Source organism: Dyadobacter koreensis, from assembly GCF_900108855.1.
GTDB classification, from domain to species: Bacteria; Bacteroidota; Bacteroidia; order Cytophagales; family Spirosomataceae; genus Dyadobacter; species Dyadobacter koreensis.
In genome coordinates this window covers 634,387-865,072 of record NZ_FNXY01000001.1, presented here as the reverse complement: position 1 = coordinate 865,072, position 230,686 = coordinate 634,387, and the positions used below count along the sequence as shown (strand labels likewise).

General features: G+C 42.1%; 190 protein-coding genes, 1 tRNA gene and 1 riboswitch (2 of these 192 running past the window's edge). Of the genes, 103 read left to right on the top strand and 88 right to left on the bottom strand.

Translation table 11 applies throughout. The features are described from left to right. The 12 genes from BMY70_RS03540 to BMY70_RS03485 form a co-directional block, all read left to right on the top strand. On the top strand, positions 1–25 hold the end of the coding sequence (locus tag BMY70_RS03540) for a hypothetical protein (protein ID WP_090331976.1). Its footprint begins 677 nt before the window's first position; 25 of the gene's 702 nt are visible here — the last part of the coding sequence; its start codon lies beyond the left edge, outside the window; the stop codon is at positions 23–25. Between the two features lie 80 nt (positions 26–105). Further along, positions 106–1,509 (top strand): enolase C-terminal domain-like protein, encoded by a 1,404-nt coding sequence (locus tag BMY70_RS03535; protein ID WP_090331974.1) that lies wholly within the window; start codon positions 106–108, stop codon positions 1,507–1,509. 108 nt (positions 1,510–1,617) lie between these two features. Next, entirely contained in the window at positions 1,618–2,058 is a 441-nt protein-coding gene (locus BMY70_RS03530) for a hypothetical protein (RefSeq protein ID WP_090331972.1), read from the top strand. 129 nt (positions 2,059–2,187) lie between these two features. Beyond that, the gene (locus BMY70_RS03525; protein WP_143072044.1) at positions 2,188–3,012 is read left to right on the top strand and encodes an ankyrin repeat domain-containing protein; all 825 of its coding nucleotides are present in this window, start codon (positions 2,188–2,190) and stop codon (positions 3,010–3,012) included. Between the two features lie 95 nt (positions 3,013–3,107). Further along, complete coding sequence (locus tag BMY70_RS03520; RefSeq protein ID WP_090332664.1) at positions 3,108–3,968, top strand: alpha/beta hydrolase; 861 nt, start codon at positions 3,108–3,110, stop codon at positions 3,966–3,968. 27 nt (positions 3,969–3,995) lie between these two features. Further along, positions 3,996–4,781, top strand: coding sequence for an SDR family NAD(P)-dependent oxidoreductase (locus BMY70_RS03515; RefSeq protein ID WP_090331967.1), 786 nt, complete (start codon positions 3,996–3,998; stop codon positions 4,779–4,781). A 354-nt stretch (positions 4,782–5,135) separates the two neighbouring features. After that, positions 5,136–5,873: a carboxy-S-adenosyl-L-methionine synthase CmoA gene (gene cmoA, locus BMY70_RS03510; protein WP_090331963.1), complete on the top strand. Its 738-nt coding sequence runs from the start codon at positions 5,136–5,138 to the stop codon at positions 5,871–5,873. After that, entirely contained in the window at positions 5,870–6,598 is a 729-nt protein-coding gene (locus BMY70_RS03505) for a methyltransferase family protein (RefSeq protein WP_090331961.1), read from the top strand. Before cmoA ends, BMY70_RS03505 begins: the two co-directional genes overlap by 4 nt. 154 nt (positions 6,599–6,752) lie before the next feature. Continuing rightward, positions 6,753–7,451, top strand: a complete 699-nt coding sequence (locus BMY70_RS03500) for a response regulator transcription factor (RefSeq protein ID WP_090331960.1) — start codon at positions 6,753–6,755, stop codon at positions 7,449–7,451. Then, entirely contained in the window at positions 7,435–8,799 is a 1,365-nt protein-coding gene (locus BMY70_RS03495; RefSeq protein WP_090331959.1) for a sensor histidine kinase, read from the top strand. The genes BMY70_RS03500 and BMY70_RS03495 overlap by 17 nt, the downstream gene beginning before the upstream one ends. A gap of 155 nt (positions 8,800–8,954) precedes the next feature. Then, positions 8,955–9,428: a hypothetical protein gene (locus tag BMY70_RS03490; protein WP_090331958.1), complete on the top strand. Its 474-nt coding sequence runs from the start codon at positions 8,955–8,957 to the stop codon at positions 9,426–9,428. 33 nt (positions 9,429–9,461) lie between these two features. Continuing rightward, entirely contained in the window at positions 9,462–10,391 is a 930-nt protein-coding gene (locus BMY70_RS03485) for a bestrophin family protein (RefSeq protein WP_090331955.1), read from the top strand. Between the two features lie 74 nt (positions 10,392–10,465). Here BMY70_RS03485 and BMY70_RS03480 read toward each other — a convergent pair whose 3' ends face one another. Both BMY70_RS03480 and BMY70_RS03475 read right to left on the bottom strand, forming a co-directional pair. Then, a complete protein-coding gene (locus BMY70_RS03480) occupies positions 10,466–12,877 on the bottom strand; it encodes a metallophosphoesterase (protein WP_090331954.1) in 2,412 nt (803 codons plus the stop codon). Between the two features lie 39 nt (positions 12,878–12,916). Then, on the bottom strand, positions 12,917–14,734 hold the full coding sequence (locus tag BMY70_RS03475; RefSeq protein ID WP_229209461.1) for a cytochrome-c peroxidase: 1,818 nt from the start codon (positions 14,732–14,734) through the stop codon (positions 12,917–12,919). A gap of 255 nt (positions 14,735–14,989) precedes the next feature. Between BMY70_RS03475 and BMY70_RS03470 the strand changes: the two genes are divergently transcribed. From BMY70_RS03470 to BMY70_RS03450, 5 genes are all read left to right on the top strand, one after another. Further along, positions 14,990–16,255 (top strand): hypothetical protein, encoded by a 1,266-nt coding sequence (locus tag BMY70_RS03470; protein WP_090331952.1) that lies wholly within the window; start codon positions 14,990–14,992, stop codon positions 16,253–16,255. A gap of 151 nt (positions 16,256–16,406) precedes the next feature. After that, a complete protein-coding gene (locus BMY70_RS03465) occupies positions 16,407–17,180 on the top strand; it encodes an SDR family NAD(P)-dependent oxidoreductase (RefSeq protein WP_090331950.1) in 774 nt (257 codons plus the stop codon). Positions 17,181–17,205: 25 nt separating this feature from the next. Then, positions 17,206–18,528 (top strand): MFS transporter, encoded by a 1,323-nt coding sequence (locus BMY70_RS03460; RefSeq protein ID WP_090331948.1) that lies wholly within the window; start codon positions 17,206–17,208, stop codon positions 18,526–18,528. A gap of 81 nt (positions 18,529–18,609) precedes the next feature. Continuing rightward, on the top strand, positions 18,610–18,993 hold the full coding sequence (locus tag BMY70_RS03455; protein WP_090331947.1) for a VOC family protein: 384 nt from the start codon (positions 18,610–18,612) through the stop codon (positions 18,991–18,993). A gap of 60 nt (positions 18,994–19,053) precedes the next feature. Beyond that, positions 19,054–19,548: a hypothetical protein gene (locus BMY70_RS03450; RefSeq protein ID WP_090331943.1), complete on the top strand. Its 495-nt coding sequence runs from the start codon at positions 19,054–19,056 to the stop codon at positions 19,546–19,548. A 105-nt stretch (positions 19,549–19,653) separates the two neighbouring features. On the opposite strand, the gene BMY70_RS03445 is transcribed toward BMY70_RS03450, so the two are convergent. Both BMY70_RS03445 and BMY70_RS31190 read right to left on the bottom strand, forming a co-directional pair. Then, the gene (locus BMY70_RS03445) at positions 19,654–19,818 is read right to left on the bottom strand and encodes a type II toxin-antitoxin system ParD family antitoxin (RefSeq protein ID WP_229209484.1); all 165 of its coding nucleotides are present in this window, start codon (positions 19,816–19,818) and stop codon (positions 19,654–19,656) included. Further along, the gene (locus tag BMY70_RS31190) at positions 19,737–19,949 is read right to left on the bottom strand and encodes a hypothetical protein (protein WP_229209460.1); all 213 of its coding nucleotides are present in this window, start codon (positions 19,947–19,949) and stop codon (positions 19,737–19,739) included. The genes BMY70_RS03445 and BMY70_RS31190 overlap by 82 nt, the downstream gene beginning before the upstream one ends. 89 nt (positions 19,950–20,038) lie before the next feature. On the opposite strand from BMY70_RS31190, the gene BMY70_RS03440 reads away from it, so the two are divergent. Continuing rightward, positions 20,039–20,911 (top strand): CE1 family esterase, encoded by an 873-nt coding sequence (locus tag BMY70_RS03440; RefSeq protein WP_090331939.1) that lies wholly within the window; start codon positions 20,039–20,041, stop codon positions 20,909–20,911. Positions 20,912–21,014: 103 nt separating this feature from the next. Here BMY70_RS03440 and BMY70_RS03435 read toward each other — a convergent pair whose 3' ends face one another. The 3 genes from BMY70_RS03435 to BMY70_RS03425 all read right to left on the bottom strand — a co-directional run bounded on the left by BMY70_RS03435 (position 21,015) and on the right by BMY70_RS03425 (position 26,533). Then, positions 21,015–22,985 carry a sialate O-acetylesterase gene (locus BMY70_RS03435; RefSeq protein WP_090331937.1) on the bottom strand — a complete coding sequence of 657 codons (1,971 nt, stop codon included), beginning with the start codon at positions 22,983–22,985 and terminating at the stop codon, positions 21,015–21,017. A 213-nt stretch (positions 22,986–23,198) separates the two neighbouring features. Next, positions 23,199–23,480, bottom strand: a complete 282-nt coding sequence (locus BMY70_RS03430) for a 2TM domain-containing protein (protein ID WP_090331935.1) — start codon at positions 23,478–23,480, stop codon at positions 23,199–23,201. 230 nt (positions 23,481–23,710) lie between these two features. Then, positions 23,711–26,533 (bottom strand): PAS domain-containing sensor histidine kinase, encoded by a 2,823-nt coding sequence (locus BMY70_RS03425; protein ID WP_090331933.1) that lies wholly within the window; start codon positions 26,531–26,533, stop codon positions 23,711–23,713. A 518-nt stretch (positions 26,534–27,051) separates the two neighbouring features. Between BMY70_RS03425 and BMY70_RS03420 the strand changes: the two genes are divergently transcribed. Continuing rightward, positions 27,052–28,791, top strand: a complete 1,740-nt coding sequence (locus tag BMY70_RS03420) for a thiamine pyrophosphate-dependent enzyme (RefSeq protein WP_090331931.1) — start codon at positions 27,052–27,054, stop codon at positions 28,789–28,791. Positions 28,792–28,859: 68 nt separating this feature from the next. Here the strand turns inward: BMY70_RS03420 and BMY70_RS03415 are convergent, their stop codons facing one another. Next, complete coding sequence (locus BMY70_RS03415) at positions 28,860–29,498, bottom strand: DUF3575 domain-containing protein (RefSeq protein ID WP_090331930.1); 639 nt, start codon at positions 29,496–29,498, stop codon at positions 28,860–28,862. Between the two features lie 166 nt (positions 29,499–29,664). Here BMY70_RS03415 and BMY70_RS03410 point away from each other — a divergent pair, with 166 nt between their 5' ends. Beyond that, positions 29,665–30,096, top strand: coding sequence for a hypothetical protein (locus BMY70_RS03410; protein ID WP_090331928.1), 432 nt, complete (start codon positions 29,665–29,667; stop codon positions 30,094–30,096). Positions 30,097–30,126: 30 nt separating this feature from the next. Here BMY70_RS03410 and BMY70_RS03405 read toward each other — a convergent pair whose 3' ends face one another. Next, positions 30,127–30,564: a GNAT family N-acetyltransferase gene (locus BMY70_RS03405; protein WP_090331926.1), complete on the bottom strand. Its 438-nt coding sequence runs from the start codon at positions 30,562–30,564 to the stop codon at positions 30,127–30,129. A 147-nt stretch (positions 30,565–30,711) separates the two neighbouring features. On the opposite strand from BMY70_RS03405, the gene BMY70_RS03400 reads away from it, so the two are divergent. Next, a complete protein-coding gene (locus BMY70_RS03400) occupies positions 30,712–31,497 on the top strand; it encodes a mechanosensitive ion channel family protein (RefSeq protein ID WP_090331924.1) in 786 nt (261 codons plus the stop codon). A gap of 127 nt (positions 31,498–31,624) precedes the next feature. Here the strand turns inward: BMY70_RS03400 and BMY70_RS03395 are convergent, their stop codons facing one another. Further along, a complete protein-coding gene (locus BMY70_RS03395) occupies positions 31,625–32,197 on the bottom strand; it encodes a dihydrofolate reductase family protein (protein WP_090331922.1) in 573 nt (190 codons plus the stop codon). Positions 32,198–32,389: 192 nt separating this feature from the next. Between BMY70_RS03395 and BMY70_RS03390 the strand changes: the two genes are divergently transcribed. The 3 genes from BMY70_RS03390 (at position 32,390) to BMY70_RS03380 (ending at position 36,727) form a co-directional block, all read left to right on the top strand. Beyond that, positions 32,390–33,370: a GlxA family transcriptional regulator gene (locus BMY70_RS03390; protein WP_090332659.1), complete on the top strand. Its 981-nt coding sequence runs from the start codon at positions 32,390–32,392 to the stop codon at positions 33,368–33,370. A gap of 404 nt (positions 33,371–33,774) precedes the next feature. Further along, positions 33,775–34,146 carry a DUF8478 family putative metalloprotein gene (locus tag BMY70_RS03385; protein WP_143072043.1) on the top strand — a complete coding sequence of 124 codons (372 nt, stop codon included), beginning with the start codon at positions 33,775–33,777 and terminating at the stop codon, positions 34,144–34,146. Between the two features lie 112 nt (positions 34,147–34,258). Continuing rightward, positions 34,259–36,727 carry a TonB-dependent receptor gene (locus BMY70_RS03380; RefSeq protein WP_090331918.1) on the top strand — a complete coding sequence of 823 codons (2,469 nt, stop codon included), beginning with the start codon at positions 34,259–34,261 and terminating at the stop codon, positions 36,725–36,727. Between the two features lie 214 nt (positions 36,728–36,941). Here the strand turns inward: BMY70_RS03380 and BMY70_RS03375 are convergent, their stop codons facing one another. After that, complete coding sequence (locus tag BMY70_RS03375; protein ID WP_090331916.1) at positions 36,942–37,181, bottom strand: hypothetical protein; 240 nt, start codon at positions 37,179–37,181, stop codon at positions 36,942–36,944. A gap of 277 nt (positions 37,182–37,458) precedes the next feature. On the opposite strand from BMY70_RS03375, the gene BMY70_RS03370 reads away from it, so the two are divergent. Beyond that, the gene (locus BMY70_RS03370; protein WP_090331914.1) at positions 37,459–38,301 is read left to right on the top strand and encodes a sulfurtransferase; all 843 of its coding nucleotides are present in this window, start codon (positions 37,459–37,461) and stop codon (positions 38,299–38,301) included. A 154-nt stretch (positions 38,302–38,455) separates the two neighbouring features. After that, complete coding sequence (locus BMY70_RS03365; protein ID WP_090331912.1) at positions 38,456–39,349, top strand: NmrA family NAD(P)-binding protein; 894 nt, start codon at positions 38,456–38,458, stop codon at positions 39,347–39,349. Positions 39,350–39,405: 56 nt separating this feature from the next. On the opposite strand, the gene BMY70_RS03360 is transcribed toward BMY70_RS03365, so the two are convergent. Next, a complete protein-coding gene (locus tag BMY70_RS03360) occupies positions 39,406–39,897 on the bottom strand; it encodes a group II truncated hemoglobin (RefSeq protein WP_090331910.1) in 492 nt (163 codons plus the stop codon). Between the two features lie 224 nt (positions 39,898–40,121). On the opposite strand from BMY70_RS03360, the gene BMY70_RS03355 reads away from it, so the two are divergent. The 13 genes from BMY70_RS03355 to BMY70_RS03300 all read left to right on the top strand — a co-directional run bounded on the left by BMY70_RS03355 (position 40,122) and on the right by BMY70_RS03300 (position 59,771). Beyond that, on the top strand, positions 40,122–40,715 hold the full coding sequence (locus BMY70_RS03355; RefSeq protein ID WP_090331907.1) for an RNA polymerase sigma factor: 594 nt from the start codon (positions 40,122–40,124) through the stop codon (positions 40,713–40,715). Positions 40,716–40,867: 152 nt separating this feature from the next. Then, entirely contained in the window at positions 40,868–41,857 is a 990-nt protein-coding gene (locus tag BMY70_RS03350; RefSeq protein WP_090331905.1) for a FecR family protein, read from the top strand. Between the two features lie 154 nt (positions 41,858–42,011). After that, positions 42,012–45,542, top strand: coding sequence for a SusC/RagA family TonB-linked outer membrane protein (locus BMY70_RS03345; RefSeq protein ID WP_090331903.1), 3,531 nt, complete (start codon positions 42,012–42,014; stop codon positions 45,540–45,542). A 24-nt stretch (positions 45,543–45,566) separates the two neighbouring features. Continuing rightward, positions 45,567–47,033: a RagB/SusD family nutrient uptake outer membrane protein gene (locus tag BMY70_RS03340; protein WP_229209459.1), complete on the top strand. Its 1,467-nt coding sequence runs from the start codon at positions 45,567–45,569 to the stop codon at positions 47,031–47,033. 285 nt (positions 47,034–47,318) lie between these two features. After that, complete coding sequence (locus tag BMY70_RS03335; RefSeq protein WP_090332653.1) at positions 47,319–48,875, top strand: amidohydrolase; 1,557 nt, start codon at positions 47,319–47,321, stop codon at positions 48,873–48,875. Positions 48,876–49,113: 238 nt separating this feature from the next. Then, a complete protein-coding gene (locus tag BMY70_RS03330) occupies positions 49,114–50,712 on the top strand; it encodes an amidohydrolase (RefSeq protein WP_090332650.1) in 1,599 nt (532 codons plus the stop codon). A gap of 82 nt (positions 50,713–50,794) precedes the next feature. Further along, positions 50,795–51,418, top strand: a complete 624-nt coding sequence (locus BMY70_RS03325; RefSeq protein WP_090331901.1) for an ABC transporter ATP-binding protein — start codon at positions 50,795–50,797, stop codon at positions 51,416–51,418. A 7-nt stretch (positions 51,419–51,425) separates the two neighbouring features. After that, complete coding sequence (locus tag BMY70_RS03320; protein WP_090331899.1) at positions 51,426–52,616, top strand: ABC transporter permease; 1,191 nt, start codon at positions 51,426–51,428, stop codon at positions 52,614–52,616. A gap of 3 nt (positions 52,617–52,619) precedes the next feature. Further along, positions 52,620–53,066 (top strand): hypothetical protein, encoded by a 447-nt coding sequence (locus BMY70_RS03315; protein ID WP_090331898.1) that lies wholly within the window; start codon positions 52,620–52,622, stop codon positions 53,064–53,066. 33 nt (positions 53,067–53,099) lie between these two features. Beyond that, the gene (locus BMY70_RS03310; protein ID WP_090331897.1) at positions 53,100–55,646 is read left to right on the top strand and encodes a zinc-dependent metalloprotease; all 2,547 of its coding nucleotides are present in this window, start codon (positions 53,100–53,102) and stop codon (positions 55,644–55,646) included. Between the two features lie 122 nt (positions 55,647–55,768). Next, on the top strand, positions 55,769–58,249 hold the full coding sequence (locus BMY70_RS03305; protein WP_229209458.1) for a zinc-dependent metalloprotease: 2,481 nt from the start codon (positions 55,769–55,771) through the stop codon (positions 58,247–58,249). A 158-nt stretch (positions 58,250–58,407) separates the two neighbouring features. Further along, positions 58,408–58,530, top strand: a complete 123-nt coding sequence (locus BMY70_RS31445; protein WP_262485734.1) for a hypothetical protein — start codon at positions 58,408–58,410, stop codon at positions 58,528–58,530. Between the two features lie 44 nt (positions 58,531–58,574). Further along, positions 58,575–59,771: a hypothetical protein gene (locus BMY70_RS03300; RefSeq protein WP_143072042.1), complete on the top strand. Its 1,197-nt coding sequence runs from the start codon at positions 58,575–58,577 to the stop codon at positions 59,769–59,771. A gap of 103 nt (positions 59,772–59,874) precedes the next feature. On the opposite strand, the gene BMY70_RS03295 is transcribed toward BMY70_RS03300, so the two are convergent. From BMY70_RS03295 to BMY70_RS03280, 4 genes are all read right to left on the bottom strand, one after another. Next, the gene (locus tag BMY70_RS03295) at positions 59,875–60,054 is read right to left on the bottom strand and encodes a hypothetical protein (protein WP_090331894.1); all 180 of its coding nucleotides are present in this window, start codon (positions 60,052–60,054) and stop codon (positions 59,875–59,877) included. A 171-nt stretch (positions 60,055–60,225) separates the two neighbouring features. Next, the gene (locus BMY70_RS31625; protein ID WP_374754689.1) at positions 60,226–60,642 is read right to left on the bottom strand and encodes an Rpn family recombination-promoting nuclease/putative transposase; all 417 of its coding nucleotides are present in this window, start codon (positions 60,640–60,642) and stop codon (positions 60,226–60,228) included. A 212-nt stretch (positions 60,643–60,854) separates the two neighbouring features. Next, entirely contained in the window at positions 60,855–63,302 is a 2,448-nt protein-coding gene (locus tag BMY70_RS03285) for a TonB-dependent receptor (protein WP_090331890.1), read from the bottom strand. Between the two features lie 266 nt (positions 63,303–63,568). Continuing rightward, positions 63,569–63,910, bottom strand: a complete 342-nt coding sequence (locus BMY70_RS03280; protein WP_090331889.1) for a DUF6249 domain-containing protein — start codon at positions 63,908–63,910, stop codon at positions 63,569–63,571. Positions 63,911–64,077: 167 nt separating this feature from the next. Between BMY70_RS03280 and BMY70_RS03275 the strand changes: the two genes are divergently transcribed. Next, positions 64,078–64,629 (top strand): RNA polymerase sigma factor, encoded by a 552-nt coding sequence (locus BMY70_RS03275; protein ID WP_090331887.1) that lies wholly within the window; start codon positions 64,078–64,080, stop codon positions 64,627–64,629. A 13-nt stretch (positions 64,630–64,642) separates the two neighbouring features. Next, the gene (locus tag BMY70_RS03270) at positions 64,643–65,134 is read left to right on the top strand and encodes a hypothetical protein (protein ID WP_090331885.1); all 492 of its coding nucleotides are present in this window, start codon (positions 64,643–64,645) and stop codon (positions 65,132–65,134) included. Positions 65,135–65,173: 39 nt separating this feature from the next. Here the strand turns inward: BMY70_RS03270 and BMY70_RS03265 are convergent, their stop codons facing one another. The 6 genes from BMY70_RS03265 to BMY70_RS03240 all read right to left on the bottom strand — a co-directional run bounded on the left by BMY70_RS03265 (position 65,174) and on the right by BMY70_RS03240 (position 81,655). Beyond that, positions 65,174–67,588, bottom strand: coding sequence for an ABC transporter permease (locus tag BMY70_RS03265; protein WP_090331883.1), 2,415 nt, complete (start codon positions 67,586–67,588; stop codon positions 65,174–65,176). A 174-nt stretch (positions 67,589–67,762) separates the two neighbouring features. Next, entirely contained in the window at positions 67,763–68,125 is a 363-nt protein-coding gene (locus tag BMY70_RS03260) for a hypothetical protein (RefSeq protein WP_090331881.1), read from the bottom strand. 224 nt (positions 68,126–68,349) lie between these two features. After that, the gene (locus BMY70_RS03255) at positions 68,350–70,731 is read right to left on the bottom strand and encodes an ABC transporter permease (protein WP_090331879.1); all 2,382 of its coding nucleotides are present in this window, start codon (positions 70,729–70,731) and stop codon (positions 68,350–68,352) included. 208 nt (positions 70,732–70,939) lie between these two features. After that, the gene (locus BMY70_RS03250) at positions 70,940–77,452 is read right to left on the bottom strand and encodes a N,N-dimethylformamidase beta subunit family domain-containing protein (protein WP_143072041.1); all 6,513 of its coding nucleotides are present in this window, start codon (positions 77,450–77,452) and stop codon (positions 70,940–70,942) included. Positions 77,453–78,225: 773 nt separating this feature from the next. Further along, a complete protein-coding gene (locus BMY70_RS03245) occupies positions 78,226–80,631 on the bottom strand; it encodes an ABC transporter permease (RefSeq protein ID WP_090331875.1) in 2,406 nt (801 codons plus the stop codon). A gap of 151 nt (positions 80,632–80,782) precedes the next feature. Next, entirely contained in the window at positions 80,783–81,655 is an 873-nt protein-coding gene (locus tag BMY70_RS03240) for an AraC family transcriptional regulator (protein WP_177196946.1), read from the bottom strand. Positions 81,656–81,823: 168 nt separating this feature from the next. Here BMY70_RS03240 and BMY70_RS03235 point away from each other — a divergent pair, with 168 nt between their 5' ends. Genes BMY70_RS03235 through BMY70_RS03225 form a run of 3 tightly spaced genes read left to right on the top strand, consistent with a single transcriptional unit; the run spans position 81,824 to position 88,854 of the window. After that, positions 81,824–85,015 (top strand): DUF1553 domain-containing protein, encoded by a 3,192-nt coding sequence (locus BMY70_RS03235; RefSeq protein WP_229209457.1) that lies wholly within the window; start codon positions 81,824–81,826, stop codon positions 85,013–85,015. Between the two features lie 3 nt (positions 85,016–85,018). Next, the gene (locus tag BMY70_RS03230) at positions 85,019–86,533 is read left to right on the top strand and encodes a DUF1501 domain-containing protein (RefSeq protein ID WP_090331870.1); all 1,515 of its coding nucleotides are present in this window, start codon (positions 85,019–85,021) and stop codon (positions 86,531–86,533) included. A gap of 38 nt (positions 86,534–86,571) precedes the next feature. Further along, on the top strand, positions 86,572–88,854 hold the full coding sequence (locus tag BMY70_RS03225; protein ID WP_090331868.1) for a DUF5703 domain-containing protein: 2,283 nt from the start codon (positions 86,572–86,574) through the stop codon (positions 88,852–88,854). A gap of 56 nt (positions 88,855–88,910) precedes the next feature. Here the strand turns inward: BMY70_RS03225 and BMY70_RS30795 are convergent, their stop codons facing one another. From BMY70_RS30795 to BMY70_RS03215, 3 genes are all read right to left on the bottom strand, one after another. Then, positions 88,911–89,087, bottom strand: coding sequence for a DUF6496 domain-containing protein (locus BMY70_RS30795; protein ID WP_177196945.1), 177 nt, complete (start codon positions 89,085–89,087; stop codon positions 88,911–88,913). A gap of 96 nt (positions 89,088–89,183) precedes the next feature. Then, positions 89,184–89,951: an SDR family NAD(P)-dependent oxidoreductase gene (locus BMY70_RS03220; RefSeq protein ID WP_090331866.1), complete on the bottom strand. Its 768-nt coding sequence runs from the start codon at positions 89,949–89,951 to the stop codon at positions 89,184–89,186. Positions 89,952–90,058: 107 nt separating this feature from the next. Next, positions 90,059–90,964 (bottom strand): alpha/beta fold hydrolase, encoded by a 906-nt coding sequence (locus BMY70_RS03215; protein WP_090331864.1) that lies wholly within the window; start codon positions 90,962–90,964, stop codon positions 90,059–90,061. 390 nt (positions 90,965–91,354) lie between these two features. Here BMY70_RS03215 and BMY70_RS03210 point away from each other — a divergent pair, with 390 nt between their 5' ends. Further along, positions 91,355–91,921, top strand: coding sequence for a Crp/Fnr family transcriptional regulator (locus BMY70_RS03210; RefSeq protein WP_090331862.1), 567 nt, complete (start codon positions 91,355–91,357; stop codon positions 91,919–91,921). A gap of 33 nt (positions 91,922–91,954) precedes the next feature. Here BMY70_RS03210 and BMY70_RS03205 read toward each other — a convergent pair whose 3' ends face one another. Both BMY70_RS03205 and BMY70_RS03200 read right to left on the bottom strand, forming a co-directional pair. Continuing rightward, positions 91,955–94,522, bottom strand: coding sequence for an ABC transporter permease (locus BMY70_RS03205; protein ID WP_229209456.1), 2,568 nt, complete (start codon positions 94,520–94,522; stop codon positions 91,955–91,957). Continuing rightward, a complete protein-coding gene (locus BMY70_RS03200; protein ID WP_090331860.1) occupies positions 94,519–95,202 on the bottom strand; it encodes an ABC transporter ATP-binding protein in 684 nt (227 codons plus the stop codon). Before BMY70_RS03200 ends, BMY70_RS03205 begins: the two co-directional genes overlap by 4 nt. 205 nt (positions 95,203–95,407) lie before the next feature. Between BMY70_RS03200 and BMY70_RS03195 the strand changes: the two genes are divergently transcribed. Then, a complete protein-coding gene (locus BMY70_RS03195; protein ID WP_090332641.1) occupies positions 95,408–96,091 on the top strand; it encodes an arylesterase in 684 nt (227 codons plus the stop codon). Between the two features lie 15 nt (positions 96,092–96,106). On the opposite strand, the gene BMY70_RS03190 is transcribed toward BMY70_RS03195, so the two are convergent. From BMY70_RS03190 to BMY70_RS30620, 4 genes are all read right to left on the bottom strand, one after another. After that, positions 96,107–96,391, bottom strand: a complete 285-nt coding sequence (locus BMY70_RS03190) for a hypothetical protein (RefSeq protein ID WP_090331858.1) — start codon at positions 96,389–96,391, stop codon at positions 96,107–96,109. Positions 96,392–96,409: 18 nt separating this feature from the next. After that, the gene (locus BMY70_RS03185; RefSeq protein ID WP_090331856.1) at positions 96,410–96,709 is read right to left on the bottom strand and encodes a hypothetical protein; all 300 of its coding nucleotides are present in this window, start codon (positions 96,707–96,709) and stop codon (positions 96,410–96,412) included. Between the two features lie 111 nt (positions 96,710–96,820). After that, positions 96,821–97,357, bottom strand: a complete 537-nt coding sequence (locus BMY70_RS03180; protein ID WP_090331855.1) for a hypothetical protein — start codon at positions 97,355–97,357, stop codon at positions 96,821–96,823. A gap of 154 nt (positions 97,358–97,511) precedes the next feature. Next, on the bottom strand, positions 97,512–97,676 hold the full coding sequence (locus BMY70_RS30620; RefSeq protein WP_137339943.1) for a lmo0937 family membrane protein: 165 nt from the start codon (positions 97,674–97,676) through the stop codon (positions 97,512–97,514). Between the two features lie 336 nt (positions 97,677–98,012). Between BMY70_RS30620 and BMY70_RS03175 the strand changes: the two genes are divergently transcribed. Then, positions 98,013–98,303, top strand: coding sequence for a GNAT family N-acetyltransferase (locus tag BMY70_RS03175; protein WP_090331853.1), 291 nt, complete (start codon positions 98,013–98,015; stop codon positions 98,301–98,303). Here BMY70_RS03175 and BMY70_RS03170 read toward each other — a convergent pair. Together BMY70_RS03170 and BMY70_RS03165 are read right to left on the bottom strand one after the other, a co-directional pair. Next, the gene (locus BMY70_RS03170; protein WP_090331851.1) at positions 98,300–99,607 is read right to left on the bottom strand and encodes a voltage-gated chloride channel family protein; all 1,308 of its coding nucleotides are present in this window, start codon (positions 99,605–99,607) and stop codon (positions 98,300–98,302) included. The two genes, BMY70_RS03175 and BMY70_RS03170, sit on opposite strands and share 4 nt — an antisense overlap. Positions 99,608–99,638: 31 nt before the next feature. Further along, a riboswitch (Fluoride riboswitch) is annotated at positions 99,639–99,704 on the bottom strand. 98 nt (positions 99,705–99,802) lie between these two features. Then, on the bottom strand, positions 99,803–101,833 hold the full coding sequence (locus BMY70_RS03165) for a T9SS type A sorting domain-containing protein (protein WP_090331849.1): 2,031 nt from the start codon (positions 101,831–101,833) through the stop codon (positions 99,803–99,805). 104 nt (positions 101,834–101,937) lie between these two features. Here BMY70_RS03165 and BMY70_RS03160 point away from each other — a divergent pair, with 104 nt between their 5' ends. Continuing rightward, positions 101,938–102,507 carry a DUF1543 domain-containing protein gene (locus BMY70_RS03160; RefSeq protein ID WP_229209454.1) on the top strand — a complete coding sequence of 190 codons (570 nt, stop codon included), beginning with the start codon at positions 101,938–101,940 and terminating at the stop codon, positions 102,505–102,507. Between the two features lie 73 nt (positions 102,508–102,580). Here the strand turns inward: BMY70_RS03160 and BMY70_RS03155 are convergent, their stop codons facing one another. From BMY70_RS03155 to BMY70_RS03125, 7 genes are all read right to left on the bottom strand, one after another. After that, a complete protein-coding gene (locus BMY70_RS03155; RefSeq protein WP_090331845.1) occupies positions 102,581–103,708 on the bottom strand; it encodes an efflux RND transporter periplasmic adaptor subunit in 1,128 nt (375 codons plus the stop codon). A 15-nt stretch (positions 103,709–103,723) separates the two neighbouring features. Beyond that, positions 103,724–106,963: an efflux RND transporter permease subunit gene (locus BMY70_RS03150; RefSeq protein WP_090331843.1), complete on the bottom strand. Its 3,240-nt coding sequence runs from the start codon at positions 106,961–106,963 to the stop codon at positions 103,724–103,726. A gap of 67 nt (positions 106,964–107,030) precedes the next feature. Continuing rightward, complete coding sequence (locus BMY70_RS03145; protein ID WP_229209453.1) at positions 107,031–108,395, bottom strand: TolC family protein; 1,365 nt, start codon at positions 108,393–108,395, stop codon at positions 107,031–107,033. A 203-nt stretch (positions 108,396–108,598) separates the two neighbouring features. Further along, positions 108,599–109,504 (bottom strand): helix-turn-helix domain-containing protein, encoded by a 906-nt coding sequence (locus BMY70_RS03140; RefSeq protein ID WP_090331841.1) that lies wholly within the window; start codon positions 109,502–109,504, stop codon positions 108,599–108,601. A 629-nt stretch (positions 109,505–110,133) separates the two neighbouring features. After that, complete coding sequence (locus tag BMY70_RS30615) at positions 110,134–110,361, bottom strand: hypothetical protein (RefSeq protein ID WP_143072040.1); 228 nt, start codon at positions 110,359–110,361, stop codon at positions 110,134–110,136. Between the two features lie 124 nt (positions 110,362–110,485). After that, complete coding sequence (locus BMY70_RS03130) at positions 110,486–111,637, bottom strand: glycosyltransferase (protein WP_090331838.1); 1,152 nt, start codon at positions 111,635–111,637, stop codon at positions 110,486–110,488. Between the two features lie 10 nt (positions 111,638–111,647). Next, the gene (locus BMY70_RS03125) at positions 111,648–112,649 is read right to left on the bottom strand and encodes a lysylphosphatidylglycerol synthase transmembrane domain-containing protein (protein WP_090331835.1); all 1,002 of its coding nucleotides are present in this window, start codon (positions 112,647–112,649) and stop codon (positions 111,648–111,650) included. 7 nt (positions 112,650–112,656) lie between these two features. On the opposite strand from BMY70_RS03125, the gene ruvC reads away from it, so the two are divergent. From ruvC to BMY70_RS03095, 6 genes are all read left to right on the top strand, one after another. Then, positions 112,657–113,241: a crossover junction endodeoxyribonuclease RuvC gene (ruvC, locus tag BMY70_RS03120; RefSeq protein WP_090332635.1), complete on the top strand. Its 585-nt coding sequence runs from the start codon at positions 112,657–112,659 to the stop codon at positions 113,239–113,241. Between the two features lie 367 nt (positions 113,242–113,608). Continuing rightward, positions 113,609–114,262: a TetR/AcrR family transcriptional regulator gene (locus tag BMY70_RS03115; RefSeq protein WP_229209452.1), complete on the top strand. Its 654-nt coding sequence runs from the start codon at positions 113,609–113,611 to the stop codon at positions 114,260–114,262. Next, positions 114,246–115,580, top strand: a complete 1,335-nt coding sequence (locus tag BMY70_RS03110) for a TolC family protein (RefSeq protein ID WP_090331833.1) — start codon at positions 114,246–114,248, stop codon at positions 115,578–115,580. The genes BMY70_RS03115 and BMY70_RS03110 overlap by 17 nt, the downstream gene beginning before the upstream one ends. A gap of 71 nt (positions 115,581–115,651) precedes the next feature. Next, positions 115,652–116,761, top strand: coding sequence for an HlyD family secretion protein (locus BMY70_RS03105; protein WP_090331831.1), 1,110 nt, complete (start codon positions 115,652–115,654; stop codon positions 116,759–116,761). A gap of 73 nt (positions 116,762–116,834) precedes the next feature. Further along, positions 116,835–118,409, top strand: a complete 1,575-nt coding sequence (locus BMY70_RS03100; RefSeq protein WP_090331829.1) for a DHA2 family efflux MFS transporter permease subunit — start codon at positions 116,835–116,837, stop codon at positions 118,407–118,409. A 182-nt stretch (positions 118,410–118,591) separates the two neighbouring features. Continuing rightward, complete coding sequence (locus BMY70_RS03095) at positions 118,592–119,539, top strand: hypothetical protein (RefSeq protein WP_090331827.1); 948 nt, start codon at positions 118,592–118,594, stop codon at positions 119,537–119,539. Between the two features lie 3 nt (positions 119,540–119,542). On the opposite strand, the gene BMY70_RS03090 is transcribed toward BMY70_RS03095, so the two are convergent. Beyond that, positions 119,543–120,238 carry an aspartyl/asparaginyl beta-hydroxylase domain-containing protein gene (locus BMY70_RS03090; protein ID WP_090331825.1) on the bottom strand — a complete coding sequence of 232 codons (696 nt, stop codon included), beginning with the start codon at positions 120,236–120,238 and terminating at the stop codon, positions 119,543–119,545. Between the two features lie 61 nt (positions 120,239–120,299). After that, positions 120,300–122,912 (bottom strand): ATP-binding protein, encoded by a 2,613-nt coding sequence (locus BMY70_RS03085; RefSeq protein ID WP_090331823.1) that lies wholly within the window; start codon positions 122,910–122,912, stop codon positions 120,300–120,302. Here BMY70_RS03085 and BMY70_RS03080 point away from each other — a divergent pair. After that, entirely contained in the window at positions 122,911–123,090 is a 180-nt protein-coding gene (locus BMY70_RS03080; RefSeq protein ID WP_090331821.1) for a hypothetical protein, read from the top strand. The two genes, BMY70_RS03085 and BMY70_RS03080, sit on opposite strands and share 2 nt — an antisense overlap. A 76-nt stretch (positions 123,091–123,166) precedes the next feature. Here BMY70_RS03080 and BMY70_RS03075 read toward each other — a convergent pair whose 3' ends face one another. The 3 genes from BMY70_RS03075 to BMY70_RS03065 form a co-directional block, all read right to left on the bottom strand. Beyond that, the gene (locus tag BMY70_RS03075) at positions 123,167–123,469 is read right to left on the bottom strand and encodes a Rha family transcriptional regulator (RefSeq protein ID WP_090331819.1); all 303 of its coding nucleotides are present in this window, start codon (positions 123,467–123,469) and stop codon (positions 123,167–123,169) included. 80 nt (positions 123,470–123,549) lie between these two features. After that, a complete protein-coding gene (locus BMY70_RS03070) occupies positions 123,550–124,242 on the bottom strand; it encodes a molybdopterin-dependent oxidoreductase (RefSeq protein ID WP_090331817.1) in 693 nt (230 codons plus the stop codon). Between the two features lie 23 nt (positions 124,243–124,265). After that, complete coding sequence (locus BMY70_RS03065) at positions 124,266–124,763, bottom strand: VOC family protein (RefSeq protein WP_090331815.1); 498 nt, start codon at positions 124,761–124,763, stop codon at positions 124,266–124,268. Positions 124,764–124,899: 136 nt separating this feature from the next. Here BMY70_RS03065 and BMY70_RS03060 point away from each other — a divergent pair, with 136 nt between their 5' ends. Continuing rightward, positions 124,900–125,811 carry a sugar phosphate isomerase/epimerase family protein gene (locus BMY70_RS03060; RefSeq protein WP_090331813.1) on the top strand — a complete coding sequence of 304 codons (912 nt, stop codon included), beginning with the start codon at positions 124,900–124,902 and terminating at the stop codon, positions 125,809–125,811. Positions 125,812–125,852: 41 nt separating this feature from the next. On the opposite strand, the gene map is transcribed toward BMY70_RS03060, so the two are convergent. Beyond that, complete coding sequence (gene map / locus BMY70_RS03055) at positions 125,853–126,614, bottom strand: type I methionyl aminopeptidase (protein WP_090331811.1); 762 nt, start codon at positions 126,612–126,614, stop codon at positions 125,853–125,855. Between the two features lie 310 nt (positions 126,615–126,924). Between map and BMY70_RS03050 the strand changes: the two genes are divergently transcribed. Together BMY70_RS03050 and BMY70_RS03045 are read left to right on the top strand one after the other, a co-directional pair. Then, entirely contained in the window at positions 126,925–127,416 is a 492-nt protein-coding gene (locus BMY70_RS03050; RefSeq protein ID WP_090331808.1) for a (2Fe-2S)-binding protein, read from the top strand. A 26-nt stretch (positions 127,417–127,442) separates the two neighbouring features. Beyond that, positions 127,443–129,605 (top strand): xanthine dehydrogenase family protein molybdopterin-binding subunit, encoded by a 2,163-nt coding sequence (locus BMY70_RS03045; RefSeq protein ID WP_229209451.1) that lies wholly within the window; start codon positions 127,443–127,445, stop codon positions 129,603–129,605. Positions 129,606–129,684: 79 nt separating this feature from the next. Here BMY70_RS03045 and BMY70_RS03040 read toward each other — a convergent pair whose 3' ends face one another. The 4 genes from BMY70_RS03040 to BMY70_RS03025 all read right to left on the bottom strand — a co-directional run bounded on the left by BMY70_RS03040 (position 129,685) and on the right by BMY70_RS03025 (position 133,668). Further along, positions 129,685–130,326, bottom strand: coding sequence for a hypothetical protein (locus tag BMY70_RS03040; protein ID WP_090331804.1), 642 nt, complete (start codon positions 130,324–130,326; stop codon positions 129,685–129,687). 143 nt (positions 130,327–130,469) lie between these two features. Continuing rightward, positions 130,470–132,038, bottom strand: coding sequence for a vanadium-dependent haloperoxidase (locus BMY70_RS03035; RefSeq protein WP_090331802.1), 1,569 nt, complete (start codon positions 132,036–132,038; stop codon positions 130,470–130,472). Between the two features lie 22 nt (positions 132,039–132,060). Further along, positions 132,061–132,960 (bottom strand): hypothetical protein, encoded by a 900-nt coding sequence (locus BMY70_RS03030; RefSeq protein WP_229209483.1) that lies wholly within the window; start codon positions 132,958–132,960, stop codon positions 132,061–132,063. 147 nt (positions 132,961–133,107) lie between these two features. Next, positions 133,108–133,668 carry a hypothetical protein gene (locus BMY70_RS03025; protein ID WP_143072039.1) on the bottom strand — a complete coding sequence of 187 codons (561 nt, stop codon included), beginning with the start codon at positions 133,666–133,668 and terminating at the stop codon, positions 133,108–133,110. 93 nt (positions 133,669–133,761) lie between these two features. On the opposite strand from BMY70_RS03025, the gene BMY70_RS03020 reads away from it, so the two are divergent. Both BMY70_RS03020 and BMY70_RS03015 read left to right on the top strand, forming a co-directional pair. Next, positions 133,762–134,286 carry a DUF6265 family protein gene (locus tag BMY70_RS03020; RefSeq protein WP_090331796.1) on the top strand — a complete coding sequence of 175 codons (525 nt, stop codon included), beginning with the start codon at positions 133,762–133,764 and terminating at the stop codon, positions 134,284–134,286. A gap of 57 nt (positions 134,287–134,343) precedes the next feature. Continuing rightward, positions 134,344–134,865 (top strand): DinB family protein, encoded by a 522-nt coding sequence (locus tag BMY70_RS03015; protein ID WP_090331793.1) that lies wholly within the window; start codon positions 134,344–134,346, stop codon positions 134,863–134,865. 56 nt (positions 134,866–134,921) lie between these two features. Here the strand turns inward: BMY70_RS03015 and BMY70_RS03010 are convergent, their stop codons facing one another. Both BMY70_RS03010 and BMY70_RS03005 read right to left on the bottom strand, forming a co-directional pair. Then, a complete protein-coding gene (locus BMY70_RS03010; protein WP_090331791.1) occupies positions 134,922–136,931 on the bottom strand; it encodes a thioredoxin domain-containing protein in 2,010 nt (669 codons plus the stop codon). Next, entirely contained in the window at positions 136,931–138,589 is a 1,659-nt protein-coding gene (locus BMY70_RS03005) for a T9SS type A sorting domain-containing protein (protein WP_090331789.1), read from the bottom strand. Before BMY70_RS03005 ends, BMY70_RS03010 begins: the two co-directional genes overlap by 1 nt. 141 nt (positions 138,590–138,730) lie before the next feature. On the opposite strand from BMY70_RS03005, the gene BMY70_RS03000 reads away from it, so the two are divergent. From BMY70_RS03000 to BMY70_RS02990, 3 genes are all read left to right on the top strand, one after another. Further along, positions 138,731–139,186, top strand: coding sequence for a hypothetical protein (locus BMY70_RS03000; protein ID WP_090331787.1), 456 nt, complete (start codon positions 138,731–138,733; stop codon positions 139,184–139,186). Positions 139,187–139,264: 78 nt separating this feature from the next. After that, a complete protein-coding gene (locus BMY70_RS02995) occupies positions 139,265–140,581 on the top strand; it encodes an MFS transporter (RefSeq protein WP_090331785.1) in 1,317 nt (438 codons plus the stop codon). Between the two features lie 21 nt (positions 140,582–140,602). Further along, a tRNA-Val gene (locus BMY70_RS02990) sits at positions 140,603–140,677 on the top strand. Between the two features lie 94 nt (positions 140,678–140,771). Here BMY70_RS02990 and BMY70_RS02985 read toward each other — a convergent pair. The 9 genes from BMY70_RS02985 to BMY70_RS31065 form a co-directional block, all read right to left on the bottom strand. Further along, positions 140,772–141,152 (bottom strand): hypothetical protein, encoded by a 381-nt coding sequence (locus tag BMY70_RS02985; protein WP_090331783.1) that lies wholly within the window; start codon positions 141,150–141,152, stop codon positions 140,772–140,774. 378 nt (positions 141,153–141,530) lie between these two features. Next, positions 141,531–142,133, bottom strand: coding sequence for a hypothetical protein (locus BMY70_RS02980; protein ID WP_090331781.1), 603 nt, complete (start codon positions 142,131–142,133; stop codon positions 141,531–141,533). 5 nt (positions 142,134–142,138) lie between these two features. Further along, positions 142,139–142,870: an Ig-like domain-containing protein gene (locus BMY70_RS02975; RefSeq protein WP_177196944.1), complete on the bottom strand. Its 732-nt coding sequence runs from the start codon at positions 142,868–142,870 to the stop codon at positions 142,139–142,141. An 85-nt stretch (positions 142,871–142,955) separates the two neighbouring features. Further along, a complete protein-coding gene (locus tag BMY70_RS02970; RefSeq protein ID WP_090331778.1) occupies positions 142,956–143,678 on the bottom strand; it encodes a hypothetical protein in 723 nt (240 codons plus the stop codon). Between the two features lie 8 nt (positions 143,679–143,686). Beyond that, positions 143,687–144,283, bottom strand: coding sequence for a S24 family peptidase (locus tag BMY70_RS02965; RefSeq protein WP_090331776.1), 597 nt, complete (start codon positions 144,281–144,283; stop codon positions 143,687–143,689). A gap of 4 nt (positions 144,284–144,287) precedes the next feature. Next, on the bottom strand, positions 144,288–144,506 hold the full coding sequence (locus tag BMY70_RS02960; protein WP_090331774.1) for a hypothetical protein: 219 nt from the start codon (positions 144,504–144,506) through the stop codon (positions 144,288–144,290). 278 nt (positions 144,507–144,784) lie between these two features. Further along, positions 144,785–145,486, bottom strand: a complete 702-nt coding sequence (gene istB, locus BMY70_RS02955; protein WP_218148560.1) for an IS21-like element helper ATPase IstB — start codon at positions 145,484–145,486, stop codon at positions 144,785–144,787. An 85-nt stretch (positions 145,487–145,571) separates the two neighbouring features. Beyond that, a complete protein-coding gene (locus BMY70_RS02950) occupies positions 145,572–146,714 on the bottom strand; it encodes a Mu transposase domain-containing protein (protein ID WP_229209482.1) in 1,143 nt (380 codons plus the stop codon). Between the two features lie 19 nt (positions 146,715–146,733). After that, positions 146,734–147,210, bottom strand: a complete 477-nt coding sequence (locus BMY70_RS31065; RefSeq protein WP_218148558.1) for a helix-turn-helix domain-containing protein — start codon at positions 147,208–147,210, stop codon at positions 146,734–146,736. A 4-nt stretch (positions 147,211–147,214) separates the two neighbouring features. On the opposite strand from BMY70_RS31065, the gene BMY70_RS31440 reads away from it, so the two are divergent. Then, positions 147,215–147,343, top strand: a complete 129-nt coding sequence (locus tag BMY70_RS31440; protein WP_262485733.1) for a hypothetical protein — start codon at positions 147,215–147,217, stop codon at positions 147,341–147,343. An 11-nt stretch (positions 147,344–147,354) separates the two neighbouring features. Here BMY70_RS31440 and BMY70_RS02945 read toward each other — a convergent pair whose 3' ends face one another. Continuing rightward, a complete protein-coding gene (locus BMY70_RS02945) occupies positions 147,355–147,780 on the bottom strand; it encodes a tyrosine-type recombinase/integrase (protein ID WP_090331772.1) in 426 nt (141 codons plus the stop codon). Then, complete coding sequence (locus tag BMY70_RS02940) at positions 147,740–148,495, bottom strand: tyrosine-type recombinase/integrase (protein WP_090331770.1); 756 nt, start codon at positions 148,493–148,495, stop codon at positions 147,740–147,742. The genes BMY70_RS02945 and BMY70_RS02940 overlap by 41 nt, the downstream gene beginning before the upstream one ends. Positions 148,496–148,838: 343 nt before the next feature. Between BMY70_RS02940 and BMY70_RS02935 the strand changes: the two genes are divergently transcribed. The 3 genes from BMY70_RS02935 (at position 148,839) to BMY70_RS02925 (ending at position 150,484) form a co-directional block, all read left to right on the top strand. Beyond that, the gene (locus BMY70_RS02935; protein WP_090331768.1) at positions 148,839–149,255 is read left to right on the top strand and encodes a hypothetical protein; all 417 of its coding nucleotides are present in this window, start codon (positions 148,839–148,841) and stop codon (positions 149,253–149,255) included. Positions 149,256–149,279: 24 nt separating this feature from the next. After that, the gene (locus BMY70_RS02930; protein ID WP_090331767.1) at positions 149,280–149,654 is read left to right on the top strand and encodes a hypothetical protein; all 375 of its coding nucleotides are present in this window, start codon (positions 149,280–149,282) and stop codon (positions 149,652–149,654) included. Positions 149,655–150,085: 431 nt separating this feature from the next. Then, positions 150,086–150,484: a response regulator gene (locus tag BMY70_RS02925; RefSeq protein WP_090331765.1), complete on the top strand. Its 399-nt coding sequence runs from the start codon at positions 150,086–150,088 to the stop codon at positions 150,482–150,484. Between the two features lie 15 nt (positions 150,485–150,499). Here BMY70_RS02925 and BMY70_RS02920 read toward each other — a convergent pair whose 3' ends face one another. Continuing rightward, positions 150,500–151,135 (bottom strand): NUDIX hydrolase, encoded by a 636-nt coding sequence (locus BMY70_RS02920; protein WP_090331763.1) that lies wholly within the window; start codon positions 151,133–151,135, stop codon positions 150,500–150,502. A gap of 310 nt (positions 151,136–151,445) precedes the next feature. Between BMY70_RS02920 and BMY70_RS02915 the strand changes: the two genes are divergently transcribed. Then, positions 151,446–152,348, top strand: coding sequence for a bestrophin family protein (locus tag BMY70_RS02915; RefSeq protein ID WP_090331761.1), 903 nt, complete (start codon positions 151,446–151,448; stop codon positions 152,346–152,348). Between the two features lie 103 nt (positions 152,349–152,451). On the opposite strand, the gene BMY70_RS02910 is transcribed toward BMY70_RS02915, so the two are convergent. Continuing rightward, entirely contained in the window at positions 152,452–153,849 is a 1,398-nt protein-coding gene (locus BMY70_RS02910) for a DUF4270 family protein (protein WP_090331759.1), read from the bottom strand. Positions 153,850–154,011: 162 nt separating this feature from the next. Here BMY70_RS02910 and BMY70_RS02905 point away from each other — a divergent pair, with 162 nt between their 5' ends. The 3 genes from BMY70_RS02905 (at position 154,012) to BMY70_RS02895 (ending at position 156,294) form a co-directional block, all read left to right on the top strand. Then, positions 154,012–154,737, top strand: coding sequence for a LytR/AlgR family response regulator transcription factor (locus BMY70_RS02905; RefSeq protein WP_090331757.1), 726 nt, complete (start codon positions 154,012–154,014; stop codon positions 154,735–154,737). Between the two features lie 160 nt (positions 154,738–154,897). Continuing rightward, positions 154,898–155,932 (top strand): Kelch repeat-containing protein, encoded by a 1,035-nt coding sequence (locus tag BMY70_RS02900; RefSeq protein ID WP_090331755.1) that lies wholly within the window; start codon positions 154,898–154,900, stop codon positions 155,930–155,932. Positions 155,933–155,934: 2 nt separating this feature from the next. Then, on the top strand, positions 155,935–156,294 hold the full coding sequence (locus BMY70_RS02895; protein ID WP_229209450.1) for a DUF4907 domain-containing protein: 360 nt from the start codon (positions 155,935–155,937) through the stop codon (positions 156,292–156,294). Positions 156,295–156,380: 86 nt separating this feature from the next. Here BMY70_RS02895 and BMY70_RS02890 read toward each other — a convergent pair whose 3' ends face one another. Then, positions 156,381–157,478, bottom strand: coding sequence for an endonuclease/exonuclease/phosphatase family protein (locus BMY70_RS02890; RefSeq protein ID WP_090331753.1), 1,098 nt, complete (start codon positions 157,476–157,478; stop codon positions 156,381–156,383). Positions 157,479–157,653: 175 nt separating this feature from the next. On the opposite strand from BMY70_RS02890, the gene rimP reads away from it, so the two are divergent. From rimP to BMY70_RS02870, 4 genes are all read left to right on the top strand, one after another. Then, the gene (gene rimP, locus BMY70_RS02885; RefSeq protein WP_090331751.1) at positions 157,654–158,142 is read left to right on the top strand and encodes a ribosome maturation factor RimP; all 489 of its coding nucleotides are present in this window, start codon (positions 157,654–157,656) and stop codon (positions 158,140–158,142) included. Positions 158,143–158,225: 83 nt separating this feature from the next. Further along, complete coding sequence (gene nusA, locus BMY70_RS02880) at positions 158,226–159,467, top strand: transcription termination factor NusA (protein ID WP_090331749.1); 1,242 nt, start codon at positions 158,226–158,228, stop codon at positions 159,465–159,467. 78 nt (positions 159,468–159,545) lie between these two features. After that, entirely contained in the window at positions 159,546–162,755 is a 3,210-nt protein-coding gene (gene infB, locus BMY70_RS02875; RefSeq protein ID WP_090331747.1) for a translation initiation factor IF-2, read from the top strand. A gap of 231 nt (positions 162,756–162,986) precedes the next feature. Further along, positions 162,987–163,940 carry a phytanoyl-CoA dioxygenase family protein gene (locus tag BMY70_RS02870; RefSeq protein ID WP_090331745.1) on the top strand — a complete coding sequence of 318 codons (954 nt, stop codon included), beginning with the start codon at positions 162,987–162,989 and terminating at the stop codon, positions 163,938–163,940. A gap of 142 nt (positions 163,941–164,082) precedes the next feature. Here the strand turns inward: BMY70_RS02870 and BMY70_RS02865 are convergent, their stop codons facing one another. Beyond that, positions 164,083–165,000 (bottom strand): NAD(P)-dependent oxidoreductase, encoded by a 918-nt coding sequence (locus BMY70_RS02865; RefSeq protein ID WP_090331743.1) that lies wholly within the window; start codon positions 164,998–165,000, stop codon positions 164,083–164,085. Between the two features lie 191 nt (positions 165,001–165,191). On the opposite strand from BMY70_RS02865, the gene BMY70_RS02860 reads away from it, so the two are divergent. Then, positions 165,192–167,555 (top strand): glycoside hydrolase family 127 protein, encoded by a 2,364-nt coding sequence (locus tag BMY70_RS02860; RefSeq protein ID WP_090331741.1) that lies wholly within the window; start codon positions 165,192–165,194, stop codon positions 167,553–167,555. A 69-nt stretch (positions 167,556–167,624) separates the two neighbouring features. Here the strand turns inward: BMY70_RS02860 and BMY70_RS02855 are convergent, their stop codons facing one another. The 14 genes from BMY70_RS02855 to BMY70_RS02790 form a co-directional block, all read right to left on the bottom strand. Then, positions 167,625–169,484, bottom strand: a complete 1,860-nt coding sequence (locus BMY70_RS02855) for a tetratricopeptide repeat-containing sensor histidine kinase (RefSeq protein ID WP_090331739.1) — start codon at positions 169,482–169,484, stop codon at positions 167,625–167,627. Between the two features lie 227 nt (positions 169,485–169,711). After that, positions 169,712–172,867: an efflux RND transporter permease subunit gene (locus BMY70_RS02850; protein ID WP_090331737.1), complete on the bottom strand. Its 3,156-nt coding sequence runs from the start codon at positions 172,865–172,867 to the stop codon at positions 169,712–169,714. Positions 172,868–172,939: 72 nt separating this feature from the next. Then, on the bottom strand, positions 172,940–174,082 hold the full coding sequence (locus tag BMY70_RS02845; protein ID WP_090331735.1) for an efflux RND transporter periplasmic adaptor subunit: 1,143 nt from the start codon (positions 174,080–174,082) through the stop codon (positions 172,940–172,942). Between the two features lie 21 nt (positions 174,083–174,103). Beyond that, positions 174,104–175,471, bottom strand: a complete 1,368-nt coding sequence (locus BMY70_RS02840) for a TolC family protein (RefSeq protein ID WP_090331733.1) — start codon at positions 175,469–175,471, stop codon at positions 174,104–174,106. 74 nt (positions 175,472–175,545) lie between these two features. Beyond that, positions 175,546–176,196 carry a TetR/AcrR family transcriptional regulator gene (locus tag BMY70_RS02835; protein ID WP_090331731.1) on the bottom strand — a complete coding sequence of 217 codons (651 nt, stop codon included), beginning with the start codon at positions 176,194–176,196 and terminating at the stop codon, positions 175,546–175,548. A gap of 168 nt (positions 176,197–176,364) precedes the next feature. Further along, complete coding sequence (locus tag BMY70_RS02830; RefSeq protein WP_090331729.1) at positions 176,365–178,074, bottom strand: sodium:solute symporter family protein; 1,710 nt, start codon at positions 178,072–178,074, stop codon at positions 176,365–176,367. After that, positions 178,071–178,217: a hypothetical protein gene (locus tag BMY70_RS30790; protein WP_177196943.1), complete on the bottom strand. Its 147-nt coding sequence runs from the start codon at positions 178,215–178,217 to the stop codon at positions 178,071–178,073. The genes BMY70_RS02830 and BMY70_RS30790 overlap by 4 nt, the downstream gene beginning before the upstream one ends. A gap of 201 nt (positions 178,218–178,418) precedes the next feature. Beyond that, positions 178,419–179,042, bottom strand: a complete 624-nt coding sequence (locus BMY70_RS02825; protein WP_143072038.1) for a hypothetical protein — start codon at positions 179,040–179,042, stop codon at positions 178,419–178,421. Between the two features lie 374 nt (positions 179,043–179,416). After that, positions 179,417–180,040 (bottom strand): response regulator, encoded by a 624-nt coding sequence (locus BMY70_RS02820; protein ID WP_090331723.1) that lies wholly within the window; start codon positions 180,038–180,040, stop codon positions 179,417–179,419. Positions 180,041–180,043: 3 nt separating this feature from the next. Next, positions 180,044–182,038: an ATP-binding protein gene (locus tag BMY70_RS02815; protein WP_229209449.1), complete on the bottom strand. Its 1,995-nt coding sequence runs from the start codon at positions 182,036–182,038 to the stop codon at positions 180,044–180,046. 37 nt (positions 182,039–182,075) lie between these two features. Then, positions 182,076–183,515 carry a S41 family peptidase gene (locus BMY70_RS02810; protein ID WP_229209448.1) on the bottom strand — a complete coding sequence of 480 codons (1,440 nt, stop codon included), beginning with the start codon at positions 183,513–183,515 and terminating at the stop codon, positions 182,076–182,078. Positions 183,516–183,550: 35 nt separating this feature from the next. Beyond that, positions 183,551–184,309, bottom strand: a complete 759-nt coding sequence (locus BMY70_RS02805; RefSeq protein WP_090331721.1) for a MotA/TolQ/ExbB proton channel family protein — start codon at positions 184,307–184,309, stop codon at positions 183,551–183,553. A gap of 31 nt (positions 184,310–184,340) precedes the next feature. Then, positions 184,341–185,198 (bottom strand): hypothetical protein, encoded by an 858-nt coding sequence (locus BMY70_RS02800; RefSeq protein WP_090331719.1) that lies wholly within the window; start codon positions 185,196–185,198, stop codon positions 184,341–184,343. A gap of 302 nt (positions 185,199–185,500) precedes the next feature. Beyond that, positions 185,501–186,229: a porin family protein gene (locus BMY70_RS02790; protein ID WP_090332620.1), complete on the bottom strand. Its 729-nt coding sequence runs from the start codon at positions 186,227–186,229 to the stop codon at positions 185,501–185,503. A 184-nt stretch (positions 186,230–186,413) separates the two neighbouring features. Here BMY70_RS02790 and BMY70_RS02785 point away from each other — a divergent pair, with 184 nt between their 5' ends. After that, the gene (locus tag BMY70_RS02785; RefSeq protein ID WP_090331715.1) at positions 186,414–186,830 is read left to right on the top strand and encodes a hypothetical protein; all 417 of its coding nucleotides are present in this window, start codon (positions 186,414–186,416) and stop codon (positions 186,828–186,830) included. Between the two features lie 20 nt (positions 186,831–186,850). Here the strand turns inward: BMY70_RS02785 and BMY70_RS02780 are convergent, their stop codons facing one another. Further along, positions 186,851–187,657, bottom strand: a complete 807-nt coding sequence (locus BMY70_RS02780) for an MOSC domain-containing protein (RefSeq protein ID WP_090331713.1) — start codon at positions 187,655–187,657, stop codon at positions 186,851–186,853. 158 nt (positions 187,658–187,815) lie between these two features. On the opposite strand from BMY70_RS02780, the gene BMY70_RS02775 reads away from it, so the two are divergent. The 3 genes from BMY70_RS02775 to BMY70_RS02760 all read left to right on the top strand — a co-directional run bounded on the left by BMY70_RS02775 (position 187,816) and on the right by BMY70_RS02760 (position 192,532). Further along, a complete protein-coding gene (locus BMY70_RS02775) occupies positions 187,816–189,528 on the top strand; it encodes an FAD/NAD(P)-binding protein (protein WP_218148556.1) in 1,713 nt (570 codons plus the stop codon). A gap of 831 nt (positions 189,529–190,359) precedes the next feature. Continuing rightward, on the top strand, positions 190,360–191,811 hold the full coding sequence (locus tag BMY70_RS02765) for a T9SS type A sorting domain-containing protein (RefSeq protein WP_090331708.1): 1,452 nt from the start codon (positions 190,360–190,362) through the stop codon (positions 191,809–191,811). Positions 191,812–191,902: 91 nt separating this feature from the next. Further along, entirely contained in the window at positions 191,903–192,532 is a 630-nt protein-coding gene (locus tag BMY70_RS02760; RefSeq protein ID WP_090331706.1) for a response regulator transcription factor, read from the top strand. Positions 192,533–192,579: 47 nt separating this feature from the next. Here the strand turns inward: BMY70_RS02760 and BMY70_RS02755 are convergent, their stop codons facing one another. Continuing rightward, the gene (locus BMY70_RS02755; protein WP_229209447.1) at positions 192,580–192,999 is read right to left on the bottom strand and encodes a hypothetical protein; all 420 of its coding nucleotides are present in this window, start codon (positions 192,997–192,999) and stop codon (positions 192,580–192,582) included. A 589-nt stretch (positions 193,000–193,588) separates the two neighbouring features. Between BMY70_RS02755 and BMY70_RS02750 the strand changes: the two genes are divergently transcribed. The 5 genes from BMY70_RS02750 (at position 193,589) to BMY70_RS02730 (ending at position 197,672) form a co-directional block, all read left to right on the top strand. Beyond that, positions 193,589–194,272, top strand: a complete 684-nt coding sequence (locus tag BMY70_RS02750) for a lipid-binding SYLF domain-containing protein (RefSeq protein ID WP_090331704.1) — start codon at positions 193,589–193,591, stop codon at positions 194,270–194,272. Between the two features lie 196 nt (positions 194,273–194,468). After that, entirely contained in the window at positions 194,469–195,104 is a 636-nt protein-coding gene (locus BMY70_RS02745; RefSeq protein WP_090331702.1) for an MgtC/SapB family protein, read from the top strand. Between the two features lie 68 nt (positions 195,105–195,172). Further along, positions 195,173–196,276: a sensor histidine kinase gene (locus tag BMY70_RS02740; protein WP_090331700.1), complete on the top strand. Its 1,104-nt coding sequence runs from the start codon at positions 195,173–195,175 to the stop codon at positions 196,274–196,276. Next, complete coding sequence (locus BMY70_RS02735; RefSeq protein ID WP_090331698.1) at positions 196,273–197,028, top strand: LytR/AlgR family response regulator transcription factor; 756 nt, start codon at positions 196,273–196,275, stop codon at positions 197,026–197,028. Before BMY70_RS02740 ends, BMY70_RS02735 begins: the two co-directional genes overlap by 4 nt. Before the next feature lie 125 nt (positions 197,029–197,153). Next, positions 197,154–197,672 (top strand): restriction endonuclease subunit S domain-containing protein, encoded by a 519-nt coding sequence (locus BMY70_RS02730; protein ID WP_090331696.1) that lies wholly within the window; start codon positions 197,154–197,156, stop codon positions 197,670–197,672. A 126-nt stretch (positions 197,673–197,798) separates the two neighbouring features. Here the strand turns inward: BMY70_RS02730 and BMY70_RS02725 are convergent, their stop codons facing one another. From BMY70_RS02725 to BMY70_RS02710, 4 genes are all read right to left on the bottom strand, one after another. After that, positions 197,799–199,994 (bottom strand): PepSY domain-containing protein, encoded by a 2,196-nt coding sequence (locus BMY70_RS02725; RefSeq protein ID WP_090331694.1) that lies wholly within the window; start codon positions 199,992–199,994, stop codon positions 197,799–197,801. A gap of 11 nt (positions 199,995–200,005) precedes the next feature. After that, the gene (locus BMY70_RS02720) at positions 200,006–200,500 is read right to left on the bottom strand and encodes a DUF2271 domain-containing protein (RefSeq protein WP_090331692.1); all 495 of its coding nucleotides are present in this window, start codon (positions 200,498–200,500) and stop codon (positions 200,006–200,008) included. Between the two features lie 5 nt (positions 200,501–200,505). Beyond that, on the bottom strand, positions 200,506–201,981 hold the full coding sequence (locus BMY70_RS02715; protein ID WP_090331690.1) for an ankyrin repeat domain-containing protein: 1,476 nt from the start codon (positions 201,979–201,981) through the stop codon (positions 200,506–200,508). A 548-nt stretch (positions 201,982–202,529) separates the two neighbouring features. Next, the gene (locus BMY70_RS02710; RefSeq protein ID WP_090331688.1) at positions 202,530–202,910 is read right to left on the bottom strand and encodes a response regulator; all 381 of its coding nucleotides are present in this window, start codon (positions 202,908–202,910) and stop codon (positions 202,530–202,532) included. A gap of 953 nt (positions 202,911–203,863) precedes the next feature. Here BMY70_RS02710 and BMY70_RS02700 point away from each other — a divergent pair. From BMY70_RS02700 to BMY70_RS02685, 4 genes are all read left to right on the top strand, one after another. Beyond that, the gene (locus tag BMY70_RS02700; RefSeq protein ID WP_090331684.1) at positions 203,864–204,262 is read left to right on the top strand and encodes a DoxX family protein; all 399 of its coding nucleotides are present in this window, start codon (positions 203,864–203,866) and stop codon (positions 204,260–204,262) included. Positions 204,263–204,480: 218 nt separating this feature from the next. Continuing rightward, a complete protein-coding gene (locus BMY70_RS02695) occupies positions 204,481–205,584 on the top strand; it encodes a glycosyltransferase (RefSeq protein ID WP_090331682.1) in 1,104 nt (367 codons plus the stop codon). A 441-nt stretch (positions 205,585–206,025) separates the two neighbouring features. Further along, entirely contained in the window at positions 206,026–206,544 is a 519-nt protein-coding gene (locus BMY70_RS02690; RefSeq protein WP_090331680.1) for a peptide-methionine (S)-S-oxide reductase, read from the top strand. Between the two features lie 141 nt (positions 206,545–206,685). Continuing rightward, positions 206,686–207,210, top strand: a complete 525-nt coding sequence (locus tag BMY70_RS02685; RefSeq protein ID WP_090331678.1) for a putative antibiotic biosynthesis monooxygenase — start codon at positions 206,686–206,688, stop codon at positions 207,208–207,210. Positions 207,211–207,449: 239 nt separating this feature from the next. Here BMY70_RS02685 and BMY70_RS02680 read toward each other — a convergent pair whose 3' ends face one another. Next, on the bottom strand, positions 207,450–208,349 hold the full coding sequence (locus BMY70_RS02680; RefSeq protein ID WP_090331676.1) for a histone deacetylase family protein: 900 nt from the start codon (positions 208,347–208,349) through the stop codon (positions 207,450–207,452). Between the two features lie 506 nt (positions 208,350–208,855). Here BMY70_RS02680 and BMY70_RS02675 point away from each other — a divergent pair. The 14 genes from BMY70_RS02675 to BMY70_RS02610 form a co-directional block, all read left to right on the top strand. After that, positions 208,856–209,455, top strand: a complete 600-nt coding sequence (locus tag BMY70_RS02675) for an RNA polymerase sigma factor (RefSeq protein ID WP_090332611.1) — start codon at positions 208,856–208,858, stop codon at positions 209,453–209,455. 171 nt (positions 209,456–209,626) lie between these two features. Next, positions 209,627–210,568 (top strand): FecR family protein, encoded by a 942-nt coding sequence (locus tag BMY70_RS02670; RefSeq protein WP_090331674.1) that lies wholly within the window; start codon positions 209,627–209,629, stop codon positions 210,566–210,568. Positions 210,569–210,601: 33 nt separating this feature from the next. After that, on the top strand, positions 210,602–214,129 hold the full coding sequence (locus BMY70_RS02665) for a SusC/RagA family TonB-linked outer membrane protein (protein WP_229209446.1): 3,528 nt from the start codon (positions 210,602–210,604) through the stop codon (positions 214,127–214,129). Between the two features lie 19 nt (positions 214,130–214,148). Then, positions 214,149–215,744 carry a SusD/RagB family nutrient-binding outer membrane lipoprotein gene (locus tag BMY70_RS02660; protein ID WP_090331672.1) on the top strand — a complete coding sequence of 532 codons (1,596 nt, stop codon included), beginning with the start codon at positions 214,149–214,151 and terminating at the stop codon, positions 215,742–215,744. A gap of 44 nt (positions 215,745–215,788) precedes the next feature. Then, positions 215,789–216,412 carry a hypothetical protein gene (locus BMY70_RS02655; RefSeq protein ID WP_090331669.1) on the top strand — a complete coding sequence of 208 codons (624 nt, stop codon included), beginning with the start codon at positions 215,789–215,791 and terminating at the stop codon, positions 216,410–216,412. A 134-nt stretch (positions 216,413–216,546) separates the two neighbouring features. Then, entirely contained in the window at positions 216,547–219,309 is a 2,763-nt protein-coding gene (locus BMY70_RS02650) for a M14 family metallopeptidase (protein WP_090331667.1), read from the top strand. After that, positions 219,306–222,056, top strand: coding sequence for a M14 family metallopeptidase (locus tag BMY70_RS02645; protein ID WP_090331666.1), 2,751 nt, complete (start codon positions 219,306–219,308; stop codon positions 222,054–222,056). Before BMY70_RS02650 ends, BMY70_RS02645 begins: the two co-directional genes overlap by 4 nt. Positions 222,057–222,814: 758 nt before the next feature. Further along, positions 222,815–224,383 carry a carbon-nitrogen hydrolase family protein gene (locus BMY70_RS02640; RefSeq protein WP_090331664.1) on the top strand — a complete coding sequence of 523 codons (1,569 nt, stop codon included), beginning with the start codon at positions 222,815–222,817 and terminating at the stop codon, positions 224,381–224,383. A 575-nt stretch (positions 224,384–224,958) separates the two neighbouring features. Further along, positions 224,959–225,837, top strand: a complete 879-nt coding sequence (locus BMY70_RS02635; RefSeq protein WP_090331662.1) for a helix-turn-helix domain-containing protein — start codon at positions 224,959–224,961, stop codon at positions 225,835–225,837. Positions 225,838–226,021: 184 nt separating this feature from the next. After that, on the top strand, positions 226,022–226,417 hold the full coding sequence (locus BMY70_RS02630; protein WP_090331660.1) for a (R)-mandelonitrile lyase: 396 nt from the start codon (positions 226,022–226,024) through the stop codon (positions 226,415–226,417). A gap of 301 nt (positions 226,418–226,718) precedes the next feature. Next, the gene (locus tag BMY70_RS02625; RefSeq protein WP_229209445.1) at positions 226,719–227,351 is read left to right on the top strand and encodes a (2Fe-2S)-binding protein; all 633 of its coding nucleotides are present in this window, start codon (positions 226,719–226,721) and stop codon (positions 227,349–227,351) included. Further along, positions 227,348–228,367 carry an FAD binding domain-containing protein gene (locus tag BMY70_RS02620; RefSeq protein WP_090331656.1) on the top strand — a complete coding sequence of 340 codons (1,020 nt, stop codon included), beginning with the start codon at positions 227,348–227,350 and terminating at the stop codon, positions 228,365–228,367. Before BMY70_RS02625 ends, BMY70_RS02620 begins: the two co-directional genes overlap by 4 nt. A gap of 3 nt (positions 228,368–228,370) precedes the next feature. Continuing rightward, complete coding sequence (locus BMY70_RS02615; RefSeq protein WP_090331654.1) at positions 228,371–230,602, top strand: xanthine dehydrogenase family protein molybdopterin-binding subunit; 2,232 nt, start codon at positions 228,371–228,373, stop codon at positions 230,600–230,602. A gap of 30 nt (positions 230,603–230,632) precedes the next feature. Next, positions 230,633–230,686, top strand: the beginning of a protein-coding gene (locus BMY70_RS02610; RefSeq protein ID WP_090332605.1) for a cupin domain-containing protein. Its footprint extends 444 nt past the window's final position; only the first 54 of its 498 coding nucleotides appear in the window; the start codon lies at positions 230,633–230,635; its stop codon lies beyond the right edge, outside the window.

Here is a 230,686-nt window from a genome sequence, read left to right as displayed (position 1 = left end):
GGGGATGGTTTTTATGGGCTGGTAATATTGATAACATTATATCAGCGCAGTTCAATGCTTTGTTTTGCAAGAGTCAACTTTTCGCCACTGTAAATTCAAAGTCTAATGAATGACTTTTCTGTAAACCGTCGTGATTTTCTGAAATATTCTGGTGTCGGTGCCATATTAGGCTCGACTGATTTAACCAGGCATATGGATAATTCTGCTATTGCGTCGAAATTAAAATCCTCGATAATAATAAAAAATGTCAGCGCCAATTTTGAACGGGAAGCTTTGAATCCATACCGTTTTAAAGGAAGCCAGATCACTGAAAGTTGGCAAACCGCTGCCTATCTGGAATCGGAATCAGGATTTAGTAAAGTTGGACTGGCGACCCAGGGGGTATTATGGTCAGATTCAAAGGTGGCAGCAGCTCATTCAGAAAGCGCCGGAAATGCCTTGATGTTCGCCATGACAGAACATGCTTTGCAGCTTATGAAAGGAATTTCATTTTCCAGCCCTGTCGAGTTGCTTGATAAGCTTTTGCCGGAAGTGCTGAACTACGGAAAAAAGATTACCGGAAATGTGGACCTTCGAAAAACATTTGCTTTGAATGCACTTGTAAGCGTTGATAACGCTGCTTGGCTGCTATATGCGGCGGAAAATAAAATGACTTCTTTCGATGAAATGATCCCGGCTGCTTATAAGCCAAGTCTTTCTTACCGGCATGAAAAAGTTGCGAGTATACCTTCATTCGCCGTTGGTAGTGATCCTGAAAAAATCAAGGCGGCAGCGGATGAAGGTTATTTTATAATGAAACTCAAAACCGGATCAGCAGGGACTCAGGCTGATATGCTGAAAAATGATATGGCTTTCTTGTCGGCTGTTCATAAGGCGATCGGCCATTACGAAACCCCCTATACACGAAATGGGAAAATTCCATATTATATTGATCCCAACGGTCGGTATGAAAAGAAAGAAACACTTTTGCGGTTTATTGATCATATAAAAAAGATCGGTGCTCTGGATCAGATTGCTGTGATTGAAGAGCCTCTTGGAGAAGATAATAATGATTTTGTGGGAGATGTCGGTGTAAGGATAGGAGCGGATGAAAGTGCGCATACCGTGGAGGATGCTGCAAAAAGAATTGAGCAGGGGTATTCTGTGATGATCGTAAAGGCTATCGCAAAAACGTTGAGCATGACCATGAAAATTACTCAGCTTGCTTACGAGAAAAATATTCCATGTTTTTGCGCAGATCTGACTGTCAATCCGATTCTGGTAGACTGGAATAAATCGGTCGCGGCCAGACTAAATCCATTCCCTGATATTTCCATCGGTTTACAAGAAACAAACGGGCATCAGTACTATAAAAACTGGGATAAACTCATGAGTTACCATCCAATGGCCGAAGCGGCATGGACACGTACAAAAAAAGGCGTTTATGTAACGGATAGGCGGTTTTTTGAGGAAAGTGGCGGCATCATGAATTCTTCAAAACATTATGCTGATTTCTTTGCAAGCAGATGAATGCTTATGCCAACCGCAGCTATTAAATGATAAATTGTACTATGTATCTGATTTGGCACGGTTTTTGCGGTAACCGGTTTTAGTGATTTACAATTAATTATCAAGATTATGAAAATGCAATGGATCGTCAACACACTGGGAATAATGCTTATATCCCTCTCGTTATCAGCTCAGGTGGTGTCAAAGGATTCTTTAAATATGTTGAAACAACAAAAAGAATCGCTTGAAGTAAGCAAGAGATTAAATGAACGCAAACTTGAACTGGCAAAACTGGAAAATCAGGTTGCAGAAAAAACGGCGGAGGTTGCCAAAACAGCCGAACAGGCACAGAAATCAGCTGACGAAAACGGAAAAGCTGCTGCAAAACTTAGTAATGACGCTCAGGACAGAAAGCAGGCAAAAAGAGCGCGCAAAAGCGCTAATGCTGCCGAACGTGATGCGAAAAAGGCGAGGAGAGCAGAAGATAATTTAGCCAGTCTGAAAAAAGATATAGAGTCATTGCGCAGTAAGATCGCAGACGATGAAGGTAAGCTGTCTTCAATGAATTAAATTCGGGGAAAGAATATTCCGGTGAATGCACCGCGGCAAAGTTCAGAGCAATCTGAACTTTTTTTGTGCCTAAATTTCTATTTTTCAGTTGTCTGCAATCTTTTTATCTTTGGTAAGATCGAAGAGAAAATGGAAGATAAACCTGGTTATGAAAGAATAAAGGATGAAAATTTTCGTATTGCTGTTTCGCTGATTGATGCCGGAGATACGAGTGGATTAGAGAATCATCTTCGAAGGAATCCAAGATTGGTAAGTCAGCATATCAAATTTGACGAAAACGGATATTTTAGTAATCCTTGCCTTCTGAATTTTGTTGCTGAAAACCCTGTTCGTCAAGGTTTTTTGCCTGAAAATATTGTTAAAATAACCCATATAATCCTTGAAGCAGGAGCAAAACAAAATCTGGAGCAGACCAACTATACGCTCGGGCTGGTATGTTCTGGCAGCGTGGCCAGGGAATGTAAGTTCCAGATACCGTTGATCAATTTGTTTCTCAGCTATGGAGCAGACGCTAATAGCGCTATTCCCCCGGCTATCGCCCATGGCGAATTTGAAGCGGTAGAATTTCTGATTGAGAAAGGTGCAAAAATAGATTTGGTTACAGCTGCGGGAACTGGTCGTACCTTTCAGTTTCAGACTTTGTTTTCTGATTCAACTGAAAAAGAAAGGCATTTGGCATTTGCTTTTGCCGCACAACACGGACACACCGAAATTTTAAAAATTCTACTGAAAAGCGGCGCGGATCCTGACCGCTATAATCCCGAGGGAGCGCATATGTTCTCAACTCCTTTGCATCAAGCCATCATTTTCGGGCATGAAGAAATTGTAAGACTGCTTGTTGATGGCGGCGCCAGATTAGATTTGAAAGATACGATCTATCAGGGAACTCCGCTCGACTGGGCTCGCTATGCGAAAAATAATACGATTGAAAATTATCTTCTTTCGAAGTTGTAACAAGTAGTTTGAATTGGATTTAAACTTACATCATAGGAAACTGAATGCTTCTGACTTCCTCAAAATTTGTTAAACCCAAATACCTGTTGCACAGTATGAAAATCGTAAATTTTACAATTTTGTTCGCCTTTCTGGCGACGCTAAGTTTTGCTCAGACGGGAAAGGTACTTGATAATTTATCGGTGCCGAGTAAATTATTGAAGTCAGAAAGGAAATTTGCGATTTATCTTCCTCCCGATTATGCTACCTCAGAGAGAAGCTATCCGGTTCTATATCTTTTACATGGCGCCGGAGATAATCACACCGGCTGGGTACAATTTGGTGAAATTCTGCATATTGCCGACAAAGCAATAATGGACGGCCTGTCAACCCCGATGATCATCGTGATGCCTGACGCGGATACTGGACGCAGAGGGTATTTTAATGATGTAAAAGGTGACTGGCCATACGAAGACTTCTTCTTTCAGGAGTTGATGCCATTTGTTGAAAAAAAATTCAGGATAAAGTCTGAGAAGCGTTTCCGTGCGGTAGCCGGATTATCGATGGGCGGCGGGGGAAGTTTTATGTATGCCTTACACCATCCTGAACTTTTCTCTTCTGCTTGTCCGCTTTCAGCTTACATTGGGCCACTTTCGCTTGATGATGCTAAGAAAAATATGGTAAAAAACAATCCAAATATTGCTGACTCTACCGTGAGTAATTATTTTAACCGCCACAGTGTTTTGCCGCTTGTTGACAATATGACGGATACCCAGAAAAAAGCTGTCCGCTGGTATATCGACTGCGGAGACGATGACTTTTTATATGAAGGAAACAGTCTGGCGCATATTGCGATGAAAAAGAAAGAAATACCACATGAGTTCCGAATTCGCGAGGGGGGGCATACCTGGACTTATTGGCGTTCTGCGCTTCCAACGGTTTTAGAGTTTGTTTCGCAAGGCTTTCATCAATATTAGAGATTTTGATTTTGTAAATTTTGTTTTATGAGTCATAAAATTCTCCCGGGGATTAAACTTTTCGATCTCACCGGGAAAAGTGCTGTAATCACTGGTGGGTCCCGCGGACTTGGCTATGCCATGGCCGCCGGACTTGCGTCGGCGGGCTGTAATGTTATGCTTGTCAACAGAAATGGGGAGGACGGAAAGATGGCAGCGGAGCAGTTAAGTAAAGATTTCGGAACTCATAGTTATTCATTCATTGCTGACATCACCAACCAGAGGGAAACCGAATCAATGGCGAAATCAGCTGTTGATATTTTTGGCAAAATCGATATACTGATCAACAGCGCGGGGATCAATATCCGCGGTCCGATTGATGAATTGTCTCATGAAGATTTTAGTAAAGTGATGAACGTAAACGTGCACGGTACGTGGCTGAGTTCGCGGGCTGTTGTGCCTTTTATAAAAGAAAATAAAAGTGGCAGGATCATAAATCTTGCCAGTACGCTTGGTTTGGTCGGCCTCGCAAACCGGACACCCTATACCGCCAGCAAAGGGGCTGTCGTTCAAATGACTCGGGCTTTGGCAATAGAACTTGCTCCTTTTAATATTATGGTAAATGCGATCTGTCCTGGTCCATTTCTTACAGATATGAATATCCCGATCGCTGAAAGCGAGGAAGCTAAAAACATTGTTTTGGGATCAACTGCGCTTGGCCGCTGGGCACAGCTGGAAGAAATACAGGGAGCAGCTATTTTTCTTGCCAGCGACGCAGCCAGCTATATGGTCGGCTCTATCCTCACCGTAGATGGCGGATGGACAGCTAAATAATTATATACTCACCTCACCCGAATTTCAATTTAACTTGCCACGAAAACGCAAATCTTGCGTATTAATATCAATACAACATTCAGATTTTCAATGCCCGGGCTAGCCGGAAGAACAAAGACAATAGGCGTATTTTTTAGAAAAGGGTCCGTACAGATACTTTTTAGAAAGCAGGTCCGTTTTTATACCTGTAATAATTTGGTATTTTACTAAGTAAACCAAATATTCTAAGTTTTTTCTAATGTATATTGCGATGCCTGGAGAAGCCGAAGATTAATCTAAAATACGACAGATTCAATTTTCGCTGATTATGAAAGAATGAATTAACCTGACTAATATTCCTATTAAATTAATCTTATGGAAAACATCGAGAAAGACAATGTGTTCAAAGAATCTATTTCCGAGGCGTCCGACTTTAAGTTTGGTACCAAGGTTGTAAAAGTTTTTGATGACATGGTCAACCGCTCAGTTCCTCATTATGGTGAGATCCAGCGCATGGTAGCTGAATTGGCAGCGGATCATGCTCAGGAAGGAACACTTGTGTATGACCTGGGGTGCTCTACCGGAACGACCATGATCGGCCTGGATGCCCTGGTTTCAGAAGATATTTCTTTTGTCGGTATCGATGAATCAGATGAAATGCTTGTGAAATGTGATGCAAAACTGAAAGATGCCGGGCTCAAAAGGCCGTATGAACTTCGCTCTGCTGACCTGCACGGGGATTTGGCAATTGACAACTCCTCTGTGGTAATTCTGTGTCTGACGCTTCAATTTGTTCGTCCGATTCATAGAAAAAAATTAATAAGGAATATTTATAAAGGTCTCAATCCGGGCGGGACATTGATTCTTGTTGAGAAAATTCTTGCGGAAGACAGTATGTTCAATCGTGATTTTATCAAATATTACTACGATTACAAACGTCGTAATCATTATAGTGATCTAGAGATTTCGCAAAAAAGAGAAGCGTTGGAAAATGTACTGGTCCCTTACAAGCTTTCCGAGAATTTTCTGATGCTTGAACAGGTGGGTTTCAGCCACTGCGAAACGTTTTTTAAATGGTACAACTTTGCCGGAATTATAGCCCACAAAAAATGATAACGATAGGAAATTTCTTTTTCAGGTTCAGAAACGTTTTATTTATTTTTCTTTACCTGCTGCTTTTTTTGCCATCTCCGGATATTTTTACAGAAGATCGTTTCGGAGCCAATTACTACTTAATACCGATTGTTTTGGGTCTTTTGATCACCGTTTTGGGGGAAGCAATTCGTGGGGCAACTATTGGTCTTGCCTACATTATCCGTGGAGGTCGTGATAAAAAAGTGCATGCTGAAAATCTTGTAACCGAAGGTATTTTCAAACATTGCCGAAACCCGCTTTACGTAGGGAATATTCTGATGCTTCTTGGAGTTGGAATTCTTTCTAATTCGTGGATTTATTTGGGTGTCGTTTTCCCGTTATTTCTCTTTATTTATCAGTCGATTGTCATGGCCGAAGAGAATTTTCTTTCAAATAAGTTCGGTTTTGATTTCACAAATTATTGTCAACGCGTCAATCGTTGGGTAATTAATCCAAAGGGGATTGAAAATACTTTTTCGGAGATGAAATTCAATTATAAACGCTGGCTTTTGAAAGAATACAATACCTTGTTTATCTGGCTTGTCGGTATCGCAGCAATCATTTTATTTGAGTACGAACACCTAATCCCTGATCCGGATATCCGGACAGCAACCTTCTTATCGATTTTTATCGCCTTGGGAGTAGTTTATCTGTTTGTGAGATACCTGAAAAAATCAGGGAAAATGACTGATCAAATGGCGTGAAATATTAAAGAGTGGTAAAATCCGAATGTAAAAATATATAAATTTCAGATTCATTCATTAGTTTTAAAGGCAGGTATTGACTAGTTTCAATACCTGTTTTTTTTATTCCTGATCTATCAGTCTGACAACCAATACTCTTACAAATTTAATACGAATGAAGCTTTTGCTTATCGAGGACGAACCCAGTGTAATATCACTTATTCAACGAAGTCTTTCGGCGTCTGGTCATGAAATTACTGTCGCTATGGACGGACAGTCCGGTTTGCATATGGCCTTGCAGCATGACTTTGACCTGATCCTTCTTGATTTGATGATACCTGTTATGAACGGAATGGAGGTTTGTCGTAAAATAAGAAGTACAAAGTCTTCCGTTCCGATTTTGATGCTTACAGCGCTGGGAACAACAGAAAATATAGTTTCCGGGCTGGACGCCGGCGCAGACGATTACATGACCAAACCCTTCAAACTCGCCGAACTTGAAGCAAGAATCCGGACTTTAACTCGACGTGGAAAAGATCAGGAAAAGGAAAAAAGTTCAGATGTATTGAGAATTGGGAACCTGATTTTGGATAAAATTACAAAAACAGTTACCCGGGACTCTGTTCCTATTGACATGACTGCCACTGAATTTCGTTTACTGGAATTCTTGCTAACAAATCAAAACAGAGTGTTGAACAGGATGGAGATTTTGGAAAACGTGTGGGACATTAATTTTAATCTGGGCACAAACGTCGTGGATGTTTATATTAATTATCTGCGTAAAAAAATCGATAAAAATCAGCCTGTAAAACTTATTCATACGGTTTTCGGAATGGGTTATGTGATGCGCCTGACTTATGAAGATCCAAAATAGAATTGCGTTGATTTTTACATTCTTAACAGCAGGAATAATTCTGTCGTTAAGTGTTTTTTTATACATTTTCGCATCTGAAAGTATTTCGAACAGCTTCTTTCACAGGCTGGAAGTACGCTCAGATATTGTAGGTCATGCCGCACTACATAAAAATAAGTCTCAAACCTCAATCTATTACGACATAAAAGAAAAACATCTGGGCGATCTGCCGGATGAACAGCATCGGATTATCTTTCATAATGATTTTAAAAAGGCAGATAGTTTAAAGAAAAAACTGCCGCTTCCGCAAACCTTTTATGATGCCATTGTAAGAAAACAACCCGCTCGTTTTTTTCATAACGATACTTCCTATGTTGGGCTCAATATCATTCAACCCGGTGAAAATATTATAGTAATTTCTTCTGCCGTAGATCTTTACGGGCTTGCGGAAATGGAAAATCTTAAAAATCTACTCATCGTTGGGTTTTGTATTTCCCTTGTTTTTGTCTTTACTTTTGGTAAGTTTTTTTCGATCCAGATTTTTCAGCCTATACGAAGAATAATCAGGAATGTAAAAGGAATAAGTGCCCACAATCTGAACCAGCGGCTCATGGTAGATTCCAGCAAAGATGAGATTGCTGATCTTTCCAAGACCTTTAATGATATGCTCGACAGGCTGGAAATTACGTTTGAAATCCAGAATAACTTTGTAAGTAATGCCTCTCACGAATTCAAAACACCATTGACTATCATTAGCGGTGAGGCTCAGCTTGGGCTTTCGGTTCCCGGGATTCCGGATAATGTGAGAGATTCATTTCGAACCATCTTTCGCGAATCTGAGAAAATGGAACATCTGACAAACAGTATGCTTAGTCTTGCTCAAACTGGGTTTGACGGAAAAAAGGAACAATGGGAGGAAATAAGAATTGACGAATTAATTTTGTCTGTTAAAGGAACCGCCGATCAGATTATTCCCGCAAACAAAGTTGAAATTAATTTTGATCAACTTCCCGAAGATGAACGAAAGCTTGTGATTATTGGAAATGAGACGTTGCTTAAGGCGGCGTTTTCCAATATTGTATTAAATAGTTGCAAATATTCTGATAATGCACCTGTTCATATCGTAATCAGATCGGAGGATAATTATGTACTCGTAGAAATAACAGATGAAGGAATTGGCATTCCTGACCGTGAAATTGCACAGATTTTTGTTCCTTTTTTTAGAGCATCCAACACGGAAAAGTACAAGGGTTATGGAATTGGGCTTCCTTTGACCAATAATATTATCAAGCTTCATCAGGGTTCCATCGTAGTCAAAAGTGAAGTTGAAATAGGAACACGCTTCACCGTTTTCCTTCCGTTTATATAGCCAGGCTTTCTAATTCCTCTCTAATTTTTTTATTTCATTCTAATATTATACTTACTGGATTATAATCTTTTTTTTAGCTGGTCTTAATCTGACCGCTGTAACATTGCAATATCAAAAAATTGACAAAAAGCATTGTTAACCAAAACGATAAGATTATGAAAACGGTGATAATCCCCAGCGATTTCAGTGCAGAATCTGTACAGGTTGCTGAGGCAATTGTGCGAAATGCGAGCGAAGAGGTCAATATTCTGTTTATACACCTTTTCCATGTGGCCGATGATATTCAGGATCTGCTTTTTTCTAATTACCGTAAAAAGGAATATGAATTTGTTTCAGAAGAGTTTCGTCATGAATGCGAAATTCTGAAAGAGGTGTATCCATCGACTTTGAAAAGTATAAAAATTGAATTTTTCTACGGAAGCAAACTGGCCGTTTTCAAAAATTTTCTGGACTATAACAATGCTGACTACATCGGATATTCGAAGTGTTATGGTATGCCTAAACTAAGCAAAAGCAGCATCGACGCGCTGCCGGTCATTATGAAATGCGGATTGCCCCTTATCGACGCCGACAAGATTAACGAATCTGTATCGTCAAATATGGAAAATGCCCGCGAAGTATCTCTCTGACACCTATCACTTCCATCAACAAATCACTGAATTATGCTGTTAAAAAAGAATATTCCTATAAAATACGTTTTTGGGAAAATCAAATACGAAGTTCTGCTCGTGACCTTATACGGCTTAATTATTGAGATTGTATACAAGAACTTTGAAATCACGAATATCTCGATCAATATGACTGTGCCCACAGTGCTAGGCACGATTATCTCCCTGCTGCTGGCGTTTCGTTCGAACCAGGCATATGACAGATGGTGGGAAGCAAGAATTATTTGGGGTTCGATCGTGAACGATTCGCGAACGCTGGCTCGTCAGGTGTTGAATCTGATGGACGATCCATATCAGCCGGAAAATATCAAGGAGTTTAAAAACCGTATAATCAGACGCCAGATAGCCTGGTGTTATGCACTTGGGAACGGATTGCGTAAAAATGATCCAATGCCGACAATCGAAAAGTTTCTTCCTCGGGAAGAATATGACTACATCAAGAAGTATGACAACAAACATTTGGGTTTGACGCAATTGCATGCGCGCGACCTGAATAATGCTTTGAAACAAGGGTGGGTAAATCCATACCAACAGGTCGAAATTGATAGCACGATCACTCGTCTGACGGATGCGATGGGAAAATGTGAAAGGATAAAAAATACCGTTTTTCCGGCAACGTATAGCCTCTATATTCATCTTGCCCTGCACTTTTTTATTGTGTTATTGCCCTTCGGAATGGTGGACCTTTTTGGATTCTTGATGGTTCCTGTTTTGGTAGTGATTACTGCCTGCTTTTTCCTTATAGAAAAAATGGCGATTCACTTACAAGATCCATTCGAAAATAAACCAACAGATACTCCCGTACTTTCAATATCAAGGAACATCGAGCGCGACTTGAAACAAATGATGAACGATGATGAGCAAATCGTACATGATGAACAAGTTCCCAAAGCTTTCGAACCCGAAGCATTTTACATTTTGTAAGTAAGTAGTAAGAGTGTAGTAGAAAAGTGGGCCGGTATCCGGCTCACTTTTCTGGTATAAGAGAAATCATCTTATTACAAGATCACAAATTTTTTCGTGATTGTCTTCTTCTCAATTACGACTTTAAGAAAGTAAGTTCCCTTAGGAAGTTCTTTTGGCAGAAATGGCGTTAAATCTTTCGTTAAGGTCATCAGTTTGGACAGCACCGTTTTTCCGGCAATATCAATGATTGTAAGTTGAGTTGCCGCCCGATCCGTTCCCACTAATTTCACCTGAACATCGTCATGTGTTGAAGGGTTCGGGACTATGGCAATATCAAGAGAAATGGATGGATCTGTCCCGAGCACTATCTCGTTCAGCTTCACTTTGATTATTTTCGAAAATTCAGAGCTTCCGGTTTGGTTCACCATTTTTAAACGGTAAGAAATGGTATCGGGTGAAGTAATTGTTCCGCCGGTCTGATCGAAAAATTCGTAAGATTTTTTCTCCTTTGAGTTTTGACCTCCATTTACCCGGCCCAGGTCGGTAAAATCCTTGCCGTTGGAAGAACGCTCAACTTGAAAATGAGAAAATTTGGTTTCAAATTCTGTGGTCCAGTTTAATTTAACAATATTCCGTGCATCCGCTACGCCTTCAAGCGAGAGCAGTTTTACAGGAATAATCTGATTGAGCTTTATAGTAATAATCCTGGAATACTCTGTCTTGCCCGCCAGATCAATCATTTTCAGGCGGTAAGAAATAATGTCAGGCGAAAGAATGTTTTTCCCGGTTTGATCAGAGAATTCATAAAATTTTTTCTCCTTCGAATTTTGACTGCTGTTAACACGCCCTAAATCTGTGAAATCTGTTCCATTTATCGATCTTTCAATCTGAAAATGAGAGAAATTATTCTCGTACTCGGTTGTCCAGCTGAGCTTCACAATATTGTCTGCATCTGAGGATCCATCAAATGAAAACAATTTCACAGGAAGCGGAATTGCCACTTTTACGCGAAAAATATCATTAAGACAGTTTTGGGCATCCTTTACAGAATAATCTGTATCAGCATTTGGGGTTACTGAGATGTTTTTGGAATTGGCCCCCGTGCTCCAAATATATTGCCCGTTGAATGACGCTTCAAGATTTACACTTTTGCCCAGCTCAACTTCGACGGTTCTGTCTTGATTGACATCCTTAACAATAGTAAATTTGTCCCGGATCTGACCGTCAATTCCGATCCATTTTGCATCAAGCCGGTTCCCTTCCACTTCAAGCATCATCGAGCCTCCGTGTTCTGCATTGGAATAATACATAGCCTTATGCGGATAGCCCGGACTTGGAGAGCCTAGTTGCCCACCCGAACCAGCCACAACATATACGGTTCCTTTGTTTAGATTCGAGCTTTTGATATAGGTACATGAGTTGTCGGAGCCGTCATATTTCCCCGAGGACTGACTGACATTGTGCACTGCATTGTTGAAAGAACCGGAATAATTATAAAATCCCTGAATTAATCTTGTCCTTTCGTAGACGTGACTATGCCCGCAAAGAATCAGATCTACACCATTTCGCTCCAAAATCCGGATGAAATTTTCACGGATCTTAATCATATCGTTCTCCGTCTCCCCATTTCGGGAACCCAGTGAGAAGGGTGGGTGATGCCAGTATGCAACAACCCACCCTTTATTTTTATTTGCTGCAAGATCGGCTTTTATCCACTGTACTTGTTTTCCGAGTGTGTCATACAATCGGGTAGACCTATCTTCTTTTCCATACGAATCCAGCGAGAGAAAATGCACATTTCCATAATCGTAAGAATAGTACGCTTCATTTTCTGAAGCAACGCCTCCGGATTCTCCATTAATGGGCATAGTGAAAATTTCATAGTACGGAATTTTATGATCGATCTGACGATTTGGATCATCGTTGGCATAATCATGGTTTCCCGGCGTCGGGAAAACAGGATATTTTTTGAGAAAATTGTCTTTGTAGTGATTGAAAAAATTCGACTGATATTCTGGATCTTTTCCTTGCGAATAAGCATTGTCACCTAAAAGAAGCAATGCATTCATGTAGTTGTTCCCCAAATAATTAGTAAGCTGGTCGCGCACATTTCCTTGAAAAGCGGAGTTTGTGCCGCAATCGCCCAGAACGCCGAAGCGATATTTCCCGATCGTCCCGGCCGTAGGTGTCGTTTCAAAATAATTATTTGCGTCACCCTGGTAAACGGTCGATAAGGAGCCGATCGAATAGAAATATTTCGTCTTTGGTGCCAGGCCGGTAAGCTTTATTTCGTGTTCTGTAACGAGCGCATTATCATCAATTTTTTGGTTCAAATCGTTCGGCGAACTACCGAATTGAACACGGGAAGTTGTAGCTGCGTCGGTTCGCCAGCGGATAACCATGCTGTTCGCTGTTGCGGCTTGCAAGTATGGCCCACGAATAAGCTGTCCATACCCGGGGATAACAAAAAACAACAAGAAAAGCAGTAGTAGATTTTTTTTCATATCATTATTAAGTGTCAGGGGTATCAAATCTGGTGTTATTTAAAGTATTTTCAGATCATCGGTCAGAGAATCCAAGAACTTGATGATCTGCATTTTTTCGGTATCTGTTAAATTCAGCTTCCCCGTTGAAAGAGTCTGGGTTGGGAAATCTAATCCTAATCCGGCACCTCCGCCCTGATTATAAAATTCCATTAAACTTTCCAATGAATTGAAAGCACCATTGTGCATATAAGGACCTGTATTTGCTGAGTTTCTAACGGTTGGCGTTTTAAAAGCACCTTTGTAAAATTTGATAGGTCGAAAGACAAACCTGCCCTCATCGGTATCATATTCCGGATTGACCAGGTCCTCAGTTTTGGTAGTTCCTAGTACTTCAAATTCAGTAAGTGAATAAAAAGGCGGGATAAGACCATTGAAAAGAGGTGCAAAATGACACGTACCGCACTGGGCTTTGCCCATAAATAGATTAAATCCGGCCTTTTGATTATCTGTCAAAGCTGTTTTATTTCCGCCCAGGTACTTATCAAATGCAGAACTATACGGATTCAATGTCCTGATATAGGACGCGATCGCCCGATACACTTCTTGCTCTGAAACGGGCTCACTACGTTTTTTGGAAAACGCGGTCCGAAATGCTTTTCTGTACATTTTGTCACCGTTTATTTTAGCAAGCGATACAGACATATTTCCGTGCATTTCACGCGGATCTTTGATCACGGCCTCAATCTGTTCTTCCAGACTTTTTACACGGCCATCCCAGAATTGGCTATGCTGCAAACCGGAGTAAAGCAAGGTCGGAGCATTTCGTTTTACCGAAGTTATCCGATCAAAACTTTTACTTTTTGACAGTCCATCGGAGAAATAATTGCCTGGATTATGACAAGAAACGCAGCTTTTGGTTCCATTACCCGACAAGGTATTCTCGGAAAAAAGTTTTTCTCCCAGCAAGATCTCCTTGGCCGATGCGTCACGATTACTTCCCGGAAAGGAGGTCTTTTGGAAGGCATTTGGGCTGAACATATGGTCGGCACCGTAATGCAAAATTCCATATTTGTTCACTTCAAGTCCATTCGCCCGAATCATCTTACCCAAGTATTTTTGCAGCGGAAGAGCGCAATTGGTTAGAAATTCCAGCCGATTGAAAGAGTCGAAATCTGGATTTGCCTGCAGATATGCGGAGGTTTTTTGAAGGTACAAATCAACACTGTCAGCAGCGAATTTGCTCTTTGTAAGATAGGGTTTCAGCGTTTTATGCATGGATTGCACAGCGATTGCCGATTCTGGAATGCCGGATTTTAAGGAAGGTGCGTCAAAGCCTGCAATGCCAAGTGTTATGACACGAATCAGTTCAATTCTGACACTTTCAAGAATCTGTTCATCCGTGCCCTGAAAATCGTACAAGAGTGAGTTCAGATCGGCTGATGCAGTGCGTAGTAATTTTGTCTGCTCTTTAAAAATGGGTTTATGTCGTTCAGGTAAACTATCGAACAACAGTGTTTCAAGATATTGTAATCCAGCCAATTCCTGATATTCCAGAAATGGTTCTTCGATCTCATTTTTCGGGGCTTTGTTATACACGCGGGAAGAAGTGTAAAAAAAGTATTCGAGCAGATATTCAATTTTTTTGTAAGCCATGCGACTTGAAATTAGCTTTTCTTTTGCTCGTTTTATCGTTTCCGGTCGGTACGAATCCAGGTTTTGCAAAGCATTTTCCAGGTTCAGGATGCTGGATGCGAAAACTTTGGAGTCCATGCGGAATTGAGATATGCTTTCTTCAACACCAATAGTTTTTTTTTCATGGAAAGTCGCTGCCATGACCATACTAAACAAAGCGCCGATTAGTAGAATTAATTTCAACTGGCCAGGGATAAATTCGTGTTTTCTTCTCTGAAATTTAGTGTCGAATATGCAAAGGTAATCTGTTAAAAATCAAAAATGACTTTAATTTATCGATTGGTAATTAAATCGTTATGCTCATGAGCTGAATTTTTTCAGAGACGCCTTTGGCAGTTTAGAAGATAGAATTAAGTAACTTAATAGATACAAATGTCTTAAATGATTAAATTACAACGGGAATCTTCTCTTTCATTGTAAACTCTAAATTCGATCTTGATGAAGTACAATTACTTATTTTTGAAAATCATTATCCTCTCACTAATTACTTGTCCGCTTTTTGCACAAAAAAATTACGAACCGGGCTACATTGTTACAACAAAACATGATACAATAAACGGGTTTATCAGATACCTGAACTGGTCAAAAAATCCAAAGACCGTTGACTTTAAAGAACGGCAGGACGGGGTGGAAAAAAATTATGGATTGAATGACTTATCTGGCTTCAGCGTACATGGTGAAAGTTACCTCAGGGCGGAGATTTCGGTAAATGAAAACGGTGACGGAGCAAACGAAATCACAAGCAGCGCTACTATGCGCATGCGCCCGGATACCGTATTTTTATTGGAGTTGTCGAAGGCTCCTAAGGGACTATACTATTTGAATGAAGCGAACGACAGATCTCATTTTTTTATCAGAACAGGAGAGAGGTTTGACTGGCTGGTCTATTACCGTTATCGGATAGAACGCAATAATCAAGCAGGAATCGTGACGGTCGATGGCTTTAAAAAACAATTGGAAGATTATTTTCAAGATTGCCCTGGGGTTTCAGTCAATGTTAATCAAGTAACATATTCGCAACGGTCGATCAGTAAACTGTTCGAACAATATTACAAAGCTTGCAATTCTTCTGGTAACACTGTGATTTTCAATACAGAAAAAGTTGTGACAAAGTTTGGAGTGCTGTTAGGAGCTTCCGTTACAAAAGTACGTTTTAAAGGAGATGTGGGAAGTCAATATTTGCTGGAACCTTTACCCTCGTCGAAACAAATTGCTGGCGGTGTTTCTCTGGATCTGATTCTACCACGTACTAGGCAAAAATTTTCGATTTACAACGAGCTGTTTTTTACTTCTTTTAAAACATCAAATCATCTTGAACAGTACACAAGTGATCAGGATTTTAGCTTTATGGACTACACACTTGGATTTGGTTACGTAAAATTGAATAATTTTCTACGTTACAGGATACCTGCGAGAAAATTCAGTTTGTATATTAATCTTGGAGTTTCAAATGGATTGATAGTATCCGAATCGAATACAGCACGGGTAGAAACCACGTTCTTTTCAGATAAAGGACGGGTAACTACGGGTCAGGCGCTGGGAAGTGTCAGGAAATATGAACAGGGACTTTTGGGGGGAGTTGGCGCCGCCATGAGAAAATACTCATTGGAAGTACGTTATGAGAGAGGAAATGGAATGTCTGCATACCAGGGACTGAATTCGCTTGCTCAGCGATTTTATATACTTCTCGCTTATCAGTTTTAAAATTTGGCTGATCGACAAAACTTGTCGGAAAAATGTTCTGTTGTTTTTTCGAGATTTATTGTCGCAATCACCCCCTCATTCTGTCTTATAAGGCCACTTTCAGAATTGGTTAAAAACGATACTTTTGAATTGTCATTTTTAACCAATTCTTATGTTGCTTGAAAATAAAAATGCGCTCATTTACGGAGCTGGCGGCTCTCTTGGCGCCGCAGTTGCGAAGGCTTTTGCGAAGGAAGGCGCAACTGTCTTTCTAAGCGGACATCATCTTGCGTCCGTGCTTAAAATTAGGGATGAGATTATCAGTGAAGGTGGCAGAGCAGAGGCCGAAGAAGTCGATGCTCTGGACGAAAGTGCTGTTAACGGTTACGTAGAATCAGTATTTCAGAGCGCCGGAAGTATAGACATTTCCTTTAATCTGATTGGATTACAAGATTCACAAGATGTTCCTATTGTGGAAATGAAACTTGATGATTTTGTAAGACCGATCATCATAGCCATGAAAACGCATTTTATTACCAGTGCTTCTGCCGGCCGTTTTATGGTTCGGCAGAAAAGCGGCGTTATCCTTTTTTTAACTGCGACCCCGGCGGGTATGTCTTATGCAAACGTTGGAGGTTTTGGTCCCGCTTGCAGCGCGATGGAAGGTTTTTCCAGAAATCTGGCTGCGGAGCTTGGACCAGCGGGCGTTCGTGTGGTTTGTATCCGTTCGGCCGGCTCACCTGACTCGGCCGTTTTTGCAAATGCAATTGCCAAGGGTGGAATAGAAATTGAATCGGCGATGAAAAGGCTACTGAATGATACGATGTTAAACCGTTTGCCTAAAGTTTCCGAGATCGCTGAAACTGCTGTTTTTCTCGCTTCCGATCGGGCAACAGCCATCACGGGGACAGCTTTAAACGTGACGTGCGGCACGACCATGGACTAGTTTTCGCAACTTTTAAAACTATGTTATGAAAACGTTTTACTCCGTACTGGCTAATTCTCTGGCAGCGTCGCTAACCAATACATTTGTTTGGTTTGCTGTCACTTTCTGGGTTTATCTGGAAACAAAATCAGTCATGGCGACATCCATAATGGCTGGTGTTTATCTGGGCACCGTCGCGATTTCAGGCTTTTTTCTGGGTTCTGTGGTAGATCGATATAAGAAAAAGACTTCGATGTTGATTTCCGGCGTGATCACGCTAATCCTGTATACAGGCGCGCTGATCATTTATATGCTAACCCCACCAAATGTTTTTTCCAATCCGTCAAGTATAAGTCTCTGGATATTTATTATTCTGTCACTTTTAGGTGCTATCACTGGAAACATCAGATCGATTGCACTGTCGACCGTTATTACGATATTGATTCCGGAAGAGGGTAGAGACAAGGCAAATGGTCTTGTCGGAACAGCTAACGGGGTCTCGTTTTTAGTTGCGTCAATATTCAGTGGACTGATAATCGGTTTTATGGGCATGATGTGGATGCTCGTTCTGGCTGTGGGACTAACATTACTTGTTTTAATTCATCTGACTTGGATTGAAATAGAAGAAAAGGGTATCGTGCATGTCGAATCACATTTTGATAGTATTGACATCAGGGGTACAATCGCTGCTGTGAATCTGGTGCCGGGGTTATTCGGATTAATATTTTTCAATACGTTCAACAATTTTCTCGGCGGTGTCTTCATGTCGCTTATGGACGCCTATGGGTTGTCGCTCGTTTCGGTTCAGGTTTGGGGGGCTTTATGGGGATTTTTAAGTTTAGGTTTTATTATAGGCGGGTTGGTTGTCGCTAAAAAAGGTTTAGGAAAACAACCTCTAAAAACACTTTTTTTAGCCAACATCGTCATGTGGACAATTTGTATTTTCTTTACTATTCAAGCTTCGATCATTCTGCTCGCGGTCGGATTGTTTGTTTATCTCTGCCTGATCCCGGTTGTGGAAGCGACCGAACAGACCATTATGCAGAAAGTAATCCCTCCTGAAAGACAGGGTAGGGTCTTTGGCTTCGCGCAGAGCGTGGAGCAGGCGGCTTCACCGTTAACTGCCTTTATGATCGGTCCGATCGCGAAATTTATTTTTATCCCCTTTATGACAACGGGTACCGGCGTGAAACTGATTGGAAGCTGGTTTGGAACAGGCAGTGACCGCGGACTTGCGTTACTGTTTTCTGTGACAGGTGTAATCGGATTGATCATCACCTTGATTGCGATGCAAACCAGTGCGTATAAAAAGCTGTCCCGGATCTATAAAAAAGAAGGTTCGCATTTGAGCCGGGCAGAATCTGCTTAGCTTCCTACTGGTATGAAATTGGAAGGGGATAAGGTTTTCTAGATTAACTATTTTATTATCAACATCTAAAATGGGTAGATTATGTTTAAAGACACAAAAGCTTTCAGTGGATTTTCAGTAGATAACCTTGAAAAGGCCAGGCAGTTTTATGGAGATACACTTCAACTGGCAGTAACTCAAGACGAAGAAATGCAGATTTTACAGCTGCATATAAATGGTGGAAATGATATCATGGTGTACGAAAAACCGAATCACACTCCTGCCACATTTACAATTCTGAATTTTCCGGTACCGAATGTGGAGCAGGCGGTCGAAAAACTTAAAGCGGCGGGTGTGCCATTCGAAAGTTATGATATGCCGGATATGAAAACAGACGATGATAATATTTTTCGCGGCGGCGGACCGCTGATTGCATGGTTCACAGACCCGGCAGGAAATATTCTATCCGTTTTGGAAACAAAATAAAAAAAGCCTTCCTCTATCAATCCCAATGACTTTACCTAAAATCATTAAATCTTAATTTTTATGGAACATGTAAGCAACCGTCGGTTGAATGGGCTAATGGATTTGTATGATATGCAAACCCAGTTTTTTAAAAATTCGATCGAGGGAATTTCTGATGCGGATACTCATAACAGGTTAAATACAAAAGCAAATCATATAGCCTGGCTGGCGGGAAGTATCGTCAGGGAACGATATGAACTGGCAAATCAGCTTGGAATCGATGAGCAGGATACGGCTTTCGAGTTGTTTCGGGATAATAAAGGAATTCAGGATAACGCAATTTATCCGGCACTGGAAGTGTATAAAAAAGACTGGGAACACATCTCTCCGATTCTTAAAAATAGTTTGCTCGAAGCGGATGATGAGCAGCTCGATAAAAGAATTGATATGATGCCGGGAGAAACAATTTCGTTTTATGAATTTTTCAGTTTTAGCATATATCGTGAGGCAAATATCATAGGACAGATCGCTCTGTGGAGAAGGTTACTTGATTATCCTGGGATGAAATATATGTAATTTTGGGAATTGTAGAAATTAATCCAAAATGTTTCTCGATGTCCATACTTACATGAGGAACACGGATAAGTTCGACTTCGTACTCATTACGTAAAGTATTACTCTTTAATGTAGCTTTAAATTCGGTCGAGTTGAAGTTTCAACCCAATCACTTTCCTCGCCATCAACAAGGCCGTTTCGCAATATTTTTAGTCGTTGCTCGTCTTCTTGCAATAAGCGGAGCCCTTCTCGCACAACTTCGATGGCTGAGGTATACCTGCCATTGTCAATCTGATTTTGAATAAATGCGTCGAAATGCTGGCTGTTTGATATGGATGTATTTTTTCCAATGCAATAATTTTTTGACCCAGTAAATCAAAGTTACCTAATTTTGGTAACCAAAGCGAGATCACAAATTTCATAGATATCATTATTTTTATCCTGGTACAATCAGTATATTAAACAGTTTCCCACGCTTCTCAATAAACTATATCAAATTAATACTGATAAAATGCTGAAAAAACTGTTTCTGACAATTTTGTTATCTCCATGTATTTTTGCCAATGCGCAGATGATCAAAGATTCCTTGCGGATTGATAATCATTACCGGGTTTTCTTTTTCAATAAACCTGCTTCAACTTCCAGGGGAGCGAGTCTGATTTTTGCTATGCACGGCTCAGGCGGGGATCCCCAGAGTCTTTTTGATAAAATGACGAAGATGGAATCTTTGGCACAAAAAGAAAACTTTATTATTGCATATCCTGCGGGTTATAAGCGTTACTGGAATGAATGCAGAAAAGCTTCAACGGCTGTGACTAATGTTGAGAATTTAAATGAAGAGGCTTTCTTTTCAGAAATGATCTCCTATTTTAAAACTAAATACACAATAAACGAAAAGCAGGTTTTTGCGACCGGTTTTTCCGGTGGCGGGCATATGACCTATAAATTGGGGCTGACGTTACCTGACAAATTTAGAGCGTTATCTGCAATCGTGGCAAATTTGCCAACGGCTGATAACATGGATTGTGGTGAAGCAAGAAAGCCGATTGCAATCCAGATAATTAATGGAACCGCTGATTCAACCAATCCATATAACGGAGGTGAGGTGAAAACACCAGGCGTAACGCTGGGCATGGTAAGATCAACCGATGAATCTTTCAAATATTGGGCCGCTCTTGATGGATATGATGGAGAACCTGTAAAGTCGATCGTGCCGGATGCAGATACGAAAAATGACATAACGGTTGAAAAATATACTTACAAGAAGAAAAATAAACCGGAAGTTACACTGCTGAAAGTTGTTAATGGTAAACATCAATTTCTAACCGATATCGATGTTTTTGAAGAATCCTGGAAGTTTTTTAAAAGACAAATCACAGAGTAAGCATTTGTTTTTTCATTCAGTAAAGAAGAAGAAAAAGGGCAGAGAACGCGTAGGAATTATTTCGCGTCCTTTGCCCTGATTTTTTGGCTTCGCATGATTAGGGTTACTCGAATTTTTTTCCGATAGTTATTCCAGGCCAGTTATCCGTGCGGAAAGGACTGGCAGGGAAGTCTTCTGAATTATATAGATTTGCTTCCACGGGAGCATCTGACCACGCGTATCGTACGGAGGTAGGTTTCACGCCTTTTGGGTGATAAACAATAACCGTGTTTCCAAGAATTTCGGCTTTGGCATAATAAAAAATTCTATCTTCACCGGCGATTTCAAATCCTTTCAAATAACCATATTTATCTTTGACGACAAGCCCGCTTCCGGCGAATTTAAAGCTAATGGTAGCTTTTCCTTCACTAAACGTGACGGTGTCGTAAAGCGGGGAGCTGTATTCAATATTTTGTCCGTAATCAAGCTTTAATGCGTTTGTGGCTAATCTGTGCGCTACATCCTGTTTGTTTGTCGGATGGATATCTTTTGCATTTCCAACGTCTGTTGTGACCGCCATCCCTGTTTTTGGTAATTCCAATGTCATAGTTTGCGCCTCTCGAAGTTCTGCCCAGCTACTGCCTTTATTACTATCCTGGTCCGGTCCGTAACTCGATAGCTGAACAAAATAAAATGATTCGTCGCCTGGTTTGCCGTTTACAGCCCACTTATTACGCCAGTCATGAATCATCAACGGAAAACTCTGGCGATATTGGAAGGCTCTGCCAGTATTGGCTTCGCCCTGATACCACAAATTTCCACGGATTGCAAAAGGCACAAGTGGTGCAATCATCGCATTGTATATAGTAGTGCCTACATTATTGCTGGAATGAACGTAGCTGTGATTGTCTGCAAAAGAAGGCATTAAAAACCAATCCTTCGCGATACTGATTTTTTGTTTGTCAGTTCCCACATACAGATCATCTGACGATCCTCTCAGTCCTAATCCATACCATGGGGTATCGATCATATTTCCGAATTTAATAACAAGGCTGTTGTCTCCTGCCCGCCAGATATTTTCAGGAATTTCGATCTTTCTTACGCCTTTTAAAATTCCTTCCTTAATTAGTTTTCCATTGATAAAAATGGCATTATGGCTGTCATTTTCGGCAAGTCCCAAAACGGTTTTCCGGGCTACCAGATCAGCCGGTACGAAAATCGTTCTGGCCATATAGCCATTTCCTCTAAATGCCCAGATACCTTTCCAGTCCCACTGACCGATCGGATTGTCAGTCTTCGTCCATTTTGAAAAATCATAACCGGGTTCCTGATACTTTGCTTCGTCTTCAGCGGAAGGATTTATTTGCGAATCTTTAAAAAGCTGCTTCCTTAGTTTTCTATCCAGTTGTGAATCAGCTTCTTTCCACGATTTGGGTAGATTATTAGCATAGTTTTTCAACTCCTCGCTGCTCAACATTCCCTCTTTACTGATCCACCCTTCGATCTGCGATCCACCCCAGGAGCTATGAAGTATACCTATTGGAACATTCAATTTTTGAAATAATTCGCGTGCAAAAAAGAAACCTATTGCCGTAAAATTTCCAACAGTTTCGGGTGATGCGATTTGCCAGGAACCGTTTTTAAGATCTTTCTGAACGTCCATTGTCACTTCATGATCTACATTGAAATGACGAATTTTCGGAAAATCTGCGTTCTTTTTTTCTTCTGAAAAGTTGTCTGCCTGCTGAACTTTAAATTCCATATTCGACTGACCGGAACATAACCAGACTTCCCCGATAAGAATATCTTCGACGCTAACTTTTCCAGAAGATCCAGAAACGTTCATTTGGTATGGTCCTCCTGCTTCAAGTGGAGAAAAGCGAACTAACCATTTACCCGAAGCGTCGGCTTTTGCTTTCAGGGTTTGTCCGGCCAGGGTGACAGTCACCGTTTCTTTCGGCTTTGCCCAACCCCAGACAGGAATTTGCTTTTGTCTTTGAAGTACAACGTGGTCTGAAAAAAGACGCGCTAATTTTAATTGTGCAAAACTGCTGGTTCCTGAAATCAGGAGCAGAAACAGGAAAATTTTTTTCATTTTTTATTTAAACTATTGTCCAGATTGAAAGTAGACCGAGGGCTTAAATTACTGAAAAATTAGTTGCATTTTCTTTTAGACGAAGCTTTAAAGTGTTTTCTTGGGGAGAAAGCAGGTGCAAAAGTTTTCTGTTTCGAAACCTGTTTTGCTAAATCTTAAACGAAGAAAAGCCTGACTGAAATTGCCAGGCCAGTATATATTTTAGTGAAAAAATTATCGCTGTTCGCGTAAAAGTTTTTCGTATTCGATTTCGACAGATTTTTTTTCGTCATAGTGTCCATAAGCTGCCAGGTAATGAGATAACAGGCCAATTCCCCAGCCAAGCGTCGGCCAGATCGGCCATGGATGGATGTGGTGTCCCCAATACTGTTGAGTCGTCAGGCCATAAATGATCCATAGCCCGCCGATAACCACCACGTAGGAGCGAAGATGAGCTTTAAATGCTGCGCGTTTTTTTGCCTTTTTCCAGAGTAATTCGTTTCGTGAAGTTTCCATTATTTATATCATCAGTTTGATTAATGTGTTGGTCAATCCGTTTTGATTTGAACTATGATATGAATTTAGTATGGAATGATTTAACCGTAGCGCTGTTTCGGACGAAGTTCAGAAAATTAATGACAGAAGACAGAAATTCTCGGATGGGGTCAATTAATATGCAGGTAAACGGACTTATTATTTAGTTTAACATAAGAAGATTTCAAAAGAATGGCGGCATCTCAGTCCGGTTAAACCGGGAAAAATACGCTGAAGACAGAACCTACACCTACCTGACTTGACGCCGTGATGGCACCGCCATGATTGCTGGCGACTTTTTCACAGATCGCCAGGCCAATGCCCGTTCCGGCATACTCGTTTTTTCCATGGAGCCGTTGGAAAATCTGAAAAATGCGGTCAGTATACTTGGTGTCAAAGCCAATCCCGTTATCAATAACGTTAATTCTATGATAGACAGGCGCCATTTTTGAAGGCCTAAATGTTAAAGGCCAGTCTTGGGCGTAGACAATTTCTGAATTTATTTCCACTACCGGTGCAATACCCGGTTTATGAAACTTGATCGCATTGCTGATGAGGTTCTGACATAGCTGTCCCAGCTGCGATTCGTCGCCCTGTATCACCGGCAATTCTCCTACCTTTATCTTTGCGCCTGTCTCTTGAATCACAAGTTCCAGATCATTTAGTACGGCTTTTATCGTTTTGTCCAGAGATATCGCACTCGTGGTGTCTTTTTTAGTCGATACGCGGGAAAAAGTCAGGAGGTCTTCAATCAGCGACGACATTCTTTTTGCAGCAGATTGCATTCTATCCAGATACTCGGACCCTGAACCAAGCTCGTTTGTATAACGTTTTTTCAAAAGGTCTCCAAAGGATTGAATTTTTCTGAGAGGTTCTTGCAAATCATGAGATGCAATGTAGGCAAACTGTTGTAAATTCTCGTTTGAACGAATCAGCAGATCATTGGATTTTGCAAGTTCTTCATTGATCGTGATGTATTCCTCGTTAATTGCCCCCAGATCCTCGTTCGATATTTCCAGCTCTGCTGTTCGCTCCTTGACTAGTTCTTCCAACGAAAGCTGAATTTGGCGCTGTTCGGTCACATCTTGGACAGAGCCATTTATTTTAACAGGTTCTGCTTTCTCGTTGAAATAGGTTTTTCCTTGCGCATGTAATATACGTTGGCGCCCCGCCTTGGAAGCTTCCACTACATATTCAATATCATAAATACCATCAGAATCCGGAGAGATCGCCTTATTAATAGCAGCCTTTATCCGTGGACGGTCTGATTCCCTGATTGGCTCGTAACCTCTTTCAATTGTAATTATTTCGTGCTCTTCAATCCCAAACCATTCACGAAGTCTCGGAGAATAATCTAATATCCCGGTTGCGAGATCGATCTGCCAGGTGCCAAGGTTTGCCAGCTCCACTGCGCCTCTGAGGCTTATCTCAGCTTCCTGAATTTTTTGCCGCGCTAATACCTGCTCTGTCATATCCGTAACAACGACCAGGGTGCCAGAAACTGAACTGTCGATTTCGCGTTTCGGCTGATACATAAAGTCAATGTATATCTTTTCCGCAACACCGTTTCGAATAATATCAACAGGAACTTCTTTAAGTTTCACAGGCGTTCCGGTGGCAACGACTTCCCTGAGCAAAGTATCAAAACCCTGGCCTTTAAGTTCAGGAATGGCTTCCAGCAACGATTTTCCGATTATCTCTTGGGGATGCCTCCCAACCAGTTCCCCGTAAAAGGAATTTGCCATTGTAAAAACAAGGTCATTTTTTTCAATAATAGCGATACCTACCGGAGACTTTTCGAAAAGGTCCAGTAATTGCTGTTGACTTTGTTCAATTTGTCTTTCCGCTTGTATCTGTTCAGTCACATCGATCGCGATATCAAGAATGGCGTATACTTCATCGTCGGCATTTCGCAGCGGTGTATAGGTGATGTTATAAAAGTTATTAGACATTACACCATGCTTAATTATATCCACCTGTGTACCAAAGCTTTGATACATTTTTCCAGATGTAAACACGTCATCGAGAATTTGGAGATAAGGTTGATTTTCCAATTCTGGCATAACTTCACGGAGCGTTTTTCCACTAATATCGGGGCCTTTGCCGACGATATCGATGAAGGTCTGATTGGGCATTTCAATCATTAGCTCGCGTCCAACGAAAAGTCCTATCGCAGCCGGGGCTGTGGCAATTACAGATTTTAATTTTGCCTCACTGGCTTCCAGTGCTTTGAGAGCCAGTACTTTCTCGGTAACGTCGATCGCGGTATCCATGATCGCATAGATTTCGCCTTTTTTGTTACGAAGTGGTTTGTAGGTAAAATCAAAATAATATTCCGAAAGCACTCCATTTACTTCGAGTACGGCAGGCATATTAGTCGCAGTAAATGTTTGTCCGTTTTCGTAGATATCACTAAGAATTTTGCTAAATACCTGTCCTTTCAATTCAGGTACCGCTTCAAAAAATGGTTTACCGATCACAGATTTATCCTTTCCCCAATACCCGATCATGATATCGTTAGCAATTTCAATACTCAGTTCTGGACCGACAAACAGGCAACTGGCGATGGAAGCTTCCTCAATCAGATTTCTGAAACGTTCTTCATTTAATGCCAGATTTTGTTTAGAAAGAGCATTTACTGTGACATTGAGCGCAATACCAATGATCAGAGATGTCTGGTTCTTCTCATTCTTTTGTACCTGGCCTTTAAAGTTTATCCATCTGATTTCGTCCTTGCTGTCTATGACACGAAATTCGACATCAAATTGCTCTTTGGGATTATTTTCCAAAGAATCTTCCACTCTCTGCCTTACATGATCACGATCATCGGTATGAATACGGTCCAAAACAATATCAATTTCAACAGCATTGTCAAATGAATAGTCAAATATTGATTTGAAACGCTCGCACAAACGGAAGATTTTTGTATTTGGATCATAATCCCACGTCCCTACGCAGGCAGCTTCCAAAGCCATTTCCAGGCGCTTTACTTCGGTAGTACTATCTGGATTAAATGGTTTGGAAAATTCATTCATAGAGGCGAAAGAGGCTGTATCGTTAAAATCAAAATGTTAATCTGAATGAAATTCGATGCTTAATAACACCCATTTCTGATCAAGAACATTGTGTATAAAAATTGTACCTGCATGAATAAACGTTTCACTGTTCGAGGTGTTTTACAGTAGTAAGAATTACGTTTACCGTAAGGATGAAGGAATTTAGACAAACTTAACGTATTGATCTGTACAACTCTATTTGGAGATTAGGCCCTGCTTCCATCGGTATCAAAATTCACAGAAAATTTCAGAAAGAATTTTCCACTGCTGATTCAATTACTGAATAACAGTAAATAATACATCATTTTAAGTTGTCAGGGCATTGTAGAATGCGAGCTGAATCAAGAATTTTACAATTATTCTCAGCGACTTAAACATTGGACTATTAACAGGTTTTAGCTCATTGAGAATAAAAATTCAGACTTGACGAACATTTGGAGGCACGTTTTTATTCAAAAAAATAATCTCAATCTTTACAAGACTTAACATAAGATAATATGTCAAAAAAAGTAGCAGAACAGCTGGCAAATATGCTTGTGCAGGCTGGAATTAAGCGGATATATGCGGTTACAGGTGACAGTCTTAACGAATTAAATGATGCTGTCCGACGGAACCCCGGACTCAAATGGATTCATGTAAGGCATGAAGAGGCGGGAGCTTACGCGGCGGCGGCGGAGGCGGAACTTACCGGTCTGGCTTGTTGTGCAGGAAGCAGTGGACCGGGGCACATTCATTTGATCAACGGACTTTATGATGCGCATCGAGCCGGTGCGCCTGTCCTTGCTATCGCATCCACCTGTGCGACGGTGGAGTTTGGAAGCGGCTACTTTCAGGAGACAAATATTATCAAACTCTTCGATGATTGCAGTTATTACAACCAGATTGCCACGACACCTGCCCAGCTTCCAAGAATGACGCAGGCAGCTTTGCAGCACGCAATCCAAATGAAAGGTGTTGCGGTTTTGGGTTTGCCGGGAGATGTCAGTGCTTTGGAAGCAGTGGAAAATATTTCTGCAGATAAGAATTATTTTTCAAAAGCCCTCATCCGTCCGCAGGACCAAGAGCTGGCTTTGCTTGCAAATTTGATCAATAAAAATAAAAAGATCACGATATTTTGCGGAATTGGAGCAGCGGAAGCACATGATGAAGTTGTCGCCCTGGCGGCTCTGCTGAAAGCGCCGGTTGGTTATTCGTTTCGTGGGAAAATGGGTATACAATACGATAATCCTTACGAAGTAGGCATGACGGGCCTGCTTGGACTACCTTCTGCATATCACAGCATGCATGAAAGTGATATGGTTATTTTGCTTGGAACCGATTTTCCATATGTCCCTTTCATTCCGCAGGACAAGGTTTTGGTCCAGATTGATACCAAACCGGAAAGGCTGGGACGAAGGGCGAAACTGGATATGGGATTGCACGGCGATGTCAGATCGACACTCAGAGCTCTGGCTCCGCTTTTGAAAAATAAAGAAGATGACAGTTTTTTAAAAGCGCAGCTGCATGTGTACGAAAAAGTGAAGGATAATCTGAACACTTATGTGGAAGATAAGGGAAGTAAGGATGCCATTCATCCAGAAGCCGTCGCGGCCGAAATTGATAAACTGGCAACGCATAATGCTATTTTTACAGTCGATACAGGTATGTGCTGTGTCTGGGCTGCGCGTTATCTGAGGGCGACCGGAGAGCGGAGTATGGTCGGTTCGTTTACGCATGGTTCCATGGCGAACGCCATGCCTCACGCTATCGGTGCGGCACTTGCTTGTCCTGACCGTCAGGTTATTGCGATGTGCGGCGACGGCGGGATTTCTATGATGCTCGGCGATATGGCAACGATCAGGCAATATGATCTTCCTATCAAGATCATTGTTTTTAACAATCGATCTTTGGGAATGGTGAAACTTGAAATGGAGGTAGCTGGTTTGCCGGATTCCGAAACAGATATGGTTAATCCGGATTTCGCGCTCGTTGCGCAAGCCATGGGTATCCGATCTTTAACAATAAATAATCCGGAAAATCTTGAATCTGCTATGCAGGAAGCATTTTTATACAACGGGCCAATTCTTGTCAATGTTATGACAGATCCGAATGCACTCGCCATGCCGCCTAAAATAGAATTTAAAATGATGAAAGGAATGGCGCTTTCAATGACCAAACTTATGCTCGGAGGGAAATTCGACGAAGTGCTGGATACGGTTAAATCTAATTATAAACACCTGGAAGAATTGTTGGATTAAAAATTAATTCTTCCGACTTTATTGAGAATACTAAAATAGACAACCCTTTCTGTTTTAGTATTCTTTTGTTATTTCAACTTATACTTCAAGGTTAAAATTCCCTGCAGATAACCTATAATAATGGACTGACCACTTCCTGCTCCGGGCTGATAATTTCGTTCTTTTCTTCCGATCAGGTCACTGTCACGATTTACGAATGCTTTTTGTAATCCCCAATCCAAGGAAAAGTTTTCACTGAGACGGCTGCTAAATCCCATCGAGATGGCTGGGCAGAGAGTGACGCCATTAGAGTTTACATCCACGTAATTGTCAGTATTCTCGAAATTAGGGCCCGTTAATCTTCGTAAAGCTGTCTGCTTATATTGTGAAACAATCAATGCGGCTCCTAAAAAAAAGTTCGTCTTTCGTTGCCTACCGGTTAAACTTCTTAGATAGAGTCTTCCCCCGGCTTTTAAAAATGCACCGGAAGTTTTTCGCTCACTGATATAGTCGTAAACTTTATAGTCTGGTATGCCGACAAATCCTGTTTTAAAGGTGTAACCTGCATTAAAATTCAGCGAATAACCAGGATGAGTGCTGAATTCAGAACTGACTTCCAATGTCTTGGATATCACTGGAATTACATTAACGCCAAGCTGAGCACTCCACTGCGCGAAAGAGCTTAACGGCAGGATGCAGATAAGTAGAAATAGTACACATTTTTTCATAACGGTTGAGTTTTTATCAGAAGACTTACTTTGCACTTATTTCGTTGTAATACAGTTTGCAATTTTCTATTTTTTTTATTTAAAATAAAATAATTACCTGAATGTAATTCCAACTAACAGTTCGTTTTTTGTGTCTTTCACGAAAAATGCTTTAAAATGCTGAATTATGAAATCTGTATTTGCCATATTCATCCTGGGACTGTTGCTTTTAAATTGTAAGGACAAAGAATCCGAACCACTCCCGGCTATTAAAGATATTTACGGAACATGGCGACTGGAAGCATATGAGCGGACGGCTAATGGTGAGAAAACATGGGAGTTGGTCCCGGTATCGGAACAGCCCTATGAGATCACATTCCGCTTTGACGGTGTCATTTTGAATGATAAGGGCTTACCAGCGTGTTGTACGCCCGATTCTTATAAATTAAACGGAGTCCTTTTTAAAATAGAACCAAAGGAAAAACTTGAACAAAATCCTCAATGTAATCTGGTTGATTGTATTTCCAGCAAATGGGAGATTGAACAAAATGACGATGAACTGATTATTTCTCTGATCGATACATCGCCTGTGAGAAGATCCAGATATGTCCGTCAATAGACTTAGATCATGACGATAATCCCATATTATTTATTTGATATTCCTGCCAAACGAAAGTGAAAAATAGGCTCCGTCTGGCGAGAGCCCCGTTTCCTCTACGACCCAGCCTTGCTTCTGATAAAATTTTAAAGCAGCTTCATTTGCTTTCAGGCATTTCAGTGTTAAGGGGCGCGAGGTCTGTTTCAGGCATGCTTCGAGTAGTGATTTACCAATTCCCTGCCCGATAAAATTTGGATCGATGAAAAGTGAATGTATGAAACTTGCCGGCGGCCACCAAGCTATAAATCCAACAGGAACCCCCTTTTTCAAAGCTACAAGTACTTTTTCTTCCTTTATAACCTCATCAAAATCTTTCAATTTAAATTTCTCAGAATCCATCCAGGGGAACGCAAGCTTACGTGATTCCAGAAAAACCTCCCGGAGTCTTGCCGAATAAGCAAGCTTGTATGGTGAAATTTCGAAAGACATAAGTTAATAAGTTTTCAGTCAGATTGTCGCGATCCCATGGACAGGAATCTGGTATCCGGAGCTCTGTAAATCATCCTGATCTTGAATTTTTCTGGTATAGAAATTTAAATGCAGAGCCAATGATGGATAAACTTAAAGAAAAAACAGATGAATCTAGATCAATTTTATAATAAAGCTTACCTGTGGATTTTAGATCACGGGCCTTCATTTTTACTTGGAATTGTAGTTTTGCTAGCGGGGTTATGGCTTATAAATGTGCTGTCACGATGGATGTCCACGCACATGCACAGAAAGGAAATTGACCCTTCTCTTACTCCCTTTTTACTAAGTTTAACAATTACTGTTCTCCGGGTTTTACTGATTATCGCAGCCATGCAAATCATTGGAATCCAGATGACTGTGTTCGCTGCACTTATCGGCGCGATCGGAGTAGCAGCGGGTCTTGCTCTTTCCGGGACACTTCAGAATTTTGCCAGCGGAGTTTTGATCTTGCTTCTGAAGCCCTTTAAAGTGGGGGACAATATTATCGCTCAAAATCAGGAAGGTACAGTGGCGGCAATAAAAATATTTTATACAGTCGTAAAGACATTTGACAATCGCACCGTTGTTATTCCGAACAGCAAACTCTCCAACGAGGTCATTATTAACATCAGCTCTTCCGGTAAAAGACGGCTGGATATCGAAATGAAATTCAGCAACGCCATCGACTTTATGAGCGTCAAAGATCTTATCAATAAGGTTCTCGAAGGTTCACAAAATATACTTGCAACGCCTGAAAGGAGAATTGGAATTTCCTCTATTGAAAGCGATGGTTATAAAGTTATGTTAAATGTCTGGATCAACGCCCACGGCTTTATCGATACAAAAATGGCCATTCAGGAAAAACTGCTGGAAAATATGAAAACATCCGGATTGAAATTGCCAGGCCTTTAAAATGCTCGAAGTAGAAGCCTGACGACTATTTTTCTCCTAATGATGAAAAAATCATCGAGCGACCTTAAATACATAGCACAAAAGCAGGGAAATCCTGAAGTTAATACCAGGATTTTACTGCTTTGGTTTAGCGCGGAATGTAAAAATATATAGTCACACCTGAGGTAAATTCCTTCTTCTGGATCAGTTTTAGTCTGTTTTTTACACCGGAATCTTTAAAAAGCGGCTTTCCTGCTGCAAGTCTCAACGGATGAACCCAAAGCTGGTATTCGTCGATCAAATTCAATCGAACAAGTAAGGAAACCACACTGCCGCTTCCGAGTACAATGATGTCTTTTCCAGCTTCCTGTTTGAGCTGGGTAATCTCATTTTGAACACTGCCTTTAATAAGCCGGGAATTATTCCAGTATGCTTTTTTTAAAGTTTTAGAAAAAACGATTTTTCTGTAATTATTCATCATGTCAGCAAAAGCGAGGTCCTGTCTGGCAAAATGTGGATTGAGTGGTTGCAAAGGCCAATATTGTGCCATGGCTGCATAGGTAATCCGCCCAAGCAAAATGGTGTCGGCTTTGTTCAGCTGTTCGGCGGCTTCCTTGGCCATCTCATCGTTCCAATAGTTGAAATGCCAGTCTAGCTCATTATTAGGTCCGGCCATAAAGCCGTCGAGCGTCACATTCATGGAAACAATTACTTTTCGCATATTGGCACTGCGTAAGATCTGGAGACAGCTTATTTTTATTTTTCCATTACAAAATTATTGTAAAATGGGTCAGCAAGGGATGTGTGAAAGAGACTTCCTGAAGGGTAAATTGCGACATAGAATGTGGATATATTGTTTTATTTAATACATTTATTTACAGAAACCAGAAATCTTTTAGAAGCCTTGATCCAGATGAAAAACGTAGCGATTTTGATCCCTAATGAAGCCGTTTTATGTAGTATCGTGGACGCGCGGACCATGTTCACCGGAGCCAATGATTTCCTGGAAGCAATGGGCAGAAAACCTTTATTTGATGTAAAAATGGTAGGTTTATCAAAGGATGTGAAATTCCATAATGGTACGTTTTCGGTACATCCTGACGAGCTCCTGGCTAATTCCGGAAAAATGGATCTGATTATAATTCCAGCTATTGGAGGCGATCTGGCGGCAACCGTTTCCGCCAATAAAGCTTTCATTCCCTGGATTGAGGAACAATATGCGAATGGGGCGGAGGTAGCCAGTTTGTGCGTTGGTGCGTTTTTGCTAGCTTCCACAGGGCTACTCAACGGTAAGGAATGTTCGAGTCATTGGAAAACTGCTCCGGAATTCAGGGAAATGTTTCCGGAAGTTACACTGGTCGACGGGAGAATTGTTACGGAACAACAGGGACTTTATAGTAGCGGCGGTGCCACTTCCTATTGGAGCCTGCTGTTGCATCTCGTTGAAAAACATGCCGGCAGAGATGTAGCGATTATGGCTTCAAAAATTTATGCACTGGAAATTGACCGTAAGAGCCAGTCACCTTTCGTGATGTTTAACGGGCAGAAAAAGCATGAAGATAATCCAATTAAAAAAGCACAGGAATACATCGAAAATAACGTTACAGAGAAAATTTCAGTTGAAGAGTTGTCGTCAATGTATGCCATAGGACGGCGACATTTCGAGCGGAGATTTAAAAAAGCAACAAATAACACACCTGTAGAATATATCCAGCGGGTCAAGATCGAGGCGGCGAAAAAGCATTTTGAAACCACTGGGAAAAATGTGAATGAAGTGATGTATGACGTAGGATATTCGGATGCGAAAGCATTTCGATCGGTCTTCAAAAAGATTACAGGATTATCTCCGATCGATTATCGGACCCGATATAATAAGGAAGCTGCGGTGGTGTAAAATATCAGTTTAACTTCAATTTTTGTTTTCAATTCAATAAGAACGTGTCTCAACTCCGGATTTGAGACACGTTCTTATTTTTGTTACATAGGTACAATTTTAGCTGATTGTCAGTTTTTTAGAGGCGTTGTTAGTTGTATTTAATAAAAATAATTAAATAGATTAAAATATTTTATCAGCTAATTCTAATCTTAAAATTTTACTTACTAAATTTTATTTTTAGATTTGCCTAAATTTAAGAATAGGCAAAGCTTAAAGTCGAATCGGAAAACAAATCTATCTCTGCCGCAGTTTTTGAAAATATATCTGTAACAATTTGATTATTCCATAAATAAATTGGGACATACTAAGAATAAGAGAGGGATTACTATTAATTTGCAACATTGTTGCATAAATTGAATTGCATGAATGATAATGTTCTGAAACGAAGACGAATAGCTGGCTTTTTGCTGGTTTTGTGGTGGCTAATTTGCCTCAGCAACGTCGTGTTTCGCCATGCTCATCGTATGCCGGACGGTAGAATTGTAAGTCATGTTCATCCATATGCCGAATTTGGATCGAAATGTAATTTTCCCAATCACCATCATACTCAATCAGAGCTGAATTGGCTGGATTGCGTCAGTAATATTCCATTTGATTCTTTTGTTCCCGAGCTCTCTTTTTCGGTCCCGGCACTTTGGTTGGAATTGCAGCTTACATATCCTTATAACGAACAGAAATCAGAGGCTAACCGCTTGACTTTATTTCTCCGCGGTCCACCCTTTTTTGTAGTTTGAAAAGTTTATATACCCCTAACATTATAATATAATCAATGAACAGACTTACATGCAAAGACAAGGCATTGCGTTCTGAAATTGATCTTTTTTGCTACTAAATAGAATTTAATCTATGAAAAAATATATCCTTTTAACAGCGGTTTTTCTAGCACTTATTTCCAAGGTATTTGCACAAAATAATCAAATTTCGGGAGTTATTACCTCCGAAGGAAAGCCTGTTTCTTATGCAACTGCGGTTCTTATAAAAACAACGTTCGGTGCTCAGGCAGATAGTGCTGGTGCCTTCAAGATAAACAACGTTCCTGCTGGGCGTTATGAATTACAGGTTTCAGCAATTGGTTTTCAGCGTTACTTAAAAAAGCTGGATGTTGCTGCTGATCAGACAGTTTCTGTAAACGTCGAACTTTATGCCTCGAATAATAATTTGAAGGAAGTTGTTGTTACCGGTGTTTCAAGAGCAACTGAGCTACGGAAAAGTCCGGTCGCGATCGCTGTCATGAGCAAAAAGGAAATGGACATGAATGTCAACAACAACATCGTTGATGCAGTTTTAAAAGGTGTTCCGGGGCTTAGTGCTGTGACAACGGGGCCTAATGTTTCTAAACCTTTCATCCGCGGACTGGGCTATAACCGGGTTTTAACACTTTACAATGGAATTCGGCAGGAAGGACAGCAGTGGGGAGACGAACACGGGATCGAGATTGATCAGTATGGAATTGAGCGTGCCGAAGTCGTGAAAGGTCCGGCAAGTTTAATTTACGGTTCCGATGCTGTGGCCGGAGTGATCAATTTTATACCTTATGTTCCGAAAGGGCCGGAGGGAAAAATCAAAGGCGATATTACGACAGAATATCATACCAACAATGGAATGATCGGCGCGTCCGGTGGTTTGGCTTATAACAAAAATGGCTGGAAAAGTGCTTTTCGCGTCTCAGGAAAAAGTGCTATGGCTTATAAAAATCAGGTGGATGGCAGAGTATATGGAACTGCCTATAATGAATTGAATTTGTCGGCAATGACCGGATTTGAGAAGCGCTGGGGATCATCCTATGTCTATGCGACGCTCTATAATAATTTGCAGGAAATTCCTGACGGAAGCCGCGATTCCCTGACTCGCCGTTTTACCAGACAAATATTTGAAAGTGGGAAAGATGACATCAAGGATCGTCCGCTTGTTTCCGGGAAAGACTTGAAAACATATACCATAAATCCACTACACCAGCGTATTCAGCATTACAGATTATTTACTAGAAACCATTTTTTGTTGGGAAAAGGGGACCTGACCGCGTTATTGGGGTTTCAGCAAAGTGTACGTCGGGAATACAACCACCCTACAACTCCCAATCAACCGGGACTTTATGTCCAGCTTAACACTTATAACTATGACGTAAAATATAACTTTCCTGAATGGCAAGGGCTGGAATCGACAATTGGGGTGAACGGTATGTACCAAATGAACAGGAATCTGGATGGTACAGATTTTCCGATTCCCGATTATAATTTGCTGGATATAGGTGGATTTTTGTTCTTAAAAAAATCGCTTGGTAAAGTCGACATAAGTGGAGGGGTTCGTTATGATACCCGGTCATGGAACTGGGATGACCAATATGTTCAGCAAAATCCCGAGACTGGTTATGACAAGTTGTTAAAAGTACCCGAAAATTCCAATGCCGTTCTTCAATTTCCATCCTACGATCGAAATTTTAATGGGATTTCAGGAAGCTTGGGCGCTACTTACAATATTTCGGAGCGATTACTTTTGAAAGCTAATGTATCCCGAGGTTACCGCGCTCCGAATATTACCGAAATAGGCTCAAATGGACTTGATCCCGGCGCACATATTGTTTATTTAGGCAACCGCGAATTCGAGCCTGAATTTAGTCTTCAAACCGATATGGGTTTTATCGGATACTTGAAAGATCTGGATATCAGTCTGGAACTGTTTAACAATACCATTGATAATTACATTTACCAAGCCCGTTTGTATGATGATTCTGGTAATCCTGTTGTGATCGTGCCCGGGAATTTTACTTATAAATATCAGCAGTCAAAGGCGCAGTTATTCGGAGCCGAAGCCAGTTTAAATTTGCATCCCAGCGGAGTGAAATGGCTGGCCTTTAATAATAGTCTGGCGTTTATTCGCGGATTAAATAAAAACAAAGCATTGATTGCGATCGAAGGAAACGCAGCAAAATATCTCCCATTTATTCCCCCGGTTCATGGACGGTCAGAACTCAGATTTTCAATTGCGAAGGAGCTTGGATTGTTATCTGCAACATATTTCCGGGCGGAAGTGGACTATTATGGAGCCCAAAATAAATTTTACGGTGTAGATGATACCGAAACTGCAACAGCAGGTTATGCGCTCTTTAATCTCGGATGCGGGACGACAGTGAATAATCGAAATAAGAAACCAATGTTTCAGGTATTCTTGCAAGTTGACAACCTGTTTGATACGTCCTATCAGTCAAATCTTAACCGGTTAAAATATTTTGAATATTACGCAGCCTCTCCAAACGGACGCTCCGGAATTTACAATATGGGGCGAAATGGCAGCGTGAAGGTTATTGTTCCGTTCTGATGTTGGTTTCAGACGTACACGGGTTGTTGAATTGATTATGCGACCCGTTATTATTTTAAAAGATAGTAAATGACTCGGATTGCTATCTTTTTACCGATAATTACTGGGAAAGCCATCCAACGGTAAATCGTTTTTACAAAACTTCCGATTTTTCTTTGAATTCCCTTCTAAATTCAGGTAAATGCTGTGTGCAAGTCACCACGGAAGACCGCAATTATTTGGATTGTGGAACCTTCATGAAATTCAGACGAAGTTCAATACTATCATTGGTATCAGTTTCTGGGAGTGTAACTGGAATTAAGTTTTGGTCATTATTTAATGTGACCTCCTGCGCACCAGCTACGGTCACGTCTTTTATGTATTTTTCTGACACAGATATAAAATTGTAGTCTTTCGTGCATGTGCACAGGATAAGTACAAGAATGCTTAATAAGAATTTGAAAATTAATTTCATGAGAAGTTTTTTTACGTTGAGCAATTCGGTAGCAATACAATCGTAATGAGGAAAATATAGAAATAATAGGATATGTATGGCGATAAAAATCTGGCAATAACTTTAAGTCAGATCAAAACGTATCCGGTAGGTTTATCGTCAGTGTTTTCATTTGCTTACCGTGAGTGCGCGTTCTTGCAGATTTGTACGGATTGGATAATTACATATTTCCGGTTTTATCACGATTTGAACAAGAATTTATAAATTGAGCCATTAATCAACATTAGAATCTACGATCATGAATATTATAAAAGCAAGTGAAATAGAAGAAATTTCCTCAACGGGAGATACCGTTATTATCGATGCGCGAGGCGGGGCAGATGCCGAAGATCGTTTTGATACGGGTCATCTGGATGGTGCGATGTTTGTAAATCTGGAAACAGATCTTTCAAAAAAAGTGGAAAACCCGGCAGACGGTGGAAGACATCCTTTGCCGGACGCTGAAAAAATCGGTCAATTGCTGGGGCAGCTCGGCATTACGCCTAAGACAAAGGTGATCGTTTATGACGATAAAAGGGGAGCGATGGCGGCTGCACGTTTCTGGTGGATGCTTAAAGCAGCCGGACACGAGGAAGTATATGTTGTGAGCGGAGGGTTGGAAGCAATCATAAAAGAAGGTCTTACGATTTCTCAGGACGCGCTCACCTTATTAACGGAATATCCCGATTATCCTTTTGAAGAATGGTTGTTGCCGACCGTTAGTTTGAAAGAAGTAGAACAAGCAGTATCCAATCCGGATTATGTCGTGATTGATGTCCGTGAAAACTATCGTTACAAAGGTGAAAGTGAGCCGATAGATCTGGTTGCAGGCCACATTCCGGGAGCTATCAATATTCCCTATGTAGAGAATATGGGTGAGGATGGGAATTTTCTTTCGTCCGAATATTTAAAACAAAAATATACCGCGGCACTGGCCGGCAAAGATCCTGAAAAAATAATTGTGCATTGCGGCTCGGGCGTTACCGCTTGTCATACGCTTCTGGCGCTCGAAGATGCAGGAATTGCGGGCGCAAATTTATATGTAGGTTCGTGGAGTGAATGGTCAAGAAATGATAAACCTATCGCGACAGGGGAGATTTAATCACCAAATTCTTTCTTAAAGAGATTCCTTCAAAAGAGGAATCTTTTTTATTGGCAGCCAGATTGTATCCACATCATTTTGCGTGTCAATTTACTGGCATCCTTATTGAGTAGCTATGTTCAGAAATCCATTGATCAATTATTAAAACAGTCGTATGAAAGTTAAAATTCTGGTAGCCGGCGGAACGGGCAATCTCGGCGGACGTATCATCAAGGAATTAATAGAAAAAGGAGCTGAGGTTCGCGCCATTGTCAGGTCAGACAGCGCAGCTGATAAGATACAAAATCTTGAAAAAGCTGGTGTGCAAGTGGTTCAGGTTGATATGAATAATGTTGCACAGCTTACCAAAGCTTGTGAAGGAGTTTCGTGTGTGGTTTCGGCGCTTGCTGGTTTGCGGGATGTCATCATAGATGCGCAATTGGTTTTATTGGATGCGGCTGTTGCGGCCGGAGTTTCAAGATTTATTCCATCTGATTTTTGTTCAGATTTTACCCAACTTACGGAGGGTAACAACCGCAATTTTGATCTTCGCCGTGAGTTTCATAAATATCTGGAAGATGCTTCAATACGAGCAACATCCATTTTTAACGGCGCTTTTGCAGAACTTCTGACTTACAATATTCCTTTTCTGGATATGAAAAAGAAAATGGTCGGATATGTCGAAAACCCTGATTGGAAAGTTGATTTTACAACCATGGACGATACTGCGGCTTTCACAGCGGAAGCCGCAATGGACTCCGAAACTCCAAGATTTTTGAGAATTGCCAGTTTTCAGATAAGCGCTAATGAGCTTGCGCCATTAGCCAGCGAGGTTTTTGGTGAGCATTTCGAAATGTATCGAATGATGGGTCGGGACGAGCTTGCGGAAAAAAATAAAAAAGACCGGGCAGACGATCCAAAGGGTGAAGATGAGCTTTACTCGAAATGGCAGCAGGCACAGTATATGCATAGTATGTTCACCTCACAAATGCAAACGCTGGATAATGATCGATATCCCGATTTAAACTGGACTGGAGCGAAGGATATATTAACGAACATCAAGAAATAATAGATCATGTATTATTCCAAAAGGCTTATCAAAAGAATTTCATATGATAAGCCTTTTTAACTATCCTGATTGGAAATATACGGCCCACCCGGAATACCCCAGCCCCACGCTGGCATCGGTTCTGTTTCATTCAATGGATTGTTGGTTTTACCGGAATTGATCACGGCAATTCTGCTTCCCCATTCCAGATAGGCCACGAGCGCTGACCTGAATTCCGGATCATCAGGCATGTTTATTTCATCGCAGCTTTCCAGAAGCAGTTTAATCCAGCGTTGTCTTTTGGATTCATCAAGCATTTTTCCAAGATGATGGGAAATCATTTTATAATGACTTCCCTCATCACCTTCGCTGTAAAGTTTTGGGCCACCAAATACTTCGGCAATAAAATGGGCGACATGGATGGTGTGATCTACAGACATATTCTTGAAGACCGGATATAACAGGTCATCCATCAAAACTTTTTTGTAAAATAGCTCGGTTAGTTTTTCCAGAATTTCCTTTCCGCCCGCCCAGTCATACAAGGTTGGAACCGTGTTTTTTTCTATCATTTAATTCATGATTTCGTTATTGACAGAATAGCTTTTACGTATACCAATTTACTGTATTCAGAATATTATTTGACATAAATTATAAAAATCATAACTATACTAATGCAATACTCTAAAAGTCAAAATTTATTGAAATGAATTTTCCGAATATTGAAATTTTTATAATTATGTCATTAACTTAGGACAAGGATAAGAAAGTCTGAAATATAATTACCTGATCGAAGATGGCCGCAATCGATGAAACTATTTTACTGAATGGTATTTCTCTAGGCGACAGAAGAGCTTTTGATGAGATTTATAACCAGTACCATTCTGACATTTACAAGTACGTCTTCAAGTTTGTAAAATCGTCAGATTGTGCTGAGGATTTGTGTCAGGAAATCTTTTTAAAGGTTTGGGAAAAAAGAGAGAGTCTTGCAGATGTTCGTTCATTTAGGGCCTATCTTTTTACGGTCTCAAAAAACCATATTTTCGACTTTTTACGCCACGCGTCAGTTGAGCAATCCGCCAGAGAAGAAATTCTTTATGCATCCCGTGAGCTGAAAAATCAGGTGGAAGATTCTATCCAGTCGGAAGAATATTATCAGCACCTTCAGAAAGTTCTCGATCAGATGTCTCCACGAAATCGAGAGGTTTTTAAATTATGCCGGGAAATGGACCAAACTTACGATGAAGCTGCGGAAGTGTTGGGTATTTCGCGCAATGCAATAAAAAAGCACATGGTGAAAACGATGAAACTTCTAAAATGTTCTGCTCAAAAAAGCTTTGGACTTTCCTTTAATTCACTTCTTTCTGCATATATCCTGTTCGGGATTTAATTCTCTATTTTGCTTAATTACTATTTTATTTGCATGTCAAACTGATGATTGTCAGTAGGAAAAATTGCGTTTCAAAAAAATAATAAAATATTTTTTTGTAGGGAGGTACCCTCTTCTCAATGTTTTGCGTCTTAATTATAAATCCCTGAAAAATGGAAGAAAAGCAATTTTTGGAAATTCTCGTTAAAAGATACGTTGCGAATGAATTGAGTGAAAAAGAACTCGAAGCATTTTTCCATCTATTGGCACAGGGAAAACTGGATAGTTTATTGAACAGATATCTGGATAAGGAAAGCGAAATGATTTTAAAAGATAATCAGATTGAATTCCCTGCATCCCATTTGCTTTCAAAGTCATCCAGAGGATTGAGCATTGCGGCTTCCGTTATTTTGATTCTCGGAATGGTGTTTTTTCTGGCAAAACCCGGAATTGTTAATTTCCTGAAAAAAGGAGTTGTGTCGGTCAAAACAAGTAAAGGAGAAAAGAAAGAGATAAAATTGCCGGATGGGTCGACCGTTTGGCTGAACGAATCGAGCAGGATCGAATATCCTGTGAAGTTCGCCGAAGATATCAGAAAAGTGGTTTTAGTTGATGGTGAAGCTTATTTTGATATCAAACGGGATACGACCAAACCTTTTAATGTTGAAGCATCCGGAACAAATACGAAAGTTTTAGGAACAGCATTTAATATCAGGTCCTATCATTTTCTGGAAAGTGTCCAGGTAACAGTTACACGCGGAAAAGTGCAAGTAGAGGAGGCTGCAAATTGGAGCCGTAAACCGCAGCGAAAAATACTATTGCCAAACGAGCAGGTTAATTTCGATACAAAAACAAAAAGTATAAAAAAGATGGCAGTCAACAGTGCAAATGCAGTGGCCTGGAAAGAAGGAAAATTGCTTTTCGATAATGAGAGCTTTGCAAATGTGACGGCTATTTTGGAAAATAAATTCGGTGTTAAAATTGCCTTCGCTGACGAATCCATGAAAAGTTATCATATGTCGGCCGAATTCATCGCAACAGACTCCCTCGCTCATATTCTCAATTTACTAAGTCTTGCCAATAATCTGGATTATCATCTTGAAAATAAACAAATTACCTTACTGAAAAAGAAAAAGAATATTGCTAACCCGATGCCTATGTAAAAGTATTGCACGCTTTTTAATAAAAAAATCCGGCAAGCCGAAGCCGCCGGAATGTATGATAGAGAAATCAGGACGTAACGCCAATCACCCACTGATTCTGCTATCTGATGTTGGAATTAATGTTTATCGCTTAACCCCAAACTAATCCAAAGGTATGAAAAATTGTACCAGAAGTTTACAGTCCATTACTAAATGGACGACTAAAAGTGTATGCCTTTTTCTTTTCGTCCTGATTACGGGAATTCAGCCTTCGATGGCGGTTGCCCATCTGCCCGGACAGAGTCTGCAAGAGGTTACCATTGATCTGACACTTAAGGACAAAAGTCTGAAAGAAGCGCTGACGCTGATTAACAAAAAGACGGGTTTTCGTTTTATTTACAATGAAGAACTGATAGCGCCTTACAAGGTCAACATTACAGTAAGTAAAAAACCAGTGAATGAGGTGCTGCACGAGCTTTTGGCTTCTACCAAACTGGATTATCGTGAGCAAAAACGTACCGTAGTAATCGTTGAGAAAGAGCTAAAAACAACAGGTGAAGTTAGAAGAACTGACGTTTCTCTCCCATCTTTGGTTAGTCAGATCGAAAGAGAAGTGCGCGGTGTTGTGACAGACGGCGAAAATGGTGACGCACTTCCGGGTGTTGCGGTTCTCATTAAAGGAACGTCTATCGGAACCATAACTGATATGAACGGAAAATATTCTATCAAAGTGGCAGACGGCGGGTCGCCGGTTCTGGTATTTTCTTACGTAGGATATGTCGGCCAGGAAATTGCTGTGACAAACCAATCTGCTGTAAATGTGAAACTCGCAAGCAGTACAAAGCAACTTAGCGAATTAATGGTAGTTGGTTATGGCACGCAGTCAAAGGAAGAATTTACCGGTTCTGCGGCGCGTGTTTCGGGTGACAAACTGAAAGATATGCCTGTTCAGAGTTTTGATCAGGGGATGGCTGGCCGCGCAACCGGCGTGAGTATCGGACAACCAAATGGTGTTTTAAACAACCCGCCCGTAATCCGTATCCGTGGTGTAAATTCGATTTCGCTGAGTTCATTTCCTTTGATTGTTGTGGACGGTATTCCCATCAATACAGGAGATATTTCAGGTAATTCAACCGTTGCCAATAACCCGCTCGGAGATATTAATCCATCTGATATTGAGTCGATTGACGTGTTAAAAGATGCGGCTTCTACGTCCATTTACGGTTCAAGGGCGGCAGCAGGTGTTTTGCTGATCACAACCAAAAGCGGTAAAGTGGGTAAGCCAAAAGTGAACTACGAAGGCTGGACTGGTATGACCAAGGCGACCCGGCTGCCAACGATGCTTGATGCCCAGCAATTTATGGATATTAAAAACGAAGCCGTTCTGAACGCGAAAGTCCTGGGTGGCAATGGAAGTAATGACGCCGTAGCTTCTCAGCTGTTTTTTCCTACACTTAACCCGGACGGTTCGATGGTAAATACAAACTGGTACGACCAGGTTTATCAAACAGGCGTTTCACAAAATCACAGTTTGAGCATTTCAGGTGGTTCGGAATCAACAAAATATTACTTTTCGACCAATTACAGTAATCAGAAAGGAATTTTGAAAACCAATGAATTTACACGTAAAGCAGCCCGCTTCAACGTGGACCACAAGTTCAATAACTGGCTTTCTTTTTCCAGTAATATCAATTACAATAACAGCTTAAACTCCTCGCCAAACACCGGCTCGCTGAGTGGAAATGCTTTCGGCCTGGTTGGTTCTGCGCGATTGGCCTGGTTGTCGGCTCCTAACGTTTCTCCGTATAATGCAGACGGTAGCTATAATTTGAGTACTTCCAATACGCTGGGAATGGGTGCAAATAAGGTTGTAAGTAACTTTTATAATCCGGTTCCCCTGCTGGATTTGAACAAATATACTTCTGAAAACGACCGTATTATCGCGAATTTCGGCGGTACGGTGAAGCTGATGAAAGGTTTAACTTATAAAATGAACTATGCGATGGACCGTTTGAAAGTTGAAAACGTAACCTTCGAAAGTCCTGTTCATGGTCCCGGTTTTTCTACAAATGGCAGTGCGCAGAATATGAGCCGCACGATCAGTAACTGGAACTGGACAAATACGCTAAGCTACAATACATCAATCGCTACGAAGCATAATATTTCTTTGCTTGCGGGTTATGATGTTCAGAAATTCAATACTTCAAGCTGGGGAGCGCGTCGTACCCAATTGTCTGATCCATTTTTTGACGAGTTTCAGGGAAGTTACGGACAGATTGTTCCAATCACTAATGTATTGACTGAGAGTGCTCTGGTTTCGGTTTTCTCTCGTTTTACTTATGATTACGACAAACGTTATTTCTTTACGTTAAACTATCGTCGCGATGGTAACTCTGCTTTGGGAGCAGGTAAAAAATATGGAAATTTTGGCGGTGTATCAGGAGGTTGGACAGTTTCTGAAGAAGAGTTTTACAAGAATTCAAAGCTGGCTGATATTATGAGCAGTGTGAAGTTGAGAGCAAGCTGGGGACGTGTTGGGAATTCCGGTGTCAGCCAGTATGGTTCACTTGCGCTTTATGAATCGTCACTTTATGGAACGGCACCAACCTGGAATTTTAGTCAGGGCGGAAACCCGGATCTTGGCTGGGAGACCAGCAACCAGACAAACGTAGGCGCGGATATCAGTTTTCTTAACGACCGGATTCAGCTGGAAGCAACCTATTATGCCAACAGCGTAAACGGTCTGATATTGAACGTGCCGCAATCGCCTTCAAAAGGTATTCCGGGAAACGCGATTTTTATGAACATTGGTAGCATGTACAACCACGGACTTGAACTTGGCATTAACGCCAGCGTTATCAGAAAAGGTAAATTCAGCTGGAATACAAGCATCAATTTTACTAAAAACAAAAACAAAGTTACCGAGTTATACGGACAGGGCACAGAACTTGTTGGAACCACTTCCACAGCCGCGGAAGCAACTAATATCACTCGGATCGGTTATTCTGTGGGTAGTTTGTATGGGGCTAAAACAGATGGTGTAAATCCTGAAAACGGACAGCGTGTATTTATCAATAAAGCGGGTGAAAAAGTGCAGTACAGCCACGTGGTACCTTCGGGCGGAAGCCGCTGGACGTATCTGGATGGCACTCCGGCCGCCGCAATCGGTGTCAATGACTATCAGCTTTTAGGAAATGCTTTGCCGACTTACTACGGTGGTTTTATCAATACGATCAAGTATGGTCAGTTTGATCTGGGGGTGAACTTCACTTATTCTGGTGGAAATCTTGTGATGAACGGAACGAAAGCTACCTGGCGTGACCAGCGTTTCTGGAACAACTCTACCGATGTACTTTCAAGATGGACTACACCAGGTCAGGTAACGGATGTTCCGAAAGTGGTTTACGGGGATTTACTTTCCAACGGATCGTCATGGCCTATTTCAGAAAATGCTGAGAAAGGAGACTTCCTGAGATTGCAGTCTGCTTCTCTGGGATACCGCATTCCGGCTGGTGGTTTGGCGAAATTGGGTCTTGCATCCGTTCGTTTGTATGCTCAGGTATTTAACGCTTTCATCCTGACAAAATACACAGGTACCGATCCAGAAATTTCGGTTAATGGTAACTCGAATACTACGCCTGGTGTTGAGAAAAACTCGATTCCACAAGGCCGTACTTTCACATTTGGTGTAAACCTTGGATTCTAAGATCATTTTTAAATTAAGTAAAAGATGAAAGAAATCAATATAAAATCAGCAAAACACTGGATGCGCAGAGCGATATATCTGGCTTTGCCCTTTGGCCTGGCACTTAGTTCTTGTGACGAAAATAAATTGCTTAATCCGATACCGAACATTCAGCTGCAAGATGCTTTCCTGTTTGATACGCCAGAGCGTGTTTTAGGGCAGGTAAACGGAATTTATACTTCCATGAAAGATGGTAGTTTATATGGTGGCAGGTATCTTATGCTGGCCGATATCCGGGGTGAGGATTTCATAAACCGTACCCAGAATGTTTTTACAGGCTATGACGCATGGAGCCATACCGTAACCTCGGGATCTAATGATGCATCTTCAGGCTGGGGCTCGTCTTACACGGCAATCAATGCAGCAAACCTGATCATAGACGGACTGGCTGCATATCCGACTGCTGTAAGTGAAACACTTGCTGCACAATATCTTGCGGAAGCCAAATTCGTCAGGGCGTTCTGTTATTTCGGATTAGTTACGCGGTATGGACAGCCTTATACCAAAGACAAAGGGGCATCTGCGGGAGTTCCTTTAAGATTAAAAGGTGAAACAACCCCGGCTAACAATGATATGGCGCGAAGTACGGTTGCCGAGGTTTACGCACAGATTCTGAAAGATCTGGACGAAGCGGAAGCGGGTTTGCCTCTAACGTATACCACTGCACTTTTGAATACGACACGCGCCCATAAAAACACAGCCATCGCATTTAAAACCCGTGTTTACCTGACGATGGGCGATTATGCAAAAGTGGTAACGGAGGCGAAGAAAATTGTTTCAGAAGCCGCTCCTTTTTCTGCACCAACGGGCGTGAAGAATCAATTGCAGGCAAATGTGGCAACACCATTTATGACGGATTATACAACGACTGAATCTATTTTCTCGATGCCAATGACGGTCCTGAACATTGTTGCAGGACAGAATTCTCTGGCATATACATATAATCTGAACCTGGAATATAATTTGAATGCTTCAGGGATTTTGGGAGATCCAACCTGGCCGGCAACGGATGCGAGAAAAACAAACTTTACCCGTGTGGCTGGTGGTGTGACATATCTGAAAAAATATAACCAGACCAACCCTGCGCTGGATTATGTACCGTTGTTACGTTACGCTGAAGTTTTGTTAAACTATTCCGAAGCAGCTGCGAAAACAGGAGATCTGGCAAAATCGGTTGCTTTGCTGAAAGCCGTTCGTAACCGCTCGGATGCGGCCTATGTTTTCCCGGATGCCAGCATTTCAACGGCGGATGCTTTGGTGAAAACGATTTGGATAGAGAGAAGAATTGAGCTTTTAGGGGAAGGATTGAGATCCAACGATTTGCTACGGAATTTATTGACAATTCCTGCAAAAGGCAGCGGAGGTTTATCAGCACCAGCAGTCGCGCCAACGCAGCCGGAATATATTTTCCCGATCCCAAATGCTGAGCTTTCCACGAATAAGCTCATTTGAACAGTAATGAGATTGTAACCGTAAAATGGTTTACGTATATACTTCATAGTTTGTCATTTATAAATATTGATAAGTGGCAAACTATGAATCTAATCTCAAAATATTTTGGAGTGGTTTGATGGATGTTATGAAGTTTTAGGAAGACAGTTAAAAATAATCTTAATCTGTTATAAAATGAAAAAAGATGTAAACAGATTTTTTCGATACAAAAACTTGTTGGCAAAAGGGATTTGTCTTGCGAGTATTTTTGCGATAAGTTCGCAGATCGTCATAGCACAGACAAAAATGACGCCCGCAAAAATCGATGCATTGAAAACCGAACTTGCCAAAGAAATCGACGGGCAGAAAAAGTTTTCCCAGGAAATGGTCGATATGATTTTCAGCTTTGGAGAGCTTGGTTTTCAAGAGGTTGAAACTTCGCGTTATCTGATCGATATTTTAAAGAAAAACGGATTTACGATCAAGGAGGGTATTTCCGGAATTCCAACTGCCTGGACGGCAACCTGGGGTTCCGGAAAACCGGTTATTGCAGTTGGAAGCGATATCGATTGTATTCCCAAAGCTTCACAAAAACCCGGCGTTTCTTACCACGATCCAATCGTTGAAGGAGCTCCCGGACACGGCGAGGGGCATAACTCTGGTCAGCCGTTAAATGTTACGGCCGTTCTTGCCTTGAAAAAAATTATGGAAAGAGAGAAGATTCCGGGTACGATCATGTTGTGGCCCGGCGTTGCAGAAGAGCAATTGGCAACGAAAGCTTACTTCGTCCGCGACGGTTTTTTCAAAGATGTTGATGCTTGTATTTTCACTCACGTTAGCAATAATTTAGGTACGTCATATGGCGACGGTGGAATGACGGGTATGATCTCGGTTCAATTCAAATTTGAAGGTCAGGCTTCTCACGCGGGCGGCGCGCCTTGGAGGGGGAAAAGTGCGCTTGATGCTGTGGAACTGATGAATATTGGCTGGAATTATCATCGGGAGCATATGGAAACCACACAGCGTTCACATTATGTGGTCACGGATGGCGGCGATCAGCCCAACGTGGTTCCGTCCAAAGCTTCTGTTTGGTATTATTTCCGCGAAAGATCCTATCCGAAGATTATGCAGATGTACAAGGATGGAGTTAAAATTGCGGATGCAGCTGCAAAAATGACAGATACTAAAATGACCTACGAAGTTTTAGGGAGTGCATGGCCTGGGCATTTCAATCAGCCGATTGCCGAGGCAATGTATGAAAATATTAAAATGGTTGGCTTGCCAAAATGGAGCGATGAGGATCAGACACTTGCCAAAGCGGCGCAAAAAGAAATGCAAAGTCCGGCGGATGAGGGAAAACCGACCGAAGGTTTGGCAACAACGTTAGGTGTTTTAAGAAAACCCGCATTGACACCGTCCGCCGGTGGAGGAGGTTCTGATGATATCGCTGACATTTCCTGGAATCTGCCGACAATTGTTTTGGGGTATCCGTCCAACATTCCAGGTTTGCCAGGCCACCATTGGGCTAATGCTATTTCCATGGCCACGCCAATTGCGCACAAAGGTGTGACAGCCGGAGCGAAAGCCGAGGCGATGACGTTACTGGATCTCTTTGTAAAACCGGAAATATTAAAAAATGCCTGGACTTATTTCAATGAAGTGCAAACCAAGGATACGAAATATACGCCGCTGATATCAAAAACGGATAAACCTGCGATTCAGCTCAACAAGAAAATCATGGAGGAGTTCAGGCCTGAGATGAAGAAGTATTATTATGATCCGTCAAAATACGCGACTTATCTCGAACAGCTTGGTATCAAATATCCGACAACAACGCGTGAAGGAAGTTCTACGGGGAAATGACTTCGGCCTTCGGCTGTCAGCAATCGGCTTTCGTTGGCCTGATATGACAACCTGAGCTGAAAATAATTTTTATTATAATCATCAAAACATCAGGCTGATAGAAAAAATGAACATAAAAACGACCATGAGATTTCCAACCAAGAATATTTTATCAGCGATTGGTTTCCGGTCCTCAGTACTGACAGCCGACAGCCGAAAGCCGATCGCCGCGTTAGCATTTAGCTGCTTGTTCAGTACAATGCTGGTCATGCCTTCGCAGGTTTCGGCGCAAACAAAAATGACTCCGGCGAAAATTGACGCGCTGAAAACAGAGCTTACCAAAGAAATTGACAAGCAGCAGAAATTTACGCAGGAAATGGTTGATATGGTTTTCAGCTTCGGAGAACTTGGTTTTCAGGAGGTGGAAACATCAAAATACCTGACCGACATTTTGCAAAAGAATGGCTTTGTAATTGAGCAGGGAATTTCCGGCGTGCCCACAGCCTGGACGGCAAAGTGGGGTTCAGGCAAACCGATCATTGCCGTTGGTAGCGATATTGACTGTATTCCCAAAGCATCGCAAAAGCCAGGAGTTTCTTACCATGATCCGATTATTGAAGGTGCTCCCGGTCATGGAGAAGGGCATAATTCCGGTCAACCGTTGAATATTACGGCTGTTCTGGCTTTAAAAAAAATTATGGAGCGCGAAAAAATTCCCGGTACAATCATGTTATGGCCCGGCGTTGCGGAAGAGCAGCTTGGAACAAAGGCTTACTATGTTCGTGATGGTTATTTTAAGGACGTAGATGCCTGTATTTTTACACACGTTGCTAATAATATGTCGGTTTCATATGGCGATGCCGGAAATAATGGGATGGTATCAGCTTTATTCAGTTTTGAAGGTCAGGCCTCACACGCAGGCGCGGCGCCGTGGCGTGGAAAAAGTGCTTTAGATGCCGTCGAACTGACTAATATTGCCTGGAATTATCACCGCGAGCATATGGAAACTACCCAGCGTTCGCATTATGTGATCAAAGATGGAGGCGATCAGCCAAACGTAGTGCCTTCGAAAGCCTCGGTCTGGTATTATTTCCGGGAAAGGACTTATCCAAAAATTATGCAGATGTATAAGGATGGAATCAAAATTGCCGAAGGTGCTGCGCAAATGACAGATACCAAAATGACCTATGAGGTTTTGGGAAGTGCATGGCCGGGGCATTTTAATCAGCCAATGGCTGAGGCGATGTATGAAAATATTAAGGCAGTTGGCTTGCCCAAATGGACAGAAGCAGATCAGACGCTGGCCAAAGCGGCTCAGAAAGAAATGGGTAACCCGGAAGGAGCAACAGTGGAAAGCAATGGTCTTGCAACTACATTAAGCCCACTGGCCAAACCTACTGCAACATCAAGTTCAGGAGGCGGTGGTTCGGACGATATCGCTGACATTTCATGGAATTTGCCGACGATTGTTTTGAGATATCCTGCCAACATTCCCGGTCTTCCCGGCCATCACTGGGCGAATGCGATCGCGATGGCAACTCCGATTGCGCATAAGGGTGTAACGGCCGGTGCGAAAGTGGAGGCGATGACTTTACTGGATCTCTTCGTAAAACCGGAGGTGATAAAAAACGCAAAAACATATTTCACCGATGTGCAGACAAAGGATGTGAAATACACGCCGATAATCTCCAAAACGGATAAGCCAGCCATTCACCTGAATGAAAAAATCATGCAGGAATTCCGCCCGGAAATGAAAAAATACTATTACGACCCGGCTAAATATCCTACTTATCTGGAACAGCTGGGCATTAAATATCCGACACTTCGGGATACAAAAACCGAAGGAACAGGAAAGTAACTTCGGCAATCAGCTATCGGCAACGGGTTTTGATCAGAAGAAGCCGAAGGCTGTTAGCCGACCGCCGGCGGACAAACAATTTATGCTCACGACGAAATCGCTTTCTCATCATTACGGCAATGAAAAGCTCTCCTTCCCGGATTTAAATATTCGGAAAGGAGAGCAATGGCTGCTTTTAGGAGAGTCCGGGAGTGGGAAAACAACGTTGCTGCATATCTTGACGGGTATCAAAAAGCCATTTTCTGGTGAGGTTTTTATTCAGGAAACGGAACTTTATAAACTTTCCGGACAGGAGTTGGACCAGTTTAGAGGACAAAATATCGGTGTGGTTTTTCAACAGGCGCACTTGATTAAAAGTCTGACGGTTAAAGAAAATTTATTTCTCGCCCAGACTTTCGCCGGTTTCAAGAATAATGAAGACAGAATCATCGAAGTTTTGACAGAACTTGATATTATTCAGAAGATAAATAGTTATCCGGCATCATTAAGTCAGGGACAATTACAGCGTGCATCAATCGCCCGGGCAGTTTTGAATAAGCCTTTTCTACTTTTTGCAGATGAACCAACATCAAGCCTGGATAATAAAAATGCAAAAACGGTCGTCGATCTCCTGTTAAAACTTTCCGAATCGAGTGGTGGGACGCTGGTTGTTTCAACGCATGACGATAGGGTGAAAGAGGCTTTTTCAAAAGAATATATTTTATAACCGGCGAATGAATCTGATCACCATAAGTTGGAAAAGTTTACAGTTCAACAGGCTAACATTTTTTTTAAATGTGCTGCTTATTGCATTTGGAACAGGGATTCTGACTTTACTTCTATTAGGTTCAACGCAGGCTGGCGAAAAACTTAAGGGAAATGCCAATGGAATAGATCTTGTTGTAGGAGCAAAGGGTAGCCCCCTTCAATTGATTTTGAGCAGCATTTATTTTATTGATTTTCCAACAGGCAATATTTCTCTGGATGACGCTCAGGACCTGGCCAGAAATCCTATGGTGAAAAGGGCAGTCCCGCTTGCTTTGGGCGACAATTATGCCGGGTTCAGAATTGTTGGAACAGATACAAGTTATATTAATTTATATAATCTGAAACTCAAACAGGGTAGGTTTTGGAGAAAGGATTTTGATGTTGTTATCGGGTCGGAAGTGGCTAAAATAAAGAAGTTGAAAGTAGGAGATAAGTTCAATGGATCGCATGGGTTGAGTTCAGACGAAGATGTTCACGAAGGAAATCAAAACACAATAACCGGAATTCTGGAATCTTCCGGAAATTCAACCGATAATCTGGTACTGACCAGTATCGAAAGTATCTGGAATATGCACGGAATTGAAAAAGATCATAAACAATCGGGACATCAAAGCAAAAAGGAAATCACGTCACTTTTGATTCAATATCGTTCGCGTATGTCAATCGTACTTTTTCCGATGATGGTAAATAAATCAACCTCCATGCAGGCCGCATCGCCGGCAAAGGAGAGTGCGCGGTTGTTTTCCCTGATCGGTGTAGGCGTGCAAACCGCAAAGTGGTTCGCCTTGTTCGTTATGTTGATTTCGGCAATCAGCATCTTTGTTACTTTGTACAATTCGTTAAAGGACAGAATGTACGATCTCGCTCTTATGCGTGTCATGGGTGCTTCACAGCTGAAAATTTTTATGATCATCATGCTGGAAGGCATCATTCTGACGGGGATAGGATCTGTAATCGGTGTTTTTTTAGGACATGTTTTTCTGCATATTATTGGCTATTTTCAGGATTCCCCACAAGCCAGATTAAGTGGATTTTATTTTATGCCGGAGGAATTACATCTCGTTGCTGGTGGCTTTTTCATTGGAATCATGGCGGCCATTTTACCGGCAATCCAAGCTTACCGGGCGGACATTTCTAAAACTATTTCAATAGGGTAAGCTATGCTATTAAAAAAAACAGTTTTCCTTTTATTCACTTTTACAGCCGTTTTGTCTGCAAAAGCGCAGCCGCCAACACATATTCCGTTGATGAACAATACCTGGAAATTGATTGCTGAAAGGACCTATAAAAAAAATAAAGATTTCAAAATGGTACCGGCGTTTCCTGCAAAGCTGGAAGCGCTGCAAAATAAAGTGGTGGAGCTGCCCGGGTACATTATTCCAATAAATGCCGATCTTAACCATTCCGAATTCATGTTGGCGGTTGTTCCCATGGATCAATGTCCTTATTGCGGGCAGGGTGATATTCCTTCAATGGTTGAAGTGAAAATGGGTAAAGAGTTGATTTACACAGATAAACCAGTCAAGCTGCGAGGCAAATTGATACTGAACAAAACAGGTGATCTTCGGTCGGAAATCTTTCTTTTGAATGCTGAATTAATAAAATAACGTTTAAAATTTTGATTTAATAACTCCTATACTATGAAATTAAGCTTTAATACATTGGCCGCTTTACTGGCTGCAGGGTCATTTTCTTATGCTCAAAGTCCTGCTGCGGGCGGCGGTGCGCCAGCCAGACAAGCAGCGACGCCGGCGACAAGTATCGCTTCCGTCACGCAGGGATTAAAAAAGTATGATGGTTTTTTTAATTTTTATTACGACGAAAAATCAGGGAAAGTCTATCTGGAAGTGGATAAACTTGATAAAGAATTTCTATACTTTTCTTCCCTGACTGACGGTGTCGGAAGCGGCGGACCTGAACGCGGACAGGCTTCTTCGGCGATTGCAAAATTCGTAAAAGTCGGTTCGAAGGTATTATTGGTTGAACCTGTCTATAGTTACCGGGCAATCACAGAGAATGTGGATGAGAAAAAAGCAGTCGAAAATGCTTTTGCGAAATCGGTAATCTGGGGATTTGTTCCAACTGCGGTTGAAGGCGACAAAATGCTGATTGATCTTACTCCGTTTATCATTCGCGACAGTCAGAATATCGCTTCGCGTTTAGGCGTGCGCCGGGCCGCCGGGCCTGTCTCCGTTCCGCAGCCTGCAGGTGGCGGTGGCGCTTACAGGATGGATGAAAGCCGTTCTGTTTTGTATCTTGAAAACACAAAAAATTTCCCAAAAAATACAGAATTTGAAGCTTTGATAACGTTTACTGGCGGAAACCCAAACACCGGATTTTTCGGTGGCGGACCTGGCCTTGCTCCTGACCCGAGCGCTGTCAGTGTGAAAATGCACCAGTCATTTGTTGAGCTACCGGATGATAAATACAAAACCCGAAGATTTGATGCGAGGTCAGCTTTTGGGATGTTCAGCTATATGGATTTCTCGGCGCCAATGACGGAACCGATCGTAAAAAGATTTATCAGAAGACATAGACTTGAAAAGAAAAATCCTGGTTCTGCGCCAAGTGAGGCAGTCAAACCGATTGTCTATTACATCGATCGCGGTGCTCCCGGACCTGTTAAACAGGCATTAATTGAAGGCGGCGCGTTCTGGAATGAAGCTTTTGAAGCAGCAGGTTATAAAAATGCCTTTCAGGTGAAAGAACTTCCCGAAGGAGCAGACCCGATGGATATCCGGTATAACGTAGTGAACTGGGTAAACAGAAATGGTAGTCCGCGCGGCTTCTCTTATGGTTCATCCTATGTTGATCCACGCACAGGTGAAATTATCAAAGGAGTAGTAACACTCGGCTCTGACCGCCACCGTCAGGACTATCTGATTGCGGAAGGATTATTGCAGCCCTATGAAGATGGAAAACCAATTCCGAAGGCCATGCAGGAGCTGGCGTTGGCGCGAATAAGACAATTGTCTGCGCACGAGATTGGACATACACTGGGTTTTAACCACAACTTTGCGGCAAGTCCGAAAGACAGAGCTTCGGTGATGGATTATCCTTTTCCTAAGTTTTCTTTGAAAGCGGATGGTAACGTTGATATTTCAGATTCGTATGCCAAAGGAATCGGAAGCTGGGATAAGCGGGCTGTGATGTGGGGTTATACCGAATTCCCGGCAGGGAAAGAAGAGGAAGGATTAGAAAAAATTATGCAGGAAACGCTTAAACAAGGATTTATTTACATCCCGGATATCGGAGGAAACGCTCATCCGACTTCCCACCAATGGGACGATGGCTCCAATCCGATCGATCAGATGACCAATATCATGACGGTCAGAAGAAAAGTTCTGGATAATTTTTCTGAAAAAGCGATTAGGAAAGGCGAGCCAATGGCTACGATCGAAGAGGTTTTAGTACCTGTTTATTTGTTACATCGTTATCAGGTTGAGGCTGTCGCAAAATCTGTTGGTGGATTGTATTTTACTCATGCCGTTAAAAACGATGGACAGGTCGTGACCCGTATGGTTGAGCCGAAAGAGCAATGGAGAGCTTTGGAATCTTTGTTGAGTACAATCACACCCGAAGCGCTTGCCTTGCCGGAAGCACTGATCAAAAAAATTCCACCACGTCCTTCGGGATATCCTGCAAGTCTGGAAACATTCTCGGGGCATACCGGTCCAACTTTTGATCCAATCGCTGCGGCTGAAACAGCCGCTGGAACAACATTGTCATACCTGCTTAATGCAGAACGGGCTGCACGTCTGGTAGAATATAATGCAAGAGATGAGAAACAGCCTGGACTTATGCCGGTGATCGATAAATTATTCGAAAGTACTTGGAAAGCTCCTGCGGTTCCGGGGTATAAAGGCGAGCTGCAGACATTGGTAAACAACCTTTCTTTGAAGTATCTGTTAAATCTGGCAGCTAATTCAAAAGCGCCGGAAAGCGTTCGCGGCGAAGCGCTGTTAAAAGTAAGTGAGCTTGGCGACTGGATGAAGGGTAAACTGGCTGGTGCGGCTCCAAAACAAAAGGCAAACATGCTTTTTGGGCTTTCTCAGATCGAAGAATTCAACAAAAATCCTAATAAATTTGAGCCTGCGTCTGTTCTTGATATGCCTCCCGGAGCTCCAATTATGGGACTAATGGATTTCATGGGATGCTCGCAAACACATTTTCAAGGGGAGCAATAATCTGATTTACTACCCAAACTAAGTTGAGCGGGTCAGGGAAAAGTCGTGGAATTGATTACAAATTTCAAGATCATTTCTGATCCGCTTTCTTCTTTTTTTGACAAAATTTTAATTTTCCCGAGATGAAAAAAAATCTTCTTGTGGCGGCTGCGATGCTGTCCATAACGGGCTACTCTTTTGCCCAAAATTCTGCAACGCCACCAAACCAGCCTGCTCAAACCAAGTCTTTACAAACACTTTCCATTGCAGGCAAAACAGCTGGAATGAAAAAGAATGAAGGATACTTCAATTTTTATTATGATGAAAAGGATGGCAAGGTTTTTCTTGAAATCCCGGAAACCATGTTTGAAAAAGAATTTTTATATGTCAACGCTATGCCGAGCGGAGGCGGCGGAGCAGGGGATAGAGGAACGGTTGGTGGATATCGTATCGTGAAATTTATAACGGTCGGGCCGAAAATTTTTCTGACACTCCCCAACTATGATTACCGGGCAGATACAGACAATCTGGAAGAAAAAAAATCGGTAGCTGAGTCTTTTCCTCAATCGATCATTTGGGCGTTTAAGCCAGAAGTTAAAGAAAACGGGAAGGTGCTCGTAGATCTTACAAGTTTTCTATTACGGGACAGCCAAAAATCAGGGGAACGATTGGGTGCCGTGGGTTTTCGTCCTGCCGCTCCCGGAGCTGTTTATCGCGTGGATGAAACTAGATCAGCTATATCGATTGAAAATACTAAGAGTTTTCCGAAAAATACTGAATTTGAAGCGCTGTTGACCTTTTCTGGTCCAGGAGGAAACGAAAGAAGTTATTTTAGCGGCGGTCCGGGAACGGCTCCAAAGGCTCCAGATCCGAATTCTGTTACCCTTAGAAATCATCATTCTTTCATCGAACTGCCGGATGATAAATATCAAAAGAGAGAATTTGATCCGCGTTCCGGATATAACTCCATGGAGTATTTCGATTTTGCAGCTTCCATAGAACAGCCAATTATCAAAAAATATATCCGCAGATGGAGATTAGAAAAGAAAAATCCGAATGCCGAGAAAAGTGAAGCTGTAAAACCAATTATTTATTATGTTGACAGGGGAGCACCTGCGGAAATAAAGAAAGCATTGATCGAAGGCGCATCGTGGTGGAATCAGGCCTTTGAAACGGCAGGTTATATCAATGCTTTTCAGGTCAGGGAATTGCCGGAAGGTGCAGATCCTATGGATATCCGATATAGCATTATCAACTGGGTGCATCGGCCGACACGTGGTTATTCGAACGGAATTGGCATATTTGACCCAAGAACGGGCGAAATCATTAAAGGACAGGTAACTCTCGGATCCATGCGTGAAAGACAGGATTTCCTGATCCTGCAAGGTTTGACGCAACCCTATGGCGATGATAAAACGGCACCTCAAAGGGCCGTTGATCAGGCAATGGCGCGTATTCGCCAGCTTGCGGCGCATGAAGTCGGGCACACGCTTGGTCTATATCATAACCATATGTCCAGCAGCAACGACAGATCTTCGGTAACGGATTACCCATTCCCGAAGATAACTTTGAAAAAAGATGGTTCGATTGATATTTCAGAAGCCTACACGAAGGGAATCGGAAGCTACGACAAACGCTCCATTTTGTGGGGCTACGCGGAATTTAAAAAAGGCGAAGATGAAAAGGCTGGTCTTGAAAAAATTATGCAGGAGTCCATCAAACAGGGACAGCTTTTTATGTTTGATTTGGGTGTTCATCCGAAATCTGCACACTGGGATAATTCCACGAATGCAAGTGGGGAATTGCTGCGATTGATGGAGATCCGCAGGCAGGTTTTAGCAAGATTTTCTGAAAAAGCAATTCCGGCAGGAACTCCGATGGCAACGCTTGAAGAAGTGCTCGTTCCGCTTTATCTGCTGCATCGTTACCAAATTCTGGCAACTTCTTATCTGCTCGGAGGAATGAATTACCGCTATGCGCTGCGCGGAGACGGCCAGCCAGTGACTGAAATGCTGGATCCGAAAGAACAGCAAAAAGCATTGGACGCGATTTTAATGGCGATATCTCCCGCTGAATTGGCAATTCCCGAAAAATTAATAAAGTCATTACCACCGTATCCGATTGGATATTCAAAAACACAGGAAAATTTCAAAGGGTATACCGGGTTGACATTTGATCCTGTTGGCGCGGCGGAATCTTTGACAGGCGATTGTATAACGCTTCTTTTGGATCCGGAAAGATCGGCCAGGCTTCTGGAATTCAATGGACGAGATGCAACGCAGCCCGGCTTGATATCGGTTATCAATAAGATGAATGACCAGATTTGGAAATCTGTACCACTGCCTGGTTATCAGGGTGATTTGCAGAGCATGGTTCGCAAAGTTTATCTTAAATCATTGCTCGGACTGGCTGCCAGTACTAATGCATCCGATAACGTCCGGTCGACTGTAATTGGTGAAATCGATAACCTGAAAAACTGGATGATTTCCCAAAAAAATACAACGGATGCTAAACTAAAAGGCGATGTATTGTTCAGTATTTTGCAGATCAGTCAGTTTGAGGCAGACCCTGACAAATTTAAACCTGCACCGCCTCTAACAATGCCTGCAGGTTCTCCTATTTAATATTTTTGTTGGATAGTATAGGCGTGTACCATCTTTCGCAGATTGTTACACGCTTATTCTTTTTAGTCATAAAATATAATCATTTATTCATGCTATTTCGGTTACATATTTAAATTTTACAGATTACATTTGGCAATCTATTAGTAGCCAAAATCTTTATGAAACTGATATTTGTCATTATACTCTCCTTATGTTACGCTCCGGTTTTTTCCCAGATTTTTTTCGAGAAAGACCTTACCTGGGAGCAGCTTTCGAAAAAAGCGAAAGACGAAAAAAATTAATATTTCTACATCTCGAAGATGACAATTGCCAACAATGCAATGACGTGGCTTCTCAGGGATTTAGCGCAACTATCCTGAAAGAGAAGTATGAACAGAATTTTGTTTCGATGCGGGCAAATGTGAAAACGGAGAATGGTAAAAAACTGGCAAAAAAGTTTGAGATAAAAGGAGCACTTATTTCGCTATATATCGATGCCGACGGTAATATTCTGAATCGGCATGATGGGTCGACGAGTGCAGGATTTGTATATGCGGAACAGGCAGATATTGCACTTGGCAGGAAAGATGAGAAGAAGCTTAGCGATTTTGAAAAAGAATATAAGGCCGGGCAGCGTTCCCCACAGTTTCTAAGAGATTACATTAGCAAACGAAAGGAAATATCGCTTCCTGTCAATGAATTGCTTGAACAATATGTTGGCCAGCTCAGGGTGGATTCCCTGACTAATTTTGGGATTATCCGTTTTATTTATGCCAATGGTCCGACGCTGGAAAGCCGGGCCTACAAAGTGATTCAGTATGGCGCGCCTGCCGGGTTGATCGACAGCTTGTATAAATCAATACCTGTTGAGGAAGCCGTGGCAATGAACAATGCAATCATCAGCAACACGTTCCGAGTCGCAGTGGAGAAAAAAGACAAAAATCTTGCTTATCAACTTTCCAGTTTTATTCATCGGACGTATAATAAAGAGTTTCAGAAAGGATTTCTTGCATCTCGTCGAAATATGTTACGATTTTTATATGCTATAAAAGATACTGCTCAATATAAAAGTGAAGCTATGGCGTTGTTAAATTTCACACATATGTCGTTAACAGTGGATTCTTTGAAAAAAATAGATGCGCAGGAGATGAGAAATCAGCCACAAATTCCACCCGCTCCATGGAGAAAAGAGCCTGTCCGAATTGTGCGCAATGCACCTTCTTCACAATTTTATCATATGGAATTGAATGAACACGCCTGGCATTTTTACGAAATATCGAATAAAGCATCTGACCTGGAAACGGCTTTGAAATGGTCAAACCAATCAATAGAGCTCTCTAACGGTTTGTATCGTCAACATCAGCAGTCTCAGTATCTGGGAAATGCTGCTTACATGGATACCTATGCACATATTCTGTATAAACTAGGTAGAAGACAGGAGGCAGTTGAATGGCAAACGAAAGCAGTTGAGGCGCAAAAAGTGATTGGTGCCGCAGGTTCCTTTGAAACAACTTTGGTTAAAATGAAGGAAGGGAAATTGTAATTATTAAACTGGAACGTTTAGCCTGTTTTCGTTCCAGTTCTTGATATTTTTCGCTTTTCAATAAGGAAACTTGCTACAGTATTGTTCAAATTCGGTTAGGTTACTAGTGACCGTTAATCTGATTAAGAATTCTGTTTACCATTGACTCAGAAACCCCAGTTAATTCAGCAATTTTCAACGTTGAAAAATCGGTATTGCGGAGCAGATTTTCGACAACGTCCAGTTTTCCGATTTCAATTCCAATTTTTTTACCCTTCTCGATGAAAATATCTAGCGTATTCATGTTCGTTTCTTTTAACATGGTTGGCAGGGAATCTAATACTTCTTCAATGGCTTGCCCTTCTAACCGCTATTACTGAATAGGTAAATCACAAAACTTTTTTGTAATTTTTCAGATTCTTCTATCATCAACAGCACTCGTTGCGCATTGAGCTTTAACCATTCCTTTTCAAAGCTATGTTTTAAATGCTAATATGGACGCTAAAAGAAATTTATTATTCAGAGTTTCAACTTGCTCATCTGAGATATCGCCAAGGTTATTATAAACATACTCGAAATCAGGGAGGTATTGTTTCCAATCAGGTTCCGGATTTTTGAACAAAGAGCTCACCGTTAGGCACCTCCATTTGCCTTTTCCATGATACAGCAACACAGGAATGGTGATCGAAAGTTCTTCTTTATTTTCGATCTGTTTTTGTAGGCCGGAAAAAATATAGCTGCCGATCTGAAACGGCGTATACTTATCGGGATAGCTTTTGTGTTCTACTAACAGGCAAATTTTAATGTGGCCGGAAGTGTCATTTTTCTCACAAGAAAATACAATGTCAGAAATTGATTTACGAAGCTGCTCCGAAAGATACGAGTCAGGTATCTGGGTAGTGTGGAAAAATCCAGTTTGGACGATATATGTTCAGGTAAATAATTCCTGAAATACGCTGTTGCAATTGCTTTATTGGCCAGTATTGCCCTAATAAAGTTTTCATGTATAGAAGTGTGTGTATTACTCATATCACAAACATAATTTGTTTCCGGAAAAACGGTAGATTTCGTTCTTCCGGAAACAAATACATAATTCAGGCTCGGCTAATTTCCACTCTGCACATCGTCGTTCCGTATACCTCTCTTGTTCTTTTTAATTGCATCTTTCAATTTTCCAAACTTATAATTTACACTAAAATTAAAGGAGCGGAAGTAGTCTCGGCGGTTATTGACCTGAGCAAAATCAGGACCGTTTGACTCATTTCTGTTATATCTGTATTTAGTAAATGGATTATTTACAGCAGCTGAAAGCGACAATTTATCTTTGATAATATCTTTATTTACACTGAAAGATGTACTGACCATTGCATTGGATGTTCCTTGCAGGCTGACGCTCGGACCATTGGCGTTCAGGTTTGCATTGACACGCCAATCCTTGTCAAAACGATAACCCGTAGAAGTGGAAATCTGATACATAAGGCCTTCATTTTTGATCAGAACGTCGTTTACGATACCTTTCACCATACCGTAAGCGACCCGGGCATTAAGGCTGAAATTCCATTTTTTAGTGATTGGGTAATTAATGTTCAAATTAGATTGAGGCAGTTTTGCCGTCCCGGTGTTTCCATAAGAGGTGCGTGTAATATTTGTAACCGAATCGTAAACAGAGACGGGGAAGATCAGGTCTTTAAAGAAACTATAACCCACTCCAAAATTAATCGACATTTTCTTCGACCAGTTATATGCGAGTTGAATATCGTTGACATTCGAGGGCTTTAAATTTGGATTTCCGGTACGCTCGAAATTCGGGTTCGATCTGTCTACAAAAGGATTCAATTGATAAATTCCGGGCCGCTGAATTCTTTGCGTAAACCCAAGGTTCAAAGCGCTGTTTCCTTTCAGCTTCCGGTTGACAGAAACCGACGGAATTACATTGAAATAGTTTTGATTTACACTGGATTCTGACGAAATAAAGTCTGCATTAATTACAGTTTGTTCGATTCTTGCCCCACCCTTAAAAGTCCACTTTTTAGTAGAAAACTGATATGTATTGTAAGCTCCGAATACATTTTGTTCATTTCTGTATTTGTTCCCTAATCCTGGCTGAATCTCAAATTGATCGTTTTCATTATTCAGTGACCAGTTTTGAAAATCACTTTTATTATCGCGAAAAATCGCTTTAATACCCGCTTCAATATTGAGTTTTTTGCCAGGGTATACGTAATCAATCTGAAAGGTTTGTTCGGAGAAACGCTGGTCGTTTAGCTGACGGTAATCCGGCATATTATAGTCAAGACGCTCACTGAAAGCGATATTGTTCCTCTGTTTATTTCCATAAGAAAAAATGCGGTAAGAAAAAGTCAGCAGCCTGTTCTTATCTGCCCGAAATCCTTTTTGATAATTGACTGCCGCGTCCATGCCCGATCCATTTCCATTGTTGAGATTGCGAAGCATATAATTTTGCAGGATATCCTGTGTATTTTGCAGGGAACTGTTTTGCGTCATCACACCGTTTGACTTGCTGCCATTGATATTGAGTTGCGCAGAAAGCAGATTCAGCGTATCAATTTCATACGTAATCTCATATCCCAGATAAGCATTTTTGCTGTCGGATTGATTGGTACCATTTTGCAGAAGTGTGGTGGGCTCTATTCCAAATGTATTTCGCAACGCCGAGTTTGTGGTTAAGGGAGCATTAAACGAACTCGCACCGCCAAAAGCGGACATGCCTAATTTTCCAAATCTTGCTGAAAAAGATCCTCCCAATCCTGGTCCGCCGTTTGGAAATTTCTCACTCAGATTCAGTGATCCATTATAGCCATTATCAATTTTTCTATTTGTAATAATATTGATGATGCCGGCCAGCCCTTCTGCGTCATATTTGGCTGGAGGCGTTGTGATTACCTCGATTCGCTCAATCGAAGAAGCAGGCATGCTGCGCAAAACGTCCTTATAACTTCTTTCCATCATACTGGATGGTTTTCCATTGATCAGAATTTTGAAATCACTATTTCCTTTTAAATAGACCGTATTGTCTGCATCAACAGAAAGAAGCGGAACTTTTCGCATCATATCAAGAACACTGTTTACTTTGCTCTCGGGATCGGCCTGTAAATCGTAGGAAAGTCGGTCAACTTCCTGCGTTACAAGTGGTTTTGCTGCCGTGATTTTAACTTCCTTCAAACCCAAAGCAGCCTGACTGAGCGTTATCGTTTCCAGATTTAAGACCAGCCTGGTCGAATCGGACAGGTCTGCATTGATCATTTTGTTTTTATACCCGACTCCCACAACGATTACCTGATATCTGACCGGCTTTAAACCTGAAAAGGTAAACGACCCATCTTCTTTTGTATAGTCAACTTTAACAACCGTGTTCTTATCCGTCATCAGGTTAACCGTTATGAAATCCAGCTTTTTTTGTGACGCTGAGTCTGAAATGAAGCCCATAATTTTCCGGTCGGCCAAATTTTTCTGCGCATAAAGTTTCTTTGTTGTCAGTAGAATGAGGCTGACTATAAGCGTCATGCAGGTTAAGGTAGATTTGAGATTCATGATTATTTTATTTTTGATGGCTAATAAAAAGGCAAAGGGGTACTATCGGGAAAAATGTTGTTTTCCCGGTGATTGTGTCTTGAAATAATTCAGAAATGGGTCGGCAATACTCAAGGAACGTCTTCCCTAAAAGTCTTGACTTAACAAAGGTATATCAAGGTACTATGTTTTGCAAGGTACTTGGTGAAAGATTGCCCACTTCTACATAAGTGGCTATAAATCTTTATGAATGGTAGAAAGAAAATGGCGCATGCAACAAACCAACATTACTTGTCACTGAGTTTCCGTTCAATAAGAAAGTTGATAATGAGGCTGAGTCCGCCGAAAAGGAAAACCATCGACAGAAATGAAGTTCCTTTGCTGAAACCATAGTGATCGTGCATGATATCTCCTATGATAATGCCCAGCGCAATACCTACAAAAAGCATCCCAAATTTTAATGTCGGCGAAATCGACTTGTTGTTAGTAATAAAGATCGATGCATCTACACCTCTTTCGATCATTGCTATACGTTCCTTATATCTTGTCATCAGAAAAACATATACGATACCAAAAATCCCTGCGAATGCACCCAGCGCGATAATGACGCTCATTGACGTTCCACTCATCTTGTAAATTGTTTGAATAACAGATTATTTACTCCATAAGACACGGGCGATTTGTGCCAGGTTACAGATTCTGTTGAATTTATTTATAAAAAAAGTTTTAATATAATTTGTAACCAGAACTAAGAAAGTTAGGTCTAACCCGCAACAGGCAGCCATGTAAACAACGAATGAGACATCCGGAAGATCAGGTTTATATTGATAAAATAAATGAGGGAGATTCTTCTGCTTACAGATATCTTGTGAACCGTTACAAGGATATGGCTTTTACAATTGCCCTGAGGATTATGCGGAATACAGAAGATGCGGAGGAGGTAGCTCAGGATGGCTTTGTGAAAGCATATCAGCAGATTCACCGCTTTGAGGGAAAGTCTAAGTTTTCGACCTGGCTGTATACGATTATTTACAGAACCGCAATCACAAAATTGAATAGAAGAGGGGTTTTGTTGTTTTCAGTAGACGAAAATTTAACCGATCATTTCACGTATGACGAAACCGCCCCTCAAATAGAAGCGATGCATGCGCAGGAGCAAACCAAGCTTATAAAAAATGCAATTATCAGACTTCCCGAAATAGACGGGCTATTGATCACACTTTTTTATTTGAATGAAAACACCGTTAAAGAAATTGAAGAGATCACGGGTTTGACAGCTTCGAATATTAAAGTGAAGTTGTTCAGAGCGAGAAAAATACTTGAAGCAGAACTGCGTTTTTTATTGTGAAACCAGAATCAGTATGGAAAACGAGCAAGAAGAAATTTTCAGAAAACTTATTCAAAAAGCCGGATTGGAGAAAACACACGCTGATTTTACCAGCGAGGTGATGAAAAATATTCAGATTGAAACGGAACTTGAATTTGCAAGAGAAGCTAGGTTAAAAATGATTATTTCTGATATCGAACAGGATAGTGCGCCTCCGTTATTTCAAAAAAACGTTATGGCGCAGATAACGTTGACGAAAAAATTAGAAGTAGAGCCAATAATCAGCCGCAAAGTTTGGTATTTAGTTGGAGCAGCGGCCGTTTTGATATTTATTTTTTGTTTTGTGTCGCCGTCTGGCGGGACGCCTGAAAATATTCCTTATTTTTCTACCAGTCTAAAAGTTGTTGTTTCAGATTTCTCCGGAAAAATCGGTGTTTTACCGATTATCTATCCGGCTGTTATTTTTGCATTGGCTTTGCTTATAATGGGGGACTATTTATTTCGTTCTAAAATGGCTGGAAGCTGACAGTATGGAAGTCTCCTACTGTCAACTTCGTTAACCAATTTACTCACTCCGCAACGCCTTCACCGGATTCATCAATGCTGCTTTAGCACTCTGAAAACTAATGGTAATCAATGCAATAACGACAGCCATGACGCCTGCAAGCGCAAAAATCCACCAGCTGATTTGGATCCGGTATGTGTAATCTTTCAGCCAGTCGTTCATGGTATACCACGCGATTGGTGAGGCCAGGAGAAGTGCGATAATAACCAGTTTTATAAAATCTCCTGAGAATAAGCCGAATATATTTAGAGCTGAGGCACCAATCGCCTTCCGTATTCCCATTTCTTTCGTTCTTGATTCTGCCATAAAAGCGACCACTCCGTAAAGTCCAAGGCATCCGATAAATATGGCGATGCCTGTCAGGATTCTGAAAAGTGAAAAAAGCTGCTGTTCTTTTTCATAAAAACTGTTTAGTGTCTGATCGAAATAGGTATACTTGAACATAAAATCCGGAAAAGTTTCTGTCCATGCTTTTTCGATCTGGGCGAGTTTTTGCGGCGTGGCGTTAGCAGCCATTTTTATGCCGAGCGTTCCGTAATTTTTTCTGAAAGTCGTCAAAACGCATGGAATAATTTCACGGTGCAGACTGTAAGTATTGAAATTTTTCACAACACCGACAATCGGTAATTTTACATCACTTCCTCCAATGGTCAGTCTTTTACCAATCGCATCTTGTGGATTTTTAAAACCAAGTTTTTTAACGAAAGCCTCATTAACTACATATTCACGCATGGTATCAGCTGGCAGGTAATTTCTTCCTGCGAGCAGCGTGAGTCCATACGTATTGATATAGGAAGTATCTGCCGGGCGCATGACAATTTCGAAGTCCAGCATTTCTTTATTGTTTTCATAAGTAAAACCTGTTTGCCAATTACTTCGGGACATCGGTGTAAAGGCGCTGAAACTGATTGATTTAACGCCGGATATTTCCTGTAATTTTGTTTTCAGATTTTCCAGTTTCCCATCTTTTTGCTCAGGAACCTGCATATTAACAATTTCGTCGCGCATGAAACCGAGATCGATGGTTCGGAAATATTTCATCTGGCTGTATGCGATAATTGTGCCGATAAGAATGACCTGCGATATCGTAAACTGTAGCACGATCAAACCTCGTCGCAAATTGGACTGCTGATTTCCAGCTTTCCCGACTTTTCCTTTGAGTGCCAGAATTGGTTGATAGCCGGAAACGATCAGTGCCGGGTAGAATCCGGATAAGATGGTTGTCAAAACACTGAGCATCAGTAGAAAACCCATGATAATCGGGTCCGTGATAAATATAACGCCCTGTGACTTTACGTTTAAAATTTGTGACACATAAGGCAGTGCAATCTGAGCAATGATCAAAGCAAGTATTACTGACAATAATGTAATAATCCCTGTTTCCGAAAAGTATTGGCGTAGAAGTTGGCCACGGGTACTCCCGAGCACTTTTCGTACGCCAACTTCACGTGCGCGGCGAAGTGCCTGTGCAGTTGCCAGATTTACAAAATTGACGCAGGCAGTAATCAGAATAAAGCTTCCCACAAGAATCATCGACCAGATCATGCCCTTGCTAATGGTCCTTCCTGCATAATTTTGCGTGTAAGGAGAAAAATGAATGTCGTCCAAAGGCTGCAGGATCCAATCATTTTCGGCAACTGCTTTTGCATCGCGGTATTTTTTAGCAAAATTTGACAGCTGATTTTCCATTTGTTTCTGGGTGATGGACTCTGGCAGTTTCATATAAACCTGGCCGCCGCCGTAAGTAGATTGCCAATCATCCCAATTCGTGTTTGCGCCATATTCTTTCAGAGAAGAAAAGGAAAGCATCACTGTAAACGGAAAACTTGTTGTTGCTGGCGGATTATCGATAATTCCGGTAACTACGAAATCCATTTTATTACTTACCCGTATCATTTTCCCGATCGGATCTTCATCTCCAAAATATTTTTTCGCTTGGTTAATGCTTAGAACGACCGAGCCGGGATTTGCCAGGCTGGTTGTCGGGCTTCCTTTCAACCATTTGTAAGTGAATATGTTAAAATATTCCGGATCGATGAAGGAAACGGAATTCATAGGGTCGATGAATTTTTTTCTCTTTTCACCAATACCTGTCGTCACCAGAGCTTCCTTTGAGGAATATGTACAGGTCACGTTATTTTTAATTTCCGGAAAATCATTCCGGAGCGCTGCTAGAACAGGGAGCGGGGCACCTACATTATATCCTTTTTCGCCCTGTTGCTTATTCCGGTTTAGAAACCTGTATATTCTTTCTCCGTCGCTATGGTGTTTGTCGAAATTCAGTTCAAAACGGACAGTAAAAAAAATCAGAAGACAACAGGACAGGCCAAGGGTTAGACCGGTAATGTTGATCACGGTAAAATTCCAGTTTCGCCGCAGGTTACGCAACGAAGTAATCAGATAGTTTTTTATCATGGCTATGTTTTGTAAGGAAGACATACGTTCGTTTTACAAATTTATGCCACACGTTTAATGATTTTTTAGGTACTTGATTATGAGTTCATTATGTGTTTTTTAGAAAATAAAAATGTTCGCTTTCGGACATTTATTTGTCTGAAAGCGAACATTTTAAGACTTTATCATTCGGTTTTATCCACGACCATTATAACGGCCATATCCAGGATTATTTTGGTAAGCTATCCAGCGCTGGCGTTGAGCCGGGGTTAAAACGGCCATGATCTCTTTTTGTTTTTCCCATTGAAACTGTTTGTAATTTTTAGCCCGGCTGTTCGCCATCAGACGATCATAACGGTTTTCTATTTTCTTAATCTTGTTTTCCTGTTTGCGGGTCAGCTTGACGATGTTATCAAGTTTGTTAATTTGAAACTCTTCTCGAGCGTTATCCCGTGGTGAGTTTTGAACGGCTCTTCCGCTGATCACTGCACGCTGTGCGAAAGATTCTCCAACAGAAAGTGTTGCTAAAACGGCGATTGCTAAGATGTACTTTTTCATGGTTTCTATTGTTTAAATTTGTTTGTTATGTCTTTTAGAGCATATCCAAATCAAATAGTTTAACCACTACATTAGTGCAATCTGCCAGTTGCCCCTTTTACTAGATGAAACCCATAGTCACACCGACTAAATCAGTTTTTTCTATCAGTAACTATCCGTCAGCATCGTGTTAAGTATACTTTGTTTGCTGATCAGCCGATAATAAATGTCGCTGTCAACATTGCTTATTCGCTGCGCAGTGACTTGACCGGATTCATCAGTGCCGCTTTGATACTTTGAAAACTTACTGTAAGGAAAGCTATTACGACCGACAAAACTGCGGCTGTAACGAATATCCACCACTTGATATCAGTTTTGTAAGCAAAATTTTCCAGCCATTTAAACATACCGTAATAGGCCAGGGGAGAAGCGATCACGAAAGCGATGATTACCAGCTTCAAAAAGTCTTTGGACAATAATCCGACTATACTGCCGACTGAAGCGCCCATCACCTTTCGGACGCCAATTTCCTTTGTCCGCTGCATAGTACTGTAGGATGCCAGCCCCAGCAAGCCGAGACAAGAAATAAAAATTGCCAGGATGGCGAAGTTGAAGAATAGTTTTTCAAACCTTACTTCACCGCGATACTGTCTGTCAAAAAACTCATCCATGAAATAATAACTGAACGGGCGGTTTGGCATCGTAGTTTTCCACTTTTCCTCGATCGCCGCAACCGTTTCCTTGATATTTCCACCATCAATTTTGACCGAAACGAGTTCACTTCCTCCGGGTTCGATGCGCATGGTCAATGGTTTTATAGTTTCCTGTAAAGCCCGGAAATGGAAATCTTTGACAACACCCACAATTTTTCCTTCACGCCCCCATTGTTTAAATCTTCTGCCTATTGCTTCCTGAGGGGTTTTATATCCAAACAGTTTTACAGCTGCCTCGTTCATGACCATGGCCTGGGTGGTATCCGTTCCAAATTCCCTCGAAAATGGCCTTCCAGCAACTATTTTCAGCTGAAACTGTGGTATATAATCAAAATCAACAAAGTAAAGATCCAGATTGGCAATTTGCAGATCGCCACTTTTGTTTTCAATCTCTGAATATGCGCCGGGATTGCCGCTGCCCGGAACACTGGATGATGCGGCAGTGGATTTTACTCCTGCAATATCCGCCAGTGACTGTTTGAAAGCCTCTCTTTTCGGATCACCTTCCGAATTAACAATTAGCATCTGATCCTTGCTAAAACCAAGATCGCGGTTACGCATAAAATTCATTTGAGTATATACAACAAGCGTGGCAATGATCAATGCGATGGAAATTGCAAACTGAATGGTCACCAACCCTTTGCGTAATAAAATTCCTTTTACGCTTGTAGTGAATCTTCCTTTTAAAACAACAACCGGTTCAAAAGAAGACAGAACCAAAGCCGGATACAAGCCTGCAACGAAACCAATCAGGATTGCAGCTAGGAACATACCACCTAAAAACGGAAGATTACTAAATATTCCTGTACTGATTATTTTCCCTGAAAGCGTATTAAACAAAGGGATCAGCGCAGCTGAAAGCATTACGGAAAGTATGAATGCGATCAGGCAGATCAATATGGATTCGCTGATAAACTGGCGGGCCAGTAGCATTCGCGGTGCACCAACCACCTTGCGAATTCCTACTTCTTTGGCTCGCTCAACGGAACGGGCCGTTGTCAGGTTCACAAAATTGATGCAGGCTATGAGCAAAATAAAGATCGCAACGGCGGAAAAGACATAGACATTATTGGCACTTCCGGTTTCTTGTCCGCCTCTGGTCGAGTGCAGATACACATCCCGCAATGGTTCCAGAAAAAGCGTATAATGCATCTTCATTTCCTTCATCATTTTCCCTGCACGGTTTTCCAAAAATGCTGGGAATTTTTTGACAAGAGCAGCACTTGTTGTCTGTGGTTTGAGAAGCAGATAGCTAGAGGCTCCAAAGTTTCCCCATTGCTCATCCAGGCCTTTGTTAAATCGTTGGGTCATTGTCGCCATCGACACGATCATATCAGCCTTAATCTGCGAATTTTCAGGAATATTTTTGATCACTCCCGTAACTGTTGCCGGCAGCCCCTCTCCTGATAAGAGCAGGGTTTGCCCCAACGGATCAGCATCACCGAAATATTTTTTTGCTGCCTTTTCAGTGAAAACGATACTTAGCTGTTCTTTCAGTGCTGTCTTCGGATTTCCCTTTATTAACTCAAAATCGAAAACCTTAAAAAAGGTTGAATCGGCAAAAATTGTTTTTTCTTCCTGAAATTTTATATCACCTTTCCTTACCAGAAAGCTTCCGCCACTAACACGTGTAAAAGCTTCTACTTCCGGAAAATCATTTTTGATATTGGGTGCAAAAGCCCAGCTTGTAACACCGGTGTTGATTGTTTCTGACGGTGTTTTAATGTCTGTAACCAATCTGTAAATCCTGTCAGCTTTTGTATGAAAAGCATCATAACTTACCTCAAAATGAACGTAGAGGAATATCAGAAAACAGGCAGACATTCCGACCGTTAATCCCAAAACATTGATAAAAGAGAACACTTTGTGTTTCCAGAGATTGCGAAGAGCAATTTTGAGATAATTTTTTAACATAGGTTGGGTGGGGTAATACTGGCTAATGATTTAATTGTAATCATTAAATCTATGCCTTAATTATAACTGTACTGACTGTCAAATATTTATGCCTTTATTGTTTGCTGAAATTGTTCACTTTCGAACAGTAATGTTCGGCTTTGAACGAAATAATATAAGATGCGTCAGCGCAAATTTACGCTGACACATCTTGATATAATTAACACAGCTATCGGAAAATGACCACCTTTGATGTCATTACCTGTCCGTCTTTATGGGTGACAACCAGAATGTAAGTCCCGGTGCTAAGTGCTTTAACGTCGATTGATTTGCTGACATTATTTCCATAAGCGCTGTAAACTGTATTCCCTTTTTGGTTGTGGATTCTGACGCTTTTTATTTTAGTAAGATCCTTCACATTAACAGTCAAGGCGTCGGTAGCAGGATTGGGAAATACCAAAAGTTTGTCCGGTAAATTGTCAAATATAACGCTCTGAATTTTACTGAATGTGTAGGTCCCGTCTTTATCAAACATTTTCAGACGGTAGAAATTTTCACCGTTTGCTGCATTTTTGTCTGTGAAACTGTATTTTCTCAAAACCGAACTTTCACCTGTTGAAACGACCGTCCCGATTTTGTTCCAGTTTTTAGCATTTAGACTATGCTCAATACTGAAACTTTCACTGTTGGTTTCCTGCGAAGTTGACCAATTTAACAGAGCTGATTTTTCATCTTTGATTACAGTGAAACTGAGCAGCGTCACGGGTAGCGGGTTGGGAGCTATTGTTATTGTATAAGATGCACTTTTGATACAGCTTCCCTGCGTGGCGGTAACGGTCACAGAAAAGGATCCAATTTCAGTTGGTTTTCCGGTTATCTCACCCGAAGAGGCGTTTATCGACAATCCATTTGGCAAGCCTGATGTACTGAAAGTAAAACCTGATGAAGAGGTTGTTACCGTATGTGAATAAGATGTGCCTGCTATTCCACTTGCCAAAGCAGACTCCGTCACTGGTGTAAAAATAATATCCGGACAGTTTGGTTTTGCACAATTAACGGATACAGTTTTCAGTATTGGCGTGAAACTGTTGGAAGTCGTTAAATCTGCGCGGTATTGAATATACCTCGAAACGCCACCAACGATAACCCCACTGGACGCAATAACAGTGAAGTTGGTCCAGGAATTGTCTGTGGGGTCAATTGAATTGCCCTGGCGCTGGAACAGTTGCAGTGACGTCCCTGCCGGAAGTTCGGCCGTCCAATTGGCCTGCTGCCATTCTTTTGCTGTGCCTGCATCAAACACACGAGAAATAAAACTTCCGGAAGCGGGATATGTGGAAGGTGTAATCCTGATCCAATCCATAGCCAGCACCGGACCACCCACGTTAAAGTCGCTCAGGCCTACACGCATAGGCGTTGACAAAACGGTATTAACAACCCGAACTGAAACGCCATCGATAAAAAATTCAATCGTGTTAACGTTCCAGTCAATCCGGTAGGTATGAGGTGAACCGAGCGCCGCATTAGGAATTGTGAAATTATCAAATCCGGAATTTGCGACCCGGGCCTGCAGCTCCGTGCTTGTGTTATTGGTACTGAACATCGCCCAAATGGCTGTATTATTATACATATCAATGTTATTCCCCGCACCAAAGCCAATATGCTGAAACTGTGTTGCTCCAAACGTTGCCGTAAACTCTATGGAAGTTCCCGGGCCAAATGTTGCAGTTTCTGGTTCTGTGTTGAATCTCGCTCCGTCGACCACAACCTGACCATTCACAATGTTACTCGAACCTCCGTTATTCCAGGGAAAACTCTGCCATTCAGTAGCGGGTGGCAATGTCGTAAATTCCTCTTGTTCAGGTTTTAAAGTTACACCACCGGCGGTTACCACCGTATTAGTTCCTGGTGTTCCGGCATTAAAGTTGCTGGCTGTCAGATCCTCAAAACACGCGGCGACCGGGGTTTCAAAACTGAGCGGTCCGCTCATGGCAGGCTCGGTGGTACTGTTCGCTTGAGCATCTGCTGATATAACTTTGTAGTAATACGTTGTTGCCGGCAAAAGTCCGGTAATTGTAATACTATGGCTATTGACCAGATTTGAAGAAGCTGCATGCTGGTTCAGTTCATTTACGGAAGTGCCATAAATAACTTTCGAATCAGCGGGCTCGTTTGTCGTCCAGGTTATGAGGGCCGTTCCAGGATCTGATTGTGTTGCTACAATATTTAAAATCTGTGGCGGGATATCATCGGTGCTGTACGTCGCGATATAATTCCCCCCGGCAGCTGGAAAAAATGCATAAAGAATTCCTTTGATCGTTTCATTAGAGAAACTTACCGGGCTGCCATTTAGCGTAATGCTACTCAACTCTCCGTCTGCTGCGTAAACAGGAAGCATTGCAAACATATTATTTGAGCCCAAAGCTGTTGCAATACTGAAATTGAGAATATTATCAGCCCATGTCATATTCCCAAAAGAAGAATTGTTTCGTCCATCCAGCCATGTAAGCATTTGTCTGGCAGAAATAACTGGAATATTTCGCGATTGTGTCGAAGCAACAATCGCGTTAGATCCTTCAGTACTATTACCGCCGTTCGCATCCGTGTGCATATTTGCTGGGAAAACACCGTAAAATCCTTTCGGACCGGTTGCGTTGTCAAGCAGCGTATTGATATGAGCCGCGTAAGTAATTCCGGATTCGTCCGTCAGCTGGGTTGTTGCCTGGTAAACATCTATTATTGAGCCATCCAGGTCCGCAAAACGCATCGGAATTCCAGATCCTGTGAACATTCCGGGGCGATCCTGAACCCATGCTCCCGGCCAATAATAATAATTTGCGTCGAGCCGTATTCCGTTTTGCAGTTCGGCTTTTGGCTGGTTTGCCCAGTCGCTCCAGGCGATGCAGTGAGTCCTGTTGGTTGTTGGGTCTAAGACACTGGGAAACTGAGTCGCGAAATCATTCAACTGCGTGGCAAGCAAATTTGAAATACTGGCTTGGGTATAATTTTCACAATTCGTATTTAAATGAAGTGCAATTTCAAATCCTTTCGCTTGAAAATTTGCCACTTGCTCATTGGTAATTGGCGTGTTTGGATAAATGTAGGAGGTGCCGCGAATGGCAGTCCAGTTATCCACCGCAGCCTGATCGTTTGAGGTGCTTTTGGTCAGATAATCGTCAAACCGCCCCACAGTTCCGCCCGAGGCATGATCATCTCCGGTCATTATAACTGCGGCTTTCAGTTTACGGGGCAAATACCAGAAACGCGGCAAAGGTTTTTTATGCAGATTACCGTGTAAAATGATGTTTGCAAGAAGCCGTTGCTGTTCGTCGGCTTGTGGAATACTGACTTTTTCAAAATCTATCCAATCCGGAAAAAACAGATCATCGGAGCGGATCGGGCCGCTTTGTCCATCTCTTTTCTGTCCTGCCCACTCAGGATTTCCCTGGCGGGTATAAACTATGGATTTTGCAAGATCATAAGCGAAGGCAACCGCGATTCCGCCATTCGCCCCAACCGATCTGGACGTAACGGCAGGATTCTCTGTTGCCAAACCTGAACCGGAATACAGGGTGGCGATACTTGTTGCTCCGGTGAGGGTATAAAGATTTGCCTGACCGTGAAATTGAATTGTTTCGGTAACGATACCTGTACCAGGCAAACCGGACGTATTTACTTTTAAATATTTATCGCTTAGGGAACCCGATACTGCGGTCAGACCTAATAACGGATTAAGCTGCGCATCTGGCTTGAATGCTATCAGGGTTCCACCTGCATCTACCCAGGAAGTCAGCGTAGTTACCATTTCACCTGAAAGAATAAATTCTCCCAGTAAAATCACGTCGTAGTCATTTAATATACCAGGATTTGACGCGATTTCTGAAATATCTTTTGCTGCAAATTCATTTAAGCCTTCTGCTCTCAATATTTCTACAGGATACCGGCTAAAAGGATTAGCGGAGGAACTGATAACCAGGATCGGCCCGCCGGGACCTTCGTTAGGAGAGGGTAGGGAAACTGGTGCCGCTCTGGTTGTAAATGTTGCAGTGAAAACGGAGGCAAGTGAATTTCCACTTATATCCTTGATTCGCGGGTCTGTACTTCCTCCAAGAATCTCTATGGTGTAAACAGTCGAATAATTCAAAGCTACCGTAGGAATAATTGTAGCGGAAAGCGTGCTGACATCATACGTTACCGATGCCGGAATTGCCGTGACGCCACGTAGCAGTCGTATCGTGGTTGTTGAAACAGTACCAGCGTCCAGCGCTTCGTCGAATGTTATTTTTATCTCGGGCAGGATATTAACGTTGGCAGCACCACTGACGGGTAAAGTCGCCACAATGGAAGGTGGCGTAACATCTGCCTGAGTCCCCAGTTCGAAAACTACATCGACATAATAATTGCTTGACTGGAAATTCTCGTTCGGAAAAGTTGGTGTTGAGGAGTACTTATAGATACCATTTGGAACCGCGTCTGTATCTGCCAATCCTTTCAGATGACCATTTACCCTCTCAATGTTGAAATACGGATTCACCGAAGAATAATTTCCGGTGGAACTGTGATAGGAAATAATGTAGGTCGTGTTTGCCGAAATTGGTACCGGAGATGAAAAGCTCGCCTGCTGCCAACCCTCGGCCGTCTCATTAGAAAAAACGATTTGGGCTAACAGTCCGCCGTTTGAATTATACAACTGGCCCGTGTGTGTGCCGGTATTTTGAATATGTTTGTAAAACCGTACTCCTGTAACCAGGCCACTGACATCCGAGCTGAATTTCATACCCAGCTGTATGCTCTGATTATCATTGTAAACCTGAGATCCGGGAACATCCGTTGGTAAGAAAACAGTGCAGGGACAAGCTTGTGCAACGGCCGCCCCAATTGTAACAGCTAAACTCGTAACCGGGCTTATGTTACCAGAATCATCAACCACCCTTGCCAGAATCGTTGCGGGTCCGGACGTTGCGGGAGTCCATGCATATGTCCAGTTCAGGGTTCCGGCTGCGAGTCGCCAGCTTTCTCCACCATCTGTTGATATTTCGATTCCTGAAACTGTTGCGTTGTCTGAGGCAGTACCAGTAATGGTGTAAACAGCATTTGCAGGAAAACTTTCCCCGCTTCCCGGCGAAGTAATTACCAGCGCTGGCGCTTCCGTATCCGTTGATTTTGTGGCCGCAACTAGATTGCCCTGCAAAGTCTGGGGTTGAACGTTCATGTCAGCAAAAAGATTGACGGTAGCTTGCTGCATGGCCGGACTTACCGGCTCGCTGCCCCGATCATGAACATCATCCAATCCCCATGACCACTGCACGGTTCCAGCTCCAAAAACAAGTGCCCCGCCGCCGGATTTGTAAAGGCTGAGATGATGCGTTTTTCCGTTGACGATTGTTTTTGAGAGTATGACTCTACCCGCCGGATAAGTTGAGCGGTAACTTTCCTGCTCCGGATTCCACTCATAGCCCAATGTATTTTGTGTGAGTGTAGCCGTCTGACCATTTGTCAAAGACGAAACATTTGTATTCCGCCAGAAGCGAAGATTTTTGTAATCGCTCGGAACTTCTATCGTACCTGTAAACCCATCCCAGCTTAACTGACCGCTTAACGTATTCTCGGGCTTACAGCCATCGCTGTCGGGAAATTCGCAGCCGCTTCGCCATAATCCTGTCCATTCAGTCGTCGTTTCGTCACATTTTCCATTACACTGATTTTCACCCTGTGATCCTTCTTTATAGCAAACCAGGGTCCGGAACGATGTATTATCCGTACTAATACTATTTTCATAACGTGTTTTCCAATAAATTTCGTTACCGCTGAAAAAGGCAAGATGAGTACCCGCTTCTCTGGCTGCCGTAACATTATTTCGCATTCCTTTTGACCAATATTCATCATGCCCGACGGACATGAAAACTCTGTGATTTGCGATCAGGTTCCCGCGGCGGTCCGAGTCTATATCTGTGGTATAGGTCACATCGTAACCGTTTTTTTCTAAAAAGCGAAGCATTGGATATTCTGAATTAAAAAGCCAGTCTTCCATCGCTCCGCCTCCTCCGTTTCCTGCACGTGTATAAAAAGGACGATTGTAACTGACTTTCGAAGCTTTCGTCCCTGTCACGCCGCGGTATAAACTTTTGCCATTGCTTTCAGTATCGCCATAAATATTGTAAGCCTGCCAGGTGGCGTCAGAAGTTTGGAAGAGCAGATCTGAATGACTTGCATCGTCTCTGACTATAAAAGCAATGTGACTGGATGCGGTTAAGTCATCATTTCGTGTCAACTTGGCAATATAGATTCCCGACACTACTTCGACAGGAATTTGCCAATGCGCTGATTCCGTCCAATTTCCGCAGTCTAGCAAACCTGTTCCCGGATTTGCGGCGTTAACAAAATCAGTCATACAGGGAGGTTGGGATTGGGGTAAAGTAGCAGTAATAATGCCATTTCCCTGGAAGCGCGCACCCAGCCCGCCGTAATAGCCAAGCCGATAAATTTGGACAGTATAGCCCGATGCTGTGGTTTTTATTTTAAATCGGGCAGTCTCACCTTTGTTGTAGCTGATATCTGTAGCAAACCCTTGAATACTCAGCGATCCTGAACCGGAAATATCCCAGACGGATGCAGGAGTTCCGGGCCGTGCGTTTTCAGTAACGATTGCATTTGACTGCGCAAAAACCTGCCCGAATCCCAGAACGAAACAGCATGCGACCGTTAATAATAACTGAATGGCGGAGTTTAAAAACTTTAACATATCCGTTATATTGAAAGTGAGTAGAATATTAATTGGTTTTGAGATGTGCGCTTTTTGCAGGGCACAAGAAATCCTGTGCTGAATAAGATGCAGCATCAGACGTGAACAGGTTAAAAAAGCTTTAAAGCCAGTGTTTATGGGTAGTGGTTATTGGTCTTTCTCGTGAAAAAATCCGGGAAGGAGAAGATGAATTGAAAATCTGCGAAGATGACCCATCGCCCGTAGGAATGTAAAGTTCGTGTCATATTCTTTATTGATTAGGTTAAATAATGAGGATGTAAAGGTGTATACCTCTAAATAAATTCTGACGCTGCCTGTTGGTGGCAAACGTGCTGGACTTAATTGCTACATGAGTCACAATGCAAGACAAGATATAGAAATATTTAAAAATAATATAAAAATTATCAAATATTTTATTATCTGGTAAAGTGCTGATTATTAAGTATATGAAGTATAAAATTACTTCGAATATAGTTTTTAACTAAGTAGACTTTATTTTCAAACTATAGGTAGTATACGTACTATATGACAGACGAATTTATATAAAGATTCTCTCGAATTAGGTGTCAGAAGCCAGCTGTTTTTCATAAATAAAGAACGCTGAAACGAAGGATGAATTCATCCGGGGTTCCAGCGTTCTTTATTTGTGATCGTGTAAATCCTTGTCTTTAAAAAGGATCTATTTTCAAAATGTTTTGAAAAGCAATTTGACTGACATTCGAATATAACAAATGCATGAAATCAGGATGCATATGTCCGAACGCGTTGATTAGCTATTCACTCTTTAAGGCGTTAATCGGGTTACGGAGCGCAGCTTTTATACTTTGAAAACTAATTGTTAATAGTGCGATTCCAGCGGAAAGGATTCCTGCTCCAATAAATATCCAGATGGAAATGCTTGTGTGATAGGCAAAGTTTTCAAGCCAGTTATGCATGCCATACCATGCGACCGGCGAAGCAATAACAATTGCGATGAAAACGAGTTTTAAGAAATCGTTTGATAACAGCATTACCAAACTTGGGATCGACGCACCTAGTACTTTGCGAACGCCAATTTCTTTTACACGAAGTTCTGCCATAAACATGGATAATCCCAGAAGTCCAAGGCAGGAAATGAAGATCGCGATTCCTGCAAAAATTCCGAATAACAATTGCTGAGTCTGTTCCCTTGCATATAGTCTTCCAAAACGTTCGTCCAGAAATTCATAGGCAAACGGTTTGTCGGGAAACCGGCTCTCCCACACTTTTTTTACATGATCAATAGAATTTTTGAAATCACCGCCTGCGATTTGTACGGAAAGCCATCTTCTGTTGTTGCCAGTTTGCATAAACATCACAATGGGTGCGACTTTTTGATGAAGTGACTCAAAATGATAATCTTTAGTCACACCGATAATCTGGCCGCGCACTTGTCCATAACCGAAACGGTTTCCAATCGCATCTTTCGCATTTTTCCAGCCAAGCAGCCGAGCCGCTGTCTCATTTAGTATAAATCCTTCGGTTTTATCAGTTCCGAATTGTTTGGAAAAATTCCGCCCTGCAGCCATCTGGATTTTATAGGTCGGGATGAAATCTTCATCAACCGAAAGCGATTTAATACCGATATCCGACGGAGCCATCGAATCTCCCTTCATCACATACGCTTCCCAGGAGTCAAGAAGTCGACCTGATGGGATTCGTGAAGAACGCCCAACTTCGGTGATGTTGCTGTTCTGTTTTAATTCCTGACCTATGGCTTCAAAATTTGTAGTGGAATCCGAAGGCGGTGAGAGTAAAATCACCTGGTCCTTGGAATACCCCAGTTTATAATTTTGGATATACTTCATTTGGCTGTAAACCACGGCGGTACTGATAATCAGTACAACTGCAATTGCAAATTGAGCAACAACCAGGGTTTGACGCAATCTGCCGTTTTTCAACGCGGATGCAATTTTCCCTTTTAATACGCTCGTCGGTTGGAAAGAAGTCAGGAAAAATGCGGGATAACTTCCTGCAACAAGACCAGTGAAAAGCGTGATTGAGATGACTATAGCAATAAAGGATGGAGTTAAAAGAGAATTGGTTGTCAGCTGTTTTTGAGTAAAATCATTTAGAAAGGGCAGACAAATCGCCACGATAACAAAGGCAAGAACTAACGAAATGCAAACCAGTAAAATCGATTCGCTCAAAAATTGATTAATAAGCTGGCTGCGAATGGCTCCGACCACTTTTCTCATGCCTACTTCTTTCGCTCTCTTGGCTGATCGCGCGGTTGCCAGATTCATGTAATTGATACAGGCGATAAGCAGAATAAAAATGGCAATCGCTGAAAATAAATAGACATACTGAATATCTCCATTAGCTTCCATTTCAGAATCCATGTGGGAATGAAGATGTATATCGGTCAGTTTCATCAGGTTGAGTACCGACCATGTAGAAGCCTTTGGATCAATGTGTTTGTTCTGAAAAGCCGGAAATGCCTTTACGAGTTTTTCAGGATCATAGTTTTTCGGAAGTAGCAAAAAAGTAGAAAATGAATTATTCCCCCAATTTGAACGCAGGTTTTCAGCTCCATAAACACGGTCATCCGTAAGCGTTGAAAATGAGATCAAAAAGTTTGGGTGAAAACTGGCCTGTGACGGAAATGGTTCGAAAACGCCGGTGATGGTATAATCGAATTGATTATCGACCCTGATGGTCTTGCCAAGCGGATTTTCTTTACCAAAATATTTCTCAGCCATTGGCCTGGAAAACATGATCGAAAAAGGATTTGAGAGGGAGTTTGCCGGGTTTCCCTGCAAAACATTGAAAGAAAATACTTTGAAGATATTTTCTTCCGCTGCATAGATATTATCCTCATTGAAGACATGCTCACCATAACGAATCATTCCATCGGTTTCCAGTAAACGGACAACTTGTTCTATTTCCGGAAAATCCTGGTGAATTAGCGGGCCAAAAGGTGGCGCAGCATGACCGAGACGAAGCGATTCTGTTCCATCTTTCGAAAGAAATGTCCGGGATAGCCGGTAAATTCTATCGGCATTTGCGTTGTGCCGGTCGTAGCTTAATTCGTCTTTGACATATAGCGTCAAAAGTAAAAAACAGGCAAGGCCTATTGCCACTCCAGTAATATTGATAAAACTGAATGACTTGTGTTTTACAAGATTCCTGAACGCGATTTTAAAATAGTTTCTTATCATGGCTAATAGATCTGCGAGTTGCACTTGGGATATTTATAATAATTTTGTGCCATATTGATAATCAAAGAGTTAATTTATTTTTTGTAGTTCAAAATGTTCGGAACCGGACAATTCTGTTCGTAAGCGGACAAGGTACCTGTTACAATATTTTTCAGATTGTATGATTGTTTCTTCCAAAGACTCCGGGAGTTTGTCCGATGATATTTTTAAAAACCCTTGAAAAATAAGACAGACTTTCAAAACCTGCCTGAGCCGCAATTTCACCAAGCGAAAGCTCTGTTGTAAGCATAAGAAACTGAGCTCTTTCAATTCTCTTTTGCTGGATAAAAGCTAATGGCCGCGCTCCTGTATGTTCCTGAAAGAGCCTGGAAAAATAATCAGGATTCTGACATACTCGTTCGGCGAGTTCTGTAACAATCAGCCTTTCGCTCAGATGGTCCTGAATGAAATATATGGTATCCAAAATTTTATTCGGAATCGTACTGGTGCTATTATAATTTTCAGGAGTCAAAAATTTAGCAAGGAGTTGAAGCAGAATTCCTTTTGTTTCGAGATAGACAGCGATTGGCAGATCGTTATTTTGCAGCTGAGCACTTTGAATGATTAATTGCTTTTGGTAGTCTTTCGGGTTGTAGGATCTTATCAGATTCCTTCCCGGGTTGAGAAATAATATTCTTTTGAATAACGCGTGGTCGGATGGTTTGGCCTCTATTTTAAGAATAGACTGTTGTCCGGAAAATAGGGATCTCCCATCTGGTGATTCCTCCAGAAAATGAATGTAATACTGGCTTAAAAATTCCGGACAGTGGTAATTACACAAGGTAAAGCTTGGGATCAGATAAAGATGATCTTTTTCTAAAATAACAGTTTTATCCGCCTGATGCAATTTGCCCAAGCCATCATCGATCAGATATAATCGATAAAATGGACTGACAATATTCCGGTAATTCCAGCTTTTGTTCAATTTTACATAATCGGTATTTAGCAGTGAAAATACTGATTTGGAGACGGATTGATTTATCATTGGCATCTTTCCCGTTGAAGATATTTTTAAAGTAAAGTTAAAATGTCGGATTTGTGAAAAACTGCGTCAATTTTGTATAATTTTTACAATTTATTAAATTATACATTTGTTGCAATGAAATTTTGATCCTGACATATCATGCGGTATATCCAATTTTTCTTCGCGATAATGTCTCTTACGAGCTTATTCTCCTGCGGACCAAAAATGCCGGAGGACGTACAGATCGCTTATGAAGAGCTCCCTGAGAAGCTTGACTATAACCAGCACGTCAAACCCGTATTGTCAGATAAATGTTTTGCTTGTCACGGTCCGGACAGAGCGAAGCAAAAAGCAGGTCTGCGTCTTGATTTAAAGGAAGCTGCCTACGGGAAACTGCCTGAAAATCCAGATAAAGTGGCAATCGATCCGGGCAATTTGACCGGAAGTGAATTCTATCACCGAATCATGTCGGCAGATCCTGAATACGTCATGCCGACAAAAGATTCGCACCTGAGTCTGACGGCAAAGGAAAAAGCGATTTTGATCAAGTGGATCCAGGACGGCGCTGAATATAAGCCGCACTGGGCATTTGTGAAACCTGAAAAACCGGACTTGCCAGATATACAGAATAAGAGCTGGGTTAAAAATCCGATCGACAATTTTATACTTTCAAAACTCGAAGGGGAAAAATTGCAGCCGTCCCGTCAGGCAGATAAAGAATTGCTGCTCCGCCGAGTTTCGCTGGATTTGACAGGCCTGCCTCCAACCCTGGAAGAAATCGACATATTTTTAAAAGATAAATCTGAAAATGCCTATGAAAAGCAAGTTGACCGGCTGCTGCAATCACCGCATTATGGTGAGAAAATGGCGGTTGACTGGCTGGACCTGGCTCGTTTTGCAGATTCACATGGTTATACCGTCGATCGTCTTCGGGATATGTCGCCGTATCGTGACTGGGTGATCAATGCATTTAATCAGAACATGCATTATGACAAATTTGTGCAGTGGCAGCTAGCCGGCGACCTTATGCCGAAGCCGACAAAAGACATGATAATCGCGACAGCGTTTAACCGCAATCATCAGCAGAATATGGAAGGCGGAATTGTCGAAGAAGAATTTCAAACCGAGTATGTTATCGACCGAACAAATACGTTTGGGGATGCAATGCTTGGAATCTCGATAGGCTGCGCCAAATGTCATGATCATAAGTATGACCCTATCTCACAAAAAAATTATTATCAGCTTTTCAGTTTTTTTAATAATATAAAGGAGGCAGGACAAATTTCCTGGGATGACGCTTTGCCTACGCCCACATTGATGTTGCCGACTGCCAAAGAGGAAAAAATGCTTCATTTTATTAATACGCAAATTGCTTCGCAGGAAAAGGAAATTGAAATGGCAAGAATCAGTTCTGAAGCGGAATTCCAAAAATGGGTTTATGATCAGCGGTATCGTGAGTTAAGCAAGGAAATTTCACCTAAAACAAACCTACAGGCGCTGTTTTCTTTTGATAACAATTCTTTGAAAAACACTGTTAATGCGAAAGAAACGGGCATAATGAAACGCGAGTCCGGACAAACTGGCGACAGGCCGGTGTTTGTAACGCATAACAACGGTCAGGCGATGGTTATGAATGGAGATGTGTTTCTCGACCTTGATCAGGCTGGTGTTTTTCGCCGATCTCAACCTTTCAGTATAGGTATTTGGATAAATATTCCAAAGGAACTGAAGGAAGGTGTTATATTGCATAAGTCTCAGGCTGAACGACTTTACAATTTCAGAGGATATCATTTATATCTGAAAGATGACAGACTGGAACTAAATATGGCGCATACGGCGCCTTCCAATGCAATCACCAAACAATCCCAAAAAGGAATTCCCCGAGAGCAGTGGATTCAGCTTACCATAACCTATGACGGTTCATCGAAAGCAAAAGGACTGAATCTTTTTCTGGATGGAAAACTGTGCATGATGGAAACTACGATGGATCAATTAACCAAAGATATTTTATTTAAAGGAGAAAAACAGCCAGGTTTGCAAATAGGCGGGTGGTGGAGAGGGCTTGGTTTTAAAGGCGGGAAAATAGATGATATAGTAGTCTACGACAGGGTATTGACCAATTTCGAAATAGGTGTCCTGGCTCGCAAAAATTCCTGGGCAAAGGTTGCTGGTAACTCTAGGAACCAATTGGCTCCAATAGATTTGGCTATCTTAAAGGATTATTATATGTCGGCTGTTTCCCTTAAGGTAAGAGCTGCGTCAAATTTGTTAACCAGAACCAGAACTTCTCAGGCCGACTCAACAGATAAAATCCGGGAGTTAATGGTCATGCAGGAAATGCCGAAACCTAAAAAAGCACATATTCTTTTAAGGGGTAATTACGATGCTTTCGGTGAAGAAGTTTCGCCGGAAACACCAGAATCAATACTGAAATTTCCGAAAAATCTTCCTAAAAACAGATACGGCTTGTCGCTTTGGCTAACCGATAAAAAGAATCCTCTAACTGCACGGGTTGCAGTGAACCGGTTCTGGCAAAATTTCTTTGGTACCGGAATCGTGAAAACTACCGAAGATTTTGGTAACCAGGGAGAACTTCCCAGTCATCTCGAGTTACTTGACTGGCTTGCTATCTATTTTCAGGAATCAGTCTGGGACATCAAAAAGTTAAACAAGCTGATCGTTATGTCCGGGACTTATCGGCAGGATTCAAAGACTTCGGACGAAAAGCGAGAAAAGGATCCTGAGAACCGATTATTGGCGCGTGGCCCTTCGAATCGGATGACAGCAGAAATGATACGGGATAATGCATTGATGGCAAGTGGTTTGATCAACAACAAAGTTGGTGGCGAAAGTGTAAAACCCTATCAGCCAGAAGGTCTTTGGGAAATAAACAACACGACTTACAAACCGGATTCAGGTCAGGGTGTATATCGCAGGAGCTTATATGTGATCGTAAAAAGGTCAGTCCCCAACCCGACGCTTTCTACATTTGATGCAACTTCCCGAAGTTATTGTGTGGTAAGAAGGCAAAAAACGAATACGCCGTTGCAGGCTTTGGTAACGCTGAATGATCCAACTTTCGTTGAGGCGATGAAAGTTTTGGGCGAAAAAATGAGCCGTATTTCTGATACCAGACAGGCAATCGCTATGGCTTACAGAAAACTTACCGGGCGATTGCCATCTTCCATGGAAACGGATTTGCTAATAAGCATGCAGAAAAATGAATATCAGAAATTCAAAAGATCACCGCAAAAAGTAACTGGCTTGCTTGGCGCCGGTCAGACAAGAATTGATCAAAAAGCAGATGCCGCTTTGATTGCAGCAAATGCATTAGTAGCAAGTACCATTTTGAATTCGGATGCAACTTTGACCAAACGATAACGCATGCCACACCATCACGATGAAGAATTCAGGCTGAATAGTCCTGAATTTAAACAGCTGAATATAAAGCTTGACAGGCGACGTTTTCTAACCAAAACATCGCTTGGGCTGGGTGCTCTTGCCATGGGTTCTCTGTTCGGTGCGGAGAAGATTTTCAGTTCTTCGCCGAAAGCTGTGCCGGAAAGCGCAGCAGATTTTGAACAGGAAATTCTCAAAGCATTACCTCATATTGCTCCAAAAGCAAAAAAGGTAATTTACCTTTTTATGAGCGGTGGTCCGTCTCAATTCGAAACTTTTGATTACAAACCCAAACTGGTAGATCTTGCAGGGCAGAACCTTCCGGATTCAGTCAGGAAAGGGCAGCGACTGACAGGGATGAGTGCTAATCAAAGCGCGCTCCCAATGGTCCCTTCGATTTATAAATTTAATCAGTTTGGAAAAAGCGGAACCTGGGTCAGCGAGCTGATGCCTCATACAGCCAAAGTTGTTGACGAACTATGTATAATTAAATCCATTCATTCAGAAGCGATCAATCATGATCCTGCGATCACCTTTTTCCAAACTGGGAATCAGCTTCCCGGAAGACCGTCGATTGGGTCTTGGGTAAGTTACGGTCTGGGCTCTGATAATCAAAATCTTCCGACTTTCATTGTTTTGGTTTCAAAAAACGGAGCAAAGGATCAGCCGTTGTATGCACGTTTGTGGGGAAATGGTTTTCTGCCGTCCAAGCATCAGGGAGTACAATTTCGTGCGGGTAAAGACCCTGTTTTATTTCTGAATAATCCGGAAGGGTATGACGGATCTGACCGGAAGGAAATGCTGGATTATTTATCCAAACTGAATAAATTACAAAATGAAGCTTACGGAGATCCCGAAGTTGATGCCCGGATTGCGCAGTATGAAATGGCCTACCGGATGCAAACATCGGTACCGGAAGTGATGGATACGAAGGACGAACCGGATGAAGTATTTCAACTCTACGGACCGGATAGCCGTGACTCTGGGACGTATGCGGCGAATTGTATTTTAGCCCGAAAACTCGTCGAAAAGGATGTGAAATTTGTACAGTTATATCATCAGGGCTGGGATAATCACGGTGGACTGCCCAAAGGAATTGCGCACCAATGCAAAAATACAGATCAGCCCACGGCGGCTTTGATTATGGATTTAAAAAGAAGAGGACTTCTGGATGATACGCTGGTGATCTGGGGTGGTGAATTCGGGCGGACAGTATATTCTCAGGGAAAACTCACGGCAGACGATTATGGGCGCGATCACCATCCGAGGTGTTTTACGATCTGGATGGCGGGAGCAGGCGTGAAACCGGGGATCAGCTTCGGAGAAACAGATGATTTTAGTTACAATATCGTAAAAAATCCAGTTCATGTGCATGATTTTCAAGCTACTTTAATGCATCTGATGGGCGTTGACCATGAGCGGTTAACATATAAGTTTCAGGGGCGAAGATTCAGGCTCACGGATGTACACGGATCGATCGTAAAAGATATTTTATCATAACAATGGGGCATGTTGCGTCGTGTTTAAATTCATGCTTGATGACCAAAAATTTTCTTGTCTGTCTTTTTGTAATTTTCTCAAATTATCTGTCTGCCCAGCCCAAGGAGCTTGCTACCTATAATGTTGTATGGACTTCAGGAAGTAAAAACTCCTCTGAGTCAATGCCTTGCGGCGGCGGAGATATTGGCCTGAATGTATGGGTAGAAAATGGCGACGTGCTTTTTTATTTGTCCCGAAGTGGCACATTTGATGAAAATAATCAGATGTTAAAGCTGGGAAGAATGCGGTTGAAACTTTCATCCAACCCATTTAAAGGGCAAGATTTTCGTCAGGAACTTCGGCTTTCAGAGGGCGGTGTCAGAATTACAGGTGGTGATGCAGAGCTGAACCTGTGGGTAGATGTTTTCAATCCGGTCGTCCATGTCGATATAAAAAGTAGGCTTGCAACAAAGTTAACGGCAGCTTATGAGTCTTGGCGTCTCGAAGATCATCTGATAACAGGAACCGAATTTCGGGCAAATTCTTACCGGCATAAACAACCTTTTGATATCTTAACATTAAAAGACGATGTGAGTTTTCAAGACAATCAGATTATTTTTTATCACCGTAATAATCCGGGCAAGGAGAATATTTTCGACTACACGGTAAAAATGGAGGGGATGGAAACGGTAAAAAATGAAATGTTTGATCCGGTAAAAAATAATACATTTGGTGGGTTAGTGCGGGGGAAAAATATGAAGCCCTCGGGAAATGACCAAGGATATTATGCGAGTACCAATTTTAAATCCTGGAAGTTGGAAAGTATCAAAGAATCCAGGATTTTTCAATTAGAAATCGGGCTTCATGTGGCACAATCACCGTCGCTCGAAGACTGGAAAAATGACCTGCAAAATGTCATGAGAAAATCAGTTTCCGAACAGAAAACTGCCTTGGTCAAAACCCGAAATTGGTGGAAAGATTTCTGGAACAGAAGTTATATATTCATTGACGGAAGCGATAGTACGATTTCGAGGAATTACCAGTTGTTCCGTTATCAGCTTGGCTGCAATGCATACGGCAAATGGCCGACAAAGTTTAACGGAGGGTTATTTACTTTCGATCCGGAATATGTAGACAAAAATTACAGTTACTCACCCGATTTCAGATTATGGGGTGGCGGAGCGATGACCGCGCAAAACCAGCGTCTGGTATATTTTCCTATGCTGAAAAGCGGAGATTTTGATATGCTAAAATCTCAATTTGATTTTTATCTGAATGCACTGCACAATGCCGAATTAAGAAGCAAAATTTATTGGAATCATAACGGCGCATCCTTTACTGAGCAGATCGAAAATTTCGGGCTTCCTAACATTTCGGAGTACATCATAAAAAGACCACCTGGATATGATGCGGGCATGGAATATAACCCATGGCTGGAATATTTATGGGAAACCGTGTTTGAGTTCTGTTTGATGATGTTGGAAACTGAGCGTTACGAGGGGCGGGACATCCGGCTTTATATTCCTTTTATCGAGAGTTGTTTAACTTTTTACGATGAACATTATCAACAGCTTGCATTGAAATTTGGGACCAAAGCATTTGATGAAAACGGTCACTATATTCTGTATCCAAGTACGGCTGCGGAAACTTTTAAGATGACCTACAATTCTACCACCGTTATTTCCGCTTTGAAGATTACATTGGAAAGATTGCTCGCACTTCCGGATGGATACCTTGACCAGAAACAAAAGGAGCGCTGGGCAGCGATGCTGAGCCGAATTCCACCGATGCCGTTTCAACAATTTGGTGGGCATAAAACATTGGCTCCCGCCGTTGTATGGAGCAGAGTTCAAAACTCAGAAACGCCGCAGCTGTATCCTGTTTTTCCATGGGGGATTTATGGTGTCGGCAAGCCGGATCTTGACGTAGCCATCAATACCTATAAGTTCGATCCTCACGCTGTAAAATTTCGAAGTCATATTGGTTGGCGGCAGTACAGCATTTTCGCTGCCCGACTTGGGCTGACGGATGAAGCTGTGGATTTAACGAGAGAAAAATTCAAGGATTCCAAACATCGTTTTCCGACTTTCTGGGGCCCGGGCTTCGATTGGACTCCCGATCATAACTGGGGTGGTTCTGCCATGATTGGTTTACAGGAAATGATTATGCAGGTGGATGATAAAAAAATATATTTGCTACCGGCATGGCCAAAGCACTGGAATGGGAAATTTAAACTTCATGCACCTTATCAGACGACGATACAAGCGGAAATAAAGGACGGAGAGATCAGTAAACTTATTGTGTTTCCCGAAAACAGACGTGCAGACGTTGTGATAAAATAGTGGTGAGCACGCGTTTTTTCCTGGTTACTCTCCACTGTTTAAATAATTTTCAAATACTAGTCCTTTTTCTGAGGTACTTTTGCTCCTTCTTTTCTGGCTTCTGAGAGCCCGATGGCTATAGCCTGTTTCCTGGATGTAACCTTTTTTCCTGTACCAGTTCGAAGTTTTCCTTCTTTCTCTGTATGGATTGCTTGTTCTACCTTTTTACTGGCTTTCTCTGAATATTTTGCCATTTTAGTAATTTGTTAAATGAAGTAATCAATCCCATCCGGATTTGTCATAACCAGGCCAGAACTCCGGATAAAAATAGTGCTGAAAGAATTTTTATATTAAAGGCTCATTCCTCCGTCTACGAATATATTTTGGCCGGTTATAAATTTTCCCGCCTCAGAACATAGAAAAAGAGCCATTCCTGCGCAGTCTTCGGGCTCCCCAATTTTACCGGACGGCGTATGCATACGTTGTAGAATTCTTTCATCAGCCTCAGGGACTTCCTCCTCAATTCGCGGAGTGTTGATAACCCCTGGAGCCAGGTTGTTTACTGTTACTCCCTTGTCTGCCAGCTGCATGGCAATGTTTTGTACAAGATTTAGAACAGCAGATTTTGTAGCAGCGTAAGCAATCATGGCAGGATGCGGTTTAATTTGCTGTACACTTCCGATCGTTACAATGCGTCCCCAATGTCGTTCGACCATCGCAGGCGCGAAGCGTTGCATGAGAAAAAATGTTGATTTGAAGTTTGCCTGTATATGTTCATCGAAATCAGACGGTGTAAAATCGTTCCAGTCCTTCGCCATTTGAACGGAGGCGTTAATGACGAGTATATCAATTTGCCCTACTTTATTCAGGACGCTTTCGTAGAATTTATCTACACCATCTTCTTCGGTAAAATCTGCCTGAATCAAATGCGCGTCAACCTTATATTGCTCTTTTATCTCGGAACGTACCTTTTCTGCCCCTTCTTTTCCCCCGAGATAGTGCAATACTATATTTGCGCCGAATTCTGCGAAGGTATGTGCAATGCCTTCACCAATTCCCTGGCTTGAACCCGTAATCAGGGCTGTCTTTCCGGTTAGATTAAGTTTTTCTGAAAACATATTTTTCTGTTTTAATAAGCACTGAATTTTGCGGCGCATTGATAAAAAAACTCCCCGGATCAGACTTGCCTGATAACAGGGAGCAGTTTAGCCTTATGGCAGTATCGTTATATTGTCCCTACATTTGGCGAATACGGCTCACCGGATCCTTCCGGAAGGTCAGAATCTTCATGAACAATTCCTCCTATAAATCTAATCAGATCATTATTTAATCGCTCCTTTTCTGTAACGAACAGTCCATGAGGGGCGCCCTCGTAAATGATATATTCAGCAGATGGCAAAAGCTCGGATGTTTTCTGTCCACTTACTTCAATGGGAACTGTCTTGTCTGCATCCCCGTGAATGATCAGAACCGGAACCTTTACTTTAACAAGATCTGATCTGAAATCTGTTTCACTGAACGAACGGATGCAACGACTTGTCGCCCTTCCCGACGCCTGCAATGCCAGGGCATTGTGCCATATGAGAATTTCATCGCTCACATTAGAATTCAAAAAAGAATTACCATAGAAGGATTTAGCGAATTCTGCCAGAAATTTCGGTCTGTCCTCTTCAGTATTTGCTACAAATTCGTCAAACATTTCCTTTGGTAGTCCGTCTGGATTATTGTCAGTTTGCAGCATAAACGGTACGACAGAACTGATCAATGCCACCCTTGCAATTCTTTTGTCTCCATATTTTGCCAGATAACGAACCACTTCGCCGCCGCCCATTGAAAAACCGACAAGTGTTACTTCATAAAGGTCAAGCTCTTCAAGCACTGCATTTAAGTCGGAAGCCAGCGTATCATAATCATAACCGTCCCATGGTTTATCGGATTTTCCAAAACCGCGGCGGTCATAGCCGATACATCGGATGAAATGTTTTGGTAGCACGTTGAACTGATACTCCCACATCTCGCTGCTTAGCGGCCATCCGGAAATAAATACTACTGGTTTTCCTTGCCCCACGTCCTGAACAAAAAGTTTTACCGGCTTTTCACCCGTATTTGATAGTGATTCTATGAAAGTCATGACAGTTAATTTTAAAGATTTGTTTGATGAAATGTTTCTGCTCGAACATTGTTAGAGTCAGATTCGGCTCGGTTTAAAATAATCATTCCAAATCCAATTATACATCATGGACATCCCCGATCTGAGGCTACAAACTGCAATATCCGACCGTTACTGGCAAACTTTTTGTCACTTCTATTTTGTAATTCGGCAGAGATATGTCTGGTATTTTATAAAAATAATTCTGCTTCCGATAAGTTGTTTGACAATATTTTGAATAAAGGATAAAACTTAATAAATTCTATAAATAATTGGAGTTTTGGATCATTGTGTGTGCGGCCACACTTTTTTTAGCCTAGTAAATGTGTTTTATAAAAATATAAGTTAGATTTTTACTTAAATCCTCGAAACTTGGAAAATCTTTACGCTTATATCAGGTTGCACCACCCGGAGATCTCTGATAAAAATTGGGAATCGTTGAAAAAGGTTCTGACTGTCCGAAGGTATCAGAAAGGGGAGTCCCTTTTGAAAACAGGTGAACTTTGCCAATCTATTTTTTTTATTGAAAGTGGATATTGCAGAGCTGTTTATCATCATGAAGGGCAGGAGCTTAATACCAATTTTTATTTTGAAAATGAACTGGCAACCAATATTCGAAGTTTGAAACAGGGAAAAGGATCAGAATATGCAATTCTGGCCGAAGAGGATCTGGAAGCTATTATTTTTGATAAAGACCGGCTATATGAACTTTTCAGCCGGTCCTCTGAAATTGATGCCATGGGCCGAAAACTTATGGAAGGTGTCTTAGCAAGACAAGAGGAACAGGCGAAACTATTCCAGTTTGACACAGCGCAGAAGCGCTATGACTACATGATTAAAATTCAGCCCCAAGTTATTGAGAGGGTTCCTTTGGAGCATATTGCTTCTTATTTAGGCATTAGCCTGGACACACTGTTGCGTATCCACCAAGGAAATTAAGATCGCTTGTTAATCGATTTTTTTTGATAAGACTCAGGCTTCCTGCCGTAAAACTTCTAGTGGCGATTTAGATAATATTCCCCGGCTATTGATTAATCCTATAAAAACCGTCAATCCGGAAACAATAAAAAATAATATCAGAACCGGCAGTGCTTCTGGTTTGAATTCGGTCTCAAATGTAAACTTGGCCAGCGCAAAACTACTAATCAAAGCGAGAATTATTCCGGTAGCGGCTGCCATCGCTCCCAGAAAAAAATACTCCAGCGCGGTGATGGCAAAAATCTGTTTTCTGCTCGCTCCGAGCGTTCTTAACAAAACACTTTCCTGCAGCCGTTGATACTTACTTATCAATACGGACGATATTAAAACAACAAGTCCCGTAAGAATACTGAATCCGGCCATAAACCGGATGACAAATCCTATCTTATTAAATAACTCATCGATTACTTTGAGCACCAAGGCCAGATCGATAATAGAGACATTAGGAAACTTCTGAACCAAAGCGGTTTGGAATCTTGCAGACATTTCCGGAGATGAAACATGGGTCAGTACAACATGGAATTGAGGCGCCTCTTCCAACACACCCTTAGGGAAAACAACAAGAAAGTTTGTTTGAACTTCGGCCCAATTTACTTCCCGCATACTTCCGATAACAGTTTCCATCATCGCACCTTGCACATTGAAAAGAAGTGTATCGCCTAATTTCATATGATTTCTTATGGCAAAACCTTCCTCAACTGAAACAGGAATAAGTCTGGACGGATCGGTATGAGAACCTGTCCATTTACCTTGTACCAGTTTTTCCGAAGCTGTTAAGGAATCGCGGAATGTCACACGGTATTCACGTCCAAAAATGCGCCGGGACTGTTCTTTGGAGGTATCGCTTTTAGCCGTGGCTCCGTTCTTGCCATTGACCGATTCCAGTCGCATATTCACGATCGGAACCGTTTCATTAACTGGTAATCCCTGCTGTTTCGCCAGGGAAACAACAGCATCTTTTTGGTGAGACTGAATATCAAAAAGAACTATATTGGGTTTGTTTCCGCTTGAAGAGAGTTTAACGCGGTTTAAGAGAATCGTTTGCGTAAAAAATAAGGTGCAGATAAACAAAGTTCCAAGACCAATCGAGACAATCAGGATCACGGTCTGATTATTAGGCCGGAATAAATTTGCCAGCCCCTGTCTCCATAAGTAACTCCACGACGATGGGAAAAATCTGCGAACAAGCCACATCAGGCTCGTTGCCATGGCTGTCAGGACAATAAAAGAGCCCATGATCCCGCCTGTAAAAGATAAAGCCTGAATCCAGTTTCGGGTTTGGAGATACGAAAAACTAAAGATGAAAAGGACTATAAGAACATAGACGATCCATGTTACAGGATCTTTTTCCATCGGGCCCGACTCACTTGTATTTCGAAGAACATTCAAAGGCGAAATTTTGCGGATACCGACCAACGGCGGCATTGCAAATAGAATTGAAATGATAAGTCCAATGCCAATTCCCTGTCCAATAGCGGACCAGGAAATTCCAGTTGTAAGTTCAAATGGTAGAAAATCTTTTATCACAATGGGCAGAAACTGCTGAATAATACTTCCAAGAGCCGCTCCAAGAATTGATCCGAAAAGTCCGATTCCTGCGATTTGAATCAGATAAATTAGAAATGCCTGATAGCCTTTTACACCCAGACAGCGAAGAATCGCAATAGAATTAAGTTTTTCACGGATATAGATATGTACAGCGCTGGCCACACCGATGCAGCCTAATAGAAGTGCTATAAAACCAACCAGGGCAAGAAACTGGGTCAAATCCTTAAAAGATCTGCCGGTATCTTCTTTTTGGCTTTGCACCGTTTTGTGATCCAGATCAGCAGCTTCCAGTCTGGGCTCTATATTTTTTATAAGTTTTTCAACATCCGTACCCGATTTGAATTTGATATAATGTCTGTATGCCACACGGCTCCCTTTTTGCATCAAACCGGTTTGGTCAAGATACTTCATCGGAATATATACAGATGGTGCGACTGAACTTGTAAGTCCCGTCTGGCCAGGAGCTTTCATCAAAATGCCGGCAACGCTAAAAGTTTCTTCACCAACTTTTATTGAATCACCTACTTTAGCATTGTATTGCAGCATCAAAGTCTGATCGACAATTGCCTGTTTGCCGAGCCTGAAAGTTTTTCCCGCATCTGCTGGCATTGTTTCCAGTTCTCCGTAAAAGGGAAAATTTCCTTCCAACGCTTTGACTTGTGCAAGACGGTTACCGTTGCTTTTAGGAAATAAAATCATCGACGCAAAACTGCGCTCTTCGGAACGCTCTGTTCCCAGAGAGTCAATCATTTTTTTTACATTCCCGGTCACCGGGCGGTTTGCTGAAACCTGGAGATCGGCGCCAAGAAGTTCAGCTGCCTGGTTATCAATATTTTGTCTGAGATTGTCACCTAAGGAATAAATAGCTACGAGAGCGGCAATTCCAAGGACAATGGAAGACACAAAAAGAAGAAGTCTTGAACGGTTTTTTCGGCTGTCTCGCCAGGCCATTTGCAAAAGCCAGGGTAAATTCAGGCCGTTTCGTTTATCAAAAGTATTGTCGGAAGAAATCATTGTGTCTGGGTGTCGGAGATAATTTTTCCTCCTTTAATTTTGATAATCCGTTGCGTTTTTGCTGCAAGATCCAAATCGTGGGTAACGACAACCAAAGTTGTTCCTGCTTCGCGATTTAAATCGAATAGCAATTTGACTACTTTTTCGCTGGTTTCAGCATCCAGATTACCGGTTGGCTCGTCGGCAAAAAGTATTTGGGGCCTATTTGAAAATGCCCGTGCCAGTGAAACACGCTGCTGCTCGCCGCCGCTCAGTTGGGTAGGATAGTGGTGGCTGCGTTCAGCGAGACCAACTTTATCCAACAGATCCAAAGCCCGCGGACGAATGTTTTTTTCTCCGCGTAGTTCCAGCGGTACCATTACGTTTTCAAGAGCAGTCAATGTAGGAAGAAGCTGAAAATTCTGGAAAATAAATCCGACATATTGATTTCGCACTGCAGCAAGCTGATCTTCACTCAGACCGTCCAGACGGGTTTCATGCAATTCAACTTTTCCTGAAGTAGACCGATCAAGCCCGGCACATAAACCCAAAAGTGTTGTTTTGCCGCTTCCCGATGGCCCGACAATGGACATTGTCGAGCCAGCTTCAATGGAAAAACTTATTTTGTCCAGAACCGTCAGGGAACGATCACCGCTTTTATATATTTTACTTACTTCTTCAAGATTAAGTATCGTATTCATTAATTATTTTCGTTCTAGCGTTACTGGTTTTCTTCTGGCAGAAAGGAGATGATTGATCCAATTGATCACAAGAAAATACTTAACAGGAAATATAAATCATTAATATTATATTTTTACATGTTGATGGTGTTCAATTTGAAAAATGAAGGCATCAAAATTGTATTTATTACAAATCATCAGCGAAGCATTTAATCAAAAATATTTCATGAGCTCACTTTTTTCAATTGCGCGATTATTCGTTTTAGTAACTTTGATAGCCGCGTGCAACAATAATAAAAAAACTGAACCAAATCAGAATGACTCAACCGCAATTGAAAAAGGGGTTGATAAAAAGCAAACAAAAACCATTCTTTTTTTCGGCAATAGTCTGACTGCTGCCTATGGACTGGACGATCCAACACAAGGATTTGCCGGCTTAACACAAAAAAGAATTGATTCACTTGGTCTTGATTATAAGGTTGTTAATGCAGGAGTAAGTGGTGAAACCTCAGCAGGTGGAAACAGCAGGATTGACTGGATTTTGAAACAGCCTGTGGATATTTTTATTTTAGAGCTCGGTGGAAATGATGGTTTGCGCGGCATTCCGGTTAGCGAAACGAAGAAGAATTTACAGTCCATCCTGGATAAGGTAAAGGCGAAATATCCCGATGCGAAACTGGTACTAGCTGGTATGCAGATGCCTCCTAGCATGGGTAAAACCTACATCACCGATTTTAAGAATGTCTACCCTGATCTGGCAGCCAAAAATAAACTGACCTTAATTCCATTTCTTTTAGAAAATGTTGGCGGAGAAGCCAAATTGAATCTTCCTGACGGTATACATCCTACGGCTGAAGGCCATAAAATAGTAGCTGAAACGGTTTGGAAAACGCTTGAAAATATTTTGTAAAACTTTGGGAAATCATCAAACAGGTTTGATGATTTCCCAAAGTTCAAGTTTCGCCTGAAGTATTTCTTTTTTTGTGACATAATTATCAAAGGTATCATGCTTGAGACCATTGATAAATTGCGGTTTCATGACGCGGGTAATGTATTCGTTGTCGCTAAATGGATCGATCCACTTATCTGCATCCTTTTCTTTCAGAAAAATAGAATACCCCCAGTTCGATTTATTAAGATGAACATATAACCAGACCGATACTTTAACCAGGCTCCCATCCTTTCGTTTAAATACCTTTTCGTGTGTCATTTTAATAAATTGTTTACGCTAATCCATGTTATTCAAAACAAGATCCTGAATGCTATATTCAAGAGCTTCTTTTATTTTGTTCATTTTATTCAATACCGGATCTGTATGCGCTTCATTTAGAATAAGTTTAACATAATTTTCTCTGATTCTTCCTGTCACCTGAAAGAGATGATCGCCGGATGTTTTGTAAATAATTGCTTCCAGATCCTGTTTTACGAATTCATCCAGTATATCGGCGGCCACATCTTCCGGATATTTTTCAATGGTATCAAACACGAAAAAACCGTTATCATGTTTACATTTTATGTAATCTGCCATGTTTCAAAGTAATCTTGCGATCATTTAGTGATCATAATTATTATACCAATTTAAATCCGATGAAGATTGGTGAGTCACACCGGCTTTCAAATTAGTGAAGATTGCCGAAAGTTAATCTTCATGGATTTGTCGTCCCCCATATTTATTCCACGAGGTAATAATGTCAATGCGGTCTGAGACTGTTTTTGGTTTGAAGCCAATAATAATCCCGCCTTCCTGTAAACTTTTATCAAAATGTTCCGCATGGTGCTTTGGGACCCCTGATCCTACGAGCGCGCCAATAATCCCTCCTGTTAGTCCACCAGCGCCAGCGCCCGTCAGAGATGCCAGGATTGGGCCGGCCACTGCAATTCCCAAACCTGGAATAACGACAGCCGTACCAATTGCTGCGATGGCTCCGGTTACCGCGCCGACGGTTCCGCCAATTGCAGAACCTAAGCCGGCATTTTCCAAAGTTTTGGTAGTCAGATCAGAATTGCTGCCGTCACGAAAATGTTTGTCCCTGGTTTCATTCGAAATCAAAACGGTTATTTCGTCGGGTTTATAACCACGGTATATCAATTCGTCATAAGCTCTTTCTGAACTGTCTCGGCTCATGAAAACCGCTGTAACACTTTCCGGGATAATTATTTCATCTGGATTTTCCATTATTCTTTATCGTTTAAATTCTATGATTTCTGGATAACCCTTGATTTTTAGTAAGAATTATGCCAGGTAAAAACAGGCTGTCCGACGAGTCGCGCATAAAAAAACTCAGAACTTTTTACAGTCCTGAGCTAATATTTATTGATGAAGTATTTTTTTAGACGACTCTGTCCCCACGGATCACTCTAAGTATCACAGCAACGATAGCGATTACCAGAAGGATGTGAATAATGTTTCCCATTCCAAAGCTAGCAAAGCCGAAATAACCGATCAGCCACAAAATGACTAAAATAACGGCTATTGTATAAAGAAGATTTCCCATGGTGGTAGTAAGTTAGTTTGTTGATAAAATGTTTATTTAAGATTATTAAAATTGAGTGCCAGAAGCATTTTCGCCCTTTATATCTTGTTAATTCCCCGTATTTGCCGGGAATCGGCACATTTAAGATGTTTTATGCCTTATAGTTGTAGAAAAAAGCCCTCAATAAGTTACTCGTGCATTGTAAGTAGTTGTATACCAGAATAATATGGTGGGATTTTTGATAAAGCTTGCTTGTATGGTACACAAAAATTTTACTGTGTTAAAAATGTGATCAGGAATTGATTGGTTTTAGGATAGGTAAATTATAAATTGGCAAAAAACAAAAATTACTGAAACGTGAAATACGAAGATATTCCCCTTGTTGATAATAAAGAGCAGCACAATTTCGAATTTGTTGTAGACGGTCACAGATCCTTTATTGACTATGTGATCAAATATGACCTGGTTTACTTGATTCACACAGAAGTTGCCCCCGAGCTGGAAGGAAGGGGCGTGGCATCTGCAATGGTAACAAAAACTTTGGAGCTGTTAGAATCGCAAAACAAACAGATTGTTCCGCGATGTTCTTATGTGCTCACTTTTTTAGAGAAAAATCCTGAATGGAAAAAGCTGGTTGCGCACAGTTAAAGTTCACTTAGCTTTTTGCCGGATTGATCCTTGAAAATGTCATTTTTAGGTTCGCCTATTATTTGGGTAGTGTAAATACTGTTATGGCCTGAAAAAAGATAAGAAACCACGCAGGCTATTGCAACATAAATTCCGCACTCACTTCCAAATAATTCAATCGCCATCAATGTGCAGGCAAGCGGCGTATTTGTCGCTCCTGCAAAAACGGCGACAAAACCCATCCCTGCGAGTAAGCCTGTAGGAAGAGGTATTACATAGGAAATTGCATTGCCTAATGTTGCGCCGATAAAAAAGAGGGGAGTGACCTCTCCACCTTTAAATCCTGCGCTTAATGTGATAACTGTAAAAATTATTTTGAGAAGAAAGTCATAAGGCGGGAGGTTCTCTTCAAACGAAAGCAGAATAGTAGGGATGCCGAGCCCTAAATATTTTGTAGTACCAAGCAGCCAGACTCCCGCAGCTACAATAATTCCGCCTAAAACCGGCCTTAACGGTGGAAAAGTTATTCTTGACTTAAAAATCTTTGAGCATTGATGGATTGCTTTACTGAAAAAAGCTGCTGTTATTCCAAATAATACTGCCGCAAGTATACTGTAAAGCATCGTCTGAACAGATATTTTCGGGATGTTCGGAATGTGGTAGTGTGTATGGGAAACCTGCCATGAGTCGGTTACCAGGCTTGCAAGAATTGCGGAGAGAAATGCAGGAAATATCGCGTCATATCGCAACCTTCCTATCAACAGAACTTCGAGACCGAAAACCGCTCCGGCGAGCGGAGTTCCAAAAACAGATCCAAAACCGGCACTGATAGCGGCGATCAGCAAAATTCTGCGATCAACCGAATTAAGTTTGAATATTCTGGAAAACTGGTCCCCAATAGCCCCGGCCATTTGCAATGCGGTTCCTTCCCGGCCAGCTGAACCGCCAAAAACGTGTGTCGTGATTGTTCCGATCAGAACGAACGGAGCCATCTTGAACTGGATATAATTCTTAGGGTTATGAATGGTATCAATCAGAAGGTTATTCCCTGCTTCAACATTTTTTCCAAAATAATAATATAGCAAACCAATCAGAAAACCAGCTAATGGCAGCAATGCGATTAACCAGATGTTTGTTTCCCTGATTTCAGTCGCCCACTGTAAGGATACCAGAAAAAATGCAGACGCTGATCCTACACAAACTGCAAGTATCGAGCTAAAAAGTATCCATTTTAAGATGTATCTGGTTGATGGAAACTTTTGGTTGAAAAGTGTAACGTAATTTTTACTCGTAGTAGACAGCATTTTGTAAGTTGATTCAGACATAAGATTCCTGGTTAATAATGTTGTACATTAAAATTGACCAGGCGCCATCAGCTTGTTAGAGCGGTTCGGATAGGAAGACACCATTTCCTTGATGCTGCAAATATATTCAGAATTGCGATCTGCCGGGATTCTTTTTTGGTTTAAAAATATTTAAACAGCTGATTCCGGGTTATTTCTTTCGGCATTTTCCTGATTCTACCGAACAACAGAAAGTTTTTTCGTCAGTGATTTGTTTTCTGTTTGTAATTGAATAAAGTAAGTTCCTGCAGGTAAATCCGCAATAATAAAGCCGGCCTCTGTCTGATGAGTTATCTCTTTCCTTTGCAGAGTTTGACCTAGGGAATTGATCAGAAGGATCGAACCTTTTACCAGATTTTGAGGGCGAACCGTAATGCGCTGATGGGTAGCTGCTGGATTAGGATATACTGTAATTAATTCATTTACAGGTTCTTGTAAGCCTAAAACAACCGGGATTTCCACTTCCGCATAGGCATATGAAGATGATTCTGCGACGTTATTTCCAGCTTTCAGACGGTATGAGATCTTTCCCGGGAAACTGTTTGTTTTGTCTTCAAAGCTTCTGGAAGCCGCCGAAAATTTACCGATAATCTTGTAATCATTCTCTCCGGAGATTTTCCGTTCGAGCGTATAACTTGTCGCTCCGTTAATCTCATTCCAGCTTAAAACTGCGTTTGCAAATGGATTAACCGAGGATATTAAACTTGGAGAGTTCAGGCCATCTACAATAGAAAAATTATTAACTGTGAACGCACGCATTCCTAGTTTATTGGTCAGATAAGGACCATTAAACGGATAGAAATAATTCGTCTCCAACGTGTAAGGCGGAAGATAGTCTAATCTTGAAGCATTCTGCGAATTAGCAAAGTCCAGGACAATTCTGTTTCCATCTGCCCGAGCCGTGCTCACTGCCGCGGGGAAACCATTCAGATAAATAAAGTCTTTCATATGCAATGTAACCTGATCGCTCACTTTATAAGGTTCAGGATAGATAAGCTGTTGTCCTTCGTCAAAAACAAGAATCAACTGTTTTTTCTCCTGAGATGTATAAAATACCTTTTTTAATGAGGGAGAATTAATATTAAGCGTATCTCCCAACTGGTAAAAATCCTTGGCGATTAGTCTGGAAACTTCTAATCCGTTTTGCCTGTAACCTTCCGGACCATAATGTAACCCATCGAATTGTTTCGTTCCAACTGTCGCCAGCGATTGAACATCAGGATATCGTTCAGGCAATCTTCTCTGATACTCTCTAAGCTCGGCACCAGTTGTTGAAGGAAAATAGATAATATCGATCTGGAAAACATAGATCTGTTCGAGTTTTGGAAAATCCAATTTTAGGTTATTTCGTATTTTTTCGAAATTTCCGGGCCAGTCAGAACCTTCGTGGTAAGCTTCCGATTCTCCCTGTCTGTAAATAAATGACTTAACTGCATTCTGTAAACCAGCTTTTTGAATTCTATACAACAGCCGTCCATAACCCGTGTTCAGATCGGCAGGGTTATTTTCCGTGCGCTGCGCATGATTCACAGAGGAAGACCAGTGAAATCCGCCATTTATCAAACAGTTCGGAATGCCATATCTTTGAGAAAGCTGTTTTTGTATTTCAAAACCCATGGTTCCGACGCCAGTCAGATATTTTTGCTGATTAGAAAGTGCCCATAGAGTATCCGCCGGATTATAGGGTGCGGTATTGAGCACATCAGTAATTTTTCCAAAGGTCCGGCAGTACGGATCAGTGGACGACTCATCAAAAAAACCAGTCGAGTTTGACTGTCCGTCAACGATAAAAACATCGCCGCTGACAACATTTTTCCTGGTTACGATCAGTGTTGAATCTGTTGTTTTACATGCAAAGACCTTAAAGCTGTACTGAGCCAATTCTGCCTTTATGCTGGTTTCTGCCGCAAAAGATCCTGTACCCTTGCTGTCATATTTAAGGCTGGCTTTCAGGTATTTGAAAAACGTATCGTTGCGAAAAACCTGTATCGAGACGTAACTGTAACCAGTCACTTCGACGATGCCTGAAATGGGAATAATCCCATCGCTATGTGCATTTCTTGGATACAGCTGGTAATCTTGCGGAAGATTGCTGAAAACAACAGAATTGAAACGCTGCGCAAATAATTGACTGCTTACAGATAGAATAATCGAGGTGAAAACCAGAAATCTTACTACGCGTTTGTTGGGGGAAAGTTTTATTTTCACAGAACGGCTTTCTTAATTTTAAAAGTAAATTTATCCTAATTTTATTTTTTTGTCACTACCGGATAATATTTCCATTTTTATTTCACTTTTAAAATAGGCTATCTGTGCGTTCGAAAAAGTTATATATGGTGTTACTGGGTTGCAGGCCTCTGGGAAGGTTGACCGAACAACACGACATTTTTTTTGGAATTGGAAGTTCAATGAAGGATCTGGTGCCGGAAATAATTTCGAGCTGGCCGGAAGCAGAAGGAAAAATGCACGTTGACGCATTTCGAGAGGTGACTTCTGTTGACGGCAATGTCATTGAAATTATTGATAGGGGTGAAAAACCTGAACCTGGCGAGTATAAATTATTTTTTATCAATCTTGGCGGATATAAGGCAGGAGAGTTTGACGAATTTCATTACAAAATGCTTTCCGTTGCAAAAACGCAAGGCGACGCCATACGTATTTCAAAACAGACTGCCTTTTTCAAACACACCGGTTTCAAAGGGGCGCCTTCCCACATTGACGACAAATATGGCATTGATATAGATGATATTTTTTCGGTTAAGGAAATTCTACCAGCCATATACCGCGAAAAGTATGCCATAAGAATTATTAAAAAACAGTCAAAGGAAGATGACCTGATGCTCGGCTATTTTCCGTTGAAGCAAATACTGGCCGAGTTTTAAAGAACAAAAATCCCCGGACATATCGGTCTTGCCGAAGGCTCAGGGATTTTTACAGGCGGTAACAATTTATATTTTAGATCTTTGTATTTAAAGCGGATCCGTTTCTAACTTCTTCGCTGGCTGCTTTGACCAGCTGGTCTTCCACTTTCAGGCTGTCGCTGAAAATTTCAACATTTTCATCCGACTCTCTGCCTTTTTGCACATCAACCCAAACGGCTTTGTTGTCGACAACTTTCACAACAAAAACTCTTTCCATGGACGTCACCAGGGCAGTTTTAGGAACGACAAAAGATGAGGCTTTCGAGGCTAACGGGATGGAAACCTCGGCGATCATACCAGGAAGCAATTTTTTGTCATTATTTATTACATCCATTTCAATGCGCTCTGAACGAAGTCTGGTATCGAGGGCACCAGCCAAACGTTTCACTTTTGCTGTGAATTCTTCGTTTGGATACGCTTTTACTGAAAACTTAATTTCCGTTTTGTTGTTTACATAGCCCACGTAAGCTTCTGGTATTGAAACCACCAAACGCATTTTATTCTGGTCCTGCAATGTAAACAACGGAAACTCAGAACCTTTTCCGGACGGGCCGACATAGGCGCCCAGGTTTACATTTCTGGCCGTAATAATTCCCGAAAAAGGAGCCCTTACTTCAAGATAATTTTTCGAAGCACCTACTTCTTTCTGGCTTGCCTTTGCTGATTGAAGCTGTGCATAATCTGCGTCCATTCTTGCCAAAGCCTGGTCGAGATCATTCGGCGAAATGGTCCCCGGCGTTTTACTGGTTTCCAGAAGACGGTTATAATTTGCTTTACTTGCAATGTAGGCTGCCTCCTGGGCTTTTACCCTGGATTCAGCACCTGCAAGACGGGAATTCAGTTCAGGTGCTTCCATGGAAATAAGCAGCTGGCCCGCTTTCACTTCGGTGCCCACATCCGCATAGAGTTTTTTTACAAAACTGGTTTCCCGGGCATATAAGTCAACTTGTTGGTAAGAGATAAGCTCGCCGGGCGTATGAAATGCAGTAGCAAGGTCTTCTCTTTTAAGTGGGAATGTCTCGGTAACAGCTGTAGTTTTTTCAACAGGAGCATCTGTCTTATGTTCTTTTTCTTCCGCATTTGACTTGCATCCGATCGCTGTGCCAATAAGGGCTGCAAGAATCAGACTGTTCAATGTCGAATATTGAGTAATAGGTCGCATCGTTAATATTTTTAATTAGTGAGCCGGTATGTAATGTTTGCTTTCCTTATCTTCAGGATCCAAAGAAACCGAAGCAGTCGAAGTTTTTTCCTGCACCCAAGCAAAAACCAATGGAAGAATGATCAAGGCTGAAAAAGTTGAGGCGATCAATCCACCAATCACGGCACGGGCAAGTGGAGAAGCCTGATCACCTCCTTCGCCAAAACCGGCAGCCATCGGGATCATTCCTACAACCATCGCAACGCTCGTCATCAAAATCGGTCTGAGACGTAGCGATGTAGCTTCTTTTGCCGACATCAATGCGTTCCCATTATGCTTTCGGAGCTCTTCGGCATTGGTGACCAGAAGTACGGCGTTAGCAATAGACACACCGACCGACATGATAATTCCCATATACGACTGCAAATTTAATGTAGATCCGGTGATAGTCAACATCGCAAGGGCACCTAACAACACTGCCGGTACAGTTGTCAAGACGACTAGCGATACCTTAAACGATTGAAAGTTAGCTGCAAGCATTAAAAATATTACCACGATCGCAACACCAAGTCCTGATTGAAGGCTGTCGAGTGTCTCAATTAGTACTGTGCTCAATCCAATCGGCTCAATCGTTAACCCCCGAGGCAACTCGCCCAACGAGGCGATTGCGGCCTGCACTTCTTTGGTTGCAGTACCTAAGTCAGTTTTGTGCAAATTGGCAGTAACGGAAATAATAGGCATAGCGCCCAGATTATCGTTTTCTCCATAAGTAGTGTCCATTTTTATGGTCGCAACATCACTCAAAACAGGTCTTGAAGAATTTTTAAGTATCGGGATCTCGCCGATACTATGGATACTGTTCATTTTATTTTCAGGAACCTGAACCTGGACCGCGTAACTAAGCCCGATTTTTTCATCAAGCCATACATTTTTTTCGGTGTAACGGGAAGACGAGGTAGAGGCAGTCAGGGACCTGGAAACATCCGACATATCGACGCCAAGCTGTGCGGCGCGGGTTCTGTCAATGTCGATATTTACCGAAGGATAATGAAGCGGCTGAGCGATTTGAATGTCACGAAGGAAACTTATCTGATCTAATTTGGCCGCCAGTTTGTTGGCATACTCTTCGTTCTGTTTTTTATTTTTACTCATAATCCTGACTTCCACAGGAGTGGGGGAACCCTGGCTCAGGATTTTGTCAGTCAGTTCAATCGGTTCAAAGGAAACTTTTACATCCGGTAAACTTTGCTTCATCTGCTTACGCAAATCTTCTTTTAAATCGTCCAGATTTACGTGGTAATCGTGCCCCAAACTCACCTGGAGGATCGCGTCATGCGGTCCGCTTGTAAACAAATAAATCGGGTTTACAGAAAACTGTGCAGGATGCATCCCGACAAAGGCCGAGGTGATTGAAATATTTTCCTTACCAACCAGTTTTTCAAGAACACCAATGGTTTGAATCAGTTTTTCTTCGGTGCGCTCAATACGCGTTCCATCTGCCACGCGGATGTGAAGCTGAAATTGTTTTCCGTTTACTTTTGGAAGGACGTCGCGCCCGATATTGATCAGTAAAAATCCTGCACAGGCTGAAATAATCACCACGTAAGCAATTACAACCGGTTTTCGATTGGGTAAAAGTTTATCCAGCATCCGCATAAATCCTAATCTGAATCTTTCAAACCCGGTTACTTTTCCGTCGTGGTTGCTGTCTGGCTCTTCAACCAATTCTTTTTTGTCTTCCCAATTATCACTTTCAGTCGCGGCAATTGAGGAATCTGCGGACTTTTTATGTTTTGGCTTATGTTCTTTCATCAGCCAGTTGGCCATAATCGGCACGAATGTCTGCGATAATAAATAAGACACAAGCATCGAAAAACCGATGGCCAAAGCCAGTGGCAGGAAAAGCGCTCCCGGAATACCGGTCATGGTAAATGCCGGTGCAAATACTGCAAGGATACAAAGCAGGATCAATAACTTCGGGAAAGCAATTTCCTTACATGCATCCCATATCGCAAGCGCCTTGGGTTTTCCCAGATCGAGATGCTGGTGAATATTTTCAATCGTTACCGTCGATTCATCAACAAGGATACCGATAGCCAGGGAAAGCCCGCTCAGTGTCATGATATTGATGGTTTGTCCAAATAACTTAAGGAACAAAACCCCGGAAATAATCGAAGTGGGTATGGTAAGAATTACAATCAAAGCGCCTCTTGGATCACCCAAAAAGATAAGTACCATAATCCCGGTCAGCACGGCGCCAATCGCACCCTCCGTAATCAAACTTTCTACCGCATTTATTACGTAGGCAGACTGGTCAAATTCGTATGAGATCTTTACATCTTCCGGAAGTAAGCTCTGAAATCTTGGCAATGCCTTTTTCAAACTTTGGACAACTTCCCAGGTCGATGCGTCCGCTGATTTTGTGATCGGCAGATATACTGATCTTTTTCCGTTGACAAGGGCATAGCCTGCGGTAAGGTCAGCGCCGTCTTCAATCGTGGCCACATCCCGAAGGTACAAGTTTTGAACGCTCCCTTTGAACAAAGGAATTCCTCCAAAATCCTGTACATTTTTGATTGAGGTATTTGCTGGTGTAAGATAATTTTTATCACCGATACGGACATTACCCGCGGGAGTCGCCTGGTTATTCAACCGGATGGCTTCAACCAATTGGTCAGGTGTCAGGTTATGGGAACGCAGTAATTCAGGATCTGCCTTGATCAAAATGGTCCGAAGGTTTCCTCCAAAAGGTGGGGGAGAAACCAGTCCGGGAATCGAAGTAAACGAAGAGCGGACATATACGTGCGCAAGGTCAAGAAGCTCGTTATTAGACCGCGTCGGACTGCTGAAAACGAGCTGGCCAACGGGAAGTGTAGAGGCGTCGAAACGAATAATAAACGGCGGTTGCGAACCGGGCGGGAATGATGACTGCATCCTGTTACAGAAAGAACTGAGCTCGGCAGCAGCCTGCGCCATATTTGTTCCTTCATAAAAACTGAGCTTCATCAACGTTAAGCTCTGAATATTTTTCGTTTCAACGCTTTTTAAGCCGTTCACGAAAAGAAAAATATTGACATAGGGCTTTCCAAAATAAGCCTCCATCTGGTTAGGTGTAAATCCACCGAAAGGGTGAGATATATAAATAACCGGCAGATCCATTTTTGGGAAAATGTCAACTTTTATAGTCCGCACCGCATTGATACCAAAGAAAAAAAGCCCGGCAACAAGCACTAAAATTGAAATGGGTTTGCGAAGTGCACTTCTTATTAATTCCATATAATTGGGGAAGGTTCAGGAAAAGATTTTAAAGCAAAAGGCCAAAATTTCCAATTCGTGAAATATTCTAAAAACTGCTGGTGAATAAATTAAAGTCTCCGGTTGCGGCCGCTTTAAGCAAAAGCCCCTGCCAGACATTGCTATATGCTATATCCCGGTCAGTTTCTGCACGATTTAAGATATACAAAGCTTGGGTAAGGTCAACGATATTGCTTAATCCGTTTTTATAAAGTGTGCTTTTCTGTATGTACGCGTCCGTTGCCGATTTTATTTGTATGGGAGCTTCCTGATAGTTTGCTAATGCATTTTGTATCTTGTTATTTGATAAAATAAGCTGGTTTTTGATCTGCTGATCTACCAAGTCATATTCATTTTGTAGCGCGTTTGAAACAAATTTTTGCGACAATACCTGATGCCTGATACGAAGGACATTGGTCATATTCCAAACCACGCCCACACCTAAAAGGTAGTTGGAGCGAACAGGTTTGATACCGTCAGTAAAACTGCCAGTGTAGGCACGTTGGTCTTGTGCGTAATTTGAGCTGAATCCTGAACCTCTGGTTTGGAAAACGCCGAATGCGGTGAAAACAGGCATACTTAGCGTATGATAATATTTTGCCTGCTGGTTGCTCAGGGCAATCCGGTTGGAATAATATGTTAAAAGCGGATGGTTTTCGGCAGGCATATGGATAGAATCAGCGAAGGAAATAGGAATTTTTGCGATGAAAACCGTATCGAGTATGAAAGACTGCTGCTCAACACCCATAAGAACAGCTAAACGGTTTGCTTGTTCCTGTTCAAAATCTTTGGCTCTCGTGATTGCAATTTTTGCGTTAGAAACTTCCGCATTGGCAAGGGAGGAATCCACGCCTGCGATCAGTCCATTCTTTGCTCTTGTAACAACCACTTGTTTGATGGCCGTCGCACGGATAAGGTTATTTTGCCATGAACGGGTCAGCCGCTGCGCTGCCAGCAAATTAAGGTATGCGCCTGCGACGCGAATTTCATGCTGGAAAAATTCCTGACTCAAATCGCTTTCATCCCGTATTACAGTCGATTTGGCAACATTAATCTTTTCTCGGGCGCGGCCAAATGCAAAAAAGTCCCAGTTTACGTTTGTCAGATATAAAGCGCCAAATGCAGCGTTCCAGTTTTGGTTTCCAAGAGGAAGACCAGAAGATGCAACGCCTAAACCACCCAGACCATACAACGGACCGTTCTGCCCATTGACAGTTCCGTAATCCTGTTGAAGCGAAAGGTTTAAGTTTGGCAGATAATCCTTCACACTTTGCTGGACAGTCGCCTTAGAAGCGTTAACGTAGTTGGCTTTTGCTTTAAGCGTTCCATAATTGATTTTAGCTGTTTCGATGGCATCTGTGATCGTTAAGACCTGAGCTTTGGTTTTAGCGGATACAAAAAAGGAACCGGCCAATAGCAAGTACAGTATTTTGTTTTTTAATAAATATGGTAAATACCTGAATTGTCGAAAGATTAGTGAGGTCTTAGGAGGATCTGCTGCGAAAATAAATTTCATTTTGATCATTTTCTAAACTGTATTCTTGGGTTACAAAAGTAATAAGCGAGCTGGTAGTTATTCTTATGTATTTCAAATAATAACTTATAAAATTCAAACATTCATTTTCTAAAGGAATTTGGTGTTATTCCTGTTTGCTTTTTAAAAAGGTTGTTGAAATATTCCGGGTATTCAAATCCCAGGCAGTAGGCAATTTCCGCAATGCTCCAATTGGAGTTTTTTAATAAAATCTTTGACTGTTGAATTAGTCTCTCCGTTATGTGTTCCGTTGTTGTCTTTCCGGTTACTTCTTTAAGTGCGCGGTTCAGATGGTTGATGTGAATGGACAATCTTTGTGCGTAATCTTTGGCCGTGCGGAGCTGTAATTTATGTTCGGGGGAATCGATTGGGAACTGCCTTTCCATGAGCTCAAAGAAGCATGTGGTGATCCGGTTTGAACCGTTGACATGACTATTGGAAGCTTTAGATGACTGCATTTTTACAGCCTCATGTATGATCAGATTAACATGGTTTTTGATCAATTCATATTTATAAACGTAGCTTGACTCCATCTCAGACGCCATTTTCTGATATATTTCCAGAAGATATTTTTCCTGCTGTTCATTAATGAAATAAACGGGGATGGTATCACTCTTCGAAATGGGCGAATCCATGAAACTTTTCGTGCGGTTCATGCCGTTGAGAAAGTCGTCGTTGAACAGGCAGAAATATCCTGACTGCTGCTCGGAAGAAGTTTCCCAGGAATAAGGTACGTTTCGGTTAAAGAAGACGAGCGCATTTTGATTTATCTCAATTTTAGTGTCGCCGTAAAGCAATTTTCCCTTTCCGATAATCAACGATATCTTATAATAATCTCTTCGGCTGTATGCGTTATACCGATTACAAAATTTCCGGGAAAAAACATTAAAATGTCCTTGCTGCAAAGTGCCGGAAAGAGTATCACCGGAAGCCAGTTTCGCAGCGGGATGCGTTTTGTAAAAATCCTCGATTGATTCGCTCACTATCATGCCTTAAAGCTATGAAATTCAAATAACAGCAGCAACCTTTCAGGCATGATCGGCTCGGATTTTAATTTGATATTAATTTTTTGATATAAAAAAGCGGGTTATGTGTCAATATCCCCTGAAAGAGATACTAATGCATAACCCGTTAAGCCGGTTTGACCTACAATGTATTCAGTTCAATAAAATGATCACGAAATCTTCTGAAAAGGACTCAGGACTCTATTACTTCAAAATGTCTTAAACAATCCGAATCGATTAATGAAAGATCATGACAAATCGGATGTGTAACAAAGGTGATGCACCGCGCAAGCTCGCTGATACGGATGTCGTTCTTTGGTTTCCAGACATACGTCTTGCCGTTCTTAACGGCTAAATTAGGATTTTGGCCAGTAAGATCTGATTGTGGAATTAGTGGGTTCTCGCTCATAACATGCAGACGTTAAGGTTGAGTTATTTAGATAACTAAACTTACAGATTCGTCTAATGAATGTCAAGGTTATTCCGATAAAGTTCTACCAATTTTGTAGAAATTAACGATTTGGAAATACAGAAAGCTTATTTTGTAGTATTAACCAGGTGTGGTGCCAGGATTGAATTGCTGGCTACTTTTATGAAAAGTTGGATTTAAATAATTACCGATCCGCGAAAACAGAGTTATTATCCAGCGTGACTACCACAGCTTTCGTCTCTATTTTGGCTTTTTGCGGCTTGTCGGCCAGGTTCGCTGGTTCATCCTTTGTTAAGGGCATTGTCCAGCATAGGTAAAATCCTAACATCAAAACTAAAACGACTGAAGACAAACCTAGAGACCAGAGCAGCGCGTTCAGACAGCGTAATGAGATAGATAAAAGACTCTTCATGATTACTTCAATATGGTTAATTAAGCAGCAACCGGGTGTTACCATTCCCTTACGTTCCTGCACACCTGCATATCTACGAAAACCATGCCAAATTCGATTAAGCGATGGCATTTCTGTACCTATTTCAGACCAGTTTACGGCCTTTCCATTCATATTCTGGTTTTTGTGCAACTAAACCAAAAAAACATACATAGAATGGATAGAAAATTTGCGTTAGTGGAATGAAGAATATTGAAACAGTTTTTCTGAGAAAGTGTAGAATTGTACCAAGAAATAACCATTCGGGGGCACATTTCAAAAGAAGAAGTACTAGAAAAGCACTATCCGTCAGGTATCCATATAGCCATAAAATACTCATAAGGATAACTGAAAGGTTGCAGGCGAATATATATAATGCTAAAACCAGCGGCGTTTTGCTCTGATAGTGTTTCCATTTACTTGCCCAGCGTTTTCTCTGTTTGAAAAATAGCGACCAATCCTTATGTGGCTCTGTTGAAATAACCGCTTTGGGATTCTTTAAAAAGCTAATGCTGCCAGGGAATTTTGCGGAAATTTTATGCATTAAAAATTCATCATCGCCGGAAGCAATGTGTCTTACACCATCATAACCGTCTACCGCAAAAAACGCGGATTTTTCATAGGCAAGATTTGCTCCATTGCACAGAGAGGGAAAACCGGCGGCGATCGCACTCGCACCGCTGCCGATCAGACTGGAAAATTCTACGGTTTGCAGATAATCAGTAACCGAAGTTTCGTGGTTAAAAGTGACAGGGCCACTGATTAGCTTGGCACCGGTAGCAGCATAACAACTGGCAACGGCTTCGAGCCAGCCTGGTTTAGCACGGCAATCACCATCGGTGGTAACGATCAAATTTCCCTTTGCCAATGCCATAGCCGTTTCTATGGCCCGTTTTTTAGGGGAACTTGTAGGGGTATCCGGCAAGGTAATGAGATGGATGGAACAAACAGTTTTCTCATTAAATTTTTTTACAATTTTTACGGTATCATCTGTGGACCCATCGTTCATGACGAACACTTCAAATCTGGAAAAAGGAAAGGTCTGAGCACTTAGATCCTGCAATAAATTCAGAATATTACTCGCCTCATTTCGCACAGGAATTATAACAGAAATGAAATCTGATTCGGAGCTGCCGCGTTGATGACTGGAAGGAATACGTTTCCATAGTACATATAAAATGAATGTGAACACCGAATAACTTATGATCAGAATCCATAAAAGAGGTATAAGCCAGAAAGTGACGTATTGTTGTATCATAGTTTAACAATTATTTTAGGCCTTTCCATTTGTATTTCCATATCAAAAAAATTCCGATCAGGATAGGTCCCAGCACGTTAATGATCCAGACCAGAAATGTAGCAGCAATGACTTGTTCGGCTGGAAGATTATATTGTTTAAAAACGAAAAGCGCAGTAAATTCCCTCAATCCCAGATCACCCAAAACGTTGATAGCCGGAATCAATGTTTTGGCAAGAAAGATTAGCGCCACACAGGCTGCCAGGTCCAGCGCAGGTATAGCGAAATTGAATAGGGATAAAGCAAGAAGAAATTGTGTCAGAAAAACAAGATAACGTAATGTCCCAAAAGTAGTTGCTACCAGTAAATCAATGCCTGTGTAGGAGCCGATGATGCTGAAATAGGAAAGTGTCTTGAAGAGAACAGGCTTTTGAGGTTTCCAGTTTGTAAGACGCTTTCGGAATTGCACAACTAGAAAACCCAGGATTAAAAGAAAAACAAGCAGCGCATATAATCCTGTTCTACCGGAGGAAGCAAGTCCTAATTTGTTGCCGATCCAGGCAAGTCCCCAACCGCCGAAAATCAGTGAGACATAAAATTGAATTCCATTAGAAACGACCGCGGCACCTATGGCTTTCAAACGATCGTCTGATTTTAAGGCAGCCACTCTTCCGACCGTATCTCCGAGTTGCGCCGGCGCCGCTACGCCAATAGCGAGGCCAGTCAAAGTTCCTCTGAAAGCCTCCCGGAAAGTGATGGAAACAGCTTTGCTAGCAAGTCGCTGCCACTTGCAACTTTCCAGCGCCCAATTGGCGGGAACAAGCAACAGCATTATTAATAAAGTAATAGAGTGATTTTCATGGAGAATTCTGTTATAAACCGAACCTATATCTCCAATACCTTTCTGTTCGTTTTGAAATGTTTTATATATGTAGCTTAAAATCAAAAGGGTGACAATAAGTTTAGCCACCCAGAAAAGCTTTCGCCAGGCTCTTTTTTCTTTTGAAGCTTGCAGTTGACTATCTTGCACCATGATAAAAATGCAGCAAGCTGAAGCTACCGAAAAAGTGATTATAGGAGTTGACCCCGGCACACAGGTGATGGGTTATGGTGTGATATCGGTCAAAGGACAGCACATTACTTTGATTCAGTATGGTGTAATTCATCTCAGCAAATATACTACCCATGAGTTGAAGTTGAAGAAAATCTTTGAGCGAATCTCGCAGCTGATCGACGATTACCTGCCCGACGAGATGGCAATTGAAGATCCTTTTTATGGGAAGAATCCGCAATCCATGCTTAAACTCGGTCGGGCGCAGGGTGTTGCGATGGCAGCAGCGCTTGCGCGGGATATTCCGATTGTTGAGTATTCTCCTAAAAAAGTAAAACAGTCGGTAACCGGAAGCGGGGCGGCCTCAAAAGAGCAGGTAGCATTTATGCTTGAAAAAATACTTAAAATGGAGCTCAGTAAAGAATTCATGGACGCCACCGATGGAATCGCCATCGCGATCTGTCATCACTATCATGCAAATTCTCCGGCAGCAATTGCATCAACCGGTGCTAAGAAATCTAAAAAGGGCGGCTGGGGTGCGTTTGTGACAGAAAACCCGAATCGTGTAAAATAATGCAATCTTCTGCGATTGCTCGGACGTATGCTGTCAAAAGATTTTAAAGTAAACTTTAAGGTTTTAGGTTATTGCGGGCGGTTTCCATTTCCCAAAGTCAAGCCGCGAAAGAAAAATCCTAAGGCTCGATTACTATCACCAGCGCTTACGCTGCATGAAATGGGAACCCATTTAAAATTGAATTACTAGTCAGATTTTAATCTTGATGCGACATTAAAATAATTTTAATGGTACTATTCTTATGGTGTCTTGAATAAATCAAACGTTTGTTTAGAAAAATCAAACAAACGTTTGATTTAGTATTTTTCATCTATTACATTTGTAGCATCAATCGGCACAGAACTGAATTAAACTCACCAATATGCTGATGGTCAATAAAATGGAATACAACGCAAAACAATTACAGATCATACAGGTGGCGGAAAGGCTTTTTGCTGGTAAAGGCTTTTCGGGAACATCCATACGCGATATTGCTCATGAAGCAGATATAAATGTCTCGATGATTTCATACTATTTCGGATCGAAGGAAAAGTTGATCGAAGCGCTTTTTGAAGTAAGAAGCGTGGAGTCGGTGACGCGGCTGGAAACCATTATAGCAAATGCTGATTTAACACCTTTACAGAAAATTTTTATCCTTATCGATGGAGCGATCGACCGGTTAATGGGCAACCAGTGCTTTCACAATATAATGTTACGTGAGCAGCTTTCCGGAGAAGACAGAACCCAGGTAATTTCTGATCTGATTTTTGAATTGAAATTTAAAAATTGGGAAGGTCTGGAAACGATTATAAAGGAGGGGCAGAAAAAAGGAGATTTTCGTGAAGATGTAAATGTCTCTCTGCTATCTGCTACGCTTTATGGGACTGTTAATCAAATTATCACCACGCAATCTTTTTTTAAAAAAATAAATAATCTCGAACACCTTACTCAGGAAGAATTTGAAAAGGACCTGAAACTTAAATTGAGCAAACACTTAAAGAGTATCTTCAAAGCAACAGTAGCATATGAAACCATCGAGTAGTAAAAGAATGGCCTTTGCAGCAATCGCAATTTTAGTGATGGCCGCAACTTCTCATTCATTCGCACAGACACCACGCCAGATTACGCTGGAAGAAGCCGTTGAGCTTAGTCTGAAAAATAGTAAACAATTGAAATTGAGCCAGTCCAACGTTGATATGGCGGGACTTAATATCCGCCAGATTAAAGATAATCAGTTACCAAGCTTTGGGGTTTCGGCGTCATATCTGAGATTGAACACACCGAATATTAACTTGAAATCGGGAGGTGAGAGTTCAGGCGATTCTTCCGGCATGAGTTCACTTCACGTTAACCAGGTAATGTATGGGATGGCAAGTGCGTCTGTTCCTTTGTTTTCTGGTTTTCGTTATAAATACAGTTTAGAATCCGCTAGATTTTTACAGGAAGCTTCAAGACTTGATGCAGAAGGCGATCGTCAAGCGATTATTCAGAATGCGATTATGGCCTACGGTAACTTATATAAGGCAAAACGATCGGTTGATCTGGTTGCTGAAAACCTGGTCCGCGAGCATGAGCGAGTTACGGAATTCACAAACCGCGAGAAAAATGGAATTATCGCACGTAACGATTTGCTTAAGGCAACTTTGCAAGAGTCAAACGTTCAGCTTGCTTTGATGGAAGCAGAAAATGACTTGAAAATCACGACGATTAATATGAACCTGCTATTAGGATTGCCGGAAGGAACTGCGATCATGGCGGATTCGAGCAGCTTTGAAGTTACAAAGGAGGCAGGAAATGCAATGGACTGGGAACAGACTGCCTTGACCCACCGTAAAGATATGGCTGCGATTGCGATTCGCCAGAAAGCAGCAGGATCTAATATCCGGGTTGCAAAGGCTGACTTTTATCCAAACGTTTCTTTAAGCGGCGGGTATGTTGCTTTAAGTATTCCGGGTTTTGTTACGGTCCCAAATGCTTTTAACGCAGGTATTGGAGTAAGTTATAATCTTGCTTCTTTATGGAAAACCGGTGCCAAAATTGAAGAGGCAAAAACAAGGCTTTATCAGATGAAAACGAATGAAGAAATTTTGCTTGACCGTATTCATCTGGAAATCAATACTGCTTACTACAACTATGTATTAAGTAAAAAGAAGATCGAGGTGTATGAAAAAGCAGTTGAGCAGGCGAGTGAAAATTACAGAATCACAAAAAATAAATATGATAATAGCCTGGTGACTACCACTGAACTTTTGGATGCAGACGTTGCGCAGGTTCAGTCTAAAATAAACTATGCTGCTGCCAAGGCGGATGCGATCGTTGCTTACAAAAAGCTTGAACAAACTGCCGGCGTAATTAACTAACCAAATTTTCAAAACAGCGGCTGGAAATAATCGCTTGCCCGCACATTTTAACATTTTTTATTCCAAAGACTATGGAAACCACTCAAAACACCGGCGCTGCAACTGAGGCACCTAAAAAGAAAAGTTACACATTCGTTATCATCCTGGCCGTTCTTGTGATCGTTGGAGGAACCTGGGGATATACAAAATATAACCACGGATTGCACCATGAAGAAACGGATGATGCTCAGATCGATGCAAACATCAGCCCTGTGATTCCGCGTATCTCGGGTTACATCACAGAAATTAAAGTAAAAGATAATCAGCTGGTTCATAAAGGCGACACACTTATTGTTCTTGATAACCGCGATCAGATTATCAAATTGGAACAGGCAGAAGCTAATTTGTATGCTTCTCAGGGAAATCTGGTTGTTGCCAATGCTACAACAACCGCTTCGGTTGCAACGGGAAGTACGTATGTGGCTAACGTAGAAGTTGCTGAAGCACAAATAGAACAAGCAAAAGTGAGTGTATGGAGAGCAAATCAGGATTTTGCCAGATATGAAAATCTGATCAAAGATCACTCCATTACGCAACAGGAATACGAACAGGCATTAGCTACCAAACAAACTGCTGAACGCCAGTTGCAGGTACTAATTTCTCAAAAAAATGCAGCTCAGCGTCAGGCAAAAGCGGCAACTTCTCAGACAGCAGCTACCTCACGTCAGACAGGCGTAGTAAATGCTACAATTAAGGCTCGTCAGGCCGATATTGATAATGCGAAATTGAATCTATCATATACAATTATCACCGCACCAACGGATGGTCACGTATCCAAAGTGAACGCGCAATTAGGCCAGTATCTGCAGGCAGGTCAGTCTCTGTTCAGCATTATTGCAAACACTCAGCCTTGGGTTGTGGCAAATTTTAAAGAAACTCAGCTGACAAAAATGAAACTGGGACAAGAAGTTAAGGTCCACATTGACGCATATCCGGACCATGTTTTTGACGCGAAAGTTGCTTCGTTCTCTCCTGCAACAGGTGCCCGATTTGCGCTTTTGCCTCCTGATAACGCAAGTGGAAACTTTGTGAAAGTTGTACAGCGTCTTCCGGTTCGTATCGAATTCAAAGAAGTGAAAGATGAATTTATCCAACGTCTTCGTCCGGGAATGAATGTGTTTGTTGATGTTGAGCTGAATTAAGATGTAAGCATTTCGAAGGTGGGATTGCCCATCAAACCCACCTGAATCTTATCATCAATAAAATTATTAGCATATGGAATTACAACCATCCCTGGTAGAGTACGGCTTTCGAAGGGTAATTATTACAATCACGGCCGTTATGTGTGCGCTTCTGGAAATTGTCGATACGACGATCGTGAACGTAGCCTTGAACGATATGCGGGGGAATTTGGGAGGAACACTTTCCGAAGTTAGCTGGGTAATAACGGCATATGCCATTGGTAACGTAATTATCGTTCCGATGACAAGCTGGCTTTCGCAGCAATTTGGCCGCCGTAATTATTTTGCTGCCTCTATTATTATTTTTACTGTTGCCTCTTTTTGCTGCGGAAACTCGGATAATATCTGGGAACTTGTTTTCTTTCGTCTGATTCAGGGTTTTGGTGGCGGTGCGCTCTTGGTTACTGCGCAAACACTGATCACAGAAAGTTACCCACCGGAAAAACGCGGTATGGCGCAGGCCATTTACGGTTTAGGTGTAATTGTAGGCCCAACGTTGGGACCTCCGCTTGGTGGATATATCGTCGATAATTTCAGCTGGCCTTATATATTTTATATTAACCTTCCGCTGGGAGCGATTGCGGCTCTGTTGACGCTGCAATTTATCCGCAGCCCTAAATATTCCGAGAAAAAATCAGCAAGTGAAATTGACTGGTGGGGAATTGCGCTATTGGCTCTTGCAGTTGGTTCGTTACAATATGTTTTGGAAAAAGGACAGGAAGACGACTGGTTTAATGATGAAATGATTGTCATTTGTTCCGTTGCTGCCGTACTTGGATTTTTCTTCTTTATCTGGCGCGAATTAACTTACAAAAGCCCGATTGTGGCCCTCAGGGTTTTAAAAAACAGTAATCTGTTAATTGGTACCGTCCTTTCATTTGTACTTGGTTTCGGTCTATATGGTTCAACATTTGTTATTCCACTTTATACACAGGCAACCTTAGGCTGGACTGCAACGCAATCAGGTATGCTGATGGTACCGGCCGCACTGGTAACCGCGTTTTGTATGCCCATTGTCGGGCAGCTTATTCAGCGAGGAGTAAAACAACAGTATCTGGTTGCAGGTGGAATGGTGGTTTTCTTCATTTACAGTATATGGGGTTACTTTATTCTGACTCCCGACACAGGGTCTGACGCTTTTTTCTGGATGCTGATTGTTAGAGGAGCGGGTCTTGGATTTTTGTTTGTCCCCATTTCGACGCTGGCTTTATCTACGTTGAAAGGACGTGAAATTGGTGAAGGAGCAGCATTTACCGGAATGATGCGACAGTTGGGCGGTTCGTTCGGTGTGGCAGTTATTACAACTTACATCGCCAGACAAAACATGCAGCACAGGAGCGATCTTGTTAGCAGGCTTGATGTAAACAATCCTGTCGTTCAGCAACGTGTGGAAGGGTTGCAGAGAAACTTCATGGCAAAAGGCATGAGTCCTGACGTCGCATTAAAAAGTGGATATCAGATGCTTGAATATAGTATTTATAAGCAGGCGACGGTACTTTCCTACATGGACGTATTTTTGTTCTTAGGGTGTTTATTTTTATTCTGTGTTCCTTTTGTATTGATGACAAGGAGCGGCAAGACCAAAATTGATCCGTCATCGGTTCACTGATAATAAGTGTTTGTTAATTTGGTATAGTAGTAGTTCAAAGAAGCTTTCCCGATCTAAGGGAGGGCTTCTTTTTTTGCCCAGGTTCGGTTAATGAAGATTGATCAGTATATTTCATTGAAAACTGATTTATGATCATAGCAGGTTTTTTGAACCCGGTATAAACTGTCCCGCCAAGAAGCATCATGACTGCCTTGAAAAATCACATTCCATATCGATTAACAAATATCAATCAGGAAGTTGAAATACATTGGCTGTATACGGCCGATATTCCTTTTGCCGAGCCTTTTTTCGATGAAACTATCAGCAAATGCCTTTCCGTAAATCCGGGTAGGGGGCGTTTCAGATGTATAACATCGTTGGAGACCATGATTGAGGCCGCTTCCCGGGCCGATTACATTCCTGTCACTTCCTTTATCTTTCACATTTCAAGGTGCGGATCAACGCTTTTGTCTCAGTCACTGAGTATATCGGAGGAACATATTGTGTTGTCCGAGGTGCCGTTTTTTGATGCAATTCTGCGGAGTTGTCTGATCCAGCAGGAAAAGAAAAAGGAAGCACTTGTTGCAGCAGTAAAATTGTATGGACAAATACGAAATGTGCAGCAGAAGAGACTTTACGTTAAACTTGACAGCTGGTCGGTTTACTATTGGCGTCTTTTCAGAGAATTATGGCCTGAGGTACCTTTTTTAATGCTTTACCGAAATCCGGCAGAAGTACTTTACTCCCACCAGAAAAATGCCGGAATGCATGCTGTCCCCGGATTATTAGAGCCCTGGCTCTTCAATCTGAGCGAAGAATCTGTTGCCGGTCTCCGTTTGGATGCATACCTTTCACAGGTTTTGAGTTATTATTTCTCCGAATTTAAAAAGATCAAAAATGAGGATAGTCTTTCGGTGCTACTGAGCTATCATCAGGGGATTGAAAGCATTATTAAGACTGTAAGAAAGCTTGTAGCTTTGGCGGACGACGAAAAGTTTCTAGATCTTGTAAAAGAAAGATCACGGTATCATTCAAAGGACAATGAGAGGCTTTTTGCAGAGATTGTACCACGAAAGCCAATGCCTGAGTTTTTAAAGGAAGCATTCGATAAATTCACCGAACTGGAAAATATCCGCGAAACAGGCTCATGAAAATTAAAGCGGGAATTGCCGGATTAAATCTTCTTCCATTTTTTTTGCCATGATTATTGAGGTTTCAGACCCCTGCAAATAAAGCGATTCAATGATTGCTTTTTGAAGATTTTGATCTAAGGCCTCGGTACGTTCGCTGATAAATATAGCCTCGGAGAACAGATTGGAAAGCCATTCATTAACTTCGCAATCAATGACCAGGTGAATCCGGTCAGTTGATCCGTTGTTTTCTACCGAGTGATAGAGATTTGCATTAATATACCAACATTCCCCGGTACGCATTGGAAGTAATTCATCGTCGAGAATAAAACGTACCTCTTCGTTGGTCTGCAAAGGAATATGGAGCCTTGCTTCTCCATGCTCGTAGGACAGCTCGGCGTCACGGTGTTTTAGAATTTTGGCGCCCGCTTTCAATTTCATCAGGCGGACGGACCTCAGCGGGCATTTGAAATAATCCAAAACCGATTTTATATTCGGAACAAGGTCAAGTAATGGTGTTGCCATAAAATCTTCGCCGCCCAGCGCATCGGGGACTGCAATATTTTTTCCTCCCGGCGCAATGATCGAAAGAATATTCCAGTCACCCTGATACTGCATCACATTCAGGTGAGGATTCCAGTGCTCACTCGCTATATGTCGAAGATCATCCGATAAACTTTCCAGATTAGTATCTGGCTTGATTTGGCAGAATCGTATCATATTTTTAATCTGTTCATACAAAGCGATCGGATGCAATGTGCGGGCTACATAGTCAATTTAGCTAACTTATTTCCATAGTCTTCAACTCATTTAATCCTAGCTCCGCTTCATTCTGCAGTGCAGCCAACTGATCCTTCAAATCTACCGGGCGAATGTTATTTTTTAATTCTCCTTCAATTTTTTTGTATTTATCAGCCGTTGCCAACAAGCCAACAGAGAATAATGAAGACCTGAATTTATGAACGACCTGACGCAATTTTTCATTATCCCCCGAACCTTCCGCCTGATGGATCATCACTGACTGTATCTCCAATTCATTTTCAAAAAGAGAGATAAGCTCCTTCTGAAGATCAGGATCTCCTCCGGTAATTTCGTTTAAGTAGGGAAGGTTTACAATATTGGCGTTCATAGACTCTTCGGTGTAATGGGTAATTGAATTCGTTTCATTAAAGTTTGTATTCTGTTTTCCTGTCAGACTGGAAATCGTGTGCAGCAGTTCGTTTTCCCGGAATGGTTTTGAAATATAACTGTTTGCACCAATGCTCAGGCATTCTTCCTTTTCTCCAACCATAGCGTGAGCTGTCATGGTTATTATCGGCAAGGTTTGTGATATAGAGCTTCTGATTTTCCTGATTGCCGTATAACCATCCATAATTGGCATTTGAATATCCATCAATACCAGATCGTAAGAATTTTTTTCAATCGCCTCAATGGCTTCCTGTCCGTTATTTACAATTGTAAGATCGATTGAAAGCCTTTCAAAAATAGCTTCCAGAAGTTTTTGATTTAAGAGATTATCTTCAGCAGCCAGAACATGGATATCGCCGATCTTGACTGGCTCTGTGCTGAAAGTATCTTCACTATCTGTCAATGTATAATCTGTCACAACCTCAAAAGGGAAATCCAGAATAAAAGTTGTGCCCTGCCCGAATTGGCTTTCGACCTTGATTGTTCCACCCAGTATCTGAACCAATGACTTCACAATGCTAAGGCCCAGGCCGGTACCACCGAAAAGTCTGGTCGTGCTTTCGGAAGCTTGGACGAAACGTTCGAAAATTTTATCAACTTTTTCAGCAGGAATTCCAATCCCGCTGTCTGTGATTGTAAACCGAATCGTTTGGAGGTTATCAACAATTGGCGATACCGGAGCTACCTGGATTTTTACAGAACCTTTTTCTGTGAATTTTATAGAATTTCCACAAACGTTCAGCAGGATCTGGGTAATCCGGAGCTTGTCTGTGATAATAATATCCGGCAGGCCTGGAGAAAGGATTTTCTCATAATGAATACCTTTTTCGTTAGCCCTTTGATCAATAATAACCGAAACTGATTCGACCAGTTCGGAGATGGAAGTATTTGTTTTGTCAAGAATAACTTGTCCGGCTTCGATTTTTGAAAAGTCCAGAATATCATTGATCAATTCGAGAAGATTTCTACTGGCAATTTTGATATAACTCACATAATCGCTGCTTCGGTTTTCGCTGACTTCTTCTTCAAGAAGATTTGTAAAACCAATGATGGCATTTAGCGGTGTTCTGATTTCGTGGCTTACATTTGACAGAAAAATATCTTTGACCAGTACTGATTTTTCGGCCAGAGTCCTCGCTTTTTCGAGCGTAGCCTCGTAATTGGCACGTTCTGTAATATCTCTGAAAACAGTGATGGCATTAGTGATTTCCCCATCTAGTCCAACAACCGGGCGGACGCTGGTTTCCAGATGAAAAAGCGCGTTGTTTTTAATCAGGTCAATTTTATTTCCATCTGATTTTTCGCCTTCCAGGGCACGGCTTACTGGTAAAGTTTCAGATGTAAAACGAATGTTATAGGTTGAAGGATCGAGTAATACCAGCTTTTTTACTTGTTCAGCCAGCGTTTCCAACTTGCCATTCAGCCCAAGTATTTCTCTGCCCGACTGATTCAGTAAAACAATATCTTTGTTCGTATTCAAAACCATAACGCCATCTGGAATTGCTTCTATATATTGGGCTAGGATCTGTTCTTTCTGGGTAATTTCGTGTTCCAGCTGCCGCTGTTTCTTTTGATTCCAAAGCAAGGATACTACTGCAAATAGAGTAAGGAAGAATCCGAAAATACTTGTTCCGGCAATGAATAGCGTTGTTTTTTTCTGGGTCTTTTGAATAAGTGCACGCTGCTTATTAAGATGGCTGTTTTCAGATTGTTCAATAGCTGCGATCTTATCCATCAGCATTTTATTGAGTCTTATACCTTCTCCCTGCTTTATTAACTCAAACGCTTTCTGGTTTCCCAGTGCCCGGTAAACGTTTATCACGTTTTGGGAATTCAGCACAATTTTTCCTGAAATATCCAGTAATTCCCTAACCCTGGCAGTCTGAACTTTGTCACCTTTGACAAGGTTGAACAAAGTGTCGCTCATACTTAAAAGTTTAACTTTTGTGGTATAGGTGTCTGCAAGTAATTTTTCGTTCCCCGTAATGACAAACTCGTTCATGTTTGACTGAGCGTCCTTCGTCGACAGGCCAAAATTTGCAGTCTGATTGAGTATTCCGATGGTTACGTTGACACCTTGGTTGTGAAGTGACAGGTCCTGTACATTCTTGTATGCAAAGTATTGTGAAGCGAAGATTAAAATCAATCCTATGAAAATACTAATGTATGACCATCGGAGTGCTTTGTCCTTAAATGATGTTTGCATGCAAAAAATATTTCCCGTTGAGTGTTACTTCAAATGTAATATTGTTACAGGTAAAGTAAAAATAATTTTACAAGCAGGAGCTGTTTTGAGTGATTATTACTGGCAGGGTAAACGGATTGAAAATGTGGAGACAAGTATTTTTGCCAGGAGAGCAACAAGAGGATTGTTGGAAAGGTAGCGCCATGAATAGTGCTATCTTTGCAACCAAAGAAATAGAAGATTGCAAAGATTATTAAAGACTGTTTGAATTAAAATCAGAGGATAGACACCATTCCGTCAAATTTAGCTACCACATTTTCTCTGAAAGAAATAGGTGCCGGACTTTTTAAATTCATAACCAATAATACAAGACCTTCCCTAGTTATCAGAATCGTAGGATCAGGTTTACCCGAGGGCCAAAGATTGGGAGAGGGCATAAAATTATTGGTCTTAAATTCTCTTGTACATGGAAGCGTTTCGATCGATCTCAAAATATCATTATGAGATTTGCCAAATTGATCAGCAACCTCAGAGGAGGAGGTTGTCGGTTTTCCATTATGGAACGATATGAAATACATGCCTATCTGTGTTTGGTTTTAACACTACATGACAAATATCATACCAGATACTTACCTACATCTCAAAATATTTAATTTCATCAGCTGTAACGATCGTTGCGCCATGGATAAGCCGTATTTGAATAGCCTCGCAGTTCCCAAAAACCCAGTTTATTTTTATTTAAAAATTCTATCCTGTTAATCCATTTCGCACCTTTCCAGGCATAAAGTTGTGGTGTGATCATGCGCACAGGGCCACCGTGATCTTTTTCAAGGGGCTTGTTGTCCGCAGTATGCACGAGCAGCACATCATCTTTAAGCGCTTCTTCGATGGAAATATTTGTGGTGTATTTATCGTAACCGTAACAAAGGATATGCGTGGCAGTCGTCTTAGGCGTAACCAGTGCAGCAAGGTCTGAAAACCGTACGCCAACCCAGGGGACGTCCATGCGCGACCAGGTTGTCACACAGTGAAAGTCACTAATATCCTTTGTCTGAGGCAGATTCATGAAATCTTGCCAAGACAATTCCTTAGGCGTTTCGACCTCTCCATTAATTGTCAATTTCCAATTCAAAAGAGAAATATCAGGCTTGAAACCCAGATCCAATACCGGCCATTTAGTTGTTTTTATCTGTCCGACAGGCAACTGCGGCATACCATGCCTGTTGACTGGCCCTGTTCCCATCGGTTTTTCATCAGAGACAGATGGAGTTTGCAGCATTTTTTCCTCAAAACGGGCTTTAAGTTTTAATCTTGCCTCTACAATTTTTTCAAGTTTATCGTTTTCAGACATGAGATTTTAGATTGTGGTAAAAACTAATTATTTAATTCGTTTAATAATCCGTTCAAATTCAAAATGCGTGTATACATTTCCAAAGAACCATCTGCTGCGATTGGCCAAAATTCCTTAGGCCGGTCCCAGTAAAGCTCGACACCATTATTATCCGGATCATTCAGGTACAGGGCTTCCGAAACCCCGTGGTCACTTGCCCCGCTGAGCGGATAATGTGCATCGATTAAACGTTTATAAATCTGAGCAAGATCTTTTCTGGTCGGATATAAAATGGCTGTATGAAAAAGTCCGACGCCTTCCCGTCCTGCGGCCGGAAAACCTTTACTGTACCAGGTATTCAGGCCAATATGGTGATGGTATCCGCCAGCCGAAATAAAAGCGGCCTGATCTCCGTAACGCGTTGTCAGCTCAAACCCCAGTAAGCCACAGTAAAAATCAAGTGCTTTTTCAAGGTTTGAAACTTTCAGATGAACATGTCCGATACGTGTTTGTGACGGTACAGTATAATTGGTGGAATTCATCAGGATCTGGTTAAAATATCAGGATAGTAAGGCTGCTAACAAATTGTAATTTACAATCAATTTTAGTGAATAACCGGTAAAAAACAGAACGCTTTTCCTTTTAAATTAAATCACCTAATTCTATAAAAATTCATTGATGAACCGCCGCGAAGCATTTACCTCGATCCTGGCTGTCTCTTCGGCAGCTGTTACGCCTCTGGAATTAAATAAAGAAAAATCCCCTGCTTTTATTTATTCATTGAATATGAGCACCCTGCGCGGGCATAAGCTTGGTTTTCGCAAGGAGCTGGAAGTTGCAGCAAAAGCAGGATTTAAATCCGTAGAGATTTGGGTAAATACTTTACAGGATTTTTTGAAAACAAGTTCGCCGGCCGAAGCAAAACGCATTATTGATGATCTGGGATTGAAAGTCGAGGATGCGATTGGTTTTGCGACATGGATTGTTGATGACGAAAATGCCCGTTCCAAGGCACTTGATCAGCTGAAATTAGAAATGGATCAGTTGGCACAAATTGGTTGTCCAAGAATTGCTGCTCCGCCGATGGGAGCAACAACGGGAGTGGCATTAGAGCTTCCTAAAATGGCAGAACGGTACCGAAAAATCCTTGAATTGGGAGAAAAAACCAAAGTTGTCCCGCATCTGGAATTATGGGGTTTCTCTAAAAATCTCAGCCGGGTAGGGGAGCTTTTGTATGTTGCAGTAGAATCTGATCATCCCTCGGCCCGCGTTTTGATGGATGTCTATCATTTACATAAGGGAGGCTCGGGCATGGATAGCGTTAAAGATGTAGGCAAGCCTTTGATCGAAATTTTTCATATCAACGATTATCCGGAAACTCCTCCTCGCGAAACTATAGCTGATGCGGACAGAATTTATCCAGGCGATGGCGTTGCTCCGCTAAAAGGACTATTGACCTCTCTGAAAAATCCTGAAAAACCGGTCATCCTTTCTTTCGAAGTTTTTAACAAGGATTATTATGCTCAGGACGCATTACTTGTAGCGAAAACCGGTTTGGCAAAAATGAAAAAGGTGACGGAGGGAATTTAGGCTATTGATTCGCCAGGTATATGAGTACCTGGCGCATGCACCTAATATATCTCATTCGCAGAGGTAAGAATGACCGGCTTGCCGTCTGTAACAATAATTGTATGTTCATGCTGAGCGACGAATCCGCCTTTATTTCCAGTCATAGTCCAGCCATCTTTTCCGTGGTCAGCATATGTGGAAGCTGTTGAAATGAATGTTTCTATCGCCACAACTGAGTTTTTTCTGAAACGCTGTTTGTTCTCGTGATCGTAGCAGTTCAGGATCTCGTGGGGATCTTCGTGCAAACTGCGTCCAACACCGTGCCCAGCCAGATTTTTGATTACCTTAAAACCGGATTTTCTCGCTTCCATTTCAATGAATCTGCCAATTTCAGAAATTTTCACACCGCCTTTTATTCTGCTGATCGCTTTTTGCAAGATCAGTTTTGAGGCGTCCACCAAAGGCTGGTGATTATTAATATCTTCGCCCAGAATGAACGAACCGCCGTTATCTGCCCAGAAACCATCAAGCTCAGCTGAAACATCAACATTGATCAGATCGCCTTCTTTAAATATTTTTGTGTCTGACGGAATTCCATGTGCCACTTCGTGATTTACACTGATGCAGGTCCATCCCGGAAAACCGTATGTCAGACGTGGAGCTGATTTAGCACCCATTTCATGCAGGATTTTGCCGCCAAATTCGTCAAGTTCTTTTGCTGTCATGCCTGGCCGGGCATAGTCCCTCATTTGTTTTAAGGTTGACGCAACGGCTTCACTTATCTTTTGCATCCCGGACAATTCAGCTGCAGATGTAATGGACATAATTCAATAATTTTAAAAGGAAAACAACGCTCAGGTTGAAAAAAATCGAGTAAAATTTAAGCAGATACGGTACTCCGTTCGCTAACTGTCTTACCGGTTGTAAATCAAATCTCTGAATAAAACAACCAGCATTAACCGGTGGATGGTTCCTTTTAAGTATATTATTGATAATGACAGGGGTTCATTTTAAGGTTTTTTGGTTGGCCTAGGGTGTATCAAAATACTAATTTCCAGGCTCTTGTATTTTGCTTTTTTTTGCTGTTTTTTTATTATAATTTTAATACTTCTTCTGCATAGAAACAAAATCACCATGGCGAATTATAACCTAATAGTAAACAACAAAAAAGTAAAGGTCGATGTCGAACCGGATATGCCACTTTTGTGGGTGTTGAGGGATTTTGCCGACTTGAAAGGAACCAAATTCGGATGTGGAATGGCACTTTGCGGTGCCTGCACAGTTCATCTGGATGGGCAGCCAGCACGGTCATGCCAGACACCCGTTTCGAGTGTCTCGAAAACAACAAAAATTACGACGATCGAGGGTATTGGAGACGGAAAACTACACGCGATACAGCAGGCCTGGATCGAAGAGCAAGTGCCACAGTGTGGCTATTGTCAGTCAGGCCAAATTATGTCGGCAGTTGCGCTTTTGAAAGAAAAACCAAGTCCGACAGACGAGGAGATCGATTCGGCAATGAGCGGAAATCTTTGTCGCTGCGGTACGTATGACCGTATCCGTAGAGCAATTCACCGTGCGGCAGATACGATTAAAGTATCGGAAAAAGGCATTGGCAAGAATTAATTCCTTCACTCAAAGCGCTATCAAAATTGGAAAATATAAAAGCAACACGCCGCGACTTTCTTAAAACGACCGGCCTGACTTCCTTCGGACTTGCTCTTGGCATATCTTCATTTGCCAAAGATGCCACCGTTAAGAAAATAGTTCCGGCGATTTTAAAGCTGGAAATTAACCCGTTTATTGTGATCGATACGGCGGGAAATATCACCATCATTAATCCGCGTCCGGATATGGGACAAGGTTCCACACAGGCAGTTCCTTCACTTCTTGCGGAAGAGCTTGAAGTAAGTCTGGACCAGGTTAAAATTGCCCAGAGTGATGGTAAAGATAAATATGGAAACCAGACTTCCGGTGGTAGCAGTTCTGTTCGGTCCCTGTGGGAACCCATCCGTAAGGCGGGCGCTGCTGCGCGAGAGATGCTTACCGAGGCTGCGGCAAAACGTTGGAATGTTCCGGTAAGTGAGTGTTCTGCGAAAGACGGAGCTATTATACACAATCCGACAGGAAGAAGTCTTGGATTTGGAGAGCTTGCCGATGACGCATCCAAGCTCGAGGTACCGAAAAATCCAAAACTGAAAGATCCGAAAGATTTTAAGATTATTGGAAAGTATAACAAGCGGCTGGATGTTCCCGAGCGCGTAACCGGCAAAGCTGTTTATGGTCTTGATGTGGATATACCTGGTATGGTTTATGCGGCTATTTTGCACTCACCTTCTTTGCATGGAAAAATTATTTCTATTGACGACGCAGAAACGAAAAAAGTCAAAGGCGTTTTGAAAGTCGTCAAAACGGAAAGGCCAATGCCTCATAGAACATCTGAGGCCGTTGCCGTAATCGGAACGAATTGGTGGGCAGCTTTAAAAGGAAAAAAAGCGTTGAATGTGAAGTGGGATAACGGTGATCTGGAAAAAACGCTTAGTACGGATAAATACTTTGCTGAAACCTACGAAGCGGCTAAAAAAGACGGGATCAACTACGAGGAGAAAGGGGATTTTTCTGCGAAATATGCCTCAGTTGAAAAAAAACTGGAAGCAAATTATGAAACTCCATTTTTAGCCCATGCGCCAATCGAGCCGGAAAATGCGATCGTTCATGTAAAAGACGATGGTTCTGTGGAAATCTGGGCCCCAATCCAAGGGCCCGACTGGGCGCTGCGGGATGTTTGTGCATACATGAAAGTTGCCCCTGAAAAAGTGAAGATCAACGTAACGTTGCTGGGAGGTGCTTTTGGCAGAAAGGCATATCATGATTTTCTTCTGGAGGCGTGTCATCTTTCACGTGAGTTGAAGAAACCTGTAAAAGTAATCTGGACGCGTGAAGACGATATCTCACAAGGGCCATACCGACCAGGTATGCTTAGTCACATGCAGGGCTTTGTAGAAAATGGAAGTATTACTGGTTATCATCATCATGCAATCGGAGAATCAATTGTTGGTCAGGTCTTTAAGGGCCTGAAATCTGACGAGGCTGATCCATGGTTGAGTGAGGAAATTAGTATGAACAATAATAAATACACTTTTCCTGCTGCTTCAAAGATTAGCTGGACCAACGTGAAAACGGATATCCCAATCGTTTGGTGGCGTTCGGTATATGCTTCAAATTTTGGATGGGGACAGGAATGTTTCATTGACGAGCTCGCACACCTTGCTGGAAAAGATCCGCTGAAAGCCCGCATGGAGTTGATTAAAGATGACCGGTTTAAAAAGGTTTTGGAAACGCTTGCCGAGAAAGCTGCGTGGGGAGAAAAACTTTCCGAAGGTCAGGGCAAGGGAATTGCTGTCTTTAAATCTTTTGACAGTATCTCAGCGACTTGTATAACTGTGACAAAAAAAGATCAGGGTGTATCGATTGATAAGGTTGTGACAGTGATCGACTGCGGTTATTATGTTAACCCCGATAATGTGAAAGCTCAGACCGAAGGAAATATTGTAATGGGTATTACAGCTGCGATAAAAGACGGAATTACTTTTACGAACGGCGTTTGTGATCAGAGCAATTATCATCAGTATAATATAATGCGCCTTAACGAAACACCGAAAATGGAAATCCATATCGTGGACAGTGGAGCGAATCCGGGTGGAGTAGGAGAGCCTGGACTACCTCCGATAGCACCGGCGTTGGGTAATGCAATTTTTGCTGCAACAGGAAAACGAATGAGAAAACTTCCTTTTGATATCAATAATCTGGCGTAGTATTAAAAACGATAACAAAAAGTCAGCGAAGCATCATTGTGCGCTTCGCTGACTTCGCTTTTTCAGTGTGGATATATTCTTAAAATCTTCCGAATTTTAATGTCAGATTGTAGGAAACATTACTGAGATCCGAATCAGATAACCCATCTCCTTTTGCGCCAAATGTTTTACGATAGGAAACGCCGGGTGCAAAACGCATCCATTTGAGAAGATTAACTTCCAGCTGTATTCCCGGCTCCATAACGAAGAAAAAGTTTGGGTTATGATCGTCATCATCCCAGTTGTCCCAGTCATCAAAATCATCCCAGTCTTTTCGGTCATAGCGTAAAGTGAAGCCTGCGCCGGTAGTCATGTTGGCCACTAAATGGACGGTTTTGTTGGACGCAAAAACATACTCCGTCATAAGCCCGAACTGACCATATTGATACGTCATTTTTTGATTCAAAGATTGATTAAGCGAATACGGAGCGGGTATATAGTTAGTCGTAGCGGCTAGGCTTGCTCCAATTAAAAACTTACTATTCACAAACCATCCGCCATAAAGTTCGGGCATGTTGGCAAAGTCGCCATTTATAGTTGTAAATTTATTTGAAATGGCGGCATATCCGCCCGACCTTCTGATTCCGTTTCCTTTAAAAACGGTTTGAACTTCCTGCGCAAAAACACTTGAAGTGGTTAACAGGATTGCCAACAGCGTAAATCTGGTTAATTGTTTTTTCATGACCTTGATGTTTTTTTGATTCTGTGACAATCCAGAATTCAAGGCCCCCTATGCTTGTCGTAAAAAATCTTCACATAAAAAAACTGCCGAAACCTGATAAGTGTTCCGACAGTTTTTTCTGCTGTACTTAAAATTGTTACTATCTATTCGGCACCATCCGTTTTTGCACGTTGAACGGCATAATTGCCAACTTTGTGGCCCGTGGCCAAACCTTCTTCGCAATCAAACCGGTAGTGAATAAGCCCGTAAATTCTTGATACAGATGCTTCAACTGCCATCGCTTCCAGCTGTTCTTTTTCTTTTGGAAAAATATAGGAAAGAACTTCCGCCGCAGCGCCCGAGAACATCGAGTGACCTGATGTGTAAGACGGGAAGTTTGGAAGACCGACCGAAGTTTTTACCGCATGGTTCATCTGATTGGGACGTGGATAATAATAGTAGTATTTCGCATCCCAACATGCCACGCCGGCATCCTGCATCGCGGTTCCAACCAGTGCAAAAGTTCTGGCCGTGCGGACTTCGCTGAAATTATTTTCATGGGCTAACGCTGCGGCCTTCCGGTGCCAGTGTCCCGGAGGAGTGTAACTTCCGACGCCATCCGCCCAGTAATTAGCTATACGGGCTTGTTCGCGCGTTTGTTTCTTAGCGATTGTAAGTAATTCGTCCATGTTTTCTTTAAACTCAGGACCATCGATCACAGGAGGCGCTTTTGGACGCAGGGCAACGACAGTTGCGGCGTTAAAATTCCATGGCTGGACGAAACCATAAGTTGGAAGCATTGGCGGGCGGGCAGGGAATTCCTGACTTTGCCAGGTTTGGACAATTCCTAATTTCACTGCATTAGCGATCATTTCCTGTGTCTTTGCCTGATTATTGGCAGCACCCATACCATCCGCTTTGGCCCTAGCCATAATTTTTTGTCCAACAGCTTTACCCAGAGCATCGCCTGCTGAGATATCACTTTCTACGTTCATACCGGCCCAAAGACGGCTGTTTTTATGTTCAGCCAATTTTTCTTCCAGAAAAGGCACTTCGCCCGGAAACATCGCTTTCAAAATCTCAAAAGAGGCAGCTGCCACCACGGCATCTTCCGAAGGGTAAGTTGGAAGATCAGAAACCGGAAGAACTGCCTTGATTGATGCGTCGGTTTTGGAAGGAGCTTTACGATTGAATTTAAATTTGTAATTCCAGGCAGCTACAAGTGCGTCATACTGCGCAACACTGAGATAAGCAAGAGCTCTGGCTGTATAGGGTGGATTGGCAAAAGGAAATTTTGGATCTGCCAGTGGATTCGCTGCATCCGGGACGGGGTATTTTCCCTCAGCATTCGGTGCTGGCGGATTATTATAACGTGCGGCAAGTTCTCGAGCGATTTCATTCCAACGGAAAGAAGCACCAGCACCCCAATAGTTGATTATTTCACGCTGTCCCGAGGTTACAGAAGCGGTTGTTTCTTTAAGTTTTTTCAGTTCCGCTACGTATTCAGCAGAGGTTTCAGATTTTGGTTCTGCAACCAAAACTTCGCTGGAAGATGCTAAAACGATGGTTTTCCAGTTTCCTGCATTTGCGTCAATGGTGGAGGGGGTGCTAATTGCAGCCGCTGGCTCATTGACCGATTTACTGCAGGAGAAAAGTGTAATGGCAAGTATAAGACTTCCCGTTAGTGAGCGTGCTCCCGACAGTACCTGTGTTGATTTTATATAGTTGTTCATAGAATTTCTGTAATAACTAGAATTATTTTTTTGCCGATTTCAAATATGCGAACTGGTATAATATACCAGCCTGGTAGGTCATAGCCTGGCCAACATTTTCACCATCGACCACGCGCGCTATCCGGACGTTGAAGCCAAGATTTTTTGGTTGAAATTTGCCGTAAAATCCAACAGACGTTGATTTCATATTATTGGTGGGAAATGGCATTGCATTGCGGCGAATATTATCTCCGTCCGTACATGCACCATATTCAGCAAATACTTCGGTCTGAAGATATTTATTTGTGTACCCTAAACGGCCAGAAAAATCGTAGGCATTTGGAACACTTACTTCATTGGTATTGTAAAGCGTTTCGCCCATAAGATAGGAATCACGGTCGATCTTGATCTTGCTTCTTAAAATGTAGCTACCAAATGCTGTGGCGTAAATCCCGGTTTTGTGTTTGTAACGTATCACCAGCCTCCCAGTGGCAGTTTTACATTGAAGTCCGATAGACATTGGCATGAAGTCAGGAACATAATTTGTGACTGGCAATGAAGCACCGGCTACCGCGTTCAATGAAAGTCCCCCCTGATTGAAAAACCGATATTTTACCCAGCCGGAAACATCCTGAAAGCCTTTATGCCATTTCAGATTTCCCGCACTTGCTTCCGTCCAGATGTAAGGAAGACCCACAATCACGTTCAGGTTTTTGGTCACACCCACAGCCAGCATGGCCATCGCAGTTTGTGTTGTTTGTGTGCCAATGTTAAGGTTATCTCTTTTTGTAGTCCCTTCCCAATATTTGTCCCAGGCCGAATGGTTATAAGACAAAGCAAGGCACGCAGTACCTTTATTCATATAAATCGCGTCATTTGGCATCTGCGCGTAAACAGAATTTCCTAGCAATGACAAAGTAATCAATAGCGTCAGCAGGCGCATTTTTGTTTGTATATTTTTAAGCATATATAGGTCAATTAATTTCGCAGTCGGTCTGCGGACGTGCAAATGGAGGTCATTAAATACAGAAGAATAGCCAACGACTATGTGTCGAAGGGTGTACATAGAATTTTCTCTTAACGAAAAATTTTAAGAAAAAGCAGCTGTTTCGGGTGGGGGTGTTTGAAGTTGTGTTATCCAAAACACAAGTGAGATCTGTTTTGAAGGGAAAATTGCCAGACCCTGTTCGTTTGTTACCGCTTGTTGAAACAAGTTATACAGCGGCTTGTTTTGTAAATAATTTTTAAGAAAATTATCAAGGACTTTTATTGCTTTTTCTCTGGAATTTTCAGGAGTTTGTGCAGCTTGGTCAGCCATAGACTGCATTTTGTTTGCCAATTCAAAGAAATGATCGCGTGCTGCCTGATTTGACTTTACTGTTACATACAAAGTGTCGTTCGCATGTTTCACATGCGTCGCATTGTAAAACTGTCCGTTAGCTTTAATAAGACCTTCAAAACCATCATGATTTTCCCAGTCGGAAGAATAAGGAAGAGATGGCATATACACTTTCAAAATGTCAAACTGATCCGATGAAGTACTTGCAGATGATGTCTTATACTGATCATCGAACAGCAGAATAGCCGTAGCAAGCCCAAACATGTTGTAGAGCAATAGCATCAATAAGCCGATAACAGCAATTTTTTTCAAGTGTCAGGGAAAATATAGACCAAATGTATTAAATAATTCACTATTTTAATAGAATCAGTTCACATAAATTAAAGTTAAAAATGGATAATTTTTATGATTTTAATTATTAAACCAATTTTCGCACGGCTTTGTCTGGCACTGCTGATCTTGTTTTCTTGTGCGTATCAAACCCAAGCTCAGGGATCATCATTTTCAAAAATGGATTTTCGGCAACTGCATAACTTGCTGGGTGTCTGGAAGACTGAAAAAAAGAACGGCACTTTATTTGAATCCTGGGACAAAGCAGGAAGTAATTTGCTTGCAGGAAAAAGCTTTAAAATCGTTTCAGGTGATACCATTGTGCTGGAAAGGGTAAGGCTGGCTCAAGAAGAAAATCTCAGGATTGTTTATGCTGTCCGCGTAGACGGCCAGAACAACGGAGAGGAAACTTTATTTTATTTGAAAAAAGTTACCGGTAGTGACTATATTTTTGAAAATTTGCAGCACGATTTTCCAAAAAGGATCGTGTATACAATTCCGAAAAACAATATGCTGCATGCATATATCGAGGGAGAAATACAGGGCAAGACGCAAAGATCAGATTTTAATTATATCCGGGTTGTTTTTAAAACTAAATAAATCTCACCGCACTTATGGTTTTTTGTTTTTAATATTGAAGTAAAAAAGCCCAAATTAATGAAGAAATCAAACATTGAGCCAATGCCGGCGTTTTTTGACCGGTATATAAATCTGGTTGAAGACATAGATATCGCCGAGGCATTCAGCAAATATTCTCCGGAGAAGATTTATGAAGCAACTGATAAATTAACGGCATTAGGCGATCAGGCATACGCGCCTGCAAAGTGGACAGTTAAGGACATTTTACAACATGTGATCGACAACGAGAGAATCATGAGTTATCGCGCACTTCGTTTTTCGCGCAACGATAACACCGTTCTTCCAGGTTACGAAGAAGAGCTCCTGGCAGCGAACACCATGGCGAATGAACGTACTGTGGCCGATCTGATGGAAGAATTCTCCTTTGTTAGAAAATCGACTGAGCTTTTGTTCAAAAATATGGATAACGAGATGATTCTTAGAAGTGGCATTGCTTACAAAAGTGAAATTTCTGCTCTGGCGCTTGGTTTTGTAATCATCGGTCATGCCATTCATCACATGAATATTATTCAGGAACGTTATTTTCCACTCTTAAAATAATTGAAAAGAGGCAGCTGATTCCAATTCAGCTGCCTCTTTTGGGCGTCATCAAAAGATCAGGCGAGCTGTTCAAGTGCTTTTTCAACCGAGGTCACAGGCAGCTGGCAGGTTTTATCATAGCAGATATAAATTGCCGTTTGTCCGTTTAGCGGAGTTCTGTTTTCAAGTAGTGGTAGCTTTGATGATGTTTTTGTACCTGCCACAATTTTGTTAGGAACAAAAAAACGATCGAAATCTTTTCTCAGATCATCCGCATTTTCCCCGACGATAATTACTTCGGCAGTTGGCGTTACGCGCTGACAGTAAAGCGCGCCCCAGTTAGTCACCCATTGTACATCAGTCAGAATAATCTTGCTCATTTTGGCAAGCATCTGATCAGAAAGATCCAGAAAATCTGATCGGTCAAGCATTTTTCCGAGCACGTAAAGATTCTGCGCCATAACAGAATTTGAAGCAGGGATCACATTATCGAAAAGCTCTTTTTTTCTGGCAATAAGTGCTTCTGCTTCACTGTCTGTAAAGTAGAAATAACCTTCCGAGCTATCGTAAAAATTAGTAATTGTATACTCGCAAAGTGCGGTAGCTTCCCGAAGCCATTTTTCTTCAAATGTTATCTGATACAAGCCCAGATAGCCCTCAATAACAGCAGCATAATCTTCGAGAAATGCTGTTATGCTGGCTTTCCCATTTTTATAACTATGCCATAATCTATTGTGTTGAGTCATTTTTTCTGAAACAAAATGCCCCGTTGTAACAGCTAGTTGGCGAATTTTTTCGTCGCCTGTTGCCTGATATGCGGTAGTCAGACCTTTAATCAGCAGGCCATTCCAGGAAGCCAGAATTTTGTCATCAAGCCCTGGCCTGATACGAGACGCTCGCGCTACAAAGAATTTTTTTAGTGCATTTTGATACTTCTCCTCAAAATGCTCCTCGTAAACACCCGCAGCTTTTGCTGTTTGGGCCACATAATTCGTCAGGTGTAAATGATTGTAGCCATCCTCCCAGTTCCCGTGTGCGCTGATGTTGTATAATTTAGCAAACCATTCAAAGTCTTCCCCCAGGATTTCTTTCAATTCTGCTTTTTTCCATATATAGAACTTACCCTCAACTCCTTCGCTGTCAGCATCAAGCGCAGAATAAAAGCCGCCTTCACTGCTCAGCATTTCGTTTTCGAGCCACGAAATTGTCTGATGAATCCTTTCTGAATATAGTGTATTTTGGGTCAACGCGTAGCCTTCGGAAAAAATGCCTAAGAGCTGTGCATTATCGTAAAGCATTTTTTCAAAATGGGGGATAAACCATTCGTCGTCAACAGAGTATCTTGCCCATCCGCCGCCAACGTGATCGTAAATACCTCCAAGGGCAATTCTGTTTAGTGTCAATTCGATTTGTGCCAGCGCTTCCGGGTTCTGTGTGATATCGAAATAACGAAGCAGAAATTTATAAATCGAAGGCATAGGGAATTTTGGAGCGCGGTCCATTCCACCTTTTACAGTATCAAAATTCTGCTTTAATTTTTCGAACATTTCGTCCAGCGCTTCCACCGTGTAACCATCTGACGAAGAAGTCAGCCCATATTTTTTTATGTCAGACTGGACCATATTTTCAACAAATCCTTCGGCGGAACTGGCAAGGTCATCGTAGTGATTGACAAAAGCATTGTTGACACTTTTCAGAAGCTGCACCCAATTCTGCGGTGGCAGGTATGTTACCCCATAGAAAGGTTTCGAATCAGGTAAAAGAAAAACATTCAGCGGCCATCCACCACGTGTTCCCATAGCCTGAAGCGAATCCATATAGACCGCATCTACATCCGGACGCTCCTCACGATCCACTTTAATGCAGACAAAATACTCATTCATAATATCCGCCACGTTGTCATGTTCAAAGCTTTCGCGTTCCATAACATGGCACCAGTGACAGGCAGAATAGCCAATACTCACCAGAATCGGTTTGTTTTCAGTTTTGGCCTTTTGCAGCGCCAGATCGCCCCATGGGTACCAATCCACTGGGTTATTAGCGTGCTGCAATAAATAGGGGCTGGTTTCCTGACTAAGACGGTTCATTATTTGGTGATGATTATTTTCTGAGTAATGGTTTTATTTCTGCTTTTAAAACGGGCGAAGTACAATCCCGTACTCAAAGACGGCAATACGATCGGCAGGTCCGTTTCTCCAACCAGCGATTGAAATGTCTGTTCTAAAATGACCGTGCCATTCTTGTCAAGCAACGCGAATTCTACCTCTGTATTACCGTTAATTCCGATCATACGAACTTTGGAACTGGAAGTTGCTGCCGGATTTGGATATAAAAATGCTTCGGTAATCGTAGGCTCCGTAGAAGAATTGTCCTGGCTAAGATCAAATTTGCAAAGAAAAACTTCCTTTCCTTTTAGTTTAATGGTTTTGACCCATTTTTGATGTGAAAGCGTGATACTAGTCTCAGCATTATCCGCGGCATAGGGGTTTTGAGCCGCCACCAGAATATGTCCATCTTTGACAACGCCGCGCCATACCGGTCTTTTAGAAGTCATAAGATCTCTGGCAGAGGTCGGGATTACAAGTTCATAATTTCCTTCGAACATATCTTTAAACTCAGAAAGACGGTAAAGTCCGTAGATAAAATGTTCGTAGGTGGTATAATTCTCGTTACGTGAGGTTTCATAGAAGCTGTTTTCCCAAAGCCAAAGCCCTTTTGCACCTGAAAAGAATGGAAAAATGGCAGTTGCCTGCGCTTGAAATGGCTGGATAAGCGGGACAGTCGGATCAAAACTATCATGAATCCGCATCCAGACAAAAGGAATGATCGGCTTGTCGCTCCAAGCTTTATTGACCTCGATTTGGAATAACAAATAGGTTAGATAATCCTTACCGATCGGACTTTCATAGCCATAATAATAGTAAGGCGATGGTGTTAGTCCATTCATTGCATTATAAAAAGTGCCGCCAAATTTTCCAGAGTTGTCCTGAGTGAGATAATGTGTTCTTGCCAGATTGGTAGTCCAATCCTGCCAGCTATTACTTTCAATATTCAGCCAGGTAGCTCTTACAGGAACATCGCTGTAACTGGTTACAGTAGTCGAGGGATCTAGTCCTTTGCTTTTCAAATGATTGATCGCTTCGGTATACCACCACCGAATATCTCTTTTGTAAGTTGTAAGAAAGTCTGCATCAGATAAATTTCGATAAGTTGCAGGAATGACAGGGTTAGCCTTTAATCTCAAAATGTCACGGTCTTCTGTCAGCATTCTTTCTACGTCAAGGCAAATTACATCCGCTTTTGGCACTCCCGTTCCGTATGAATCATTAAAGGTATTGGCCATGTTGGTGATATACTGGTCCCAAAGTCTTTTGTAAGTTACCGTATCATTTCCCCAGGGACTTCTGATCGCGTCCATACCCCATGGCTGATTCTCTGCAATCGTGGCGACACTATTCCATAACATCGCCCGGTTTTTCGCAGGAAGAGTATTTCCTTCATTACCGCTGAACAAAGCAAGATGACTAAAACCATGTTTCAAAGGAGCGGATTCAGTATCACCAAAGCGTGGGCCATTATAAATAATCTTAAACGGTAATGTGAATTCAGGAAACTTTCCCCACTCAATTTTATTATTTGTTGTGACCGGTGTATAAGTGTAGGAAGGCTGGCAATCCTGCGCAAAACAATGGACTGAGCTGATTATCAATAGAATAATTTTAATGTGTAAAGTTTTTGATGACATATTTGTGTGCTCTTCGATAAGAATTGATGAAACAAATCGTTAATTTTGCAATACCAGCCTTAAAACAGCTAATTTAACTATTTTAAGATTCCGACTAGGAATGGCTGGCTTAGCCAAACCTGTTACTTTAAAAACGCAAAAATGAATCGATTAATTAATCTTGTTGCCGTATTTGCCATTTTATTTCTGCTGGGTTCTTGCAGTAAAGATAGTGACGATCCTGCGATGCCGACGGAAAAGAGCAAAATTCTTGTAAATTATCCGTGGCGGATGACTTCGGTTACTGACCTAAGCGGGAAGACTATTGCAACTTCTTTGCTTAATATGGAAACCAAAGCCATTGCAGAATATATGGATATTCAGTTTCAGGCAAACAATGTGACTAAAGCATTGGAACGCAACACGAGCCAGGTTTTAAATGGCGGGACTTGGTATCTAATTGATGATTCTACCACGCTGGATATCGCCGTAAGCGGTTTTTCCGGGAAATTTACTGTTGCAGAACTTACAAACAGCAAACTTAGATTGAAAAGAGTAATGCCGGTAGGTGGCGTTGATACAGAAACCTACATGGTCTTCGAGCCGGTGATTAAATAAAACAGCCTTTGTAAATATTGTAAGAAAAGCGGCGGATATAATCTGCCGCTTTTCTTATTTTGCAGCAAAATTTCTTCTATGCAAAAAAATAATCCCAAGATAATAAATGCCTGGTGTATGTACGACTGGGCTAATTCAGTTCATGCCCTGGTTATTGTTTCCAGCATCTTTCCCGTTTATTTTTCAGCTGCAGCGATGAACGCATCTGCGGGAACCGGCGTTGTAAGTTTCTTCGGATTACAGATTAAGAGTTCTGTTTTATTTTCCTATACCGTTTCTGCGTCTTTTTTGTTTACCGCACTACTGATCCCCATTTGCACCGCAATTGCGGATTTTACTGGTCACAAGAAAAGGTTTATGAAGTTCTTTTGTTATTTGGGGGCAATCAGCTGCATGTTGCTTTTTTTCTTCACAAAAGATACGCTCAATTTTTCTGTTCTAATATTTGCGCTCAGCTTGATTGGATGGAGTGGGAGCATTGTTTTCTATGATTCCTATCTGCCCGAAATTGCAACAGAAGATAATTTCGACCGGTACAGCGCCAGAGGATTTTCAATGGGATACTTGGGAAGCGTTCTGTTGCTTTTGTTTAATTTGAGTATGGTCCTGGCGCCCTCGTTTTACGGTATCTCTGATAAAGCGATGCCAGCCAGAATTTCATTTTTTACAGTTGGTGTCTGGTGGATCTTGTTTGCGCAAATTCCGTTTCGGTATCTTCCGTCAAATTATGAGGGAAGAAAACCTGTAAAAAACTGGCTTTTCAACGGGTTTTCAGAACTTGGCAAGGTTTATCGCGAACTTCGAAAGCAGCCCTATCTTGCTAAATTCCTCCTGGCGTTTTTCGTCTATACCATGGGGTTAAGAACGGTGATGTACGTGGCGACAATTTTTGGCGCGACGGAATTGAAGCTGCCATCTCAAAGTCTGATTATTACGGTTCTATTGATTCAGCTTGTGGGGATTGCCGGTTCTTACTTTTTCGCCTGGATCTCGTCTCAAATCGGAAACATTTATGCGCTTATGATCGGTGTGGCCATCTGGATCGCCATTTGTGCAGGCGCTTATTACACTACAGAAGCCAATGAATTTTATGTCGTTGCCTGTGCAGTTGGAATGGTTATGGGCGGAATCCAATCCCTTTCCAGAGCGACTTATTCAAAGTTGATTCCTGAAAATACCGTTGACACAGCTTCATTTTTTAGTTTTTATGACGTGACGGAAAAATCAGCAATTATGATTGGAACATTTATTTACGGAGCCGTCGAACAACTGACTGGAAGTATGCGTAACAGCATTCTGGCTTTGCTTTTTATATTTGTCATCGGTCTGATCCTGCTTTCCAGAATCCCATCTCAAAAAGTTTACCGTTTTGGATTGCAGACAAAAGCAAATTGACATATATTTGAGATTACAAAGAGGATGTTAGCTCAGTTGGTTCAGAGTGCCGCCTTGACAGGGCGGAGGTCAGCGGTTCGAGCCCGCTACGTCCTACAAATAAAAAATGAATCTAGCTGAATATCAGATTTTTATATTCGAATTTGCTTATTTGAAGGAACTATGCAGGATATTATTGAAAAACTTCTTTTTAATTAATCATTTCACCTTCTCCTGTTAGTAGCCAATGTGCTGAAATGCCGAAATCATCTACCAGGTAAAAAAGATAGATAACTGGTAACGCAAACTTCTCCGGATCCGCTTTTAGCTTTGAAAAATTGCCATGATTAATTCCGTATTTTTTTACAAAGTCATAGGTGCTTTTAATTTTTGGACCATCGGTGCTATTTAATAAAAAGTTGAATGCCTGAAAAAATCTGGAATGGATTGCCTGTGTTTCCGGTATTAGTTTGGTAGGATTTCTTTGTCTCAATACAGCAGCTGATTCTGCTTTTTTCTCTGGAGAAATTTTTGGACGTCCACGGCCTCTGGTTGGTTGGCCTTCTGGTGCGTTTTCGGAAATGTTTGTCATGGCTTAAATTTTTAGTAATTTTAATTGTTCAATCACACACACTATAATTAATTACTTCAATGGGTTAATACTGATGAAAATCTTTTCTAAACCTTTCCCTACAGGAATCGCTGGTTAGAAATTCCAATGGAAAAGTTACTGGAACAATCCGTCGGTTATTTTCAGGCGATGAAAAGATCTGCGAAATTTACACAGCCAGAAAGTCTAGATTCCGGAACATCGATGTTGCCGATCTTTTAAACTCCAATTTAAATATGCTTCGGGATGCTACTTTGGATAAGCGCAAGGAAGCTACTGATGTTTCCAATCACCGATATTATTTTTTCAGTTTGTTCGGGTATAAGTGGCTTTATAACTTCAAGTTCTGGAAGTAGTTTTTCAATTCTTCCTATGAATTTTAGTTTTTACATTGTCAATTTCTTTACTATTATGAATTACGCTAGCGCTATCACTTTTTTTGTGTTCCATATACTTCCTTTTGTTTTCTGTTTTACTGCCGGTTTCACTATTGGCGGGTATCGAGGATTCAATCAGGGGCTTCGAGCCAGGAAATGAATCTTTTTGACTTGGGCCTATTGCATATCCAATTGCGAACCCTGATGCCCCAACTGCTATCAATAATGTAATAATTCCACCCAATAATGCCTCATTGCTCAATGTACCAAGTACATTGCTTGCTGCTTTTGAATCTACAAAAACGCCATTTGTCTCAATGTAATAAATGTAGTTGTCGATCAATCTTATTGCTAAATCATTGCTGAATTGATTCCTGTTCAATTCTTTGTTTTCAATATACAACAAGGAATATCGGAAATTTGATGTATTATTAAGAGCCTTATACTGAGCCGAATTCTCGCCAAGGTATAATTTGGTCATATCATTTAGTTGTTGCAACCATTGCATACCAGGATGAGGTGAATACCTATCAATACGCGCTTTGTGTAACTGATATGCTCTGATGGCTCTACTTTTCTTTGACATGATTTTTATTTGCTTCTTAAGTTCTCAGGATCGGGAAGCTGTATTCTCCTAATTTTATCGGGTACATTGTTATATTGGTAGTAAGTTGCATTGTATCCAATATATTCATCATGCTCGTAGAATATGGCCAGGGTTTTCTCGTCATTTACGTAGGCTATTTTCCCGCGAATATTTTCTTTGATAGGATACCTTTCATTATAAAATGTCGCAAACTTTGCAGCATTGGAAGCCATATTCGCTAGTGTATAATTAAAAAGCAAGACTGCATTCGCTAATTTTCCATTTTCAAAAAAATAACCCACTCGCCTTAATGACTCATTATCGCGCTCGAAATAAATCCAGTAATCACCTGCAAATAAAACTTCCCCTGTTTCTCTGGCTCTGATTGCAGGTAAATCAAGACTAAAATCCAGAATAGGTTCAACAACAAAAGTGTTGTATGGCGTGACTGTAACATTGCTTTCAACAGTTTGCCCGTTGCCATTTGCTATAATTTTAGTTTGGCCAATTTTTCTCGCTTTAAAAAGGCCATTACCATCGACTGTGCCTACTTTTTCATTTGATGACGTCCATTTAAATTTGGATGGAGCTATATCTTCTTTGCCTTTTTTAATTGCAAACTGATGTACATTGTCATAATTTAATTCAATGCTTGGAGCATCAATAGTTGCTGGTCCGCGATCTTTGCACCCCAGAAACAATAAGACAATGAGGATATGTGGTATTAAATTTTTCACTTTGTTGAGTTTATTCTTACTTTTTAAATTCTCCTGATACAAAATACTTCTCCACTACTTTTTCCGCCGCGGCTATGAAGTTGAATTACATTTTTGAGTTAATAAATTCTATTAATTTACTTGTTGCTTCCTCAAAGGACTTTGTTAAACGAGATTTGGCGGTCGCATGACCAAATGTGTTGAATGCTCCCTTCAAAGATTCTATTTCTTTCTGTCCCTTTACTCCATCATTTGAAGTCTTTACAAAATACCTAGTCTCGGTATGCCAAGCGCCTGGATAAAAAGTAGCATCGTAAGCATCAATACTAATTGATACTCCATTGGAGGAACCTAGCGCATCAATTTCAGTTTCTACAAACGAAATATTGCCGCTGGTTTCTTTACCTAATAGGTTTTTTACCAATTCTACGAGTTCTTTGCTGGTAAATTCAACTACGCTTTTTTTAACTGGTTCTTTTCTGTTATCTGCGATATAAACTTTTGTCTTTTCTTTTAACTCTAATTTAGGGAGTTCAATTTTTTTTGTTGATGGTCCCCAGATGAACATTTTCTTATTTCTATTGTCTGAAACTTTGAAAATCTCCTCTTCACCATTGGAATATGTTATTCCAGATAATTCAGCTTTTTTCTTTGAGTAAGTAGGCCCGTCTTGGAAATCAAACTTTTTATATTTTACTTCATCGACTGTCACTTCAAGGACCTTTGCTTTAATTTGAACACCATCTTTTTGGTTAATCATGTCTTGGGCGTGAAGCGCAACCTGTGAAAATATTAATCCAACGAAGGTTAATAAGGAGAGTTTTTTCATTTTTTAGATTATCTGAATTTTTCGATTTTAATTACATTGTATAACTCGTAAACATCTTTCAAGTTCAAATCAAAATCCGGATAAATCATTTTGTCGTCGTTGTAGGAGACACAATGAATCACTCCATTTTCTACATCATGGGCGGAAATGTGTTTAATAATGATGCCGCCGTCATGTACGATTATCCATTCTTTATAATCATGAATGTGTAATTTGTACTTCCACATTTCCTGGTGTAGTTGCCGACCAATGGCTATGTCGCCTTCTTGAATAGCATATTTTTTATCGCAATCCATACTGTCACCCTTGACTTCAAAGGCTCTGTAGGTTCCATTATGAAAGTTTTTCACTGACGTTTGTAAGGAGGGGAGTTCTTTTAGGTATTCGGCTTGGCTGAATCCAGCCAGATACCCTGCGTAAGCTTTTTGGCTTACAAGTTTTACGGTTAGTAAATAGTTGTTATCGGATATAACAGAATACTCATTTCCGTTTTTCGAAGTAAATGTTTCGTAGTCTCCGTCAATAAAGCCGAGGTCAATTGCATTTGATTCTATATTTTCCTTAGCAAGCATTTGCTGACGTTCGTCTTTTGTAAAACCTGACATATTTTCAAACCACCCCCCCCTTTAGCATTTCCCCTTCACCAAGTAGAAGCCATTCCAAGTTCAAATTTGGGTGCTTCATAGAGATATTCTCTAAGGTCGCCCTTGAAATAGATTTTTTGATATTATTAATATATCCATTAGACAATCCTAATTGAATTTCGAATTGTCTAGTGCTGATTTTTTTTAAATGAATATATTCTTTAAGTCTTTCTTTTACAGACATTTAAATAATTAATTAAAAAAATATAGAAAAAAGTTCTATAAAAACTTGCAGAGTGTAGAGCTTAGTTCTGTATTTGTACAAGTGATAGCAATCAAAGACAAATAACATTAGCAAATGTAGTGAAATGGATAAAGAAACCCACAAAAGGCTACTTAAGCTGGGTATTTCGGAGAAGTTGACCACCTGATTCCGTGGCAAATTGACCACCTAATTAACTGGCGGCCGGTAGTAGAAAATGCTAGTAGAAGCGATTCAAAATTAGTAAATAAAAGTTATAATTATTCGTAGCTATTTTCGAGCTCCGTTTTTCGTTTTCTTCTCATTGATTCGCCCTTTAATTCAACCCTGTGTGCATCATGTACGATACGATCTAAAATGGCATCAGCAATGGTTTTTTCTCCTATTACTTCATGCCACTTGCTGACAGGCAACTGAGAAGTTATTATCAGGGATGTTTTTCCGTGCCTGTCTTCTATGATTTCCATCAGTGCTGCCCGGCTCTGGGCATCGAAAGGCTGGATACCAAAGTCGTCCAGGATAAGCAGTTGCTGCCGTTCTATCTTTGTAATCTCTTTGATGTAAGATCCATCCGCCTTGGCCATTTTGAGTTTGGCAAACAATTTGGGAGTACTGGCATACATTACGCGGTAGCCAAGTATGCATGCCTGATGACCAATCGCAGATGCTACATAGCTTTTACCGATTCCGGTACTGCCTGTGATCAATAGGTTTTCATTTCGGCCAATAAAGGAGCATTCTGCCAGGCGCATGATCTGATTACGGTCAATACTTCTATCAGCATGATAGTGGATATTTTCGACCATGGCCTTATAGCGGAACCGTGCGTACAAGATCTGGCGTTCGACCCGGCGGTTATTTCTGTCATCCCATTCAGCGTCAACCAGATGGGCTAAAAGCTCATCCGCCGTGTAGTCATTAGTCTTTCCACTTTCCAGGCTACTTTTAAAGGCATGGAACATGCCGTAAAACCGGGTCGCCGGTGCGATTTAGCTTGCGTAACTTTTCCAAAGTGTTTGTGTTCATTTTTATTAATTGTTTAAAGGATTATTGATAATAGTCTTCGCCTCTGATATTATCGTGTTTGGGCATGGGTAATTCGTCTGCAAACAGGCTGTCTTCATATTGATCCATATTTTTTTCCAGTATAGTCTGGATTGTTTTATAGTTGTAGATACCATAGCTTAAAGCCCTTTGGCACGCGCTGATCAGGCGTTGTTCACCAGCTTTCTTCGCAAAAGAGAGGATACCAATACAGGAGCGGTAGGCCTGTTCGGGATGCTGTTTGCGGTCCAGGATTTTAAGAATATACAACCTGACATCTTCATGGATCGAGGAAGCCCACTCCAGGAATCGATCTGGTGTCCAGTCCGTTACGAAGCGGTGTGTACTGGCCAGATGTTCTTTATCGGTAGAATAATTATAGGGACTTTTAAGCCTTTTATGAAGGGCGATACGTTCGTAATGATAATATGCTTCAACCACAGAATTGGAATACAACAACTTGACTTTCTTGCCGATAAACCGGTACGGGACACTATAATAGTGCTTGTCAACGCTCAGGCAGACATGCCCGTTCTTCATTACAGTGGCATGTAGCTGCTTTTTGAACTCGTAATGCAGGATCGGAAGCGGGGCCAGAGCACTGCGCTCAATTTCTTCAAACTGGAGTCTGCGACTGTAATTACGGCCCCGAAGCAGTTGGTTATTATGAGCCTCGAGAGCAATCAATATAGCTGCGTTTAACTCTGTCAGTGAGTTGTAAACCTGCTTTCTTAAAGGCGCATAAATGCGACTGTAAACGATTTTGACAGCACCTTCCACCGCCCGGCGGCCCGGCAACGCCTTATCTCTTGGCCGGTAAGCGCGTGTAGGTAATATTGTAGTCCCATAATGATCAGCAAAATCGGCAAAGGCCTCGTTCAGTGTAGGTTCGTATTTGTTGCTTTTTATAACAGCAGCTTTAAGCGGGGCCGCCCGGCGGTTATCCGGAACAATTGCTGCCGGCACACCACCGATATAATGAAGTGCATTCTCGCAAGCTGCGATCAGATCTTCTTTTTGCTGGCTGCTAACTGCTTCCACGTAAGTGAGCTGACTCGCTCCCAGGATAGCCACAAACACTTCAACCTCAGTTAATTCACCAGTCTCTTTATCTACGATACCTAATTTAACGCCTGCAAAATCGATGTACAGCTTATCGCCGGCCTTATGGTCCTGCCGGGTCGCCGGTGCGATGCATCACAGGGTTAACGCGGGCCTTCCATTTGGTCAGATGAAAGCAAAACTGGCCGGGCCGCCGGGCGGTATAAGCAAACCCTTCCGGAAATTCCCTTTTATAGGCTTCCCAAAGCATATGACGGGTAACACCTGTCCGTTTTAATTCTTTATCTATTTGCGGAAAACAACGTTGCAGATTCAACAATCTGTCTTGCGGTGGCTGCTGTTTAACAGTTCCGAAAAAGTCATCCAGCTCTTTATCATTCAGGCTGTTGATCTGTTCAAAGGTAAGTCCGCTCGCATCAAAAGTGGCCATGTACTTCTTAGCGGTATTGCGGGAAACACCTGTCTGTTCCGCTATCCAGAGCTTGCTGCGGCCCTGGCTGTACATCCGTAAAATCTGTCTTATTTTGCTCATGCTGATTGTCGAATTGGCCATACCTTTTACACGATTGGTTCGTGCCAAAAATATGGTTGATTCTACAGCATTTTCTAATCTCTCAGGTGGTCAGTTTACTCCGGAATCAAGTGGTCAGTTTGATCCGAAATGGGGTGGTCAATTTCGCCCGGAATCAGGTGGTCAGTTTAAACCGAATTGAGGTGGTCAGTTTCACCGAATTTTCCATGCTTTTTCAGCAAATGAGTGTCGGGAGGTATGAAATGTTATTGGAGATTCCAGTTCAATTTTATCAGAGATAATTTTTAAGTTATTATTTACCTGGGCTGTGTGAGAACTAATTGCATTAAAAAGTTTTTTTCTCAGCTCAAAGCTCATTTTCTTTTTTTCCTGGTAAGTTATATATTCTGCAAATTCTGTGTCGTTGTCTAAAACTGGGAAAAAGTAATGTTTTGGATCTGCCTCTTTATCATAATAGATAGCCAATATTTTAAGTGCCTTTTTGTTTAAAGGAATACTTTTGATGTGACCGGTTTTGTCCATTTCATATTCCAGACGGCCTGATTTGATATTCAGATTCCTAAGTTGAAGTAAATCTTTAATCCTGATTCCGGCATTGTAATAAGAGAACAAGTACATATTTCTGCTTAAATGGCCAATTGATCTTTCGATCAGTTCTTAGCTCTAAATTTTCAAGCTTTTCAATCTGTTCATCCGTAAGACGTTGCTTTTTAGAAGGAAGCTCTCTTAGTGTTTTAAGCGCCCTGAATGGATCAATGTCAATTATGCCATTTCGCAAGGCAACCTTAAAAGCATGATGTATCCTGGCCATATTGTTATTGATACTGACATTATTTAAGCCTTTATCGAGAAGAAAAATCTTAAACCGCTGAACATGAAAAGTATCAACATCTTTAAGGCGGACCTCACCTCCTACAAATTCTTTAAATCTAAGTAATTTGGATTTTGTCCCCTTCCAATGGATATAGGAGTTTTCAGACTCCATATCTTTAAGGAATGATTCGAAATAGGCTTTAATTGTTAGTTGTGAAGTATTATCATCTGTGTTTTTCTTATTAATCCTGGCAATCACAGATTCCCCGGATTCCGATATCAACTTTGCTGTTGATTTCAATTCTTCGATTTTGTGCTCGATATCTGCATATTTTGCATGTTTCGGATTGGTATTCCTTACCCATTTTCCCCATTTAGCTTTATTATTGAAATGTTCTTTTGGAATGGCGATTTCCGTATTTATTTTCTTTTTAACTCTGTTTTCAGTAATTCTAATGTAAATAATGTACAGTCCGTGTTTATTAGGACGTACATTTAATTCCAGATTAAACGTGATCATAATTGAAGGAATAATTGCAGGAACAAATAGTATTATATAACATATTATGGATATATGTAATATCAAATATAAGATATTTTCAGTATCAAAAGTCGATTTAAGGATAAACCACGTATGTTTTCATAAAATTATTGTTGTGACGCTACGTCCTACGGAAATAATGAGAGCTGTAATAATCTGTATTACAGCTCTTTTGTTATCTATTTCTGCTAATTTTCTCCTTGTACTGCTCTAAAAAGCACGGTTAACTTTTTACCGTTAACTCAATTCACAAAGAAATTATGTCTGTTCTTACCGGGGAAAATGTATCTTTTGAAGATTCAATTGAAACATTTTTTATTTCATGGAAATATTTATCGATCGTATTGCGAAGTTAATTAAGGAAAAATGGAAGAACGTAGCATTCATCAGCTCCACACGAATTCCCGAATTCGAAGAGATGGATATAGTAAGACTTATCGTCCATTACGATCCTGCCTGGTTTGTGACAATATTTTTGCCCACCAGTGATGTGGTCATTATATCTTATGGAAATGTGGATTCAGCAAGTGAGCTGCCGCACATCATCCTGAATTATGACCATATCAGTTCAAAGAAATACTTTAAAACATATCCTACGAAGTATTTACTGATAACCGATAGCGAAAATGATAATAAGTACCTGACTGAGTATTACAATAAAGACAGGGTTAAACTCGCTACGGCGGAAGTAACGGTTGAAGACCTGGTTTATCACCTTGGGCTGGAATTGGCGAAATAGATTCTGTTACCTAATTTCACGCTCATGCAGCGACCAACACCTGACCAGCTTTTGAATTTCTTTCAGTCGGATTTTTTCCCGGCGACGGGCATCGACTACGAACTTGTAATAAGTCAGTTTTATGAACGGTTTGATCCACAGTTTGACCAGGCAGTTTTTAATGGAATCGGGATACATATCGATCGAATCGTCAGAGAGCCTTTTGTGATTGAAGAGGGAGAGGCGCTCGAAACTAAAACGACCGTACATTTTCAATTTCTGAAAAATCCAGGTGAAGTATTTTCGTTTATCTTGTGGGGAGAAATCGAAGAACAACCGTTTTTTGCATCGTCCCAAGAAGAATTGCTCGATTTTTTTGAATTTCGCTTCCGGCGATTTCAGAAATTCTTAAATCGTTAGCAGCTCTGCGGTCGCTGAATGGTTGCTACTGCCTGATGCAATTCTTTCGCCAGCTATTTATGTTTGGCAGTCCGAGACAAATTTTCTGTTTGTCTCAATGCTTTTATACAATCGATGGCATCCATGTAAGGCATACTCCAATCCATGAAAATAAAATCAGGAGCGGGAATTTACTGGCTGCTTATAAGGTCAATAGCTTCCCGGCAATTAAAAGCATAGTTTCAGACAGAATCCGGGAATGCCGAATTTAATGCATTTGCGAACATAAAGTGATCGTCCTGATCATCATCAATCAGCTGAAAGGTCAGCTTTTTAATAGCCGGAATGTTACAAATTGATATTCAGTCTAAATAGCTCAAAAAATAATTCCTAAGGGAATTATTACTAATTTTGCGAAAACATATCTTTTCATTTAGAGAGTTTTATACGAAATGGACGAAAATAAGACAGTTCATCTCGCGGATGATGACGAGGATGATAGGATGTTGCTGAGGGAAGCTTTCGAAGAAGCCAATCCAGGTGTGAATGTAGTGGAGTCCGAAAACGGACGGGAGCTAATAGACAACATAAAAAATTCAGACGATCTTTCGGATACGGTCGTTGTGATGGATATGAATATGCCTCAAATGAACGGACTGGAGGCAATTGAAGCCATGAAGTCTGATCCTGAGCTTGCGGAAATTCCGACCGTAATGCTTTCAACTTCAGATAATCCGGAACTTGCTAAAAAAGCTTTGGAAGCAGGTGCTGATGAATTTATTACGAAACCAAATAATTTTAGAGCACTTATTGATATCGCGAAGAGAATTTTCGGAAAGTTTTTCGCATAGAGGTCTTCTAAATTGTTAGTCGCAATAGGCGGGCAGGTTGGGATCGGCCGCAAATTTAAAGATCATTTCCAGCTGGGACAATGTCACTCTGTATCTTGAGAGGGATAGGTTTGAAACATCAGCAAATTTTATCCAGGAAGCTTCCGAGGTTTCCGTCGTTTGTTGCAAAAGTTCTCCGCCTGAAACTTCACAAAGAATAAAAAATTTGTATACATACCACGGCTGATGCGGATGATCATGCCTGCTCTTATCAAAAACAGCCAGTAAACGTTTTGCTTTCACTTCCAGTCCAGTTTCTTCCCAGGTTTCTTTCTCGGCAACCTGGAACGGCGTATAGCCAACATCCGCCCATCCACCAGGAACAGTCCACTTGTTATCGTCCATTTTTTCCTGCACCATCAGCAACTCTTCATTATTCCTGAAAATAACTGCCCGGATATCTACTTTTGGTGTAACATAACCGTGGTCTTCCGGGAAAAGTTGAATGATCTGAGCAACGGTAACGTCACTGATTTTTGCCAGCATCTGAAAACTAATATCGCGGATATTTTCGTAGCGCTCCCTGTCGTAGGTGGGTGGATTATAAGAAAGTCCGGTTTGCGATAGTGCTATGATCTTCTGAAATGCAAATAAAAAGTCGGTTGAAGTCATCGGTATTAATCAGCCATTGATTTATTAAAATTACTCAATTTATATATCGTAATAGCGGGTTTTTAAAGAGAAAAGCAAACATAATCAAAAGGCAATCATTTATTACCTAAGGTGTCCGATACTTCGTTTTTCTCAAAATTAAGGACGATGGACTTTAAGCACAGTAATTGAATTTATAGCGAAAAACCGGTTTGGAGCAGTTTTTTTGTTTTTTAGTTGGAGTAAACAGATTTTTAGTGGGTCCTTTAAACTACATTGGTATAATATTTTCAAATTCGTCTGAACTCATTACTATTAATAATTTACCGGAATGTACGTTAAGGAAGTTTTTTCCATTTGGCGCCTTTTAAAAGGCATCTGGCCGGGTGTGCTTGCTGTTACAGCCTATGCTGCGCTTGTTTTTTATTTATACCAGTACCAGGACTGGCACTTTCTTGTTTTTCCACTTTCTATCATTTCTATTGTCGGAACGGCGCTTTCACTTTTACTCGGTTTTAGAACAAATTCCGCTTATGACCGCTGGTGGGAAGCGCGTAAATCCTGGGGTGCTATTGTGAACGATAGCAGGACGCTTATACGGCAGTCGCTTTCATTTATCAAAACAGAACCCGATGAAAAAAAAGCAATAGTTGAGAATATTACCCATCTGCAAATTGCTTGGTGTTATGCGCTTTGTAACAGTCTACGTCGTGATTCAGTATTAGTTAATGCTCATTTGCATCTTACGGAGCAGGAACTGGATTATGTGGCCCGTCACGATAATATTCCCAATGCAATACTTTTCCTCATTCAGGAGAGGTTGAATTATGCCTATGATAAACAATATTTAAACACTTTATTCTTTCAAAATATAGATGATACTTTAAGCCGTCTGTGTGATTCGATGGGACAATGTGAAAGAATTAAGAACACAATTTTCCCAACGCAGTACAGTTTCTTCGTACATTTTATAATTTTTCTTTTCACCCTGATCCTACCAATGGGGCTTATCGAAAGTCTGGGGAGAATAGCCATTCCTATCACGTTTTTAATATCATTCCTTTTCTTTTATGTAGAAGGAATTTCTTACATTATGCAAAGTCCTTTCGAAGGAAACCATAATGATATCCCGATGACTTCGCTCTCCAGGACGATCGAAATCAATCTTCTACAACTTATCGATGCGCCATTGATTCCGGATAAGATTTTACCTAAGGATGGGTATGTGATGTAAAAATCATTCGGGAAATTTTGATTTTAGTAATACAAAGAAAAGCGGCTCAGAAGATTTCTGAGCCGCTTTTCTTTCTACTTATGTTCGTTAAGAGGCCAACAGATTAAGGCTTTAACGTCGTATAATAAAGTTGAAGTTTTGCACCAGGCTCCACAGTATTTTTCTGATCTCCGATTACAAGGCGAGTGAGGCTTTGGGCAAATTCTGTCTGTGTTTCCGGGTAGGTATTTGCGCTCAATGCTGATGTTACAAACAAAAGCCCGTTAGCATCTGCCGACTCGCTTGCAAGAATTGATGTAAACTGTGAACTTACATCGAATAAGTAATATTCGGTATTGGTGAAAAGATCGTTTACATAACTCCCTACAACAGCTGTTGGCTGAGAGGTGCCTCCCAATGTTGCCAGGGGAATGGGCTGGCCGCTGGATGTGATGAACTGATTGTTTTTATCACAATAGTAAACGTGTATGGTTGCGGGCGCTCCAAAAATACCTTTTACAACGGAGTTTTTATAAGGTGTAATTCTTAAAAATGCGCGGTTTGGCACAGAGTATTTTACATCTTTCAAACCACGTAAAGTTGGGAAATCAGCTCTTGCCATCAGACCTGGGCCTCCTTGGATGAACACTTTATTTCCGGATTGTTCTGATGGAAGTGCTGTTCTGCTGTTTACTGGCAATTTGGCCAGCTCAGTTCCCGCTCGGTCAGCAAGGATTTGATTATATTCCGCAGTAACCTTAAATGTTCCAACTCCTTTTGTAACACCATCTTTTTCATCGGTATGGTAATGAAGTTCAACTACAGTACTGTCACTGCTTGTTTTAAAACCGATCACCGACGCGTCGTCTTTTGCATTAGCCATAACGACCAAGCCCTTTACAATGTTGATCCACTGCTCATTGGTCGTTAAAAGATTAGCTGCGCTCTGATCAAATATCTTTTTTCCTAAGACGTCGTCAAGCTTAAATCTCACAGAATTAACCTGATTCGGAGACGGTTTGAAGCTTTTCTTGCCAATTGGGGTTTCGTCAAAAGTCGTAGTATTATTATTGAAATAATTGCTTTTAACCAATATGTCCGCCTGAAGCGTGTGAACAGTTAAATTTAACGTTTTGGTCGTGTCTCCGTAATAATACTTATCATATGGAAGTTTCAAGACCAGTGAATCATATACTGCTTTCTCAGGAAGGGAAAAAGATGTTACTACAGTTGGCTGGAAAAACGCAGTGGAATGCATCTTCCCAAAGAATGGATCGACGTATCTGCCGACAAGCATACGCGCAGCACCGCCTGTCATGGTCGAATCCCAGGCAACTGTGGAAAGCTTCACAGTTGTCGTATCAGAAAATAAAACTAGGAAATCATCTGGGTTGGTTTGTTCGAGAGCATTAATTTCATCACCCGATTGGCAACCTGAAAGTGAAACGCACAAATATAATCCGGCGAGTAAGCTGGAAACCGGCGAAAATAATCCTTTAAAAGAATAATAAGTAAATTTCATTTAGCGCAAGAACAGTAAAAATGCAAAAATATCAGATATAACCTGAATAACAAAGGGAATTAGACAAACAGGCAAAATGTGTAGACCAAAATCAGTTGCAACAAAATCGCCGGCTTGCACGTATAGCTAGATATCACATCGGCAATTTGCATTTAAGTACATATGAGGAAGATCAACTGTATTGTCATTGATAAAAGTGAACACGATCTGGAAGTTTTGAGTCAGCACATTAACAGTATTTCATTTTTTGATTTGATTGGCGCCTATACCGTTTCGGAAAATGCCGCCAGCATTCTTAAAACGCAAAAAGTAGACCTTCTATTTTTAGATATTGAAAATTGTGGTGCGGATGGACTAAGGGATCTGAGAAGTTTATCTGACAATACCAGGATAATCATTACAACAAATAGGGATTATTTTGCGTTAGAAGCCTTTAACCTGGATATTTTAGATTACCTTTTGAAGCCTCTTCAAAGAGAACGTTTCTGGAAAACAGCCGAAAAAGCCCATGAAATTTTCAGTTTGTTGACTCTGAGAGAAAGGAGAAACAAGGCAGATGAGCAATTTATAAATTTGGAATATTTATTTGTAACCTCGGATTACTCGTTGGTGAAGATCAAATTATCCGATGTCAGCCATGTTGAAGGGTTGAAAGATTATCTCAAAATTTATTTGGTTACTCAGCTTAATCCCGTCATTACAAGGATGACAATGAAAGCATTGGAAGAAAAATTACCGAGAAATCAGTTCTTCCGGGTTCACAAATCTTACATCGTTTCGATCGGTAAAATAGATATTATCAGAAGCCAGCGCATCAAAATCGGACAAAATACAGTACCTATTAGTGACAGCTATTATGAAACTTTTAGACAAAAAGTAAATATATAATTTTTCTAAGCAATTCCAAGATGTTATGTTTGCAGTAGATTTGGTCCAAATGTCTCTTCATCTACACATTCGGTCCGTTCATCTCAATTGTTTTTTTTATCCTTAGTGTACCACGATTTTTGTATTCATTTGTATTAATTAGTCAAACCAGAATTTTTTCATGTTTAATACCTTAAAAAAGTCATCGTTAACCCTTCTAATCGCTTCAACTGCACTAATTCAATTCGGATGTGGTAGTGAATCCGATCCTGACAAAGTTGGAAACTGGTACAAAAAAGATGTACCTTCCTTCGGAGGTATTCCCCGTTACGGAGCAGTAAGCTTTATGATTAATAACAAAGGTTACATAGGTACAGGATATACCAGAGAAAGTGTTCCAAGAGTTAAAGATTTCTGGCAATATGATGCCGATGGCAAAATATGGTCCCAGGTGGCTGAATTCACAGGAGCTGCAAGAAATGACGCTGTTTCGTTTGTTGCTGGTGGTAAAGCCTACGTTGGGACTGGCTATGACGGAGTTACAACCGTTGATAACGGCTACAAAAAAGATTTTTGGCAGTACGATCCGACTACGAATAAGTGGAAAGCGGTAGCTGATTTTGCGGGTGTCCCTCGTCAGTATGCTTCTGCATTCTCAATCGGAGATAAAGGATATGTTGGTCTTGGATACAACGCATCAGGTGTTTATCAGGACTTTTATGAATATAATCCAACAACGGACACGTGGACAGAGGTTGCGACGTTTCTTGGAGGAAAAAGAAGAAGTGCGACTGCTTTCACAATCGGCGGAACAGGTTATATAGGTTTCGGCATTAACAATTCGGCTGCAACGGTAAGAGACTTGTATCAATTCGTTCCAGGCGGTGCAAGTGGAAAGGGAACCTGGACTCAGAAAACTGTTTTTAATGATGACAATGGTGATTTCCCACAAGTACGATCAAATGCTTTTGCACTAGTCATTAACGAAAAAGGATACATCGTTGGTGGAACATCAAATTCAGATTGCTGGGAATATAACCCCACGTCGGATACCTGGATAGAGAAAACTTCTTTTGAAGGAGGAACACGTGGTTATGCAGCAGGTTTCGTAATCAACAATGTAGGTTATTTTGGAACAGGACTTGCAAGCTCCACTCCAGTTGATGACTTCTGGGGTTTCAATCCTGATGCAGCTGTAGACGACGACGATAACTAAGCGTGATTAAAAGTTCAAAAAATTTCAGATCTGCTTTGATCTGTACGTGGGCCTTCGCTGCCGCCGTTTTTCTTTCTTCCTGCGATGGAAACAAGAAAAATGCAAGCAGCGAAGGTCTTCGCGCTTACAAGGTGTCCGCAATTCATCTCGACAGCACGTGGGGATACCGGATTTCTCAGGACACAGTGCCTGTGATCGAGCAGAAAATAATTCCCGGCTTGCCAGGCAATGCTGGGTTTAGCACAGAACAGGAGGCTCTTAAAACGGGAGATTTGGTTGTTAAAAAATTAAATCAGGGAATATTTCCTCCCTCGGTTTCACGCCAGGAGTTAGATAGTCTGGGAATAACCTACCAACGATAGATAATAGATACAAGAAATCATACTAACTAAAAGCGGCGGAATTCTCTCAGAATCCCGCCGCTTTTAGTTGGTACCTGATTAATTAACTACTCACGATTAACTGAATACGTCCCAAAACTTGGATTATGATCTGAATATTTTACACCCTTTAATGTTTTAAAATCTAAAAGGTCAAGCTTGGTGTCATTGTAAAACTGATTGTCAATTCTAATGAACCAGGGAATCCGGTTGTAGGTAAATCCAAAACCCTCGCCTTTTTCTTCAAATGCATTTTTCAGTAAAGCTCTTGTCCGGCCATAAAAATAACTATAAGGTGTTTCATTAAAATCTCCGCAAACGATGACAGGATAGGGGGACTCTTTAATCCACTCTTCCAAAACACCAACTTCTCTTATCCGAGCTGAAAATCCTTTTTTCATGGACGATAAGGTAGATTTAGTTTCACGCTTTACGCCTTCCAACTTCTTTTGGCTAACGAGTGTTTTCAATTGCAGCGACATAGAATATAAATGCACACCAATTATCCTTACGGTATCTTTTCTTATAACCACATCAACATACATCAGCCCGTTCTGCTGCTCGAAAGCTTCTTCCTTGTGTTTGATGATCGGAAATTTCGAGAAAATTGCCAGGCTTTTGAATGTAGTGCTTTCATTCATTTTCTTACCAAGTAAATTGTAATACGGATATCCGGATTCTCTGAAGTATTTGACAGTTCTATAAGTTGGCAGCTGTTTTTCATTATTAAATTCCGGCATGCACAGAATGTCAACATTTTGCTTGATGATCCATTCTTTCATCCGCTCGGTTTTAATATCATCTGCCCGGACATGGCGTGGAGTAACCCAGAATCCATAAACGTTATAGTTCATGATCGTAAAGCTGTGTTTATCGGATTGTCCCTTTTCAGGATTTTCCGGCTTATTGCCAAACTGATAGGTTCTTGGCAAAAAGACGCTCGATACAGCGATCAGGAAAATCGGCGCCAGTGATTTTTTTGAATCGACCAGCAAAAAAATAAAAACAAAAATAATGTTGATAATTACCGTGACCGGCAGGGACATCATTAAAAATCCCGCAGCCCAGTGCGGGGTGGGGACCCAATATGTTAAAGCATACACCAGTAAAGAGTAAGCGGCGAAAAACTTAAACAAAAACCAAAAAAATCCTTTCAATCTTTTCACAATGCGATATGATTTCAATCCTGTTACAAAAGTAGACGAACACTTTGAATAAAGAACACTTCTCCAAGAGTTTGTACAAATGATAAAAAAGTTTTACATTTGCATAATAATTCGAGTTTGATCGGTTGATTGAGGGGGGTATTTGATCCCCTTTTTTATTTGTAGTACATCTTACATGACAATAAAAGAACATTTGGAAGTTTTGCTGGCTCCGTTTTTGGAGGAAGGCAATTATTTTCTGGTGGATATTCAGATAAAGGCTTCCAAAGTAAGCCAGAAGGTAACAATTTTAGTCGACAAAGACGAAGGAATTACAATTCAGGAATGTACATCCATCAGCCGCAGGCTTGCGAAACAACTGGAAGAACTGGAAGTTTTCGCAGAAGCCTACACATTGGAAGTTTCTTCTCCCGGCCTGGACCAGCCTTTGGTTCTGCTCCGTCAATATCTGAAAAACCTGGGAAGAAATTTGAAGGTAACTTTGAAAACAGGAGAGTCAATTTCAGGTCAGTTGATCGAGGCAAAAGAAGAGAGTATTACACTTCAACTTCCTGAGCCAAAGAAAAAATCGAAAACGCCCGTAGATGAAGCATCGCTGAAACGTGAGATCCCGGTGGATCAGATCTCGAAAGCACTTGTTGAAATCTCGTTTAAAAACTTATAGATCAGATTATCATTTAGATCTGATTTGCAGGAAATTATATATTATGTATAACTTAGTATCAGCAAATATTCTTAAGCATAACAATGGATAGCGGAATATTAATTGAGTCGTTCGCAGAGTTTGCCAGCTCAAAAAACATTGATCGTCCGACGATGATCAGCGTTTTGGAAGAAGTATTTCGTACAATGATTCGTAAAAAGTACGGTACTGATGATAATTTTGATGTGATCATTAACCCGGAAAGTGGTGACCTTGAAATGTGGCGCACCCGTGAGATTGTCGACGACAACTCGGAAGATATCTGGGATTATAACAAAATTCCACTGGCAGAGGCTCGCAAGATTCAGAATGACTTTGAAGTCGGCGAAGAAGTTGCAGAAGAAGTTAAGCTTGTTGAATTTGGTCGTAGACTGGTTCAGACAGCCCGCCAGACCCTGATCCAGAAAATTAAAGATATGGAGAAGGAGATCATGTATGAAAAATACAAGGATCAGGTTGGTGAAATGATAACAGGCGAGGTGTATCAGACACTTCGTCATGAGGTGATCATCATGGATGGTGAAGGAAATGAGCTTTCTCTACCACGCACCGAGCAAATTTCAAAGGACCGTTTCCGCAAGGGAGAATCCGTTAAATCTGTGATCCATAAAGTGGATATGAATAACGGTACGCCAAAAATTACGTTATCTAGAACATCTCCGGTATTCTTGGAGCGCTTGTTTGAAGTAGAAATTCCTGAAATTTATGATGGAATTATTTCAGTGAGAAGAGTGGTTCGTGAGCCAGGCGAGCGTGCCAAAGTGGCGGTTGAATCCTATGATGACCGCATTGATCCGGTAGGGGCTTGCGTGGGTATGAAGGGTTCAAGAATTCACTCGATCGTGCGTGAATTGGGTAATGAAAATATTGACGTGATCAATTACACAGACAATCTGGAATTGCTTATCAGTCGTGCATTAAGCCCGGCAAAAGTAAGCTCAATGCAGATTGACCGTGAAGCAAAACGTGTATCAGTTTTCCTCAAACCAGATCAGGTTTCGTTGGCAATTGGTAAAGGCGGCCAGAATATTAAGTTGGCAGGCAAACTGGTTGGCATGGAGATTGATGTTTTCCGTGATATCGAAGAACAGAATGATGAAGATGTGGATCTTTCTGAATTCTCTGACGAAATCGATGCATGGATGATCAGCGAATTGCACAAAATAGGATTGGATACCGCTAAAAGTGTTTTAGCGCTTAACAAAGAGGAACTTGTTCGACGGACGGATTTGGAAGAAAATACCGTTGAAGATATTCTGGATATCCTTCGTAAAGAGTTTGAATAATTACAAGAATATGTGGAGGTATTGACATAGTGTTTATATTTCCACGGATGCAAAAACTTTTTTCTACAAATTGCTAATATGGCAGAAGATAAAATGATGCGCCTAAGCCAAGTGGCAAGGATCCTGAACGTAGGAATTACTACGATCGTGGATCACCTGTCTGCCAAAGGGTACAAGGTGGAAAGTAACCCCAATACCAAAATTAATTCGGATCAAATTGATTTTCTTGCGAAAGACTTCAAATCAGAAGATCTTAAAGCTTCATGGGCACCGAGAAATACTTCGTCGGAACCTGCTGTTGAAGTGAAGGAAGAAAAGCACAAAAGTGACGTTGACGGAATTTTATATTTCCGCAATTCGCCCTCTAAACCTATTGAAGAAAAGCCTCAGGTGGAAGAAAAGGCGGAGCCAGCATCCCCTGCTTTTGAAAACAGACTCCCTGGTATTAAAGTAGTTGGTAAGATAGACCTGGATGCTAAAAAGCCAGTTGCTGCTCCAACTCCGGTGCAACCAGAGCCTGTCCAGGAACCTGTAAAAGAGGTTAAGGCTGAAACGCCGCCGCCTGTACCTGTTGCCGCTCCAGAGCCGAAGAACGAGGTAAAAGAAGCTGAACCAGTAAAAGTTCAGCAAGAAGTGAAGCAAGAAACACAGCCGGTTGTGAAACCGCCTGTTGAAAATACAATTATTGAACAACCAAAGAAAGAGCTAGTTGCTGAAAAAGAGGTAGTAGTTGAAAAACCGGAACCAGTGGCCCCGGTACAACCCGTTGCCGAAGTGAAGCCGCCTACTCAAAAAGAAGAGTCAAAACCGGTGGAAATTCCCGTAAAAGAAACTACCCCTCCTGTTGCTGAAAACAAACCGGCTACTGAAAGCAGCCCGGCAACACCAGAATCCAATGAATCTGAATTGATTGAAGCGCGCGGTGAGCAGCTTCGTGGTCTTCGGGTTATTGGTAAAATCGAACTGCCTTCTGACAGAATCAAGAAAAAAGATCCTGTTGCGTCAAGCGATTCGGCTACCGACAAAAAACGTCGCCGTAAGCGCAAGCGAATTCGTGATGAGGTAAGACCAGCTACCGCAGGTGCTCCGGCAACTACGCCAGCAACAGGAACTACCACAACGCCAAGCACTCCTGGAAACAGAGATAATAATAACAGAGATAACAACCGCTCAAGAACTCCTAACGGAGCTCCGAATACAAACGCGCCTCGAACTGCAAATACCGGGACTACCAGTACGAACACAAACAGGCCAGCTACCGGAACTACAGGAACAACGCCTGCTGCCGGAAGTACAGGTACCGGAAACACAGGTGCAGGAGCGGGAGCGGCTGCGAATAAGGGACGAAATAACAACAGAAGAGGCGGGAAAAGGGAAGAAGTTTCTGACAAAGAAGTTTCGGACAACATCAAGGCAACCATGGCCAGAATGGGCGGAGGTAGCAACAGCCGTACCGCAACGCGTGGAAAAGGACTTCGCCGCCGCGACCGTGCAGATCAGAATGATCCAAACGCGGACGGATTAGAAGAAACAAAAGTACTTCGCGTAACAGAATTCGTTTCTGCAAATGACTTGGCTTCTTTGATGGAAGTTACAGTCCAGGAAGTAATTTCGGTTTGTATGAGCATGGGTATGTTCGTTTCGATCAACCAGCGTCTGGATGCAGAAGCGATCACATTTATTGCTGATGAATTCGGATTTGAAGTTGCCTTTATCTCAGCTGAGGAGGAAGTTCAGAATGATGTTGTTGAAGAAGTTGATACAGAAGAAAGCCTTGTCGAAAGAGCTCCGATTGTAACGATCATGGGTCACGTCGATCATGGTAAAACGTCCCTTCTTGACTATATACGTTCAGAAAACGTTGCGAGTGGAGAAGCAGGAGGTATTACGCAGCACATTGGTGCATATAGCGTTAAAACAAAAACAGGTAAACAGGTTACATTCCTTGATACACCAGGTCACGAAGCCTTTACAGCGATGCGTGCCCGTGGAGCAAAAGTTACCGACGTTGTAATTATTGTAATTGCAGCAGACGATAGCATCATGCCACAAACACGTGAGGCGATTAATCACTCACAGGTTGCTGGTGTACCGATTGTGTTTGCATTCAGTAAGATTGATAAGGCAGGCGCCAACACGGAAAAAATCCGTGAAGAACTTGCCAACATGAATATATTGGTAGAAGAGTGGGGTGGTAAATACCAGACTCAGGAAATCTCTTCCAAATCAGGTTTTGGTATTGATCTTCTTTTGGAAAAAGTACTTCTGGAAGCAGAATTGCTGGAACTGAAAGCGAACCCTAACCGCCGCGCGATCGGTAGTGTTGTGGAAGCATCTTTGGATAAAGGACGTGGATACGTTACAACGATACTTGTTGAAACAGGTACATTGAAAGTTGGAGATGTCGTTTTAGCAGGTGCACACTTTGGTAAGGTAAAGGCGATGACCGATTATCTGGGTCGCAAGCTGAAAACTGCCGGACCGTCTATGCCAGTACAGTTACTTGGTTTGAATGGTGCGCCACAAGCAGGTGATCGTTTTAATGTATTTGAAAACGAACGTGATGCACGTGACATCGCTGTGAAACGTGAGCAGATTCAACGTGAACAAACGATCCGTACCCGTAAGCATATCACACTGGAAGAAATTGGCCGTCGTAAGGCGATCGGTAGTTTCCGTGAGCTTAACCTGATCATTAAAGGTGACGTGGATGGATCTGTGGAAGCACTTTCAGATTCGTTACTGCAACTTTCAACAAATGAAGTTCAGGTAAATATCATCCATAAAGCAGTTGGTCAGATCTCTGAATCTGATGTTAACCTTGCGATTGCTGCTGATGCGATTATTGTTGGATTCCAGGTTCGTCCGTCGGCAAATGCGAAGAAAATGGCCGAACAGGATCAAATTGAAATTCGTCACTACTCTGTAATTTACAGTGCGATTGATGAGATCAAAGACGCGATGACAGGTATGCTTGCTCCGACGATCGAAGAAATTGTTACAGGTAATATTGAAATCAGAGAAGTATTTAAAATCAGTCGTATCGGTACTATTGCCGGATGTTATGTTACCGATGGTTTCGTGAAACGTAGCAACAAGATCCGTGTGGTTCGTGACGGTATCGTACTTCTAACCGGAGAAATTGACTCGCTGAAACGTTACAAAGATGATGTTCAGGAAGTTAGAAATGGTTATGAGTGTGGTTTGAGTATCAAGAACTTTAATGATATAGAAGTGGGTGATATTATAGAAAGCTTTGAACTTCGTGAAGTAAAAAGGTCTCTTTAAGTTAACCAGACATATTGAACGAGCCGGTTTTGAGCAATCAAAACCGGCTTTTTTTGTGATCGGGTTCCTATTTTCAATCTCCATTCCCAGAGATTTCTATTCGTTATCAGAATAAAAAAATATTCGACCGAAATTGCTTTTTACAACAATGAGAATGGAATAAATGTATTTTTGTTACGGCAAGACTATTTCTTGCGGTCATGAAATATACAACCCTTTAAAATTTAAAGTATGATTAATGCGAATTTGCCATGGATCGAATCGCCCTTTTTTGAAGAGATTTTAAAAACAAAAAAGTTAACTGATCAACAACTTCATTATGTCAAAGAGTATCAAAAAAATGGTTTTGTAGTTATTTCGGGTATCCTGCCTGAATCCCTGGTCGACAAGACGCGCGAAGATGCAGACAAAAAAGCTTTCAATCCTGATTTTCCGATAAAAACGCAGCGTGACGACCGAAGAGTTCAGGATTTTTGGAAAGTGTCGGAAGCTTCAAAACAGCTAGCCTGTCACCCCAAAATTCTGGAAATGCTGCAATTGTTTTATGATCGGGAACCAATCCCGTTCCAAACGCTTAATTTTAAATTCGGATCACAGCAGCGGGCACATTCCGATACCATACATTTTAGCTCATTACCAGCCCGTTTTATGTGCGGCGTCTGGGTAGCACTGGAGGATATTACCGAAGATAAAGGACCGGTATTTTACTTTCCAGGATCACACCGTCTGCCTGAGTATGATTTCTCTCACATAAAGCCTGATTCTAAAACATCGTCTTATAGTGATTATGTTGACTACGAAGACTTTATAGAAAAAATCGTTGATGCAAATAAGTTTGAGAAGAAAAAATTCCTGGCCAAAAAAGGTGACGTTCTCATCTGGTCTTCTAACATCATTCATGGGGGATCACCAGTTACCAAAGATGGAACCACGCGCTGGTCGCAGGTAACTCATTATTTCTTTAGAGATTGCTACTATTATACACCGATGTTGTCAAACATGGTTACCAAGGAACTGTTCTTGCGAAACAGTCTGGAAAATATGTTGACCGGTGAAAAGGTAGTTCAAACCTACAATGGTAATAAGCTAAGGACTTTCAATTCTGGTAAAAATATTTTTACACTTCTGGAAAAGAAGATCAGGCCGTTTTCTTTGTTGTCGAAGATCGTTCGAGGAAAAGTTTGATCAAATTTATCTCGTAGATTTATGACCTGGCTCCTAAGCCGGGTTTTTTGTTTTAAATCTGTGTATTACTCCTGTTTAACAAGGCATAATAAATCATTCTGAGATGGACATGCGGTGTTTGTGAGCTTGCAGACTCGGCTTTTCAAAACTTATTAATGTTTTCTGAAAAATAGGCTTCAATGTTTTGTAATGTTTTTTCAGTCAATCTTTTACCGGATTCTTCAGTAAACCCGGCGGATAAAGGGTAAAGAATTGCATTATCTAATTTCGATAATTTGTCGAAAAGTGATCCTGCTCCATCAGAATCGAAAATTGCAAAAGACTCAGGATCTTGAAATAGCCAGTTCAACAGCGCATTTTCTTCAAAAGGCTGGCCGAGTGAAGTATTGATAAAAACAGACTTTTTCTTTTTGGAAAGAAAGGCTGTCTGATCCAAAACAAGAGTATTTCTTGGTACATGAACGGTTATAATATCACAAGTTTGGAAAAGAGTATTTATGGAAAGCCTTTTGATACCAAGTTTTTCCACCTCCGGTTTTTCAGTTCGCCCGCTGTAAAAAAGACGCATTCCAAAAATTTTAGCCGTCTGAGCCACCATTTTTCCAAGCGTACCGAGCCCGATTATACCAATGCTTTTACTGCTGAGTTCCGTTGGAAGGCCATTTTGTGGCTTACGTCCAAGACCTTTAAATTGCGTAATTAGTTGTGCAAAAATAAACTCCACAACACCTTCGTCGCCGTAATCCCTGACAGCTTTTACTTCAATTCCTAATTGCGCCGCAGTGGTCACATCAACATTTGATGAAGAGGTATCATACAGGCTGCAACACATACCAATATATCGGAGATTTGGTGATTGTTTTAAAACAGTTGCTGTCAGTGGTGTTTTCCAGCTCACCAGTACGCAGTCGCTGTCCGATATTCTATGGAGTGTTTCTTTCTCATCCTGCGGGCAATCTTCGTAGGTGACCACCGGCCGGTCTGAAAAAGTCTGTAATGCCCAAATTCCCTCCTTATTAAGACGGGTCTTGTCAAGAACGATTATCTGGTTGAAACGCATAGTTTTAGATCGGTTCAGAAAGAAAACAAATGTAAGGAATGTGTTTTTAAACAGATAAATTCCGATGAATTATCTCAGATAGTTAATATGGGTAAACGATAAGTGAAAAGATAATAACTAATAAGATACTGTACTGAGTAGTTTTGCTGAAATTTAAAATGGATAAAATATTCTTTTTGAGATTATAAAATATGAAAAATACTGTTTTTCAATACTTTATTTTGTTTTTTGTATTTAGCGACCTTTGCTCTTTTGGGCAGTCTTATTTACCGATACGAAATGATGCACGTTTCAAGGCAAAATCGAAAGCCGAACCAGCTGCTTTCGGATTTGGACCGCAGGACGTAAAGCTATTAAATGGCAACGTTTTCAGTCATGCTATGAGCAAGGATTCGGTTTACCTTTTACAAATTGAGCCAGATCGTCTTCTGGCACGATTCTACGAAAATGCGAAACTTCCTGTGAAAGCAAAAGTTTATGGAGGATGGGAAAGTGACGGCTTATCAGGTCATACGCTCGGACACTATCTTTCTGCATCGAGCCTGATGTATGCTGCGACCGGAAACGTGGAATTTAAGAAGAGAGTTGACTATATAGTCGCAGAACTGGCAAGATGCCAGTCAGCTAGAAGGAACGGATATGTAGGCGCTATTCCGAAGGAAGACAGTCTTTTTTACAAAGTTTCAATCGGGGACATTAATTCTTCGGGATTCGACCTGAACGGTGGCTGGGCACCATGGTACACAGTTCACAAAGTAATGGCCGGCCTGGTAGATTCCTACTTATATTGTAAAAATGAACAGGCACTTTCGGTAGTAACCGGTATGGCTGATTGGACTGAAAATATCCTGAAAAACCTTAACGAACAGCAGATGCAAAAGATGCTCCGTTGTGAGTATGGAGGGATGAATGACGTTCTTGCCCAGATTTATGCCATCACTGGACGGAAAAAATATCTGGATCTCTCATACCGGTTTTATGACGATTTTGTAATGAAACCATTATCTGAGCAAATTGATCCATTTCCCGGCAAACATTCCAATACCAATATTCCAAAAACAATCGGAAGTGCAGTACAATATGAGCTCACGGGTAATAAATCCGACAGTATAATCGCGGCTTTCACCTGGAATACACTGATCGATCATCATTCTTATGTGATTGGCGGCAACGGGAATTATGAATATCTGGGTCCAGAGGATAAACTGAATGACCGGCTGAGCGACAATACGGCTGAGACTTGTGTCTCATATAACATGCTGAAACTTACAGGACACCTGTTTAGCTGGCATCCAACTTCCCGCCTTGGAGATTATTACGAGAGGACATTGTACAATCATATCCTTGCCTCACAGAATCCAAATACCGCGATGATGTGTTATTTTGTTCCATTAAGAACGGGAGCTCGGAAAACGTTCAGCGACCCTTTTGATACCTTTACTTGCTGCGTTGGAACGGGTATCGAAAATCATGCAAAATATACAGAGGGTATCTATTTTGAATCAGCTGATGGGAAAAGTTTGTATGTAAACCTTTTCATTCCTTCTCATTTGAACTGGCAAACGAATAAAACACAGCTTACGATGAGAACAGATTTTCTAAAAAAAGAAGCTGTTAAAATTCTTGTGGAAAGTGAAAAGCCTAGCCAATTCGCTGTCAAAATCCGTAAACCTTATTGGGCAACTAACTACATGCTGACAGTCAACGGGGATAAATTTGCCAGCCAAACAGATAAAGATGGTTTTATTGTTGTAGAACGAAATTGGGAAAAAGGTGATCTGATCAGTTTTACGCCGGTAAAATCTCTTCATGCAGAAGCGCTGGCTGGTAACGATTCGCGGATCGCGATTTTATACGGTCCTTTGGTACTTGCAGGGGACCTAGGGCAAAAGCAGCCGGAGGCTGCATACAGCACGCCAGTTTTGCTAACAGACAACCGAAATGTAAACGACTGGGTAGAACCTGTAAATGGCAAGCCACTGCACTTTAAGATGAAAGGAGTCGGTAAACCATTTGATCCGGAACTGCAGCCCTTTTATCAGACCATCGATACTTACTATGGTATATACTGGGATTTTTTTAGCCCTGCTGACTGGGCAACCCGTGAAAAGGAGTATGAAATTGAAAAGGAAAGATCCAGAAAAATTAAAGAACGCACTATTGATGAATTTAGAATAGGAGAGATGCAGCCAGAGCGAGACCATGATCTTAAAGCAAGTGCCAATAGCTACATTGATGCGGCAATTGGGGTCAGTGGACGCGAAGCCCGGAGTAAAGGGTTCTTTTCGTTCAACATGAAAGTTGATCCCGAATTAAAAAATAACCTGCTTTTATCATATATTGGTGACGATAAAAATAGGAAATTCGATATTAAAGTTGACGGAGAAGTGATCAAAACGATCACGTGGGATGGAGCAGAAAGTGGGAAATTTTATGATTTTGAGTACGAAATAGATCACCGGTTAACGAAAGGGAAAACGAATATTCGAATAGCGGTTGAAGCAAATTATGGTAAAACAGCGGGAAGGATATTCTCTGTGAAAATAGTTAAATGATCAAAAACGAGCCTTTGGTAACTGCCTACAAGAATTAAAAGGAATCTTAAATTTTTACTACCACTCCCTCTAATCAGGTATGAAAATGAAAAAGGTTGTTCCCTTTCCCTCGACGCTTTCAAACCAGATCTTACCTCTGTGGGCAGCTAAAATCTGTTTAGATATATATAAACCCAGTCCGAAAGGTTGTTCGCCGGCAGTTCCAACGCGTTTTGATGAAGTGAATGGCTCAAATAATTTTTCAGCTGAATGTTGGGATATACCCACGCCATTGTCTTTTATCAGTATTTTGACCCCTAAAAATGTTTTCTGCGCACTGACCTGAATGACACCTTGTTCCGGACTAAATTTGATTGCGTTGACAATAAGATTATTTAAAACCCTGACCAGTTTATCCCGATCAGCCGTCAGCTGTGCCTGAGGATATTCGGTCAGAATGAGCTGCTGTTTTTTCTCTGCGGCGCGGAATGAGAGAAGGGCGACAGTATGCTGAAGAAACGTTGGAAGATCGATAGATTCCTTTTCAAGTTCCGATTCGTTAAAATTGAAATCGGTTTCCAATAAATCACCAATCAGTTTGATGCAGCTATCGCTGGAATCCTGAATAAGTTCGAGAAACTGCGTGCGCTCTTCCTTTGTCAGGTTTTCATCTTTAAGAAGTGAACTGAAAGAACTAATCGCTCCAATGGGATTTCGTAAATCGTGAGCTACAATCTTTATTAATTTGGCATAATTCTGGTTGGTTTTTTCAAGTGCTTCGCTGGCTGATTCCAGTTGACTGAACTGTATTCTTAGTACCTGGTTTTTTCTTTCAATTAGTTTGGCATTTCTTAGTAAGAATAAGATACTCATCAGTGTTAGAAAACAAATTGCGGCAGCCAGCCAAAGTAATTTTGTATTATAGTCCGAGACTAGTTGCTGCGATACCAATTCCTGGTCTTTGACTGCGTATTCGGTGTAATCGATGCCTGACGATTTATCGATTTCAGCCTGCTGTTCGAAAATTTGCAGTAACTTTTGACTATAAATAAAAGCAGAAAACCTGTCTCCTTTTTCTAAATATATGTCATACAGTCTTTTACAGATGTCTTTGGCATATGTTCTGTAACTTTTTTGTTCTGCTATACCAAGCGCCTGATTTAATAAGCCGATTGCTTTCTCAGGGTTACTGTTTAGATAGTTATCTGCCAGATCGATCATTAAATCCATGCTCAGAAAATATAATTGCATTTTCATAGCATTTTCAAGTGTGCTTTCAAGAAGTTCCTTGCCTCTTTCGACCTGGCCAGCCGCGATAAGATCGTCCGCTCTTAATTGTTGAATGGCCAGCGCAAGACGCGAATCTCGGTATTTTACCGAAATCTTACTGGCGCGGTCGATCAGTTCTTCCTTCTTTTTTGAATCAAACTTATCAGGATAGCTCAGGATATAATTGTAAATAACCAGCGCGGTAATCGAATCATGCGAAATTTGGTTGCCAAGTGAAAGTGCCTGGTCCAGATTGGACAATGCTTTCTGATCTTTCCCGCTGACTTTATAAACCATAGCGATATTCATCAGGGTCTGAACAATATTGGAAGAGTCTTTAAGCGCGACGTACTGGTTATATGCATCATTGTAATAGCGCAACGCAAGTTGGTTATTCCCTTTTATGTCAAAGACAACACCAAGATTATTTCTAGCATCTGCCAAGCCTTTTTTATATCCCAATCTTGAGGCTATTGCCCGGGCATGCAGTGCATAATGAAGTGTGCTATCCGGGTTTTGTTCGTAGAAAAGAAGCGCAACCCTATTAAGAAGGTCAGTATATTGAGTGCTGTCTCTGGTTACTAAAAGTTTTTGCTGCAATCGTTTTATTTTCTCCACCTGACCTAAGGCTGAACCAGCCATCATAACCAACAAGAGAAGACATGCAATGGCAATTCTCATACTTCAAAAGATTAGTCAGGTATATCGTAGAATAAATATTACGAAATTCACGTTTAAATGCAAATTAAATAAACATGCAGGTTTTGTATATAGATTGTCTAACCTTCAAAATGGTGAGACTTGGATTTGATTGCACCAAACAAGTGTTCAGACAGGTCGCGGGTTTCCCAAAAAAATAGGCGTGAAAACATTTGCTTTCACGCCTATTTTTTTTGGGAAATAATCTGTTAGATCAATCTGGATTCGCGATCTTGTTTTCTCTTTTTACGTTTATAAGCAATTTTTTCAATCGCCACAAAAAGAACCGGAACAACGAAGATAGCCAGAGAAGTCGCCGCAAGCATACCTCCAAATACAGTCCACCCAATTGTTTTACGTGATTCTGCTGCCGCACCACTTGCAAAGGCCAGGGGAAGTACCCCAAGGATGAAGGCAAGCGATGTCATGATAATTGGCCGAAGACGAAGCTGAACCGCTTCCAACGTTGCCTTGACTAGTTCCATTCCGGAATCTACCCGTTCTTTGGCAAATTCAACAATCAAAATCGCATTTTTCGCAGCAAGACCTATCAGTGTAATAAGACCAATCTGGGCGTAAATGTTATTCGTAAGGTTTGGCAAAAGCGTCAATGTAATAATCGATCCCAAGGCACCGATCGGTACGGCAAAGAGTACTGAGAACGGAATTGACCAGCTTTCATAAAGCGCTGCAAGGAAAAGAAATACGAAGACGATGGATATCGCAAAGATTGTAGTTGTCGAATCGCCGGCTTTGATCTCTTCCGAACTCATACCGGAAAATTCATATCCATAACCATCAGGAAGTGTTTCGGCTACTTCTTTCAAAGCCTGAATCGCCTGGCCGCTACTGAATCCTGGTTTTGGAGTTCCGTTAATCTCAACAGCACGGTAGATGTTGTAGTGAGAAATCAAGGCAGGGTTTTCAACCACTTTTGTCGTAATGATCGCTGAAAGCGGAACCATACTGCCTTGTGAATTTCTTACATAAAATTTATTTAACTGATCAAGGTTTGACCGGAAACTACTGTCTGCCTGAACCATTACACGGAAGTTACGTCCATAAAGGTTGAAGTCGTTCACATACGTACTACCGAGCAATGTAGAGAGTGTCTGGAACACGTCATTCACCTGAACTCCCAGTTTTTTGGTTTTATCACGGTCCACATCAATCTGATACGAAGGTGTTTTTGCATTGAAGAATGTGTATGCAAAACCAATTTCAGGGCGCTGGTTTACAGCGGCAAGGAATTTTTGGGTAACAGCTTCAAACTTTTTGATATCATCGGTACTGGTTGTCTGCTGAAGTTCAAAAGTAAAACCAGACGTCTGTCCAAGACCTGGAATTGCCGGAGGAGCAATTGCTAAAACACGAGCTTCCTTAATATCTCCGGTACGTTTCTGGATTTCTGAAATAACAGCCTGCACGTGATGTTCAGCGCCTTTACGGTCTGCCCACGGATGCAAACTTACGAACATGGTACCTACGTTGGACTTGTTAGAGAAGCTGATAACGTTAAGTCCTGCAAGACCACCAACCGTTTTTATTTCTGGGATTTTCGAAATACGGGCCATGATGTCTTTAATCATCGCAATATTACGAGTCGTAGAGGCAGCTTCCTGCATCTCATAGGTCACGAACAAACGTCCTTCATCTTCCACTGGAATAAAGCCGGATGGTTTGTTTTTAAACAAAAATACAAGACCAACGATCAGACAGACCATCATGATGATCACGTACGGAGTTCCTTTTATCCACTTTGCAACACCTCTCGTATAAGAATGGGAGACGCCGTCAAACCAGCGGTTGAATTTGTCAAAGAACTTTTCAAGCCAGTTCTTTTTCTCACCGGCACCTTTTGTTGGCTTCAACATCATAGCACAAAGTGCAGGTGTCAACGAGAGCGCAACGAATGCAGATAGGAGTACAGATACTGCAATCGTGATCGCAAATTGCTGATAAAGTCTACCTACAATACCAGGTACAAAACTTACCGGTACGAACACCGCCGCTAAAATAAGGGCAATCGCAATAACCGGTCCGGAAATTTCTTTCATCGCCTTTTCTGTCGCTGCCTTCGGCGAGAGCCTGCCGTGGTCAATATTGTGCTGGACGGCCTCGACTACCACGATTGCATCATCGACCACAATACCAATGGCAAGTACGAAAGCGAAAAGGGTCAGTGTATTAATTGTAAATCCAAAAGGAATAAAGAAGATAAATGTTCCGATCAACGATACCGGGATCGCAAGAATCGGAATCAAAGTTGCGCGCCAGTTTTGAAGGAACAGGAATACTACAATTACAACGAGAATCATCGCTTCTCCAAATGTATGTAATACTTCTTCAATCGAAACCCTTACCACAGAAGCTGTTTCAACCGGAATTACGTAATCAATATCTTTTGGAAAAGTCTTCTTCATTTCTGCAAGCGCAGCCATTACACCATCATAGGTATCAAGGGCATTAGCTCCCGGCGCCTGATAAATCAATACAAACGCAGCGGGTTTTCCGTTTACGAAGGCATTGGCATTGTAATCAAATTTACCAAGTTCCACACGTGCTACATCTTTCAGATAAACCACACTTCCTTCGGTCGGTGCCGAACGAACAATGATATCTTCAAATTCCTCTTTTGTATTCAGACGGCTGTTTGTAAGTACGCTATATTCAAATGCCTGCTGGGTCGGCTGTGGATTCGCTCCAACAGTACCCGCAGCAATCTGCAAGTTCTGTTCGGCAAGAGCGGCAGAAATGTCAGATGGTGTCATGTTTAAATTGGCAAGTTTTTCCGGGTTTAACCAGATACGCATACCAAAATCATCGGCGCGGGAAACAATATCACCCACACCTTTAACACGTTGAATCCTATCTTTGATATAGATGTTCGCGTAGTTACCAATGAACTGTGCACTGTGCGTTCCGTTAGGCGAATAAAGTGCAAGGGCAATCATGATACTCGGCTGTCTTTTACGAACCGTTAACCCTAATCTTTTTACAACATCGGGAAGGGCAGGTTCTGCCACACTCACACGGTTCTGAACATCAAGAGCCGCAATGTTTACATCAGTACCAATATCAAAAACTACGTTAATGCTGCTTTGTCCGCTGCTGGTACTATTTGATGACATGTAACTCATGCCGGGCGTACCATTCACCTGGGTTTCAATCGCGGTTGTAGTAGTCTGCTCAACCGTTTGAGCATCCGCTCCTGTAAATGTTCCTGAAATAGTCACCGTAGGAGGGGTTACATCAGGATACTGGGCCACCGGTAAAGTGGTTAATGCAATAAGGCCGACAAGCACGATTACAATCGAGGTAACGATTGCCGTAACCGGCCTTTTAATGAAGATATCTGCAATCATTTTTTTAGTATTTAAGGGAATCAGAAGGAGGTCAGGCTTATGGCCGCTTATTCCTGTTTTTCTAGCTTACCGTTATTTTGTGGCACCTTTGGTCTGAGCTGCTGCTGGGGGAGCGGTGTTGATCACAGCACCTTCACGGAGATTCTGAACACCTTCCACTGCAATTTTTTCGCCTGCTTTCAAACCTTCCTTTACGATGATATTCGCACCAATAGGTTCACCCAAAACGAGTTTGCGCTGAGTAACTTTACTTGAATCACCAGCAACATAAACAAAGAATTCACCTAACTGTTCTGTTACCGCTTTATAAGGAATAATTACTGATTGCGCGGAAGCATTATTACGGACTCTAACTGTTCCTGTCATACCAGATCTCAACATATTATCCTTGTTTGGAAAAACAAGACGGGCTTTGATCGATCCTGTTTGCGGATCAACAGCGCGGTCGATAAGTTGCAGTTTTCCGGGGAATGGATAAATATCCTTTCCAAAAGCCAAAGTAAAAGTTGAATCCTTTGCGTTGCTTGTTTTCAAAAGGTTGGTAAAACGGAAAATTTCTTTCTGATCCAGATTAAAGTCAACTGCAAGCTGCCCGTCAGTTGAAACAGTGTTTAAAACGGTTTGTCCTGCTGTAACCGCTGCACCCACTTTTACAAGTGAAATTCCGATTACCCCGTCGAATGGCGCAGTTACTTTCGTATAACGAACGCTTGTCGAAACAGCCGAAATATTTGCCTGAGCTGCTTCTGCTTGTCTTTTTGCAACTTCCAGCGCCGCGTCGGCGTTATCAACGAGCTGTTTGGCCACCGCATCATTTTTATCAAGTTCATGGTAACGGTCTGCATCTTTCTGTGCTTTTACCACATTTGCTTTCTGCACATTTAAATTGGCAACGGCTTGTTCGTAATTGGCAGAATATAGTTGCGCGTCGACCGTATACAGAAGCTGTCCTTTTCTCACTCTGGAGCCATCCTGAAAATGTATGCCGGTGATAAAACCAGTCACTTGAGGACGAAGCTCTATTTGATTCAAGGCCGTTACAGTACCTGGGTAATTGTCGTGGTATACCGCATCAGTCGACGTTACTTCCTGCAACGTTACATTCACGGGTGGCGGGCCTTGCATAGCCGCCTGCTGATCATTCTTTTTTCCACAGGAAGCCAGTACCAAAACTGAAAGTACTGCGGTATAATATTTTGTTGTATTTAAAAACATGGTATCAAGGAGTTTCAATAATTAATAGTTAAGTTGACCAAGGGCTTTCTGTACGTCGATCTTGTTGGCCAGTACCTGATAGAGTGCATTGTAATAATTAATTCTTGCCAGGCGAAGATCGGTTTCAGAAGTGATCACTTCCAGATATGTTTTGATACCTGAACGATATTGCAGCTGAATCACATCGTATACTTCTCTTGCCAAATCCACATTTTCTTTTTGCGCAATAAGATTTGCAAGGCTTCCTTTGTAGTATCCCAGTGCGTTAGAATATTCTGAATTGACATTCAGTTTCAAATTCTTGATATCCAGGTCAACGCGTTTTACCTGCCATTCTGCGGTATTGATATTTGCCTTGCGTTTTCCTCCCTGATAAAGCGGCAGACTCAAAGTCAGCGCTGCAAAAGAGTTGGGGAAATTATTTCCGTAAAGGTCGCTGAATTGGTTGTTCTGGTAGTTCAGGTTATAAGCTCCGTTGGCTGAAACTGTTGGCAGGAAGCTCATTTTGTTGTACTGCAAATTTGACTCCAAAAGTCTTTTCTGAGTGCTCAATTGTTGAAATTCAATTCTGGAATTAACTTCCGGTCCCTGAACAGTATCCAGCATCGTTTCTCGTTCCAGCTGAAGAGAATCGTAAGTGATTTTCAGGTCGTTGCCAAGCGGATAACCCATCAGTGATTTCAAATATTCCATTTTTCCTTTCAAAACTTCCTCGTTGCTTTTCTTCGCAGCTTTGGTGTTGTTAAGTGAAATGGTCGCCCTTTTGTAGTCGATTTTATCAGCTACTCCCGACTGATACTGATTCTGTGCATCTTTCAGACTTCTTTCCAATCGAACGATATCTTCTTCGGATACACGGATTTGCTCGGTTGTTGCCAGCACATCATAAAATGCTTTAGAAACATTTACGGCAAGATCGATCTTGTTAAAAGTTGTATTCTGGCTAGCCTGAAGAAGCACATCGCCTCTTGTTCTTTTTGCAAGCAAAACATCGCGGTTAAAAATCGCCTGTGAAAGTGTAAACTGACCTGCGGAGGTATTGTTTACACCGAGTCTTACAGGATTTCCGGCAATGACACTCGTCTGAATAATAAAGTTATGCTGCAAATTATAATTAAAGTTAATTTGCGGATACCAGTCTGCGAGTTTGCTTTTTACGGTATTCTCAGCAATACGCTCGTCAATGACAGACTGCTGAATAATCGGCTGATTTTTGATGGCATACTGAATAATGTCCTCCAAAGTGCCGCTGGCGAGTGTATTCTGTTCGGCACCATTTTGCGGGGTAGTGGTCACCTGTTGGCCCACCACCAGCATAGGCGCCAGTATCAGAAGTAAAATACTAAGTGCTAAAAATCTTATTGTTTTAGCTTTACAATAAAAATTCATGAAAAGGGAAATGTTAATTTGATAATGAATTAATGGTGTTAATAACGTAGGGCAAACTGAAGGGTATTGATGCATTAACTCGCAATAGCTTCGTTTAATTCCTTGTCAAGTATCGCCCGGAAGATTTTCTTTAGGTGGATACTGAGTTTTTGTTTCAGGTGGTCGTTAAGCTCCTCTTGCGAAAGATCTTCAAGCTGATGGATACGACGGTAAAAAACCTGTGTACTAATTGCCTGATTGATTGTCCCAAAAAGCGTTGTAGATAACATAAGAATGTCCACATCTTCCGTAAATACATTAAGCTGCTGACCTTCCTGAATAATACTTTCCATTGCCCGCAGGTTTCTGGTTTTCATCACCGAGAGAAGCTCGGAGATAATTGGTGTGCGACTTCCCGCAAGCTGTTCCCTGACAACGATGTTATGAAAACATTGTTTTTCTATTAAACGGTTAACGACGCCATCGATCATCATGTTCACCTTCTGTATGGGGGATAGGTCAACGTTGAGTAGCAGACTTTCTAAAATTTTGAGAAAATCTTTCGATCTGACTTCAAAAAGTGCTTCGATCAGTTTCTCCTTGGAACCGAAATAATAGGATATCATAGAGACGTTGATATCAGCTTCCTGTGAGATATCACGGATGGAAGTACCCGAGAACCCTTTTTCTGCAAACAGCTTTTCGGCTACGCCGATTATCTGTAATTGTTTATTATTATATTCCATTGGCTAGTATCAAACGCCAATAGATATGAGCGCGGCGCGTGATAACGGGTCCAAAGTTACTTGAATAAAAATTTAAATCAAACGTTTGTTTGAAAATTTCAAACACTTATTTGATAAGTTGAAATTAAACTTTGTAAAAGACAAAAATGGAGTTAAAGAAGTGGGTGGTTATGGCATTTCGATTGCAATTTCTTTCTTTGGTTCAGGCCATATCTTTTCCAGAAGAAAGGCAAAGGCAATTACCAAAACACAACCGATCAGGTTCAGCCATAAGAATGCAGTCAGATCTTTCCAGTAGCTGAGCACTACGAAAACTTCGCCCAGTACCGCTGCCCAGAAAACCGCGCGGCCTCCTATGGTTTTAAAATAAAATGCTACAAGGAAAATTCCCAGAATGACACCGTAGAATAACGAGCCTAATACATTCACCGCCTCAATCATACTTCCGAGTCGACTTGCGTACTGTGCAACGAATATACAGAAAATACCCCAGAAAAATGTTGCCCAGCGCGATGCACCGACATAGTTTCTATCCTGATCATCTTTGTGGTACATCCGTTTGTAAATGTCAACAACAGTACACGAAGCCAGCGAGTTATAGGCTGCCGCTACCGATCCCATTGAAGCCAGAAGAATGACGGCAATCAAAAGGCCGAGCATACCGACCGGCAGATAATCGATCACAAAACGGAGAAAGATATAGTTGACGTCATTGACATCGCCACCATTTGCTTTTGACAATAAGGTCTGTGCTTTTCCACGGACTTCTTTTACATCATCTTCAATTTTTCCAAGGACAATTCTGGATTTATCGATCGCCTGCTGGTCTTCTTTGTTCAGCGCGTCGGTCAGTGCCATCACATGCGCATGTTTTCCTTTTTGGATCAGTTCGTGGTCTTTTTCAAGTTTTTCAAACTCAGCCGCATATTGTGTTTTTTTGATTTTATTTACTTCTACCTGATTAAAGAAAAGCGGTGGATTGGTGAACTGGTAAAATGCAAAAACGAGTACGCCGACCAGCAAAATCAAAAACTGCATCGGAATTTTCAGCAATCCGTTCATCGCCAGGCCAAGTTTACTTTGTCCCTGCGAACTTCCGGTCAGATACCTGCCAACCTGCGATTGATCAGTTCCGAAGTAGGAGAGTTGCAGAAAAAAACCGCCGATTAAACCTGACCAGACATTATATCGGTTGTTAAGATCGAAAGTGAAATCAATAAGATTGGTCTTACCCATTTTTCCGGCAACATGAAGTGCGTCTGTAAATGAAACATTTTCAGGCAGCAACTTGACAACCATAAATCCTGCGATAACCATACCGATCGTGACAATTCCCATTTGCTGTAAGTGCGTGTGAGAAACCGCCTGAGCTCCTCCTGAGACGGTGTAAAGCATAACAATTCCACCTGATATAATGTTGGTCCAGGTGATATCCCAACCCAAAATAGACGATAAAATTAGTGAAGGAGCATAAATGGAAAGACCCGTTGAAAGTCCTCGCTGAAGTAAGAATAAAAACGAAGTCAGCGTTCGCGTACGAAGATCGAAACGTCCTTCCAGAAACTCGTAGGCTGTAAATATTTTTAATTTATTGAATTTGGGAACAAATGTTATGCAGAGTATGACCATGGCCAGAGGCAACCCAAAATAAAACTGGACGAAGCGCATACCATCGGTGTAAGCCTGGCCCGGAGCGGAAAGAAACGTGATAGCACTGGCCTGGGTAGCCATCAGTGACAATGTTACATGATACCAGGGGAGTGATTTATCGGCCAGCAAATAAGAATCGATATCTTTATTTTCACGGCTTTTATAAATACCGTAGGCGACAATAAAAGTTAGGGTAAGAGATAGTACAATCCAGTCAAGATAGCTCATTCGAAATGGGTCATGAATAAATAGAAGAGGGCAATGAGAATAACAAGCGTTGCGATCAAAAGCGTGTAGAGCTGCTGCCACGAACTGACAAAGGGCGGCAAGCCATCTTCACGACCGTTCTCAAGACGATCTTTTTTATCCATTTTATATCGGGTTCGGTGGTTGTTACTGGCCTAGCGGCTAGCTGCGACAAAAATAGAACGCTTTTTGATTTGTTTTAGCATATTTTAAGTTTTAGAAACTATAAGTGCCTCTCGTTAAGATTTATTAACAATTTAAAAAAGCAGAAAATAGATCAGTAAAAGATCTATGATCTGCTCTTAGAGGGTACTTCTTGACTTTTTTCAAAGTGTATACCCGACTTTTAGTGTGGCATAATCTCGGTTATTAAATATTTTTTCATCAATAAGATGCATTTCAATAGCGATGGAAAATGACATGATATTCACGCCAATCCTGGGTGAGATTCCGAAGCGGTTTCCCAGGCCCTCCCTCACTTTGACGACACCTTCCTGAATCGGATTATCATTTGCGGGATATTCCCCGGTGCCCAAAAAGTAAACGCCGGCACCTAGTCCGATAAAGGGAGCGAACCTATTATTCCAGAGTTTAATCACGTCGGCAGTTGCGGAAATAGATCCGATCGGGTCAGATTTGATCCGTCCGATTCCGGCAAGATAAGACTTCATAAAGGTATATTCTCCTCTCAGTCCCAGGGCTATGAAATTGGTCATACGATAAGACGGTTCAACGGAAAGCGAGAGAGCGGACGCGTCAAGAAAATTTTCCTTGTGCCGCCAGGTTGTTCCTAGACCTGCCCCAAATTTCAGATTCCAACGCGGACGGTATTGGAGAAAATCCACCGAGCTCTGATCGTTCGTTAATGGTTTTATTGCTCCTTCATTTAGCTGGGCCTTCGCGGTTGAAAATATACAAGCGAAAAGAAAAATAAACGTTAAGTTTTTCATTTTTAGCAACGTTGAATACGGGGTTAAATCCTTTTTTGGTGTACAATTTTTACCCGAGTGCGGACAAATATTCATTCCAGTGATAGAACTTGTTACTCGGTAACTGTTAAGATATGTTGCAGACTGAATGAATAATGCAAAAGGACGACCGTTTCGAAGGAAAGGCGGTGACATGCAATTTGCGGCACCGCGGTATTATTGGTGGGAAAGAAATGCCAGAATAAATGATGAAGTAAAAGCGGCTTTATACCGAAATGTTCCTAGAATATTACAAACATTCGATTAGATGGCCATCTTAAGTGTTCCTTTATTTTTAAGAAGAATTGTCCTTTTAAATGACCTTTTTGCTGAAAAAGTCTACAAAAAAGAGCTGATTAATCCATCAACCCAAAGTCTGTAGCCAGCTTAATTACTGTTGCTGTGTTTGGAACGCCAAATTTCTCCATTAGATTTTTTCGGTGACTTTCAACGGTATGCGAGCTAATAAAAAGAGCGCCCGCAATTTGTTGGGTTGTATATCCGGTTCCTATCAGCTGGAGAATTTCTTTTTCCCTTCTCGTCAGCCGGGGAATCTCTTTCAGGTCACTGCCTTCGCTGCTGTTGAGGATTTTCTGGGTACCGCGGCACATATAAATTTGGCCTTCCATCGCCGCATGCAAAGCGGAAACAATATCTTCCGCAATTGCGTTTTTTAAAACATATCCGCTGGCGCCGTTTTGCAGCATTCCCATAATGACGGAACGTTCGTTATGAACGCTGAGTGCTATAATTTTTACGGCGGGATAATGCTGTTTTACTTTCTGACAAAGTGCAAGTCCGTTCACATCGGGAAGGTTAATATCGAGTAAAATAGCATCGGGAATATTTTCTTCAAGAGCTGAAAATGCAGCCTCTCCAAGGTCAAACATACCAGTTACCTGAATCTCCGGCTTTGTCAGCAGAAGATTTTTTAGCCCTTCGAGCACAATCGGGTGATCATCAACAATAAATACTTTCATAAGTTATATCTCGCATTCCACCGTTACAGACGTACCGTTGTCGGGTGATGAGTGAATATCCAGTTTCGCATTTAAAAAATCCGCCCTGGCTTTAACATTGGCAAGTCCTGCCCCGTTTCTGCTTTGGGTCTTACTCAGATCAAAACCTTTTCCGTCATCTTCAACTGTGACAAAAATCGTGTCGCCGCTTTGTTGCAGAATCACGAGTATCTGCGTCGCCGCACTATGTTTTACTGCGTTGTTGACAAGCTCCTGAATGATCCGGTAAAGAACAACCTGTTTTTCCTTTGCGAACGAATCGGTATAATGATACACCTGACAGACCAGATTGACACCTGTTTCTCTGAGATTTTTGCAAAATTCTTTGGTAGCTTCTGCCAGCCCATAATTCATTAAAATTTCTGGCATCAGACTTCTTGCAATCCGACGAAGTTCGTTAACCGCGTCGTCCAGATGCGCGAGTGTCCGGTCGATACCTGATTTTAGCTGTCGATTTTGATCCAGGCCGATTTGTGAAAGTTCAATTTTTATACTGCTCAACAGCCCGCCGAGGCCGTCATGTAAGTCCCTCGCAAGCCTGGTTCGTTCCTGTTCCTGTCCCTCCAGCATAGCCGACAACATGGATATGCGGTGATCCTGTTTTATTTTTTGTAATTCCAGCTCGTGAAGCTGTTTTTGCTGTAACCAGAGGCGTTTATTATTGCGGTAAAACAATAGAACAAGTACAGTGACCGCCATTAAAAATATGCAGACCACAGCCAGAAGCCAACTGATTAACTGATTGTTTTTAATAGTAAGAGCCGCTTTTTCATTCTGCGATTGAAGCTGAAAGATCCTCTTCTCTTTTTGAGTAGTCTGAAACTTAGTTTCAAGCTCCGCAATGTCAGTTTTGATCCGTTGTTCATTGGTGCTGTCAGCCAGCAGTGCATATTTATGAAGCCAGTTGTAGGCGGCGCCCATGTCACTGGTTTTAGCGCTGGTTTCTGCAAGCTCGTAATAGTAAAGCATCCGGTTTTTATAGTGGGGTATGATCTCTTTTTCCTGAGCCAGCCTTTTGATGATCGGCAAAGCTTTTGAATAATTACCCATTTCTTTATAAGCAAAATACTTTTGCAACATAATGCTTTGATGCTCATATGGGCGATTCACTTTAAGTGCCATTTGAAGACCTTTATCAAAGCTTTCGTGCGCTTTATTAAAGTGCCGAAGCCGGGTGTAGTACATTCCTTCTACCATATAGTAGTCCGGAAGATAATTCGAATCCGGATCGTCTGCAAGTTGTACTTTGGCGCTATCCAGCATTGGTTTAACCGGCGGATAATCTTTCAGGTAAATATAATTTTTGGCAGCAAATATATATGAATCAGCCAGTTCGAGTGATTTTACACCCAGATTTTCCAGAATCGAAATGGATGACTTAAAATATTTTTCTGCTTTTAAATAATCCAGCTGATTGGAAAATATCAGTCCCAGATTTTGGTAATTGCGAGCGACGCGCGCACTGTCGCCGGCTTTTAGCGCCAGAGGTATGCAATGTTCAATCAGTATCTGCGCATATTTTTTTTCATCATCCTGCCTTTGCTGTAATGCTCCGTAATTATGCCATGCACGTGACCTGTATATCAGAGCCTCTCTTCCAGGGAATTTCCGAAGCAATTTTTCCGCCAGCAAATACTCATTTTCACTTTTCGAAATGTCAGTATCAAAATAAATCCCGGCAAGGTAAAAGTGGAACAACGCTGTTTGGTAAGGACTTTTTTTACTATACTTCTCCGCCTGACCCAGATAATTAAGTCCCAGCGCCTGATCTTTTTCGCTGTAATGATCCGAAAGTAAAAAAAGTATGTTCGCTTTCAGGCTATCTGAGCTTTGTTTTGCCAGAGCTTTGCGAAGACTGTCGGCATACGTGCTGCCATCAACCGGGCTTTGCGAAAAGCCTGGCGCGGTCAGTGCCAAAACTAGAAGCAATAAACCCGTTAGTTTGTATGCGATTTTCAAGATTTTAAAGAATTTTCTAAAAATTACTACTCATGATTTAATCGATTAGCGCAGGAAAAACATGTTGATCCCGGATCATCTTTTGATCCCAGGCGGCCGGCGTATCACGGATGGCAGCAGGCAGAATCTTTTGTACTGAAATTTTGCTGCCAAGCCGCGCCGAATTCCCCGTTGTCAGCCCCATTTCGCTGAGCGCTGCTTGTAAAAGCGTCTCGTTTTCGTCACCAAAAGGACGGAACGGAACTTTGGAGTCATCGACAAATTGCGTCGGCAGGATGCCGTGTACTGTACCATAATCGGATTCTCCCCGTGCATTTACCGTTTGCCCCAGCATAAGATATAATCCATATTTCCAGCGTTTTTTCTCATCAGGAATCAGCGAGCCAAATAGATTTTTCCCGGCAGTATGATCGCCGATGGTGACTACTTGCATGTACGGCTTCAAGCCATTAATGATCAGTTCGCTGGCTGATGCGGTGCCCTGTGAAGTGAGTACAAATACACGGTTCAGGCGGTTACCCACATTGTTCTGCTCGGCTGTAAATTTGTATGTCAACGCTTCGGGTCCGTTTTTCTGCTCCCAATATTTTATGTATTTATCATTCCACTGCTCCCTGTAAAAGACTTTGGAAGGGGAATAATTACTGACAATTAAAGAAGATAAAGTAATTGCTGAGCTGATATAGCCGCCACCATTAAGCCGCAGATCCAGAACAAGTTCAGTGATTCCTGCATTTTTGAATCCGGCAAAAATACTTCTCAATTCGTCGTCATACAGGGTCTTGTCTTTATCTGTTCCCGGCACAAACTGGGTATATACCACATAGCCCACCTTCTTATTTTGCTTTGAAATAACGCTTGAAAAAGCAACAGGGCTTGCGCTGATCTGTGCTTTGGTCAGGCTGACGCTGCGAGAATTATCTGCCGTAACAGTCGCTCCATCATAGTTACCCAAACTCAGCCGGATCGTTTCGCCGCTGCCAAAAAGTGCATTATAATTATTTTCTGTAAGTTCGGTTTCATTAATTTTCGTGATAATGTCACCGCGCCTCAAACCTGCTGTTTCTGCAGGACTTCCATTGCTCACGTGACTTAAGAAGGCTGCGATTTTCGTTTTACTCGGATCCGTGTATGCCAGCATATAATGAAGGCCGAAGGCTCTTGTGATGCCATTGAACTGCTGTTGCATTACATCGTAATCGTTTGTTATCATCGAAAAGCGGTCATGGGTCTGGCGGTTGTAGACAAGTTTTTCAAAGTATTCTTCGGGAGCGAGCGAACTGTCCGTTCCGTTTTTGGAAGGCAGCTGATCATACCAGAAATAACCGTCCCGCATCAGCTCATAGATCCAGCTGTTAACAGATGTTTTGTTAACGGGCAGGTCAGCTAGTATATTGATATCGTTCTCGCGGCATGCGCTCATAAAAAGCAGCAGTGTACCAGCGAGTGTTACATGAATTTTTCTTAATAATTTCATCTTTTCCAGGCTAAATGTGAATACTGAAATAATTGTTATTCCTGTGTGTATATCCGGCTAATCAGATTATCAATAATGTAAGACTTCATCCGGGAGTAGAATGTGTCAAGATTTTCCAGGTAGCGGTGATAAAAATAACTCAGGATAAGTCCCAGGAAAAGCGCGATGAAAGTCGTATCGAAAGACACATTTAGGCTCTGGGTAATTAGGGGCATCCCTTCTTCTGTTTTGGCCAAATGAAAAAGTCCGATCGAAGCGGCCAGGTGAAGAATTGTTCCGATAAATCCTAGCGAGGCGATGGCATTGATCAGGAACCGTGCGATTTCTAAACGCCCTTCCAGTTCGGTTTTACTATTGTCTATCTGAACGTTCAAGACTTGCAGCGTTTCAGATATCGACTGATTATTGCGGTATTGTGTACAGGCCCTTTTTACAAAATCAGTTAACAGAAAGCTTAAACCACGTTTTTCCAGATCGATAATGTTTAACTTGATTTTTGCTACCTCCTGTGGAGACAGCACAAGCTGATCCTGAACGGGCAGCAGGTTTAGTTTAAATCCTTCGATTTGCTTTCGTATAAATTTCTGATAATCCACAATTTCCAGAAGCCCAAAAATGAAAGCAGTATATATCACCGAATGAACGTATCCGCCGAAGGATCCTCCAAAAGCTTCAAAAAAACGTTTCAGTCCTGGCGCACTTGTCAGGGAAGCAAGCAGTATTAAAACAAACCAGAGAACAATGGCTGCAACCAGACTAATGGCCAGATGATATATTCTTTTACTGGTGATCATGCTGAGTGAAAATTAAGTTGAAAAATAGTTTCTAGTTTTTGGTAAATTGAAACGCACCACTTTCCGACAAGTCGACCGTGCCGATCAAAATCCGAGGGGCGTTTAAAGGGAGTGTGATTGAGAAGGTTTCACCCTGCTCCTGACCAGTATCATTTCTGGAATAGACCAGTCCGCGCACATATACCGAAGAGTTATTTTTGGTGCTTTCTTTCAGGCGTGCATATAGTTTATATTCTCCGGCAATGATTTTGTCAAACTGCCGGACTGCCTCCTGCGTCGTCCGAAGATCACTGCCAAAAAACTTTGTTTTGGCTTTACCGCTGTCCCATTGGCCGATGTCCCGAATTTCCCTTGCGCCGCCGGAAACGCATTTGTTATCTTTACACACAAATAAATCCACGTTATCGGCAATGTCTGTCCAATTGATTTCAAAAGAGACTTTGCAGGGAACACCAGGCGCATCACCCTGATATTTGCTTCTTCTTGGATCGTCGGGTTTGTTTGGTTGTTCCAAAGACTTAAAAGCAAGGGTATCCTTTATTTTTACATCGGAATTTTTCGCAGACGGCGTAGCAGCATGTGTTGCTGATGAGCCCTCTTGGGGACAATCTTCACAAACCGGGCAGTCCTCAATTCCTGGCAGTTCCTTATAGTCAGCAAGAACGACAAACAATGTGTCGCCCGGCCGTTTGCTACGCAGACTGTCGTGAATATTTGCAAAAACTTGTTTGTGAATCGTATCGTAAGACATCATCAGCTGCTGCTTTTTTGATGGTGCAGATCCGCCTTTGGGTACCGCAATGAACAGAAATACAACAGCGCCAAGCGCCCCGCAGATAACATCCAGAAAAGAAATATTGAAAATTTGAGGTTCGCGATTTCTTGCCATAAGATTTAGTTTGTTGTTCAACCTGTCATGCGTTTGCCAAACAGAATTACCTGCTGGTCAGTCGCCGGCGGCTGGAAGGATAGGGCACTTTTAGGAAAGCGGCACTCGGGGCATTTTTCATGGAGCGACTGAAAATAACTGCCGCAGTTCAGGCACTGGATTTTTTCAGATTTTTCTGCGATGGGCTTAACATCAGCAGGTGTCTTCCATGCGTTTTGAATCCGGCAGCAGACGCATCTGGCAGCTTCTTGTGGGCTGCTGCTTCCGCAGTTTTTACAAATGTGCATAGCCATTAATAAAGGTTAATATTTATCTCCGAAAACAAAGTGGTGTGTATAGGTGACGCTCAGTATCATAGAGACATTCATAATTTTTCCGTCGATGCCGTTTGCCGAACTACTTCGCTTATTGAGGGCGTTGAAACCAAGGTCCCACATGATATTAGCTGCCAGTTTTCCTTTTTCGCCGACTGGCATCAGCATTCCCGGACTCAGAATAAAACCAGGCTGAAACCTTCGATAGGTATCATTGATTCCGCTTCCAAATTGAACTGTGGAAGAACGGCTCTGTGATCCAACATTGGCGACCTGCATTTCCAGTCGTGTGCTACCGGCGAGCCCAATGTTGAAGGATGGCCCTGCAGATGCTGTCAGTCCAAACTTTTCACTTAGAAATCGGTAGCGGAAAAGAAGCGGGATTTGAAGAAAGGAGGTATTTTCGCGGACTTTCAAATAGCCGATTGAACCATTTTCCAGCCGATAATTATCGGTTTCAGATTTTGTCCCTTTTTGAATAAAACTGACCCCGGAAACAATCGCCATTTTATCGTATTCCATCCCGAAGACAACTCCGCCATTTAGTCCCGGTTTGGGTTTGGAAGAAGTCCAGGCGTCTGCATAATCGGCTGTGTAGCTATACTGGGAAAGGTTTCCGCCCGCAGAGCCGCCGATAAAAAATGATGAGGTTTGAGCCTTTCCAGTAAATGGGATTAAGGCCGAAATGGTTAACAGAAGAATGCATGGTTTTTTCATGATCGAAGTTTTATGGTGTGATCGGATGAGTACAACCGGTTGGTTTTGCAAAGTTGGGACAAAGCGTAAAGCGAAACCATCCCTGAAATCAGCCATTTTTTCCTCCGATAAAAATGGCTGATTTCAGGGATGGATTTTTACCATTGATCAACCGAGTTTTGCACTGGATCAACCAAGTTTTATCATGAAAAAAGTTGTTGCATTAATTTTTCTTTTTTGGAGTTCAGCGGCTTATGCGCAGCACGAATCATTACCGAAAGGCGGATCTGTCTTTGTCCAGGCGCCTAAAAGTGATATCGGAGCAAGCGCAGCGCGAGAACTGAGCTCAGAACTGGAAAACTGGGGATACTGGAAGTTAGCCTCGTCAAAAAGCAGTGCAGAATTTGTATTGAAACTCGATACAAAAATATCAGGCGGCGTTACCTGGACTTCCTGGGGAGGAAAGTCAGTGGCTTTAAGTGCTTCGTTTTACAGTAAAGATGATAACCAGATCTGGCAGTCGGAATATTATAAGGCAAGTCCAAATGGTGTGAATGGGTACAATTCCCAATCGGCTGCGGTTAAAAAACTAGTCAAAGGCTTGAAGAAAAAATTTAGATAAAGCTGAATCGATTTGAGAGATTATTTCGTTTTGGACAAGATGCTTACCGGATCTCCCTCGTTAACGATCCCGTCAGACGGGCCGGTAAGGTTTTGTCCGAACATAATTTTTTTGTCTGATCTTCGGTAGGTAGCCAGTGTCTTCAAAGGTTCGGTGCCCTTTATGGCGGAGTCCTGGTTCACATTGATCAGAACACACCTTTCACATGGTTTGGATACCAAAAAACTAGCGGCTCCTAATTTTATATTTTCCCAATGGTCTTCGGCAAAGGGAGCTGTTTGGGAAACCACAAAGTTGGGGCGAAAACGCTCCATTTTTACCGGCTCGTCAAGTCTGCTGTTCAGGTCATCCAATGAAGCCTGTGAAATTAATAGAAAAGGGAAATCATCAGCAAAACTAACCAACGCAGGCACGGGCGAATCGTCTGGATTCATTATTCTGTGGGTCGATTCCGGCATATAGACAATCCGTGCGATTTTTCCCAGTTGCGCGCTCAGCCAGGCGTCCAAACTATCGCAAACGGTAAGTGCCTGAATATGATCTTTCCATATTTTTACATTAATATGCTGGCCAGACACCGGTTCAAAGGGAAGAAGTGCGGAGTCTTCTATTTTGGTTTTATTGAACATGAGAAAACCGTCCTTGTGCTGAATCATGCCTAAAAGCGCCATTGCGGGATTTGTCCTTTGGGTGAGAAAGGTTCCGTTTTCGTCCACCAACATCCAGCGCCTGTCATATTGCAGACCGCGCTGCTCGATCTGAGATTTTTTGAGACGGATGCCGCCAAGTGATTTTACCGGATAGATCCATATTTCTGACAGTATCATATAGCACTTTTACTTAACTTGATTCCACACTTGCCTCAAAAAACCATTCCAAATAAAGCTGGTACAATTGTTTCTATAACACCAAGCGGTTGAACGGGCTGGGGAAATCAGTTTTCCGGGATACTGATATCAGTGATAACCTTACTTCGAACGTACTATTGAAAAAGCGTATAGCCATCCTGGGCGGAGGCCCGAGTGCATTATTTGTATATAAAAGATTTGCCGAGCTGGCCGGCTCCGATATTGAAATACATATTTTTGAAGGTAAGAACCGGCTGGGGGCAGGGATGCCTTACAGCGATCAGGGTGCCAATGTTGAGCATGTTACCAATGTTTCGGATAATGAAATTCCCGAAATGGTCACCTCTATTGAAGAGTGGATACAGACGCTTCCAAAAGATACACTTGAAAAATTTGGCATCGAGAAAGAACGGTTCAATGAATATAAAGTCTTGCCTCGTCTTCTTTTTGGGCAGTACCTGACTGCGCAGTTCGAAATGCTCATCGAGCGCGCGTCACAAAACGGGCTAGTTACTGAAATACATTTTGAAAGTAAAGTCGTCGATATTGTTGATGACGCAGAGCGCGGAAAGACAACTGTTGAAATTGAAGGAAAGGGTACTTTTGAATTTGATCAGGTCGTTATCTGTACCGGGCATAAGTGGCCTAAAAAAAATGAGGGCGTTGTGCCGGGATATTTTGACTCACCTTATCCGCCCTCAAAGCTTAGACTAAAGCTGAATCACGCAGTTGCGTTAAAAGGATCCTCGCTCACAGCAATCGACGCGATCAGAACACTGGCTAGAATGAATGGCAGTTTTGGAACGAACAAAGAGGGAAAAGTCTCCTACCAGCCTTCTGAAGATTCGCCGGAGTTCAAGATTGTAATGCATTCAAGAAACGGACTTCTTCCTGCTGTAAGATTTCATCTGGAAGACCCTCTTGTGTCGAATGATTCATTGCTAAGCAAAGAAGATATCCAGCAAAACCGAAAAGAAAATAACGGTTTTTTATCGCTTGATTTTGTTTTTGAAAAAGAATTTAAAGACACCTTTAAAGAGAAGGATCCTAAATTCTATGCAAAGATCAAGGATCTGAGTATGGAAGATTTCGTTGAGTCGATGATGGGACTGCGGGAAAGCCGAGAACCTTTTGCCTTGTTTAAAGCTGAATATGAAGAAGCCGAGCGATCAATAAAAAACAGGGAATCAATATATTGGAAGGAAATGCTGGCGGTGCTGAGTTTTGCAATGAACTATCCGGCCAAATACTTGTCGGCCGAAGACATGCAACGTCTGCAAAAGGTGCTGATGCCCTTAATTTCCGTAGTTATTGCGTTTGTGCCACAAAGCTCGTGCGAAGAACTTCTTGCTATTCATCAGGCCGGACGACTCGATATCGTATCAGTGGGCGAAGACAGTTCTGTGGAGCCTTTTGAAAATGGGGGCGTAAATTACCACTACACGGATGAATCCGGCAGCGAAAAATCTGCTCATTTCAAAACGTTTATTGATTGTGTTGGTCAACCGCATTTGTCCTACGAAGCATTTCCGTTCCAAGGGTTAGTAAAAAATAAAACTGTCAGCAGGGCAAAAATAAGGTTCAGGTCCTCAGAAATAGGAGAGAAGCAAGCCAATCAGGATAATAAAAAAGTGGAAAAAGCAGCAGACGGACAATATTATCTGAACGTTCCCGGAATTACCATCAATGACAATTTTCAGGTGGTAGATCCCGAAGGAAAGGCAAGTGAGCGTGTATACATTATGGCTGTACCCTACATCGGAGGGTATAATCCCGACTACTCAGGACTTGATTTTTGTGAAGAAGCTTCTTTTAGTATTGTTAATAATATCCTTAAAGTAGAGGCATAAACGTTTAACAAAGTGAAGTGTTCAAAACCTGGCGATTTGAGCCAGGCTTTGAACACTTTTTTTAAGATTCAGACAGTGTTTAAAGCTTGCCAGCCATTCGTATTTCGCGACGTTGGTGGTTTTTGTCTGCATTTTTAACCTGCTTTGGCAAATCAACTAATCTGTTGGCTTGGCCATCCGGCCTGATAAGAAAAGCGGTTTCTCCCCAATTCGTTTTTTAAGAAACCCATTGCGACTGGCCGGGCTGTTTGGCCTTGGGCTAACCCTAATTGACGCCACAGGAAAGCAGACGCAGCCAGTGCCGATTTGGTTGAAAAAGCTCTTCAAAATCGGCCGGTACTTGGTGTTTAACGGGCTACATCTCTGTATGAGTTGAAAATCTGTTTTTGAACGCGTTTTCAAAAAAGCAGCATCAATAGGAAAGGGGGGGCTGACAAAGAAATCGGATTTGAAAGATACAAAACTGTTTAAGCGGGCACTGCCAGGCTTGAACATCGAAATAATACGATTATGACATTCGTCAGTTTTTCAATTTTAATCGCTAAATGAAATTATTTCATTTTGATTGTTAACCTTAAAAAAACGTTTAAAATCAAAATTAGGTGGATTTTTAGAATTTATTCTATTTTAAAACAGAATTAGTTTGAATGCAAATATCTGAATTTGGGATTTTTTAAATCACATAATTCTATGAGTATACATTGGAATCTCTACAAAGGAGTAGGTAATATTTTGGCAAATTTGCAACGTTGATCAGCCTGTTCGTAACCGCGTGCTTACGAGGAGGGCTATTTACATACATCAAGTTAAAAATTAACCATTTTACCCTTCATGATGAGAACAACTACACAAACTCTCAAATTCCTTTTATTTGTTTTTCTTTCACTTCAGTTAAAAGCACAGACCTACCCTGTTTTACCCGCTCCCGATCACAATACGGATCACAATGCATTTATCACAGGCTCTGTGACGCTAAGCGGAACTACTCAGAAGCTGGCGGGTATTCTTGTAAAATTGCTGCGCGTAGTGCCTGGTGCTGATAATGTTGCAGTTTCTTATGCGCTAAGCGATGCAACTGGCGCTTTTAGTATTTCAGGTCAGAGTGGTATTGACTATATCCTGGAATATGAATTTCCCGCAGCTGGATTTACAGCCTCTACTGGTAATCCTTCTGCTACTTTTACCGCTTCTGCGGGAGCTAATCTGGCTCCGGATGGGGGATTGACGCTACAGAGAGTTTCTAACACGATTACGAATTGCAACGTATCGGCTCCAACCATGACAGACTGGACTACAACAATAGCCATTCCCAAGGCAGAGCCGCTTGCAGGTGCTGTTCTTGGAAGTATTTCTGTATTCGGAAGCACCTTGTCTTTTCATCCTCAAATTAAAGTAGAGGCACAGTCAGACAGCAGAATCCGGGCGTTGATGATTGGGGCTTCAGTTTCGCTAAGCGGCCCTGGAGGTGCAGCTGTTGACATGGAGTCAGTGAAAACTTTCGCAAGAACACCAACTGCCCAGAACATGGTGCTGGCCTCAGGCGAGACTCTTACCTATTATGATATTTCCTCAGGATTATCGACAAATTCAACAGTAACGGGAGCAAAAACGGCTTATTTAGGTACAGGAAATGTTGTTTTTGATGCCGAAGCACTTGCGTCCAAAACAATTACTATAAGTGGTGGAAATACAACAAGTACCGAACAAACTTTTGCCAATGCAGGTGTTTGCCTTACCTATGTTTATGACGTGGATCCACTGCCGGTAACATTAATCTCGTTTTCAGCCACGGCGGAAGGTGCAGCGGTTCAATTAAACTGGGCAACAACCTCGGAAACAAACAGCGAAAGATTCGAAATTCAAAAAAGCGCTGATGCTAAAAACTGGAATGCGTTGTCTTCTGTATCAGCAAAGGGTGAAAGTAAAACGCGCGCTGATTACAACTTCACAGATGTAAATCCATTTAACGGACAAAACTTTTACAGACTGAAAATGATTGACCGCGACGGTACGTTTGCGTATAGCCGTATCAACAGTATCAAGCTTAAAGCAGAAATAAATGCTGTAAAAATGTATCCAAATCCGGCGGCAGATGTTTTAACTATTTCAACAGAAGGAACTCAAATCAAAAAAATAGAAATTTACAATCAGGCAGGACAGCTTATTAAAGGCTCGGAGAAGGCTTCTGTTGATGTTAGTAGTTTCGCCAACGGAATCTATTCTGTACGTGCGATTTATGCAAACGGATCGGCAGACCAAGGGCGTATCGTTGTCGCACATTAATTAAAACTGATTTCTGATAAAAAACAGGGCGCTCTTCCTTTAGGGGAGGGCTGCCCTTTCATGTTTTCAGTATTAAAGCCTAGTTTTGTATATGAATCTTTTAATAATTGACGATTTTACCCTCATCAGGTTAGGCATACGTACCATTGTTTCAGAGCTTGATACTTCAGTGCACTTTTATGAAGCCGACTCTTTCCCCCAAGGGTTGTCAATTTTGGAGCAGCGGCAATTTGATATGGTTATTCTTGATATAAATATTCCGGGAAGTGAGAATGTTAAAATGATCGAGCTTATCCGCGAAAAGCAAAAGAATATTATAATATTTATTTATTCTGCCCACGATGAAACAATTTATGCACTCCCATTTCTAAAAGCGGGGGCAGATGGGTTTTTGTCAAAAACGGCCCGCGTGGAAGATTTTAAGCTTGCATGGAAAGTACTGCTGAAAAAAAGAAAATATGCCAGTAGCGGCGTGCAGGAGATGCTGCTAAATTATGTTGGATCGGCTTCCTACACCGAAGACGGTTTTAAAAACTATGGCCTTTCGGTCAAAGAGCTGCAAATAATGCAGCTTATGAGCCAAAGTAAATGGAACAAAGAAATTGCAGCCATCATGAAACTCAAAGAAAATACGGTTAGTACTTACAAACGACGTATTTATGAAAAGTTGAATGTCAAAGATGAGCTGGAGTTTTTACGAAAAGTAAGATTGTATTCCTGAAAAACATGGGGCGATCAGCATTTACTTGTCTGATCGCCCCATAGCAATTATGCAAAAAAGCCAGGTTTTTGAAGGTAGCCGGGTTGCCAGCTGGAATCTCTCCGGCGAAGAGCGCGCGCAATAGTCAACACTTCGTCCAGGCGACGACGCTGTTCGCTGATCGGATCCTGGCTATGAAAATATTGACCTACGATTTCCCATTCAAATAAGTCTGTTTTAGCATCATAAATTCCCACAGGTATACGGTTTTCGTCTGTCATCAACGTACTGAGCGTTGATTGTGCCTGTGCCTGGGAGGAGCAACCCACGTGATGGTATTGGGATTTTAGTTTATACAGAACCGAGTAACGGTTTTCTGAAACTTCATAAGACTTTGACGCTGCTGAATCACCTGATAGCAAATTTTTGAAAGAATTTTTCAAATTCAGCAGTGCGTTTCCTTTTTTATGTTTTGATTGTTTTGTCATGATCATTGTTGTCTGTGAATAATTCAGATACAGAAGCGATTGAAGCGGATACTATAAGGTATTGGTAAAATTCAATTCTGATATATATCCGTCCGCGCTGATTTCTGCATTTTTATCCAATCATTCTGATTAAACATTATTTTAAGTCTATTGAAATAGTTATGTTGATGCAAATATAGCTGTTCCTTTTAATAGCTCAAATATTTGTATCTGAAACTACAACATGTTTTGTTTATCAATGGTTTATAAAAAATCGTTTCATTTTTAAACATCATAGAATCAGAAGTATAATTATTTAAATAGTTATATTATTTCATTTTACTTGCTGAGGTATTTGTCTTATTTGGAAGAAATATTATTTGGTTTTTTTTTAACCTTACAGCTTTGTGTATAACTAAATAGTTATAAGATATGGATTTTCTACAAGTCTTTGACGGGACTTTTGACCTTACTTTTGCGTACATCTTTCTCAGGCCAATTAGACTAGCACAATATTTTTGCGGGCATGATAGTTTTTGCATTAGTCAGACCGCACTTTTGATTTGTGTTATTCATTATGCGGCATTCATTTAACCAGCACGAAAAAACTATGCTTAAGAAAAAATTGTGGATCAAATTATGGAAGTTAAGCTTCATCTTTAGTATTGCAGTTGTCAGCAGTGCCTTGGCTCAGGATCGCGAGCAAGAAAAATTAAAGGCCTCCATCGCAGTTTTAAATGATTTCAGTCAGATGAAAGAAAATATTCCAGCGCAGCTGCTTTCGCTTTCACAGGGTATTATCATTGTGCCGAAAATGATTAATGCGGGATTAATGATAGGAGGAAAGCATGGGAAGGGTGTGGCAATGATCAAAAATAAAAATGGTCAGTGGAGCGATCCTGTCTTTGTAACTATAACGGGAGGAAGTGTAGGCGCTCAAATTGGCGTGCAGGCGACCGACCTGGTGCTCGTATTTAAAAATAGTAAAACGCTTACCGAGATTGGGAAGGGCAGCTTTACTTTAGGCGGCGACCTGTCGGTGGCGGCTGGGCCGGTCGGGCGCAGCTCCTCGGCGCAAACCGATTACAAGCTGGAGGCGGAAGTGTACTCATATTCCCGTAGTAAAGGTTTGTTCGCAGGTATCACACTGAATGGTGCAGCGCTTGCCGTGGATACGAAGGCGAACAATGAATTTTACGGTAATTCTCCGGATGCAAATACGATCCTTACCTCGTCAAACAGCGACTCGGAGCTGGTTGCTGATTTGAAAGAGAAGTTGGGAAATTTCAAATAACAACTAAGCTCATTTTGGGGACAGCACTTTGGACAGTTTTTCGAAGTGCTGTCTTTTTTATTTGCATGCAATTTTTTTAAAATTCAAAGTTCGCAAGTTCTGATCAAATATGAGCATTAGCCGCATGGCACAACATTTTTGTAAAGTCAAATGTAATATGTAACCATATTGATTTAAACAGTAAATAAGTTAAAATATGGATTTCGCAATTGAATCGAACGATCTGGTTAGTATGCTCATGTCCATTATATGCGGCGGGATTATCGGATTTGAGCGGGAGTATAAAAATAAATCGGCCGGTTTTAGAACTATTGTTTTGATTACACTGGGATCGACGATTTTTACAATCGTCTCGCAGCATGGCGCTGATTCAGACGACAGGATATCTGCAAATATTATTACCGGCATAGGATTTATCGGTGCAGGCGTCATTTTCAAAGATCAATTTTCTGTGTTCGGACTTACCACAGCCGCAGTGATCTGGACATCGGCCGCCATCGGAATGACCACGGGTATTGGCTATCATACGCTCGCGTTGATATTTACAATGCTAACATTGGGAATTTTGCTGCTGGCAAATCACATCGAAAAGCTTATCGGGGGTATGAAAAATCAGCAGATGCTTAGCGTGACTTTCAGAAATCCTGATTTTGACCAAATTGGTTGCCTGGAAGAAAAACTAAGAAGGTTTGGAGTCGTCCTGCAGCAAATGCAATTGAGTAAAGACAACGACCGCTTAACTGTGGTTTGGCAGATATCGGGTCAAAAGAACCGCCTGATGGCGCTGCATGAGCTTGTTGGCAGAACTCCGGAAGTGATAAGTTTTAAATAAGTGTGGCACCTTATAGTTTGAATTTGCCGCCGTGTTATTAATATTGTCTTTGTTTAAAAATCAGGTATATGCCGGCTGATTCAACATTTCAGATAAGCAGTAAGGAAAAGTGGCAGCTCGCATTGAGTATCGTCGCGATTTATTTGCCTATCCGAATCTACGTCAGCAATCCTCAGATCACTATCCTGATAGTGCAAAACAAGCTGCCTTTCTGGGTAGTCGAGCTAGTTCTTAACATTCTGTTTTTCAGGGTCTGGATCAATATCATCGAATATATTCAGTTTGTAGTTCAATTATTGTCTGAGAAACTTTCATTCAGATTACCAATCAATCTGACCACCTTTTTAATTGGAGGGATATTGGCAGTTGGCTTTAACTTTTTTTTTATTTTTTTCTGGATCAAGATGGAACAAATATTTTTGAAATATTTTGATCTGTCCGTTGTCAGATCAGAGGCAGAAAAGAATCTTTTCTATTTACGACAAAAGTCAAAGTCAAACACAGGTCTTACGGTCATGGCTATGCTGGCTACCTTTTTACTGATTGCCAACCGAAGGATTCACTTAAACTTGCAGCAGATCCGCCTTAATGCCGAAATGCTTGAAAGAGAACGTATGCAGGCCCAGTTGATCGCCTTAAAAAATCAGCTTAGTCCTCATTTTCTTTTTAATAATTTTAGTATCCTGGCCTCGCTGATCGAATCAGACGCTTCTCAATCCGTAAAATTTGTTAACCGGTTATCAGCATCTTATCGCCATATTCTAGAACAGTCAGGTATGGATGCAATCCCGCTTAAAAAAGAACTCGACTTTATAGAATCCTATCTGTTTCTCCTCGAAGCACGGTTTAAAGGCAAATTCGAAGTGAATGTTGAAATCTCGGAGTATCAGAACAAGCGATATGTGATCGCTCCTTTGACCTTACAGCTGCTGATCGAGAACGCCATTAAGCACAATCAGATGTCTAAGGAATGTCCCCTGATTATATCCGTTCAAATTCAAGAGCCCTATCTGGTTGTCAGTAACGTGATCAAACTTCGGCCTGCTGACGTTTACTCAACAGGGACAGGACTTAGAAACATTAGAAATCGTTATGCATTACTATCCAAAACACCGGTTATTATTGAAAACACAACAGATATATTCAGAGTGAAAATCCCGCTGCTTACATGAGAGTTTTGATTGTTGAAGATGAAAGTCCCACAGCCCAGCGTCTGGTTCATATGCTGGAAAGATATGATGCGTCTGTTGAGGTGCTGGGTTGTTTTTCCTCGGTAGAAAAAACGCTGGCCTATTTTGCTAAACCTGACTTTACCGCTCCGGATTTATTATTTTTAGACATTCATCTGGATGATGATCTGGGTTTTTCGATTCTGGAAAAGCTTGATTTTCCTATGCCGGTCATTTTTACGACAGCCTACAGCGAATATAGTTTGAAAGCCTTTAAGAGCTTCAGTATCGATTATCTTCTCAAACCGGTTGACTATGAAGAGCTGTGCGCTGCCATGGATAAATATAAAAAGGTTACTTCGTATCAGAAATCAGAGCCAGCTTATCCAAAAGAGCAGCAGATCGCCCCAACTGGTTACAAAGACCGCTTTATGGTGGCGGTCGGTTCCAGACTTTTGAGTATTCCCACAGAGCAAATCGCGTATTTTTCGTACGAACAGAAAGCGACTTTCCTGATCACTGTGGATAGCAGGCACTATGCACTTGATTATAGCCTTTCAGCTCTGATAGAACTGTTGGATCCCAGGCAGTTTTTCCGTGTGAACCGTTCGGTTATCGTGTCGATGAATGCTGTGCGTTCTGTTTTTACTTATTCGACAGGAAAGCTTAAAGTCGATCTTCAACCGGCATTTAAAGACGAACTTTTTGTCAGCCTTGACCGGATCGTTTCTTTTAAGTATTGGTTAGGAAAGTAATGTAAAAAGAAGTTCCAGCGGCAAAATCCAGGTTTTAAACCCGGAAAGATGTCATTCGGTGACTTTGATTTTTTAATGGCTGATGAATTTGAAATATTGTCAGCGATATCAATCATCGCAAGTCTATGAATTCGTTCTGGCCCGCCGAATGGGAGCTTACGCCTCTGGAAAATATAGCGCATGTAAGCACGGGATGTCCGTACCGCACATTTGATTATCCCGAAGATTACTTAAACGAAGTGCTTCTGATCGATCATATCAACGAAGGCAGTATTGAGATAAGTGAACCGAAGTTTATGAAAATTTCGGAAAGAGAAATTGTTAAATATAAATTAAAAAAGGATGACCTGGTCTTCGCGCACCGCACGAGTCCGAAGCAGCTAGGTAAGATCGCGCGCTTTCAATCGGCAAAAACAGTGATCCATACGGCCAATTTTGTCAGAATAAGTCCAATGGATCTTCGGGATAGTCCGTTGATCGAGCAGGTTTTGAAAATTTATAAGTTGCGGGGGCTGTTTTCTGAATTATCAAAGGCATATCCTAATGTCAATAGCTTATCTCTTGCTCAAATTAAACAGATTGAAATTCCCAGAATCAACCTGTCAGCAATGGCTGCTATTTCGCAATTATGTGAATCATTTTAACGCAATTTAATTGACGTAGTCATCATTTCAGGTCGACAGAAAAGGCCCAAACGAAATCCATGGGCTGAAATCATCTCCGTGCAACTCCTTTTGATATGATTGATTACCTTTTTTAACGCTGTTATATTAATAACAATCCATAAGAACCTGACTTCTGGACTGATAATAACTCAGGCTCTTACCAAGTTGGTTCTGGCAAACTTGCTCCAATAGCGTGCTGACATTATTTTGCATGGACAGCGAGCCGCAAAGCATGATAACGCCCTTTGATACCAGTACGTCTGCAATCAGAGAACGGTCTCTTTCCAGCATATCTTTTACATATTCCTTTCTTCCTTCACGTGAGTATGCGATATGAAGCCCGTTTAATTTATTGCTGGTCCTGCTTTCTTCAAGAGCCTGCTTATAAAGTTGGAAAGAAGCTTCCCCGCGAAAGCCACAGTAAAGATGGGCATTGGTTTTTGGGGAAAGTTGGTCAATCATACCCAGAAATGGCGCAATACCGGTTCCATTACAGATCATTAATACTGCTGGAACGTTTGGCGGGAGGTGAAAATCAGGGTTTTGCAGAAGACAAGCTTGAATTGAATCACCTGCTTTAAGACGAGCAAGATAAGTAGAACCAAGCCCATTGGCATGAAGCTTCACGCTGAGCTGAATCTCCTTACCGATTTTTCCAATCGAGTAAAGCCTTTCCCGATGATCCGCTGCCGGATAGATCGCCAGAAGATCACCCGAAGAAAATTTTTGTCTGCGTTTAGGTCTAAAGCGGATCAGAAAAGCTTCTCCGTTCGAATGAACTTGTGTAGTGTTCATAACGAGCATTGGCTGTTTACGCTGTTGTCTTGGTTTGAGAGGACCTGCGGAAAGCGTTGTAGGCACTTCTGCATGTTGTGACCAGTCGGCTGCCCACTGGTTAAACTGCTCAGGCGATTTATCGTTTACCGTATAGATTTCAAGCAGGGGAGATGCCCAGGGCTGCTGTGCTAGTAAATTATTTACTTCAAAAGCAAATTTGCAGAAATCAGGATAAGCATGAGATCCAAATCCAACGACTGAAAAATCGATAGGTCCCGTTTGTGGATATTTTATCAATTTAGCCTGGAAGCCAGCGGCATTGGTCGGGGCATCTCCCAGCCCGTAGGTTGCAGTCATTACAATAATGTGTTTTGCCGCCGCATAATGGGTATAGCTGTTTAGCTCAGTCAGGTAGGCCGTTTTCCCGGCTGCAATCAGCTGCTGATGAATCGCGCTGGCAAAATAAAAAGTGCTTCCGTTTTCTGAGCCAACCAGAATGATAAATTCACTTTGGTCCGCTTTGAATTTATTTTTAATCCGGTTTGATCTACGCCTAAGCGTAATGGTAAATCCGGAGTAGATAAAGAAAAGGATGTTAGCCGAGGCCAAAGCCAGCACCGCGGCCCAGATCCCATCAGCCCGGCCTGTGTGCAGATTAAGGCTAAGCTTACTGATGATCAGCGGGAGCGGATATGCGGTCTGGGTAATCACCTCTCCGGTGATCTGATTCACGGTAAGCTCCCGGTCTTTAAGTTTCAAAGTGTAAAAGTCTTCGACATCCTGGGAAAATGGAAATTCGATGGATTGTAGCTGAGATACTTTGGTTTTTTTGAAGATCGCAAAATCGGAGATGTTTGCAGGCGGTCCCGATTTTAAAGCGTCAAAATCAATTTCCTGCGATTTAAAAGTTGTATTAAAAAGTCCGAAACGTTCGAGCGAAAGGAAAGTCCCGGTAAGGGCCAGAATCAGAATTGGGATGAGCGAAAGCCTTCCGGTCACAACATGGTAATACTGCGCGAAATGATCCCGTTGTATTTTTGCAAAAAAACGTTTGACGCCGCGCTGACGCTGGAGGATGAGTATGATGCCTGAGATGGTGATCAGTACCAACAAAAAAGCTGTTAAACCAACCACAAATCTTCCGGCTTCGTGTAAAAACAGCGAACGGTGAAGGCCTGTCACCCATTCAAAAAATTCATTTTTTTCTCCCGCCGTGCCCAGTATTTTTCCAGTAAGCGGATCGACGTAGACAGAAAGCTTTTCGCCTTTTTCATCGCTGCCGTTAACAAGAATAAATTCATTCGCATCCACGGAGATGTCTGTTATTCCTGGATATTTACTACGCAGGACCGGCAATACCTGGGACAGGTCTGCTTGATCGAAATTTTCAGAGCGGTAGGGCTGTATTTTTTCCGATATAGGTTGAAAAGCGAGAATAATGCCCGTCAGCGATGCCAGTGCAAGGAAAAGAAAAGAAGATACAGCCAGTGCTAAGTGGCTGTATCTCCATATTGAAATCGTCATAAGATAAAGGCTTAGTTGGCACTAAAACGAACATAGCGGATAAAACCGCTTCCATCACTTTTTGATGAAAGTCCCTCTGTGGTAAGTGGGATCTCAACATCCTTGGTGTGGTATTCTTTGTCCTCAACAGCGCTTTCAAATCTAATTTTGTAGCCACTATTTACTTTAGAGTTTTCTATTTCGATTGTGTTGACGCTGCGGTCGCCGCCAGTGATGGAAGCACCTGTTATCGCGCTGATATTGGCTGGTTTTTTTGTTCTGAACTTATCCCACTCTTTCAGGCTCTTATACCATTTTTTATCAGGACCCATCACATAAAGAGTCTTTTCATACGCTCCTTTTGGATCGATAAGTGAAATGACAATATAGGCGCCTTCTCCGGCATAATTGGTCATTTGGATCATGCATTTATATTTGGTTGAAGGACCTTTTTGGGCATGTGCCTGTTCTGCTTTGCCAAGAAAAATAAGTATGGCAAGTAACACTATTTTGAATGCGCTGGACATGGATGTTATTTCAGAAAATTTATAGTTACTTTATTTTTGGAGAGCGACTCGTTTTCCTCAGCCAGGTCAAAGGCTGTTTCTTTAAAGTTGGTGACAATATCTTTTTTTGCACCAATCGACAACAGGTATTTCATCATCGTATCATCGTTCGAGACCATCGCTGCTTTATGCAGTGCCGTGATGCCTTCATTATTTTTGCTATTGACATCTACGCCTAGTTTTTCCAGACTTTTGACAAGAGCAAGATCGTTTTTAGCTACTGCGAGATGGTATAAGGTATTTCCGTCTTTCTGTGGGGTGGTCACTTTAAACCCTTTTTGTTCGAGTACCTTTAATTTTGCGTCGAAATCGGCAGATCTTTGCGGTGCATATGATTGGACGAGATAGAAAGCAAGGTTATTTCCGTTTTTATCGGCAAAGTTGGTGGATGCACCTTTGTCGATAAGATAAGCTACTGCCTCAGAAGAATTTCCGCGAATGGCCATGGCCAGTGCAGAAACGCCTTTCAGATTTGACTGATTAATATTTTTAACTTTTGGAAGCAGCATTCCCAAAATTGCCGTATCGCGGTTGGCTGCAGCTGCGTTCATAAATACCGTATTGCCGTCTTCGTCAGCCTGGTTTACATCAACACCCTTTGCAAGAAAATAAGCAATGATTTGATTTTGTTTCGGCTTGCGGGCCAGGATATGAAGCGCATTTTCACCGTTAGAATTTACTGCCGTCGATTTGATGTTAAGCGTTTCCAGATATTTATAGACTTCAATCGTGTTTGGCCCGCGACGTGTTCCCTGCGCTGCCATTAGCATGGCCTGATCCTGAGCCGGCACTCCTTTTTTCAATAGGGTTTTAAGCAATTCAATATTTCCGCCTTTTGCTGCATAGCTAAATGCATTCGCTCCGCTGGCATCTTCACTTTTCAGATCAAGTCCTTTTGAAATAAAGTAATTGGTAAGAGTAAAATCTGTATCGTTCGCTATTGCCAAAAGTAATGCATTGGCCCCATCCGAATTTAAATCCTTTTTTAAATCTGCACCATTGGCCAGACAGATATCGTAAACTTTGGTATTGTGCTGACCTGCGCCTGCGGCAAAATTCAGCGGCGTGGCGCCATGGCTATCGACAAGATCTGCTTTAGAGCCTTTTGAGACCAGATACTCCATCAGCTCGACGTTTCCTTTACTCGCAGCCCAATGTATATAAATACGACCGTCATGCGTCAGTTTGGTAACTGCGTTTCCTGGTTGTGAGATAAGATATTCTACAGTAGCGTTTGGCGCACCGGAATTGATTGCCAGCACCACCGGATCAAACGTTGCACTGTTAAACTGCGCCGGATTGTTTCCTTTTTCGATCTGTGATTTGACCGCGTTTACATCGGGTGCATTTTTCCAAAATGACTGCTCCAAAAGAATATTCTGTTGGGCAAAACAATAGGTCGAAGCCAGAGAAAATGCTGCGAGTATAAATAATCTTTTCATCGGGTTTATTATTGTTAAAATGCAAAATGCAGCTAAAAGGAGGCCTTCTTGATCGCTGCGTGGTAAAATTAATACTATTTAGTCTAAATAGTTAAGGCCTGCAAGTTTTTGACAAATGCTTTTGGATGGTTCTGCTTTATTTAATCACAGGAGTACTACCTGTTAGCATGCAGCAGACTGATTATTTACAGAGTGATAGCAGATTCCAGGAATTAAAATCTTTTTTGAAGAGCATTCAAAAATATACCTCGGATAATTAACCAGTGTACTGACCAAATAAATGCAAAAGCGACGTACACTTACCTGTCAAACCAGAAGCAAAAAGGTGCTGTGCCGCCAGTTAGTGTAAACCTGCCGGCGTCAGTATTTTGATTTACGATTTTGTGCAAGCTACTTGGTCTGTATCAGCAAGAGCGACGGCAAGACAGGTATGCACCTGTAGCGAAGACCTTTCATACATAAAAACCGATGTTTTGGCAAGTTAAATTTTCTATTACCAGATATAAAAATCTGCCGGTCGATGGATAGCTGTGGCAGCTTTTGCTTGGTTACTCTTCGATGAGAATTTGTTCCAAGATCTCTTTTGAAACCGGTTTGGGAAGAAAACCTTTTACTTCATCATAATTTTGCATTCTTGAAAAATCACGATGGTCCTGCGAGGAGCTTGTTATGTATATAGCCGGGCGGTACTGATTTCCAAGCTGCCGGAGCATATCCAAAAATCTCCATCCGTTCGCCACAGGCATATTGATATCCAATAGAATAATGCTGGGTAAGGATTCGGGGTTGTGCTGCCAGGTTTCAATAAAATCAAATGCTTCCTGGCCGTTAAAGAATTGCAGAATATCGGGCTTGACCAATATTTTCGTTATCAGCAGCCGGGCGATGAAATGACAGGTATTATCATCATCGATGATACAGATTTTCATGAAATATACTTTATAGCGTTAAATTCTATCAAATGACTATTACAACAATTGAGCCAAAATGATAGAATTAGTTCTATTTCTGTATAGACGTTCAGCTCCTCGGACCCATTTTCTCTCTGACACATGGCCTTCTTACCTTCATTCAAAACTTCGTGATGCTTCGGTCTTCCTTCAATTCAGCCTTTTTTTTAAGAAAAAAGGCTGAATTGGCCTGCTGACTAGCTGCTTTTTGTCATTTCCCGAAGTTAGTTATTTTGTTAAAAGAATCAGGTATTCCCAATGCAACTTTCAATGAACAGGTCCCATGTAACTGCAGCTGGGCAAAAAAAGGCAATTAGTGGAGAGATATGTGGCGATATTTCTCAGTAAAAGTCATATTGGGGCTACAAATTTAATCTCATTCACAATATCTTTTACCAGGAAAGATCAGCTGAGAAAATGATGATCGTCATATTTGGTGTACCGAATTTATTTATTTTATGGGCGGCTATGAAGATTGCGACAGGTTCTGGTTGTTACGCAGGTATACACCTGTTGCGAACGATTTTGAAGACGCTTGTAAGGCATTTCTTATTTTTCAGCCTCTTGCGTTTAAAACAGAGGTTGAACTTAGCATCATTCACACCTAGGAAAAAAGGATCTCTGAGATTATTATTTTGATCAAGTGAAGCTTTCTTCTGCTTGACAGCAACCGAAAATGCGGCGCTCGGATTAGTTTTGTGAAAAAGCTGTTTAATGCGCATTGGGCGTTTGGAAGCCTTTTGTATTTTGACATTCTGGCTAAAAACTCCACCGACAGAGCCGGCTGACCTGACAAAATCAGGGAGCTGATAGATATTTTGTATTGCCTTTAATTGCTTTGAAACATGTGCTTTCAAAGTGATTTACACAAGCTTATCTGTGCACGCTGATGGAATAGTATTTGCTACTGATAAATAAAATTAAAAACCATTATGAAAGAAAAAGACATACAAACAGCGGCCCGAATCGCGCTCGGAGCAGGCCTGATCTTCGCAGGAATCAGTCATCTTACCTTTGCCAGAAAGGAATTTAAAGCCCAGGTTCCCGATGTTATACCCTTAAAAAAGGATGACACAGTGCTTTATTCAGGATTTGTGGAAATAGCCATGGGAGGAGCTCTGGTGCTGACTCCAAAGAAGCATCGGCAGAAAGTTGGTAAACTCGCCGCTACATTTTTCACGGCTGTTTTTCCTGGCAATATTTCGCAGTGGCTTAATAAAAAAGATGCATTTGGACTGGATACCGACAATAAAAGATTTATGAGACTTTTTTTTCAGCCTGTTTTAGTTTACTGGGCTTTGAAAAGCACAGAGAAAAATAAGCTGGTCTGACTAAAATAAAATCGGGACAGATGGAAGGCCGGTATTCTCCGGCCTGTCTTTTTGTTTTTTGAGCCAGGCCAATCCGCTTGGCTTTTATTTTGCTAAAACCAGGTTGCGGGCAGTTCTGCCCAGTTCTTAAACGACAATTCGGGAAGTGCGCTTATCTTTGCTACCGGCTTGGGCTGATATCAGTTTTGAAGCTTGTCAGCCTTTTAAAATTGATTTGAATGCCAGGATCATTAAATATTTTGCTCGCTCCGCTGGACTGGGGGCTGGGGCACGCAACTCGCTGCATACCGCTGATTCGCTATTTGCTTGAAAAGCACTGCCAGGTCACGCTGGCTGCTCAGGGGGCGACTGCGACACTTCTAAAGAGTAATTTTCCGGGACTGACCATTCTGCCCATCCCGGGCTACCATATTCAGTATAGCAGCAGCGGTAAAACCTTGCCTTTCAAAATCCTTCTGCAGATTCCTAAAATCCTGACGGCGATCCAAAAGGAAAGGCGCTGGCTGCGGCGTATTCAGCAACAAAACCGGTACGATCTTGTCATATCCGATAACCGGTATGGTTTAAAAATCAAAGGCGTCCCTTCGCTTATTCTCACCCATCAGCTACTGATCAAAACGGGCGGCGGTGCTTTTTTAGATCAGATTCTTCGCCGTATACATTATGGCATTCTTGAAAAATTTGATGGTTGCTGGGTGGTGGACGAGCCTGACAACAAAGGAATTGGCGGGCAGCTCTCACATCCTGGAACAATTCCTGTTAACGCTCGTTATATCGGCATTCTTTCCCAACTTGTGCCTGCTGTGCGGGCCGAAGGTTTGGTTTCTGGTGAGATTTTGATTCTGCTTTCAGGGCCAGAGCCCCAGCGCTCTATATTGGAACGACTAATACTAGCGCAAATTCCCAAATCTTCCGGATATCAATTTATTCTGGTCGGTGGACAGCCCGATGGGCATTTTTCAGATGAAATTCCTGCCAATACCGTTTATTTCTCTCACCGAAACGCGGCAGAACTGACAAGGTTAATAAGCAGAGCAGAGCTGGTCGTTTGCCGGAGTGGCTATTCAACGCTTATGGATCTTGCATTTATGGGGAAAAAGGCGCTTCTGATTCCAACTCCGGGTCAGTCTGAACAAACTTATCTGGCAACTTACCTGAATAGACAAGGATTATTTTTTGTAAAAAGCCAGTCTTCGCTTGATCTAAAAACGGATCTTGAAAAGGCCTTAGCCTTTCCGGGTTTTTCGGAAGACAACACCTATGCGGCGCTAGACGCAATGAAAAAGGCGGTCGATGATGTAATTGGCAAACTTAGACCATGATAGTCATACACCCACAATATTATTAACACCGATTGATTCTTGATCGTTGTTAAAAGTGTTTGTGCCGTTTAAACAGGCTAATGCTACCGATGGCTACTGAGCAATATGCCAGAATTGATAGAAAATAAGTTTTTAAATTTTCATTAACGCGAATTAAGCTGTATTCTCAAAGCAGGGGCATGTTTTGAAGGCAGGACTGCTTTATTGGGAATGTCAATCATTTTCAACAGCAGCTCATGCCGGTGAAAATATTTATCCCTTTGATCGGCAGTGAACTCGATGCCGGAAACTCTTATACATCCCGGCACTATTTTCTTCGCCGGTAAATAAGTTGATACGTTCGTCCGGTTTCAGAAGTTTTCAATTGGTATAAACTTTGTCTTTTTGAACTTATTAAAACCTTTTCATAGTTTTTAAGTTGATCTTTAAAAATTATGAGATATGGTCAGTCAGGTAGGATTTGGAGGAAGTTGTCATTGGTGTACGGAAGCAGTTTTTCAATCACTTAAAGGAGTTTTGCATGTGGAACAGGGCTGGATTTCTTCAAGTGAGCGGCATTTGTCTTTTTCTGAGGCTGTCATTGTTCATTTTCAGCCAGACGCTATTGCATTGGAGGTACTCATCGCAATTCACCTGCACACGCATAGCTGTACATCCAAACACAGCATGCGCTCAAAATATCGGTCCGCTATCTATACTTTTACCGATCCGCAGGCGCAGCTTTCCAGACAGGCGCTGGCGAATTTGCAGCATGAGTTCCGGGATGAAATCTTAACACAGGTCATTCCGTTTCAAAATTTCAAGCTAAACCAAAAGCGTTATCTGAATTATTATTACAGCAATCCTGATAAGCCGTTTTGTAAAAACATCGTAAATCCAAAGCTTAGGCTGCTTTTAGAACAGTTTTCTTCTGCCGTCGACCATGGCAGGTTGCCGGCAGCGCGATTGCTGGAAGGCTGAATCTTAAAACCATCGCTATTTAATGTCTAAACACCATAAATTGTTGTATTTATCATGCATAGCAATTTGAATTCCGTTTAAAATCATTTCCCTTGTAGTAACTTGGGGAAAAAATAAATAAGAAATTAAGCCGTCATATCCATGCCTGTACATGTTGCCATTACGCGAAAAGTACTTCCTGGAAAAGAACAGGAATTCAAAGAAGCACTTCGCCGTTTTTTAGGTGATTCTTTCCTGCATGGTGGTGTGCAGGGTGCGGGAATGATCACAGCACTTCCCGGTACAGATGGGCGGGAAGTTGGTATCTTAAGAACTTTTAAAGATGAAGCAGAGCGCGATGCTTTCTATAACTCAAAACTTTTTAAGGATTGGGAAGCATATGCAGCAACACTCACAGAACCTCCCACTTACCGCCAGTTGACAGGTTTGGAAGCTTGGTTTCGTTCGCCCACGCCGCCGCCACTTTGGAAAATGGCCATTGCCACGATTTGCGGAGTTTTTCCAACGAGCATACTGTTGTCATTTGCTTTGAACCCTTTCATTGAAGATTTTCCGTTACTGCTTCGCCTTTTGGTTATGGCCTTTGTCATGGTTGGTCTTTTGACATGGGTAGTGATGCCACTTGTTATCAAAGTATTAAAGCCATGGCTTCGGGCAAGCCAATAATTTTTACGCGGTGGCCTGGCCACTGATTATCTAATTGAAAGCTTCGGGTACAGGCCCGCCCAAAAAGGACCGGTAATACCGGTCCGTAGGAATACTAGTCCCACCGCTTTAAGAATGCACCTGAATGCCGGTAAAAGATAGGATGTCTGCCTATGCAAGCGTGGGCAGACAAGCTGCTAAGTTAAGCGGAGCCTGCTGTGGGAAGATTTTTTAAAGTAAATGCAAGCTGTAAATACTTTTCAATAGATGTCTGCGGCGGCCCGGTAGGTATTTGCGTGCGCTTCCAGAATGGTGCGAAGCTCCGCAGAATATCCGCCTCCCATACTGCACTGCAGCGGAATTCCATGTTTTTTTGCCAGTTGAAAGATCATCTGGTCACGCTGGCGGCAACCTTGCAGCGTGCATGCCATACGGCCGATCTTATCGGTATAAAGTATGTCGACGCCTGCCTGATAGAAAATAAAATCGGGCTTTACCTGCCCGATTAGTCCGGGCAGTATTTCGAACAGTGTTTTCAGATACAGCTCATCGCCGGTTCTATCGTCAAGGCCAATATCCAGATCACTTTTTTCTTTGCGAAACGGATAGTTGTTTTTTCCATGTATTGAAAAAGTAAATACCAAATTACGATTCTGGAAGATGTTTGCTGTCCCATTTCCCTGATGAACGTCAAGATCTATGATAAGTACTTTTTGCGCTTTCTTATGGTCAATCAGGTACTGGGCTGCCACCGCCTGGTCATTGATCATGCAAAATCCTTCACCGTGATCATAGCTTGCATGATGGGTTCCGCCGGCAATGTTGAAAGCAATACCGGTTTGAAGAGCCATCAAAGCACCCTGAACCGTACCGCCGGTAATCAGTAGTTCCCGCTCAGCCAGCAGTGGCGACTGGTGAAAGCCGATTCTTCGCATTTCTTTCGGGCTCAATCGTCCCTGAACGAAACGATCCACGTAGTCACGCTCATGCACGGCATACACGGGCTGAAGAGCGATGGGCTGGGGGGTGAAAAAATCAGTCTTTTCTACGATACCTTCCCGAAGCAGCTGTACGGGAAGTAGCTCGTATTTATCCATCGGAAAGCGGTGCGTCTGCTGTACGGGGTACTTATATATGGGGTCAAAGGCAATTGGAAACATTTTCTGCGTTTTTGGCCAAGGAGATTTTCAAATTTACGCGACTTTCTCAGCCATCTTCAAACGGGGCAAAAGATTTAAAGAAAAAAACGTTAAAATCTGAAATGGCTTAGATGGTATGGGACTGATCTTGTAGGTTAAAATGGATTTAAAAGCCTCAGACCGGGATCAATACCTTTGATTATTGGTTCGTCAACAGACATTGTTTCGCGTTGCAAACCGGCAGAAAGTCAGCCAAATAAATCCGGAACAGTGGCGCAGCACGTCAGGATTCACTGCCGACTATTATGATTTTATTCATAATTCAATATTAAACAATAACTTTTGTATAAAATTTGCCAAAAATCGAAAAAAAAGATATAATTGTTATAGATAAAACGGTTTAATGAAATTAAAAATGGCTCTTATTTCTATTGAGCATATTTTATTTCAACTTGAAACTGATGTTTATTAGCTGCGCCTTTAGTAAATCAACACGCAATGATAATATTTTACATCAATTTGAAATCATGAGCCCGTATACGGATGAAAAATCACTGATAAGGCATGTTTCGCAGGGAGACCCAAAGGCCTTTTCCGAAATCTATGATCGATACAAACCAGCCCTTTACCGTTTTGTTTTTAACATTTTGAAATCTGCGGATCTGACAAATGATACATGCCAGGAAATCTTCATAAAGATCTGGGAAGACCGCACCAAACTTGAGGAAGTACTTTCCTTTAAGTATTACCTGCTGACGGTTGGCAAAAATCATAGTCTGAATGTTTTAAAAAAAGTATTGCAGGAAGAAAAAACCCACGCCATTTTTATCCGTAATTATATTGAGATCAACAATGAGATCGAAGAAAAAATGCAGTTTGATGAATACCAGGATTTTATTAATTCTGTGCTTTTGACGCTGCCGCCGCAAAGCCGGAAGATTTTCAAGTTGTGCCGCTTACAGGGAATGTCTTACGATGAAGCCGCATTGATCGTCGGCGTTTCACGCAATATCATAAAAAAACATATGGTCAAATCCATGAAAGTTTTCCGCGTTGCGGTTGAAAAAGATCTTGGAATTGCAGTGAATGTCTTGTCTGCAATGTCTTTTTTTGCCTGCGAATACTAAAAGTTACGGTCCTAACATATTTTATTTTAACTGGAAGAAGCAAAATTAAATTCTTATTTATATCACTTTATAAGTCAATAATATAAATAATTTCTAAATAGACGGATTTTTTATTTTATGGGGGACCCTTTGCTGCGGTGAAAGTTGTCTTACAGTTAAGACTCCAGAAATATGATCGATCCTGATTTTTTAGACCGGCTTGTTGAGCGGTATTATACAAATTCAGCAACAGCTGAGGAGTTGGAAGTATTTATTCATCTGCAAAAAACGGGAGTGCTTGATGAAGCCTTGAATCTGTATCTGGAAAAGATCATTCAGCAGGAGGCTTTTCAAACGAAGGAAGTTGCAGAACGAAAGATTCGCAGATCCTGGAATTGGCAAATAGCAGCCAGTATTTCTGTACTGATGGGGTTTTTAGCCCTTTGGATTGTTAAAGAAGGCCAGTCTCAGTATCTCGAAATTAAAACAGACAGATTTAAGGAAAAAATAGTTGTGTTACCCGACGGCTCACGCGTCACACTGAATCGTAACAGCGTGTTTTCATATCCTGAAAAGTGGAATGGTACAATCCGTGACGTTAGGCTGATTTCAGGAGAAGCATTTTTTGAAGTAAAAAAAAATAAGCAGTATCCTTCCTTTGTCGTGCATACGCCGGACGGATTGGATATCAATGTTTTAGGGACCGAATTTAATGTTTTAAACAAGAAAGGGGATACTAGAATCTATCTTCAAAACGGTAAGGTAAAAATCAAAACACAGAATCAGGAAGTTTTCCTGGAACCCGGGCAATTGGCTTCCTTCAATGGCCCTGCGGATAGCTTGACGGTTAAGCCTGCTAGCGGAGAGCTTTGGCTGGCTTGGAAAAATGACATGTTTTATTTCGACGACACCAGGCTTTCAGACATTAGTCTGGTTTTGGAGGAATATTATCACAGACAGGTAATTATCAAAAATGAATCTTTAACAAGTTTACGTTTTACCGGGAAAATTTCCCGAAATAATATCGATATGGTGCTAAGAATTCTATCCAGGACGCTGAATGTAGAAATCACGCAGCACAACGAACAGATTATCATTGAAGATTCCGGGAAGGTTAACCCCCTTGCAGATTAGTACAGAACCTAACTACAATTAACTTTCAAACTTATGAGATCAATGTTATCCAGGAAGAAATTTCTGTGGCTGATGCTGCTATTGCCTTGTACAGGCCAGGTAAAGGCTCAGGCGCTCATCTGGGCGCGGGGCAACGGCAGTGTGCAGTCGGCAGTTTCCAAAGGCCGGCCTATTGCGCTTACGGATGCTTTGCAGGAAATTGAAAGAAAACATCACGTTACTTTTGCTTATCAGAAAGGTCAGGTTGCGGGAAAACGTATATCGCGGGCGTTAGGTAAAAATGAGCGCATAGAAGTTTATCTCAAAGAAGTATTAGGCCCACTGAATCTGTCTTTTGAAAAGTTTCAAAAAACCTTTGTGATTTCAGAGCCTGTTAAGACCGTACCGGTGAAGACAATTGTTGTCCCTTCGGCAAAGGCAGCCGATGTGCGTGTAAAAGGTAAAGTGACCGCACAGGATGATGCAAGCGCGCTGGCTGGTGTCAATATCATCGTGAAGGGAACACAGATTGGTACCACAACAGATCAGGATGGTAATTATTCTCTGCAAGTTCCTGGAAAAGAGTCTGTTCTGGTTTTCTCTTTTCTTGGTTTTACCACGTTCGAAACCGAAGTTAAAGACAGAGCCATTATCGATGTTTTGTTATTTTCGGATAGCAGGCAGCTGAGCGAGGTAGTGGTTACTGCTGCCGGTATCGAGCGGCAGGCCGGTACACTGGGCTATTCTGTGGCAACGTTGAAAGCTGAGGATCTGGCCCAGAAAAATGAGCCTGATCCCATGCGCGCGCTTACCGGTAAAATGGCGGGTGTAAACATTCAGGGTGGAGGCGGCGTCGCGGGTGGTTCTACTAATGTGACTATCCGGGGTAATTCTTCACTGGGAAACAATAACCAGCCGCTTTATGTAGTGGATGGTGTTCCTTTCGATAACTCCACCTATGCTCCCTCCGGTGACCGTCAGACCCAGAGCAACCAGGCCACAGCAAGCCGCGCTTTTGATATCGATCCCAATAATATTCAAAGTCTCACCGTACTTAAGGGTGCAGCCGCGGCTGCGCTATATGGTTCGCGTGCGGCCAATGGAGCGATTATTATTACAACAAAAGCGTCTGCGAAAAAGGGAAAAAAAGGGACTGAGATCACGTACAGTACTTCCTATTCCATGGAAGAAATTGCAGGGCTTCCCGACTACCAGCATACTTACGGACAGGGTACCAACTTCGATTACCGGACAGCGGTTTACGGTTCGAACGGCTCAGCTTACAGCAGCCGCGAGACGATTCCGCATCCGCTTGCCAGGCCTGGTTACAATTCAACTGATTTTCCTTCTTTTTACATGCCCGACGGCGTCACGCCGGCGCAGGTCCCTTACCAGTCTTACGCAGGAAAAAGTCAGCGGGATTTTTTCCGTACTGGTTCTGTTTTTGAAAATGGGCTGACCATCAACAGCGGCAGTGAAAAGGGAAATTTCACGCTGGGCGTTGGCCGGACCACTAATAAGGGTATTGTTCCGGGGAATGAAATTTCCCGTACTTCTTTTAACGTTGGAGGAAACATCCGGCTGGACAATAAATTTTATGCCCGGGGTACGATCAATTATGTAATGACTGACCAGAAAAGTCCTCCGATTGGCGGAAGCGGAGACATCATGAGTAACCTGTACTATCTGCCAACCAGCTACGATCTGTCGGGACTTCCGTTTGAGAATCCTAACACAGGCGCAAACGTGTATGACCGTGACGGCCTTGATAACCCTTACTGGTCTGTTAAACACAGTCCGTCCACATCCAATGTCGACCGTTATTATGGAAATTTTGTTTTAGGTTTTGATCCGCTGCCCTGGCTTAATATCCAGAATACGGCCGGTTTCAATGCCTACACCGACAGACGTGTCAGTGTATTGGGAAAAGGGTCTTCGGTTTATGCTAATGGAACCATCAACACAGACAACATTTACCGTCAGGAACTTGATAATACACTTTTATTTACGATAACAAAGGAGTTTGGTACGGATTTATCTCTGCGCGCTATTTTGGGGAATAATATTAGCCAGAGAAAAACAGAGCGCTCAGCGTTCAGCGGTGACAATATCATAACGCCTGGGATAAACGATATCAGTAATACTTCGACAATAACCCTGGGAAGCCTGCCTAATAACCGGGCAAAGATCAAACAGCGCTACTATGCCTTTTTTACCGATATCACGCTGGATTATAAAAAATATGCTTCCTTGAATATTGTTGCCCGAAACGATGTTTCATCAACCCTTCCGGCTCAAAACAGGAGTTATTTTTACGGTGGGGCAAATGGCTCTTTCATCTTCACGGAAGCATTTCAAATGCAAAATAAAATACTGACTTCCGGAAAGGTCAGACTTGGTTACACGCGTGTGGGAAATGAAGCGACGCCGTACCTTACGGCCAATGTTTACACGGCAAATGCGGATGCAAACGGCCTTGGAGCGCCTTTTTCAAATGGGACTGTGACCAATATCAGTACGCTTACGATGTCAGACATTTTAACTAACGCGAACCTAAAGCCGGAATTTATTACAGAGTTCGAGACGGGGACAAATCTAGAATTTTTGCAGGGACGTTTCTCGCTTGATTTTACTTATTATCATAAAAAAAGCACCTCACAGATTTTTACCGTCAAGTCGGCGCCTTCGACTGGCTATACCGACAGGATCATCAATCTTGGTCAGACATCAAACAAAGGAGTTGAAATAACGCTAGGGGCAGTTCCTGTGGAGACTGAAAATGGTTTCAAGTGGGAAGTGGATGCAAATTTTACAAGAAACCGCAACATGGTCGATGAGCTCGGCGGATATGCGCAGCTTGTCTATGGTAATAATGTGCATATCCCCGGGCAGCCTTACGGGCAGATCTACCGGGGACGCTACGCGCGGGATGAAGAGGGGAATATTTTGGTAAACCCACAAACTGCAAAACCAATATCGGCCTCAACAAGCGGCCCGATCGGCAATCCGAATCCAAATTTTATGGCCGGTATCAGTAATACGCTTTCCTTCAAAAAATTCACTTTCGGCGTACTTTTTGACTGGAAACAGGGTGGCGCCATTTATTCGACGAATGTTGGAGAGGCCATGGCACGTGGTGTGAGCAAAGATACCGAGGACAGGTACCGGATGCTGATCGCTCCGGGTGTCCTGGGTGATGTCAATACATTGCTGCCGCTCAGGGATGGTGAAGGAAATAAGATCGCTAACAACACAGCCATTACCGTGATTGACTATTATTTTTCAGGTGGTTATGGTCCGGGCGGTGTTGCGGAAGGATCAGTCTTTGATGCAACCGTATTTCGTCTTCGTGAAATATCGCTGGGGTATCAAGTTCCGGCGCGTCTGCTGAGCAAAACACCCTTTGGCTCTGCTTCACTTTCAATCAGTGGAAGAAATCTTTGGTACAACGCGCCTAATTTTCCAAAATATATGAATTACGATCCTGAGGTCAGCACCGGATCTTCCAACAATGCGGGCGCGGACTCTTACGGCGTGCCGACTACCCGCCGCTATGGAGTAAACTTACGAATCAGCTTTTAATTCAGTCAAAACCGGAAAAATGATGAGAAAAAATATAAAAATATCCGCGTTACTTGTTCTGCTATTTCTGGCAAGTTCATGTAGTGATTTTGTGGACATCAACGATGATCCCAATAATCCGACCCAGCCCACATTGAGTCTGCTGCTGCCTTCCACGCAAATCTCTTTGGCGAGCTATTTCAATTCAGTAAATGGAGGAGGATCAGCTGTAATGCAGCATTTTGCATCCGGAACATTAAACCGTTGGAATCAGACCGGAACCTCTTTCTCAACAGCCTGGTCAGGGTTTTACACTGCAACCATTCCTGATCTTGAGACAGTGATCCGCGAGGGTACTGCTCAGCAGGCCTGGGGTTATGTCGCGATTGCTAAATTGCAAAAAGCATATCTGTATTCGATCATGGTGGATCTTTGGGGCGATGTGCCTTATTCACAAGCGGTAAGTGAAAATGCCAACCCGGTGTTGGATAAGGGCGTGGATATTTACACAAACTTATTTGCTTTGATCGATGAAGCTTTGGTTGATATGGATAAGAATTTTACGATCGCTGCAGGCGCTGATATTTTTTACCAGGGGTCAAAAGTGAGCTGGCAGCGGATGGCTAATTCTCTGAAATTGAAATTATTCAACCAGATTCGTCTTTCAGACCGGCAGAAGGCGGAAGCGGGTATCAAAGCGTTGATTTCCAGCGGTGTGCTCATTGTCGATAATGCCCAGGATTTTGCTTTTCAATATGGTACAAACGTTACACCCAACGCCAGGCATCCCTGGTATGTCAGCTGGTATGGCGCAGGAAGGGGCGGTTATGTCAGCATGCCGCTGGTTAACAATTTAAAAGACAGCGATGACCCTAGGCTTCGCTACTACGTCTTTCGTCAGAATTCAAATGTAGGCCTGGCTAATTCGATGAACGGTGAGGGCTATTATGGCCGTGAACCTGGCGACGGAGCAGCTTCTCCCGCCGATGCGAATACCAGGGCATTAATCGGAATTTATCCCGCGGGAGGTTTGTATGATAATGGAACGATCCGGACGCTGACCGCTGCGAACGTTTATCTGAATAATACGGGCGCTGTCTCAACCTCAACGTCGAACTCTTTTAAAATTCCCTTATCAACTTCCGGAGATGGAACCGGCGCAGGCATTCTCCCTTTAATCACCAATGCAATGGTAAAATTCATCAGGGCAGAGGCTGCTCTGAATCTGGGAACAGGAGAGGACGCCGCCCAACTGCTTGCCGACGCAGTCGCCGCACATCTGAACAGCGTTAGCACGCTGGCTGGGAAAAACAAAGGAACAACTTTGCCGGCAGCCACGATTACGGGTTTTGCCAATAAAATAAAGACGCAGTTTGCTGCGGCAAACGATGCTGGAAAAATGGAGCTTTTGATGACTCAGAAATGGATTGCCCTATTTGGTAACGGTGTGGAATCCTACAATGATTTCCGCCGGACAGGTCTTCCAAAGCTTGGTGATCTGGTTTCTCCGCTGGATGTTTTTCCGATGCGTTTTTATTATTCAGAAACAGAGCTTACCTCAAACGAGACGTTGATCAACGACCGGGAAGCGATTCAAAGGGCGCAGCAGACTACCCCCGTCTTCTGGGATAAATAGTCAATAGCAGTAAAAATATATACTCAATTTTTAAACTAACCAGTATGAAAAAGTTCTTTGTGTATAGCCTGTTGCTCGTCTGTTTGTTAAATGATTCCTGCAAAAATGTAGAATATGACTGGGAAAAAGCAACAACCGGTGCTGCGCCGAAAGTTACCGTTAACATAGCAAAGTCTGCCTTACCTACGGTTCAGACCGGAAATGTTTCGTTTTTTAATATGAAAGAAGCGGACTATGCTACCAAACAGCAGTTTGAATGGACGCTTGATTATTTTGATTTTGGAAGAACAACCGTGCAGTCGATCGATGTATACCTTAGCTTTAACAAGCGCGAATCAAGTCCGCCGGCTTATCCGATAGTTTTTTCACTTGCCGGAGAATTTCCTAGCATACGTCAGTTTCCGTTACCAAGTACAGTGCTGGCCACAGACAAACTCTATGAGACGGTTACGAGTTTTCCTAAAACCTTTACGCTCACACCTGCCCAGCTTGCAGCATTTACAGGTACAAATCTGAGTACAGTCGGGGTGAATGACTACTTTTTGTTCAAATTTATTTTGACCATGGGAGATGGCAGGAAAATTGTCCAGTATCAGGAAAATGCCTGTGACGAATCGCGTGGCGAACCCTGTGACTGCCGGGTTGGCGTCCGTTTTAAAAATCAGTGAAAATGTGTCTTGTTATAAATGCAAAGGAATTGGATTCGGGGGGTACCTTGATTGTGTCAAGAAACGTCTTCTGAGTATCCCAAACATTTATCATGGCTATTCCAGTTTACTTATTAACCACTAATCAGTTCACTATGATACGAATACGTTTATATGTAGTACTGTTCATTTTTTCAGCTTCGTCATCGTTTGCCCAGACTATTCCCACACCGAAGGAACATTTTGGCTTTACAATCGGCGAGGATTACAATCTGGCCACATTTACACAGGCGGAGGCCTATTTTAAAAAGGTCGCTGAAATCTCAGACCGGGCAGAATATGTGGATATCGGCCCGACCGAAGAGGGTAGACGACAGCCGATGATGATCATTTCTTCGCCTGCCAACCTTAAAAAATTAGATCGTTATAAAGAAATTTCTCAAAAGCTGGCGCATGCCGAAATAACTGAGGATGAAGCCCGCGCCCTGGTTATGGAAGGCAAACCGGTCATTTGGATCGATGGCGGCCTGCATGCAACCGAAACTGTTGGTTCGCACCAGCTTATTGAAACATATTATCAGCTGGTCAGCCGCAAGGATCCGGAGACGATGAAGATTCTTGACAATGTGATCATTTTGCTTTCTCAGGTTAATCCTGACGGTCAGGAAATTGTAGCGAGCTGGTATATGAACGAGAAAGATCCCAAGAAGCGAAATATGAATATTCCCCGGTTGTATCAGAAATATGTAGGTCACGACAACAACCGTGACTTTTACATGATGAATATGAAAGAAACAACCAATACTTCTTTGCAGCAGTATGTCGAATGGCTTCCGCAGATTATCTACAATCATCATCAGACTTCACCCGCAGGTTCGGTGGTGGCAGGTCCGCCTTACCGCGACCCGTTTAACCACCTTCTTGATCCGCAGATTATTACCGGTGTTGAAGGCGTTGCCGCGTCGATGATCAACCGTTTGCATGTGGAAGGCAAACCTGGCTATACACGGCTTGCAGGTTCTGTGTTTTCGACCTGGTGGAACGGAGGACTGCGCACGACACCTTATTTTCACAACATTATAGGCATTCTTACCGAAATCACCGGCAACCCGACGCCGATGAAAATTCCCCTGGTACCCGAGCGTCTGATCCCAAACAATGCTAATCCCTTTCCGGTCATGCCTCAGGACTGGCCATACCGCCGTTCGATCGATTATTCTGTTTCGCTCAATTATGGCATTCTCAATTATGCAGTACGCAATGGAGATGAGCTGATGTATAATATTTACAAAATGGGAAAAAGCTCGATTGAAAAAGGAAACAAAGATACCTGGACGTTGTATCCCAAATATTCTCAGGCGGTCACCGAAGGATTTGAGGCCTCGAAAAAGTCAGCTCCTGCTAATCGTGCGCGTCCTGACAGCGTTGCTGCTCCGGCTTTTGGCGCCAATACAATTCCTCAGAAATTTTTTGATACCGTTTATACCAATCCGGTGCTGCGTGACCCCAGAGGATTTATCCTGCCTGCCGATCAGACGGATTTTCCAACAGCCGTTAAGTTTATCAATGCGCTGATCAAATCGGGTATTCTTGTTCACAAAGCGACCGCACCGTTTACAGTGGAAGGTAAAAACTATCCTGCCGGTTCATACATAGTGAAATCAGCACAGGCATTCCGTCCTCACGTACTGGATATGTTCGAACCTCAGAACCACCCAAATGATTTTGAATACCCGGGCGGGCCTCCGATTCGTCCGTATGATGCTGCCGGATGGACGCTGGCATTTCAGATGGGCGTAAAATTTGACCGTATTTTAAATGCTTTCGATGGGCCGTTTGACCGTATACCGTACGGTCAGGTTCAGCCGATGCCTGCTGCTGCGACGCCGTCTTCGAAAGGCGGATATCTGGTGGATTCGCGGGTAAATAATGCGTTTATGGCTGTTAATGATTTGATGAAAGCCGGTATTGAGGTTTACCGTACAAAAGATAGCACAGCAGCGGCGGCTGCGGGATCCTTCTTTATTCCAGCAAAAGGAAAATCCATTCTTCAAAAAGCAGGTGCAAGTTACGGCGTCAAATCATTGGCGATCAGCGAACGTCCGTCATCCATGGTCAAAGTTGCTCCCGCACGTATAGCGCTTTTTGACAATTACGGAGGCTCGATGCCCTCGGGCTGGGTGCGCTGGATGATGGAACAGTATAATTTTCCTTTCAAAGTAATTTATCCGAAGGACATTGACAGCGGCGGACTCGCTTCTAAATATGACGTGATCTTGTTTATTGGTGGAGGAATTCCTCCCGTCAACGCGGGCAGCGGAGAGGGAAGAGGTTTTGGAAGACAGCCTAAACCGGAAGAAATTGCAGAACAATATCGTCCTTGGCTGGGTACGATAACACCGGCCAAATCAATACCGGAACTCAAGAAATTCATGGAGGCTGGTGGTCAAATTGTTACCGTTGGTTCGAGCACCACACTGGCGTATCATTTAGGATTGCCTGTAACGAATGCCTTAACCGAGGTCAATGCGAAGGGCGAAACCAAAAATCTTTCCGGAGAACGCTATTACATCCCGGGTAGTATCCTTAAAGTTTCCTTCAACAAACAGGCGCCTGCAAACTGGGGAATGGCCAGCGAAGCGGATGTCGTTTTCAGCAATAGTCCTGTATTTCATATCGGGCCGGATGCTGCCATCAAAGGACTTACACCGCTCGCATGGTTTTCTTCGGCCAAACCGCTGGTCAGCGGATGGGCGTGGGGTGAGACTTATCTGAAAGGTGGCGTCGTGGCTTTTCAGGCGAAAGTTGGAAAGGGAAAACTTTACGCCTTCGGTCCGGAGATTACCTTCCGCGGACAGTCGCATGGCACCTTCAAGCTGTTATTCAATGAACTTTATAAAACGAACCTGACCGAATGAGAAATGTATTTAGCCGTTTTTTGATAGCGGTACTGCTCGCAGCAGTACAATCCGCGTGGGCACAGATCCCGACGCCAAAGGAGCATTTTGGTTTTAATATCGGCGATGATTATCAGCTGGCCAATTTTACGCAAACTGAGGCGTACTGGAAAAAACTGGCCTCGGTTTCTGACCGGCTCAAACTTACCGTAATTGGCAAAACAGCCGAAGGACGAGATCAGTATATGCTGATTGTGTCCTCGCCAGAAAATCTTAAAAAGCTTGACCGTTACAAGGAAATTTCTACTAAAATGGCCAGGGCTGAGGGTGTCACCGAAGAGCAGGCACGGGCTATGGCAGCAGAAGGGAAGTCTATTGTGTGGATCGACGGCGGTCTTCATGCCACAGAAGTTGTCGGCATACACCAGCTGATCGAGACCATTTATAATGTGGTCAGCCGCAGCGATGCAGAAAATAAAAGGATTCTTGATAACGTCATTATCCTCTTCACGCACGCAAATCCAGATGGGCAGGAGCTTGTATCGGACTGGTATATGAGAGAAAAGGATCCGGTAAAACGTAAAAATGAAGGGATACCCAGATTGTATCAAAAGTATATCGGCCATGATAACAACCGTGATTTTTTCATTCAGAATCAGGTGGAGAGCCGCAACATGGGTAAGCAGCTTTTTGTTGAATGGATCCCGCAGATTATGTACAATCACCATCAGCGCGGACCGGCGGGTTCAATCCTGGCCGGGCCTCCTTACCGTGATCCGTTTAATTATGTTTTTGATCCGATGATGGTAACCGGAATAGACGCGGTGGGCGCGGCCATGTACAACCGGCTGAATGCAGAAAATAAACCAGGTTTTACCCGTCTGACCGGTTCTAGTTTTTCAACCTGGTATAACGGCGGACTTCGTACGACAACACATTTTCATAATATGATCGGTATTCTAACCGAGATCATCGGCGGGCCCACGCCAGAGCCGGTGCCGCTGGTTCCTGAGCGTTTAATTCCTAACAACAACACACCGTTTCCGGTGACACCTCAGAAAACCTGGCATTTTAAGCAATCTATCGATTATTCTGTATCGCTGAATTATTCCATTCTGGATTATGCCGCGCGTAACAGCGATCATTTGCTTTACAATATTTATGTGATGGGTAAAAATTCAATTAGGCGCGGAAGCAGCGACTACTGGACACCGACGCCAAAACGAGTCGACGAAATTAATGTGGCTTACAAAGCAGATCAGGCCAAAGCCCGGCCAAGAACACCAGAATCGGCGGCGGCTGGCGGCGCTTTCCGTGGTGGCGGAGGTATCCCATCAAAATATTATGATGATATTTTTCAGGCACCTGCCAAGCGTGATCCGCGGGGATATATTATTCCGTCTGATCAGGCTGACTTTCCAACTGCGGTCAAATTTATTAATGCATTGGTAAGAACCGGGATCCAGATTGAGAAATCCAAATCAGCCTTTACAGTGGCTGGCAAAAGTTATCCGGCCGGATCGTACATTGTCAAGACAGCCCAGGCTTTTCGGCCGCATATCATTGACATGTTCGAACCTCAGGATTATCCTAATGATTTTCAGTATCCGGGTGGCCCTCCGATCAGGCCTTACGATGCTGCCGGTTGGACCCTTGCATTTCAGATGGGTGTAAAATTTGACCGGATTCTGGAAAGTTTTGATGGTCCGTTTGAAAAGATGCCTTATGGAACGTTGCAGCTTGCAGCTGGTAATGTGGCTTCGGGATCAGCGGGTTATCAAATCAAGGCGAGTGTGAATGACGCATTTATAGCGGTAAATGATCTTTTAAAAGCAGGCGCGGATGTTTACAGGCTGTCGGACGGAACTTTTTATATTCCTCAAAGTACAAAATCAAAAAGTGTTGTCGAAAAATCATCGAAAGAGCTCGGAATCCAGATTGGTGCAGTGTCTAAAAAACCGTCTGGTACAATGCAGAAAGTGGCCCCGCTCAGAGTTGCGCTCTGGGATACCTACGGTGGTTCAATGCCTTCGGGTTGGGTTCGATGGATGCTTGAGCAGTATCATTTTCCGTTCAATGTGGTTTTCGCAAAAGAAATTGATGCTGCCGATCTGCGCAGTAAATATGACGTGATCGTATTTGTAACCCGGGCGATTTCAGCCCCTTCGGCGCGCGATTCAGTAATGAATGCGATGTTTGCCAGCAGAGGTCCAAAAGAAGAAGAAGTCCCCGAAGAATTTCGTTCGATGATCGGGACCATCACAGCTTCCAAATCTATTCCACAGTTAAAGAAATTTATGGAAGCTGGTGGCAAAATCGTCACCATCGGCAGCAGTACCGGTCTTGCTTATCACTTAGGATTACCAGTTCGTAATGCGATCGCAGAAGTGACAAAAAATGGAAGCAATGAACCGCTTCCATCAGAAAAATTCTTTATTCCGGGTAGTCTTTTGAATGTAAGCGTTGATACTACGGCCAAGGCAAGCTGGGGGATGAGTGCTAAAACGGATGTTTATTTCGATAACAGTCCCGTCTTTACCGTATCACCTGACGCCATTGCAAAAGGGACGATCAAACCGCTTGCCTGGTTTCCTAATGCGAGCCCGTTACGAAGCGGGTGGGCCTGGGGGCAAGCCTATTTGCAAGGTGGAGTGGCGGCCTTTGAGGCGAATGTCGGAAAAGGCAAGCTGTATGCTTTTGGCCCGGAAATCACATTTCGCTCGCAGTCACACGGAACCTTCAAATGGCTGTTTAATCAGCTTTATTAGTGGGATTCAACAATTTTTCAAGGATGTTTTGATGTATTTTGTGGCGGGAAGAATTGCTTTTGGCAGTTCTTCCCGCTTTTTGTTATCTAGCACCCGGTAAAATTAAAGTGGTGCAATCCAAACTGCGTCTGATTTAGTCATGCGTTGTTCTTCCTTGTGCTGCGAGCCAATTTTTTAAAAATATCCATTTAGGCAGACCGCATTTCAGGGCCGGAAACTCAGATGGGCAAGTGTCTTTGCTTTTTGGAACCGGTAATGTTTAAAGGTTAAGCAACCCGGTAGCAAACTTTGCGACGGCAGGTGCCGATGTTTTCGAACTACGTATAATTTGCACTTTTCCCAAACAATTTTAAAGAACTTCAAAGTTAGTAGCATCGCTTTAAATGTGAAGGTGTTGATTAAATAATAGTCCGTAGGGGGATGCATTAGGCAAGCGAGCGAAGAAGGTACTTCATTAGCATCCGACCGTTATTAGCGCCGTAGTTTTCAAAGATTACGGGCAATTCCAGATGCATCACCCCAACTTTCAAACTATCCTTAGATCAGCAATTTTTGAGGAATCAACACGGCATCTTTGCTATTTCATGGTATTATGCGCACTTTTAGCCGTATTTATTCTCTTAGATTCGAAGCTGTTGGTATGACTGCTGTCTAATTGGACTTATTAAACAACTTAAATATTTTGAATTAAACGGCTAGCGAACTCCCAAACCAGTGCATTTATCTTGCGCTGGGCCAAGAATTTGCAGTGAAACATTATGGAAGCAAACAAAGATTTAAAATCCATTGAGAATATTGAGTTGGTTTTTCTAAAACCAGAAGATTACCAGGAGATTAAAGAAATGATGATTGAGACCTATTCCAGTATGCCCAATGCTTATTGGAAAGAGCATCACATCAAGACACTGATCAATATCTTTCACGAAGGGCAGGTCGGTATAAAAGTGGATAATGAACTCGCTGGGTGCGCCTTATCAATTATTGTCGATTACGACAAAGTTGACGTCAAGCATACGTACCGAGAAATAACGGGGAATTATAGCTTTAATACGCACACCAGCAAGGGTGATATCTTGTATGGAATTGATGTATTTATACGGCCCAAATTTCGAGGTCTTCGGTTAGGACGGCGATTATATGATTATAGAAAAGAGCTTTGTGAGAAATTAAATCTGAAAGGGATCGTATTTGGTGGAAGGATCCCCAATTACCATCAACATGCCGATTCTATTTCTGCCAAAGAATATATCGAAAAGGTGCGAAATAAGGACATTCATGATCCAGTCTTAAATTTTCAGCTTTCTAACGATTTTCACCCGGCGCGGATACTGCAGGGATATTTGGAGGGGGATAAAGACTCAAACGAATTTGCCGTTCTTCTTGAGTGGGACAATGTCTACTACGAGAAAACTTCTGATCAGGCTGCGTTTACAAAATCTATTATTCGTTTAGGCCTGGTACAATGGCAGATGAGGCTGTACAGTGACTTTGATGAGCTGATGCAGCAGGTGGAGTATTTCGTGGATGCGGTCTCGGGTTACAGGTGTGATTTTGCTCTGTTTCCTGAGTTTTTTAATGCTCCGTTGATGTCAGATTATAATCATCTCGCCGAAGCTGACGCCATACGAAAATTAGCAGAATATACAGATCGAATTGTTAACCGTTTCTCTGAACTTGCGATATCGTATAATATCAATATAATTACAGGTAGTATGCCTGAGGTTGTAGACAATACACTATACAATGTCGGCTATCTATGCAAAAGGGATGGCGGCATGGAACGTTTCGAAAAGTTGCATGTAACGCCGGATGAGGCAAAGGTTTGGGGTATGCAAGGAGGAAATTCATTAAAGACCTTCAACACCGATTGCGGAAAAATAGGCATCCTGATTTGCTACGATGTGGAATTTCCTGAATTAAGCCGCATCCTTGCCGATGAGGGAATGAATATTTTATTCGTACCCTTTCTGACCGATACCCAAAACGGCTATTCAAGGGTAAGAAACTGCGCCCAGGCAAGAGCAATTGAAAATGAATGTTATGTTGCGATCGCTGGAAGTGTCGGCAACTTGCCCAAGGTTCACAACATGGATATTCAATATGCCCAGTCCATGGTTTTTACCCCCTGTGATTTTTCATTTCCGACCAACGGAATAAAAGCAGAAGCAACTCCTAATACAGAAATGATCTTGATTGCCGATGTTGATATTGACATGTTAAGGGAATTAAATCAGTTTGGAAGTGTGCGCAACCTTAAAGACAGACGGTCGGATATTTATTCGATCATACGCAGAGAAGATAGCACACGCAAAGAGCCCAGAATTTAATGGCGGTTGAGCCATGCGGGCGCGCATAAAATCTTCCCGAATTTAAGGGCGGATTTATGTGGCGAACAAGATGAGTTTTGTGTTATTGAACGAATTGTCAGGTTCCACACCGGCTCCATGTGCTGGTTTCCATGATTGTTTGCATCAGTTATGTATACGATACCAGCCATAATCATACTGGATAAACCCGTGCAGGTCTAACCATCCCCGTTGACTTAATTAAGTCACGGGGCTTTATTATGCAAGATAGGCCTGGCGCAGGTGAGAAGCTCTGGTATCATCCTGCCAAGCTCAGGGGCCATTTTCCTATACACAAAGCTAGCCAAGGCCTCCGTTTATGGAACGTGCAGCGGTTTTAATAGAGCATCAGACGCAGTCAGAGAGTGGACCGCCTGCCAAAATATCCCTGACAAAGCTCATAAATCTTCATAGTTATGAATTAAGTTTTTCAAACCAATCATTAAGTTTTTCGAACCAAATTGCATTTACCTTCTGTGTCTGGATACCTTTGTGGAGTTTCGCACTCCTTGACATGGTAAGTGTGATATTATTAAGTCCTTTCCAATCCATCCCAGATGAAAAAAAGCAAGCCACGCCCGCTATCAGAGTTCAATAACCAACTCAAATTGAAAGGCTTCAACGTATTTCAGATTGAAAGTGACGGGGCAGCGACCCGCAGCTACAGCCGGAAGGACTTTTATAAGATTTGCCTGACAACGGGGCATAGCCGGATACACTATTCTGAGCGGAGCTTTGAAGAACATGGCACTGTTTTGTTTTTCGGTAATCCCCATATTCCTTATTCCTGGGAAACGCTTTCGACAAGTTACGCTGGCTACACGTGCCTTTTTTCAGAGGAGTTTTTGACTTTTCCTGATCGCACCGAAAGCCTGCAGCAATCACCGCTTTTCAAGCTCGGCGGCACCCCGATACTTAAAATATCCGAGCCGCAGCGCGAATTTCTTAATATTCTCTTTGAAAAAATGATAGAAGAGCAAAAGACCGACTATCAGTATAAAGATGATATGATGCGGAATTACATCAACCTGATTATCCATGAGGCGTTGAAGCTGCGTCCCTCTGAGGAATTTATTCATCAAAAAAACGCAGCCAACCGGATTGCGGCAGTATTTTTGGAGTTGCTGGAAAGGCAGTTCCCGGTGGAAAGCGCTGAGCGGCCATTGCAGTTAAGGACAGCGCAGGATTATGCCAGAAGCCTGCATATGCATGTCAATTACCTGAACCGTGCCGTCAAGCAAGTTACCGGAAAGCCTACCACAGCCCACATTACAGAGCGGATCGCATCTGAAGCCAGAGCTTTATTGCAGCACACAGACTGGAATATTTCAGAGATTGCTTACGCGTTAGGCTTTGAGTATCCTACCTATTTCAATAATTTCTTCAAGCGAATGACCGGCACAAACCCGAAAGCTCATCGTGTAGAGATGGTTTGAAATTCTTAATGATTGGTTTGTATTTCTTTATATACCCTGCTGCAAAGCCGGGTATCTTTGTATCAGGTAGGGAAGGAAGTGGGCTTATAAGAAACATGTTTATCTTAGCTGCCAGGCACCATTGAATATAACGCTCAACTCGATTGCTGACGATAGTATCAATTCATCTTAGACAAACAAGAACATGGAAATCATAAAAAACGGACAGCAGTCTTCTTCGAAAGGAAACCAGGAGTGGTTTAGTGGCCAAGTTAGAATCGACCCGTTGTTTTCTAAGAAGCAGGTCACCAAAGGTGCCGGGGCCTTGGTAACCTTTGAGCCAGGCGCAAGGACCGCCTGGCACACGCATCCGGCAGGACAAACGCTTATCGTTGTCTCGGGCCTAGGGTGGGCCCAGCGGGAGGGGGGACCTATTGAAGAAATCCAGCCAGGTGATGTTGTTTGGTTTGAAGCTGATGAAAAGCACTGGCATGGCGCATCTGCGAATAAAGCAATGAGCCATATTGCCATACAGGAAGATGTAAACGGAGAAGTTGTGACCTGGTTGGAAAAAGTGAGTGACATACAATATAAAAAGTAATACCATTAGCTTATTAATAGGTGGTGATCAAAAAAGCTCAAAGCTGCATTATTAAGTAGCATCAGGCACAGTGTGCCAGAAAAAACCGATAAGGCGCACCGTGTGCTTCCTTTGATTTACTTTCCATGCAATCATCCTGCTTAGCTCAGTTGTATCCGGATTGAATGAACGGATTTAAAAGACTTGATTTACAGCTAAATAAACTGTTGTTAATAGATTTGATGACAAGCTTATGTGGCACAGATCTTATATGAGTTAGCTTTTCATAAGAACTGTTACTTCTCACCTTAAAATGTCCATTATGGAACAAGAGAATCTCACCAATGAGCCAGAAAGACCCAATGCTTCGCGGCGGGATTTCCTGAAGCAATCGGGCGTACTGGCCGCCATTGCACTTACGCCCCCGGTTGCAATTGCAGCGGTCGATCAAGGTCTTGACCAAAAGCTGGCCACCGCCTTCGAGCAGCAGCCGCTTCGTGTGCAAATCAACGGCGTAGCCAAACAACTTTCCGTCGAGCCACGGGTAACGTTACTGGACCTGCTACGTGAACAACTTCATTTGACAGGTACTAAAAAAGGATGTGACCACGGGCAATGCGGGGCATGTACCGTGCATCTTGATGGACAGCGAATTAATTCCTGTTTAACACTGGCGCTGATGACCGAAGGGGCGAAGGTGACTACCATTGAAGGGCTGGCCAGTGGCGACAAACTCCATCCCATGCAGGAGGCTTTCATCAAACACGATGGTTTTCAGTGCGGGTATTGCACTCCCGGGCAGATTATGTCCGCGGTTGCGTGTATCGGTGAAGGCCACGCGGATACGCCCGAACAGGTGCGTGAATACATGAGCGGCAACATCTGCCGTTGCGGCGCATATGCAAACATTGTTGAAGCAGTGATGGAAGTTAAAAATAAAGGAGGCCAACTATGAATCCATTCCAATTTACGCGTGTAACCACCCCCCAGGCTGCTGTTTCGACTATCAGCAAGACTGCCGGTACTTATTTTTTGGCAGGTGGCACAAACCTGATCGATTTGATCAAGCGTGAGGTAATCATTCCTGAACAACTGGTTGATATAACCAAGTTGCCGTTGGCAGCAATCGAGAAAACCAGTAGCGGTATACGCATTGGAGCAATGGCGAAGAATTCTGCGGTGGCCGACCATGAACTGATTAAAAAGCATTTCCCGCTACTCTCGATGGCCCTTAACGCAGGTGCGTCCGCGCAACTTCGTAATATGGCGACCGTAGGCGGAAATATGATGCAGCGCACCCGCTGCTCTTATTTTTATGATAACTCCATGCCATGCAACAAGCGGGGGCCGGTTCAATCCGGGCCTGATAAAGGCCAGCCCAACGGCCCTGGCGGCTGTGGGGCTATTGGCGGAAGCAACCGGATGCATGCTATTTTTGGCGCGTCTGCCAAGTGTATAGCAGTACATCCCAGCGATATGTGCATTGCGCTGGCAGCCCTTGATGCCACTGTAAACATCACGGGCCCAAAAGGGGACAGAAGCATTTCTTTTACTGAGTTTCACAGGCTACCGGGTGATATTCCTCAAAAAGATAATACGCTAGCACCGGCAGAACTAATCACGTCTGTTGATCTGCCTACAAATGCATTCGCTGAGCACTCCTATTACCTTAAAGTACGTGACCGGGCATCGTATGCCTTCGCGCTTGTCTCGGTTGGTGTAGGCCTTGAGATGAAAGGGAAAATAATTCAACAGGCGAGGCTGGCTATGGGTGGCGTGGCGCACAAACCATGGCGACTCAGTGAAGCTGAACAATTTTTAAAAGGCAAAGAGGCCAGCGAATTTAATTTCAAACAAGCCGCTACGCTGGCCATGGCCAGCGCAAAAGGCTATGGAGAAAATGATTTTAAGCTTACGCTAGCCCCCAACTCAATTGTTGAAGCACTTCAAATAGCCACAGAAAACGCCTGAACCATGAAAAAAGAGACCAAGAATCCTGCAATTGACCGGGTTGACGGGCGGATGAAAGTAACAGGCGGGGCTAAATACTTTGCTGATTTCGACCTTCCGGATCTGGCTTACTGTGTCATTGTCGGCAGCGAAATTGCCCGAGGCATACTTACAGGTATCGATACAAAAAAAGCGGTGAGTGCTCCCGGCGTAGTAGGGGTGTTCACACATCTAAACATGCCGCCGATTCCGGGCTGGGATATGCCCGTGAGCGGACAGTCAGACGGTGGGAAGCCCAAGCCGGCCACCGAAGAGACGTACCGTATTCTGAGCAGTCCAAAGATCCTTTTCGATGGGCAGCCCGTTGCAATGGTCGTCGCAGATACTTTTGAGCGCGCCACCTACGCCGCCTCTTTGATCAAAGCCACATATAACAAGCAAAGTGCCAGGACCAGTCTGGAAAAGAATATAGAAAAGCAAGTCACGCCCAAGGGCGGTGACTACAAACGGGGCGAAGCCGAAGCCTACGAATCTTCTGTGGTGAAGCTGGAAGCCGACTATAAAATTCCCATTGAAGTGCATAACCCCATGGAACTTCATGGAATTACTGCGCACTGGACAGGTAAACAGCAGCTAATGATTTACGCCAAAACCCAGGGCGTCAATGCAACCCAACAGGCTATGGCACAGGCCTTCCAGGTCGATCCTGAGAATATCCGGGTGCATACCGAATTCATGGGAGGCGGATTTGGAATGGGATTGCGTACCTGGCCACAGGAAACAGCCGTGGTGGCGATTGCCAAAAAGGTGGGACGGCCCGTCAAGCTAGTCATGAACCGCAGTCAGATGTTTACCATGGTCGGTCACCGGCCTTATACAGTCCAGACCATTCAGATAGGGGCTGATCAAGATGGAAAGCTCGTAGCGATCAACCATGCCGCTACCGCAGAGACGGCCAGCTATGAGGATTTTACAGAGGCAACTGTCAACATGACCCGCTTTATGTATGCTTGTCCTAATGTCAGTACCCGCTACCGCCTGGTGCGGCTTGACCGGAGCGTACCCATTTGGATGCGCGGACCCGGCGAGGCAACAGGGGCCTTTGCCCTGGAGTCTGCTATGGATGAAATGGCTCATAAACTTAAACTAGATCCTATTGCATTTCGCCTGCTCAACTATACCCAGACCGACCCTGAACATGACCGGCCTTATTCAAGCAAGCATTTGAAAGAAGCCTATGAGCGTGGGGCAGAAGCAATCGGCTGGAAAAATCGTAAAAGTGAGCCCGGCATGCTGAGGGAAGGGAATTCGTTCGTGGGTTATGGCATGAGCACAGGTGTGTTCAATGCATTCCGGTGGGAAGCCTCGGCCAGGGTCATACTCAGCTCAGACGGATCGCTGGTGATTCAAAGCGCGGTAACCGATATCGGCCCGGGGACAGGTACCGCATTGACGATGATCGCTCATAATGTACTTGGTGTGCCTTTCAACCGCATTAAAGTGCAATATGGCGATACATCTTTGCCCAAAGCGCCTACACAAGGCGGTTCGGCGATTGTCTCGGCTGTGGGTTCAGCGGTTTTCGATGCGTGTTCCAAAGTAAAGAACGAACTTTTTGCACTCGCCCTGAAAGATGGCGGCGCGCTGGCAGGCAGACAGCCCACGGAGCTGACGCTGTCTGATGGCGTGGTTGCTGTGGAAAAAGAGCCTGGCAAAAAAGTAGCAGTTGATGTGTTGATGAAATCCAGTCAGCTTACCAAGATTGAAAAAGATGCCGATTCAAAAGGCAGCCCGGATCTGGAAAAATACTCTATGTATTCCTTTTCGGTACACTTTGTAAAAGTGAAGGTGAATCCGTTAACTGGTGCTGTGCGGGTTATCAAAGCGGTAAGCGTGGCTGACTCGGGACGCATTATCAGTCCCAAGACTGCGGCCAGTCAAATGATTGGAGGTGTAGCGGGGGGTATTGGCATGGCCCTGACCGAAGAAGCTGTTATCGATCACCGCTTTGGCCGGTTCGTTAATAATAATCTGGCCGACTACCATGTGGCCGTGCATGCTGATGTGCCTGCTATTGAAACCATATTTATCGACAAGCCAGACCCGGTCATCAACCCGATGGGTGCCAAAGGCATGGGCGAGATTGCGCTGATAGGGTTTGCAGGAGCTGTTGCCAATGCCGTATTTAATGCCACCGGGCAGCGAATCCGCGAGTTGCCGATTACACCCGATAAAGTGATGCGAAAAATGGTTTAATCTATCAAAAACAGTATTATGAGCCGAAAAATGAAATTTCGATTACCTGTTACCCCGCATTTTTTTGTACTGATAGCTTTGCTG

Excerpts from the sequence above, each read along its gene's own strand:
- BMY70_RS03535 (WP_090331974.1), top strand. The coding sequence starts at position 106 with ATGAATGACTTTTCTGTAAACCGTCGTGATTTTCTGAAATATTCTGGT.
- BMY70_RS03530 (WP_090331972.1), top strand. The coding sequence starts at position 1,618 with ATGAAAATGCAATGGATCGTCAACACACTGGGAATAATGCTTATATCC.
- BMY70_RS03525 (WP_143072044.1), top strand. The coding sequence starts at position 2,188 with ATGGAAGATAAACCTGGTTATGAAAGAATAAAGGATGAAAATTTTCGT.
- BMY70_RS03520 (WP_090332664.1), top strand. The coding sequence starts at position 3,108 with ATGAAAATCGTAAATTTTACAATTTTGTTCGCCTTTCTGGCGACGCTA.
- BMY70_RS03515 (WP_090331967.1), top strand. The coding sequence starts at position 3,996 with ATGAGTCATAAAATTCTCCCGGGGATTAAACTTTTCGATCTCACCGGG.
- cmoA (WP_090331963.1), top strand. The coding sequence starts at position 5,136 with ATGGAAAACATCGAGAAAGACAATGTGTTCAAAGAATCTATTTCCGAG.
- BMY70_RS03505 (WP_090331961.1), top strand. The coding sequence starts at position 5,870 with ATGATAACGATAGGAAATTTCTTTTTCAGGTTCAGAAACGTTTTATTT.
- BMY70_RS03500 (WP_090331960.1), top strand. The coding sequence starts at position 6,753 with ATGAAGCTTTTGCTTATCGAGGACGAACCCAGTGTAATATCACTTATT.
- BMY70_RS03495 (WP_090331959.1), top strand. The coding sequence starts at position 7,435 with ATGAAGATCCAAAATAGAATTGCGTTGATTTTTACATTCTTAACAGCA.
- BMY70_RS03490 (WP_090331958.1), top strand. The coding sequence starts at position 8,955 with ATGAAAACGGTGATAATCCCCAGCGATTTCAGTGCAGAATCTGTACAG.
- BMY70_RS03485 (WP_090331955.1), top strand. The coding sequence starts at position 9,462 with ATGCTGTTAAAAAAGAATATTCCTATAAAATACGTTTTTGGGAAAATC.
- BMY70_RS03480 (WP_090331954.1), bottom strand. The coding sequence starts at position 12,877 with ATGAAAAAAAATCTACTACTGCTTTTCTTGTTGTTTTTTGTTATCCCC.
- BMY70_RS03470 (WP_090331952.1), top strand. The coding sequence starts at position 14,990 with ATGAAGTACAATTACTTATTTTTGAAAATCATTATCCTCTCACTAATT.
- BMY70_RS03465 (WP_090331950.1), top strand. The coding sequence starts at position 16,407 with ATGTTGCTTGAAAATAAAAATGCGCTCATTTACGGAGCTGGCGGCTCT.
- BMY70_RS03460 (WP_090331948.1), top strand. The coding sequence starts at position 17,206 with ATGAAAACGTTTTACTCCGTACTGGCTAATTCTCTGGCAGCGTCGCTA.
- BMY70_RS03455 (WP_090331947.1), top strand. The coding sequence starts at position 18,610 with ATGTTTAAAGACACAAAAGCTTTCAGTGGATTTTCAGTAGATAACCTT.
- BMY70_RS03450 (WP_090331943.1), top strand. The coding sequence starts at position 19,054 with ATGGAACATGTAAGCAACCGTCGGTTGAATGGGCTAATGGATTTGTAT.
- BMY70_RS31190 (WP_229209460.1), bottom strand. The coding sequence starts at position 19,949 with ATGAAATTTGTGATCTCGCTTTGGTTACCAAAATTAGGTAACTTTGAT.
- BMY70_RS03440 (WP_090331939.1), top strand. The coding sequence starts at position 20,039 with ATGCTGAAAAAACTGTTTCTGACAATTTTGTTATCTCCATGTATTTTT.
- BMY70_RS03435 (WP_090331937.1), bottom strand. The coding sequence starts at position 22,985 with ATGAAAAAAATTTTCCTGTTTCTGCTCCTGATTTCAGGAACCAGCAGT.
- BMY70_RS03430 (WP_090331935.1), bottom strand. The coding sequence starts at position 23,480 with ATGGAAACTTCACGAAACGAATTACTCTGGAAAAAGGCAAAAAAACGC.
- BMY70_RS03425 (WP_090331933.1), bottom strand. The coding sequence starts at position 26,533 with ATGAATGAATTTTCCAAACCATTTAATCCAGATAGTACTACCGAAGTA.
- BMY70_RS03420 (WP_090331931.1), top strand. The coding sequence starts at position 27,052 with ATGTCAAAAAAAGTAGCAGAACAGCTGGCAAATATGCTTGTGCAGGCT.
- BMY70_RS03415 (WP_090331930.1), bottom strand. The coding sequence starts at position 29,498 with ATGAAAAAATGTGTACTATTTCTACTTATCTGCATCCTGCCGTTAAGC.
- BMY70_RS03410 (WP_090331928.1), top strand. The coding sequence starts at position 29,665 with ATGAAATCTGTATTTGCCATATTCATCCTGGGACTGTTGCTTTTAAAT.
- BMY70_RS03405 (WP_090331926.1), bottom strand. The coding sequence starts at position 30,564 with ATGTCTTTCGAAATTTCACCATACAAGCTTGCTTATTCGGCAAGACTC.
- BMY70_RS03400 (WP_090331924.1), top strand. The coding sequence starts at position 30,712 with ATGAATCTAGATCAATTTTATAATAAAGCTTACCTGTGGATTTTAGAT.
- BMY70_RS03395 (WP_090331922.1), bottom strand. The coding sequence starts at position 32,197 with ATGCGAAAAGTAATTGTTTCCATGAATGTGACGCTCGACGGCTTTATG.
- BMY70_RS03390 (WP_090332659.1), top strand. The coding sequence starts at position 32,390 with ATGAAAAACGTAGCGATTTTGATCCCTAATGAAGCCGTTTTATGTAGT.
- BMY70_RS03385 (WP_143072043.1), top strand. The coding sequence starts at position 33,775 with ATGAATGATAATGTTCTGAAACGAAGACGAATAGCTGGCTTTTTGCTG.
- BMY70_RS03380 (WP_090331918.1), top strand. The coding sequence starts at position 34,259 with ATGAAAAAATATATCCTTTTAACAGCGGTTTTTCTAGCACTTATTTCC.
- BMY70_RS03375 (WP_090331916.1), bottom strand. The coding sequence starts at position 37,181 with ATGAAATTAATTTTCAAATTCTTATTAAGCATTCTTGTACTTATCCTG.
- BMY70_RS03370 (WP_090331914.1), top strand. The coding sequence starts at position 37,459 with ATGAATATTATAAAAGCAAGTGAAATAGAAGAAATTTCCTCAACGGGA.
- BMY70_RS03365 (WP_090331912.1), top strand. The coding sequence starts at position 38,456 with ATGAAAGTTAAAATTCTGGTAGCCGGCGGAACGGGCAATCTCGGCGGA.
- BMY70_RS03360 (WP_090331910.1), bottom strand. The coding sequence starts at position 39,897 with ATGATAGAAAAAAACACGGTTCCAACCTTGTATGACTGGGCGGGCGGA.
- BMY70_RS03355 (WP_090331907.1), top strand. The coding sequence starts at position 40,122 with ATGGCCGCAATCGATGAAACTATTTTACTGAATGGTATTTCTCTAGGC.
- BMY70_RS03350 (WP_090331905.1), top strand. The coding sequence starts at position 40,868 with ATGGAAGAAAAGCAATTTTTGGAAATTCTCGTTAAAAGATACGTTGCG.
- BMY70_RS03345 (WP_090331903.1), top strand. The coding sequence starts at position 42,012 with ATGAAAAATTGTACCAGAAGTTTACAGTCCATTACTAAATGGACGACT.
- BMY70_RS03340 (WP_229209459.1), top strand. The coding sequence starts at position 45,567 with ATGAAAGAAATCAATATAAAATCAGCAAAACACTGGATGCGCAGAGCG.
- BMY70_RS03335 (WP_090332653.1), top strand. The coding sequence starts at position 47,319 with ATGACGCCCGCAAAAATCGATGCATTGAAAACCGAACTTGCCAAAGAA.
- BMY70_RS03330 (WP_090332650.1), top strand. The coding sequence starts at position 49,114 with ATGCTGGTCATGCCTTCGCAGGTTTCGGCGCAAACAAAAATGACTCCG.
- BMY70_RS03325 (WP_090331901.1), top strand. The coding sequence starts at position 50,795 with ATGCTCACGACGAAATCGCTTTCTCATCATTACGGCAATGAAAAGCTC.
- BMY70_RS03320 (WP_090331899.1), top strand. The coding sequence starts at position 51,426 with ATGAATCTGATCACCATAAGTTGGAAAAGTTTACAGTTCAACAGGCTA.
- BMY70_RS03315 (WP_090331898.1), top strand. The coding sequence starts at position 52,620 with ATGCTATTAAAAAAAACAGTTTTCCTTTTATTCACTTTTACAGCCGTT.
- BMY70_RS03310 (WP_090331897.1), top strand. The coding sequence starts at position 53,100 with ATGAAATTAAGCTTTAATACATTGGCCGCTTTACTGGCTGCAGGGTCA.
- BMY70_RS03305 (WP_229209458.1), top strand. The coding sequence starts at position 55,769 with ATGAAAAAAAATCTTCTTGTGGCGGCTGCGATGCTGTCCATAACGGGC.
- BMY70_RS31445 (WP_262485734.1), top strand. The coding sequence starts at position 58,408 with ATGAAACTGATATTTGTCATTATACTCTCCTTATGTTACGCTCCGGTT.
- BMY70_RS03295 (WP_090331894.1), bottom strand. The coding sequence starts at position 60,054 with ATGAATACGCTAGATATTTTCATCGAGAAGGGTAAAAAAATTGGAATT.
- BMY70_RS03285 (WP_090331890.1), bottom strand. The coding sequence starts at position 63,302 with ATGAATCTCAAATCTACCTTAACCTGCATGACGCTTATAGTCAGCCTC.
- BMY70_RS03280 (WP_090331889.1), bottom strand. The coding sequence starts at position 63,910 with ATGAGTGGAACGTCAATGAGCGTCATTATCGCGCTGGGTGCATTCGCA.
- BMY70_RS03275 (WP_090331887.1), top strand. The coding sequence starts at position 64,078 with ATGAGACATCCGGAAGATCAGGTTTATATTGATAAAATAAATGAGGGA.
- BMY70_RS03270 (WP_090331885.1), top strand. The coding sequence starts at position 64,643 with ATGGAAAACGAGCAAGAAGAAATTTTCAGAAAACTTATTCAAAAAGCC.
- BMY70_RS03265 (WP_090331883.1), bottom strand. The coding sequence starts at position 67,588 with ATGATAAAAAACTATCTGATTACTTCGTTGCGTAACCTGCGGCGAAAC.
- BMY70_RS03260 (WP_090331881.1), bottom strand. The coding sequence starts at position 68,125 with ATGAAAAAGTACATCTTAGCAATCGCCGTTTTAGCAACACTTTCTGTT.
- BMY70_RS03255 (WP_090331879.1), bottom strand. The coding sequence starts at position 70,731 with ATGTTAAAAAATTATCTCAAAATTGCTCTTCGCAATCTCTGGAAACAC.
- BMY70_RS03250 (WP_143072041.1), bottom strand. The coding sequence starts at position 77,452 with ATGTTAAAGTTTTTAAACTCCGCCATTCAGTTATTATTAACGGTCGCA.
- BMY70_RS03245 (WP_090331875.1), bottom strand. The coding sequence starts at position 80,631 with ATGATAAGAAACTATTTTAAAATCGCGTTCAGGAATCTTGTAAAACAC.
- BMY70_RS03240 (WP_177196946.1), bottom strand. The coding sequence starts at position 81,655 with ATGATAAATCAATCCGTCTCCAAATCAGTATTTTCACTGCTAAATACC.
- BMY70_RS03235 (WP_229209457.1), top strand. The coding sequence starts at position 81,824 with ATGTCTCTTACGAGCTTATTCTCCTGCGGACCAAAAATGCCGGAGGAC.
- BMY70_RS03230 (WP_090331870.1), top strand. The coding sequence starts at position 85,019 with ATGCCACACCATCACGATGAAGAATTCAGGCTGAATAGTCCTGAATTT.
- BMY70_RS03225 (WP_090331868.1), top strand. The coding sequence starts at position 86,572 with ATGACCAAAAATTTTCTTGTCTGTCTTTTTGTAATTTTCTCAAATTAT.
- BMY70_RS30795 (WP_177196945.1), bottom strand. The coding sequence starts at position 89,087 with ATGGCAAAATATTCAGAGAAAGCCAGTAAAAAGGTAGAACAAGCAATC.
- BMY70_RS03220 (WP_090331866.1), bottom strand. The coding sequence starts at position 89,951 with ATGTTTTCAGAAAAACTTAATCTAACCGGAAAGACAGCCCTGATTACG.
- BMY70_RS03215 (WP_090331864.1), bottom strand. The coding sequence starts at position 90,964 with ATGACTTTCATAGAATCACTATCAAATACGGGTGAAAAGCCGGTAAAA.
- BMY70_RS03205 (WP_229209456.1), bottom strand. The coding sequence starts at position 94,522 with ATGATTTCTTCCGACAATACTTTTGATAAACGAAACGGCCTGAATTTA.
- BMY70_RS03200 (WP_090331860.1), bottom strand. The coding sequence starts at position 95,202 with ATGAATACGATACTTAATCTTGAAGAAGTAAGTAAAATATATAAAAGC.
- BMY70_RS03195 (WP_090332641.1), top strand. The coding sequence starts at position 95,408 with ATGAGCTCACTTTTTTCAATTGCGCGATTATTCGTTTTAGTAACTTTG.
- BMY70_RS03190 (WP_090331858.1), bottom strand. The coding sequence starts at position 96,391 with ATGACACACGAAAAGGTATTTAAACGAAAGGATGGGAGCCTGGTTAAA.
- BMY70_RS03185 (WP_090331856.1), bottom strand. The coding sequence starts at position 96,709 with ATGGCAGATTACATAAAATGTAAACATGATAACGGTTTTTTCGTGTTT.
- BMY70_RS03180 (WP_090331855.1), bottom strand. The coding sequence starts at position 97,357 with ATGGAAAATCCAGATGAAATAATTATCCCGGAAAGTGTTACAGCGGTT.
- BMY70_RS30620 (WP_137339943.1), bottom strand. The coding sequence starts at position 97,676 with ATGGGAAATCTTCTTTATACAATAGCCGTTATTTTAGTCATTTTGTGG.
- BMY70_RS03170 (WP_090331851.1), bottom strand. The coding sequence starts at position 99,607 with ATGTCTGAATCAACTTACAAAATGCTGTCTACTACGAGTAAAAATTAC.
- BMY70_RS03155 (WP_090331845.1), bottom strand. The coding sequence starts at position 103,708 with ATGCGACCTATTACTCAATATTCGACATTGAACAGTCTGATTCTTGCA.
- BMY70_RS03150 (WP_090331843.1), bottom strand. The coding sequence starts at position 106,963 with ATGGAATTAATAAGAAGTGCACTTCGCAAACCCATTTCAATTTTAGTG.
- BMY70_RS03140 (WP_090331841.1), bottom strand. The coding sequence starts at position 109,504 with ATGATAGTGAGCGAATCAATCGAGGATTTTTACAAAACGCATCCCGCT.
- BMY70_RS30615 (WP_143072040.1), bottom strand. The coding sequence starts at position 110,361 with ATGAAGAGTCTTTTATCTATCTCATTACGCTGTCTGAACGCGCTGCTC.
- BMY70_RS03130 (WP_090331838.1), bottom strand. The coding sequence starts at position 111,637 with ATGATACAACAATACGTCACTTTCTGGCTTATACCTCTTTTATGGATT.
- BMY70_RS03125 (WP_090331835.1), bottom strand. The coding sequence starts at position 112,649 with ATGGTGCAAGATAGTCAACTGCAAGCTTCAAAAGAAAAAAGAGCCTGG.
- ruvC (WP_090332635.1), top strand. The coding sequence starts at position 112,657 with ATGCAGCAAGCTGAAGCTACCGAAAAAGTGATTATAGGAGTTGACCCC.
- BMY70_RS03115 (WP_229209452.1), top strand. The coding sequence starts at position 113,609 with ATGGTCAATAAAATGGAATACAACGCAAAACAATTACAGATCATACAG.
- BMY70_RS03110 (WP_090331833.1), top strand. The coding sequence starts at position 114,246 with ATGAAACCATCGAGTAGTAAAAGAATGGCCTTTGCAGCAATCGCAATT.
- BMY70_RS03105 (WP_090331831.1), top strand. The coding sequence starts at position 115,652 with ATGGAAACCACTCAAAACACCGGCGCTGCAACTGAGGCACCTAAAAAG.
- BMY70_RS03100 (WP_090331829.1), top strand. The coding sequence starts at position 116,835 with ATGGAATTACAACCATCCCTGGTAGAGTACGGCTTTCGAAGGGTAATT.
- BMY70_RS03095 (WP_090331827.1), top strand. The coding sequence starts at position 118,592 with ATGACTGCCTTGAAAAATCACATTCCATATCGATTAACAAATATCAAT.
- BMY70_RS03090 (WP_090331825.1), bottom strand. The coding sequence starts at position 120,238 with ATGATACGATTCTGCCAAATCAAGCCAGATACTAATCTGGAAAGTTTA.
- BMY70_RS03080 (WP_090331821.1), top strand. The coding sequence starts at position 122,911 with ATGCAAAAAATATTTCCCGTTGAGTGTTACTTCAAATGTAATATTGTT.
- BMY70_RS03085 (WP_090331823.1), bottom strand. The coding sequence starts at position 122,912 with ATGCAAACATCATTTAAGGACAAAGCACTCCGATGGTCATACATTAGT.
- BMY70_RS03075 (WP_090331819.1), bottom strand. The coding sequence starts at position 123,469 with ATGTATTTCATATCGTTCCATAATGGAAAACCGACAACCTCCTCCTCT.
- BMY70_RS03070 (WP_090331817.1), bottom strand. The coding sequence starts at position 124,242 with ATGTCTGAAAACGATAAACTTGAAAAAATTGTAGAGGCAAGATTAAAA.
- BMY70_RS03065 (WP_090331815.1), bottom strand. The coding sequence starts at position 124,763 with ATGAATTCCACCAATTATACTGTACCGTCACAAACACGTATCGGACAT.
- BMY70_RS03060 (WP_090331813.1), top strand. The coding sequence starts at position 124,900 with ATGAACCGCCGCGAAGCATTTACCTCGATCCTGGCTGTCTCTTCGGCA.
- map (WP_090331811.1), bottom strand. The coding sequence starts at position 126,614 with ATGTCCATTACATCTGCAGCTGAATTGTCCGGGATGCAAAAGATAAGT.
- BMY70_RS03050 (WP_090331808.1), top strand. The coding sequence starts at position 126,925 with ATGGCGAATTATAACCTAATAGTAAACAACAAAAAAGTAAAGGTCGAT.
- BMY70_RS03040 (WP_090331804.1), bottom strand. The coding sequence starts at position 130,326 with ATGAAAAAACAATTAACCAGATTTACGCTGTTGGCAATCCTGTTAACC.
- BMY70_RS03035 (WP_090331802.1), bottom strand. The coding sequence starts at position 132,038 with ATGAACAACTATATAAAATCAACACAGGTACTGTCGGGAGCACGCTCA.
- BMY70_RS03030 (WP_229209483.1), bottom strand. The coding sequence starts at position 132,960 with ATGCGCCTGCTGACGCTATTGATTACTTTGTCATTGCTAGGAAATTCT.
- BMY70_RS03020 (WP_090331796.1), top strand. The coding sequence starts at position 133,762 with ATGATTTTAATTATTAAACCAATTTTCGCACGGCTTTGTCTGGCACTG.
- BMY70_RS03015 (WP_090331793.1), top strand. The coding sequence starts at position 134,344 with ATGAAGAAATCAAACATTGAGCCAATGCCGGCGTTTTTTGACCGGTAT.
- BMY70_RS03010 (WP_090331791.1), bottom strand. The coding sequence starts at position 136,931 with ATGAACCGTCTTAGTCAGGAAACCAGCCCCTATTTATTGCAGCACGCT.
- BMY70_RS03005 (WP_090331789.1), bottom strand. The coding sequence starts at position 138,589 with ATGTCATCAAAAACTTTACACATTAAAATTATTCTATTGATAATCAGC.
- BMY70_RS03000 (WP_090331787.1), top strand. The coding sequence starts at position 138,731 with ATGAATCGATTAATTAATCTTGTTGCCGTATTTGCCATTTTATTTCTG.
- BMY70_RS02995 (WP_090331785.1), top strand. The coding sequence starts at position 139,265 with ATGCAAAAAAATAATCCCAAGATAATAAATGCCTGGTGTATGTACGAC.
- BMY70_RS02985 (WP_090331783.1), bottom strand. The coding sequence starts at position 141,152 with ATGACAAACATTTCCGAAAACGCACCAGAAGGCCAACCAACCAGAGGC.
- BMY70_RS02980 (WP_090331781.1), bottom strand. The coding sequence starts at position 142,133 with ATGTCAAAGAAAAGTAGAGCCATCAGAGCATATCAGTTACACAAAGCG.
- BMY70_RS02970 (WP_090331778.1), bottom strand. The coding sequence starts at position 143,678 with ATGAAAAAACTCTCCTTATTAACCTTCGTTGGATTAATATTTTCACAG.
- BMY70_RS02965 (WP_090331776.1), bottom strand. The coding sequence starts at position 144,283 with ATGTCAGGTTTTACAAAAGACGAACGTCAGCAAATGCTTGCTAAGGAA.
- BMY70_RS02960 (WP_090331774.1), bottom strand. The coding sequence starts at position 144,506 with ATGTCTGTAAAAGAAAGACTTAAAGAATATATTCATTTAAAAAAAATC.
- istB (WP_218148560.1), bottom strand. The coding sequence starts at position 145,486 with ATGTTCCATGCCTTTAAAAGTAGCCTGGAAAGTGGAAAGACTAATGAC.
- BMY70_RS31440 (WP_262485733.1), top strand. The coding sequence starts at position 147,215 with ATGGTTGATTCTACAGCATTTTCTAATCTCTCAGGTGGTCAGTTTACT.
- BMY70_RS02945 (WP_090331772.1), bottom strand. The coding sequence starts at position 147,780 with ATGTACTTGTTCTCTTATTACAATGCCGGAATCAGGATTAAAGATTTA.
- BMY70_RS02940 (WP_090331770.1), bottom strand. The coding sequence starts at position 148,495 with ATGATCACGTTTAATCTGGAATTAAATGTACGTCCTAATAAACACGGA.
- BMY70_RS02935 (WP_090331768.1), top strand. The coding sequence starts at position 148,839 with ATGGAAATATTTATCGATCGTATTGCGAAGTTAATTAAGGAAAAATGG.
- BMY70_RS02930 (WP_090331767.1), top strand. The coding sequence starts at position 149,280 with ATGCAGCGACCAACACCTGACCAGCTTTTGAATTTCTTTCAGTCGGAT.
- BMY70_RS02925 (WP_090331765.1), top strand. The coding sequence starts at position 150,086 with ATGGACGAAAATAAGACAGTTCATCTCGCGGATGATGACGAGGATGAT.
- BMY70_RS02920 (WP_090331763.1), bottom strand. The coding sequence starts at position 151,135 with ATGACTTCAACCGACTTTTTATTTGCATTTCAGAAGATCATAGCACTA.
- BMY70_RS02915 (WP_090331761.1), top strand. The coding sequence starts at position 151,446 with ATGTACGTTAAGGAAGTTTTTTCCATTTGGCGCCTTTTAAAAGGCATC.
- BMY70_RS02910 (WP_090331759.1), bottom strand. The coding sequence starts at position 153,849 with ATGAAATTTACTTATTATTCTTTTAAAGGATTATTTTCGCCGGTTTCC.
- BMY70_RS02905 (WP_090331757.1), top strand. The coding sequence starts at position 154,012 with ATGAGGAAGATCAACTGTATTGTCATTGATAAAAGTGAACACGATCTG.
- BMY70_RS02900 (WP_090331755.1), top strand. The coding sequence starts at position 154,898 with ATGTTTAATACCTTAAAAAAGTCATCGTTAACCCTTCTAATCGCTTCA.
- rimP (WP_090331751.1), top strand. The coding sequence starts at position 157,654 with ATGACAATAAAAGAACATTTGGAAGTTTTGCTGGCTCCGTTTTTGGAG.
- nusA (WP_090331749.1), top strand. The coding sequence starts at position 158,226 with ATGGATAGCGGAATATTAATTGAGTCGTTCGCAGAGTTTGCCAGCTCA.
- infB (WP_090331747.1), top strand. The coding sequence starts at position 159,546 with ATGGCAGAAGATAAAATGATGCGCCTAAGCCAAGTGGCAAGGATCCTG.
- BMY70_RS02870 (WP_090331745.1), top strand. The coding sequence starts at position 162,987 with ATGATTAATGCGAATTTGCCATGGATCGAATCGCCCTTTTTTGAAGAG.
- BMY70_RS02865 (WP_090331743.1), bottom strand. The coding sequence starts at position 165,000 with ATGCGTTTCAACCAGATAATCGTTCTTGACAAGACCCGTCTTAATAAG.
- BMY70_RS02860 (WP_090331741.1), top strand. The coding sequence starts at position 165,192 with ATGAAAAATACTGTTTTTCAATACTTTATTTTGTTTTTTGTATTTAGC.
- BMY70_RS02855 (WP_090331739.1), bottom strand. The coding sequence starts at position 169,484 with ATGAGAATTGCCATTGCATGTCTTCTCTTGTTGGTTATGATGGCTGGT.
- BMY70_RS02850 (WP_090331737.1), bottom strand. The coding sequence starts at position 172,867 with ATGATTGCAGATATCTTCATTAAAAGGCCGGTTACGGCAATCGTTACC.
- BMY70_RS02845 (WP_090331735.1), bottom strand. The coding sequence starts at position 174,082 with ATGTTTTTAAATACAACAAAATATTATACCGCAGTACTTTCAGTTTTG.
- BMY70_RS02840 (WP_090331733.1), bottom strand. The coding sequence starts at position 175,471 with ATGAATTTTTATTGTAAAGCTAAAACAATAAGATTTTTAGCACTTAGT.
- BMY70_RS02835 (WP_090331731.1), bottom strand. The coding sequence starts at position 176,196 with ATGGAATATAATAATAAACAATTACAGATAATCGGCGTAGCCGAAAAG.
- BMY70_RS02830 (WP_090331729.1), bottom strand. The coding sequence starts at position 178,074 with ATGAGCTATCTTGACTGGATTGTACTATCTCTTACCCTAACTTTTATT.
- BMY70_RS30790 (WP_177196943.1), bottom strand. The coding sequence starts at position 178,217 with ATGGATAAAAAAGATCGTCTTGAGAACGGTCGTGAAGATGGCTTGCCG.
- BMY70_RS02825 (WP_143072038.1), bottom strand. The coding sequence starts at position 179,042 with ATGAAAAACTTAACGTTTATTTTTCTTTTCGCTTGTATATTTTCAACC.
- BMY70_RS02820 (WP_090331723.1), bottom strand. The coding sequence starts at position 180,040 with ATGAAAGTATTTATTGTTGATGATCACCCGATTGTGCTCGAAGGGCTA.
- BMY70_RS02810 (WP_229209448.1), bottom strand. The coding sequence starts at position 183,515 with ATGAAATTATTAAGAAAAATTCATGTAACACTCGCTGGTACACTGCTG.
- BMY70_RS02805 (WP_090331721.1), bottom strand. The coding sequence starts at position 184,309 with ATGATCACCAGTAAAAGAATATATCATCTGGCCATTAGTCTGGTTGCA.
- BMY70_RS02800 (WP_090331719.1), bottom strand. The coding sequence starts at position 185,198 with ATGGCAAGAAATCGCGAACCTCAAATTTTCAATATTTCTTTTCTGGAT.
- BMY70_RS02790 (WP_090332620.1), bottom strand. The coding sequence starts at position 186,229 with ATGAAAAAACCATGCATTCTTCTGTTAACCATTTCGGCCTTAATCCCA.
- BMY70_RS02785 (WP_090331715.1), top strand. The coding sequence starts at position 186,414 with ATGAAAAAAGTTGTTGCATTAATTTTTCTTTTTTGGAGTTCAGCGGCT.
- BMY70_RS02780 (WP_090331713.1), bottom strand. The coding sequence starts at position 187,657 with ATGATACTGTCAGAAATATGGATCTATCCGGTAAAATCACTTGGCGGC.
- BMY70_RS02765 (WP_090331708.1), top strand. The coding sequence starts at position 190,360 with ATGATGAGAACAACTACACAAACTCTCAAATTCCTTTTATTTGTTTTT.
- BMY70_RS02760 (WP_090331706.1), top strand. The coding sequence starts at position 191,903 with ATGAATCTTTTAATAATTGACGATTTTACCCTCATCAGGTTAGGCATA.
- BMY70_RS02755 (WP_229209447.1), bottom strand. The coding sequence starts at position 192,999 with ATGACAAAACAATCAAAACATAAAAAAGGAAACGCACTGCTGAATTTG.
- BMY70_RS02750 (WP_090331704.1), top strand. The coding sequence starts at position 193,589 with ATGCTTAAGAAAAAATTGTGGATCAAATTATGGAAGTTAAGCTTCATC.
- BMY70_RS02745 (WP_090331702.1), top strand. The coding sequence starts at position 194,469 with ATGGATTTCGCAATTGAATCGAACGATCTGGTTAGTATGCTCATGTCC.
- BMY70_RS02740 (WP_090331700.1), top strand. The coding sequence starts at position 195,173 with ATGCCGGCTGATTCAACATTTCAGATAAGCAGTAAGGAAAAGTGGCAG.
- BMY70_RS02735 (WP_090331698.1), top strand. The coding sequence starts at position 196,273 with ATGAGAGTTTTGATTGTTGAAGATGAAAGTCCCACAGCCCAGCGTCTG.
- BMY70_RS02730 (WP_090331696.1), top strand. The coding sequence starts at position 197,154 with ATGAATTCGTTCTGGCCCGCCGAATGGGAGCTTACGCCTCTGGAAAAT.
- BMY70_RS02725 (WP_090331694.1), bottom strand. The coding sequence starts at position 199,994 with ATGACGATTTCAATATGGAGATACAGCCACTTAGCACTGGCTGTATCT.
- BMY70_RS02720 (WP_090331692.1), bottom strand. The coding sequence starts at position 200,500 with ATGTCCAGCGCATTCAAAATAGTGTTACTTGCCATACTTATTTTTCTT.
- BMY70_RS02715 (WP_090331690.1), bottom strand. The coding sequence starts at position 201,981 with ATGAAAAGATTATTTATACTCGCAGCATTTTCTCTGGCTTCGACCTAT.
- BMY70_RS02710 (WP_090331688.1), bottom strand. The coding sequence starts at position 202,910 with ATGAAAATCTGTATCATCGATGATGATAATACCTGTCATTTCATCGCC.
- BMY70_RS02700 (WP_090331684.1), top strand. The coding sequence starts at position 203,864 with ATGAAAGAAAAAGACATACAAACAGCGGCCCGAATCGCGCTCGGAGCA.
- BMY70_RS02695 (WP_090331682.1), top strand. The coding sequence starts at position 204,481 with ATGCCAGGATCATTAAATATTTTGCTCGCTCCGCTGGACTGGGGGCTG.
- BMY70_RS02690 (WP_090331680.1), top strand. The coding sequence starts at position 206,026 with ATGGTCAGTCAGGTAGGATTTGGAGGAAGTTGTCATTGGTGTACGGAA.
- BMY70_RS02685 (WP_090331678.1), top strand. The coding sequence starts at position 206,686 with ATGCCTGTACATGTTGCCATTACGCGAAAAGTACTTCCTGGAAAAGAA.
- BMY70_RS02680 (WP_090331676.1), bottom strand. The coding sequence starts at position 208,349 with ATGTTTCCAATTGCCTTTGACCCCATATATAAGTACCCCGTACAGCAG.
- BMY70_RS02675 (WP_090332611.1), top strand. The coding sequence starts at position 208,856 with ATGAGCCCGTATACGGATGAAAAATCACTGATAAGGCATGTTTCGCAG.
- BMY70_RS02670 (WP_090331674.1), top strand. The coding sequence starts at position 209,627 with ATGATCGATCCTGATTTTTTAGACCGGCTTGTTGAGCGGTATTATACA.
- BMY70_RS02665 (WP_229209446.1), top strand. The coding sequence starts at position 210,602 with ATGAGATCAATGTTATCCAGGAAGAAATTTCTGTGGCTGATGCTGCTA.
- BMY70_RS02660 (WP_090331672.1), top strand. The coding sequence starts at position 214,149 with ATGATGAGAAAAAATATAAAAATATCCGCGTTACTTGTTCTGCTATTT.
- BMY70_RS02655 (WP_090331669.1), top strand. The coding sequence starts at position 215,789 with ATGAAAAAGTTCTTTGTGTATAGCCTGTTGCTCGTCTGTTTGTTAAAT.
- BMY70_RS02650 (WP_090331667.1), top strand. The coding sequence starts at position 216,547 with ATGATACGAATACGTTTATATGTAGTACTGTTCATTTTTTCAGCTTCG.
- BMY70_RS02645 (WP_090331666.1), top strand. The coding sequence starts at position 219,306 with ATGAGAAATGTATTTAGCCGTTTTTTGATAGCGGTACTGCTCGCAGCA.
- BMY70_RS02640 (WP_090331664.1), top strand. The coding sequence starts at position 222,815 with ATGGAAGCAAACAAAGATTTAAAATCCATTGAGAATATTGAGTTGGTT.
- BMY70_RS02635 (WP_090331662.1), top strand. The coding sequence starts at position 224,959 with ATGAAAAAAAGCAAGCCACGCCCGCTATCAGAGTTCAATAACCAACTC.
- BMY70_RS02630 (WP_090331660.1), top strand. The coding sequence starts at position 226,022 with ATGGAAATCATAAAAAACGGACAGCAGTCTTCTTCGAAAGGAAACCAG.
- BMY70_RS02625 (WP_229209445.1), top strand. The coding sequence starts at position 226,719 with ATGGAACAAGAGAATCTCACCAATGAGCCAGAAAGACCCAATGCTTCG.
- BMY70_RS02620 (WP_090331656.1), top strand. The coding sequence starts at position 227,348 with ATGAATCCATTCCAATTTACGCGTGTAACCACCCCCCAGGCTGCTGTT.
- BMY70_RS02615 (WP_090331654.1), top strand. The coding sequence starts at position 228,371 with ATGAAAAAAGAGACCAAGAATCCTGCAATTGACCGGGTTGACGGGCGG.